This window comes from Streptomyces sp. NPDC001852 (assembly GCF_042891825.1).
Classification (GTDB): Bacteria; Actinomycetota; Actinomycetes; order Streptomycetales; family Streptomycetaceae; genus Streptomyces.
On the sequence record NZ_JBIATN010000011.1, the window covers coordinates 56965 to 284214 of the forward strand.

The 227250-nt window shown below is 70.4% G+C and carries 203 protein-coding genes and 12 pseudogenes (1 of these 215 only partly in view); 95 read left to right on the plus strand and 120 right to left on the minus strand.

The features are described from left to right. Both ACFYZB_RS20260 and ACFYZB_RS20265 read left to right on the plus strand, forming a co-directional pair. On the plus strand, nt 1-75 hold the end of the coding sequence (locus tag ACFYZB_RS20260; RefSeq protein ID WP_388760262.1) for a VOC family protein. It extends 324 nt beyond the left edge of the window; 75 of the gene's 399 nt are visible here — the last part of the coding sequence; its start codon lies beyond the left edge, outside the window; it ends in the stop codon at nt 73-75. Between the two features lie 132 nt (nt 76-207). Next, complete coding sequence (locus ACFYZB_RS20265; protein WP_388760264.1) at nt 208-1368, plus strand: helix-turn-helix domain-containing protein; 1161 nt, start codon at nt 208-210, stop codon at nt 1366-1368. Here ACFYZB_RS20265 and ACFYZB_RS20270 read toward each other — a convergent pair. Beyond that, entirely contained in the window at nt 1311-3248 is a 1938-nt protein-coding gene (locus ACFYZB_RS20270) for an NACHT domain-containing protein (protein ID WP_388760266.1), read from the minus strand. The two genes, ACFYZB_RS20265 and ACFYZB_RS20270, sit on opposite strands and share 58 nt — an antisense overlap. 632 nt (nt 3249-3880) lie before the next feature. Between ACFYZB_RS20270 and ACFYZB_RS20275 the strand changes: the two genes are divergently transcribed. The 4 genes from ACFYZB_RS20275 to ACFYZB_RS20290 all read left to right on the plus strand — a co-directional run bounded on the left by ACFYZB_RS20275 (nt 3881) and on the right by ACFYZB_RS20290 (nt 9339). Beyond that, complete coding sequence (locus ACFYZB_RS20275) at nt 3881-4102, plus strand: hypothetical protein (protein ID WP_388760270.1); 222 nt, start codon at nt 3881-3883, stop codon at nt 4100-4102. Nucleotides 4103-4344: 242 nt separating this feature from the next. Next, nucleotides 4345-5718 (plus strand): Fic family protein, encoded by a 1374-nt coding sequence (locus ACFYZB_RS20280; protein ID WP_388760273.1) that lies wholly within the window; start codon nt 4345-4347, stop codon nt 5716-5718. A 208-nt stretch (nt 5719-5926) separates the two neighbouring features. Further along, complete coding sequence (locus ACFYZB_RS20285) at nt 5927-6226, plus strand: hypothetical protein (protein WP_388760276.1); 300 nt, start codon at nt 5927-5929, stop codon at nt 6224-6226. Nucleotides 6227-7602: 1376 nt separating this feature from the next. Beyond that, complete coding sequence (locus ACFYZB_RS20290) at nt 7603-9339, plus strand: hypothetical protein (protein WP_388760280.1); 1737 nt, start codon at nt 7603-7605, stop codon at nt 9337-9339. A gap of 619 nt (nt 9340-9958) precedes the next feature. Here ACFYZB_RS20290 and ACFYZB_RS20295 read toward each other — a convergent pair. Continuing rightward, nucleotides 9959-10162, minus strand: a complete 204-nt coding sequence (locus ACFYZB_RS20295) for a hypothetical protein (RefSeq protein WP_388760283.1) — start codon at nt 10160-10162, stop codon at nt 9959-9961. 216 nt (nt 10163-10378) lie between these two features. On the opposite strand from ACFYZB_RS20295, the gene ACFYZB_RS20300 reads away from it, so the two are divergent. From ACFYZB_RS20300 to ACFYZB_RS20310, 3 genes and pseudogenes are all read left to right on the plus strand, one after another. Next, nucleotides 10379-11194: a polysaccharide deacetylase family protein gene (locus ACFYZB_RS20300; protein ID WP_388760286.1), complete on the plus strand. Its 816-nt coding sequence runs from the start codon at nt 10379-10381 to the stop codon at nt 11192-11194. Between the two features lie 62 nt (nt 11195-11256). Then, nucleotides 11257-11382: a hypothetical protein gene (locus tag ACFYZB_RS20305; protein ID WP_388760289.1), complete on the plus strand. Its 126-nt coding sequence runs from the start codon at nt 11257-11259 to the stop codon at nt 11380-11382. Nucleotides 11383-11399: 17 nt separating this feature from the next. After that, a pseudogene (locus ACFYZB_RS20310) lies at nt 11400-12116 on the plus strand (transposase); the annotation flags it as partial. A gap of 179 nt (nt 12117-12295) precedes the next feature. Here ACFYZB_RS20310 and ACFYZB_RS20315 read toward each other — a convergent pair. After that, nucleotides 12296-14110, minus strand: a complete 1815-nt coding sequence (locus tag ACFYZB_RS20315; protein WP_388760292.1) for an ABC transporter ATP-binding protein — start codon at nt 14108-14110, stop codon at nt 12296-12298. A 119-nt stretch (nt 14111-14229) separates the two neighbouring features. Beyond that, a complete protein-coding gene (locus ACFYZB_RS20320; protein ID WP_351213964.1) occupies nt 14230-14355 on the minus strand; it encodes a hypothetical protein in 126 nt (41 codons plus the stop codon). 1283 nt (nt 14356-15638) lie between these two features. Here ACFYZB_RS20320 and ACFYZB_RS20325 point away from each other — a divergent pair. Together ACFYZB_RS20325 and ACFYZB_RS20330 are read left to right on the plus strand one after the other, a co-directional pair. Continuing rightward, entirely contained in the window at nt 15639-16298 is a 660-nt protein-coding gene (locus ACFYZB_RS20325; protein WP_388760295.1) for an MSMEG_1061 family FMN-dependent PPOX-type flavoprotein, read from the plus strand. A 178-nt stretch (nt 16299-16476) separates the two neighbouring features. After that, entirely contained in the window at nt 16477-17058 is a 582-nt protein-coding gene (locus tag ACFYZB_RS20330) for a GNAT family N-acetyltransferase (RefSeq protein ID WP_388760297.1), read from the plus strand. A gap of 70 nt (nt 17059-17128) precedes the next feature. Here ACFYZB_RS20330 and ACFYZB_RS20335 read toward each other — a convergent pair whose 3' ends face one another. Beyond that, nucleotides 17129-17563 (minus strand): VOC family protein, encoded by a 435-nt coding sequence (locus ACFYZB_RS20335; RefSeq protein ID WP_388760299.1) that lies wholly within the window; start codon nt 17561-17563, stop codon nt 17129-17131. 78 nt (nt 17564-17641) lie between these two features. Between ACFYZB_RS20335 and ACFYZB_RS20340 the strand changes: the two genes are divergently transcribed. Next, on the plus strand, nt 17642-17764 hold the full coding sequence (locus tag ACFYZB_RS20340) for a hypothetical protein (protein ID WP_388760302.1): 123 nt from the start codon (nt 17642-17644) through the stop codon (nt 17762-17764). Nucleotides 17765-18351: 587 nt separating this feature from the next. After that, nucleotides 18352-19782: a M14 family zinc carboxypeptidase gene (locus tag ACFYZB_RS20345; protein WP_388760305.1), complete on the plus strand. Its 1431-nt coding sequence runs from the start codon at nt 18352-18354 to the stop codon at nt 19780-19782. Between the two features lie 49 nt (nt 19783-19831). On the opposite strand, the gene ACFYZB_RS20350 is transcribed toward ACFYZB_RS20345, so the two are convergent. The 5 genes from ACFYZB_RS20350 to ACFYZB_RS20370 form a co-directional block, all read right to left on the minus strand. Further along, a complete protein-coding gene (locus ACFYZB_RS20350) occupies nt 19832-22495 on the minus strand; it encodes a lectin (RefSeq protein WP_388760308.1) in 2664 nt (887 codons plus the stop codon). Beyond that, a complete protein-coding gene (locus ACFYZB_RS20355; protein WP_388760310.1) occupies nt 22488-22991 on the minus strand; it encodes a hypothetical protein in 504 nt (167 codons plus the stop codon). Before ACFYZB_RS20355 ends, ACFYZB_RS20350 begins: the two co-directional genes overlap by 8 nt. A 128-nt stretch (nt 22992-23119) precedes the next feature. Continuing rightward, on the minus strand, nt 23120-23680 hold the full coding sequence (locus ACFYZB_RS20360; RefSeq protein WP_388760312.1) for a nitroreductase family protein: 561 nt from the start codon (nt 23678-23680) through the stop codon (nt 23120-23122). Nucleotides 23681-24291: 611 nt separating this feature from the next. Then, nucleotides 24292-25275: an aldo/keto reductase gene (locus tag ACFYZB_RS20365; protein ID WP_388760314.1), complete on the minus strand. Its 984-nt coding sequence runs from the start codon at nt 25273-25275 to the stop codon at nt 24292-24294. Nucleotides 25276-25496: 221 nt separating this feature from the next. Then, nucleotides 25497-26381: an SDR family oxidoreductase gene (locus tag ACFYZB_RS20370; RefSeq protein ID WP_388760318.1), complete on the minus strand. Its 885-nt coding sequence runs from the start codon at nt 26379-26381 to the stop codon at nt 25497-25499. A gap of 92 nt (nt 26382-26473) precedes the next feature. Between ACFYZB_RS20370 and ACFYZB_RS20375 the strand changes: the two genes are divergently transcribed. Continuing rightward, complete coding sequence (locus tag ACFYZB_RS20375; RefSeq protein WP_351213944.1) at nt 26474-27064, plus strand: TetR/AcrR family transcriptional regulator; 591 nt, start codon at nt 26474-26476, stop codon at nt 27062-27064. 182 nt (nt 27065-27246) lie between these two features. Here the strand turns inward: ACFYZB_RS20375 and ACFYZB_RS20380 are convergent, their stop codons facing one another. Further along, on the minus strand, nt 27247-27861 hold the full coding sequence (locus tag ACFYZB_RS20380; protein ID WP_388760323.1) for a dihydrofolate reductase family protein: 615 nt from the start codon (nt 27859-27861) through the stop codon (nt 27247-27249). Between the two features lie 694 nt (nt 27862-28555). On the opposite strand from ACFYZB_RS20380, the gene ACFYZB_RS20385 reads away from it, so the two are divergent. Continuing rightward, nucleotides 28556-29158, plus strand: coding sequence for a hypothetical protein (locus ACFYZB_RS20385; protein WP_388760326.1), 603 nt, complete (start codon nt 28556-28558; stop codon nt 29156-29158). 439 nt (nt 29159-29597) lie between these two features. Here ACFYZB_RS20385 and ACFYZB_RS20390 read toward each other — a convergent pair whose 3' ends face one another. The 5 genes from ACFYZB_RS20390 to ACFYZB_RS20410 form a co-directional block, all read right to left on the minus strand. Further along, nucleotides 29598-29828, minus strand: coding sequence for a hypothetical protein (locus ACFYZB_RS20390; protein WP_388760328.1), 231 nt, complete (start codon nt 29826-29828; stop codon nt 29598-29600). A 511-nt stretch (nt 29829-30339) separates the two neighbouring features. Continuing rightward, nucleotides 30340-31479 (minus strand): XdhC family protein, encoded by a 1140-nt coding sequence (locus ACFYZB_RS20395; protein WP_388760331.1) that lies wholly within the window; start codon nt 31477-31479, stop codon nt 30340-30342. Next, a complete protein-coding gene (locus ACFYZB_RS20400) occupies nt 31472-33610 on the minus strand; it encodes a xanthine dehydrogenase family protein molybdopterin-binding subunit (protein WP_388760333.1) in 2139 nt (712 codons plus the stop codon). Before ACFYZB_RS20400 ends, ACFYZB_RS20395 begins: the two co-directional genes overlap by 8 nt. Next, nucleotides 33607-34599: an FAD binding domain-containing protein gene (locus ACFYZB_RS20405; RefSeq protein ID WP_388760336.1), complete on the minus strand. Its 993-nt coding sequence runs from the start codon at nt 34597-34599 to the stop codon at nt 33607-33609. Before ACFYZB_RS20405 ends, ACFYZB_RS20400 begins: the two co-directional genes overlap by 4 nt. Continuing rightward, the gene (locus ACFYZB_RS20410; protein ID WP_388760338.1) at nt 34596-35177 is read right to left on the minus strand and encodes a (2Fe-2S)-binding protein; all 582 of its coding nucleotides are present in this window, start codon (nt 35175-35177) and stop codon (nt 34596-34598) included. Before ACFYZB_RS20410 ends, ACFYZB_RS20405 begins: the two co-directional genes overlap by 4 nt. A 280-nt stretch (nt 35178-35457) precedes the next feature. On the opposite strand from ACFYZB_RS20410, the gene ACFYZB_RS20415 reads away from it, so the two are divergent. Then, nucleotides 35458-36027, plus strand: coding sequence for a TetR/AcrR family transcriptional regulator (locus tag ACFYZB_RS20415; protein ID WP_388760341.1), 570 nt, complete (start codon nt 35458-35460; stop codon nt 36025-36027). Between the two features lie 178 nt (nt 36028-36205). Here ACFYZB_RS20415 and ACFYZB_RS20420 read toward each other — a convergent pair whose 3' ends face one another. Then, nucleotides 36206-36745 (minus strand): GNAT family N-acetyltransferase, encoded by a 540-nt coding sequence (locus tag ACFYZB_RS20420; RefSeq protein ID WP_388760344.1) that lies wholly within the window; start codon nt 36743-36745, stop codon nt 36206-36208. 984 nt (nt 36746-37729) lie between these two features. Here ACFYZB_RS20420 and ACFYZB_RS20425 point away from each other — a divergent pair. After that, nucleotides 37730-38479 carry a hypothetical protein gene (locus ACFYZB_RS20425; protein WP_388760346.1) on the plus strand — a complete coding sequence of 250 codons (750 nt, stop codon included), beginning with the start codon at nt 37730-37732 and terminating at the stop codon, nt 38477-38479. A gap of 519 nt (nt 38480-38998) precedes the next feature. Here the strand turns inward: ACFYZB_RS20425 and ACFYZB_RS20430 are convergent. Next, nucleotides 38999-39646 (minus strand): carbonic anhydrase, encoded by a 648-nt coding sequence (locus ACFYZB_RS20430; RefSeq protein ID WP_388760348.1) that lies wholly within the window; start codon nt 39644-39646, stop codon nt 38999-39001. Nucleotides 39647-40221: 575 nt separating this feature from the next. On the opposite strand from ACFYZB_RS20430, the gene ACFYZB_RS20435 reads away from it, so the two are divergent. After that, complete coding sequence (locus ACFYZB_RS20435) at nt 40222-40941, plus strand: GNAT family N-acetyltransferase (protein WP_388760351.1); 720 nt, start codon at nt 40222-40224, stop codon at nt 40939-40941. Between the two features lie 171 nt (nt 40942-41112). On the opposite strand, the gene ACFYZB_RS20440 is transcribed toward ACFYZB_RS20435, so the two are convergent. Then, on the minus strand, nt 41113-41502 hold the full coding sequence (locus tag ACFYZB_RS20440; RefSeq protein ID WP_388760353.1) for a hypothetical protein: 390 nt from the start codon (nt 41500-41502) through the stop codon (nt 41113-41115). A 161-nt stretch (nt 41503-41663) separates the two neighbouring features. After that, nucleotides 41664-42098, minus strand: a complete 435-nt coding sequence (locus ACFYZB_RS20445) for a Rieske 2Fe-2S domain-containing protein (RefSeq protein ID WP_388760356.1) — start codon at nt 42096-42098, stop codon at nt 41664-41666. Nucleotides 42099-42215: 117 nt separating this feature from the next. On the opposite strand from ACFYZB_RS20445, the gene ACFYZB_RS20450 reads away from it, so the two are divergent. The 3 genes from ACFYZB_RS20450 (at nt 42216) to ACFYZB_RS20460 (ending at nt 45542) form a co-directional block, all read left to right on the plus strand. Further along, nucleotides 42216-43757, plus strand: a complete 1542-nt coding sequence (locus ACFYZB_RS20450; RefSeq protein WP_388760360.1) for a flavin-containing monooxygenase — start codon at nt 42216-42218, stop codon at nt 43755-43757. Nucleotides 43758-43998: 241 nt separating this feature from the next. Continuing rightward, a complete protein-coding gene (locus ACFYZB_RS20455; RefSeq protein ID WP_388760362.1) occupies nt 43999-44898 on the plus strand; it encodes an alpha/beta fold hydrolase in 900 nt (299 codons plus the stop codon). 200 nt (nt 44899-45098) lie between these two features. After that, nucleotides 45099-45542 (plus strand): hypothetical protein, encoded by a 444-nt coding sequence (locus ACFYZB_RS20460; protein WP_388760365.1) that lies wholly within the window; start codon nt 45099-45101, stop codon nt 45540-45542. Between the two features lie 31 nt (nt 45543-45573). Here the strand turns inward: ACFYZB_RS20460 and ACFYZB_RS20465 are convergent, their stop codons facing one another. The 3 genes from ACFYZB_RS20465 to ACFYZB_RS20475 all read right to left on the minus strand — a co-directional run bounded on the left by ACFYZB_RS20465 (nt 45574) and on the right by ACFYZB_RS20475 (nt 48542). Next, entirely contained in the window at nt 45574-46044 is a 471-nt protein-coding gene (locus tag ACFYZB_RS20465; RefSeq protein ID WP_388760367.1) for an RNA polymerase sigma factor, read from the minus strand. Between the two features lie 475 nt (nt 46045-46519). Further along, entirely contained in the window at nt 46520-47857 is a 1338-nt protein-coding gene (locus ACFYZB_RS20470) for a prolyl oligopeptidase family serine peptidase (protein ID WP_388760369.1), read from the minus strand. 121 nt (nt 47858-47978) lie between these two features. Beyond that, entirely contained in the window at nt 47979-48542 is a 564-nt protein-coding gene (locus tag ACFYZB_RS20475) for an ArsR/SmtB family transcription factor (RefSeq protein WP_388760372.1), read from the minus strand. A gap of 145 nt (nt 48543-48687) precedes the next feature. Between ACFYZB_RS20475 and ACFYZB_RS20480 the strand changes: the two genes are divergently transcribed. Then, nucleotides 48688-49044, plus strand: a complete 357-nt coding sequence (locus tag ACFYZB_RS20480; protein ID WP_388760374.1) for a hypothetical protein — start codon at nt 48688-48690, stop codon at nt 49042-49044. Here ACFYZB_RS20480 and ACFYZB_RS20485 read toward each other — a convergent pair. Continuing rightward, nucleotides 49034-49597, minus strand: a pseudogene (locus ACFYZB_RS20485) (transposase); the annotation flags it as partial. The gene ACFYZB_RS20480 and the pseudogene ACFYZB_RS20485 overlap by 11 nt on opposite strands. Before the next feature lie 77 nt (nt 49598-49674). Next, nucleotides 49675-50421, minus strand: a complete 747-nt coding sequence (locus ACFYZB_RS20490; RefSeq protein WP_388760376.1) for an SMI1/KNR4 family protein — start codon at nt 50419-50421, stop codon at nt 49675-49677. A gap of 373 nt (nt 50422-50794) precedes the next feature. Here ACFYZB_RS20490 and ACFYZB_RS20495 point away from each other — a divergent pair, with 373 nt between their 5' ends. After that, the gene (locus ACFYZB_RS20495) at nt 50795-51343 is read left to right on the plus strand and encodes a GNAT family N-acetyltransferase (protein ID WP_388760379.1); all 549 of its coding nucleotides are present in this window, start codon (nt 50795-50797) and stop codon (nt 51341-51343) included. Between the two features lie 48 nt (nt 51344-51391). Here the strand turns inward: ACFYZB_RS20495 and ACFYZB_RS20500 are convergent, their stop codons facing one another. The 3 genes from ACFYZB_RS20500 to ACFYZB_RS20510 all read right to left on the minus strand — a co-directional run bounded on the left by ACFYZB_RS20500 (nt 51392) and on the right by ACFYZB_RS20510 (nt 53417). Further along, entirely contained in the window at nt 51392-52495 is a 1104-nt protein-coding gene (locus tag ACFYZB_RS20500) for a hypothetical protein (protein ID WP_388760381.1), read from the minus strand. Between the two features lie 126 nt (nt 52496-52621). Further along, nucleotides 52622-52903 (minus strand): DUF4265 domain-containing protein, encoded by a 282-nt coding sequence (locus ACFYZB_RS20505; RefSeq protein ID WP_388760384.1) that lies wholly within the window; start codon nt 52901-52903, stop codon nt 52622-52624. Between the two features lie 163 nt (nt 52904-53066). Beyond that, on the minus strand, nt 53067-53417 hold the full coding sequence (locus tag ACFYZB_RS20510) for a hypothetical protein (protein ID WP_388760387.1): 351 nt from the start codon (nt 53415-53417) through the stop codon (nt 53067-53069). Nucleotides 53418-53623: 206 nt separating this feature from the next. On the opposite strand from ACFYZB_RS20510, the gene ACFYZB_RS20515 reads away from it, so the two are divergent. From ACFYZB_RS20515 to ACFYZB_RS20530, 4 genes are all read left to right on the plus strand, one after another. After that, nucleotides 53624-54166 (plus strand): DinB family protein, encoded by a 543-nt coding sequence (locus ACFYZB_RS20515; protein WP_388760391.1) that lies wholly within the window; start codon nt 53624-53626, stop codon nt 54164-54166. Nucleotides 54167-54220: 54 nt separating this feature from the next. Further along, nucleotides 54221-54745, plus strand: coding sequence for an ATP-binding protein (locus ACFYZB_RS20520; protein WP_388760394.1), 525 nt, complete (start codon nt 54221-54223; stop codon nt 54743-54745). Between the two features lie 756 nt (nt 54746-55501). Next, nucleotides 55502-56008 carry an NUDIX hydrolase gene (locus ACFYZB_RS20525; protein WP_388760397.1) on the plus strand — a complete coding sequence of 169 codons (507 nt, stop codon included), beginning with the start codon at nt 55502-55504 and terminating at the stop codon, nt 56006-56008. Nucleotides 56009-56048: 40 nt separating this feature from the next. Beyond that, nucleotides 56049-56825 (plus strand): methyltransferase domain-containing protein, encoded by a 777-nt coding sequence (locus tag ACFYZB_RS20530; protein ID WP_388760400.1) that lies wholly within the window; start codon nt 56049-56051, stop codon nt 56823-56825. 357 nt (nt 56826-57182) lie between these two features. On the opposite strand, the gene ACFYZB_RS20535 is transcribed toward ACFYZB_RS20530, so the two are convergent. The 3 genes from ACFYZB_RS20535 to ACFYZB_RS20545 form a co-directional block, all read right to left on the minus strand. Then, entirely contained in the window at nt 57183-57602 is a 420-nt protein-coding gene (locus tag ACFYZB_RS20535) for a hypothetical protein (protein WP_388760403.1), read from the minus strand. Between the two features lie 182 nt (nt 57603-57784). Further along, the gene (locus ACFYZB_RS20540; RefSeq protein ID WP_388760406.1) at nt 57785-58192 is read right to left on the minus strand and encodes a hypothetical protein; all 408 of its coding nucleotides are present in this window, start codon (nt 58190-58192) and stop codon (nt 57785-57787) included. A gap of 194 nt (nt 58193-58386) precedes the next feature. Beyond that, nucleotides 58387-59400: an ArsR/SmtB family transcription factor gene (locus tag ACFYZB_RS20545; RefSeq protein ID WP_388760409.1), complete on the minus strand. Its 1014-nt coding sequence runs from the start codon at nt 59398-59400 to the stop codon at nt 58387-58389. Between the two features lie 137 nt (nt 59401-59537). On the opposite strand from ACFYZB_RS20545, the gene ACFYZB_RS20550 reads away from it, so the two are divergent. Continuing rightward, nucleotides 59538-60080 (plus strand): hypothetical protein, encoded by a 543-nt coding sequence (locus ACFYZB_RS20550; protein WP_388760412.1) that lies wholly within the window; start codon nt 59538-59540, stop codon nt 60078-60080. Between the two features lie 647 nt (nt 60081-60727). Here ACFYZB_RS20550 and ACFYZB_RS20555 read toward each other — a convergent pair. The 3 genes and pseudogenes from ACFYZB_RS20555 to ACFYZB_RS20565 all read right to left on the minus strand — a co-directional run. Next, nucleotides 60728-60830 (minus strand): annotated as a pseudogene (locus ACFYZB_RS20555) (aminoglycoside phosphotransferase family protein); the annotation flags it as partial. A gap of 488 nt (nt 60831-61318) precedes the next feature. Further along, on the minus strand, nt 61319-62614 hold the full coding sequence (locus tag ACFYZB_RS20560; RefSeq protein ID WP_388760414.1) for an MFS transporter: 1296 nt from the start codon (nt 62612-62614) through the stop codon (nt 61319-61321). Next, complete coding sequence (locus ACFYZB_RS20565) at nt 62611-63150, minus strand: ArsR/SmtB family transcription factor (RefSeq protein WP_388760417.1); 540 nt, start codon at nt 63148-63150, stop codon at nt 62611-62613. Before ACFYZB_RS20565 ends, ACFYZB_RS20560 begins: the two co-directional genes overlap by 4 nt. Nucleotides 63151-63206: 56 nt before the next feature. On the opposite strand from ACFYZB_RS20565, the gene ACFYZB_RS20570 reads away from it, so the two are divergent. Beyond that, complete coding sequence (locus ACFYZB_RS20570) at nt 63207-63728, plus strand: hypothetical protein (protein ID WP_388760420.1); 522 nt, start codon at nt 63207-63209, stop codon at nt 63726-63728. A 158-nt stretch (nt 63729-63886) separates the two neighbouring features. Then, nucleotides 63887-64219 carry a helix-turn-helix domain-containing protein gene (locus tag ACFYZB_RS20575; RefSeq protein ID WP_388760423.1) on the plus strand — a complete coding sequence of 111 codons (333 nt, stop codon included), beginning with the start codon at nt 63887-63889 and terminating at the stop codon, nt 64217-64219. A gap of 57 nt (nt 64220-64276) precedes the next feature. Here the strand turns inward: ACFYZB_RS20575 and ACFYZB_RS20580 are convergent, their stop codons facing one another. Beyond that, on the minus strand, nt 64277-64993 hold the full coding sequence (locus ACFYZB_RS20580; protein ID WP_388760426.1) for a hypothetical protein: 717 nt from the start codon (nt 64991-64993) through the stop codon (nt 64277-64279). Between the two features lie 500 nt (nt 64994-65493). Here ACFYZB_RS20580 and ACFYZB_RS20585 point away from each other — a divergent pair. Continuing rightward, nucleotides 65494-65593: pseudogene (locus tag ACFYZB_RS20585) on the plus strand. A 936-nt stretch (nt 65594-66529) separates the two neighbouring features. On the opposite strand, the gene ACFYZB_RS20590 reads toward ACFYZB_RS20585, so the two are convergent. Beyond that, nucleotides 66530-67198, minus strand: coding sequence for a TetR/AcrR family transcriptional regulator (locus ACFYZB_RS20590; RefSeq protein ID WP_388760429.1), 669 nt, complete (start codon nt 67196-67198; stop codon nt 66530-66532). Nucleotides 67199-67381: 183 nt separating this feature from the next. On the opposite strand from ACFYZB_RS20590, the gene ACFYZB_RS20595 reads away from it, so the two are divergent. Continuing rightward, entirely contained in the window at nt 67382-68284 is a 903-nt protein-coding gene (locus ACFYZB_RS20595) for an NADP-dependent oxidoreductase (RefSeq protein WP_388760432.1), read from the plus strand. 237 nt (nt 68285-68521) lie between these two features. Continuing rightward, a pseudogene (locus ACFYZB_RS20600) lies at nt 68522-68715 on the plus strand (KR domain-containing protein); the annotation flags it as partial. A 496-nt stretch (nt 68716-69211) separates the two neighbouring features. On the opposite strand, the gene ACFYZB_RS20605 reads toward ACFYZB_RS20600, so the two are convergent. Further along, nucleotides 69212-70042: a dienelactone hydrolase family protein gene (locus ACFYZB_RS20605; RefSeq protein ID WP_388760434.1), complete on the minus strand. Its 831-nt coding sequence runs from the start codon at nt 70040-70042 to the stop codon at nt 69212-69214. A 139-nt stretch (nt 70043-70181) separates the two neighbouring features. Here ACFYZB_RS20605 and ACFYZB_RS20610 point away from each other — a divergent pair, with 139 nt between their 5' ends. The 6 genes from ACFYZB_RS20610 to ACFYZB_RS20635 all read left to right on the plus strand — a co-directional run bounded on the left by ACFYZB_RS20610 (nt 70182) and on the right by ACFYZB_RS20635 (nt 79816). Continuing rightward, nucleotides 70182-71207 carry a GlxA family transcriptional regulator gene (locus tag ACFYZB_RS20610; RefSeq protein WP_388760437.1) on the plus strand — a complete coding sequence of 342 codons (1026 nt, stop codon included), beginning with the start codon at nt 70182-70184 and terminating at the stop codon, nt 71205-71207. A 580-nt stretch (nt 71208-71787) separates the two neighbouring features. Next, complete coding sequence (locus ACFYZB_RS20615) at nt 71788-72105, plus strand: hypothetical protein (protein ID WP_388760440.1); 318 nt, start codon at nt 71788-71790, stop codon at nt 72103-72105. Between the two features lie 341 nt (nt 72106-72446). Beyond that, a complete protein-coding gene (locus ACFYZB_RS20620) occupies nt 72447-72929 on the plus strand; it encodes a CU044_2847 family protein (protein ID WP_388760443.1) in 483 nt (160 codons plus the stop codon). Continuing rightward, nucleotides 72919-75207: a trypsin-like peptidase domain-containing protein gene (locus tag ACFYZB_RS20625; RefSeq protein WP_388760445.1), complete on the plus strand. Its 2289-nt coding sequence runs from the start codon at nt 72919-72921 to the stop codon at nt 75205-75207. Before ACFYZB_RS20620 ends, ACFYZB_RS20625 begins: the two co-directional genes overlap by 11 nt. Before the next feature lie 74 nt (nt 75208-75281). Then, nucleotides 75282-76187, plus strand: coding sequence for an AAA family ATPase (locus ACFYZB_RS20630; RefSeq protein ID WP_388760818.1), 906 nt, complete (start codon nt 75282-75284; stop codon nt 76185-76187). A gap of 2 nt (nt 76188-76189) precedes the next feature. Further along, nucleotides 76190-79816: an SAV_2336 N-terminal domain-related protein gene (locus ACFYZB_RS20635; protein WP_388760448.1), complete on the plus strand. Its 3627-nt coding sequence runs from the start codon at nt 76190-76192 to the stop codon at nt 79814-79816. A 96-nt stretch (nt 79817-79912) separates the two neighbouring features. Here ACFYZB_RS20635 and ACFYZB_RS20640 read toward each other — a convergent pair whose 3' ends face one another. The 4 genes from ACFYZB_RS20640 to ACFYZB_RS20655 form a co-directional block, all read right to left on the minus strand. Then, nucleotides 79913-80644 carry an alpha/beta hydrolase gene (locus ACFYZB_RS20640; RefSeq protein ID WP_388760450.1) on the minus strand — a complete coding sequence of 244 codons (732 nt, stop codon included), beginning with the start codon at nt 80642-80644 and terminating at the stop codon, nt 79913-79915. A gap of 207 nt (nt 80645-80851) precedes the next feature. Continuing rightward, nucleotides 80852-82003, minus strand: a complete 1152-nt coding sequence (locus ACFYZB_RS20645; protein WP_388760453.1) for a hypothetical protein — start codon at nt 82001-82003, stop codon at nt 80852-80854. Next, the gene (locus tag ACFYZB_RS20650) at nt 82000-83439 is read right to left on the minus strand and encodes a hypothetical protein (RefSeq protein WP_388760456.1); all 1440 of its coding nucleotides are present in this window, start codon (nt 83437-83439) and stop codon (nt 82000-82002) included. The genes ACFYZB_RS20645 and ACFYZB_RS20650 overlap by 4 nt, the downstream gene beginning before the upstream one ends. Nucleotides 83440-83997: 558 nt before the next feature. Beyond that, nucleotides 83998-85602, minus strand: a complete 1605-nt coding sequence (locus ACFYZB_RS20655; RefSeq protein ID WP_388760457.1) for an FAD-binding oxidoreductase — start codon at nt 85600-85602, stop codon at nt 83998-84000. Nucleotides 85603-85666: 64 nt separating this feature from the next. Between ACFYZB_RS20655 and ACFYZB_RS20660 the strand changes: the two genes are divergently transcribed. Continuing rightward, entirely contained in the window at nt 85667-86305 is a 639-nt protein-coding gene (locus tag ACFYZB_RS20660; protein WP_388760460.1) for a TetR/AcrR family transcriptional regulator, read from the plus strand. A gap of 422 nt (nt 86306-86727) precedes the next feature. Here the strand turns inward: ACFYZB_RS20660 and ACFYZB_RS20665 are convergent, their stop codons facing one another. Then, complete coding sequence (locus ACFYZB_RS20665) at nt 86728-87921, minus strand: hypothetical protein (RefSeq protein ID WP_388760463.1); 1194 nt, start codon at nt 87919-87921, stop codon at nt 86728-86730. A 317-nt stretch (nt 87922-88238) separates the two neighbouring features. On the opposite strand from ACFYZB_RS20665, the gene ACFYZB_RS20670 reads away from it, so the two are divergent. Continuing rightward, entirely contained in the window at nt 88239-88775 is a 537-nt protein-coding gene (locus ACFYZB_RS20670; RefSeq protein ID WP_388760466.1) for a hypothetical protein, read from the plus strand. A 486-nt stretch (nt 88776-89261) separates the two neighbouring features. Next, complete coding sequence (locus ACFYZB_RS20675) at nt 89262-89927, plus strand: nitroreductase (protein WP_351213982.1); 666 nt, start codon at nt 89262-89264, stop codon at nt 89925-89927. A 287-nt stretch (nt 89928-90214) separates the two neighbouring features. Here ACFYZB_RS20675 and pyrE read toward each other — a convergent pair whose 3' ends face one another. The 5 genes and pseudogenes from pyrE to ACFYZB_RS20700 form a co-directional block, all read right to left on the minus strand. After that, a complete protein-coding gene (gene pyrE, locus ACFYZB_RS20680) occupies nt 90215-90760 on the minus strand; it encodes an orotate phosphoribosyltransferase (protein ID WP_388760469.1) in 546 nt (181 codons plus the stop codon). 123 nt (nt 90761-90883) lie between these two features. After that, the gene (locus ACFYZB_RS20685) at nt 90884-91717 is read right to left on the minus strand and encodes a PIG-L family deacetylase (protein ID WP_388760472.1); all 834 of its coding nucleotides are present in this window, start codon (nt 91715-91717) and stop codon (nt 90884-90886) included. A 427-nt stretch (nt 91718-92144) separates the two neighbouring features. Then, nucleotides 92145-92309, minus strand: a pseudogene (locus ACFYZB_RS20690) (transposase); the annotation flags it as partial. A gap of 442 nt (nt 92310-92751) precedes the next feature. Then, nucleotides 92752-93588 (minus strand): methyltransferase domain-containing protein, encoded by an 837-nt coding sequence (locus ACFYZB_RS20695; RefSeq protein WP_388760474.1) that lies wholly within the window; start codon nt 93586-93588, stop codon nt 92752-92754. 31 nt (nt 93589-93619) lie between these two features. After that, on the minus strand, nt 93620-94585 hold the full coding sequence (locus tag ACFYZB_RS20700) for a DUF1152 domain-containing protein (RefSeq protein WP_388760477.1): 966 nt from the start codon (nt 94583-94585) through the stop codon (nt 93620-93622). A 707-nt stretch (nt 94586-95292) separates the two neighbouring features. On the opposite strand from ACFYZB_RS20700, the gene ACFYZB_RS20705 reads away from it, so the two are divergent. From ACFYZB_RS20705 to ACFYZB_RS20715, 3 genes are all read left to right on the plus strand, one after another. Then, entirely contained in the window at nt 95293-96288 is a 996-nt protein-coding gene (locus tag ACFYZB_RS20705; RefSeq protein WP_388760480.1) for a DUF6215 domain-containing protein, read from the plus strand. Nucleotides 96289-97248: 960 nt separating this feature from the next. Next, nucleotides 97249-98553, plus strand: coding sequence for an MFS transporter (locus ACFYZB_RS20710; RefSeq protein WP_388760483.1), 1305 nt, complete (start codon nt 97249-97251; stop codon nt 98551-98553). Between the two features lie 332 nt (nt 98554-98885). Further along, entirely contained in the window at nt 98886-99098 is a 213-nt protein-coding gene (locus ACFYZB_RS20715; RefSeq protein ID WP_388760485.1) for a hypothetical protein, read from the plus strand. 237 nt (nt 99099-99335) lie between these two features. Here the strand turns inward: ACFYZB_RS20715 and ACFYZB_RS20720 are convergent, their stop codons facing one another. Next, nucleotides 99336-100520, minus strand: a complete 1185-nt coding sequence (locus ACFYZB_RS20720; protein ID WP_388760488.1) for a hypothetical protein — start codon at nt 100518-100520, stop codon at nt 99336-99338. Between the two features lie 202 nt (nt 100521-100722). Further along, complete coding sequence (locus ACFYZB_RS20725; RefSeq protein ID WP_388760490.1) at nt 100723-101805, minus strand: protein kinase family protein; 1083 nt, start codon at nt 101803-101805, stop codon at nt 100723-100725. A 156-nt stretch (nt 101806-101961) separates the two neighbouring features. Between ACFYZB_RS20725 and ACFYZB_RS20730 the strand changes: the two genes are divergently transcribed. Both ACFYZB_RS20730 and ACFYZB_RS20735 read left to right on the plus strand, forming a co-directional pair. After that, nucleotides 101962-102483, plus strand: a complete 522-nt coding sequence (locus tag ACFYZB_RS20730) for a GNAT family N-acetyltransferase (RefSeq protein WP_388760493.1) — start codon at nt 101962-101964, stop codon at nt 102481-102483. Between the two features lie 227 nt (nt 102484-102710). After that, nucleotides 102711-103256: a hypothetical protein gene (locus ACFYZB_RS20735; RefSeq protein ID WP_388760496.1), complete on the plus strand. Its 546-nt coding sequence runs from the start codon at nt 102711-102713 to the stop codon at nt 103254-103256. A gap of 45 nt (nt 103257-103301) precedes the next feature. Here the strand turns inward: ACFYZB_RS20735 and ACFYZB_RS20740 are convergent, their stop codons facing one another. Continuing rightward, nucleotides 103302-104114, minus strand: a complete 813-nt coding sequence (locus ACFYZB_RS20740) for a TioE family transcriptional regulator (protein WP_388760498.1) — start codon at nt 104112-104114, stop codon at nt 103302-103304. 58 nt (nt 104115-104172) lie between these two features. Here ACFYZB_RS20740 and ACFYZB_RS20745 point away from each other — a divergent pair, with 58 nt between their 5' ends. Next, nucleotides 104173-105387, plus strand: coding sequence for an erythromycin esterase family protein (locus ACFYZB_RS20745; RefSeq protein WP_388760500.1), 1215 nt, complete (start codon nt 104173-104175; stop codon nt 105385-105387). A gap of 34 nt (nt 105388-105421) precedes the next feature. Beyond that, nucleotides 105422-105829 carry a hypothetical protein gene (locus tag ACFYZB_RS20750; RefSeq protein WP_388760503.1) on the plus strand — a complete coding sequence of 136 codons (408 nt, stop codon included), beginning with the start codon at nt 105422-105424 and terminating at the stop codon, nt 105827-105829. A gap of 104 nt (nt 105830-105933) precedes the next feature. Here the strand turns inward: ACFYZB_RS20750 and ACFYZB_RS20755 are convergent, their stop codons facing one another. Continuing rightward, complete coding sequence (locus ACFYZB_RS20755; protein WP_388760506.1) at nt 105934-106866, minus strand: DUF2867 domain-containing protein; 933 nt, start codon at nt 106864-106866, stop codon at nt 105934-105936. Nucleotides 106867-106911: 45 nt separating this feature from the next. Here ACFYZB_RS20755 and ACFYZB_RS20760 point away from each other — a divergent pair, with 45 nt between their 5' ends. The 3 genes from ACFYZB_RS20760 (at nt 106912) to ACFYZB_RS20770 (ending at nt 110593) form a co-directional block, all read left to right on the plus strand. Beyond that, nucleotides 106912-107514 (plus strand): TetR/AcrR family transcriptional regulator, encoded by a 603-nt coding sequence (locus ACFYZB_RS20760; protein WP_388760508.1) that lies wholly within the window; start codon nt 106912-106914, stop codon nt 107512-107514. Between the two features lie 1150 nt (nt 107515-108664). Further along, the gene (locus tag ACFYZB_RS20765; protein WP_388760510.1) at nt 108665-109651 is read left to right on the plus strand and encodes an Ig-like domain-containing protein; all 987 of its coding nucleotides are present in this window, start codon (nt 108665-108667) and stop codon (nt 109649-109651) included. 582 nt (nt 109652-110233) lie between these two features. Then, entirely contained in the window at nt 110234-110593 is a 360-nt protein-coding gene (locus tag ACFYZB_RS20770) for a hypothetical protein (protein WP_351208160.1), read from the plus strand. A gap of 127 nt (nt 110594-110720) precedes the next feature. Here the strand turns inward: ACFYZB_RS20770 and ACFYZB_RS20775 are convergent, their stop codons facing one another. Further along, the gene (locus ACFYZB_RS20775; protein WP_351208161.1) at nt 110721-111839 is read right to left on the minus strand and encodes a PP2C family protein-serine/threonine phosphatase; all 1119 of its coding nucleotides are present in this window, start codon (nt 111837-111839) and stop codon (nt 110721-110723) included. A 170-nt stretch (nt 111840-112009) separates the two neighbouring features. On the opposite strand from ACFYZB_RS20775, the gene ACFYZB_RS20780 reads away from it, so the two are divergent. Continuing rightward, on the plus strand, nt 112010-114826 hold the full coding sequence (locus ACFYZB_RS20780) for a SpoIIE family protein phosphatase (RefSeq protein ID WP_388760513.1): 2817 nt from the start codon (nt 112010-112012) through the stop codon (nt 114824-114826). Nucleotides 114827-114876: 50 nt separating this feature from the next. Here the strand turns inward: ACFYZB_RS20780 and ACFYZB_RS20785 are convergent, their stop codons facing one another. The 7 genes from ACFYZB_RS20785 to ACFYZB_RS20815 form a co-directional block, all read right to left on the minus strand. Next, the gene (locus ACFYZB_RS20785; protein WP_388760516.1) at nt 114877-116292 is read right to left on the minus strand and encodes an MFS transporter; all 1416 of its coding nucleotides are present in this window, start codon (nt 116290-116292) and stop codon (nt 114877-114879) included. 108 nt (nt 116293-116400) lie between these two features. Further along, nucleotides 116401-116754 (minus strand): hypothetical protein, encoded by a 354-nt coding sequence (locus tag ACFYZB_RS20790; protein ID WP_351208163.1) that lies wholly within the window; start codon nt 116752-116754, stop codon nt 116401-116403. Between the two features lie 154 nt (nt 116755-116908). Next, nucleotides 116909-117793: an alkaline phosphatase family protein gene (locus ACFYZB_RS20795; RefSeq protein ID WP_388760519.1), complete on the minus strand. Its 885-nt coding sequence runs from the start codon at nt 117791-117793 to the stop codon at nt 116909-116911. Nucleotides 117794-118391: 598 nt separating this feature from the next. Beyond that, nucleotides 118392-119243, minus strand: a complete 852-nt coding sequence (locus ACFYZB_RS20800) for a S1 family peptidase (protein WP_388760522.1) — start codon at nt 119241-119243, stop codon at nt 118392-118394. Between the two features lie 176 nt (nt 119244-119419). After that, the gene (locus ACFYZB_RS20805) at nt 119420-120133 is read right to left on the minus strand and encodes a hypothetical protein (protein WP_388760523.1); all 714 of its coding nucleotides are present in this window, start codon (nt 120131-120133) and stop codon (nt 119420-119422) included. A gap of 213 nt (nt 120134-120346) precedes the next feature. After that, the gene (locus ACFYZB_RS20810; RefSeq protein WP_351208167.1) at nt 120347-120571 is read right to left on the minus strand and encodes a hypothetical protein; all 225 of its coding nucleotides are present in this window, start codon (nt 120569-120571) and stop codon (nt 120347-120349) included. Between the two features lie 351 nt (nt 120572-120922). Beyond that, nucleotides 120923-121129 carry a hypothetical protein gene (locus ACFYZB_RS20815; protein ID WP_388760847.1) on the minus strand — a complete coding sequence of 69 codons (207 nt, stop codon included), beginning with the start codon at nt 121127-121129 and terminating at the stop codon, nt 120923-120925. Between ACFYZB_RS20815 and ACFYZB_RS20820 the strand changes: the two genes are divergently transcribed. Next, nucleotides 121115-121927, plus strand: coding sequence for a pentapeptide repeat-containing protein (locus ACFYZB_RS20820; protein ID WP_388760821.1), 813 nt, complete (start codon nt 121115-121117; stop codon nt 121925-121927). The genes ACFYZB_RS20815 and ACFYZB_RS20820 overlap by 15 nt on opposite strands. A 135-nt stretch (nt 121928-122062) precedes the next feature. On the opposite strand, the gene putP is transcribed toward ACFYZB_RS20820, so the two are convergent. From putP to ACFYZB_RS20835, 3 genes are all read right to left on the minus strand, one after another. After that, on the minus strand, nt 122063-125644 hold the full coding sequence (putP, locus tag ACFYZB_RS20825) for a sodium/proline symporter PutP (RefSeq protein WP_388760823.1): 3582 nt from the start codon (nt 125642-125644) through the stop codon (nt 122063-122065). A gap of 198 nt (nt 125645-125842) precedes the next feature. After that, on the minus strand, nt 125843-126763 hold the full coding sequence (locus tag ACFYZB_RS20830) for an SCO1860 family LAETG-anchored protein (RefSeq protein WP_388760526.1): 921 nt from the start codon (nt 126761-126763) through the stop codon (nt 125843-125845). Between the two features lie 277 nt (nt 126764-127040). Further along, nucleotides 127041-127253, minus strand: coding sequence for a hypothetical protein (locus ACFYZB_RS20835; RefSeq protein ID WP_388760849.1), 213 nt, complete (start codon nt 127251-127253; stop codon nt 127041-127043). Between ACFYZB_RS20835 and ACFYZB_RS20840 the strand changes: the two are divergent. Together ACFYZB_RS20840 and ACFYZB_RS20845 are read left to right on the plus strand one after the other, a co-directional pair. After that, a pseudogene (locus ACFYZB_RS20840) lies at nt 127188-127501 on the plus strand (hypothetical protein); the annotation flags it as partial. The gene ACFYZB_RS20835 and the pseudogene ACFYZB_RS20840 overlap by 66 nt on opposite strands. A 432-nt stretch (nt 127502-127933) precedes the next feature. Then, nucleotides 127934-128398, plus strand: coding sequence for an SRPBCC family protein (locus tag ACFYZB_RS20845; protein ID WP_351208168.1), 465 nt, complete (start codon nt 127934-127936; stop codon nt 128396-128398). A gap of 99 nt (nt 128399-128497) precedes the next feature. On the opposite strand, the gene ACFYZB_RS20850 is transcribed toward ACFYZB_RS20845, so the two are convergent. After that, the gene (locus ACFYZB_RS20850) at nt 128498-128638 is read right to left on the minus strand and encodes a hypothetical protein (RefSeq protein ID WP_388760529.1); all 141 of its coding nucleotides are present in this window, start codon (nt 128636-128638) and stop codon (nt 128498-128500) included. 112 nt (nt 128639-128750) lie between these two features. Between ACFYZB_RS20850 and ACFYZB_RS20855 the strand changes: the two genes are divergently transcribed. The 3 genes and pseudogenes from ACFYZB_RS20855 to ACFYZB_RS20865 all read left to right on the plus strand — a co-directional run bounded on the left by ACFYZB_RS20855 (nt 128751) and on the right by ACFYZB_RS20865 (nt 129426). Beyond that, nucleotides 128751-128879 (plus strand): hypothetical protein, encoded by a 129-nt coding sequence (locus ACFYZB_RS20855; RefSeq protein WP_388760531.1) that lies wholly within the window; start codon nt 128751-128753, stop codon nt 128877-128879. A 108-nt stretch (nt 128880-128987) separates the two neighbouring features. After that, nucleotides 128988-129179: pseudogene (locus ACFYZB_RS20860) on the plus strand (class I SAM-dependent methyltransferase); the annotation flags it as partial. Between the two features lie 91 nt (nt 129180-129270). After that, on the plus strand, nt 129271-129426 hold the full coding sequence (locus ACFYZB_RS20865) for a hypothetical protein (protein ID WP_388760852.1): 156 nt from the start codon (nt 129271-129273) through the stop codon (nt 129424-129426). 288 nt (nt 129427-129714) lie between these two features. Here ACFYZB_RS20865 and ACFYZB_RS20870 read toward each other — a convergent pair whose 3' ends face one another. Further along, nucleotides 129715-131055 (minus strand): phosphatase PAP2 family protein, encoded by a 1341-nt coding sequence (locus ACFYZB_RS20870; RefSeq protein ID WP_388760534.1) that lies wholly within the window; start codon nt 131053-131055, stop codon nt 129715-129717. Between the two features lie 346 nt (nt 131056-131401). On the opposite strand from ACFYZB_RS20870, the gene ACFYZB_RS20875 reads away from it, so the two are divergent. Together ACFYZB_RS20875 and ACFYZB_RS20880 are read left to right on the plus strand one after the other, a co-directional pair. Further along, the gene (locus tag ACFYZB_RS20875) at nt 131402-131557 is read left to right on the plus strand and encodes a DUF6131 family protein (protein ID WP_388760537.1); all 156 of its coding nucleotides are present in this window, start codon (nt 131402-131404) and stop codon (nt 131555-131557) included. A gap of 268 nt (nt 131558-131825) precedes the next feature. Beyond that, nucleotides 131826-132626 (plus strand): hypothetical protein, encoded by an 801-nt coding sequence (locus ACFYZB_RS20880; RefSeq protein ID WP_388760538.1) that lies wholly within the window; start codon nt 131826-131828, stop codon nt 132624-132626. A gap of 54 nt (nt 132627-132680) precedes the next feature. On the opposite strand, the gene ACFYZB_RS20885 is transcribed toward ACFYZB_RS20880, so the two are convergent. The 4 genes from ACFYZB_RS20885 to ACFYZB_RS20900 form a co-directional block, all read right to left on the minus strand. Continuing rightward, a complete protein-coding gene (locus ACFYZB_RS20885; RefSeq protein WP_388760826.1) occupies nt 132681-133505 on the minus strand; it encodes a cytochrome c oxidase assembly protein in 825 nt (274 codons plus the stop codon). 8 nt (nt 133506-133513) lie between these two features. Continuing rightward, the gene (locus tag ACFYZB_RS20890) at nt 133514-134074 is read right to left on the minus strand and encodes a DUF2243 domain-containing protein (protein ID WP_388760540.1); all 561 of its coding nucleotides are present in this window, start codon (nt 134072-134074) and stop codon (nt 133514-133516) included. A 596-nt stretch (nt 134075-134670) separates the two neighbouring features. Next, a complete protein-coding gene (locus ACFYZB_RS20895) occupies nt 134671-135921 on the minus strand; it encodes an acetyl-CoA carboxylase biotin carboxylase subunit family protein (RefSeq protein ID WP_388760543.1) in 1251 nt (416 codons plus the stop codon). 1 nt (nt 135922) lies between these two features. Further along, a complete protein-coding gene (locus tag ACFYZB_RS20900; RefSeq protein WP_388760545.1) occupies nt 135923-137017 on the minus strand; it encodes an ATP-grasp domain-containing protein in 1095 nt (364 codons plus the stop codon). Nucleotides 137018-137338: 321 nt separating this feature from the next. On the opposite strand from ACFYZB_RS20900, the gene ACFYZB_RS20905 reads away from it, so the two are divergent. Beyond that, the gene (locus ACFYZB_RS20905; protein ID WP_388760548.1) at nt 137339-138253 is read left to right on the plus strand and encodes a GNAT family N-acetyltransferase; all 915 of its coding nucleotides are present in this window, start codon (nt 137339-137341) and stop codon (nt 138251-138253) included. An 89-nt stretch (nt 138254-138342) separates the two neighbouring features. Here the strand turns inward: ACFYZB_RS20905 and ACFYZB_RS20910 are convergent, their stop codons facing one another. Continuing rightward, nucleotides 138343-138999, minus strand: coding sequence for a DUF998 domain-containing protein (locus tag ACFYZB_RS20910; RefSeq protein WP_388760551.1), 657 nt, complete (start codon nt 138997-138999; stop codon nt 138343-138345). A 792-nt stretch (nt 139000-139791) separates the two neighbouring features. Here ACFYZB_RS20910 and ACFYZB_RS20915 point away from each other — a divergent pair. Both ACFYZB_RS20915 and ACFYZB_RS20920 read left to right on the plus strand, forming a co-directional pair. Continuing rightward, the gene (locus ACFYZB_RS20915; protein WP_388760554.1) at nt 139792-140769 is read left to right on the plus strand and encodes a GDSL-type esterase/lipase family protein; all 978 of its coding nucleotides are present in this window, start codon (nt 139792-139794) and stop codon (nt 140767-140769) included. Nucleotides 140770-140822: 53 nt separating this feature from the next. After that, nucleotides 140823-141245: a hypothetical protein gene (locus ACFYZB_RS20920; protein ID WP_388760557.1), complete on the plus strand. Its 423-nt coding sequence runs from the start codon at nt 140823-140825 to the stop codon at nt 141243-141245. 54 nt (nt 141246-141299) lie between these two features. Here ACFYZB_RS20920 and ACFYZB_RS20925 read toward each other — a convergent pair whose 3' ends face one another. Beyond that, complete coding sequence (locus ACFYZB_RS20925; protein WP_388760560.1) at nt 141300-142469, minus strand: ATP-binding protein; 1170 nt, start codon at nt 142467-142469, stop codon at nt 141300-141302. Between the two features lie 326 nt (nt 142470-142795). On the opposite strand from ACFYZB_RS20925, the gene ACFYZB_RS20930 reads away from it, so the two are divergent. Further along, nucleotides 142796-143983 (plus strand): permease, encoded by a 1188-nt coding sequence (locus ACFYZB_RS20930; protein ID WP_388760565.1) that lies wholly within the window; start codon nt 142796-142798, stop codon nt 143981-143983. Nucleotides 143984-144090: 107 nt separating this feature from the next. Here ACFYZB_RS20930 and ACFYZB_RS20935 read toward each other — a convergent pair whose 3' ends face one another. Continuing rightward, a complete protein-coding gene (locus tag ACFYZB_RS20935; RefSeq protein WP_388760568.1) occupies nt 144091-144486 on the minus strand; it encodes a nuclear transport factor 2 family protein in 396 nt (131 codons plus the stop codon). 131 nt (nt 144487-144617) lie between these two features. Between ACFYZB_RS20935 and ACFYZB_RS20940 the strand changes: the two genes are divergently transcribed. Next, the gene (locus tag ACFYZB_RS20940; protein ID WP_388760571.1) at nt 144618-144854 is read left to right on the plus strand and encodes a cupin domain-containing protein; all 237 of its coding nucleotides are present in this window, start codon (nt 144618-144620) and stop codon (nt 144852-144854) included. A 33-nt stretch (nt 144855-144887) separates the two neighbouring features. Here the strand turns inward: ACFYZB_RS20940 and ACFYZB_RS20945 are convergent, their stop codons facing one another. From ACFYZB_RS20945 to ACFYZB_RS20955, 3 genes are all read right to left on the minus strand, one after another. Further along, nucleotides 144888-145088 carry a hypothetical protein gene (locus tag ACFYZB_RS20945; RefSeq protein ID WP_388760573.1) on the minus strand — a complete coding sequence of 67 codons (201 nt, stop codon included), beginning with the start codon at nt 145086-145088 and terminating at the stop codon, nt 144888-144890. Nucleotides 145089-145331: 243 nt separating this feature from the next. Continuing rightward, nucleotides 145332-146429 carry a glutamate--cysteine ligase gene (locus ACFYZB_RS20950; RefSeq protein WP_388760576.1) on the minus strand — a complete coding sequence of 366 codons (1098 nt, stop codon included), beginning with the start codon at nt 146427-146429 and terminating at the stop codon, nt 145332-145334. 589 nt (nt 146430-147018) lie between these two features. Then, entirely contained in the window at nt 147019-147258 is a 240-nt protein-coding gene (locus ACFYZB_RS20955; RefSeq protein WP_388760855.1) for a hypothetical protein, read from the minus strand. On the opposite strand from ACFYZB_RS20955, the pseudogene ACFYZB_RS20960 reads away from it, so the two are divergent. Beyond that, nucleotides 147218-147673: pseudogene (locus ACFYZB_RS20960) on the plus strand (thioesterase domain-containing protein); the annotation flags it as partial. The gene ACFYZB_RS20955 and the pseudogene ACFYZB_RS20960 overlap by 41 nt on opposite strands. Before the next feature lie 413 nt (nt 147674-148086). Here ACFYZB_RS20960 and ACFYZB_RS20965 read toward each other — a convergent pair. After that, nucleotides 148087-148758, minus strand: coding sequence for a TetR/AcrR family transcriptional regulator (locus tag ACFYZB_RS20965; protein ID WP_388760579.1), 672 nt, complete (start codon nt 148756-148758; stop codon nt 148087-148089). 139 nt (nt 148759-148897) lie between these two features. Here ACFYZB_RS20965 and ACFYZB_RS20970 point away from each other — a divergent pair, with 139 nt between their 5' ends. Together ACFYZB_RS20970 and ACFYZB_RS20975 are read left to right on the plus strand one after the other, a co-directional pair. Continuing rightward, nucleotides 148898-150088 carry a cytochrome P450 gene (locus tag ACFYZB_RS20970; protein ID WP_388760582.1) on the plus strand — a complete coding sequence of 397 codons (1191 nt, stop codon included), beginning with the start codon at nt 148898-148900 and terminating at the stop codon, nt 150086-150088. 7 nt (nt 150089-150095) lie between these two features. Then, nucleotides 150096-150317, plus strand: a complete 222-nt coding sequence (locus ACFYZB_RS20975; RefSeq protein ID WP_388760586.1) for a ferredoxin — start codon at nt 150096-150098, stop codon at nt 150315-150317. A 479-nt stretch (nt 150318-150796) separates the two neighbouring features. Here the strand turns inward: ACFYZB_RS20975 and ACFYZB_RS20980 are convergent, their stop codons facing one another. Continuing rightward, complete coding sequence (locus ACFYZB_RS20980) at nt 150797-151234, minus strand: TIGR03618 family F420-dependent PPOX class oxidoreductase (protein WP_388760589.1); 438 nt, start codon at nt 151232-151234, stop codon at nt 150797-150799. 463 nt (nt 151235-151697) lie between these two features. On the opposite strand from ACFYZB_RS20980, the pseudogene ACFYZB_RS20985 reads away from it, so the two are divergent. The 5 genes and pseudogenes from ACFYZB_RS20985 to ACFYZB_RS21005 all read left to right on the plus strand — a co-directional run. Then, nucleotides 151698-152170, plus strand: a pseudogene (locus tag ACFYZB_RS20985) (gluconate permease); the annotation flags it as partial. Nucleotides 152171-152260: 90 nt separating this feature from the next. Then, entirely contained in the window at nt 152261-153139 is an 879-nt protein-coding gene (locus ACFYZB_RS20990) for a hypothetical protein (protein WP_388760592.1), read from the plus strand. A gap of 44 nt (nt 153140-153183) precedes the next feature. Beyond that, nucleotides 153184-155040 (plus strand): molecular chaperone DnaK, encoded by a 1857-nt coding sequence (dnaK, locus tag ACFYZB_RS20995; protein WP_388760595.1) that lies wholly within the window; start codon nt 153184-153186, stop codon nt 155038-155040. Between the two features lie 2 nt (nt 155041-155042). Next, nucleotides 155043-155525 (plus strand): nucleotide exchange factor GrpE, encoded by a 483-nt coding sequence (grpE, locus tag ACFYZB_RS21000; RefSeq protein ID WP_388760598.1) that lies wholly within the window; start codon nt 155043-155045, stop codon nt 155523-155525. Between the two features lie 62 nt (nt 155526-155587). After that, the gene (locus tag ACFYZB_RS21005; RefSeq protein ID WP_388760601.1) at nt 155588-156832 is read left to right on the plus strand and encodes a DUF2993 domain-containing protein; all 1245 of its coding nucleotides are present in this window, start codon (nt 155588-155590) and stop codon (nt 156830-156832) included. A 24-nt stretch (nt 156833-156856) separates the two neighbouring features. On the opposite strand, the gene ACFYZB_RS21010 is transcribed toward ACFYZB_RS21005, so the two are convergent. Further along, entirely contained in the window at nt 156857-157726 is an 870-nt protein-coding gene (locus ACFYZB_RS21010) for an amidohydrolase family protein (protein WP_388760604.1), read from the minus strand. Between the two features lie 57 nt (nt 157727-157783). Here ACFYZB_RS21010 and ACFYZB_RS21015 point away from each other — a divergent pair, with 57 nt between their 5' ends. Both ACFYZB_RS21015 and ACFYZB_RS21020 read left to right on the plus strand, forming a co-directional pair. Continuing rightward, nucleotides 157784-158263: a MarR family winged helix-turn-helix transcriptional regulator gene (locus tag ACFYZB_RS21015; RefSeq protein ID WP_388760607.1), complete on the plus strand. Its 480-nt coding sequence runs from the start codon at nt 157784-157786 to the stop codon at nt 158261-158263. Between the two features lie 107 nt (nt 158264-158370). Beyond that, nucleotides 158371-159657, plus strand: coding sequence for an ATP-binding protein (locus tag ACFYZB_RS21020; protein WP_388760609.1), 1287 nt, complete (start codon nt 158371-158373; stop codon nt 159655-159657). Between the two features lie 53 nt (nt 159658-159710). Here ACFYZB_RS21020 and ACFYZB_RS21025 read toward each other — a convergent pair whose 3' ends face one another. Further along, nucleotides 159711-160934, minus strand: a complete 1224-nt coding sequence (locus ACFYZB_RS21025) for a saccharopine dehydrogenase family protein (protein WP_388760612.1) — start codon at nt 160932-160934, stop codon at nt 159711-159713. Between the two features lie 135 nt (nt 160935-161069). Between ACFYZB_RS21025 and ACFYZB_RS21030 the strand changes: the two genes are divergently transcribed. Continuing rightward, nucleotides 161070-161777, plus strand: a complete 708-nt coding sequence (locus ACFYZB_RS21030) for a TetR/AcrR family transcriptional regulator (protein WP_388760615.1) — start codon at nt 161070-161072, stop codon at nt 161775-161777. A gap of 66 nt (nt 161778-161843) precedes the next feature. On the opposite strand, the gene ACFYZB_RS21035 is transcribed toward ACFYZB_RS21030, so the two are convergent. From ACFYZB_RS21035 to ACFYZB_RS21070, 8 genes are all read right to left on the minus strand, one after another. Next, nucleotides 161844-162515 carry a TetR/AcrR family transcriptional regulator gene (locus tag ACFYZB_RS21035; protein WP_388760617.1) on the minus strand — a complete coding sequence of 224 codons (672 nt, stop codon included), beginning with the start codon at nt 162513-162515 and terminating at the stop codon, nt 161844-161846. Nucleotides 162516-162519: 4 nt separating this feature from the next. Further along, entirely contained in the window at nt 162520-163413 is an 894-nt protein-coding gene (locus ACFYZB_RS21040; RefSeq protein WP_388760620.1) for a 3-hydroxybutyryl-CoA dehydrogenase, read from the minus strand. A gap of 34 nt (nt 163414-163447) precedes the next feature. Continuing rightward, nucleotides 163448-164620, minus strand: coding sequence for an acyl-CoA dehydrogenase family protein (locus ACFYZB_RS21045; protein WP_388760623.1), 1173 nt, complete (start codon nt 164618-164620; stop codon nt 163448-163450). A gap of 34 nt (nt 164621-164654) precedes the next feature. After that, nucleotides 164655-165827 (minus strand): acyl-CoA dehydrogenase family protein, encoded by a 1173-nt coding sequence (locus ACFYZB_RS21050; RefSeq protein WP_351208204.1) that lies wholly within the window; start codon nt 165825-165827, stop codon nt 164655-164657. Between the two features lie 35 nt (nt 165828-165862). Then, nucleotides 165863-167917, minus strand: a complete 2055-nt coding sequence (locus tag ACFYZB_RS21055) for an acetate--CoA ligase family protein (protein ID WP_388760626.1) — start codon at nt 167915-167917, stop codon at nt 165863-165865. A 1-nt stretch (nt 167918) separates the two neighbouring features. Continuing rightward, the gene (locus tag ACFYZB_RS21060) at nt 167919-168110 is read right to left on the minus strand and encodes a ferredoxin (RefSeq protein ID WP_351208206.1); all 192 of its coding nucleotides are present in this window, start codon (nt 168108-168110) and stop codon (nt 167919-167921) included. A 67-nt stretch (nt 168111-168177) separates the two neighbouring features. After that, entirely contained in the window at nt 168178-169434 is a 1257-nt protein-coding gene (locus ACFYZB_RS21065) for an NADH-ubiquinone oxidoreductase-F iron-sulfur binding region domain-containing protein (protein WP_388760630.1), read from the minus strand. Further along, nucleotides 169431-169895, minus strand: coding sequence for a hypothetical protein (locus tag ACFYZB_RS21070; protein ID WP_388760633.1), 465 nt, complete (start codon nt 169893-169895; stop codon nt 169431-169433). Before ACFYZB_RS21070 ends, ACFYZB_RS21065 begins: the two co-directional genes overlap by 4 nt. A gap of 399 nt (nt 169896-170294) precedes the next feature. Here ACFYZB_RS21070 and ACFYZB_RS21075 point away from each other — a divergent pair, with 399 nt between their 5' ends. The 9 genes from ACFYZB_RS21075 (at nt 170295) to ACFYZB_RS21115 (ending at nt 179295) form a co-directional block, all read left to right on the plus strand. Further along, nucleotides 170295-171470: an aromatic ring-hydroxylating dioxygenase subunit alpha gene (locus ACFYZB_RS21075; protein WP_388760636.1), complete on the plus strand. Its 1176-nt coding sequence runs from the start codon at nt 170295-170297 to the stop codon at nt 171468-171470. A gap of 172 nt (nt 171471-171642) precedes the next feature. Then, complete coding sequence (locus ACFYZB_RS21080) at nt 171643-172767, plus strand: spermidine/putrescine ABC transporter substrate-binding protein (protein WP_388760639.1); 1125 nt, start codon at nt 171643-171645, stop codon at nt 172765-172767. 1 nt (nt 172768) lies between these two features. Beyond that, the gene (locus tag ACFYZB_RS21085; protein WP_388760642.1) at nt 172769-173662 is read left to right on the plus strand and encodes an ABC transporter permease; all 894 of its coding nucleotides are present in this window, start codon (nt 172769-172771) and stop codon (nt 173660-173662) included. Next, complete coding sequence (locus tag ACFYZB_RS21090) at nt 173659-174549, plus strand: ABC transporter permease (protein WP_388760645.1); 891 nt, start codon at nt 173659-173661, stop codon at nt 174547-174549. The genes ACFYZB_RS21085 and ACFYZB_RS21090 overlap by 4 nt, the downstream gene beginning before the upstream one ends. Before the next feature lie 4 nt (nt 174550-174553). Next, nucleotides 174554-175633, plus strand: a complete 1080-nt coding sequence (locus ACFYZB_RS21095) for an ABC transporter ATP-binding protein (RefSeq protein WP_388760648.1) — start codon at nt 174554-174556, stop codon at nt 175631-175633. 16 nt (nt 175634-175649) lie between these two features. Next, nucleotides 175650-176981: a flavin monoamine oxidase family protein gene (locus ACFYZB_RS21100; protein ID WP_388760651.1), complete on the plus strand. Its 1332-nt coding sequence runs from the start codon at nt 175650-175652 to the stop codon at nt 176979-176981. Continuing rightward, nucleotides 176974-178407 (plus strand): aminobutyraldehyde dehydrogenase, encoded by a 1434-nt coding sequence (locus ACFYZB_RS21105; protein WP_388760653.1) that lies wholly within the window; start codon nt 176974-176976, stop codon nt 178405-178407. Before ACFYZB_RS21100 ends, ACFYZB_RS21105 begins: the two co-directional genes overlap by 8 nt. Before the next feature lie 143 nt (nt 178408-178550). Further along, nucleotides 178551-178934, plus strand: a complete 384-nt coding sequence (locus ACFYZB_RS21110) for an STAS domain-containing protein (protein WP_388760656.1) — start codon at nt 178551-178553, stop codon at nt 178932-178934. A gap of 7 nt (nt 178935-178941) precedes the next feature. After that, entirely contained in the window at nt 178942-179295 is a 354-nt protein-coding gene (locus ACFYZB_RS21115) for a hypothetical protein (protein WP_388760659.1), read from the plus strand. A 24-nt stretch (nt 179296-179319) separates the two neighbouring features. Here the strand turns inward: ACFYZB_RS21115 and ACFYZB_RS21120 are convergent, their stop codons facing one another. From ACFYZB_RS21120 to ACFYZB_RS21175, 12 genes are all read right to left on the minus strand, one after another. Continuing rightward, the gene (locus ACFYZB_RS21120; protein ID WP_388760661.1) at nt 179320-179730 is read right to left on the minus strand and encodes an SRPBCC family protein; all 411 of its coding nucleotides are present in this window, start codon (nt 179728-179730) and stop codon (nt 179320-179322) included. 12 nt (nt 179731-179742) lie between these two features. Continuing rightward, entirely contained in the window at nt 179743-180195 is a 453-nt protein-coding gene (locus ACFYZB_RS21125; protein WP_388760664.1) for a MarR family winged helix-turn-helix transcriptional regulator, read from the minus strand. A 65-nt stretch (nt 180196-180260) separates the two neighbouring features. Beyond that, nucleotides 180261-182333 carry a SpoIIE family protein phosphatase gene (locus ACFYZB_RS21130; RefSeq protein WP_388760667.1) on the minus strand — a complete coding sequence of 691 codons (2073 nt, stop codon included), beginning with the start codon at nt 182331-182333 and terminating at the stop codon, nt 180261-180263. Between the two features lie 716 nt (nt 182334-183049). Further along, complete coding sequence (locus tag ACFYZB_RS21135) at nt 183050-184732, minus strand: ABC transporter family substrate-binding protein (protein ID WP_388760670.1); 1683 nt, start codon at nt 184730-184732, stop codon at nt 183050-183052. A gap of 51 nt (nt 184733-184783) precedes the next feature. After that, on the minus strand, nt 184784-186868 hold the full coding sequence (locus tag ACFYZB_RS21140) for a dipeptide ABC transporter ATP-binding protein (RefSeq protein ID WP_388760673.1): 2085 nt from the start codon (nt 186866-186868) through the stop codon (nt 184784-184786). Then, nucleotides 186865-187851 carry an ABC transporter permease gene (locus ACFYZB_RS21145; RefSeq protein WP_388760676.1) on the minus strand — a complete coding sequence of 329 codons (987 nt, stop codon included), beginning with the start codon at nt 187849-187851 and terminating at the stop codon, nt 186865-186867. The genes ACFYZB_RS21140 and ACFYZB_RS21145 overlap by 4 nt, the downstream gene beginning before the upstream one ends. A gap of 1 nt (nt 187852) precedes the next feature. Beyond that, complete coding sequence (locus ACFYZB_RS21150) at nt 187853-188836, minus strand: ABC transporter permease (RefSeq protein ID WP_351208223.1); 984 nt, start codon at nt 188834-188836, stop codon at nt 187853-187855. 303 nt (nt 188837-189139) lie between these two features. Next, entirely contained in the window at nt 189140-190465 is a 1326-nt protein-coding gene (locus tag ACFYZB_RS21155; RefSeq protein WP_388760680.1) for an LLM class flavin-dependent oxidoreductase, read from the minus strand. After that, nucleotides 190462-191511 carry an aliphatic sulfonate ABC transporter substrate-binding protein gene (locus ACFYZB_RS21160; protein ID WP_388760683.1) on the minus strand — a complete coding sequence of 350 codons (1050 nt, stop codon included), beginning with the start codon at nt 191509-191511 and terminating at the stop codon, nt 190462-190464. The genes ACFYZB_RS21155 and ACFYZB_RS21160 overlap by 4 nt, the downstream gene beginning before the upstream one ends. Before the next feature lie 38 nt (nt 191512-191549). Continuing rightward, on the minus strand, nt 191550-192281 hold the full coding sequence (locus ACFYZB_RS21165; RefSeq protein ID WP_351208226.1) for an ABC transporter ATP-binding protein: 732 nt from the start codon (nt 192279-192281) through the stop codon (nt 191550-191552). Further along, nucleotides 192278-193171, minus strand: a complete 894-nt coding sequence (locus tag ACFYZB_RS21170) for an ABC transporter permease (protein ID WP_388760687.1) — start codon at nt 193169-193171, stop codon at nt 192278-192280. Before ACFYZB_RS21170 ends, ACFYZB_RS21165 begins: the two co-directional genes overlap by 4 nt. Then, a complete protein-coding gene (locus tag ACFYZB_RS21175) occupies nt 193168-194064 on the minus strand; it encodes a TauD/TfdA dioxygenase family protein (protein WP_388760690.1) in 897 nt (298 codons plus the stop codon). The genes ACFYZB_RS21170 and ACFYZB_RS21175 overlap by 4 nt, the downstream gene beginning before the upstream one ends. A gap of 639 nt (nt 194065-194703) precedes the next feature. On the opposite strand from ACFYZB_RS21175, the gene ACFYZB_RS21180 reads away from it, so the two are divergent. From ACFYZB_RS21180 to ACFYZB_RS21200, 5 genes are all read left to right on the plus strand, one after another. Beyond that, nucleotides 194704-195198, plus strand: a complete 495-nt coding sequence (locus ACFYZB_RS21180; protein ID WP_388760692.1) for a hypothetical protein — start codon at nt 194704-194706, stop codon at nt 195196-195198. Nucleotides 195199-195387: 189 nt separating this feature from the next. Continuing rightward, on the plus strand, nt 195388-196572 hold the full coding sequence (locus ACFYZB_RS21185) for an ROK family protein (protein ID WP_388760694.1): 1185 nt from the start codon (nt 195388-195390) through the stop codon (nt 196570-196572). 377 nt (nt 196573-196949) lie between these two features. Beyond that, nucleotides 196950-197900, plus strand: a complete 951-nt coding sequence (locus tag ACFYZB_RS21190; RefSeq protein WP_388760697.1) for a TauD/TfdA dioxygenase family protein — start codon at nt 196950-196952, stop codon at nt 197898-197900. Nucleotides 197901-198199: 299 nt separating this feature from the next. After that, entirely contained in the window at nt 198200-201100 is a 2901-nt protein-coding gene (locus tag ACFYZB_RS21195; RefSeq protein ID WP_388760700.1) for an ATP-binding protein, read from the plus strand. Nucleotides 201101-201221: 121 nt separating this feature from the next. Next, nucleotides 201222-202853: a protease pro-enzyme activation domain-containing protein gene (locus ACFYZB_RS21200; RefSeq protein WP_388760702.1), complete on the plus strand. Its 1632-nt coding sequence runs from the start codon at nt 201222-201224 to the stop codon at nt 202851-202853. A 275-nt stretch (nt 202854-203128) separates the two neighbouring features. On the opposite strand, the gene ACFYZB_RS21205 is transcribed toward ACFYZB_RS21200, so the two are convergent. The 12 genes and pseudogenes from ACFYZB_RS21205 to ACFYZB_RS21260 all read right to left on the minus strand — a co-directional run bounded on the left by ACFYZB_RS21205 (nt 203129) and on the right by ACFYZB_RS21260 (nt 213209). After that, a complete protein-coding gene (locus ACFYZB_RS21205) occupies nt 203129-203365 on the minus strand; it encodes a PAS domain-containing protein (RefSeq protein WP_388760829.1) in 237 nt (78 codons plus the stop codon). Next, complete coding sequence (locus ACFYZB_RS21210; protein WP_388760704.1) at nt 203260-203877, minus strand: hypothetical protein; 618 nt, start codon at nt 203875-203877, stop codon at nt 203260-203262. The genes ACFYZB_RS21205 and ACFYZB_RS21210 overlap by 106 nt, the downstream gene beginning before the upstream one ends. Before the next feature lie 263 nt (nt 203878-204140). Further along, nucleotides 204141-205376, minus strand: a complete 1236-nt coding sequence (locus ACFYZB_RS21215; protein ID WP_388760706.1) for an RNA polymerase sigma factor — start codon at nt 205374-205376, stop codon at nt 204141-204143. Continuing rightward, on the minus strand, nt 205363-205704 hold the full coding sequence (locus ACFYZB_RS21220) for a YciI family protein (RefSeq protein ID WP_388760709.1): 342 nt from the start codon (nt 205702-205704) through the stop codon (nt 205363-205365). Before ACFYZB_RS21220 ends, ACFYZB_RS21215 begins: the two co-directional genes overlap by 14 nt. 92 nt (nt 205705-205796) lie before the next feature. Then, complete coding sequence (locus ACFYZB_RS21225; protein WP_388760711.1) at nt 205797-207092, minus strand: FAD-dependent oxidoreductase; 1296 nt, start codon at nt 207090-207092, stop codon at nt 205797-205799. Nucleotides 207093-207148: 56 nt separating this feature from the next. Further along, the gene (locus ACFYZB_RS21230) at nt 207149-207796 is read right to left on the minus strand and encodes a flavin reductase family protein (protein WP_388760713.1); all 648 of its coding nucleotides are present in this window, start codon (nt 207794-207796) and stop codon (nt 207149-207151) included. 66 nt (nt 207797-207862) lie between these two features. Then, a complete protein-coding gene (locus ACFYZB_RS21235; protein ID WP_388760832.1) occupies nt 207863-208864 on the minus strand; it encodes a cytochrome c oxidase assembly protein in 1002 nt (333 codons plus the stop codon). 169 nt (nt 208865-209033) lie between these two features. Next, a pseudogene (locus tag ACFYZB_RS21240) lies at nt 209034-209512 on the minus strand (reductase); the annotation flags it as partial. Between the two features lie 122 nt (nt 209513-209634). Next, complete coding sequence (locus ACFYZB_RS21245) at nt 209635-210207, minus strand: lamin tail domain-containing protein (RefSeq protein ID WP_388760716.1); 573 nt, start codon at nt 210205-210207, stop codon at nt 209635-209637. A gap of 229 nt (nt 210208-210436) precedes the next feature. Further along, a complete protein-coding gene (locus tag ACFYZB_RS21250; RefSeq protein WP_388760718.1) occupies nt 210437-212101 on the minus strand; it encodes an alkaline phosphatase family protein in 1665 nt (554 codons plus the stop codon). Between the two features lie 239 nt (nt 212102-212340). Further along, nucleotides 212341-212892 carry a YciI family protein gene (locus ACFYZB_RS21255; protein ID WP_388760721.1) on the minus strand — a complete coding sequence of 184 codons (552 nt, stop codon included), beginning with the start codon at nt 212890-212892 and terminating at the stop codon, nt 212341-212343. A gap of 137 nt (nt 212893-213029) precedes the next feature. Further along, the gene (locus tag ACFYZB_RS21260) at nt 213030-213209 is read right to left on the minus strand and encodes a hypothetical protein (RefSeq protein WP_388760723.1); all 180 of its coding nucleotides are present in this window, start codon (nt 213207-213209) and stop codon (nt 213030-213032) included. Between ACFYZB_RS21260 and ACFYZB_RS21265 the strand changes: the two genes are divergently transcribed. Further along, a complete protein-coding gene (locus ACFYZB_RS21265) occupies nt 213186-213980 on the plus strand; it encodes a PIG-L deacetylase family protein (protein WP_388760726.1) in 795 nt (264 codons plus the stop codon). The two genes, ACFYZB_RS21260 and ACFYZB_RS21265, sit on opposite strands and share 24 nt — an antisense overlap. Before the next feature lie 38 nt (nt 213981-214018). Here ACFYZB_RS21265 and argS read toward each other — a convergent pair whose 3' ends face one another. The 4 genes from argS to ACFYZB_RS21285 are packed head-to-tail and all read right to left on the minus strand — an operon-like array spanning nt 214019 to nt 218624. Further along, on the minus strand, nt 214019-215680 hold the full coding sequence (gene argS / locus ACFYZB_RS21270; protein WP_388760729.1) for an arginine--tRNA ligase: 1662 nt from the start codon (nt 215678-215680) through the stop codon (nt 214019-214021). A 59-nt stretch (nt 215681-215739) separates the two neighbouring features. Then, nucleotides 215740-216891, minus strand: coding sequence for a DSD1 family PLP-dependent enzyme (locus tag ACFYZB_RS21275; RefSeq protein WP_388760731.1), 1152 nt, complete (start codon nt 216889-216891; stop codon nt 215740-215742). Between the two features lie 33 nt (nt 216892-216924). Further along, the gene (locus ACFYZB_RS21280; RefSeq protein WP_388760734.1) at nt 216925-217572 is read right to left on the minus strand and encodes a transcriptional regulator; all 648 of its coding nucleotides are present in this window, start codon (nt 217570-217572) and stop codon (nt 216925-216927) included. A gap of 50 nt (nt 217573-217622) precedes the next feature. Then, nucleotides 217623-218624 (minus strand): helix-turn-helix transcriptional regulator, encoded by a 1002-nt coding sequence (locus ACFYZB_RS21285; RefSeq protein WP_388760736.1) that lies wholly within the window; start codon nt 218622-218624, stop codon nt 217623-217625. A gap of 186 nt (nt 218625-218810) precedes the next feature. Between ACFYZB_RS21285 and ACFYZB_RS21290 the strand changes: the two genes are divergently transcribed. Then, nucleotides 218811-220115, plus strand: coding sequence for an APC family permease (locus ACFYZB_RS21290; RefSeq protein ID WP_388760739.1), 1305 nt, complete (start codon nt 218811-218813; stop codon nt 220113-220115). On the opposite strand, the gene ACFYZB_RS21295 is transcribed toward ACFYZB_RS21290, so the two are convergent. The 4 genes from ACFYZB_RS21295 to ACFYZB_RS21310 all read right to left on the minus strand — a co-directional run bounded on the left by ACFYZB_RS21295 (nt 220105) and on the right by ACFYZB_RS21310 (nt 224659). Further along, nucleotides 220105-221319, minus strand: coding sequence for a beta-ketoacyl-[acyl-carrier-protein] synthase family protein (locus ACFYZB_RS21295; protein ID WP_351208247.1), 1215 nt, complete (start codon nt 221317-221319; stop codon nt 220105-220107). The genes ACFYZB_RS21290 and ACFYZB_RS21295 overlap by 11 nt on opposite strands. Before the next feature lie 197 nt (nt 221320-221516). Further along, complete coding sequence (gene htpG / locus ACFYZB_RS21300) at nt 221517-223412, minus strand: molecular chaperone HtpG (RefSeq protein WP_388760742.1); 1896 nt, start codon at nt 223410-223412, stop codon at nt 221517-221519. A 117-nt stretch (nt 223413-223529) separates the two neighbouring features. After that, entirely contained in the window at nt 223530-224375 is an 846-nt protein-coding gene (locus ACFYZB_RS21305) for an SDR family oxidoreductase (protein ID WP_388760744.1), read from the minus strand. Next, the gene (locus tag ACFYZB_RS21310) at nt 224372-224659 is read right to left on the minus strand and encodes a hypothetical protein (RefSeq protein WP_388760747.1); all 288 of its coding nucleotides are present in this window, start codon (nt 224657-224659) and stop codon (nt 224372-224374) included. Before ACFYZB_RS21310 ends, ACFYZB_RS21305 begins: the two co-directional genes overlap by 4 nt. Before the next feature lie 113 nt (nt 224660-224772). Here ACFYZB_RS21310 and ACFYZB_RS21315 point away from each other — a divergent pair, with 113 nt between their 5' ends. Then, nucleotides 224773-225390, plus strand: coding sequence for a TOPRIM nucleotidyl transferase/hydrolase domain-containing protein (locus tag ACFYZB_RS21315; protein ID WP_388760750.1), 618 nt, complete (start codon nt 224773-224775; stop codon nt 225388-225390). A gap of 467 nt (nt 225391-225857) precedes the next feature. Here the strand turns inward: ACFYZB_RS21315 and ACFYZB_RS21320 are convergent, their stop codons facing one another. After that, complete coding sequence (locus tag ACFYZB_RS21320) at nt 225858-226508, minus strand: HEAT repeat domain-containing protein (RefSeq protein WP_388760753.1); 651 nt, start codon at nt 226506-226508, stop codon at nt 225858-225860. 112 nt (nt 226509-226620) lie between these two features. Between ACFYZB_RS21320 and ACFYZB_RS21325 the strand changes: the two are divergent. Beyond that, nucleotides 226621-226779, plus strand: a pseudogene (locus tag ACFYZB_RS21325) (RidA family protein); the annotation flags it as partial. 10 nt (nt 226780-226789) lie between these two features. Here the strand turns inward: ACFYZB_RS21325 and ACFYZB_RS21330 are convergent. Further along, nucleotides 226790-227221, minus strand: coding sequence for an ester cyclase (locus tag ACFYZB_RS21330; protein ID WP_388760756.1), 432 nt, complete (start codon nt 227219-227221; stop codon nt 226790-226792). Nucleotides 227222-227250: the final 29 nt, after the last annotated feature.

Consider the following 227250-nt stretch of genomic DNA (forward strand, 5'->3'; position numbering starts at 1 on the left):
CGCGACCCCGACGGCAACCTGGTCAACTTCTTCACCCCCGTCACCCCGGCGGCCATCGAGAAGTTCGCACGCTGACGCCACGCACAGCCGCTCGCGCGGGAGCCCTGAGATCCCGGGGGCTCCCGGTGAACGCGGCCGCCAGGTCCAGGAGCGCTACCAGCAGGGGCATCGGAGCGCACCGCTGACCCCCGACGGACGTCTGCGCTTGTGCCTGCGGATCGACGCCGCACGTCCGATCGCGCACGTCGCTGCGAAAGCGGGATCTCCCGCCGCTGCCTGGCCAAGTGGTACGCCCGCTGGCGGGCGCACGGCGAGAACGGACTGCTCGACCACTCCTCCCGCCCCTCCACCAGCCCCGCCCGCACCCCCGAGGACCTCGCCGACCTGGTGGAGGCGCAGCGACGGAAGACCAAGCACGGGCCAGCCCGGCTCGCCGCCGACCTACGACGGCTGCACGGCGTCACACTCGCCGACGACCGTCCACCCCATCCTCGCGAGGCGAGGACTCAACGACCGAGTCCGCCCGCGCCTGCAAACGCACCGGCACCGGCACCGGCACCGGCAGGGGCGGATACACGTACCTGCATTCGGCGCGCGACGACCACTCCCGCCTCGCCTACACGAGGCCCTGGACAAGGACGACCTCGGTGCCGCTCTGGCCACCGCCCATGCGCGGGCCGGCGCCTCCTGCCTGAGCGACGGCCGTCTCACCCACGGCCAACACCAACTGCCGTGCGCCGCCTGGCAGATCATCATCAACCGCAAAGGACTGCCGACCACCGCCGCCCAACTCGTGACGTTCCTGACCGCATGCGGCCTTCGCCCGACCGAACACCGTCCCTACATCAACATCTACCACTGCATCACCGCCGAGCCGGCGTGGCGGGCGGCGCCTCGCCGGGGAAGTGCTCGCCGCCACCGCCGGGCGCGAGCCGCGAGGCGCACCTGCGAATCTGCCGGGCATCCGGCCGCGGCCGGAGCCGGCAGTGGTGGCGACGCTGGATCACCGGCATCGCGGCGACGTCCTTACCTGTCTCGCTGCCTGCCCCGGCCCCGGTTCCTCCCCCGGCCGCCCCGTCGGCCGCCGCGACTCCTCTCCTCGCGGGGGCATCACCTCGCGGACGGCCCAACTACTCGAGCAGGAGCCGACCATCACGGCCGCCTCAGCGGCGCCCGAGCCCAGCCTCACCACCGCCACCGCGCAGCGGGCAAGGCACTCGCCCAGGCCCGCACCAGCGCCGTGCACCAACCGGCTGGGCTGCCCCCTCTGAGTCGATACACCACGTGTTCTTGACCGTGGAATCGGCAGTTCAGGGGTTGGGGTGGTGGGTGAGCCATTGCTGCAGTTCGCGGTGGCGGAATTGGTAGGCGGGCCCGGACCGCCGCAGCATGCCTGCCTCGGCAGCCCAGTTCAGGAACGTGTGCAAGCGGAGAGGGGTGGTGCCCTGAGTGCTGGAGCAGAGGACAAATACCAGGTAGCGGCGTCCCGGACTCGTTGCGCGAACACCAGGTGTGCCGAGGCCCGCGCTGCACCAGAGCCCGATCGTGACAGCGGTCGCGGCTCCAGCACTAGGTCCATATGTGAAGCCGTAGACGATGCCGCACGCGCTGCCCAGGAGCACTCCGATGGTCATGGACCATATGAGGTCGTTACGGACGATGTCCTGGATCCGGGCCGCGGGCGAGGGCGGTTCCTCGATGGATACGGAAAGGCCGATCACGAGTCCCAGAGCGAGGCCGAGGGTCAGTGTGGGCGCGATCTGTCCGCCGAGCCCACCTGCTGTTCCGCCGAGAGCGCCGCCCGCAAACCCGCTGGTGTACTTCCCGACCACGGCGTTGACCACGGTGATCACACAGCTCAGCACGATGCTGAGGCCGACGAGGAGGATCGTGTGCCGGCGCCTGAACCGACGCCAGTTGGGCCGTCGGGGCTCTCGTACCCGGGATGATCCCGCAGTGAATGCCGCGTCGAGAACTGCTGCTGCAGCAATCCCGGTTACCGCGGCTGGCGCGCGGAGGGTGAGGGCGGTGCCCAGGCAGAAGATGAGAAGAAGACTCGAGGTCAGGACGCTGTCGGTGGCGCGTACACGGCGTGGCCCGGCCATCGGCCACAGACGGTGCGGGATGAGATCGGTCCTTGATCCGCGGGTGGGCGCCGGATTGTCGCCGCCAGCAGTCGGGCCAGCCTGCTGCGTGTTGAGGTGAGCGGCGAAGTGGTGGAGCCAGCGGTGGACCTGGTGGGGTGGGTAGCGGCGGGGGTTTGGGGTGTTGGCAGTGGCGGCGGGGATGTAGCGGGCCAGGAGGTGCTGGTCGAGGTCGTGTGCGGTGGGGATGTGGAGGAGTTCGGTGGGGTTGCCGGTGCGGTGGTAGACGGTGGCGGCCAGACACAGGCGCCAGGGGGTGGACAAAGTGGCAGCGAGCGGACCGGTGGGCTGCGCCTGGAGATGGTCGAGAAGAGGTTGCCAGCGTGAGGAGTCGCGGGAGCGGTCGCGCAGGTATGTGAGGGCGCGCTCGGTATCGACGGGGGCGATGGCGATGCGGGCTGAGTCGACCAGCCAGGCAGTGGGACCGAGTGCGTTGTAGTAGCCGGTGCGGCAGGTCAGGACCAGCGGCCCTGGGTCCCGGCCGTCTTGGTAGGCATTGAGGGCTTCCAGGGCAGCGAGGGCCCGCGGCGCTCCGGTGTCGGGGGCGCCGTCGTCGCGCACGGGGTCCATCTCGTCGAGTCCGTCCAGTACAGGCAGCACCATGCCCTGGTCGACCAGGGCGGCGGCGAGGTCGGCGGGCCAGTCGTAGGTGTCTGTCAGGCGCTGCACCAGCAGGTCGGTCAGCGGCTGGCTGGTGTCCCACTGGGCGAGCGGAACGCGGACCGGTACTGGCTCGTCCTCCGCCCGGTCCTCGATGAGGGCGAGCAGGAGTTCCAGGGCTAGAACAGTCTTGCCGGCCCCGCCGGCGCCGGTGATGACCAGACGCCGCGGCCTGGTGGCGCGGTAGTAGTTCACCACATCAGGCAGCGTGGAGGCGGCCGCATCGGTGAAGGTCCGCCCCGCCGGCGGGGCGGTGGCCGCACGGTCTCCCGTGGGGTGCAGAACATAGGCGAGGTTGATGCGCTGAGTGTCGGCGCCGAGCAACTGCCGTCGGACCTGGCCCTCGCCTGTCTCGACCTGCCGGGCGAGCGTCTTGGCCCAGCCCCGCGCCAGCTCGGCGTCGTTGCCTTCGATCGGCTTGCGCAGCGCCACAACAGCGGCCACAAGACCAGCGATAGCAAGGGGAAGCCCGAGAAGACCCGCGGTATCAACGGGCTGGAGCCGCCCGTGGACGATGTTCCACACGGCGAAGCCCACGCCCAGTACGATTGCCACCGCGGACAGGAAACCGATGAGTTGCCATGTACGCCGGTGGCGGCGCCCCCCGAGACCAGCCATGCCCCGATCATGCCGGTGTGCGTACCTGTCGGGGGCTCTTTGCCTCTCTTGTGACCCTCGAACTGTGCTGGCGGGGCTGACGGCGCTATTTGAAATTGAAATTCCCCACCTCCTGCCAAAGCATGGGGCAAACCTGCCAGACGTGGATGCTCGCCCTCTGCGTCGCCGGGGTGGACGAACTCGGCGATCGCACGGCACCCGGGCCGGGGCCGCAAGACGATGACGACCCTCACTTGTGGGCCTCGACCTTGTTCGACGAGGTGCCGCGCTGGGTGACCAGGGGGCGTACTCGACGTTCACCCGGGCTCTTCGTCGCTATCAGGTCCGACCGCACTGCGAGTCCTGTCATGCGTCGACCGGCCGGAACGTCGCGGTGATCGCGCATCCGCCGGGCGAGGAGATCCAATTCGACTCGTTGGAACTGCCGGGCCCGCCGCAGGAGTGGGGCGTGAGCGAGCATGCCCATCTGCCGGTCGTGGCGCTCGCGCAGCCGGGCCGGTGGCGGGCGGTGCCGTCGGAATCCGAACGTTCCGCATCTGGTCCAGGCCCTGGACGAGGTGATGCGCAAACTCGGTGGGACCGCGCGGCGCCGGCGGTTCGACCGGATGGCGATGGTAGGGCGCATGCGCGGCCGCTACCGCAGCGAGGGCCTGTGGGGCTGGTGGACGGCCGGGCGGTGAGGGAGCGGTCGACGGCGGGGCGGGCCGATGAGCGGGTGGGTTCACGGCGATCAGGCAGGTGCTGGGGGCAGCGGAAGCGGTCGACGGGCAGGGGGTACACGCCCGCGTGGGCGGCGCAGCGTGCGGTGGCCGCGACCCGCACGACGCAGCCGCCAGAGGCCGGGGGCCGCGGTTCGGACGGGTTCGGGCCACCGACCGGTAATCGGGTTGAACCGGTGCTGGTGGGCCGGGAGACTTGCGCGGTGATCACGGAGCTGTCCCCCCGCAATCTGACCTGGGACGAGGTGGATCCCGCCCGTCATCCGTTCGACGGAGAATCGGCGGCGCGGGTGGTGCGATCGCTCGGGCCGGCCGGGCGGGTGCCCCGACGCCCCGACGTACCGCCGGGTGACCGGGCCCTGCACGAGTGGAGCTGGGGCGAGGCAAGACCCTGGTCCGACGCCATGACGTACGCCCTGGCCGAGCACTACGGCCCCTGGGTCGCCGGCTGGCGGTGGGCGCACGACGAAGGGGACTTCGACGGGGGTCCGGTCGGCAACTGGTGCTGCCCCCAGCACTCGGTCACCACCCCGGACGAGACCCTCGATCGCGTGACCGCGGCGCTGCGCGAGTGGCGTGAGTGGCTGGAGAGCCTGGCCACACGATTCGAGGCCTACCCGCTGGACCTGGCCGACATAGACGACCAGCGGATCTTGTGGGACCGCACCGCCCACAACCTGATCCTGCACGTCACCGACCGCACCGGCTGCGGCAGCGCCTGGTACGGGCACTGCCATCAGGTACTCAGCTGGTTCCTCACCCGCTGGGGCGTCGCGGCCGACGGCGCCGGGCGCCTGGTGGACCGGGCGATCGGCGGCCGGTTCAAGAGCTGGACCGGCCCCGACCCGGTACTGGTCGAGGACATCGCCGAGCGGCTCGCGGCCTCCGTGCGGCCGCACGCGGACGCCCGGGCCGCCGAGTCGCCGCTGCCCGACCACCTGGAGCGCTGGCTCGCGGTGCGGGAAACCGTGCCGTGGCTTGAGGCCCAGGACAGCACCGGGGACGGACCGGTGACGCCGTCCCGCGACGGAGCGGCGGAGGAGATCCGCACCTTCGACGCAGTCCTGGACCCCGCCCGCGGACAGGGCCTGCTCACCGCCCTGGGGCTGATGCGGGCCGACGCCGCGCGCGGCGACCGGCTCGACTTCGACCTGATCCAGGGCTGGCAACGACACGTCCTGGGCACGTCCGGGCCGCCGCCGTTCCGCACTCTGACCGCCTTCGCCAAGGGCGGCCGGGAACGGTACGGCATCGGCCCGGACACCCGCGCCCGCCTCGACGCCTGCCTGGCCGAGAGCGTGAGGGACGCCGCCCGGCCCCTCCCGCTGACCGCCCGGGCCGCACGCGCCTTCCTCGACGTCTGCTTCTTCCACCCCTTCGACGACGGTAACGCCCGCTCCGCCCTCCTCACCCTCCTCTTCGTCCTGGCCCGTGAGGGTGTCGCACTCGACAACGTGCGACTGCTGCGCCGTGTCTCCTTCCAGGCCGACGAACCGCAGGACGCGCTGACCCTCGCCCGGTACGTCGACCTCCACCTGCGCGAGACCCGGCGAAGGACCACCGACCCGGCCTCCTGAACGGCCTGCGGCCGCGTCCCCCTCCGACCGGTGACCCCGGCCGCTACGTCTCACCGGGCCCGGCGGCCCCCTCACACGCCGGCTGCTTCGCGGCGGCCAGGATGCAGTCGCGGCACCAAGACCAGGGGCTCACCCTCGCCGATCGAGGCGCCCGGCTCGTTCATCCGATACGGCGCATGAGGCTCCCTGCGGTGACACGATCGGTGTTATGAACACCAATACGGACTGGACCTACCGGGTGTTCGAGCCGCACGGGTCCGAGGGCTGGCGCCCCTACGGCAACGACCCCGAACAGTGGCACGGCGTGATCACCGCAGCCGACACGGACGAGGGCGCCAAGCACGCCATCGGCCGTATCGTCGCCGACCTCATGACCGAGTGGGAGAGGACCGGCCTCCACCACGCCATGCACGTGCGCGTCTTCCTCTGGCACGACGAGGCGGGCCGAATGGAGGACGCAGACTTCGTCGTGGAGGTCCGGCCCCGGTCGGACTTCGACACAGCGTGACGATTCAGGACGCTCGGCAGCCGCCCGCCCGTGGGTAGCGAGACCCTGGATCGAGGGAACCCCAGGTACGACCTCCCTGTGACGGAGGTGAGGCGCGGATTCTCCGGGAGACAGGACCCGGAGGAGCCGGAAAATTCTCACTCGTTCAGACGCGCAGACATCTCGTACGGAACCCGTGATCGCGGCCTCACTCTGCGCCCCGCTGATCAGGGCGCCGGCCTGGGTACAGCGGTCCCCGAAGTCGGGGCCCGAGCGTGTCCACCGTCACTATGTCCATCAGCGCAGGCGCGCTCTCGATCTCCTCGTCGGACACCTCGACCGGCAGCGGCAAGCAGTTCGATGGGGCGCGGACCTCGCCCGGCCAACACATCCCGTGGAGGCCAGGACGTCGCCCCGGACGCCGAGCAGGCCAAGTCGCTCCCTGCCGGACCAGGCGTACTTCGCGACGGCTACCTTGCCGGAGCGGCCGAGGGCCTGGGCGAGAAAGTTGTAGGGCCCGGGCCGCCGACCTGGCCGGCCGACTGCAGACAGTAGCCCCCGGCGATGCGGATCGGGCCCACCGACCCGGGGCCCCGGCGCAGGCGGAGGGGCCAGGACGCGGGGCGGAGGTCAGCGGGCCTGGGTCACGGCGACGGGAACGTCCGGGCAACTGCTCAGGAATTCAGCGAGCGCCGCCTGCTCGCCGGCATCGACGCTCAAGCCCCAGCGGGTCTACGCCTCCCTTGGGCTGGGCACGGTGGAGCGCGCGCAAGGCCGGCATTCCGGGCGACTCCGGGGACGTCCATCAGCGTCTGCTCGGCTGTGTCCGGGCGACGGACCGGCACGACCACATGGGCCCGGGACTTGGCGAGCGCCCGGGTGGTCTCCCGGCCGAGCCCCGAGTAATCAACCGCCGGTGACGAGGGCCTTCCGATCAGGCCTACGCCCTGCTCACCCGGGGCGGGCACTCCCACGTGCGCTGAAGAATGCAAGGAGTTCCGGAACAGGCTGATGGACTCCGGTTCTCGATGTGCTCCGTTACCCACGGGGCGGCATCACAGCACGACGTTCCTCTCCTGCACCCTGCGGAGCAGTCACGACGACTCCCCCGCCCGATGGCCCATTCGCGGTCCGCCCCGAGACGATCCGGCTGACCTCTCGTCAGCGTGCGCCCACCGTGGATTCAGCCTCCCGCTCGTTCAAGGTTCGGCAATGTCTGGCGCGGCCGTTGAACCGCCCGTGAGTGCGGCACGTACCGCGATGGGATCCGTCGTGCGGGGCGATCCGGTTGCCCATCCCTCCGCCACGCCCAGAAGGGTCCGCACTGTCATGACCGTCGTGCGCCCGCGCGCCGTGGGCCACTCCCCACGGAGGGACGCACAGTGAGGAGCACCGCAGTGGCCCGCAAGGACCTGACACAGTCGTCGCGTACTGCGCGGCGGGAACACGCCCGGCACCGGAAGCTGTCGAAGGTGTCACTCGCGCTGATCGGCGGCCCCGTGATTCTCGCCGTCGTCGCGGGGTCGGTGTTCGCGGCGGATGTCCGTGCCCAGCACCGCCCGCAAAAGAACCAGGCAGCCCCCGCGCAGCCCGACTCAGCGGACCGCAAACCCGATCCGAACTGCACGCTGTTGGTGCCGGACAATCCGCTCACCGCCCGTGGCCTGGCCACGCCGTACAGACTCGTCGCGACCGATCCGGCACAGGGACCCTGTCACGAGGGCAACCCCGACCAGTCGGCGTTCGTGGAGGCCGCGATCGTCACCCCGAACGGCAAGCTGACCGTCTACAACCCGCTGGTGATCGACAAGGGAACGAGACCGGCCGCGCCCACCGCCCGGCCCTCGGTGCCGCGCGGCTCGACCGTGGGTATCTGGTTCGGTTTCAACAGCGCTGAGCTGACCTTGCGGGCGAGCGGCCGTCGGGACGGTCCAGCCCGGGGCCAGTGTGTCAACGGCCTGTCGGGATCGGTCTTCGGCCAGTTCGCATACTGCAATGCGGCGGCCTTCTTCCGGGCTGCCAACGCCCAGATAGCCAAGGGGCACCTCAGGATTCCGGCGCTCGGCAGAGCCAAGGACGGCCTGCCCTGCCCGACCACGCGGGACTTCTCCGTCGTGGACCAGAACGGAAGCGACAACGTGGTGACCCACTACCTCGCCGACGCGCACGGCCGTATCGCCCAGAACAACGCCGCGAGCAGGGCCGCGCTCAAGAAGGCCGCCCGGCTGACCAACCGCGGCGACCGATACCACCGGCACAACGGCAGGTCCAGGTCGGCGACAACCCGCGCCCCCAAGGACCTGGCCAACGGCAGCGACAACCTGTTGCTGACCCAGTTCATGGATCCTGCCCTCGGCTGCAAGCCCTTCACCGCGCCCGACCAGTCCGGCGACGGCCGGGCCACGTCCGCCCTCGCGCTGGACGAACTGTCTGCCGCGGCACACCAGAAAGCGCCGATCGCTCTTGTCCCGCGGAACGACCCGATGACGCTCGTCGACGGCCGCGACAGCATCGCGAAGACCAACGCCTACCGCACCGGTGTCGACATGCCCGCGGTCGGTGCCGGCGCCGACGGTGACGGAGCGGCCTTCTGTACCACCCTCTTCCGCGATCCGGCCGGCATCCAGCGCGTCTTCAAGGACAAGGCACTCTTCGAGAAGGCACCCTCGCCCGACCCGGCAATGGCGCCAAACCTCTTCGGTTTCCTCGCGGCACGGGCCAACCAGACGTTCACCAACCTGGGCTGCGATCATCTGCTCGGCGCCGCCGACCCCGTCGTCCTCACCGCGAACGCGGACGGAATGGTCACCGACGCGGTGTTGACAGCGCTCGGCCGGACGCCTCCCTCGGCCGCTCCCACGACCAGCACCTCCCCCTCCACGTCGCCGAGCACGCCGTCCGCGTCACCGAGCACCCCGCCGGCCGGCAAGGGCGCAGGTCCGACCACCACCCAGGCCACCTCGCCGACCAGCGCCTCCGCCTCCCCGTCCCCGACAACACAGCAGCCCCAAGGCCACCGCTACGGCTCCCCGACACCTGCGTCGGCCCTCGCCTCGCCCGGCCGCACCACTCTTGGCGCTCCCCTGCAACCAGCACTCCCGTACGCCCAGCACCCGCTGCACCCGTTGGAGTAGTCACGACGGCTCCCCGGCCCGATCACTCCGGGTGTGCCATGGACGAAGCCGTGGGCTGTGACAACTGATCGTCCCCGAGCCGGAGACGGAGAACGAGACCCAGGCGGGGCCGCCCCTCCGGCATCCGCTCCGCCGTCACAGCCCCTGCCGAGCGCGCGGACCGGCCACGCCGCTCCCGACAGCGGCGGTGGCTGCGACGCGCCGGGACGCCGCAAGGGTCAGGCACGTGCAAGCCGCCGAATCCGCACGCGCTACCGGACCTGGGGCACGGCGGCCCCACCGGTCGCCCTCGTGGACGGCGTCTTCCCCCTGCGATGAAAAACCGCCTACAAGCAGCACAACGCCGTCGAACGAACGATCAACCGGCCGAGGCTGTGGCCCGGCATCGCGATGCGAACCACCACACTTGCTGTCCACTACGAAGCCGCGCTCCACGTCGCGTCTGTCTTCCTCCGGAGCGGGCCAGCCTGCAGGTGGCAGTGCCGACGGCGGAGGTCGTCGAGACGGCCCGCCAGGGTGTCCGCGCTGGTCGGCGGGCTCATGAGAGGTGCGCCGGAGCAGGTCCCCACCAAGATCGATGAACAAGCGCATCAGCCGGGTCGCGCAGGCGTACAGACGATCAGCGGGGCGGTGGAAATCGAGCGCCTCCGCGCATGACCTCGCGCGGGCGTCCCAGTACCGTCAGCAGGGTGCCCCGTCGGGCGGTCTCCTGCCGACCACGGGCCAGCTCGCGCGCGGTGATGAATCCGAGCCCACTGTTGGCGTCGGTGACCACGGAGCTGCGGCCGGTGGGTCTGGGAAGGTCGTTCGTGGTCCATCGCATGGCGGCTCCTTCTCGGCGTGGAAGCTAGGAACAGGTATGAGGCGGAGGCCTAAGCCTGACTCTCCTACCAGGCGATTTACACAGAACTTAGCTGTTTTTGGAGCTTCTCACACCCATCATGTGATGCCGGATCCGGTCGGACCGCCGACCCTGAAGACACGATCACCGTGCTGTCATCGGAGTGGCTGAATGGCTGCAAGAACAGGGTGGCGGTGCATGGTGACGGCCGCAGCCGCGTGCACGGTCGCGGCCGCAATCGCCTCGCCACCCATCGCCGCTCTCTCCCACGCGCCCGCCGGACTCTCCGGATCCGCCGCCGGGACACCGGCTGCCGCCGTGGACTGCCGGGTCACCAAGTGTGTCGCCCTGACCTTCGACGATGGGCCGACCCCGTACACGGTGCCCATTCTCGCGACACTGGAGCGCCGGCATGCCGTCGCCACCTTCTTCCTCATCGGACCGCGGGCTCTGCAGTACCGGAACATCGTCCTCAGGGAGCAGCGCGACGGTGACGCGATCGGCGACCACACGGTCACCCACCCACGCCTCACCCGCCTCCCGCCCGCCCGGATCGACCATGAGCTGAACACCGCGGCGGCGCAGATCGCCTCGGTCACCGGGCATCGCCCGACCCTCTTCAGGCCCCCCTTCGGAGCCTGGAACGACAAGGTGCGGTCGGCGGCCGACGCGGCGCGGCTGTCGGTGGTGATGTGGAGCGTCAGCGCAAGGGACTGGAAGAACCACAACCCCCACCTGATCGAGGACCGGGTGCTGACACGCGTACGACGGGGCGCGATCGTCGTCCTGCACGACCGGTACGCGACCACCCCGCCGGCGGTCCCCACCATCGTCCGCACCCTCCAGGCTCGCGGCTATGTCCTGGTCACGGTGCCCCAGTTGTTCGCCACGTCCGAAGCCCTGCGCCCCGGGGCGGTGTACCACGACGAGTGGTGTACCACGACCGTCCATAGCCGAGGGTGCGAGCACCCCTCACGGAGGCGAGCGCGTCTGAAAGATCACGTAGATCCGTGATGCGACAGGCTGGCCGAGGCTCGGCCTGGGGCCCCTGGTCAGCCGGGACGGTCGGACACAGCTTGACGGACGACGAAAAGGCCCTGGCCGTCGAGCCGTTCGAGGACAAGCTCGTGCACAAGGCCGTCGAGCGGCTGATGGACCCGACCCCTTCGGAGCCGCCCTGCTGGGCGAGGGCGGGCTGCTGACCGAGGTCACCCGGGCCGTGCTGGAGCGGGCTCTGGACACCGAGATGAGCGAGCACCTTGGCTACGAGAGGCACGATCCGGCCGGCCGCGGCTTGGGCAACAGCCACAACGGGACCGCGTCGACGACCGCCCTGACCGACGCGGGTGGGGTCACCGTTGCGATTGCCCGGGACCGCAACGGCTCCTTCAAGCCGGACTTGGTGCCCAAGCGCGCCCGGCGGCCGGCGGCTGGCGGCTGGCGGCTGGCCGACTTCAACGAAGAGATCCTCTCGTTGTACGGCCGCGGCATCTCAGCGCGGACGTCCGCGCCCTCCTCCCCGACATGTACGACACGGGTCTCACCAGACCTGATCAGCAAGGTCACCGACGCAGTCGCCGACGAGCTCACCACCTGGCAGAGCCGCCCGCTGGACGCCGTCTGGCCGATCATCTGCATCTACGCACTGTGGATCAATATCCGGTCCGGCTCTGTTGTCTCCAAGCAGGTCTACCTGGCCGTCGGAGTCGACAGGACGGCCGCAGGGACCTCCACGGCCTGTGCGTAGGCGACGAGGGCGAAGGAGCCCACCACCTGTATGACGGTGCTGTCCGAACTGCGCAACCGCGGAGTGAAAGACGTGTGCATCGTCGCCTGCGACGGTCTGAAGGGCCTGCCCGATGCGGTGACGGCGGCCTGGTCCGAGGCCACGGCCCAGACGTGCGTGATCCACTTGTTCCGCGCACCGCTGCGGCTTGCCTCCGAACGGCACCATGCCACCGTGATCCCGGCTCTCAATGCCGTCTACACGGCCCCGACCGAGCCGGCCTTGCAGACTTCACGGGGTCGGAGCCGGGCCGGCGTCACCCGGCGGTCGTGCGCACGTGGCAGGCCGCGTGGAGCGGGTTCACGCCGGCCTGCCTGTCATGTCGGCTCTCAAGCAGCCTCGTGCTCCGGCTGCGCGCCTGTTGTTGACGACTGGTCCTGGGTCGTGATGACTGCGGTGCCGTCGGTGAGGTGGAGGACGAGGTCGGCCTGGGTTGTCAGGCGCAGGTCGTGGGTGATGAGAAAGGTCGTGCGCCCGGCGGTGAGCCGGCGCAGCGGTGCCATGATGCGCGCGCTGGAGGCATCGTCGAGTCCGGCGGTGGGTTCGTCGAGGATCAGCACGGGCGCGGTGCGGAGCATGGCGCGGGCGAGTGCGATCCTGCGGCACTGGCCACCGGAAAGGTTGTTGCCCCGTTTGCCGACCGAGGTGTCGTAGCCCTCGGGCAGGGCGCTGACGAAGTCATGGGCGTCGGCCGCGACGGAGGCAGCGAGCACCTCGGCCTCGGTGGCGTCCGGGCGGCCGAAGGTGATGTTGTCGCGGACCGTGCCGTCGAAGAGCATGCTGTCCTGCGGGAGCAGGGTGATGTGGCGGCGCACCTCCTCGACGGGGAGTTCGGCGATGTCCCGGCCGTCGAGCAGGATGCGGCCCCGGGACGGTTCGTGGAACCGCAGCAGCAGCTTGCCGAGGGTGGACTTGCCGGTGCCGCTGGGACCGGTGACCGCGACGAGCAGGCCGGGTGCGATGTCCAGGCGCACTCCTTCCAGCACGGGGTGTGCGCTGCCGGCATACGAGAAGTCGACATCCTGGAAGGTCACGGCCCCGCGGACCGGTTCGGCGAGCGGTGGGACGCCCTCGTGAGGGGTGGTCTCGGGGAGGGGTCCGGTGCGCAGTACCTCGATGAGGCGTTCGCAGGCGGCGGTGGCGGAGGAGGCGCTGACGACGAGTTCGCCGAGTTCCTGGAGTCTGGGATGGAGGTAGCCGAGGAAAGCGGCGAAGGAGAGCAGGCCGCCGACGCTGAGGTGGTGCTGGGATATCTGCCAGGCGCCGGCGCCGATCACGGCCAAGACGCTGAGTGTCTCGAGCAGTTCGCCCATCGGCCCGTACACCGACGACAGCCGGATCTGCCGCAGTCCGGCACGCATCCAGCTGCGTCCCTCGCGGTGCACCTTGCTGTGCTCGGCCTCCTGCCGGCCGTAAGCCTGCACCAGGGGCATGTTGGCCAGGCTCTCCTCCAGCAGGGAGGCGAGGCGGCCGTTGCTGTCGCGTTCGGCACGGGTGGCGGAGCGCATCAGGGTGCCGAACGCCCGGGCACCGAACCAGATCAACGGGGCGGCGGCCAGGGTGATCAGGGCCAGCTGCCAGCTGGTCCAGAAGGCCGCCGTGGCGAACACCACCGCACCAACGGCGGAGGTGATCAGCTCGACGGGCGCGGAGGCGACCAGCGTCTCGACGGTCTCGATGTCGCCGGTCAGCCGGGAGACAAGGTCGCCGGTGCCGAAGCGGTCCAGGGCGTCCGGCGGGACCCGCTGCAGGTGATGGAAGGCCCGGTCACGCAGGCCGAGCAGGAAGTGCTCGCTGGTCCAGCCGGCGAGATAGCCGCCCGCCGCGGAGGCGACGGCGCCGGCCACTGCGAGCCCCAGCCAGAGGGCGGCGGGGCCCCAGAAGGCGGCGAGGTGGCCGGGTGTGAGCACGTCGTCGGTGAGAACGCCGACGATCCCGATCGCGCCCGCATCGCACCCCGCGGAGACCACCAGCAACGCGGCGGACACCAGCACGGCCAGGCGGTTGACGCTGACCAGCGGCCAGAACGTCCGGAACGCGGCCAAGGACGAGATACGGGCGTGCCGCGTCCGGGCCGAGGCACTGGCCGCGGGGTCCGCCCCGGATCCGGCCGCGGGCATGGTGACGGGGGCTGCACTGTGCATGGCCGGCGCTTCCTGGGCACTGCCCGGTCCGACGACGTGCCGGGACCCGGCGCGCACCTGTGCTGCACGAACGGACCCCGGCACGGTCTGCCTATGTGATCGTGTTCCGCGACGCCGTACTACTTGCCGGCAGCCTTCTTGTGCTTGCGGTGGTGGTGCTTCTTCTTGTGGTGCTTGGCCTTGCCGGCCGCGCCGCATTCCTTCTTCTTGGCCTTCTTGGCCAGCATGATCTTGGCAAAGGACATGGTGATATCCCTTCCTGGCAGGCCGTCAACCGACGCTGGTCGCCGCTGACTTCTTTCTGCCTTGCATCTGTGGGTACGGATGCGGCTGATGCGTCATTCAAGAAGGAAGGTGAGCGTTGACCTATATCCCCTTACCAAATCCACATCCGCTGATGCGACCGAAGTGCTTGCCAGGTCGCCTCGCTCTTGCCTGGGCATTCCAGCCAGTGCCGTATTCCGTCGAGGAAAGCCGCCGGACTGGTGCTCCCGGAGCCGACGGGCACGCCGAGTGTGAGGATTTCTTCGGCGGCCGTGTGGACCGCCCGTTCGGGAAGACTCGTGTGCTCCGCCTGCTGGTCCAGGTGTGCGTGGCATGAGGACGACCAGCGGATCCCGCTCGAACATGCAGGGAATGTGCAGCTACAGGCGGGCGAGGTCCAGGCCCGCGTCCGCGACGAGATCGCGTTCCCCGCCACACCTGCGCCAGGGCCGATGCCGCCCGCAGAGGGCGTCGATCTGATGATCGGGGTGCGGGTTCCGGGGTGAGGTACAGCAGCGCTCGGTGCAAGGTCGAGCCGCTGGCGTCTGGGCTGATCAGCAGGCATTCGGGGCCACCCACTCGCACCGGCGACGGACGGCCGAAAGCAGGCGCCGCATGCCGAGCACGTGGGCACCAGTTCCCATGACGAGCCATCGGTAAAAGCCGCCGGATACGCCGGTGAAGGCGGCTCGGCTTTCAGCGCGCGGGCGTGATCAGCCCGTTCCGTAAGCATCGAGCCGGGAGATCAGGGCCTGCACCTGCCGGAGACGAAGGGCCGCCGACCGGGACGGCCTGCGTGTGAGTGGCGCATCTGGGTCCCCGGCCCCGCGATCGGCAAGGTAACGCCCTCGGCCTCGGCATAGGCGAACACGTCACCCAGGGTCCGCCCCCAAATTACGGGGCCGGTCAGGGACGGCACCCACCCGCAGCCCGCCAGCACCGGCGGACCTCCCGAACCGCCCGGTCGATCGTGGAGGACCCCACCTCGGAAAGCACCCCCAACGCCTCACGGGTGAGCCAAGTCCGCACATCGCCCTCACGTTCGCTCATGGCGCCCAGACTCACAGCGCGCCACCCAGCCCGGGGCGGGTTCAGCGACCAACTCACCCAGACATTGGCGCGACAGCCTGCGGATGGCGGGACGGCACATGGCCGCGGAAGCCTGTCTGATCTTCACACACCAGACAACTCGCACGGCCGCCTGCATGTCCGCGGCACGCACCAGCCAAGATCAATCGGAGGTCGGCCCATTAGGGTCGGGGGCATGACGCCACAACTTGCCGGCAGCGCCTTCGACTCGCTCCACCTCGACGCCGTGCGCGACCAGGAGACGCTGCGCCGGGCCTACGGACTCCCCAGCGACGCGGCCGTGCGCAAGCAGATGACCGAACTCACCGAGCAGACCCAGCGGTTGATCGGCTGCTCATCGCTGGTCCTGGTCGCCAGCGCGGACGCCGAGGGCAACTGTGATGTTTCCCCGCGCGGCGGTCCCGCCGGGTTCGTCGCCGTCCTGGACGCACGGACGGTGGCGATACCGGACGCGACCGGCAACAAGCGACTGGACACCTTGCAGAACGTCGTCGCCACCGGACGGGCCGGGCTCCTGTTCGTCATCCCGGGGCGCACCACGACGCTCAGGGTGAACGGCCGGGCCTGCGTCTCCACCCGCCCGGAGCTGCTGTCGCAGCTGACCGCCGTGGGCAAGCCGCCGGCCAGTGCGCTGGTGGTGGGCATCGAGGAGGTCTACCCGCACTGCCCCAAGTCACTTCTGCGCAGCGGGGCCTGGAAGCCGGAGCAGTGGCTGCCGACGGACGCCCAGCCGACCTCGGCCGAGGTGACACTGGCCCAGCTGCGGATGCCGGAGCTGTCGATCGCCGACATCGAGCAGGCGGAGGCGGACTCGCTGAAGTACCGGTACGAGTAACCGGACCAGCCACCGATTGCCGAGCCACCAGCCCGCCGAGCCCTCAGACCAGCACGCCCCAAGACCCATCACGGGGCATCCCGTCAACGGCTCCGGTCCGGGACGTTGCTCCTGGCCGGACTGTTCGAGTGCTGAACCTGTTCTTGATCAACTCGTCGTCCTGCGGTAGCAATGGCGGATGATACGTGGCAACAAGATCGGCCTGCGGGCCCGGCACGACGCTGACATTCCAGTGCTCCATGCGGTTCTGTACAACGACGTGGCAACCCGGTCACGTCAGGACCCTCGGCCCTGGCATCCGATACCACCAGGGTCGGCCCACTCTCCCTATGCAGTCGGTGAGCCCTCGGACACTGCAGCAGCTTTTTCCGTGGTGGAACTCGATTCGCAGGAACTGGTCGGTGCCGCCTCGCTGTGGGGCATCGACACGCATAACAGGTCGGCGCACCTGGGGATCTCGGTGCTCCCCGACTTCCGCGGTCGTGGGTTCAGCTCGGACATCGTCCATGTGCTGTGCGAGTACGGGTTCGCGGTACGCGGACTGCAGCGACTGCAGGTGGAGACCATGGCAGACAACGCGCCGATGATCGCGGCGGCGAAGAGGGCGGGGTTCACGATCGAAGGCACGTTGCGGCGCTCGGCCTGGGTATACGGAGCATTCGTCGACCAGGTGATCCTCGGCCTCCTCGTTCATGAGTGGCTCCATGAGGACGAGACGCCGGGGGCCGGGCCGCTGACTGCCGAAGAAGTGAAGGGCTGAGCCCCTGGCCTGCGGCCTTGTCAGCGACCAACGTGTTGACCTGCGGCTTAGCTGTCGGCTCGGAGAGTGCTCAGTCGATACAGAACTCGTTGCCCTCGATGTCCAGCATCGGGATGCAGGACTCGTTCTCCTCATCGGCATACAGTGTTCGCACGTGGGTCGCACCGAGCGCGACCAGTCGTGCGCACTCGGCTTCGAGTGCGGCGAGGCGCTCGTCCCCCACGAGCCCGGTGCCGACCCGGACGTCGAGATGCACCCGATTCTTGACGATCTTGCCTTCAGGGACGCGCTGGAAGTACAGGCGCGGGCCCACGCCTGAGGGATCACTGCAGGCGAACCATGATCCCTGCTTCTCAGGAGGCAGGGTGCGGTTGAAATCGTCCCAGGTGGTGAACCCCTCCGGTGGCGGCGGTAGGACGTACCCCAACACTTCACACCAGAAGCGAGCGAGGCGCTCAGGTTCTGCACAGTCAAAGGTGACTTGGAACTTCTTGATCGCTGACATCGACGCACCGTACCGCGTACCAGGGGACCGTGCCGCTCATTTTTCCCAGGCGGAGGACGTGGGGATGAGTCGGCCGACATGTGCATCGAGCACACGTACATGATCATGAACTCCGACGACTCGATCACCTGGCAGTCGGGCAACAACCCCTCCTTCATCACGGGAAGTTCGGGCAGCAGGACGCTGAACGACGCCTGGTAGCCCACCGGCACCGACGAACCAACGGAAGCCGGGGGCCCAGATGCCGGGAGGGGGGCCGGGCCGCCGCCGGCCCGTGTCTCCTCCCCGATCGCCGCCGGCTGAGGGCGTCAGGCAAGGGGAGGACCGCAGGGGCCGGGACTGGCCGGTCCCTGCCGTCGGCTTGGGGGTCATGCCGTGGGCAGCGCCGCGTCGAGATGCGCGGCTCCCCTGGCGCGCCAGGCGTGGCGTCGCGCAGCCGTCGGCGATGGTCCTGCGGTCGAGCCCGGCGCTGTGGGCGTGGTGGAGGCCAGAGCGCGACCGCTCTCGGCGTCATCGTGGTCGCCACTCATGCAGCAGGCCGGCCAGTGGCGGAAGTCCGGGGTCAGATCAGGGAGTTCGCAGGCGAGCGGCGGCACTGCACAAGGACGCCGTCACCAAGACGTTCAAGTACAGCCGCGCCGAGGCGGAGACGGACGCGCCATCTCGCCCCTACCTCGTACCCAACGCGCACCGGCGATCAGGACACCGCGGGGCCGCGCCGCACCATGTCGCTCTCACCATGGACATGCCATATTGGAGGAGTCCATCCCCCACGAAAGGTCACCTCCATGGCATACAAACGCCTGGCTGGCCTGACCGCCGGTGCCGTCATCGTCGCCACGGCCCTGCTGCCGCAGGTGGCGCTGGCCGGCACCGGCGCGGACGCCACAGCGGGCCGCGTCACCACCACCGGCCACCCCCACGGCGGGCAGCGCACGGTCGTCATCTACCGCGTGCCCACGCGCCATCCGCTCGCCGATGCCGAGCGCCTCAGCGACTCCGGATACGACCTGCTGGAGAAGCGGGACGGCAACAGCCTGTTCGTCTCCGGCGACAGGTCGACCGCGGCCGGACTGCGCCGGCTCGGCTTCACCCCCGCCATCGCCTCCACGCTGACCGAGGCGATCCCCTCCCCCACCGCGGTGACACGCGCCGCCGCGGGCGACACGTTCGACGGCGGCTACCACACGGTCACCGCGCAGTACTCCCACATGGACGACACGGTCTCCCAACACCCCGATCTGGCCAAGGTGGTGACCTATGGTCAGTCGTGGCTCAAGCAGCGGGGGCGAGGCGGCCGCGATCTCAAGGCGATCTGCATCACCAAGATTCGGGCGGGCGACTGCGCCCTCAGCCCGAACTCGGCGAAGCCGCGGTTCTTCCTGATGAGCCAGATCCACGCTCGGGAACTGACGACCGGTGAGATGTCGTGGCGCTGGATCGACGCCCTGACCAGTGGCTACGGCAAGGACTCGACGATCACCAAGCTGATGGACACCACCGAGATGTGGGTGGTGCCCGACGCCAACCCCGACGGCGTCGACATGGTCGCGGCGGGCGGTGACAACCCCGTCCTGCAGCGCAAGAACGCCGACGACTCGCACGGCTCCGGGTGCGGGGCGAGCGCCTACAGCCAGATCGGCGTCGACCTCAACCGCAACACCGGCTCCCACTGGGGCACTTCCGGCACCTCCCGCGCAGCGTGCGACCAGACCTACGACGGCCCGGCCGCCGACTCCGAGGTGGAGAACACCGCTCTGGAGAGCCTCTTCCGCGAGCTGTTCCCGGCGGTGCGCACCGGCACCGGCGGCACCGACCCGGCGCCGTCGAACGCCAAGGGCATGATGATCACGCTGCACAGCGACGCCAGCATGGTGCTCTTCCCCTGGGAGTACGACTCCGCCGTGCACACCGGAAACGACACCGCCCTGCGCGCGCTGGCCGCCCACATGGCCTCGCTCACCGGCTACCAGTACGGCCAGGCCGGCGAGATCCTCTACAACGCCTCCGGCGGCACCGACGACTGGACCTACGACAAGCTCGGTCTGGCCAGCTTCACCATCGAGATCGGCGACAGCGACGGCGTCGGCTGCGACGGCTTCACTCCGCCGTTCTCGTGCCAGGACAGCTACTTCTGGCCGAAGATCGAACCTGCCCTCCTCTACGCCGCCCAGCACGCCGCGGCCCCCTACACCACCACGTCCGACGCACGTCGCTGACATCCAAGGTGTGTCCCTCCCACGGTCTCGGCGGGAGGGACACATCCCCTTACGAGGTCGGCAGTGTCCAGCGCTGGCCGACGCTCCCCGTGCACGTCGCGAGTGTCAACTGTGTCTTGTTCGTCGCCCCGTTGCCGGAGTCGGTGAGGCAGAGACCCGAGACCGGATTGACGAGTTCACCCGAGCTGTCGGGCCGCCACTGCTGGGCCTGGGTGCCGTTGCAGGTGTGCAGCTGGATCTTCGTGCCGGAGGTGGTGGCGCCGGAGGTGACGTCCATGCAGTCGTTCAGTACCTGGAGGGTGCCGTCGGGGGCGACCTTCCAGGTCTGCGCAGCGCTGCCGTTGCAACCGTAGATCTGCACAGCCGTGCCGTTCGCCGTACCGGCGCCTGCGTCGTCGACGCACTTGCCGGTGAGGGTCTCGGTGAGCGGGCCGCTGGGCTGGGGCACTCCCGTGCCTGGGGTGCCGTCGTAGGACGGCGGTGCGGCCGAGGCGTCCGCCGCCCACTGGGTGTCGGCGGTCGAGGAGAGGGTGAAGTCCAGTTCGGTGGACGAGCCGAGGGAGGACGCCGGCACGTAGGCCTTGTTCCAGGCGCCGCCGTTGAGGGTCAGGGCCTGCACGTACGGTGAACCGGGTGCGGCGGACGGGGCGTTGACGGTCAGCGTGTGCCCGCCTGCGGTGACGACGGCGGAGGTGAACAGGGGACTGCCGATGGCCAGGTCGGCGGTGCCCGGTGTCTCCGGGTAGAGACCGAGAGCGGACCAGACGTACCAGGCGCTCATCTCGCCGAGGTCGTCGTTGCCGGGCTCGCCGCCGGCGGCGTCGGTCCACAGCTGGTCCTGCACGGCGCGCACCGTGGACTGCGTCTTGTACGGCTCGCCGACCCAGTCGTACTCCCACGGCAGTCCGATGCTGGGCTCGTTGCCCATGTTGGACTGGGTGCCGATGACACTGCCCAGACCCTGGTAGCCGCTCAGCACGCTGTCCAGGTACGACGCCAGGGACGATGTGCCGCCCTCCAGGGAGGCCAGCTTGGCGAGGTTGAACGGGATCATCGGCGTGTAGGTGAAGGCGTCACCCTCGGCGAAGTCGTTGGCCGCGGTGCCGGTGATCAACTTGGCGTCGAAGCCGTCCATCCAGCGGCCGTTGGAGTGCCGGGGCTGGACGTAGCCGGAGGACGTGTTGAAGACGTTCTCCCAGTCCTGCGCCCGGTCCTGGAACTTCTTCCGGTTCGCGCCGTCGCCGAGTGCGCCCGCGAACCGGGACAGGGCGAAGTCGTCGGTGTCGTACTCCAGTTGGGTGGAGGTGGTGGCGTACTCGTGGCAACAGCCGTACAGCGAGTTGGTGGGGAGATAGCCGACGGAGTCCAGGTACGTCACGCCGGGGGTGACGTCGGTGTCGGTGGTCTGCTCCTTGATCATGGCGTCGAGGGCCGTGGTGGTGTCGAAGTCGCGTGCGCCGAAGGCGTAGTAGTCGGCCAGCACGGGCACGGCCGGGTCGCCGACCATGATGTGGGTCTCGCCGGTGGCCATCCCCCACTTGGTGAGGGTGCCGCCCTGCGTGTAGTCGTTGACGATCGACTGCGCCATGTCGGAGGCCGCCGTCGGGTCGAGCAGCGCCGTGAGCTGTGCCTGGGAGCGGTAGGTGTCCCAGTTGGAGAAGTCGGTGTACTGGGCGCTGTGGCCGCTGGTCACGGTGTGCACGGCGCCGTCGTAGCCACGGTAGGAGCCGTCGGCGTCGCTGACCACGCTGGGGAAGAGGGAGGCGTGGTAGAGGGCGGTGTAGAAGATGCGCTGCTGGTCGCGGGTGCCGCCGCTGACCGTGACCTTCGACAGGGCGTCCCGCCACGCCGTCGCCGCCGCGGACTTCACGTCGGTGAAGCTCTTGCCGGTGACCTCAGCGTCCCGGTTGGCGGCGGCCTCGGCCGTCGACGTGTAGGAGATGCCCACCCGGGCCTCGACCGTCCGGTTGCTCGTGGTGTCGAAGGTGAGGTGCTCGCCGCCGCTGTAGCCGCCGGCGGTGAAGGGGTGGTCGAAGGTGATGGCGAAGTAGACGGTGAAGGGGTTGGTCGCCTCGCAGAAGCCGGTGCTGGTCACCGAGCCGGTCACCGTGTCTGTGCCGGTCACGTTCAGCGTCGAGGAGGCGTACGGGGTCTGCGTGCCGTTCAGTTTCAGCAGCAGGCCGGCCTGGGTGGAGGCGGGGAAGGTGAACCGGCCGATTCCGGCGTGCGTCGTCGTGGTGAGTGCCACGTCCGTGCCGTTGCCGAGGGCGACGGAGTAGGAGCCCGCTGTCGCCGTTTCGCCGCCGTGGGAGAACGACTCCGTTGTGGCGCCGGGGTCGGAGCCGATCGAGCCGACCACAGGCAGGATGGGCAGGTCCCCGGCCGCGTCGCAGCCGACGCCGGAGACGTGGGTGAGGCTGAAGCCGGAGACGGCCGAGTCCCCGTAGTCGTACCCGCCGCCCTTGGGGCGCGAGGTGGTGTCCGGGGACCATTGGAGCATGCCGTGCGGGACGTCGGCTCCGGGGAAGGTGTTCCCGGCGCTGAAGTCGTTGTTCGCGCCGGTGCCGATATAGGGGTTGACCAGCGGCACGGGGTCGGTCACGGCTGCGGCCCGTGCCGCCGGGGCGAGTTGGCCCGGCAGGGCGGAGGCGAGCGCCATCGCCCCGGCCGCCAGCACCCGCGTCAGGGTGCGCGAGCGAGGGGTGTCAGCCACGGGCGGACACCTCGCCGAGCACACCGCTCGCCGGGGCGATGACCCGGTCGGTGGAGGGGTACGAGGCCCCGTCGGCGGCGGGTTCGGTGACGCGTGCCCGGGCGTCGGCCAAGGACGGGTCAGCGGAGCCGAGAGAGGGCGGCACGTCGTAGGCGTCGGTGCCGACCGTCAGGCAGCGGCTGGTGTCGTACCACTGCGTGTCGCCGACGCCGTTCCGGGCGCCCGCGTCCGCGTCGAACACGACGAACCAGGGGCGCGGGGTGGCGCCGCCGTACCGGGTGTGCGGGTCGACGGCCTGCGCGCCCAGGACGCCGGGGAAGACGGCGGCCCGGTCGGTGGTCCCGGCAGCGGCGAAGTCCTTGAGGCGGTGGGCGTGGACGACGTCCCCCCAGGCGGAGGCAGGGTGGACGGCTTGCTCGAAGGTGCCGGGGATGATCTCGGGGAGCAGCGGAGACGTGACGGCCGTCCTCACGGCTCGCAACTCTTGGGTAGTCATGCCCATGCCAATCCCTTCGCAGCGCTCGGTGGTCGCGCAGAGCCTAGGGGGGACGCACATCCGTTCGCTACGTCTCGGTAACCGCTTTCCCAATATCGCGGAACCGTTGCGGGTATGACGCGACAGCGCTACTCCGACAGCGGCCAGGGGGCGGACAGCAGATCGGCGATACTGCGCCGGTCGCGGCGGGCCGGCGGTTCTTCGGCCGCCCTGCCCAGCGCGATCATGGAGATGATCGCCCAGCCGGGGCTCGGCTCCAGCTCTTTGGTGAGGCCCTCCAGGTCGAAGGCGCGGAACTGATGGGCGGCAAGTCCCATCGCCTGGGCCTGGATGGTCATGTGGGCGATGGCCTGGCCGAGGTCGTAGTCCGCGAACTCGGAATAGAGCAGTTGCGTCTCGTCGACGTGGCGGCGCGTCAGCGCGACGACGAGCAGGCCCGCGTCCGTCGCCCACCGCGCCGAACTGGCCGCGAGGTGGCGCACCACCCGCTCGTGCTCCGGCTCACCGGGCCGGCTCAGGAAGAAGCCCCACGGCTGGGAGTTCCCGGCGGACGGCGCCCACCGGGCGGCTTCCAGCAGCAGGCTCACGGCGTGGTCGTCCACGGCGGCCGACGGGTCGAACCGAGACGGGCTGAACCGTCCGGCCAGCAGGGGATGGATGTCGCCGGGTGGTTCCTGATCACGTCGCATGCCCGGATGCAACCGGCCGCCGCACGGCCGTATTCCAGCCGCCCGTCACCGGGCCGTCTCACCGGACGTCGGCGGCGTCCCGGCGCGCCCAGCCGTCACTGCAGTAGCAAGAACACGCTGCTGGACGCACTGGCGCCGGAAGGTCCGAGCCGGCCCACGGGCACTGCTGACCGCACCGCCTCTCCGCGCCAGCCGCGGCGTCGCAGCGGCTGCCCGCCTTCGCAGCCCGGCTCATCGAGGACGGCACAACAGGAAGAGGTCCGCGACGGACGCGCAGAGGAGATCGGCCTGCCCGTCATGCGGGGCTGCGCGCCGTAGCGCACAGGGCGAGCCAGTCGTTCCGCTCCCGTTTCGAGGACCGGGACTCGCCCCCGCATCGGGCGCCATGAGGATCAGAGGGCGACATCTTCTGACGGGACCGGAGATCGACTACCCGGCGGCTTTCGCCGCCCTTCGCGCCACTGCGGCTTGACGGCCGCCGATGTCCGGACAGCGGGGCACTGAAGTGGCGCGAGCGTGCCGAGGCGAGGTCATGTGCGGCGGCAGACCGCACCGCCGGGCGCCGCACGGTGGGGGTCGTCCGGCTGCCGTTCCCGACACACCCGCCGGGTTCAGCCGTTGAGGTTCTGCATCAGCTCAGGGGCGTAGCGGTCACCGGAGACGATGCCGCGCGGGGCGACGGCTTCGATGGCGGCCAAGTCCTCACCGGTGATCGTCACGGTGGTGGCGGCGACGTTCTCCTCCAGGTAGCGGCGGCGCTTGGTGCCGGGGATGGCGACCGCACCCTGGTGCAGTACCCAGGCGAGCGCCAGCTGGGACGGCGAGACCTGCTTCCCGGCGGCGATGCGGCGGACCTCGTCGACCACAGCCAGGTTGCGGGCGAAGTTCTCGCCCTGGAAGCGCGGGTCGGTACGGCGGAAGTCGTCGGCGGCGAAGTCGTCCGGGCTGGTGATCGCACCGGAGAGGAACCCGCGTCCGAGCGGCGAGTAGGCGACCAGGCCGATCCCGAGCTCGTTCAGGGTGGCCATGACCCCGTCGTCCTCGATGCCACGCTCGAAGAGCGAGTACTCGGTCTGGACGGCCGTGATCGGGTGGACCGAGTGGGCGCGGCGAATGGTCTGCGGGGCGACTTCGCTCAGGCCGATGTAGCGGACCTTGCCGGCGGCCACCATGTCGCCCATGGCGCCGACGGTCTCCTCGATCGGCACCTGCGGGTCGACCCGGTGCAGGTAGTAGAGGTCGATGTGGTCGGTGTCCAGGTGGCGCAGGGAGCGGTCCAGGGAACGACGGATGTACTCGGGGCGACCGTTGTGGCCGACGAGCGTGCCGTCGTCGGTGAGCTCGACGCCGGTCTTGGTGGCGATGACGGCCTGCTCGCGGCGGCCGGCGAGGGCTTTGCCGAGGAGTCGCTCGTTGATGAACGGGCCGTAGCTCTCGGCGGTGTCCAGCAGGGTCACGCCCAGTTCCAGGGCGCGGTCGATGGTGGCGAGGGACTCGGCCTCGTCGGTGCTGCCGTAGAAGGCGCTCATGCCCATGCAGCCGAGCCCTTCGGCGGAGACGGTCAGGCCCTGGCTGCCGAGGGTGCGGAGTTCCATGGTGATCTTCCTTGCTGTTGCGGGTGTCCCACGGTGTGTGACTGGTGGGTCGCGCGTCCGGTGCGCTGCGGCCCTCGGCCCGGGCCGGGTACGGCCGGTCGCCGGGCGGAGCCGGGTGGGGCGCGGCCGGGAGGCGGGGCGGTGGTGTGGCGCCGACGGGCGGGGATGCTGTGCGGCTGCCGCGCCCGGCGTCGGCGGTGCACCCACCGGAACGCAGGCGGTCAGCGCACCCAGGAACCGGTGAGGGTCTGGACGGCGGAGCCGTCGAGGTCGGCGAGGGTGGTGGCGACGAAGTCGCGGGCCCACTGCGAGGTCTGGATGCGGAAGGGCGGACGGGCGGCGGTCAGGGCGTCGACGATCGGGGCGGCTGCCTCGGCCGGGGTCTGGGCGTTGCCGAACGACTCCCGGGTGCGGCTGATGTAGGCCTCGAGCGCCGAGCCGTAGGGCCCTGCGGCCGCGAGCAGCGTCGGGACGTCCAGGCCGAGATTGGCGACGAACTCGCTCGCCACCGCGCCCGGCTCGACCACGGCGACATCGACGCCGACGGTGGCGGCGACCGGCGCGAGGGACTGCATGAAGCCCTCGACGGCGAACTTGGCCGCACAGTACGCCTCGTTGAAGGGCTGGCCGACGACACCGCCGACGCTGGTGACGGTGATCACCCGGCCCTTCGACGCACGCAGGTGCGGCAGGGCGGCCCGGGTCACCGCCACCACACCGAAGAAGTTGACCTCCATGGCCGCGCGGACGTCGTCGACGCTGCTCTGCTCGATGGTGCCGACCTGGGCGGCGCCGGCGTTGTTGACCAGCGCGTCCAGGCGGCCGTGCTCGGCGACGACCTCGTCCAGGCAGGCGGTGATGCCGGCGGACTCGGTCACATCGAGCCGCTTGACCTGGATCCGGTCCGCGACACCCGCCTCGGTGGCGGCCTTGAGCAGGGCCTCGGCCTTGCCGGTGTCGCGCATGGTGGCGATGGTCGCCCAGCCCGCCCGGGCGGTGCCGATGGCGGCGGCCATGCCGATGCCGGAGGACGTACCGGTGATCAGAACCGTCTTCGGGGAGGTCATGAGGGTCTTCCTTGCCTGGGGAGCACAACGGGCCGACACCCGTAACCGGGGAGTTCCCCAGTTATCCGCAACGCTAACCGGGGAACTCCCCGGTTGTCCAGCTAGACTGGTCACCGACGAAAGGAGCAGCCTTGACCACCAAGCCGAGCGGGTTGCGCGCCGACGCCCGCCGCAACCGCGAACGCATCCTCGAAGCGGCCGTGCGCGCCTTCTCCGAGCAGGGCGCGGACGTCGCGATCGACACGATCGCCAAGGCCGCGGGTGTCGGCTCGGCCACGCTCTACCGCCACTTCCCCACCCGCGAGGCACTGGTCGAGGCGGCCTACCGCAACGAGTTGGCCCGTGTCTGCGACAGCGCCGCGAAGCTGCTCGCCGACCATGCACCGGACCGGGCGATCCGCCTGTGGATGGACGACTTCATCGACTACCTGGCTGCCAAGCAGGGCATGGCGGACGCGCTGCGGGCCGCGGTCGCATCCGGCGCGGACCCCTTCGCCGAGACCCTCGACAAACTCGCAACCGCGCTCGGCACCCTGCTGCGCGCCGGCGCCGACACCGGTCTCCTGCGCCCTGACATCGACCCCCTCGATGTCGGTTTCAGCCTGGCCGGCGTCGCTCTGATCACCAGCGCTCCCGACCAACGCGCACGGGCCGGCCGCCTCCTCGACCTGCTCCTCGACGGCCTCCGGTACGGAACGGACGGGCCGGCGTCCAGCCCGTGACCCCGGCTCCGGCCGAGGCCCGTCGCCCCCTAGGCGAAGACAGGGCGCAAGCCACACCAAGGCCGTCCCGCCGTCCGCGTCTGCTCCCCCGCGTGAAACACCGTCCACCGTTCCCGTACGGCAGTGCACGAAGTGTTGCGATACCTGGACCCCGGGTTTGTCCCTGGCCCGGCCTCAGAGATTCAACCGATCGCGGCGGGACGGTAGCGCAGGTTCACGGCCGCCGAGTGATCGCCGCCATTGAGCAGCTCAAGTCGGACCGGGGCGCCCCTGGGGTTGTGGAACAGCCGGATCCCATCGCCGAGCAACACCGGCACGATGTGCAGGTCGACCTCGTCGATCAGTCCGCGCTCCAGGAGTTGCCGGCCGATCGTGGGCGAGAAGACCTCAAGATTCTTGCCGTTGGCGGCCTCCAACCCGATCCGGACCGCCTCGGACACATCGCAGTTCAGGAATGTCACGCCCTCGCCGGGCTGCGCGTCTTCGGGGTGGTGTGTCAGGACGAAGAGCGGACCCTGCCACGCGCCGCCGTAGATGTTGGCGGCGTCGGGGTAGGCATCCCAGCCGTCCCGGCCGCCCAGAACTGCGCCCGTCGTCTCGGTGTACTCCTCAATGAGTCCGGGCCGGAACGAGAAGCCCGTCATCCCCTCCATCCCGTGATTCGGCCCTGCCACGAACCCGTCCAGCGACATGGTGAAATGCCAGAGCACCTTTCCCCCGGCACTCTGCCGCTCCTTGTCCGCCCACGACCGGCCGGCCGCGGCGCCGGTGCTCTCCGAGGTCATCGAGACGTCCATGATCATTCCTCTCGTCGCCCTTCCCCGCACTCGTAGACCGCGCTCCTCCTCGGAACTCATCGTTGAGCCGCGACAATTGATGCGACCCATCCCGGACTCGCTCACTGTCAGGCGGCGACCCCGCCGTCCGCCGGAGGCGGGACACGCTGCTTCAACCCCGTAGCGCGGCATCCGACATCCGCTCCCGACCTGTGGCCGCCACCTGCGCTACTCCCCGGGCGCCTACGTCGAACCCGAATGTCCGAGCCAGGAGTTCCGATGGGACGGATGAGACACCTCGTCACCTGCCGCCCCGACCGCCTGCCCCTCGCTGCACCACCAACTTCGAGCTCTGCTCCACGGCCCCGGCGGTCGCGGAGAGGTCCAGCGTCTTCGGGCTGATCCACGACGAGCGCCCCGTGGCAGCGGGAGACACCGATCTCAAAGTACCGACGGCTGCTGTGGCGGCGAGGTATCCGCCCCATCATCGCTGAAACCTGCCGGCAGTCCGGCACGGTCCGGGGACCTTCCGCCAGGTCCGTGGCGCGTTCGGCGATCAGGGGGCGGATGACGCACGGATCGGGCGAACCGGCTGGACGCGAACGAAAATTGAGACTCCGCTGCGCAGCCCCATGACAATGCGCTCAGCGAGGCCGGCAGGGTGCTCCTGCCGCAGCCACCGACCACGACGACCGCCGCGAGGGAGGAGCCGAAGATGACGCGTGAGGCCCTGCCGCGGGATCGACAGATCACGGAGGACATCCCCATCTGGGCGGACCGGGAGTCCAATGGGCACCCCGAGCCGGAGAAGACCATCGGCAACACCATGTACTGGAACCCGAAGACCTGGGACACCTGGTACGACGGTTACAAAGCCGGTCAGCGGTGGCGCACGAACGTCGACCTCAGCGGAAACGCCGGGGATCTGATCTCGCTGTCCGAGGCAGCCCGCGTCCTGGGCATGGAACCGACCAGCATCACGAAGTACCTGGTGAGCCCGCCGAGGCACTGGCCGGCACCAGCCGAGGAGACGACGACGGCCAAGGGCTTCGTCAAACGAAAGTACCGGCGCGGCGACATCTGGACGTACGCCGAGCGCCGCGAGCGTGGAGGCGGCCGCCCCGCCGGCACGACCAGAACCGATCGCCGCTACCCGTACGACGGCGATCCCCGCCTGGACCACGCCCGCGCCGCAGTCAAGGCAAACCCCGGAACTCCTGCAGCCCAACTCGCCGGCCGGCTGGCCCGCAAGCACGGCGGCACCGCAGGTACCTGGTCCCACATCGTCCGCAGCGCGCGACAGCACCCCGAGGACTGACCCGAGGAGCTAGCACCGCCCCGCCGCCAGAGGTACTTCGGGTTCGGTGGGGCGTGTACACGCTGGGCACCGGCGGATGGTCGACGAGGCCGGCGCAGGGCTCCTCGACCAGCGGGCGCGGGGCGCTGCCGCGTGTCGTGTCCCAGGTCAGCGTCTGTCCGGAGATGGCAAGCCTGGTCGGTTCCGGGGCCTTCGGGCCCTGGGGGTTCGGGCCGTGCCCCCGGTAGTAGGCGACGAGCCGCTTGCCGTGGTCGTCGTGCGTGAACGGGATGGGACATGCGGATCCGGCCGGCCCGGCACGGGCTTGGTCGCCCGCGGTCAGGACCCCGTCGAGGGTGTCGCTCAAGTGCCTGGGGTCGGCGCCGTAGTAGGCGGTGATGCTCATCGAGCAGACGACCTTGCAGTCGTCGGTCTTCTGCTGGAAGAACCGGCCCGGTCCCTATCCCGGAACGCACACGTCGTGCACCACGACCAGGCCGAGCGACAGGGGCGTGCGGTCGGCGTACGCCCGCTCCACGCTCCGAAGCCGTTGCTCCGCCCGCTCCCGGGCCCGCACCGCCCGGCCGCTCTCCCCTGGCTTTCGCAGCTGCTTGTCGCTGACGGCACGGTAGGGGGTCGTGGAACAGGCCGAGACGGCGAACAGGACGACCACCGCCAACGGTCCCCACACGCTCTTCGAGCCAGCGGCACACCGCGCGCAGGCCTTCATGCTCGTCCGCCTCTGATCGGCAGGTGCCTCACCCATGGCGTCGGCCCGACCGTCACTGTCCACCAGGACGGCCGGGCCGAGCGTGAGTACCCGTACTCGTCGAGCCAGGCCGAGGATGCCTCGGACAGGCCGATGGCCATGCCGCTGAAGCCGATGTTCAGGCACGAGCCCTCGTCGGTGATCAGGGGCGGGTCCCATCAGGACGATCTTCGCGTTCTGCGCCCTGTTGCGGATCTCCTTCAGGACCCGTGTGATGTCCCGCCTTACGACCTGGTTATGAGGCCCGGAACGGCCGTCTCCAGCGGCTGTCCGAGGAACTGCTTGTCCCGGCCGTTGACGGTGTCGTCCGTGTCGTCGAACGTCTCGCCCTGGCAGCTGCCGTTTTCGACGGACAGCAGGCACTCCGGGACGATCCGGAAGAACCGTGAGTCGTTGCCGCCGATGGAGATGGTGACCAGGGTGTCGATGAAACCTATCCCCCCGTCGCACCGGCAGTCTGAAGGTCGCGGTGGATCGGTGTCCGGGAGCCGGTCAGCGGTACGCCGGTGCCGCCCCGCCTGGCGGCGACGATCTCCGCCGCGATCGACAGGGCGGTCTCCTCGGGCGTACGGGCACCGAGGTCGAGGCCGATCGGAGAGCGCAGTCTGGCCAGCTCTCGCGCGCTCACGCCTTCGGCCCGCAGACGCCGGTTGCGGTCCTCGTGTGTGCGGCGCGAGCCCATCGCGCCGACGAACGCCACCGGCATGCCGAGGGCCAGCTTGAGCAGGGGCACGTCGAACTTCGCGTCGTGGGTGAGGACGCACAGGACCGTGCGGGCGTCGGTCCCGGTACGCCGCAGGTAGCGGTGCGGCCAGTCCACGACGACCTCGTCGGCGTCTGGGAAGCGGGCCCGCGTGGCGAAGACCGGGCGGGCGTCGCACACGGTCACGTGGTAGCCGAGGAACTTGCCGGCCCGCGCCAGCGCCGAGGCGAAGTCCACCGCCCCGAAGACGATCATGCGCGGTGGCGGCACGTTCGACTCGACCAGCAGGGTGAGGCCGCCGGGGCAGTGCGACCCGTCCGCCGAGATCTCCACCGTGCCGGTACGGCCCGCCTCCAGCAGGGCGCGGGCCTCGGCCGCCGCCGTACGGTCCAGCTCCGGGTGGCCGCCGAGCGCGCCCTCGTGCGTGCCGTCGTGCCGCACCAGCAGGGCCCGGCCGAGGAGCTCGGCCGGGCCGCGGGCGACCCGGGCCAGGGCCGTCGGCCCGCCCTGGGCGGCGGCCGCCACGGCCGCCGCGAGGACCGGCCGGGCGGGCGCCTGGCCGGACACCGGCGTGACCAGCACCTCGATCGTGCCGCCGCAGGTCAGCCCGACGGCGAAGGCGTCCTCGTCGCTGTAGCCGAACCGTTCGAGGACGCTCTCCCCGGTGCGCAGCGCCTCCAGGCACAGTTCGTACACCGCGCCCTCGACGCAGCCGCCGGAAACCGAGCCGATGACGGTGCCCGCACCGTCCACGGCGAGGGCGGCGCCGGGACCGCGCGGTGCGCTGCCGCCGACGGCCACCACGGTGGCGACGGCGAACTCCCGGCCCTCCTCGATCCACCGGTCCAGTTCCTCGGCCAGGTCAAGCATCGAGCGCTCCCGCTGCCGCGGTCAGGACCCGGTCCGGCCGGATGGGCAGGGCCCGGTGGCGCACGCCGGTCGCGTGCCAGACCGCGTTGGCGACGGCGGCCGCGGCGCCCACGATGCCGACCTCGCCGATGCCCTTGATGCCGACCGGGTCGTTCGGGTCGGTGTCCTCGATCCAGTCGGCCTCGACGTGCGGGACGTCGGCGTGGGTGGCCACGTGGTAGCCCGCGAGATCGGCGCCGACGTGGCCGCCCGAGGCGCGGTCCCGTACGGCCTCCTCGTGCAGCGCCATGGAGATGCCCCAGATCATGCCGCCCACGAGCTGGCTGCGCGCGGTGAGCGGGTTGACGATCCGGCCCGCCGCGAAGATGCCGAGCATGCGCCGGACGCGCACCTCGCCGGTGGTGACGTCCACGGCGACCTCGGCGAACTGGGCGCCGAAGGAGTGCCGTTCGGCGGGCGCGAGCGAGCCGATGGCCTCGGTGGTGTCCGACCGCACCGTGATGCCGTCCGGGGGGATGTCGGCGCCCAGGCCCAGCCTGTCGCGCAGTTCCTCGGCCGCGGCCGCGACCGCCCAGGACCACGAGCGGGTGCCCATGGAACCTCCGGCGATCATCGCCGGTCCGAAGTCGCTGTCACCGATGCGGACGTGGACCCGCTCCGGGGGCACGCCCAGCGCGTCGGCGGCGACCAGGGTGAGCGCGGTACGGGCGCCGGTGCCGATGTCGGCCGCGGCGATCCGCACGGTGAAGCCGCCGTCCGGGTGCGCGGTCACGGTCGCCGTGGAGGGCGCCGCGCCCGCGGGGAAGGACGCCGCCGCGGTGCCGGTGCCCAGCAGCCAGCGGCCGTCCCGGCGCAGGCCGGGGCGCGGATCCCGGTCCGCCCAGCCGAACCTGCGGGCGCCCTCCCGGAAGCAGGCGGCCACATTGCGGCCGGCGAACGGCAGGCCGGACACCGGCCCCCGGTCGGGATCGTTGCGCAGCCGCAGCTCGACCGGGTCGATGCCGCCCTTCTCGGCGAGTTCGTCGAGCGCCGCCTCCAGCGCGAAGGAGCCCGGCGCCTCACCCGGGGCCCGCATGAACGTCGGGGTGGGCACGTCGAGCCGGACCACGCGGTTGGCCGTGTGGTGGGCGTCGGCGTCGTACATCACCCGTGCCACCCCGGCGCTCGGCTCGACGAACTCGTGCACGGTGGAGGTGAGGCTGAGGGAACTGTGCTCCAGCGCGCGCAACCGCCCCTCGGTGTCGGCGCCGAGCCTGACCCGCTGCGTGGTGGGGCTTCGGTAGCCGGCCAGTGAAAACATCTGACGGCGGGTCAAGACGACGCGCACGGGGCGCTGCAGGACCGTCGCGGCCATCACGGCGGCCACCTGGTGGGCCCGTACGCCCTTGCTGCCGAAGCCGCCGCCGACGTGCTCGGAGCGCACCCGCACCGAGGCCGGGTCGAGCGAGAAGAGGTTGGCCAGCTCGCCGATGACCCAGGTGGCGCCCTGGTTGGAGTCGACCACTTCGAGCCGGCCGCCGTCCCAGTGGGCGGTCACCGCATGCGGTTCCATCGGGTTGTGGTGCTCTTCGGGGGTGCGGTACTCGGCGTCCACGACGACGGCCGACGCGGCCAGTTCGGCGTCGAGGTCCCCCTTCTCCGTCACCGCGGGCATGTGCCCGTCCACCGGGTAGGCGCCCGGGTGGTCCGCGGTGAAGTCGATGTCGTGGGGCTCCTGTTCATAGTGCACCACGAGCGTCTCGGCGGCCTCCCTGGCCTGCTCGGACGTCTCGGCCACGACCAGCGCCACCGGCCAGCCCAGGTGCGGCACCCGGTCGTGCTGGAAGACGGCGCAGGTCGGGTCCGGCTTCATGCCCATCAGGCCGGTGTAGTCGGTGTTCACGCGCAGGGCGTTGCGGTGGTCCAGGACGGCGAGGACGCCCGGCATGGCGAGGACGGGGTCGCTGTCGATGGCGCGGATGCGGCCGCGGGCGACCGTGGAGAGCACCAGCCAGCCGTGGGCAAGGTTCGCGAAGGGGATCTCGCCCGCGTAACGGGCCACGCCGGTGACCTTGTCCCTGCCCTCCACGCGGGTGTGGGCGGTGCCGACGGAGGGCGCCTGCGTGTGTGTCGCGGTGGTGACGGTGGTCATCGGGCGGCCTCCTCTGCGAGTTCGGTGAGCTCGGCGACGACGAGGTTGCGCATGAGGGTCACCTTGTATCCGTTCTGGGGCAGTGGCCGTGCCGCCGCCAGTTCGGCGTCCGCCGCGGCGGCGTAGGTCCCGGCGTCGGCCGGCGCGCCGATCAGGACACGTTCGGCGGAGAGGGCCCGCCAGGGTCGGGAGGCGACGGCGCCGAAGGCCAGGCGCGCGTCGCGTACGACGCCGTCCCGCACGTCGAGCGCGGCGGCGAGCGAGCCGATGGCGAAGGCGTACGAGGCGCGCTCGCGCACCTTGCGGTAGCGGGAGTCGGCGGCGACCGGGAGGGGCGGCAGGACGACGCCGGTGATCAGAGCGCCCGGCGGCAGGGCGGTCTCACGGTGCGGGGTGTCGCCGACCGGCAGGTAGAAGTCCGCCAGGGGCACCTCGCCCGGCCCGTCTGCGGTCTCGAAGTGGACGACGGCGTCGAAGGCGGCGAGCGCGACGGCCATGTCGGACGGGTGTACGGCGACGCAGTGGTCCGAGGCGCCCAGGATCGCGTGGTTGCGGTGCTCCCCCTCGATGGCCGGGCAACCGTTGCCCGGGACGCGCTTGTTGCAGGGCTTGGTGACGTCGGTGAAGTAGCCGCAGCGGGTGCGCTGGAGCAGGTTCCCGCCGACCGTGGCCATGTTGCGCAGCTGTCCGGAGGCGCCGGCCAGCACCGCCTGGGCCAGCGCCGGGTAGCGGCGGCGGACCTCGGGGTGGGCGGCCAGGTCGCCGTTGGTGACGGTGGCGCCGATGCGCAGGCCGCCCTCCGGCGTCGACTCGATCTGATCCAGCGGGAGTTCGCGGATGTCGACGAGCCGGGCGGGGCGTTCGACGCCGGCCTTCATGAGGTCGACGAGGTTGGTGCCGCCCCCGAGGAAGCGGGTGTCAGGATCGGCGCCGAGCAGCGCGACGGCGCCGGCGACGTCGGACGCCCGCCGATAGTCGAACTCCCTCATGCCACGGCCTCCTTCGGTTCCGTCCCGAGGCCCGCGCGCCCGGCGTCCGGCTGCGCCTCGGCCGCCCGGGCCACCGCCTCGACGATCGAGACGTACGCGCTGCACCGGCACAGGTTGCCGCTCATGCGCTCGCGGATCTCTTCGGCGGTCAGCGGCGGTGGTCCGGCCTCGGGCCGGATGTCGTCGGTGACGGCGCTCGGCCAGCCCGCGGCGTGCTCCTGGATCACTCCGATCGCCGAGCAGATCTGTCCCGGAGTGCAGTAGCCGCATTGGAAACCGTCCAGCTCGAGGAACGCCTGCTGCACGGGATGCAGCTGATCGCCCGAGGCGACGCCTTCGATGGTGGTGATCTCCCGGCCCTCGGCCGCCACGGCCAGTTGCAGGCAGGACACGGCCCGGCGGCCGTCCAGCAGGACCGTGCAGGCGCCGCACTGTCCCTGGTCACAGCCCTTCTTCGAGCCGGTCAGCGCGAGTCGCTCGCGCAGTGCGTCGAGCAGGGTGGTGCGGTGGTCGACGGGCAGTGTGTACTTCTCGCCGTTGATGTTCAGGGTGATGACACTGGACGTCGATGAGGCCATGAGCAGCTTCTTTCGCATTTCCAGGGCAGATGGGGCGTTTCAGCAACCGGGGTACGGGGCGGGTGCGCAGGGTGTGTGGTGCGCACCGTGCCGCAGGGGTGGGGCGGCGGTGCATGGTGCTGGAACCGAAGTGGACCGCGGACTGCCGCAGGGACGCGTCCGCAGCTATCGTGGGCGACAACCGGACAGCTGTCCGGTCACTGGAAAAACGTAACGGACAGCTGTCCGCTTAGCAAGGGCGAGGTTCGGCCACGACCCTCAGAGAGGACGAGTGCCGCAGATGAAGGACGGACCCCGGCGCTCGGACGCCCAGCGCAACCGCGAACGCATCCTGGAGGTGGCACTCGCCGAGTTGTCCCGCTGCGCGGACACGCCGCTGAGCGCGATCGCCAAGAAGGCCGGCGTCGGTCAGGGCACCTTCTACCGCAACTTCCCCAACCGCGAGGCGCTCGTCCTGGAGATCTACCGGCATGAGATGCAACAGGTCGCCGACAGTGCCGCCCACCTGCTCCGGACCCGGCCGCCCGCGCAGGCCCTGCGCGCCTGGATGGACCGGCTTTCGGAGTTCGCGATGACAAAGGCCGGCCTGGCCGACGCGATCCGGCAGGTCACCAGCGCCCCGGGCAGTCCGGCGAAGCCGGCCCCCACGCCGGTGATCGACGCGGCGGAACTGCTGCTCCGCGCCAACGAGCAAGCCGGCACCGTCCGATCCGGCGTCACCGGGGACGATTTCCTCCTCGCCATCGCGGGCCTGTGGCAGCTCGACCCCCGCGACGACTGGCAGCCCCGCGCCACCAGGCTCCTCGACCTCGTCATGGACGGCCTGCGCACGGGGGCGCCCGGCCGATGAGCACCGCACCGCCGGCCACCGGCGGGCACGATCGCCGGGACCGTGATCGCGTCCACGACCGCCTGCAGCCCAAGTGGCACCATATGCACGAGTTCCAACAGCTCACGAGTTCCGGCAGCGCTGGACTCCGTCCTGGGCAGTACAGCCGAGTTGCCGATGCGCGCTGTCGAGCACGAGCTCAATCAGAGGGCAGGACCGGGGACCGCATGCCCAGCCACTGCTCGGCGTCCCAGGCCTGGAACCGCTCTACCTCGGTGAACCCCAGCTTCGCCGCGAGACGCATCGAGCCGACGTTGGCGGTCTGGGTGGTGAGCACCACCGGCTCGCCGGGCAGGACGCCGTCGAACCAGTCGAGCGCCGCCGCGCACGCCTCGGCGGCGTACCCGAATCCCCACACCTGCGGCAGGAACAGGTAGCCGAGATCGGCCTTCCCCACGGCAGCCGGGCGACGGTGCTCCGTTGCTCTCCTGAGCAGGATCTGGCCGATCATCACCCCGTCGAGATCAACGACGAAACTCCCGGGCCGCCGCCCGGGCACCTCGGGCATCTCACGCTCAAGCTCGTCACGCGGCCGGGGACCGCCGAGATAGGTGTGCACCTCCGGCGAAGCGTACAGCTCGATGAACGCAGCACGGTCCCGCGCCTCGGGCTCGCGCAGCACGAGCCTCTTGGTCCTGATAGGGACAGGTGGCCAGGCGACGGATCCAAGCTCAGTCATGCCGGCCAGCCAATCAGCAGGCTCGGCAGCGATCAAGACTCGCAGACCGATCCAGCCACCGGCCCCGGTCCCACCCTCACCAACGGGGCCGAGCCCTACAACCACGCCTGCCAGGACGAGATGCCTCCCGTCCTCGTGAACACCGGCCTCGGCAGTGGAGGGCCGCCTCCCGGAGTGCCGTACACCTCGAGAAACTGCCGCAGGTCATCAGCCACTCCCTCGAGCTCGGGTTCGTCCGACGACGCCGATCGCGTCCTGTAGATCACTCCGCCGGGGCTGGTGACACAGGAGAGGCCGGCGCCGTTCGAGCCGATGACGAGGCCACCCGCCTTCTCGTCCGCGCCGACATCGACAGCACCGTACTCCTTGCCGCGAACACAGCCCAGACGGAGGTCGGATGTCGGCGGCAGGGACTGATGTCCGTGCTCGCCGTCGACAGGAGAGCTGTGAACACGCACGTGCAGTGGTCGGAAGTGGGGAACGCGTCATCGCATGGGAGGAGGCCGAGCATCGAGCCGTGGCCGTGGGCCGTCTCGATACCCATCCCCACTTCCCGTCGATTTCTGGTTCCTGGAACGCGGGCGGGGCGCGATTCCCATCAGCGACAACGGATGCGGGATGACCAACCGGCTCATCCTCGTCGGCCCGCACCGCGGGGAACGCCGCGACCGGGACTGCGCGGTCGACCCGCCCTTCGAGCGAAAGGGCAGTTTGATGATCAAGGGCTGGTGACACGGTTCTTACCGGCGCCCCTGGGGCCCCGTGGGTTCCGGGAAAGCGAAGCTCCGTCAGCGTGAATTCACGTGTCGATCGGCGTGCTTCAGGTTGGCGCGTCCGGGGGTTCAGGTGAACGGGTGCAGATCCCCCGGGGGAACTGCACCCATTCTCGATCTTCACTGCGTGAGAGGTGTCGACGCCTCTCTGACGGACCCCATAGGATGCGGCGTTCCATGCAACCGCGATCAAGCAAGGAGGGGGCGCGGGATGCTACTGACGTGTCGGAAGTGTCGGCAGCGTGAAGTTGCTTTTGACGGCGTCAAAGGGCTGTGTCCGGTCTGTCAGCAGGAGAGCGACTCGTCGAAGCCGCCTCAGCGTCGCGGGCGCAACGACAAGGCGGCGTTGCTGATCCAGTCCAAGGTGAGTCCCGGGCGGGTTTCGATGACGGGCCCGCTGGTCACGGTACTGGCTGCAGCCGCAGTGGCCGTCGTCAGCGAGGCCGTGCGATTCTCCGCCGAGCGCACGCGGGCCCACCAATGGGCCTTGGTCGCCGCCGGCAACGGCTATGACCAGCAGGCTTTGCACAGCGCACTCCAAACGATCAACACCACGAGCATGTTGCGCTTCGTAGTCTTCGTGGCCGTTCTGTACGCCTACCAGCGGTGGGTGCGCGCCGGCCACGCGAACGCCATGTCGCGCACCGACATCGGGCTGGGATGGATCAGGGCCCTGCCAGGCGGCCGCGGAGTCGTCTGGACCTACGGCGCGTGGCTCCTGTCGGTCTTCGCCGCCTTCTACGTCTCATTCGTGACCAACTCCAACCTCCGAACGCCCGGCCACTACGAGACCATGGCGAACGTCGACGCCCTCTACAGCCTGGTCCGAATAGCCCTGGCCGTCCTACTGAGCGTGTTCGTCGTGCAGTTGACCCTTGGGCTGAACAAGCTGCTGGCCACGCCGCAGTCGATGGACGTGACCGACCAGCCCATCGAGCTGCAGACCATCGGCGAAGAGTAACGCGCCACGCCTGGCCACAGCGCCGGCGTAGCGCGATCTGCGATGTTCCAGTTATTCCTGAAGGTGCAGTGCCTCTGGGGGGATGTGCCTGCGGCCGCGCTTCCTCCAGCGCGGCCGCGGCCTCCGTGGCGGTCATTCAGGTGGCGCCCCGAGCGCCGGCCGGCGTTCGCCCAGTCGACAGGGCGGCGGGGCGCGGCCGCGCCGGGCACGGGACGCACACACGGCGGCCGGATCGGGGATGCACAGGGCGGGACGCGATGCCGGTGCCGGCCCGACTGAGGGGGGGTGGCGGGAGTACGGCCTGGTCAAGGAGTTCCACGACCGGCTGCTAGGCCGAGGGCCGCGAGGCAGAGCCGACCGCGGCGGTCATCGACTCGCAGTCGGTCGAGGGCGCCGCGCCGCCTCGGTGCCCGCCGCCACGCGCGGCTATGACAGCGGCAAGAAGCTCACGTGAATGTCTGCGCGGCGACAGCGCCCTTCCAGTCGACTGTCGGCCACTTGCCGTCTCGTACGACCGGTTCAGTAAGGGGCGCCTGCCAGGACCTCGACCTTGCCGGTGTCGAGCGAGTAGTAGGCGCCCACCACGGCAAGGGCGCCCTTTCCCACCAGCGGGGCGAGGTCCTGGTTGGAGCGCAGATCGGTGGCGGTCAACTTGACCTGGGCACGGGCCATGGTCTCGACCGGGTCGGCGCCGCCTTCCTTCACTGCCTGCTTGTATGCCGGTTGCAGGGCCTTGACGATCGCCTGCAGATTGCCGGGCAGCGGCTTGCCGTGACGAAGGGACTCGTACGCCGCTTTGACGGCGCCGCAGCGCTGATGCCCAAGGACCACGATGAGCGGAGTACCACTGGTCAAGGGCCCGTACTCGACGGAACCAGTGACCACCGGGCCGACCGTCTCCCCGCCCGTGCGCATCACGTAAAGATCACCCAGTCCGGTATCGAAGAGGAGTTCAGGCGGAACGCGTGAGTCGATGCACGAGAGGATCGACCCGAAAGGCTCCTGCTCCTGGGCCACGAGCTGACGCCGGTCCGGATCTCGGTCGGGATGCTGAAGAGCTCCGCTCACCCAGCGCTTGTTGCCCTCCATCAGCCTCGCGAATGCCGTGGCAGGCGTGGTCGGCCGCGTCGTCGGCGACGCGCTGAGCGCCGCTGGGGCGGCCTTCATCGATGAGCATCCCGCGAGAGCGAGGGTGCCGCAGGCAAGCAGTGCTCTACGCCCCATGCGTCCTGCTTGTTCCATCGACCGTTCCCCTCGACGCCGCTCAGATCCGTCCATCTCTCTTGACCAGGGCGATTGTTCCGCGTGGTGTGGGTGCCCTGGCGGGAGGCGCAAGCGTGCGCGGGCATATTGCTGCAGACGGCCCACAGAGCAGCTCACGCGGCAGAGTGAGCGTCTGAGCCGAACCTCGCCCCGCCCGGCCGCAGTGACACGGCCAGGTGCTGTCCCTTCTCGGAATCCGGCACAGGTCCTGTGACACGACCAGGCTGAGCGACGGCGGAGCGTCCAGCCCCCGGTCCCTGCTCCGACAGACAGGACAAACGGCCGCATCGAGGTTTGCACGAAGGCGTCTGCCGCTGAATGGCTCAGCAGGGCGGGGCGGGCTCATCGGTTCTTTGTCGCAGGCAGGTCCGCGGTGCGTCCTGTTCGGCTTGGGCTCTTTGCTGGTGGCCTGGCCCTGTTGATCCCAGGCGCGTGCGCTCTCGTGGACTGGCAGGATCAGGGCCATGCCGAAAGATCCTATGTTGCTCAGGGCCCGGGGCACGTGGCAGGAACTGGCATCGGTTCCGGTCTCCTTCGGTGCGCCGGGCGACGTCGACGTTGTCGTGTCTCCTGACGCGAGGATCTGTCCGCGTGGATGGGCAGGCATTGTGCTCCTCGGCGGTGCGGCGATCGTCACGGCTCCGACCGAGGCAGCCGCTGACCGTATCCGCAAGGCCGTTGCCGAGGTGCCGGCTGACAAGCTGACAGATCTTGAGACGGTCAGGGGAGTCTTGACGGTCGGCGATGTTCTCGGGCCGGCCACGCTCGCCTATGTCGCGCCCGACGGCTTCCGCCCGGCGGAGCTTGCCGGGCTGTCTGTGGAGCAGTGGTCTGACGGATATGGGAGCCTGGACGGCTTGGTCGAGGCTTCGGGGGCGAACGACGCCGACGAGGCCGGCCTTGACGAGATCAGCTCTCCCGCGTTCGGCGTCCGCATGGAGGGCCAGGTCGTCGCCGCCGCTGGATACGGTCACTGGCCGCGGCTGCGGCCGAGCCGGACGGCTCACATGATGGTGCTGACCGCACCCACCTGGCGCGGGAAAGGCCTCGCCCGCGTGACCGCGTCCGCCGCGGTGCGGCATGCCCTCGAGCAGGGCCTGCTGCCTCAGTGGCGGGCCCGGACCCCGGCGTCGAGGAAGACGGCGGCGGCACTCGGCTTCACCGAACTCGGTTCTCAGCTCAGCATCGAGCTCGTCTGATCGAAGGGACGTCCCGGCCCACGGCCCTGGGGGCTCATTCGCTACTGCGGGTCTCAGTAATCGCCAGGCCCCCCACGGTGTGGGGTAGAACTGGCGGGCCCAGTGGCGGAACAAGCCGATGGCCTCGTCGCTTGCCGCGAGGCGGGGCCGTGGCTCGTAGCGTTTGGCCTTTCAGATTCTCAGGTCTTGATGGACCTTGCCGACCGCGGTTCGCAGCATCGCGCGGGCGAAGGTCCGGTGCAGGCCCCGCCGTGGGAGCGACGCTCCCGTGGCGTCCTGCTTGCGGATGTCCGCGCAAGCGGCCGCCACCAGCATGTGGGTACGCCGGGGCCGGGTCGGTGTGTGGATGGCCCACAGGTAGCTGACGAGTCCGAGCGAGGGCAGCGGGAACTCGGCCCGGAGACATCCCAGCCCCGCCATGAGGAATGTGTGGTCGGCCTGGATCCTCTGCTTGAGTCCGGGAGGTCGGTCCGGCCCGAGGCGCAGGCGCATGCACAGGAAGGGGCCTTGGGTCGCCGGCGGGTCGAGTTCCTTCACGGCGACGTGGTGCAGGACGGGCATGCCGGTAGTCGAGGGTGTTCTCCATGATTTCCTGCGCGTGGGCGTGCACTTCCGTGCTCCAGACGGCCGTGGGAACGACTCCGGCCTGGGCGGTTTCGGGGACGTCCCAGGCGGGTGGAGCGCCGTCCGGCTCGTACCAGGTTCAGAGGAAGCCGTTGCGCTCACTGATGATGTGGCGCTGCAGGCGGGCGCGCGGTGGCGGGCCGTCGGGGGTGGTGACGCAGGTGCCATCGGGGGCGAAGGTGAAGCCAGGGACACACCAGATTCTGCCCCTCCACCTCCCGACCCGCCCCGAGATGAGCACCCAGGTGCGGGCAGTAGGGATCCACTGCGCGGGGCCAGGCGTCGCAGGTGCGGTAGAGGACGATGTCCTCACCCATCAAGCGACGGGTCAGGGCTTTACCCGGGGCCAGTTCTCGTGAACGCGCCAAGCAGAACCAGCCACTGGGGTAGGGAAGATGCCGCCCCGGCTCGTCGACATCGGCGTGCGGACCACGGGGCCTGGGCAGTTCGTCCCTCATCGGCATGGCTGGCAGCCAAACACAGGGAGACACACTGAATTTGTCCACCACGTCAAAATCACTCATCTGAGGCATCTACCTGCCCTATCACCATGGGACGCTCGCGGCCGCGCCCTACGATCGATTGCTCTGAGCAAGGGGTGGAGGCGGCTCGGCAGCAGCGCCGAGACACTCAGCGAGGCAGGCAAGGGGATGCCGGTGGCCGACGGCAGCATCAGCAACGCTCGTCATGAAGCGGAAGTCGTCGTGATCGGAGCCGGACTCTCCGGCGTGGCCGCCGTGATCGCGTTGCGCCGGGCCGGATTCGGCGGCATCGTTGTGTTGGAGAAGTCCGGTCGTCTCGGCGGGACTTGGCGGGACAACACCTATCCCGGATGCGGCTGCGACGTACCGTCCGTGCTGTACGAATACTCTTTCGCACCCCACTCGTGGAGCCGAGGCTTCGCCGACCGGTCCGAGATCCTCGACTACCTCGACACCACGGCGGCAACGCACGGCGTCAACGAAGCCATCCGCTACGACACCGAGGTGCTGAGCAGCCGCTGGGAGCCGGAAGCGCACCGCTGGAACCTGCAGACCACGTCGGGTACGTACACCACCCGCGCCGTGATCGTCGCCACCGGCCCCTGGCATCGGCCCCGCCATCCCGACATCCCCGGCCTCGACACCTTCCCCGGCACGGTCTTCCATTCCGCGCGCTGGAACCACGAAGTCGACCTGACCGGACAGCGTGTCGCAGTGGTTGGCACCGGAGCGTCCACCGTTCAGTTCCTGCCCGAGATCCAGCCGAAGGCAGCGCACGTCGCCGTCTTCCAAAGCACACCACAGTGGGTGCTTCCGAAACCCGACTACCCCCTCCCTCCAGGTCTCCACAGCTTCTTCGAACACCACCCGGCAGCACGCCGTGCACTACGCGGCCTGCACCACTGGACCCAGGAAGCCATCGGCGTACCGCTGCGTCACCCCCACCTGCTGCGGCCCTTGGAGACCCTGGCCCGCTTCCATCTGCGTACCTCGGTACGGGACCGCGTCCTGCGCCGAGCCCTTACTCCTGAGTACCGCTTCGGCGGCCGCCGCCTGATCACTTCCAGCACCTACTACCCCGCCCTCACCCGGGCCAACGTGCGGCTGCATCCCACCCGTGTGGCGGCCGTGAAGGGCTCCGACGTCATCGGCGCCGACGGCACCCTCACCCGCGCTGACATCATCATCCTCGCGACCGGCTACCACATCGGCGACATCCCTCTGGCGGCCCATCTGCACGGTACCGAGGGAACATTGGCTCAGACCTGGGCGGACAACCGCCGCGCCTACCTGGGCACCAGTGTCAGCGGATACCCCAACCTCTTCCTGCTCATCGGCCCGAACCTGCTCACCGGCACCACTGCCGTCCCCACCGTCCTCGAAGCCCAACTCCGGTACGTCACCACCGCCCTCAACCACCTGCGCACCAGTGGGGCGTTCGCGCTGGACGTCAAACCCGAGGCCGAAGCAGCCCACCAGCAGGCCCTGCACAAGGCGCTACGCAACACCGTCTACAACGCCACCGGCACGAGCTACTACTTCGGCCTGCCGGACATCAACACCTTCTGCTGGCCCTGGTCGACCGCCAGGCTCATCAAGCGCCTGAACTCCTTCGACCCGGACGTATACACCTGGACGCTGCCCCTGCCGACCCAGGCCGGCGCTGACCGGGACACCCTGCCGACCCACGCCTCTGACCGACCCCAGTAACGAGCCGGTCTCCGGCCCAGGACACTGGCGCTCGCCATGCCGTCCCTCCTCATTCTCCGGACTGTCGGGATCTTCGTGATCCCGGTTGAAGAGAGCGGCGACGGCGAGCCCGCAATCCCTGCCGATCCGGAAATCCCGGGTGACGTATGTCACGGCGGATTTCCGGATCGGCAGGGAGTACAACGCCTGCCTCGGTCCTCTCCCCATGCGAGCCGTCCGTCCGACTTCCCAGGGAGATCCCATGTCGCCCCAGCTCAAGCCGTCCGAACGACCGATGCCCGGACTGCCGGGGGTCCGCCACGCCTATGCCGAGGTACGCGGACTGCGTCTGCACTACACCGAGGCGGGTCCGGCCGACGCCCCGCCGGTACTGCTCGTGCACGGTTTCCCGCAACACTGGTACGCCTGGCGGCACGTGATCCCGCTGCTGAGCGGCGAGCGCCGGGTGATCTGCCTGGACATGCCCGGCTTCGGCTGGTCCGAGGGCGCCCCCGGGCGCTGGTCCACCGCCGCACGGGCCGCCGACCTGGTGGGCTTCCTGGACGCGGTGGACCTGGCCACGGTGGATCTGGTCGCCCACGATTGGGGCGCCTGGGCCGCGTTCCTGGCGTGCGCCGAACGACCCGAAAGGTTCCGTCGCTTCCTGGCGCTGAACATGGTCCACCTGTGGCCACTGCGCAAGAACACCCTGGGGACCGCCTGGCGGTTCTGGTACACCGTCGCGCTGGAGTGGCCGCCCTTCGGGCGCGCGATGCTGCGCCACTGGCCCGCGTTCACGCGCTTCCTCCTGCGCCGCGGCGTCGCGGACCGCTCCGTGCTCCCCGCCGCGGACCTGGCCGAGTTCGCCGAGGCGGCGCGCGAGCCGCTGGCGGCCCTGGCCGGCGAGTCCATCCACCGTGCCTTCGTGGCGCACGACATCGCGGCGCTGCGGCGCAAGGAGTTCCACGGCATGCGACTGCGGACGCCCACGCTGGTCCTCGCCGGGGCCGTCGACCCGGTCATTCCGCCACGGCTGCTGGAGGGCGGGGAGGATTTCTGCGACGACCTGCAGGTGGAGGTGGTCCCCGACGCGGGCCACTTCCTGCCGGTCGAGCGCCCCGCGCTCGTCGCCGGATGTGCGAAGCGCCTCTTCGGCAGCTGAGGTGAGGCGGAACGAGCGGGCCGAAGGACTACTTGAAGGGGTCCTGTGGCTCCGCGAAGGGTGATGTCGCGTCGGCAGTCCAGCGGCTAGCCTTCGGACAAACAAGTTGTCGCAACCTTTTGGCAGTATCGCATCAGTGAGGGGTCTCAGCCATGAGTGAGCCAGGCGATACCACCTGGCCAGCAGCGGAGCTGGGGCCGTTGCGACGCTTGCGGGTCATCGCCGGAACCGCGAAGAACGCCGTCTGCGCCGAGCACTACTTCGACGTCGCGCCGGAGCGGCTGTGGGAGGTCGTCTCCGACCTCGAGCACGAGCTGCCCCAACTGCTGCCCAGGCTGCGCTCGTTCACTCCCCAACGGCCGAGCGGTGAACGCTTCGAGGCGGTCGCCGTCAGCACGCTCGGCCACCGGGAGAACTTCCAGGTCCTGCTCAAACCGGGCTGGTGCCTGATGCAGAGCAAGCTGCTGCTGGGCGCCATGGCCGCCGAGCCCGAGGCCACCGGCACGCGCTTCGCGTTCCTCAGCGGCTACCGCTTCCCGGGCGGCGGCTCGGTCCAGGCGCTGCGTCGCGTCGGCGCGGAGTCCCGCAGCTCCGCCCTCTTCGAGCGCCTGCGGCGACGCATCGAGGCGCGAGACCAGTCTTGAGCTCGTGGCGCGGGCGTACGGGCCGGCGACATCACGACCATGCGCGGCGGAAGGACTCCCTGGCCCGGAAGAGCCGTGAACGCACGGTGCCGACGGGTAGTCGGAGTATGCGCGCGACCTCCTGTTCGTCCAGGCCGTCCACGTGCCGCAGCAGCAGCACCGCGCGCTGCTGCGGGCTGAGTCTTCGCAGGACGTCGTGCACGTCGCTGGTGAGGGTGACGTCCTGCGCACTGGGGATGTCGTTCAGGTCGGGAACGGCGACTTCGCGCTTGCGCCCCTTCGCGATCCGGACGGACTCCCTGACCGCGATGACCCGCACCCATCCGTACAGAGCCTCAGGACTCCTGAGCCGCCCGATGCCGCGGAAGACCGCTATGAAGACCTCCTGCATCGTGTCCGCGGCGTCGTCCAGGGCGACGGAGGCGCAGATCCTCCCGACATAGGGGGTGAGCAGAGTGATCAACTCGTCCATGGCGAAGGCGTCGCCCTGCTGGGCGGCCACCACCAACCTGGCGGTATCGTCTTCTGTCAGTGGCCCGCTCACCCGAGTCCATTCGTCGTCCCGGGGAACCTGACGTGGCGGATGACGACACAGCCTCGTCGCCGGATACCGGTTTCCCCCCACCTGATCCGGTCGACCAACCACTGCAATCGGCGGTCCGCCCAGGTGACTTGGCACCGGTTTCAGGTCTGCAAATTGGCTGGTCGAGCTCTTTTCACGACGATAACACCGGCTCAGTGGCACCGCGATCCTTACCGATCAGTTAGTTCTCAGGCCGAGTTGACTCCCCTGGGTTCGTCGATCTCCACGAAGAGCCAAAGCCAGCGCGCGTTGATGCGTGCCCAGCGCCTGCGTGGAAGGCACCACGGCATGACGTGGTCCTTGCCGCTGCGAACAGCTGCTCAAACTCACCTGTACTCAGTCGTGATCGTCGGGCGTTCAGGAGACTGCTCGAGTCGCAGGGGGACGATGGCCCTCACGCGGCAACACCCCACCACACCGCCCACGGTACGAACCCGGCCGCGGCCAGTCCGACCGGGGCCAGGCGCAGCCAGACCGCCCAGCTCGGCGCAAGCCGTCGGCGCCAGAGTGCAGTTGCCGAGACACAGGCGGACAGCACCACGGCGACGGCGAGCCCCTGCACCACCAGCCACAGAGCCGGACGGCCCCATACAACCGGTGCCGCCGCGCCGTTCCCCGCCGCGAAGACGGCGATCGGACAGGCCACCGTCGCCACGACCGCCAGCACGCCGAGGCCGGCCAGCCACCGCACCGGGTGCAGGACCGGTCCCCGGCGCAGAAGGGCACTCACCGGATAGGCGGCGAAGCCGAGGAGCAGCAGCGCCGGGGCGAGCCAGGCGTACCAGGGGTGGCCCGGGACGGGGGTGGTGGCAAATACCTGCCGGGGTGCGGGGGCGGCGCTCGACGCCGGTGGGTGGCCGGCGGCCACTGCCTGCACCCATGAGGTCATGGTCTGCGCATAGCGTGGGGCCAGCTCGCCCAGCCTCTTGCCGTGGAAGAGCGGGCCGCCGATCCGGTCGAACCCGTCGGACGTGCGGTGCCCGTTGTGTGCACCGCCTGCGACGAAGGCGATGACGGCGTGCCGGTTGCCCGCACGGGCCAGGGCCTCGCGGAAGATCCGTGCGCTCTCCTGGGGCGGCACCTGTGTGTCGTGATCGCCCCACAGCGCCAGTACCGGCGTTCGGTGGAGCCGCTCCAGTTCCGGCAAGGGGTCGTAGCCGGCTTCGGGGAACAGACCGGCCGAGGCCAGGAACTGGGCGGCGGGACCGGCCACGGTGCGACGGAACGGTCCGCCCACCCCCTGGTGGTGCAGATGCGTGACGAGGTTCCAGGCCTGGGTACGCAGCGGGTCGTAGCCGGGCCCGCCGATGGTGACGACGAACGCGACGTCACTCGAGCGCGACGCGGCCAGCGGCGCCACCCAGCCCCCCTCGCTGAACCCCCACAGGCCGACCTGGCGTGGGTTCACCCCACTCCTGGACCGCAGCAACCGCACTCCGGCAAGCGCGTCGTCGGCCAGCAGGGCGAAGTCCGTGTGGAGCCGCGAGTAGCCGACGGTCCGCTTGTCGTAGACGAACGTGGTGATCCCGGCCCGGGCGAACGCCTCGGCCTCCTGCCGGTACTCCTCCCGGGGCCCGGAGCCCGAGCCGCCGACGAGGACGATGCCGGGTTCCGGGCCGGGTGCTCCGTTGCTGAGGACGGTGCCGTGCAGGACGAGCCCACCGCCGCCCCGGAAGGTGACGTCCTGGCGCACCAGCCCGGCCCTGTCGGCGTACGCCGTGGGCGCGGCCAACAGGAGGAGGGTGCCGACCAATGCCCCGGACAGAAGAGCCAGTACGGCGCGTATCGGTGATGCGGACGTAGCCGAAAGCGGCACGGCGTGCGTTCCCTTCGTGGTCGTTCGGGCTGCGCGGTCAGTCGGTCTCGGGAATACCGAGCAGCCGGACGAGCACGGTCCGCGCCTCGGGCGCGTTCCCCAGTTCCGGGGCCGAGTACCGGTAGAGGAGCGCGACGTACTCCTCGAAGAACGCGCGGAGTTGGGCGGGGTCGAGCCGGAGCGTGGCGCGTGAGAAGAGCGCCGCGTCGGCCCAGGGCCCCAGCGCGTCGCGTGCCTCCTCGAACCGCCGGGCGGAGTCGATCAGTTCGGCGAGGCCGAGCCGATGCATCTCGGTCAGTGCCTCGCGCATCTCCGGAGTCTGCCGGCTGTACGGCGGGAAGCGCCGGTCCCCCGGCACTGCCCGCCACCACCGCTCCCGCCCCTTCGCCAGCTCGGGAACCTCCTCGACGAAGCCGTGCTTGGCCAGCTGCCGCAGGTGGTAGCTGACCAGCCCCGTGCTCTCGCCCAACTCGCGCGCCAGCGCGGCAGAGTTGGCCGGCCCCCGGCGCAGACATTGCTCGATCTTCTGCCGCATCGGATGCGCGAAGGCGCGCAGCGCCTCGACATCGGCGATCTCCTGGGCTGGCGGTTGTTCGGCCACGCCAGAAACTACGAGTTGCAAAGAGCATTTGCAAGGATCCCTTGCAACTCAGGACGCCGGTTGGTTGGACTCGTTGTCCTCGGCGGCTGCGAGTGCCGGGCGGCTGACCCAGATGTCTGTCAGTGGACTGTGAGAGCCTCCCGGCATGAGCTACGACCTGGCTGTCTGGGAAGGCGGACGGCCGGCGAATGACAAGATCGCCGGCCGGATCTTCAACGACCTCTACGACCACTATCTCGACGGCGAGACCCAGGAGCCTCCGTCCGAGCGCATCGCGGCCTACGTCGCCGCGCTTCTTGAGCGATGGTGCGACATCACGGAGGACAGGGAAGAGAACTCGCCCTGGTCGGTCGGACCGTTGATCGACAGTGCAAGCGGTCCACTCATGTACTTCGGAATGGGCTGGAGCATGGCCGAGGAAGCCTCGGCCTACGCGGCACACCTTGCAGATTCGATGGGGCTGGTCTGCTTCGACGTGCCAGAAGACCGGCTCAGGCCCTGAGTGCGGTGGCCAATCGGCGGTAGCTGATGAGGACTGCGGCGAGGCCTACGAAGTCGAGGAAGTCGAGGAAGTCGAGGAAGCGTTCGCCCCTGCGCTCGTAGCAGTGGTGCAGACGTGGGCAGCCGGCGAGCCGGGACACGGTCCTCTCAACGACCCAGTGGTGACGGCCCAGCCGCTGCGAGGACTCGATGCCCTTGCGGGCGATGTGGGGGCGGATGCCTCGCTTGCGGAGCCATCGGCGCAGGTGTTCGCAGTCGTAGCCCTTGTCGGCGTGCAGCTTGGCCGGCGGCCGGCGGCGCGGGCCGCACCGGGAGCGGATGGGCGGGATCCCGCGCACCGGTGGTTTCAGGCCGAGGCTGTTGTGCATGTTGGCACCGGAGATGCCCAGCGACAGAGGCAGACCGTTCCGGTCCGTGATCAGGTGGATCTCCGATCCGTTCTTGCCGCGGTCGGTCGGATTCGGTCCGGTCAGTGGCCCCCTTTTCGCGGACTTGCGGCTGACGGAGTTGATGGCGCACCGCGACCAGTCCAGCTCACCGCGTGACTCTTTCTCCGACCCGCACCGCAGCGTTCCACCGAGCAGGTACTCGCCGCCCCGGACGCGGAAACCGGGTGATCATTGACCGTGGGTCACCAGTAGGCGCGGTCGTCCCAGGACCGGAAGTCCGCGAACTCCACAGGGTCGTCGTCCTCGTCCAGGGTGGCGAATCCATGCGTGATCAGCGTGCCGCGCTGCCAGTCGAGGAGGGTGTCGATCAGGCCGTCCTCCAGCGGCGGGCCCTGGTCCGCGTGGCGGGGCCAGACGATCAGCGGCCAGGTGTCGGGATCCCTGCCCTCGGTGAGCCAGCCGAGGCAGTCGCCGTCGATGGAGTTGGCGAAGGGGAGGAAGCCTCCCGGCTCGGGCCAGACGGCCAGCGGGTACCACTGTGCATGGCCGGCCTTGAGCTGTCGGTAGGCGCCCACGGTGTCCTCGACGTGCGTGACGAAACGCCGCTCGCCGGTCCGGAGCGGGGTGTGGAAACGCAGCCACCCGCTCCAGATGCCGGCGCCGTACTCGTCCATCAGCCGCACGTATTCTCCAGGCAGCCGTGTGCCCAGCTCGGTGAACAGACCCTCCCAGGAGCCATCGCCGAGGTACGGCCGCTCGGGTGGCGGCGACAGCAGCCGCAGCGCCTCCAGCCCGGTGCCGGTCTCCAGCGCGATCCGGCGCTCGGCCTCGGTGAGCCGGGGCGGGACCGGCGGGGTGGAGCACGGGCCGCTCGGCCTCGGGCAGTTCCCGCGCCTCGATCCGCGCCTCCCGGTGTGTCGTGCCCAGCCACTCGCCGTAGTCGAAGCGGTCCCGCTGGACGCACGGCACGTGGATCCACACGTACTCACCGAAATCCAGCGGTCCGTACCGGTCGGCGAGCCGTTTGTAGTCGGCCGGCAGCCGCAGTCCGAGCCAGTCCTCGACGGCCGCCCAGTCGATCGGGACGAGGGCGGGCGGGCGCTCCGCGGAGGGGTGGTGAACGTGCTTATGTCCGATGTCAATTGACGTCCTTCCAGCGTGCGCCATGTACCGGTGATTCTTCCCTCTTTCGCGGTCCGGGCGGAAATCGGGCGGCGACGAGTGTGCCGCACGGGTCAGACTGGCGCGCATGGAGGACGAGATCGCCCGCAGGCCGGCCGAATCGGACGCCGAGCCGACCGAGGTGGCCGAGGAAGCGCAGCACGCGCTGCGAGGAATCGTGAGCATTCCGGGAGGGGTCTCATGAAGTTCACGTGGCGTCGGCTCGAGGAGCAGGACTTCCCTCTGCTGGGAACGTGGCTCCAACAGCCCCATGTGAAGCGTTGGTGGAATCACGAGACCACAGCGGAAGCGGTGGCACGCGACTTCGGTCCCGCTGCCCGGGGCGAGGAGCCCTCGGAGGACCTCCTCGTCTTCCTCGAGGGCCGACCGGTGGGTCTCGTGCAGCGTTCACGCCTGCACGACTACCCCGAGTACCTGGCCGAGTTGGCCGCCATCATCCCTGTACCCGACGGCGCCATGACCATCGACTACCTGATCGGCGATCCCCACCGGACCGGCCAGGGCATCGGGACGGCGATGATCCGCTCCGTCATCATGCGAACCTGGACCGAACACCCGGCCGCGCCATGCGTTCTCGTCCCGGTGGTGGCAGCCAATCGCCCTTCGTGGCGGGCGCTCGAGCGGGCCGGGCTGCGCCGGGTCGGGATCGGAGAGCTGGAGCCGGACAACCCGATCGATGACCGAACCCACTACCTCTACCGCATCGACCGGCCCAGGACCGGCGACTGACGGTCTCAGAAGGCTCAGCATCGGGTATCGGCGCCTTCTGCCAAACGGCTAGAAGAGGCGGGTGCGCACGTGCTGGGTGAGGTTGTCGAGGATCTCGCGCAGCCACGGGCTGCGGACGGCCGGTAGCCGGACCAGGGTGTGCTGGAACGTTGCTGAGTCGGCCCGGAACAGGTGACGGGGGCGCGGCGGGAGCGGGTCGTCGCGCAGGACCCCGTCGGGTATGGCGCCCGGCGTGGGAACAGGTGGGCACGGCTGGGGGAAGGCCAGCGACACCCAGATCCCGAACGGCAGCGGCACCGGGTACGCCGATGCCGCCGGGCCGGCGGGGGCCCAGGTCTGACCCGTCTGCGGATGTACCGGCACGAGGATGATGTCGATGCCCGCGTCGGGGGCGGGCAGTCCCGGTCCCGCCAGGGCGGCGCGCCGCTCCCGCGGGCCCGCGGGCAACAGGGCGTCGAGGGTGCGTTGGAACACCTCCTCGGTCAGGCCGCCCGGGACGGTCACCGGCCCGCCTTGCGAAGCCGCCAGCAGGTGGGCGAGCGCCTGGCCGGCTGCCGCCTCCCACTGCGGGCTCCATGACCAGTAGTAGCTCGTCCCCAGCCGCCCTCCCCACGTTGCGACCGGCTCGAACGGAGGCGTGCCTTTCCCTTCCGCCATCAGTTCCTCCCAGGAGAGCGGGGCGGCATCGTCGTCGACGAGGAGGCGACGCACGGCGGCTGGGGCGAGCCACACCGCCTGCCAGAGCGAGCAGTCGTCGATCCTGCTCGCCACGGGCAGGCCGCACGCCTCGCAGACCATGTTGGGGCCGTCGGCCCCGTCAAGGCCGCAGCAGGCACCACCGCGCTTCTCCGGGATCAGCCGGGTGCCGCGGGCATCTCCGGGTGCGATGACGATCGCGCCGGGCACGCCGTCGGACAGGGCGTAGACGGGTGCGTAGATGCCGCGGGCCGCCGCCTCGTCCGGATCGATCTCCTCCCACATCCGCCACGGCGGCCCCCAGGGCTCCGGATCCACCGCGAACGTGCCCGACTCCATGAGCACCGGGAGCTGAGTCCCGTTCCCGTACTTCTGATGGGCATGGGCCGGCAGGGCAACCTCGGACAGCGGGACGGTCAGATGAGCGCCACACCCCGCACACACGAAAACAAACAAAGATCCTCCGCCTGGGCAACGGCCCCGGCATGTTGGCTTCCACTGGCGCCGGTTGGCGAACGATCTGCAGCTTCCCGACGTCCTGAAGTGGCCCCGGTTGGGACCACTGGGGGCGTCGCGGCGCGGTCAGCTCCGCGTTGTCGAGAACGGCATGGCGTCGGCCCATTCCCAGAAGGCGCCCGCTTCGTCGACCTCCCGTTGCAGCAGGGCGACCAGCGGGTTCATGTCGGTGCCGGGAGGCACGTCGATGGCCACGAAGCGCTCTCCGTGCCATTCGCTGAGTAGCCCGGATTCATTGATCGAGTTCTTGATGAGGCTGATGCTGCGGCCAAGCCGTTCGGCGTCCGCGCTCGGCATGAGCAGTGTGCGCAGGACGCCGTGTCCGCTCGTCCGGACGACTTCGACCAAGCGATTCGTGCACGATGTACTGCATCTCCGCCCCCTGCTGCCTGCTCATCTCGGCGAAGATCGTCCCATGGCCTCGGCTCGCGCAGCTGACCGGGTGCTCCGCTACTGCCCGCTCAGTGGCGCCATCTGCCGCACGATTCCCGCCCTCGGAGAGGGTCTACAGCTACTGCGCAGTGGCAGAAGGAGGGAGTGCTGTCCAGCTCAACGGCCTGCTAAGGGAGTTGGTGCGCAAGAAGCAGGGCCGGAACGCGGAGCCGTCGGCCTGCGTGATCGACGCGCAGAGCATGAAGACCTCCATCAGCCTCCCTGCCGCGAGCCAGGCACGGATGTGGGTAAGAAGATCGTGGGCCGCAGGCGGAGCATCGTGACCGACACTATCGGCCTCCTCCTGGCGGCGCTGGTCGCCGCGGCCAGCATCCAGGACTCCGTGGCCGGCACCCAGTTGCTCGACCAGATTGCCGCCGGCCATCCCGGCATCCGCAAGGTGTGGGTCGGCGGAGGCTGCCGCCAGCACCTGTCGAGCATGCCGCCACCTTGGGCATCGACACGGACTTCATCGCCCGCACCCCCGGGACCCAGAGGATTCACCCGATACCGAAGCGGTCGACGGTCGAGCGGACCCACGGCTGGCTCATGCTCCACCGCAGCCCGGCCTGCGACTACGAGACCTCCCGGCCCGTTCCGAGGCCATGATTCACCTCACGGGATCAAATCAAGGCGATGCTCTGGAAGCTGGACGGGCTGAGCGAGTACGACGTCCGCCGCCCCCTGACGTCGACGGGCACCAACCTTCTTGGCTTGGTCAAGCACCTGTCGCTCTGGGAGTCCGGGTACTTCGGCGAGGTCTTCGACCGACCGTTCCCCGAACCCCTGCCCCGATGGGACGACGCCGAAGCGCGCGGCGCCGACATGTGGGCGACCGAGCACGAGACACGCGAGCAGATCACCGACCGCTATCGTCGCGTATGGGAGCACTCGGACGCGACGATCACCCCCCTCGCCATTGACTCCCCCGGCTACGTGCCCTGGTGGCCACGCCCCAACGTGATGCTGTTCAACATCCTGGTCCACACGCTCACCGAGACCAGCCGACACGCCGGACACGCCGACATCCTGCGCGAACATCTCGACGGCTCGACAGGGACAGCGGCCGAGTACGCGATCACGAACCGCGACGCGGCCTTCTTGCAAGCCCAGCACGCGAAGATCGAGCGAGCCGCCGAAGCAGCAGCCGACGCCACACCCGACCGCATCGGATGTTGACGATCCTCTGCGCCTCAGCCTGTCCCGCAGCCCGCACGACGCTAGCGTCGAGTCATGATCGTATGGCTCAACGGCACCCATGGCGCAGGCAAGACGACGACCAGTGCGCTCGTGCAGCAGCTCATCCCGGACTCACGGGTGTTCGACGCCGAGAAGGTCGGCGAGACACTCATGGACATCACACCAGGGCTGCCCGCTACGGACAACTTCCAGCACTGGCCGCCATGGCGGCCGCTCGTGGTCGAGACCGCCCGACGCATCCTCGACTACACCGGCGGCACCCTGGTGATGCCCATGACCGTCCTGGTCGAGCAGTACTGGCGCGAGATCAGCTCCGGCCTTGCCCACCATGCCATTCCGGTCCGGCACTTCGTCCTCCATGCCGACCAGGACACCCTCCGTGCGCGCATCGCGGGCGACACCGTTCTCGGCCCCGACTCCCCGTTCCGTCTCCAGTACCTCGAGCCCTACGCCGAGGCGGCCCGCACGTGGCTGCACGCCGAGGCCGAGGTCGTCGACACCACACACCTCACCCCCACACAGGCCGCCCTGCAGATCGCAGAGGCCCTGAATAGTTGACGACTCCGGAGACAAGGACACCGTCGGGGCGGGCGCGAGGCGCGTCTGCGCCGGTTGGCAGAGTGGACTCGTGTTGATCAATGGATTCGAGAACGACCCGCTCGCTGCCGGAGAGGGATTGCCGGCCCTGCCGGGATTCTGGGCCGCCTGCCTGCTGCGGCTGTGCCAGACCGAGGAGAACGATCCGGAGCCGGCACGGTTCGGTGTCAACGCGGCCGACGCGGACGCAGCGTGCGAGGTCCTGACCGACGAGAAGCAGTGGCCGTCATGCGGATTCCGTTCGGCGCAGGCCACACCGTCGTCATCGTGGGCCGCAACTTCTCCGAGGACGAGGGGACGGAGTACTTCATAGCCCACCTCGACCGGGACCGGGACGGCCATCTGGCCACCATCGACGGGCACCAGGCCGGCCCCGGCCTGTCCTGGCAGGAACTCGCGCACATCGCCGAGAACGGCCCCGCTCCCGAAATCCTGGGCCCTCAGTTCGAGGCACTGGCCAGGACGCTGCCGGCGCCCTGGACGGGGCCGGCGATCAGGCGAACATGCCGCTGGACCAGGAGCCGACACCCGTACCCGAAGACCTTGCCGCAGTCCGCAGCCGCCTTGCCGTGCAGCACATGGCGTCCCTTCCGTGCGCCCCTGTGGCACCACAGATACGAACTGGGAACAGGAGGTGAAGGGTGCACAGCATGGAGTTCGTCGTCATGCTCGGATGCGCACGAGTCCGGGAACGAACTGTGGATAGCATCGGCACCCATGGACCTGACGAAGCGACGGACTTCCCGTGTTCTCCTCATGGACGGCGACGATCGCCTCCTCCTGCTGTGCGGCCGTGATCCGCGTAGGCCAGGGGCACGATGGTGGTTCACCGTCGGTGGCGCTGTCGAGGAGGACGAGGACTACCTGCAGGCCGCCGTGCGCGAGGTGTGGGAGGAGACGGCACTGCGCCTTCCCGTCAGGCGGTTGAGTCCCGTCGTCTGGACCCGGCAGGCGATCTTCAGTGTCGACGGCCAAGCCTTCGACCAGTACGAGGAATACCGTCTCGCTCGGGTCACGGCGGACGAAGTCCGAGAGATGAACGTCCGGACGGAGGAAGCCCGTTACGGACATCGTTGGTGGTCGACAGCTGAACTGGCCACTACCGAGGAGACCGTTCGTCCGAAGAAGATGGCCTCTCTCCTGCCCGACGTGCCGACGGCCGTCGATCTCGGCCGACCCCCTGTGCATCTGGGCAACTTCAACGAAGACACCGATCCGGAATAGCGCTCCCCGTACGGTTCACGCAGTTGGTTGACTTGGGCGCATGACATCCTCCGCGTTCGAGACGGCCAAACCCGATTCCGTCACCTATCTCGACCGGCTCGCCACGAGTGATCTCGGCCGCTCCTACAAGCGGCGCATGCTCGACGCACTCGATCTGCGCGCCGGGCACAGCGTGCTAGACCTCGGCTGCGGTCCCGGCACCGACCTCGAGGCGCTCGCCACGGCAGTCGCCCCGGATGGCGCCGTCATCGGCATCGATCACGACAAGGACATGGTGGCCGCCGCCCGGACACGCACCACCGGTCAGACCGTGGTGCACGTCCGGCACGCCGACATTCACGACCTGCCGATGGCCGACCGCACCGCCGACCGCGCCCGCACCGACCGGGTCCTGCAACACGTGGCTGATCCGCCGGTGGCGCTCGACGAGATCCGCCGGGTCCTGCGGCCGGGCGGTCGGCTCGTCATGGGCGAGCCCGACTGGGAGACCCTGGCCGTCGACCATCCGGACAGCGACCTGACACGCGCCTACACCCGCCATGTGGCCGAACGCGTGGTACGCAACGCCGGTATCGGCAGGCAGCTCGCACGCCTGGCGACCGAGAGCGGATTCACCGTGCCCGAGGTCATCCCCGTCACTCCGGTCTTCCGCGACGTCCAGGTCGCGGACAAGATCCTCGGCCTGGAACGCACCACTCGCCGAGCGGTCGAGGCCGGGTACTTCAGCGACCAGGAGGCGGAAGCCTGGCTGAGCCAGCTCGCTCGGGGTCCGTTCTTCGCCGCGGTGACGTTCTACATCGTCGTGGCCGAGGCGTAGCCGCCGCGTAACGGTTACTGCGGTAGAAGCGGCCGGCGCGGCGGTGTCCGCCGTCTCGTCAGCGGTGGCAGCTCGCAAGGAGGCATCATCGCGGAGTTCGGGAACAGCAGGCACATCGGGTGTCATGCGACGGGGTCCCGTCGCAACAGCACGATGGGCAGCGGCGGAGGTGGCCAAAGCACTCGTGGCGATCCGGACCGCGATGCCGGTGCCGAGGTGCGCGTTGCCCGTGGGGTCGAGCAGGTGGGCCCAGTCCTGCCAATGGTGCATGGGCTGGGCGACCTGCACGGCGAGCAGGGTGCGCGAGCCGTTGAGGAGGCTCCCAGCGATCACGAAGGCCACGGCGGCGCCGAGGGCTTAGATGCCGCGTGGGTGTCGGCCGAAGACGGCGAGCGGGCCGGCCATCAGTACGCACACGGTGGCGATCACGGTGTCAGGGCGCCGAATTCGGCCGCCAGGAGGTGTCCTCGGCTCAGGGGTGCGGCGTAGAGGCAGCGCAGGGTTGCCCCACTCCCGATCGGACGAGGCGATCGCGGCGGCCGGCAGCGCCACCATGGTCGGAAGGAGCAGCGGCTCGATGAACGCCATGCTCGCCATGGCGTGGTTGAGCGCGAAGTAGGGGGAGGCGCCGAACAGGCCGGTCTGGCGGCCGCTGCGGCGTCCGGCGTCCGGCGTCCGGCGTCCGGCGTCCGAGGCGAATGAAAGGCTTCCAGGGACTTGCTCGGTGTCGTCCACCTGGAGGCGGTAGGTGTCGGCGGCGCCGAGCAACTCGTCCATCGGACCGGCAGCGATCAGCCGGCCGTGGTTCAGAGCCCTTCGTCCCGCTGGGGCATGGACCCGGTCCACAACGGCGCGGGTGACGGTCGCGAAGTACACACGGCCGGGAACGGCTCGGCCTGCTTCGTTCTGGCGGAGACCACTTGGATGAGGCCCGACACCCTTCTGGTACGGCTCGGTGGTCAGCGCACCCTGACGGTCTCGGTCGGCCCAACCATCTGCAGGCGCAGCTTGTTGGAGCCGAAGTCCGCCTCGTAGAGCGCGCCGCGGAACTTGAGGGCGCCACGATGCTTCGCCCTGACCCATGTGTCGACCTTTCCGCCGTCCCCGACCGCACCACGGGCGCACTTCACCGTGCGCCAGGATCCTGTGCCCTGCCGCTGCTGAACGCAGAACCGCTGGAGGACGTCGCTGTCGTTCGCGGCGTACCCCTCCACGTGGATGCGCGCACCGACCCTCACGGTGTGCGGACTCACCTTGAAGTCATAGCTGACCTTCGCGGATGCGGTTGCCACACTCAGCGCGAGTGCCGATATACCGACTGCCGTAACGACGGCCGCACGCGCGGCAAGCCGGTTGAGAACGCTCATCGTCTGTCTCCCTCATCGGATGGTCCCGTGCTCGGCAACACCTTCAGCGAAGGGCGCGAAGCTGTTCCTCGGCGCGCATCCGCCGTATCAGCTCATCGATGGCAACCTTTCAGAGGGCAAATGAGGAAGCGCGGTTGCCCCGCTATGTTCCATTTTTCGGCGGCCAGGGTTCGGTGCAGACGGCGCACCCACCTCTACGTGCTTCTCTTCGGCGACGACACACCCGCAGGCTGGCCGTCGACCCCCGACGCGAGCGCGTAGAAGACGTGCCGGGAGTGGTGACTGCGGTCGAGCAGCCCGGCGCGGTGCAGGATCTGGAGATGGTAGGAGACGGTTGCCCGGCTGAGATGGAGCCGTTGGGCGAGTTCCCCCGTGGTCCGGGGTCGGGCGAGTTCGGCCAGCAGTCGCGCTCGGGTGTTGCCGATCAGTTCCTCGCTGAGTGAAGGCGACGCGGAGGCGGGCATGAGGCTCGGGTAGCAGATCCATGGCGCACGTGGGTCGGGGGTGTCGTCGGGGTCACCGCCGCAGAACAGTGCCCAAGGGAGGACGGGGCAGGGCACGAGGATCACCGCGTCGGCGTCGATGTTCAGCTGGTGAGGGCCGTAGGTGTGGAAGTCCAACCCCCCGTCCCGCCATGTGATGGCGGGGCTCAGCTGGTTGATCGCATGGGTCAGCCCGTTGCGGGCGATGGCGGTGCCTCTGGCGGCGATGTCGTCTTCCAGCCGGGTCTGTAAGCGGGGCCAGTGAGGCTCGAAGGCCAGCTGCCAGAACTGCGCCATTTCGTCGGCGATCCGCTGGGCGAGGTGTTTTTCGCCTCGCTGCAGGGCCTCCAGGAGGAGGCGCGGCGGCCTGCCTGCGGGAGTGTCGTCCCAGGAGTGGCCGCCCAGGGCCAGAGTGAGCTCGTACCGGATCCGCTCGGTCGAGGTGGTGGCCACCTGGTGCAGGGCGCTGTCCACGCTGGTGTGAAAGGCGGGGGGCTGGGGACGCACGAAATCGGGTGCGTAGCCATGCGGTCCGCCACCGCCGAGTACGGCGAGCAAGCAGAGCCGCCGGGTCCGCAGGGCCTCTCCCGCCCGAGCCTGCCAGGGTCTGTCGACCGACTGCGGGTTGCGTCTCAGTGCGTGGAGCAGGTCGGCCGCGACGTTCAGCGGTGACAGCGCGAACCTGGTGCGGCCCAGCCCTTCCGGGCCCAGTTCGATCCTGATCACACGGTCCCCCGGCTTCTCATTGCGATCTTGTCGAACCTGTTCGAATCATTCGACTCTCACCCCGCCCTCCCGGCAAGGTCGATCCGAGCCGAAGTTCGCCGTGGGCGACCTGACGGACAATGAGAGGGGACACCATCGTGCGCATCAGGAAGATCCTGCGTAACACAGCTCTGGCGGTCGCTCTGACGGTGCCGGGCGCAGTCGCGGCCACCGCACCGGCCCAGGCCGTCACGGCCCGCTGCGCCCCCAACTGGACGGGAGAGGGCAGCGTCGCCAACGAGCAGGTCAGGGACGGCAACGGGAACTGGGTCAACGCCGGCTGGGTGAGCGTGGAGTACGACTACTGCGGCAACACCCGCTCGGTGTTCACCTGGAACAACTGGTTCCGCACCCATGCTCATCCCGGCATCACCGGCGCCTGGGTCCGCACGTGGATCCAGGGCGAGTTGTGGGCAGGCGACGGCAAGTCCAGCGGGGTGGTCGGCTCCCTCGACGGACCCTCGGTGGCCTCTCCTGCCATCTATGTCCACGCCAACAACGAGGATCGGTGGTACGCCGCGTCGCTTCTCCACATCACGTACAGCAACGGGGCCGCGAGGGACTGCGCGGCGTACAGCGGCACTTGGGACTTCCACGTCGGCAAGGAGGTCGACGGCCCCCAGGCCGGCTCCTGCGGCTGACGGCCTCACGGCCAGATGTGAGGATGCGGCCGTGCCGGATGAGATCGACGCGGTGGCCTGGGGTGCCATACCGGCCATCCCGACTGGTACGAGCCGGATCGTGCCGCTGGTGGTCTACGTGCCCTGGCCGAGGCAGCAAGCCTGGTGCAGGTGGCGGAGGCCGGCTCTTGGCGCGGCGGCGGTGGAATTGTTCATGGCCACAGCGCCGCGGTGTTCCCAGCGGCTGTGGTTGCGACCCCGCTGCTTCTGGACATCGTCCAGCAAGGTCACCCGGCGGCACGGGTCACTGCGTTGGGGCTGATTGATGAGGCCCTGTCGTGCTATCCGCATGCCGGGTACACGCGGATGGTGGCTCCTGACGGCATCGCGGTTCCCATCTGCTGTGCCATTGCCCAGCATCTGCGAGCTCGCACCGATTTCCTAGTCGGCCTGGGCGGCGTGCATGCGGCGGAAATGCATCTCGCTGGTGACATGACCGTGCTGAGCGACTCACCCTCGAATACCCGCCCGCGGAGAGTCCTCACCGCTCCCCGAAGTCTGTGCCAGAACCGAGAACGGTGCTGTGGCACAGATCTCGGGGAGCTGTTACGGCGCGTGGCAGCCGGGCCTGATGCTCGCCACCGTGCTCGCGTCCAGGGCTGCTTGGCTCATCCCGCGTCCATCAGGGCGGTGACGTAGGCATTCAGCCGCTGCTCCACGGTTCGCGTCGTCAGCCCTGGCCTTCCTTTTCTCACGCCATGGCTGCGCCACTTACTTCACTTCTCGCGGTTTTCGGGACGACCTCGTCGAAGAGGCTGAAGACGATCCGGCCGGCCGAGGGGCGCCGTTGATGCTGATGTCGAAGTACACGTTGCTCGCGGGGGTCATCCCGTCGTTGCCGATGCCGGCCACACCGAACGGGCCCAGGCAGCCCCGGCACCCAAGTCAGCAGTAGGTGATCTGGCTCTCCTTGCGGTGGGTCTCGGTGCCCTGCTGCACCTGGTGGCAGTTCTGCGGCCGCAGGCGGTGAGCGTGGCCAGCAGGACCGCCGCCGAGCCGAGCGTCGCGCTGAGACGTCCGTCGAACATCGGCTGCTCCCCCGTGCGTCGTTCGAACGCGTAGCGTGTCCGACGCCGTGGCGGCCGTGGCCGACTTCATGGCGAAAGGACTGACGGCCGGCACACCCGACCCGCCCGGCCACTCGTCGCGCCCCGCGGGGGCCTGGCACCCGACTTGTTGTGATGCCTTCGCGGCAGGCGTCACAACAAGTCGGGTGCACTCTCCTGGGCGGGATCCTTGGATGCCGGGTGATCCGGAGCGGCGGCCGGGGCAGCAGCGCGCAGCGCCGCTTCGACCCGGCGATTGCTGGTCATGGATGCCGTGACGGCCGTCATCGCCAGGAGGAGGACGGCGGCGGCGTAGAGCGGGGTGCGTACGTCGTAGGTGGTGGCCAGCCAGCCGCCGAGGAAGGCCCCGAACGGGGCGGCGCACATGGCCAGCATGCGGGAGGTGGAGGCGACCCGGCCCATCAGGTGGGCAGGGACGATCGACTGCCGGAGGGAGGGCCCGAGTACCATGGTGGCGCCCATTCCCGCTCCGCAGACGGCGAGCGCGAGGTCGGCGACGTACGGGTTCGGGGAAGCGGCAAGGCCCAGGATGGCGAGCCCTTCGACTGCGGCCGTGCAGGTCAGTGCGGCGCCGGTGCCGAGTCGTCGCCCGAGGAAGGAAGCGATGCCCGCGCCGAGCAGACCGCCGGTGGCCTCCGCCGTGAGGAGCAGGCCGAAGCCGTAGGTGTCGATGCCGAGGCGGTCGCGCGCGAAGAGGGCGAGTACGGTCTCCACAGCGAGGAAGGCGATGTTCCCGACCGCCGGGCGCAGCGCGAGGCCGAGCAGCACCCGGTCCCGGAAGACGTACGACGCCCCGGCCCGCGCCTGCCGAAGCAATGACTCGCGGATCTCCGGCACGGGCCGGGGCATGGCGGGAAGCGACCGTACGAGCAGGGCGGAGAGCGCGAACGACACGGCGTCGGCGAGCAGCGGCACCGCCCGCCCGACCGCGAGCAGGGCACTGCCCGCAGGCGGCCCCGCGAAGCCCGACATGGCGGTCTGGGTGCCGCGGAGGCGGGAGTTGGCTCGCTCCAGGAGGGCGGGGGTGCGGCCGAGCAGATCCGGCAGATAGGCCGTGGCGGCCGTGTCGAAGAAGAGCCCGCCGAGGCCGAGGAGGAAGCCGACGGCCGCGAGCAGTGGAATGCTCAGCACGTCGAGCGCGGCCGCTGCCGCCGGTATCGCTAGCAGCACCGCACGCGCCGCGTCCGTGACCCACATCGTGCGCCGGCGGTCCCAGCGGTCCACCAGCGCACCGCCTAGTACCCCGAAGAGCAGCCACGGGAGCGTCCCGGCGGCCGTGACGGCGGCGAGCGCCATCGGATCCCGGGTCAACGTCAACGCGAGCAGCGGCAGCGCGGCATGCGTCACCCCGTCACCGAGCGAGGACACCGTCTGCGCAGTCCACAGCCTTCCGAAGCCGGTCGGCAACTTCCGGATTTCCGTGGTCACTCGGCGTCTCCCTCGGCCTGCTCGCGCGATGCCGGGTGGAACAGTGCAAAGACCAGTGACGCGTCCGGCAGCGACGGATCGGACAGCTCCCGGTACTCGTCCGCCAGTGCCTGCAGCCGCTCCCCCAGCTCCGCGAACTGCTCCTCGGTGAGCCGCAGATGCGCCATCCGCACGTGCCGCTCGCCATCCACCGGCGACGCCTCCAGGTCTGCCACCGCATGCCGCATCAGCACATCCGGCTCTCCCTCGCCCCGATCCGGCAGCACGATCGCCCGCGCGGCCATCGCGTAGTACCGCTCGGTGACCCCCCGCACCTTCCGCGTCCGTACCACCTTCACCAAGCCGGCCCGCTCCAGCAACCGCACGTGATAGCTGGAACTCCCCTTCGCAAGGCCCACCCGCTCGGCGATCTGCGTAATCGTCGCCGGCTCGAAGCGGAGCACGGCCATGATCCGGTGGCGCGTGAGATTGGAGACGGCGCGCAGTTGCTCGTCCGTGGTGACGTGAAACGTCTCGGGAAGATCATCGGTAGGCATGCAGCAATGGTCAACGATTCTTGACCATTGCGCAAGGGGATTTCGCATTCTGGGCCATGACGACCACTCAGGAGCCGGCGCAGGACGCGGCCGCGCTCGTCGCCGAGCTGCTGGTGCGCAATGAGATCAAGATCGGGTACCCGGGTGTCGAGCGGCGGTCAGAATCTGGAGCGGCAACTCGACGCGCTCACCTCCGTCTGGCGCCGGAAGATCTTCGCGGACGACAAGTCCGGGAGGGACGCGCTCCGTCCCGAGCCGAAGGCGTGCCCGGCGGCCGGCTCGTCTTCCGTGTCATCGCCGCGCTCGCGGAGTTCATTCGCGAACCCGTCGTCACCGGCACCAAAGAGGGCGTCGCCGCCGCCCGCGCCCACGGCCGCTGCAGCGTCGCCACCGAGGAGATCATCCGGGCCGCCCGTTCCCGGACCTGCGCGAACTGCTCGCCGGCGCAGTGCCCCGCCAGCCACGGCCGACGGAATGACACGGTATCCGCTCAGGAAGAAGCCGGTGCCGAGTCCGCCCCGTACTGGTGCGGCACAGGTCGCCATCGACCGGAGGCCGACACTGAGCCGACCGGGTGACTTTGCGTCAGTTCCACAGTGGACCAGCGCAGGTCAGCGCCTCGGGTCGGGGGTTTTCGGCGTAGATTTTTCATCAACTGAGTTTTTAGCTAGAGCTAAAGGTGGCATGCTGATGGAGTGGCAACGAGGGTTGCTTCTCCATGAGTTGGGGGTGAATCATGGGCATTTTTGCCCGTGACGAGAGCCGGACGACCTCAGCGGCCTCCCGGATAGCGCGGCAGGCGACGGCCTCCCTGGCCGGCGTGCTGGCAGGGCAGGGCAAGACCCGCTCCGACCTGGCCGCGGCCATGGGCGTCAGTCCAGGACGTGTCAGCCAGATCATGTCCGGCGATGCGAACCTGACCGTGCGCACCCTCGCCGCCGTTGCGGAGGCGCTGGACGCCGACGTCCAGATCACCTTCTGTCCCCGAGGGCAGTCGCCGGACACCAAGGCCCGCCGCAGCACGGGCTCGTCACCCATCCAGAGCAGCGGGCATCCCGCCCATCACTGACCTGGGACTGGCGCGTGTGCCGCACAGTCGTCCCCTCAACGGCTGGACCGCCTTGTGTCAGCGGGCAAGCCAGCGCTCGTACCAGCGGCGCTGTGGCGGCAGAGCCGGATGGTGGAACGCGTCGCTGGACATCGCCTTCACGCGCAGGGTCTTCAGTTCCTCGTTCTCGCTGCGGCGGCCGTGAGTGTAGGCGAAGCGCAGCAGGTGACCGCACTGGGCGAGTGCCGTGCCGAACGCCTGGCGGCGGGCGACGACTTCCTCATCCGTCGGTTCGCGCCCGGCCTGACGGCAGGCCTCGTCGATGCTTGTCGCAACGTCCAGCGCCACGTCGATCGCCGTCTCCACCTCCGTGTAGATGGCGTTGATCGTCTTGGTCTCGGCGGCGAGCGGATGCCGCTCCAGCAGGTACAGCTTGAGATCGTGGACGAACACCCTCAGCTGGGCGGAGGTTTCGATACCGCGAAGAAAGCGGTCCGACCAGGTACACGCGTCGAGGTGGACGCGCTGCACCAGCCGCTCCCTGACCAGGGCGATGCCCAGGGTCATGAACTTGATGTACGGCTGCGCCGTCTCGTCCTGTCTGCGCCGGGGCAGCGCGGTGGCCCCCGTCGCGGCGCCCGCGATCACCGGAGGAATCGACGCCGCGTGCGGCAGCAGCACCACCGCGCCGGCCGCCACCCCGCCCATCAGTGCCAGCACGAGCAGCATCAGGAAAGAGGATGCCCAGCTGCCCAGCAGCCGTCCTTTGCCGGAGAACTCGCGGGCCAGCCCCACCCACGCGATGGCCGCGCTCACGGCAGCCGGCAACACGTACTCAGCCAGCCAGGTGTGGTGAAGCCAACTCATCGACAGCCGCCCCCAAGACGGTTCCACGGACAGGCCGGACCGCCGCCGGCGTGCGGATGCCGAGAGGCCCCCCTCTCTCGGCACATGGCACACCAGTGCTCAGCCCTCTCGCCGCCACCTGTGCTCGAGAGCTGCCGCGAGTGGAGTTGATGATGTCAGCCAACGTGATACCACGCCGTTACTTTGAGCGACAATTCGCCAGCGTGTCCGGCCCGCGCAGGAACCCGCTCCGCGCGTCAGGCACTTGCCGACCCTCGATCGTTGAATGGAACCGTCCTGCCGACCGAAGCACACAGCCGCGCCGGATTTGATCGTCGTGGGGGGCGGCCCAGCGAACCCCATCAGGGGCACGTCAGTCCCTTGTCAGAGGCCCGTGCCACTCTCTTTCACGTGAACGACCCCGGGGCGCCTCCGGGGGTCGGGAACGAGGAGAGGTGCCCGGAGTGGTTGATCGGGGACCAGCGAGCACGCCTCAAGGTCGGACCCCTCATGGAGTCCACGCAGGTTCGAATCCTGCCCTCTCCGCCAAGCAACGCGGTGCTCACCGGGCACCGAGCCCGGCGAGCGCGGGCCGATACCGAAGGCGGGTCATCCCGACCCAGGCGGCGGCCTCGCAGCCGATGCCGTTATACGTCCCTCGCGACACCGACCCGAAATCATGCGCGGCCCTCGCCCAGGGCCAAGGAAGGCGGAGGGTTCCTCCTCCTGGGCACGCCCCCCGTGGGCAGGACCCGCAGCGCGCACGAGGCGCTGCTCACGGTCGTACAGGACTGGAAACTGGTGATACCCCGCCGACGGCGCCGCAGTCGATGCCCCGGCCGCCGGTGACCCAGCCCGGAGCGTGCTGTGCCTCGACGAGTTACCGGACTTCCTGACCAGCCCCGCCCCGCTGACCGCGGACACGTTCCGTCGGCTGCTCCTCGACACCCCACCGTGATCGTCATCGGCACCATGTGGCAGACGGACTACGGGCGCCTGCGCGCCGCAGGCCCAGCGCACTGCACCGGCCCCCGGGGACGTCCGGTATCCGGCCACGCGTCCCACCGCGACGCGCGGCAGGCGCTCGCCATGGCCGAGCGGACCAACGACCGGCTGAGTGGGAACGGGCCGCGGCCATGGCCGACACCGTCCCGCGCATCGCCCAAGCACCACGCCCCGAACCGAGTTCCGCCTGCCCCAAGTGCTTGCCATCGCAATGGAGTTGCCGCCGCCTTCGCTCACCTCCGCGCCGAGGGTTCCCGGCAGCAAGGAGGAGGGCGTCGCCCGGCTCACCCCGCTACCGGCACATCACCTTCCTGGGCCGCTACCTGTTCGACATCAAGGCCAGCGGCACTGGCCAGGGGCTCGTACCCCTTCCGCGATCCGGACGCGCCCCAGGACCGTGACGAGGAGGAATCGGCCTGGACTCAGTCGTTCTCGAAGGCGTCCACACGCAGATGCGCGGTAGGACAGTCAGCCGATGACTTAAACCGGTCCGGCGAGGAAGCCGTTGATGACGGTGTCGACGGCTAGACGGAACCGCTCCTCGGCGTCGCCTGCGACGAGCTCGGCGGCGTGAGCGGTGACGAGGGGAAATATGTCGGGCGACTGGGCGGTGAAGTGCCGGTAGAGGTCCTCGGCCTGGTCGTGGTGGCCGACAGGTCGTGCTTCGGCTTCGATGGCCGCGTGGTTCACCAGGGTCGCGAGAATGTCGGTGGCCCATGCCGCGTCCTGGGGAGCAAGCCCCCCTGCGAGGAGGATGGCCAGCAAATTCTCCAGCAGGCGCAGGCTCGCTTCGCTCCTCGGCGGTTCGGCCATGGTTGTCATGGCGATCCCGGGGTGGGACGCCAGTGCACTGCGCAGGCGGCCCAGAAGCGTGTGCAGCTGATCCCGCCAGTGCGCCGGATCCACCGTCTCGGGTTCGACCATCGCGAAGATGCGGTCCTGCATGGCGTGGAGCAGGCCCTCGCGGTTGGCCACGTAGACGTACAGCGAGGCGGGCCCGGTGTCCAGGGCAGCGGCGACCCGCCGCATCGACACGGCCGCCAGTCCCTCTGACTTCAAGATGTCCAGGGCTGCGTCGACGACGGCCTTCTCGCTGAGCGGCGCCTTGGCCGGGCGGTCGCGGGTAGAACGACGGCGGGTGGGGGGCATCGGGATCCGCCTTCCGGGAGGGGAGCAGGAGCAGCACTCCGAGCGGCTGCCATCCCATCTTAAACGAACATTGTTCGTTACGTACGCTGTTCGTGACGTACACTGTTCGCGAAGGATCCTCTACGTCCGCCGACTCCTGCGGCGCGCCGCCCCATCAGCCTGCCGTTCGGATCGGAGTCCATGATGAAGTCAGTCCAGTTCAGCCAGTTCGGAGACCCTGAGGTCCTGGAGATCGTGGACCTTCCCGACCCGCACCCGGGCCCCGGCCAGGTACGCATCGCGGTACGCGCCGCCGGCGTCAATGCCAGTGACTGGAAGAAGCGCGCCGGCCTGATGGACGAGGGGCTGCCGCAGACGCTGGGATACGAGGCGTCGGGCGTCGTGGACGAGGTCGGTGAGGACGTCACGGACGTGGCCGTCGGCGATCGTGTGGTCGGCCTGTCGGAGCAAGGCGGCGCCCAGGCCGAGCTGGCGGTCCTGTCCTTCTGGGCGCCGCTGCCCGCGTCCGTCGGCTTCGCCGAGGCTGCCGCGCTGCCGGCCGCGGTCGAGACGGCCGCGCGCGGGCTCGACCGGCTCGGCGTCGTCAGCGGCAGCCTGCTCCTCGTCAACGGCGCATCGGGAAACGTCGGCAGCGCCGCGGTCCAGCTCGCGGTGGCGCGCGGTGCACGGGTGATCGGAACTGCCAGCCGGGCGAGGCACGCGTACGTGCGAACACTGGGAGCCGAGCCCGTCGCCTACGGCGAGACCCTCGTCAAGGAGGTCCGCGCGTTGGCGCCCGACGGCGTCGACCGGGCACTCGACGTCGCCGGCAGCGGGGTGCTGCCCGACCTCATCGACCTCGCCGGCAGCCCCAAGCATGTTGTCACCCTCGCCGACTTCGCCGGCGCCCAAGAGCACCAGGTGACGTTCAGCCGCGGAGACGACGGCCGAGCCCTCTACGTACTCGCCGAACTCGGCGAGCTCATCGAAACCGGACGCCTCTCACTCCCCCAGGTGCACACCTTTCCCCTCGACCAAGTCGTGCAGGCACACCACCTCGGCGAGACCGGTCGTGCGGACGGGAAAATCGTCCTGATCAACGCCTGAACCAGAAGCAACGCAGCCGCCTCACGACGACAGTCCTTCACCGGCTGCCTCGACGTTGGCCCTGTCGGGGGACGACAGCGGGCGGAAGCCGGGCACTGCGCGGCGACACCACCTGTCTCCCCCGCCTGGCCACCTGCCCGCAAAAGCCATCCCCGCCCACGTCAACGGCAGGCGTCGCCGACAGGCGGAACACACCAGCACTCCATGCGGGCAGGGCACGGCACCGACGCCACCATCCTGGACCCCGACGGCACCGTCCTGATCACCGGCGGAACCGGCACCCTCGGCTCGGTCCTCGCCCGCCATCTCGTCACCGTCCACGGGGCGCGCCACCTCCTGCCGGCCAGTCGAGGCGGCAATACCACCCCGGCGCAAGAGAACTCACCGCGGGACTCTCTGCCTTGGGGGCACGCGTGGCTGTTGCGGCGTGTACTCATCCATGATCGGCCTGCTCGCGCCCCCGGCCAGGCCAACTACGGCCGGTGAAACCCCCTGGCCCGACCTGTTCTCTGACCTTCCCGCCCAGGCCCCGCACGCAGAACCCATCTCCACCGTGGCACCACTGCGGCTCCTTCCTGAGAGCCGCGGACCGAGGAACGCTCCCGCCTGCTCGCCCGCAGAACGCCTCCCGGCCCTGCTGAATCTCCGCCGTATCCACGCCGCCGTCGTCCTCGCACACATCGGCCCCGACGCCATCAACCCGAGCGCCCATTCCCGGACGCTGCCTTCGAAGCCCAGACACCCCCCTCTCCCCTGCGACGCAGTCCCCGCCCGACCGAGCTCCGGACGAGGTGTGGAGCCGGTCATCACCGGCCCCCGCCTCATCCCCGCCCTGCGGAGCTTCACGTCGATCACGGTCGAGCCGGACGAGGGCGCCGGCGAGGGTGATGGCGGCGACGTGGCGGTGTCCCTCGGACCAGGGCCCGGTCAGAGGGCAGGCAGCGGTCGGTTCCCGTGCGGGTGCAGGCGCTCGGTGAGGAAGGCGAGGATCTCGTCGCGGGCCCGAACCGTGGGATGGCCCGCCTCGTCCACGAGATGGGCGGTGACGACGCTGTGCGGGGTACCGACCAGGTCGGCGAAGAAGGGCGGCGGGGCCGGGTTGGCGGCGCTGTCCGGCAGGACGCGCCCGTCGAAGGCGTCGCCGAGCAGCGCGCGGTAGGCGGCGAAGCGCTGCCCCGTGCACCAGCGGTCACCCTCGAAGCGGTAGGCGAGGACGGTGAGTTGGTCGCGGTCGAGCCGGTCACGCACCGCGCGCGCGTCCGCCGCGTCGAGTTCGAGTCCGCCGGGGTCGTCGAGCGGCAGCGACGGGTGGTTGACCACCGGGGCGATCACCGCCGGCTCCAGGGCCATGGTGAGGGCGAAGTTCCCGGTGAAGCAGAGGCCGATCGCGCCCACCCCCGGCCCGCCGCACTCGGCGTGGGCCTGGCGTGCCAGGCCGCGCAGCCAGAGGGTCACCGGGCTGGTGCCGCCGCCGGTGAAGGCGCGGAACTCCGCGCTGACACAGGCGCGGCGGACGACCTCCCGGCCGCCCTCGACGGTGGGGAAGGCGCCGTCCGTCCCGAACAGGGAGGGCACATGGACGGTGAAGCCCGCGTCCCGCACCCAGCGCGCGAGCCGCAGGACGTCGGGACTGATGCCCGGCATCTCGGGCAGCACCACGACCGCGGGCCCGGCTCCGGCCACGTAGACCGTCTTCCCCACCCCCTTGACGGCCACGCTCCGGCGGGTGAAGTCGGTGATCGGATCGTCGTCGCTCATGGGACCAGCCTGGCCCCGGGGCCGGCCGCCGGTGAGGGGCCGGATCGCCAAGATCAGGGGTAATCTCGCCACCCGCGAGGCAGGCGAGCGGTGCGCGGCCGGCGACCCGGCGTCGGGGGCATGAAGGAGCATGGGGGCGATGGACACGACGGCGCGGCAGACGCAGGACGGTGCGAGTCCACGCGACGGACGAGGTGAACTGCGGGTCGGGGTCCTGGCGTACCCGGGCTGCTTCGCCTCCGAAGTGTTCGGCGTCCCTGACCTGTTGACGATGGCCGGACATGTCGCCGGACCGGACGCGCCCGGCTACCGGGTGTCGGTTCTCTCGCCCCGACGTCACGTCACCGCCTCGGGCGGCGCGAGCCTGGACGTGCGCCCCTTGCGCGAGGTCGACGTCCTCGTCGTCCCCGGTTTCGAACTGCGCCCGGACACGGACCTCGACGCGCGGCTCGCCCGGCTCGCCCCCGAGATCGCGGCGATCCGCGCGCAGGCCGCCGCCGGCACCGCCGTCGTCTCCCTCTGCGTCGGCGCGTTCCTGCTCGCCGAGGCCCGGCTCCTCGACCGACGCCGGGCCACCACCTCCTGGCTGCACGCCGGCGAACTGGCCAGGCGCTGCCCCGACGCCGACGTGCGGCCGGAGCACCTGGTGGTCACCGACACGGGAGTGACGACCACGGCCGCCTTCAGCGCCATGTACGACCTCGCGCTGGACCTGATCCGCCGCCACAACGGCACTCGGGTGGCCCGCACCACGGCGCGGTTGGCGCTCCTCGACGACGCACGGACCTCCCAGACCCCCTACGTCGACCCGCAACTCCTCCCGCAGCCCGGCCGCGAGTTCTCCCAACAGGTCATGCGGCAGCTCGACCAGAACCTCGCCGAGCGGTACGACCTCGCCGCACTCGCGGACACCTTCCAGGTCAGCACCCGCACACTGCTGCGCCGTTTCGCCGAAGAGACCGGACACAGCCCGCTGGCCCATCTGCAGGCCTCCCGGGTCCGTCGCGCCCGCCACCTCCTGGAGACCACCGACCGCACCGTCGCCGCCATCGCCGCGGCCGTCGGCTACCAGGATCCCGGCACCTTCGCCGCCCTCTTCGCCCGCCACACCGGCCACCGCCCCGGTACCTACCGGGCCACCTTCCACCGCACGCCCCGGGCGTAGGTGTCGCACGGCCTTCGCGGGCCGCCGCCGCGTCCGGGATCGCAGAACCGCACCCAAGCCTCCCCTGCACTTGCTCGATCTCAAGGGGGGTTCCTTTGCGCGCTCGACTTGCTGTCTCACCCGTGGCGTTCGCCGTTGCCGGTACGTGCCGACGCGCCCGGCAACGAAGTACGGCTCCAACCGATCCGGGGTAAGTGTGATCGTCAGCCCGCCACACGGAACCGAGAGACGTCGTACGCGGCGCACGACTCATCGAGATACGCCGCCATGAGGGCCAACTCATCGATGCCGCAGGGTGGTTCCCCGGTGTTCCTGGTTCAGCGCCGCATGACCCGTGCCGCCTCTCTCTCGCGGCACAGCCACATGGGTGGTTCCGCGCGGAGCGCCTACGTCGGCGTTCGTCCCCGTGATGCCTTGACCGCACAGGGCACTTGGGTCGGCCACCGGACTGACGTCCGCGATCGTTGATCGGACGATCCGGCGTGCCGACGAGTACATAGCAGGCATTTGCACATTAACCTCTCGTCACCTTATGACGTGGCGGATCGCGTACGCGTCCGCTCCAACGCTCGGAGAAGACATGCGCAAGCCTCACAGGACCACCGTCGTGGCCGTCCTCCTCGGCACCGTCGGCCTCCTCGGCACCGGCACCGCCTACGCCCACGGACAGGGGCACGGACACGGGCGCGGGCACCACGGTCGAGAGAGCGAGACGGTCCTCATCAACCAGAGCACCTCATGCACAACGGCCGACAAGAACGTCGACGTACAGGGCGAGTCCGGGTTCGAGAACGGCCGGCAGGGCAACCAGTCCAACGGCAAGGGGTCACCTGGCGCGCAGAACACCAGCCTCGGCTCAGACCTGGGGTGCAACAACACCCTCGTCCTCGGCAAGTAGCCCACACTGTCCCGGCGCCGAACCATACATCCGGCGCCGGGGCGGTGGCCCCGCGCCTGCCCCGCGTTCATGCGCCTGACGGGCACCCGCGTGTGAAGCGACCGTTCGTCGCGCAGTTGAAGGTGCCGTTCTTGATCCGCTCGATCACGGCCGGAGAGCATGTCTTCGCGCGCCGCCGTTTCCGTCGCTGCCGTCCTCCGGTAGCCCCGCACCCGGAGCCGCTCCCGCTGCAGGTCCAGCGCCGCGAGAGACGGCGTGGCGCGCACGGGCCCTTGCCGCGGAAGACGATCAGATCTCGCGAAACGGCCGCTGAACGGGCGCAGTTGGGGCAGACTGACAGGGTGGCAGACTTCGTCGAATTCACCTTCGATGACGGGACGGTTCTGGCTCTGCAGGTTTTCGACGCCCTCCCGTCCGCACACGCAGGCCCGCAGGAGGAAGCCGTCGGCCAGGAGAGCGTGCCCGGTTTCGGCAGGTCCCGTCCGGTGGCCAGGGGCGCCCGGGTCGTGGCGGCCGCCGAGGGAGCCCTGAACGCGCTGTTGGCTCCCCTCGTCCCCCTGCTGCAACGCGTTCACGACACGGTCGCCGCCGTGCCGGATGCGCCAGACGAGCTGTCCGTGGGCTTCGGGGTACGCGTCGGCGCGGACCTCAAGCTCAGTATCGTCGGCGCCACCGGCGAGGCCACGATGACGATCAACGCGAACTGGCGACTTCCGAGGCCTGCCGTGCCCGCATCGTCGGGCGCAGCAGCACCGGTCACGGGGACCGCTGCCCCGTCCGCCCCCTCCCTCCCCGGATCCGCTTCCGGCACTCATGCGGGTTAAGGGCCGCCGCTGGCTGCGCGCGGGGGGCGCGGCCGCTGCCGGGGCACGGCAGTCCCTCGTCAGTGTGCTGGATGCCGCTCGGGGCGAGATCGTCGGCAGCGGTGTCTATCTGGGCGAAGGCCAGGTCCTGACCTGTTCCCACGTGGTGAACGACGCGCTGGGCCGGGACCTGTTCGCCCAGGACGAGCCGGCGGGAACCCCCGTCGGCGTGGCGTTCCCCTACGCCGCTCCCGGTGCGGCGATCCCTGCACGAACCGTCGGATGGATCCCGGCCCGCCGCGCCGTACCGGGCGGCGTCCCCCAGCCCGCGCGGACCGGCGAGTTCCTCTGGTACGGCGATCTCGCGCTCCTCGAACTGACCACCGGGGTCCCGGCGCCGGTACGGCCCATGAACTGGGCCCGGATGGTCGAGGGCCAGGAGGTGCGGGCCTGGCACGGCAGCGGCCAGCCGTTCAGCTATGCCGACGGCTCGGTCCAGTCCTGCGACGAGTTGGTCGGCTTCGTCGACTCGACGCTGCGGGGAGCGGCCATCAACCCCGGCTACAGCGGTGGCCCTCTGTGGTGCGAGGAGCAAGGGGCCGCGGTGGGCGTCGTCCTGGGCGTCATGGAGCCGCCCCCGGGGCCCTTCCACTCCCATCAGGTGACCCGCCGGACCATCGTCCTTCCCTGGCAGACCGTGCAGGCCGAACTCGGTACGGTCGACGGGCAGCGCACCACCGCCGGGTCCGGCGCATCTCCTGTCGGCCCGCACGCCCACCCGGACGCCGGGCGGCCGCTCGACGCGGTGGACCCCGCCACCCGGCACAGCTGCACCGCACTTGTGGCCGATCTTCTCGCCGACCCCGGCAGACGGGCCGAGCACGGACTGCGGCTGGCCCAGGAACTCGGCCTCGACGTCACACCGGACGTACCCGCCGTCGACGACATCGTGGAGATCCTGCTCACTCGTCCCCGGGCGATCGCCAGCTTCGTGGAAGGGCTGATCGCACCCGACCCCGGCGCGGCGCGCAAGCTCCTGGCCCTCGGCCGGGCCGCGACCGTCCCGGGGCTGCTGTCCGTGCGCGAACACAGCTGGCTGCTGGACCTGATGTCCAAGGACGTCCGGGACCGCTTCCCGGAGGCAGCCCGCGAGGCGCTCCCCCACACGACTCTCTTCGACGACCTGCCCGCACCCGGCCAGTCGCCCGTGCAGCCGTACGACCCGGCGGCCGCACGGGCCGAGGACGACGAGACGGCCGTCCGGCTGATCGCGGCCCTCGAGGAGTTCTGGGGCGACAGCGCGCCGGTGCCCGACGGATCGCCGCGCGTGCCGGCCCTGCTGCGTGCGGTGGAGTACCTGGCCGCCACCTGTGTGCCGGACCGGATGCAGCGCTTCTGGGAGTGGTCCGAGCAGGTCGCCCGTCGGCTGGGCGTGGCCAGTGAGGCTCTGGGCGAGCGCCGTGCCGACGCGGCCGGCTGGGCTCGTCGGCGGCGCAAGCGCGCAGGGCCGCCCAGTCCTCGGCTGACCGTACGGCTCACCCCCTGCTCGGCCAACACCTATCGCTGCGAGGCCTGGTACGACGCCGGGACCGGCGGCGACGAACGACAGGTGCTGGTCGAGGACGAGCCGCGCGCCCCCGCGGAGCTGGTACGTCTGCTGCACCGCATCCTCGTCCGCGAGACCGTCTCGATCGGGCCCGCGCCGGTGGTCCCGCTTCTCGAAGTCCTGCTCGACCCGGACCACTTGGACGTACCGGTCGACCAGTGGGACAACGAGTCCTCACCCGAGGAGCTCCCGGTCGTCCTGGGCGCGGAGTACGCCGTGGTCGTGCGCTGCCCCGACGCCCGCCGCCGGGCACCGGAGTCACTGCGGCACTGGCAGGCGCGCTGGGCGGAACTCGACAACGGCGCGGTGCTGCGCCTGGACCAGCGGCACACCAAGCAGCTGCAGGTGTACGGGCTGCTGAAGGAAGACCTGACGGTGGCCCGCGTCATCATCGACTGTGCGCCGCAGCACCGGGCCGCCCTACGGGCAGTCTGTCTGGCCCTCGGCGTACCGGTGATCGTCTGGGACCGGCAGGAGCCCGCCGGTACCCGTGGCGACCAACTGACCGGCCTCCTGCTGAACGGACCGGCGCGAGGTCTGCCCCACCGGGTGCGCCGACACAGGGCGCGGGCACTGGCCGAGAGCGACGGAACCGTGACCGCCGCGCTCACGCCCGCCCTGATGTGGGACGACGCCTCGCGTCCGCCCCCGCGTCCGCTGTGGATCGATCCGACCGGCGAGGAGCCCATGTGACAGAGACGCGACACAGCGCCGAGAGCGACGGCTGGCGCCTGTTCACGGGTGACGGGCAGGTACGCCGGGTCCGGATGCCCGAGGCCCCACCCTGGCGGCAGTTCGGCCGGCGGGACCCGCGGCGATCCGGTGCGGTGCCGAGCGACCCGTACCGGCCCTACCTGATCGATCAGCCGCAGATCGATGTTGTCAACGCCGCCCTGCATCTGCGTCGCCCGCTCCTGGTGACGGGGCATCCCGGCACCGGCAAGTCGTCCCTGGCGTACGCCATCGCCCACGAGATGGACCTGGGCAGGGTGCTGCGCTGGCCGGTGAACAGCCGTTCCACGCTGGCGGAGGCGCTGTACCAGTACGACGCCGTGGGCCGGCTTCGGGAGACGACCCTGAGCCATGACCGGGGCGACCAGCCGCCGGACATCGGCCGGTTCATCCGGCTCGGCCCGCTCGGCACCGCGCTCCTGCCCGCCGACCGGCCCCGGGTGCTGCTCGTCGACGAGTTGGACAAGGGGGACGTCGATCTGCCCAATGACCTGCTGACGGTCTTTGAGGAGGGCGAGTTCGAGATCCCTGAGCTGTCCCGGCTGCCGGCCGGTCAGGACGAGGCCCTGGTGCACACCACCCGCGGTACGGAACCGCAGCCGGTGGTCGGGGGCTTCGTGCGCTGCCGTGAGTTTCCCGTCGTGGTGATCACCAGCAACGGCGAACGGGAGTTCCCTCCCGCCTTCCTGCGCCGCTGTCTGCGCCTGCACCTGCCCGATCCCGACGAGCCCCGGCTGCGCGCCATCGTCGCCGCCCACCTCGGCCCGGAAGCGGTGCCCCAGGTGGACGATCTGATCCAGACGTTCCTCGCTCGCCGGGCGCCGGGTGAACTGGCCACGGATCAGTTGCTCAACGCGGCACACCTGCGTCTGGGCGGAGTCGACCTCGACGCCGAAGGACTGCTCGAAGCGGTGCTCCACCAACTGGGAGGAGCTGTCTAGGCATGTCCGAGCGGCTCCTCAGCGTCCTGCGGCTCTTCGGCGAGCAGCCGTCCGCCGAGGAGCTGGCCGACGTACTGTGGCTGGCACGGTGCCTGCCGCAGGGGGAGCACGCTCCGCTCTCGGTACGCCTGGCCCAGGACACCGGGCATCCCGCTCCTCCCTCCGACGACACGGCCGGCGCGCCGGCCGCACCCGTGCCGCACACCCCGCCCGCCGCGCCGGAGGACGCGACGCCGGTGGAACTGCATTCGGCACCCGAGCCGCCCGGCAGCGGTGACGAACAGGACCGCGACGGCGGCTCCGCACCGGACAACGGCCCCGACGACGAGGCGGAGGCCGACGGCCCCGCTCCCCAGTCCCCGCCGGCACCGGAGCCATCCAGGGCCCTCTCGATCCGGATCGCGCAGCCGCGCTCGCTGTCGGGCTCGCTGTCGACGGCGAGGGCCCTGCGTCCGCTGAAACGCCATCGGCCCGACCACCGCCGGCACGAGATCGACGAGGCTGCCACCGCGGCCAGGTTCGCGCACACCGGCGTACTCGATGTCGTCACACATCCAGCCCGCGAGCGCTGGCTGAATCTGTCGCTCATCGTCGACGACAGCGGATCGATGCTGCTGTGGCAGCAGCTCTGCACCGAACTGCACCTGCTCTTCGAGCGGTTGGGGGCGTTCCGGCAGATCCGCGTCTGGGGACTGAGGCTGCGGGAAGGCCGTACGCCCATGTTGTCCCCGCAACCCTTCGGGGCGTCACTCGGTCTGCTGCCTCCCGGGGTGGCCGACGACCCGTCGGGGCGCACCATGACCCTCGTCATCTCGGACGGCGCCAATCGCGCGTGGCGCACAGGGGCGATGGCGGCCCTGCTCACCCGCTGGGCCTCGCGCGGACCCACTGCCGTCATCCACGCCCTGCCGCCGCGGATGTGGTCGGGTTCGGCACTGCCGGCCCGCAACTGGAGGGTGCGGGTCCCGTACCCGGGCGCGGCCAACGGAGAGTGGCGGGTCAGGGACACGCTGCTGCCGGCCGAGCTCAGCCGGTTCACCGGTGTCGCCGTTCCGGTGCTGGAGCCACGACCGCGCGAACTGGCAGCCTGGGCACGGGCGGTCGTGGCCGGCGGCACGAGCACCGTGCTTTCGCTGTGGGACCCGCAGGCCGCCCGGCCGGACACCAGGCGTCCCGAGCTGTCGAGCGCCGAGGCGGTACGGCACTTCCGCCGGACCGCCTCTCCCGAGGCGTACCGGCTCGCGGCGCACCTGGCGGCCATCGCGCCCCTCACCGTGCCGGTGATGCGTCTGGTCGCGGAGGCAGTGCCGTGGAGTGCCACGACGACGCATCTGGCCGAGGTCTTCCTCAGCGGGCTGATGCGGCTGGCCGAGACCGCGCCCCCGCACTCGGCTGCGGCGCAGGGCACTCTGAGCTTCCGGCACAGCCAGCGGGTCTTCTCGTTCACCGACGAGGCGGGCGACATCCTCCAGGAGGCGGTGCCGACGGCGGAGGTCGTCGAGACGGCCCGCCAGGTGTCCGCGCTGATCGGCGAACTCATCGGACAGGCACCGGAGTTCGCGGCCTGGCTGCACCGGCCCGACGGCACCGATCTGCTGCCGGAGCACGCCCAGAACTTCGCCTGGCTGGGGTCAGCCCTGCTGCGACGCCTCGGCCTGACGGGCGCGGCGGTGCCGGACTGGGACCGGCCGCCCCCGGTTCCACAGGAGGAACCGCAAAGCCTCCGGGACCCCTTCCACCTGCACGTGCCGTACGTGGGCTATGCGACGGCCGACCAGTCGCCCTTCCCCTGGCAGCAGCTCTCCACGCAGGACCCCAAGCGGATCGGCGACTACGACCTGCTCGGCTGGGCACCGAGCTCGGGCTCCACCAACCTCTATCTGGGCCGCAACCCGGAGGGAGTGCACGCGGCGGTGCGCCGCCCGGCACACAACGCGCCGAACGCCCACCGGGTCCTGCTCCTGGAGGTGGACGCGCTCAGCAGATTCGATCATCCATGTCTGCCGATGCTGTTCGACCACGAGGCGGACGCCCCCCGCCCCTGGACCGCCGTCTCACCCGCCACCGCCAGCGGCGGGGGCAGAGCTCCGCATCTGGCGGAGGTGGTCTCGGCCACGGGGCCCTTGGACACCGACGCCACGCTCGCCCTCGCCCGCCGCCTCGCCTCCGCGCTGGCACACAGCCACGGCATAGGCGTCGTCCACGGCCGCCTGGCGCCCCGGCACATCCTGCTCACCCCGGACGAGCCCGTCATCGTCGGCTGGCACCGGGCGACCGTCGACGGCCGGGCGCCACAACGGGGCCGGGCCCCAGCACGCCCCGAGGACGACCTGAGAGCCCTGGCCGCGATCCTGGCCCACGCGGCGCACGGCGCCGAATGGCCCGCACCCCACTACCGCCGTTCCTCCGGCGCCCTCGACCCCCTGGACGAGGCATGCTGGTCGGCTCCCACGCCGCCGTCGTCCGTCGATCCGGTGCTCCACGCCCTGATCGGCCGTTGCCTGCACGCACCGGACGGGACACCCGCCACGGCCACGGGGGTCCTGGCCCTGCTGCGTGACCGGCTGCCGCCCCTGGACAAGAGCACCACCCTACGGACCTGGCTCTCCGCCTCCGCGCTGGAGCTGATCGGTGACGCGAAGCTGCTGCGCACCCCGCCGCGGCACACGGGCAGACGCGAGGGCCCGCAAGTCCCCATCACACCCCAGGAGTCCGCCGCACAGAACACGGCGTCCCCGGTCGGCACCACCTCACCCAAGTGGGAGACGCTCCCGGGATCCGTCCAGGCCCCGGGCCGGCTGAAGCGCCTTGCGCGCCGCTCTCCGCCACCGGTACTGGAACCCCGGGACGGCCCTCCGGCCCCCTGTGTCGCGGTGATCGGCGCCCAGCCCCGCTCTGGCCGCAGCACTGTGGCGGTGCAGCTGGCCTCCGTGCTCACCGCCCGGGCGGGCTCGTTGCGCGGCGGGCGGAAACGTGTCCTGATGCTGCCGGTGGACCGGGGACTGGGCGTCTTCGGCTACCGTCTGCTCGCCGCGGCAGACGCCTCGTCCGTCACCGCCAGGCTTCCCGACGGCCAGGGACACATGCCGTCCCCCGCACGCGGCTGGGGCACGCGCACCGACTCCCGAGGGGCGCATTTCCTGTACGGGCAGGTGCCCGCCGGCACTCCTGTCCGCCTGGACACGTCCGCTGTGCGACGCGGCGTCGACTGGCTGAGGTCCTTCGGCACGCTGGTCGTCGACGCGAGCGGCACCTTCCTGCCCCCGCAGGACAGCCTGCGCACCCTGCTCGGGCGGGTCGACCACCTGGTCCTCACGTCGACCACGCGGCACGAGCACCTGGACGCCGTCCGCGAGCAGATCGACTGGCTGTCCGAGCACGGCTACGAGGAGCTGATACGGACGGCGACCCTGGTGGTCTCGGACGTGCAGGAGCCGGCGGCCGGGCACCAGGACGCACCGACCAGGGCCGGCGGACTGGACGGCGTCGTGGGAAGCGTGTGCTCGGTTCCCCATGACACCGCCATTCACCGGCTCGGACTCGTCGACCGCTCCGCCCTCGCCCCCGCGACCCAGCGCGCATTCGACGCCCTCGGCCTCACGGTCGGCTCCGCACTGGCCTCCGCCTGACCGGGCGGAATCCGCTTAGAGGGGGGATGTCCGTTTCAGTTCCAGCACGGGTGGCCGGCGCGGCTCACCGTGTGCTGGTGGCCCGTCGGCCCCGCCTCACTTCAGGTGCCGGGTGAGGAACTGGGCTGCCGCGTCCCCCGCGAACTGCGGGACGCCGGTGTGTCCGCCGAGATTGGCGTGCAGGGTTTTCTCCTTGGTGCCCAAGGCGTCGAACAGGTCCAGGGCCGCCTGTCGGTCGTTCCCTTCGTCGTCCCACTGCAGCAGGACGTGCAGCGGAATGGTGACCTGGCGGGCCTCCTCGAACATGGCGCGAGGTACGAAACTCCCGGCGAAGAGAACGGCCGCAGAGATGCGCGGCTCGACCACCGCCAGCCGGATCCCGAGGGATATCACTCCCCCCGAGTACCCGACCGGGCCGCCGATCTCGGGCAGCGAAAGGACGACGTCCAGGGCGCCCCGCCATTCCGGGGCCGCCTGTTCGACGAGCGGGAGGATGAGGGCGTCGATGATCTCGTCATCGACCGGCTCGCCGGCCTCCAGAGCCCGGCGCAGGTCGGCTCGGGCCTGCTCGGCGGCGGGCCAACGGGGCCGTTCACCGCTCCCGGGGAGCTCGATGGTGGCCGCGGCGAAGCCCTCCGCCGCAGCGTGCCGGGCCCGCGCCACCAGCCGGGGGTACATCTTGTGCAGTCCGCCGGGGTGGCCGAGCAGGATCAGCGGCGCCGGTGCGGATGCGGACGTGGGCGTCCACAGGATGCCGGGGATCTCGCCGAGGGTGAATTCGCGCTCGAGGACACCGTCGTCGAGACGCTGTTCAGAAGTGAAATGCATGGTCGTGCCTTTCGGGATTGCGCTCAACGGCGCTCCCGGACGACCTACCGCCCGACCGTGACCCCGGAGGGGAGCACCCATGTCGATACTGCGTTCACGGGTACCACCTCCTCAATCTCTCGCACGGCCTTGGGAAACGTAGCAGTGTTCGCGGTGGCCGCCAAACGGGTTTTTGCGCGAGATCTGTGGCCGGATGCCAAGGAGTCCTCATCCGGTCCGGTTTCGTGCTTGCTTGCGGTATCCGTCCAAGACGTCCTGGCGCAGCAGGTAACCGAAGCCGGCAGACTCCAGGCGCAGCCCCAGTTGGCTCTCGTTGATGCCGAGATCGGATGCGGTGTTCGCCAGGTGCCAGTCGTTGGCGGCGAGCCTGCTGAGAAGGTGACCGCGACGGACCTGGGTCTCGGACAGACGAAACGTCTTGAGGTAGGCGGTCCTGCCGCTGTCGTCGGTGATGGTCTCACCGATGTGGTTGTCCTGCTTGGGACGGAACGGCGGCAGGAAGCGGGAGAGCGTGAAGCGCCCCATCCGGTAGACCGGCTGCCAGGTGTACGTGTGCTCCAGCAGGCCGGTCGCCATGGTCGTGTCGTGGAAGTGCGTCCAGGCATGTTCCTGCTCGGCAACTGCCGTGCGCAGGTGGGCCAGGGAGCGGATCTGCGAGTCGGGGATGCGGGCCCGGAAGTCCGGCACCGGCGGCATCAGGGTGGCGTAGTGGTGGATGAGTTCGCCGTACAGGTCCTGCAGGAGCGTTGGGTGGAGTGCCCGGTAGTCGTCGGGATGCGGGACCGCGAACGCGGCAGCGAGTGCGTCGGCGACGTAGACCATCACGCCACACTGGTCGGGATGGATCTCGAAGATCCGCAGTGCGTCGGCGAGTCCGCGTACTTCGGCACCCGCATAGGCTTCCTCGACGCGCGGGGAGAGCCCTTGGCGGATGGCACGCTGCGACCACTCCACCCAGGCGATCGAGGGGCCGCCGAAGTGCAGTGCCAGATAGCCTTCCAGCGCCAGGTGCATGGGAAGGAACCGCAGCCGGTCCTTGGCCTGGCGGCGGGCCATTCCGCGGTGGAAGCGCAGGCCCATCGTGGCGGCGGGAGCCGCGTGGCCGTCGGTGGAGAGCTGGGTGCCGTAGGCGGCTGCCGGCGTGCCGTCACCGGTCCACGTGGCGACGAATCCGTGCGGGATGTAGGAGATATAGGCATGGTGCGGGTCGACCTCGACCATTCCGGCCACATCGCCGTAGGGCTGAGAGCCCAGGCGGAGATCGTCGACAGGTTCGTCCCGTACGAGCGGCACGAGACGGACGGCGCCCCAGACCTGGGAAGGGCGGGTGGCCAGGCCGGTCAGGTCCAGTGTGGTCATCGCGCCTGCTCCTGCCGGTGTCCGCTCAGCATGCGGGCCGCACGGGTGTCCATGTAAGTGATCAGTTCGGCCAGGCCGGTCCGGCCTTCCGCGAACTGGGCGAGTTCCACCAGTGCGGGAAGGTCCTCGGCGTCACGGATACCCGCGGTGGGCACCGTCTCGGACAGCCGGCGGACCTCGAAATCGGCAGCGTCATAGACGGGGTTGAGATGCACGATGCTGGTGCGACGCTCGGGGTCGAGCCGGGTCCGCCAGATGCGCAGTACCTCGGCGGCCAGGCCGGGAGGTGCGTTGTCCCATCCGTCGGAGACGATCACCAGCCGGGACGGGGTGGTGTCCAACGCGTCGAGAATCCGCCGTCCCATCGGCGTCGGCCCGTACGGATACGTCAGCAGCGCGTCCGTCCGCCCAGACGTCCACAGCCCGGTGTAGGTGCCGGAAAGGGCCGCGAGCAGATGGTGGCAGGCCAGAGCCACGGCCAGCGGTCGACGACGCTTGTGAGCCGAACCGAAGGCCGAAAAGCTGTCGTCCAGAACGGCTGTGACCTTGCCCCAGCTCCCCCGGTGGGAGCCGGCCACCCGGTCGGCGGCCGTTTCCAGGGCGTGGGTCAGTTCGGCGCGGCGGCGCAGACGGTCCTCGACCGGCAGCGAAAGCACATAGGTTGCCAACCGGGTCAGCGGCATCCCGGCCAGGTCGGCTTGTACCGCTGTGGCCCCGCGCTTGTGCGCGGACTCCTGCAACCGCAAGGTCTCCAGGCGGGTCATCCGCGGGGCTATGCGCTTCAGGAAGACATCCCGGGGGATGCCGTGCTTGGCGGCGAAGCCCTCGGCCGTCGTATAGGGGAGCTCATACAGGGCGGCCTGCTCGTAGTGCGCGCGTCGCCATGTCTCCAAGAGGGGAGTCGCGTAGTGCGGGCGGGTCAGCGGCGCGAAGACGAACGCCCCCAACTCCTCGGTGGCAGGGGTCAGGTGTGCGTGGCGCAGGGCTCGCTTGAGGCTGCTGCGGTACTTCACGGCGTCGAACGCCAGGTCCGGGCGGGCGGACAGCCAGTCGCGCATGATCGCGCGGGTGCGGCGGTTGTTCACCCTGGCCCGGCACAGGGCATCGAACAGGCCGTACACGCGTTGTGGCGGCAGCGTCGCCAGACGGGACGCGATCAGACGGCCCTCGCTGCGGCGCTGGTCGGCACTGGCCTCACCAGTGGTCTCCAGCAGGCGCCGGATGATGAGGGCCGCGTTGTAGTCGTTGATGTCGAGCGCGAGGACTGCGGCGTACACGTCACGGTAGTTGCCCAGCATGTAGGCATGCAGAAAGTCCAGGGACAGCCGCTGCTCGTCCGCGTCGCTGTGGAATTCACGCTGGCCCGTGGAGGTGATCGCCGCGTTGACGAAGAGCAGCACATCGTCGGCTGCGACGAGGTCCCCGTACGAATCCATCCCGTTCTTTCCTCAAGAGTGCGGAGGCCGGCCGGGGAATGGGGGCACGAGCTGCGAATCATTGCTTCAGAGGCAGGTTCCGGAAGTCGCACCGGAGTCCCGCGGCCGGCCACAGGACCGTAACAGAGCAGGCCACATGCCCTCCACCGACTTCTCTTGCCCGCTGGCACGGGCGCTGTGCGGCACCGCGTGCGTAGTGCGCGGTCAGTGCGCAGTGAGGGTTCGGCCCATGTGCTCCCCGCGCACGCAGGAACAGTTCGGTCGGCCGGCGGGCTCTGTCCGGCCCCAGAGTCGATGACCGTGGGGAGCGACGCGCTGTTCGAGTCGCCCGACGTCTTCCTGTGTTCGGACGGCCCCGCGCCCACGCCGGCCGACGTCGCGCTCCAGCCCGAGCACCGGCGTGGGCAGGGGATCCCTCTACGGCGGTCCGAACCACCGGTGGGTAGAGGTGGCCCGGTCGCGTCACGCCGGCCGGGCTCTCGCCGGCGCGGGCTGTGGATGGCCGGCAGGCGCCTGCGGGCCGGCCGTACGTCATACACGCTCTGTGCTGCCGTCTTGTCAGTCGATCAGGACACCTGGGTTGAGGATGCGGTGGGGGTCCAGGGCGTCCTTGGCGGCGCGCAGCGCCAGGGCGAAGGGCTCCGGGCGTTGGAGGTCGTAGGCAGGGCGGTGGTCGCGGCCGACGGCGTGGTGGTGGGTGATGGTGGTGCGGTAGCGGTGCAGGACGTCATTCGCGGCGGCCTTGATGTCGTCCCAGACTTCAACCTCGTCGCCGGGTCGTCCGGCGACGGCCACGGTGAAGTAGGGGGCGGAGCCGTCGGGGTAGACGTGGGTCAGGCGGCAGTTGACGGTGGCCGGGTGTCCGGTGGCCTTCGAGGCGGCGGCGCCGACCTCGGTGCGGACGGCGTCGATCAGGGCGGGAATCCTGTCCCAGGTGGCGGCGGTCTCGAAGGTCTCGATGACGGCACCCATGCGGGCCAGGCCGTCGCGTAGGTAAGGCATGCGCAGGAACGTCGAACGCCAGGCGCTCACAGCCGTATCGGCCGGGGCGTCGCGGTGCGCCGTCAGTGGCCTGCCGCGGCCGCCGTGGGAGCGGGCCAGTTCCAGGGCGCTCGTGAGGCGGTCGTCGACGCGGGTGGTGGCGGACTCGAAGCCCAGGACCAGGACAGCGGAGCCGTCGTGCGAGGCGCCGGACAGCAGTGCCTCCCCGGAATCGAGCAGGCGGCAGTTGGCCGGCGCGAGGTCGGACTGGGCGATGGCACGCACCGCGTCCAGCGCCTGGTGGAAGTCGGCGAAGGCCACGGACGTCGAGGCCTTGAATCGCGGGCGCTCCTGCAGACGCATCCACGCCTCGGTGATGACGCCGAGCGCGCCCTCGGAGCCGAGGAACAGGCGGTCCGGGGATGGTCCGGCGCCGGACGAGGGCAGGCGCCAGGACGTGTTGGGGCCTGCAGGCGTGATGACGTGCAGGGACTGTACGAAGTCGTCGATGTGGGTGTGGACGGTGGCATAGTGGCCCCCGGCCCGGGTGGCGAGCCAGCCGCCGAGGGTGGAGAACTCGAAGCTCTGCGGGAAGTGGCGCAGGGTGAGGCCGTAGGGCCGCAACTGCTCTTCCAGCACGGGGCCGAGCGCGCCGGCCTGGATACGGGCCGAGCGGCTGACGGTGTCGATCTCCAGGACCCGGTCCATCGAGGTCAGGTCGAGTGACAGTACGGCGCGGTGGGCGTCGCCGCGGTATTCCACGCCGCCGACCACCGAGGAGCCGCCGCCGAAGGGGATGACGGCCACACCGTGCCCGCCGGCCCAGTCCAGCAGGTCGGTCACCTCCGCGTCGGCGGTCGGGCGGGCGACCAGATCGGGGATCCGGCCGGGACGGCCGCGCAGGGCCCGGATGACATCGCGGTAGGCCTTGCCCATGGCGTGAGCCGCGCGTGCTTCGGGATCGGCGGTGACCAGGTGCGCCAGCGCGGCCGGGGGTGTCACGCGGGGGCGGGCGATGGGCAGGTCGGCGATGCGGGGTACCGGCAGCGGACGGGCCAGGGTGCCCGGCAGCAGAGCCCCCATTGCGGCGCATTCGGCGTCATCGGGGTGAGCGTCGGCGTAGCCCCAGCCCCACCAGGAGCGGGTGCGGGAGGTGCGGGGGGCGTTCGCGGTGGCAGGCATGGTGCTCCCAGCGAGGTCAGGCAATTTACCCATGGGTAAATTACTCTAGGGTAAGATCGGACTCATGACAACGCTCTCCTCCAGGGCCGGCACCAAGGGCGTACCGAGGGCCGCGCGCGAACGACAGGTCCTGGACGCGGCCACCGAGGAGTTCGGCCGCCACGGCTACGAGGCCACCACCGTGGCCGCCATCGCCGCCCGCGTCGGCGTCACCAAGCCACTGCTGCACCATTACTTCGGAAGCAAGCAGGACCTCTATCTCGCCTGCCTCACCCCGATCGGCGACCGACTGCTGGGCGCCCTCCGCGCCGCGATGGCCCAACCTGACACCAGCGCGCCGCCCACGCCCCTGCGCGTGCTGCACGCCCTGTTCACCGCTCTTGACGGGCAGCGCGAGGGGTGGTTCGTCCTCTACGACGCCACACTGCCGCCCGGCAGCGACGCCGCCGGACGCGCGGCGTACTACCGCGGCGCCATCGATGCTCTCGCCGCGATCGGTACCGCCGACCTCCTCCACGCGGCCGGCTCCAGTGACCCGCTCGACGCCGACGCCCTCAAATACGCCTGGCGCGGCCTGTGTACCGCCCTGGTCCGCTGGTGGGTCAACCACCCCGACGAGTCGCCGCAAGCCATGGCAGAACGCTGCGCACGGCTCTTCGCTGCCGGCCGCACCATCCTCGCCGCCGACGACGAGAACACGTGAGCCATACTGACGCCCCACCCTGGAGGTGTGCCGGCGATTGACAGAGCCTCAGTCGGTCACTCCCGCCCGGGCACGGCACGACGCCCCGCACCAGCCATGCGGGGCGGAACGCCTGCCGGCACGCCCCCGGTCTTCCGGTCCAGCAGCCTGGCCGACACGGGATCCAGCAGCCTGTTACACACTGCGCCACACTTGTCGACGGCCCGTCAGCGCCTCGCATCCGGCCTGCCCGACGACAAGATTCCGGTGCGCTACCACCGCACCGTGTTCCTCCTCGCCGCGCTGATCGCCTCCTAGGCCGGGATCGGCACCGTCACCACCAAGGAGTACGAACAGGGCTCCCCTGACGTGCCGGATCACGAGTGCCGGAAGCCGGGTGGAACATCCTCGGTCGACCGCCAGGTCCGCTCGGCTTCGCTCCCCTACGCCACGGTGTGCGGCACCCAGACGGCGGCGTGGAAGGGGCCGTTGGCAGTGGACGGGTCAGCGGGCGGAAGTGCTGCGCTGCCTGCGACGACGCCGTGGCAGTTGACCTGTGCCGCGGAGGAGTTGAGGCCGCCGAGGGAGGCCAGATAGGTGAAGTCGCCGTTGGCGACGCGGGCGACGAAGGCGAAGGAGTTGGGGGCGAAGTTGTCACCGACCATGACGTTCCCGGCTATCTGCTTGACCTCGGTGACACCGCGCCCGGAGCCGATCACGGCACTCGTGTGCGTCCGGAGGTCGAACGAACTGGAGAGCAAGCCGTCGCCGCCGACCACAGTGCTCCCGCTGACCAGCTGCGCGGTCAGGAAGTGGGATCCCAGGTCCGTGCGGATGCCGGTGCGCAGGTCGTAGGCGTATCCGGTGAAGCCGTTGCCGGCCGTTCGGGACTGACCGACCACGGTTGAACCGCTGATGTCGTTGGCTGTGCTGGAGCTTCCGCCGAGGGTGCCGAGATCGGTCATCGTCCGGGTACGCAGGTTGTACGCGAACCCGTGCAGTGTGGTGGCAGGCGCGTTCGGCAGGGAGGAGTTGCCCACGACCATCGCGCCGCTGACAGCCGTCGCGGTGCTGTGGCCCGACGGCCCGGCGAGGCTGCCGAGATCGGTCATGGTCCTGGTGCGCAGGCTGTACGCGAACGCGTGGGTGACCACGTCACCGGACAGCGACGACGTCCCCACGACGGTGTCATCGTTGAGGCCGGAGATGTGGGTGCTGCTGCCACCGAGAGTGCCGATGTCGACGAGCCGGCGGGTCCGGACGTTGTAAACGAATCCATGAACCGGGCCGTCGGAAGAGAGGTCTGACTCTCCGACGACGTAATCCCCCTCCACGCCGGTAGCCCGGCTGGAGTCCCCCAGCGTTCCGAGATCGGTCAGGGTGTGCCTGCGCAGGTCGTAGGCGAAGGCGTGTTCGGCGACGTCGCCGCTCGTCAGTGAGCTCCCGACGACCGTGTTGCCGTCGATCGCGGTCGCCTCGCTGCGGGTACCGCCCAGGGTGCCGAGGTCCTGCACGGTGTACTGCACGGACCCCGCCGCCGACTCGGCCGACGCCGTGTCAGCCCCGCAGGCCGGACCGGCGCCCGCGGCGAGCAGGCTCGCGCCCGCCAGAATCCAGGCACGTAAACGTCTGCGCATGATGCCCCCCTGAAACGATCGATCGAAACGAGCACGGTTCGGCAGGCCGCTGTGCCCTCCCCAGGCACGGGCGGTCCGGATGTTGCACAGCCCCCACTTGTACATCAGTTCCGATCGGCCAAACAGTGAGCGACCGGCCACAGGTAGGAAGTTCGCGCCGCGTCGCCCGAACACGGGACGCCGTCCTCACGTCTTCACGGGCTGGGCTGTCCAGGGCGTGATCAAAGAAGCGAGCCTCATCCACCGCACCAACTCCCATGCGGCCGACAGAATCTGGGGAGCGAAGGGTTGTCAGTGCTCGTTCATAGGATCACGTCATGCCTGATGCCTTCACCGTTTTGTGGACCCATGACACCTGCCGCGCTCTACGCAAGGCGGGTCGCACGGGCGAACGGCCTACAGTGGCCTTCAGCGGCGTCCATTCCTCCCTGCCCGCCTGGTCGGGTGCTCAAGCCGGGGACGAGGTGTACGCACTGCACGTCAACCGGCGCGTCGTGTACGTCGTGAGCCGGATGCGGGTGATCGACACGAACCGGCGCGACTGCTGCGGTACTGCTCCCACCACCTGGCGGGAACCGGCGTTTCCGGGGCACGGTGACTGGTCGATGCTCGGTGCCAATGGCTGCGGTGCCACGGCGGTGCACGTGGACGCGACGCCCGTACGCTTCGACATGCCGATACCCGGGGACGTTCTCGCGGGGCTCACGTGGCGCAACCGCCGGGGGCAGACGCGTGGGCTGAAGTACCTGATGGATGGCCGGCTTGAGCGTTCGGTCAGCCTCCAGGGGTTCTACCGTCTGACGTCGGAGTCGGCCGGCGAGCTGGCCAGGGTTGTCGACGTTGCCTCCTCTTGATCCAAACTACGCTTCCAGTTCCGGGAACTCGCCGGCTCAGCTCGCAGCATCGCCTGGTCTGTCGCCCTGATTCCTTGATGGACAGGTCGATCCGCCGCACGGATACGACGGCCTGGTGAACGGCGAGGCTGTGGACGGAGTTCGTCGTTGACCGTTGAGCGCTGTATCAAGATCTTCGGTCGACGGCACCGCTTCCGGCTACCGCTGACCCGCCCGCCGCTGGACAAGGAGAATGGGGCTGGCCCTACGGCGCTGCTGGAAGGTGTCCGACCTCTGGCACACCCTGGTGACCGATGGGCGTGCCGGTCACCATCACGGCCTGGCCTCACGTGTGTCCAGAACAGCCGGGGGGCAGCGCCCGCCGGTGCGCGTCTGTGAGCGTGTCGGCCCACTTCGGATCTGACGTGGACATGCCGCATCAGCAGCGTGTCGACGTACATCGGGGCGGAGAGGGAGCAGGTTGGTCGAGTGAGAGGACGCGAAGCAGTGGATGTGTACGAGGCCGTGGACAGCCGCAGAGCCGTGCGGGCGTTCAGCGAAAGGCCGGTACCCAAAGAGATACTCGAACGAGTGCTGGCCGCCGCGACGCGGACTCCGTCGAGCGGGAACCTCCAGCCGTGGAAAGTGTTTGTCGTGACCGGCGAGCCCTTGGCCGAACTGAAGAGGCGCGCCACAGCCAGGGCATTGGCGGGAGACCCAGGTGACGAGCGGGAGTATCCGATGTACCCCGCCGAACTGACGTCACCGTATCTGGACCGCTTCTCCGCCGCTGCCGCCCAGCGGTACAAAGCGCTGGGAATCGAGCGCGACGACCCCGACAGGCCCAGGAAGATCGCCGCCTTGAATTCGGAGGCGTTCGGGGCGCCGGTCGTCCTGTTCTGCTACCTCGACCGGACGATGGGGCCCGGACAGTGGGGGGACGCGGGAATGTACCTGCAGACGGTCATGCTGCTGCTGAGGGCTGAAGGATTGCACAGCTGCCCCCAGGTGATGTGGACCATGTACCGCAAGACTGTCAGCCAGACAGTCGGTGCCGACGACGGGCTCGTGCTGTTCTGCGGCGTTTCGGTGGGATTCGAGAAGGAAGGGGTGCCGCGACTGCGTACCGGGCGGGCGGACATGACGGAAACAGTGCGCTTCATCGGAGTGTGACCGCCAGGCGGTCAAGAGATCCACAGGACGGATCCCAGCGCTTCGTCAGGTCCTGCTTCCGCTGGTCGGGGGTCGGCCGCCGCAGGTGATGCGCGTGCCGGTCCAGCACCTCAGCAGGTCCCGGACGACGTCGAGGACCTGGCAGAGGCTCTGGCCGGCATCGGGACTTTGGGGTCGAGCCGAGGGTGAGGAAGGCCTGGGCGGCGGTGACGAGGGGGACGTGATGGTGCCGGCCGCGTCGCCATCACCGAGGCGCTCGCGACAGAGCGGCCACCAGTCCCCACCGCTCAGGCGGCAGCCGCCCGCAGGTCCGCTGCCGTCAGCAGCGACAACAGCCCGATGCCCTCGGCCGCGAGGGCATCGGCACCGCCTTGCTCACGATCGATCACGCACAGGGCCTCGTGCACCTGAGCCCCCAAAGCACGCAGGTCCGCGGTCGACAACACGATCTGTCCTCCGCTGGTGACCACATCCTCAACGAGCAGCACCCGGCGTCCCTCGATGTCGGCGCCTTCGGCGAGGCGGCAGGTGCCATACGGCTTGGCCTGTTTGCGTACGAACGCGCAAGGCAGACCAGTGTGTCGGCCGAGCGCGGTCACCACCGGGATGCCGCCCATCTCCAGGCCGGCCAGGACCTCGGTCCCGGACGGCACCAGCGCAGCCATCCGCCGGGCGATGTCATCCAGCAGGACCGGATCCCCCTCGAACCGGTACTTGTCGAAGTACTCCGTGGCAGAACGCCCGGACCGGAGCGTGAACTGCCCGGTCAGATGGGATGCGGCGTGGATACGGCGAGCGAGATCGGAAAGTGTCACAGGCGTCCAGTCTTCCATCTTCCCGCTCTGGTCAGGACACCGACTCCCCCCGAGCCTCCAGCCATCGGCAGTCACTCTCGACCACGACACCCGGAGCAAGAAGCCGACAGGCGATCACCAAGACCCGTACGAGGGGGATGATCAGCGCAACCCGGCGAAGAGGTCGTTCTCGGGCACGGCCGCGCCGGTGGTGTCCTGGACCCGGACGAAGGTCTCCACGCCCATCAGCTCTGTGAACCTCTCCTTGCCCATCCTCAAGAAGAAGATGTTCTCGCCCTGGCTGGCGTGTGCAGCCAGCGCGTCGAACTTCTGACCGCCGAAGTCGGTGGTGTCCACCCAGGTGGTGATCTCCTCGTCTGGGAGTCCGATCTCGGGCATCGTGGCGTCCCCGGCCGGATCCGGCTCCTCCCAGTCCGCGCCGGACTCGCGCAAGACCTCCCCGAACCGCTGCATCATCGAGCGCGGCGCCGTCGTCCAGTACACCTTCGGAGCCATCCCGGTCATCTCCAGCGCCGCCATCGTGATGCGGTTTGCCTGGATGTGGTCGGGGTGGCCGTAGAACCCGTTCTCGTCGTAGGTCACGACCACATCGGGCTGGTAGTACCGCAGGAGTTCGGCGAGGCGGGCCGCGCCCTCCTCCACGGGCGTCTGCCAGAAGGCTCCGGGGGCGTCGTTGGCCGGCCAGCCCATCATCCCGGAATCAGCGTAGCCCAGCATCTCCAGATGACTGACCTTCAGGACTTCACAGCTCGCTTTGAGCTCTTGACGCCGCATCGCGGCGACGGCCTCCGGGTCGTGCCCGGGCTCGCCCGGCTTGACACCCCCCGGCCCGTCGCCGCAACCGCCGTCGGTACACGTGACGAGCACCGTGCGAATGCCTTCCTCCGCATAGCGCGCGAGGACACCTCCGGTTCCAGTGGCCTCGTCGTCGGGGTGAGCGTGCACAGCCATCAGCGTCAAGGGCCGGTCATTCATGGAACAGTCCTCCGGTCAAAAAGTGGTCGGTCTGAGTCTGCCGGTGCCCCGGCACGCGGTCGCCCGCAATATCGGGGTGACCAGACGCAGGGCAGAAAAACAAGGGCCCAGGAACACGTCGGGGCGGATGACCTGTCGATCTCTGCTCCCCGCCTGCGCGATGCCGGTCCCTCTGCCAGTCCAACGGTTTCGATCGGCACGGCTGTTCCCGCCCGTCGAGGTCACGTCCGCTGGACCGGTGTGTCGACGGCCACTCGATGATCTCGTTTTGAGGCTATGCGGTGGGTCGGTGGGCGTCGGTGGCCGGGGCGGTCTGGTCGGTTGCCGACTCGATCGGGGTGGAGGCGGGCCTTGGCGAGCGGTTCGCGGCTCATGCAGCGGCGGGCCTCGGTCCATTCGTCGTTCTGCTCGGCCAGGACCGCGCCCCCGAGACGAGTTGGACGCCGGTCAGGCCGCGGGCGATCAGGGAGCGCAGGAGGGCCGACCAGCCGGCGCCATCCTTGCCGGAGGCGACGTCCAGGCCGAGGACCTCGCGGTGTCCGTCGGCGTTGGCGGCGTCCGCGATCAACGCATGGACGTTGATGATCCGGCCGGGCCTCTCGGACCTCCTTCACCGCGTCCACCCGGACGGAACAGGCATCCCGCCGTCACGTACCAGCCGGGCAACTCCAGTGCCGCCGTCCTCGCCATGAGGGCCCTCTACTCTTCGCAGCCTGCCCGGCTGCCCGGCTGGTGTGACGAGGTACGGCACGTTCTCGTCCCCCGGGCTTCCTCGGAGACCTTACGACAGCTGGCTGCGCAGCGTCGGCAGTCGGGCGCCCGCCCCTCCGTTCGCACGCTCGATCCGGGCCGTCCAGCGCTTCGACACGGGCCGCCTCGAGCGTGGCCGGCGCATCCTCCCGCTCGGGGGGGCGCCTCTGGCCGAGTCCGCGCATCGCGGCGGTCTGCCGCGAAACTGCCTCCTCAACCAGGGCGCAACCGTCCGGAGGAGCCTTTCCCGGCGCGAGCCCTTGTGTCGCTCCGACGCCGGAACATCAGCCGGGTTGCTTGGCCATGATGACCACACCCGGCCCGCTCTGCTCATCCGCAGGGAGCCGAAGTTCGGCGACCGGGCGCAGTCCAGCCTGCTCGATCAGGTCGACGAGTTGTTCCGGCCGCCATTTGTGTGTCGTCCAACGAACGGGTACACCTCCGTAGGCCTCGGTGCGCACCGCGTCTTCGTCGCCGACGTGTGTCGCGGTGATGAAGTGTCCGCCCGGCTTCAACGCGCGCGCGAACAGGGCGAGAACCTGAGGAAGGACGTTACGGGGGAGGTTGAACAGTGACCACCACCCGAGCACGCCGCCGAGCGACGCTTCATCAAGGTCGAGGTCGGTGGCGGAGGCGACGCTGAAGCGGCATTCCGGATGAAGACGGCGCGCGTTCTCGATCATCCGAGGAGAGAGATCCACCCCGGCCACGTCGAGTCCACGTTCGGCGAGGTATGCGGTCACCGTTCCGGGTCCGCAGCCGACGTCGAGGACTCCCGACGCGCATCGGCTCCAGATTCCTCCTGCCTCGGAGACCGGCTTGGCCGTGGTAACGGGGTGGTCGCCCAGGGCGGTCGAGGCAACCGACCAGAAGCCAGGAGATCGGCATCGGCAGAAGTGCAGTATGCCTGCCGGCCGACCTCTTTGATGAAGCGTCAAGGAAGGCCCTGCGACAACTGGTGGACCTCGCAGAAGGAGGTGGCGTTCCTTGACAAGGACGAGCAGTTCACCATGCCGGGGGTGGAGATCGAGAGCCCGCGAAAGAAATGGTTCGACGTACGGACTGAGAGCCCTGCAGGACGAGCAGGGCTCCCGTGCCGTTGCGGGGGGATTCTCGCCCATCGGCACAGGGATCCTCGTACTACCGCCGGGCTCAGTGCGGGAAGGCCCGGGGTTGCCGCTGCCGGGGCAGTTCCTCGCGGAAGGCAGAGACGGCGGAGCTGATCTGGCGCATCAGAACCGTGTCCTCCAGCCGGTCGAGGTAGAGGTTCGCGCGCGCCAGGGCGGGCAGGTCGACGCAGAAGTACAGCGCCATCAGGGGATTGACGAACAGTTCGCTGCCGCGGGTGCGCTCGGTGAACCGTACGTCTCCGAACTCCCCCCGCACAGCGGCGGCGACGGAACCGTGGACAATGCTCGGATGACTCGCGTGGCAGCGCTGGGCATGGGCCACCGCATCGAGATATGCGGCTCCCTCAGGGCTTTCGCGGGGCAGCGAGAACGCACCCAGATAGCCTCCGGCGCGGTCCAGTCCGGCCAGGTTCTCCAGCACCAGCGAGTGGCTGACACCGTGATAGGCGTCCACGCCGAAGCCCACGGATGCCACGAGCCGGTGCTCGACCTCGTCCAGCCCAGCGACGGCCGCCAGGCTGGCCATGTCCTCCTCCGGAGTGCCGAGCCCGTGCTCGTCCCCGCGCATCAGGATGTCGGTCCCGCCGTCCACCAGGACGACCGCATCCACCCCGCCCAAGTGCTCCAGCAGGGCCCGGTAGGCGGCGCGCAGCGGCTGGACACCCGTGCGGGGGAAGGCGTACACGGTGTCGGGCAAGTGCTGCGAGTGGAGCCAGCGGGCAAGGGAGCGCTCCGGGAAGTAGTCGCCACGCAGCGGGGTGTCCGGGCGGACGGCGGCGACGTCTTCCGCGACCCAGGAGTCCAGGTCCAGACCGTACAAGTCGGAAAAGGACAGGCTGGCCAGGTGTGCCTCGGCGCCGGCCGACCGCAGCGCGAGGGCCAGGGGCAAGCCGGCGTAGACGTCGAAGCCCCCGCCCGCACCGGCGACGAGGACTCGGCGCGCCTCGCGCAGGCGGCTGAAGAAGACGGGCTCACGGAGGGAAAACACCACCCGACCCTAACAATGCTCCGGCCCGGGAACCGCTGTCACCCTCGACAGGAGCCCTTGGACGGATCATTGCACCGTGCAACCTGCTGCTCTGCCCCCGAACACCTGACGACGCACCCGGTCCGCCTCCGGGTTCAGGGCCGGTGACCCGGCGGCACGGCCGTGACCGGGCAGTGGACCGACGGCACGACCGCCCGCCGTACCCGGAGGGCCCGGGCCGGACTGGGGCGGCGACGAGAACGCGGCCATCGGACTCGCCCGGGAGGCCAATGGATCCGGGCGTGTGCTGCTGGCGTAGGCAGCGAGTGACGGGCCGTCAAGCAGACGACAGGCGGGGGCCGCCCGGCCGGGCACGACTGGCCCGGCAGAACTCATGCCGCTGCGGTGAGAGCCACCCTCGCGGTTTCGTCGCCCACGTCCGGCCAAGACCCCGCAGGCGCCGGCCGGTACGAGCGAGCCGGACGTGTTCGCCACCCTGGAGGACTGCGGCTCCCAGGCGCCGTGGCGTTCCCGGAATGCTCAGCGACGTCGTCCCAGGACCGCTCACGCAGGGCACGGCTGCCGGCGCTGCCTGCTCACTACCGTCAAGCCTCCTGGACCTCCGCCAGGACGACACCGCGGCCGTCGTCGGCGGTACGACCGTACCGCCGCCCGGAACTGTGGCTTCCACCACGGCCAACGCGGTCCTGTCCTGATGAGATCACCGGATGCTCGGTTTCCTCCTCCGCCTCCTGCCGTTCTGGGTCCGCGAGCCCCTGCTCATCGCGGTCGGTTCCGTTCTCGGCGTACGCATCACGTATCTCGCCGTCCGCGACCACGACCGGGTCGCGGCCGGTCTCGGCGTGGTGTTCCTCGTGTTCACCGCCATACGCGTCCACGCGGTGGTCCGGGCCCTGCGCGCACGCCGGAACCCGAACCCGGCGGCTCCTGCGGATGAAGCGGCGGGAGATGTCACCGTCCGGGCCCAGGCCGCAGTCGGGCCCCGTCCCGGCCCGGACACCGCCGAGAAGCACAACGCCTGGGGCCAGGCCGCCGCGGCCGTGGCTGTATTCGGGGCACTCGCGGCCGCGCTGTGGGTGGCCCCCCGCGTGCTGCCCTCCGACGACGGCACCCCGCAACCCGCCGCATGTCCGGGCAGGCAACACGAGGAGCTGCCGAAGGCCTACACACAGACGCGCCGGGCTGTGACCGGTGAGGAACTGTGCAAGGCGCTCAACCGGCCCGACCTGGCCCAGCTCCTTGGAACGCCTGCAGAGACCGCGAATTCGGCGTCCGGCACCACCAACACCGCTCCGCTGACTGATGGGAAGGTCGCCCAGCCGGAGGCCGAGGTCACGTTCGACACGTACACCGTGGACGTCTCGGCCACATACAACGAGCTGTCGACGGCCCAGTACGTGAAGCTGATGAAGTTCGGGGATGAGCAGGACATCAGGACGCTCACGGTTCTCGGCCGGCCCGCGGTCCTCTCCTCGGATCACACCATGAAGTTCAAGATCAGTCTCGGCAGCGGCGGATCCGGCGGACCGGTCGAACAGGGCCCTCTGGCCAGAACGCTGTCCGTGGCCCTCGACCGCAAGGACCGGGGCGGCTACTACGACATCACCGTGTGGAGCACCTCCGGAACCCTCCCGGAGGACCGGGTTCTCCTCGACATCGCCCAGAAAGTCCTTCCGACGATCCCCGAACATCCAGTTCGATGAGACGCCGAGAGGTTCTCGGTCTCGAAAGGACCGGTCCTCGTTGCGCCGCCGGCGACGGCGTCGGTCCGGTGGCAGGATGCCGGACTGTGATGCCCCTGGCCTGGTCTGATGAGACTGGGCGGATGTGACCGGAGATGCTGTTCGTGACAGTTACTTCCTCCCTGAAGCAAGTGGTGGTGAACAGCGGGGATCCACAGCTGTCCCCGGCCTCTCCTCGCCCGGTCGGCAGCAGCACCGTGATCCGTCGGCCGGCTCGTCCACTGCCACCACACCTCCGACAGCCACCAAGCCAGCGGCATGTGCAACCCATCGACTGCCGGCACCAGCCAAAGCATCGGACCACTCCCCCGAGCGCCTCGCCCCACCGCACGTGCGACACCGCATGCGCGCACAACTGCGGGTAACGGACCCTGACTTCGGGGCGGTTCGTCTCGTCAGCAGACCGCAAAGGTCACCGAGCGACCGGGGTTGGTCGCCATGACAACGCCGCCAAGCGATCCCGCGCCGCCACCAGAAAACTCATCGAGCGGCGCCATCAGGCCCAGCGTCTGCTTCGCCCGCCCCCGGGAAGCCGCCAACCAGCGCACACGATTTCGGTGCCGGGTGTGTGGCCTCCGGAGACCGAACGACCAGTGAGCCGCCCCTAACCTCGTGACCCGGTGCGAACAGCCGGACTACGCGAACAGCCGGACAACTCGCGCCGACCGCCCTGCCTCTGATCGCCCTTTCCTGCCCCGCCGAGCGGGAGCTAGTGTTTGCGCAGCGAGTGACTCACGAGGAGCGAAGACATGGTCGGTCGTCCGAGCACGCGTTGACGTTCGAGGCCGTGGGCGGCCTGTCATCGCGTGCTGCCCTTGATGCGCGGCATGGCGAGCCTTCCTCTCCCGCAGCCTGAAACGGTCGGTGCACGCGTCGTGCGCCGGTTGGCGGGTCTCGTCTTCGGTCATCCGAGAGGTCCCTGTGCCGTCCTCTTCCTCCGCTGTATCCGATTCCGGTCGGCCTGTTCCGTCAAGCCTGTGGCAGGACGGCGACTTCCGTAGGCTCTGGGTGGGCCAGGCGGCCTCCCAACTGGGTGAACATACAAGTCTGGTGGTTCTGCCGCTCTACGCCGTCCTGACGCTCAACGCCGGTGCCGGCCAGTTGGGCGCCCTCCGTGCGGTGGGGCAGGCGCCGATCCTGCTGCTGTCGCTCTTCGCCGGCGCGTGGGTGGACGGGTGGCGGACCCGCACGCTGATGGTGCTGACCGACGCCGGCCGCGCCCTGGCACTGGGCGCCGCCGCCGTGGCGGCCCTCCTCGGCGGGCTCGGCTTGCCGGCGCTGCTCGTGGTCGCCTTCGCCGTCGGGGCTCTGTCCGTGTTGTTCGACGTCGCATACCAGTCGTCTTTGGTACGGCTGGTGAAGCGCGATCAGTTGGTGCGGGGCAACAGTGCGCTCGAGGGCAGTCGGTCCGCTGCGCAGATCGGCGGTCCCGCCCTCGGCGGTGTATTGGTGTCTGTGCTGTCGGCGCCGATCGCTGCCGCCTCCAGCGCAGTGTTTTTCGCGCTGTCGTTCCTGTCGATCCGAGGGATCGGTCGCCGCGAATCCATCCCGGAGCGCTCGGAGCGTCCTCCCCGGGTCTGGCGACGGATCCATGAGGGCCTCCGCTTTGTCGCCGGTGACACCCTGCTGCGGCCTGTGTGCCTCGCATCAGCCGCCTTCCAGTTCTTCTTCGCGGCTGTGATGACCGTCTATCTGCTGCTCCTGCCACGGGACCTGCATCTCTCGGGCACTACTGTTGGGCTGGCACTCGCGGCGACGGGACCGGGCGCGCTCCTGGGCTCGCTGCTGGCCGCCCGCCTGCCGAGCCGCTTCGGATACGGCGCTGTGCTCGTGTCCGCGGCAGCACTCGGCGATGGCGTGTTCCTGTTTGTGCCCGCACTGCACGGCACCTCTCTGGTGACGGTTCCCGCGCTCTTTACGATCAGCTTCGTCTTCGGGACCTTCAGCCAGCTGGTGAATGTCACGGTCATGGCCGTCCGGCAGTCCGCTACTCCGGAGCGGATGCAAGGCCGCACGGCCGCCACGATCAACTTTGTCGGCCTGGGGCTGACCCCGCTCGGCTCGCTGCTCGGCGGCCTTCTCCCGGAAGAGTGGGGGACGCGCACCAGCCTCCTGGTAGCAGCCGCGGGCATGCTGCTGTCGCTGGCACTGATGGCCCTGTCCCCACTCGCCCGCCTGGGACGGACTCTTCCCACCCCGCCGGAGACTCCGGTCCCGTCTGCATGACGGCTTCCGTTGCATGACGGCTTCCGTCGTCGCGAGCAGCCGACCCGCCGGGTCGTCGGGTCGTCGGGCAGGACGGACCATGGCGGCCGCCGCGACCGGACCGGGTGAACGGTGCCACATCGACGCCGCTCGGACCGGCGAGGCTGGGCGGCGGCGGCCAGGAGCCGGTGCTGCCGTCCGACGACCCGGCAGCGGGCCCTTGAGGCGCTTGAAGGCGGCAGCGGCGCAGGGCGCAGTTGTCGTTGGGCGACGAAGGCGAAGTGCTGCACCCGCTCGGTGAACTCCGCTGAACAGAGGGGAGAAGCCTGCCCCGCGAGGCGATCTTGGTTGGTATGACGCCGCGGTCGCCGGTCTTCAAGGACTGGGGCACCTCCTACAAGGACGTGGTCGGCGGGCTCGAGCTGTCCGGGGACGGCCGGGCCGACCTGATCTCGCTCGACAAGGACGGCCGCGCCTGGCTGAACCGGGGCGAGGGCCACGGCGGCCTCGACAGCCGGTCGCAGGTCGGCAAGGCCACGAACTGGTCGGACATCCGTGTCTCCTGACGGCCCGGGACCGGGGGCCACGCGGGACCAGGGATTCCCGGGGAGCCGACTGCACGTCCGCTTCCGGCAGTTCCGCCCGGACCACGTACGCCGACCCGGCCGCCGTACTGCACGGCGGCCGGGTCGGACACCCACAGCCGTACCGTGTCGCCCGCCGGTAGGGGTACGGGCAGCGCCTTCCGGTCCTCGGCAGGGTTGTATTCAGGTCTTTGGATGCCCTCGTGCCGGGCGAACATCTCAAGGGACCGTGGTCGACGTCTTCTTGAGTAGGTCCTCACAGGTCAACCCGGGGTTCCAGGAGTCGTCGTGGTTGAGGATGCGGTCGATGAGGGGGGTGTCGTCCGCGGCGTCATGGGTGGGCTCGTACTGACAGAACTCCTGGTCGACAACGCGTTTGGACTCGACGGACAGCAGGACTCCGTTGGAGGACAGGATGGTCTCCGAGGTGTCGTTGTCCTCGAGGACGTAGCCGACGAAGGTGTAGTGACCGTCGTGCTCGACATTCAGATGCGGGAACTCCGGGTTCTGCTGAACGCCCTCCTGCTTCATCACGGCGGGGACGCTGTCGAGGGTGATCACCTGGGCGGGCAGCCACATGCGGTCGTCGGACTGCTTGAGCAGCGACCACGTCATCAGGACGGCGACGGGGAGAAGGGTGTACGTCGCCACTCCCCACATGCGCCACGGGCTTCGGGTGGGCGCAGCCGACGTCTGAGCCTGGTCCGGGTCGCCGCGGTCATCCGTGGTCCCGTCCGTTATGCCCGCCGTCGTGTCGGCCGACGTGCCGTCCGGGCTCGGTCGTCGGGACGCGGATCGGCGTCGCCAGGCACAGAGAGCCAGTGCGCGGCCGACATACAGCACCGCGAGCCAGGCGTAGATCCTGAAGAGGTCGACGGGCTGCCATGTCCACTTGTGGTCGGTGTCGTAGAACTCTTCCACGTAGGCGGTACTGATGAACGCCGCGAAGGTGCCTCCCAGCAGCCAGAGCGCCGGGCGGCGGTGGTCCCAGATGACGCGGCGGAGCCAGGAGCGGGGAGGGGATTCCGGGCGTTCGAGGATGAGGCGCACCAGGAGGAACGCCGTCACCGCCCCGCCGATCACACCGATGAAGCGAATGAAGGTGTCCAGCGCCAGGGCGCTCACGTTCAGCGTGCCGAGCAGTTCCAGCATGGTCGTACGGTCGCCGTGAGCGATCAGATAGATCCGTGTCCCGGAAATGAACGTAGGCAACAGGCCGAGGAAGAAGAACAGGTACTCGGCGAGGCTGGCTTCACCTTGCCCCGGGTCGCCTCCCGCTAAGTGGTCCGGCCCGTCACCCGGGTCAGCCTGCGCATCCGGGTTCGCGTGCGGGTCCGTGGGTGGTGTGGTCTCCGTATCGGCTGCTGCGGTCGCAGATGTTCGGCCGCCCTGCCCGCTCGTCACGCCTGGCCCCCTCCACTGCCCAGTTGTGCGCAGACACCAACGTAGCGGGGCGCGGTGGGTCTTGCCAGGTACTGGCCCTCGTCGGCTCGGGGATCGTGGGGCATCGTCCCACTGGCCGGGGGTGATCAGGAGAGCGAGGGGCTGGCAGCCGCCTTCTTCGGCGAGGTGGGTTTTGCAGGTCAGGCCGCCCCGAGGACAGGCCCTAGCGGGACGCCGCGACGGCAGTGGTGCGCCAGGCTCGCTCGATGTCCGCGGCCGGGAATGGCGTTCGCTTGGTCTCGGTGAGCAGGCGGCGCTGGAATTCGCCCATGACCACGGCGGCTGGGGCATGCCGGTCGATGATCGCGGCGAGCTCGCCCGGGACGCCATCGGGCCGGTGGCCGGCGATCCACTCGCGCAGGAATACGTCGTGTTCCCTGCCGCCGCGCAGCCGGTCGGGCAGGTGGCGGCGGAGCAGGTGGCTCACGGTGTGGCAGCGGTCATACGCACGGTGGGCGGAGAGGAACTCCCGCTCCATTGCCGACAGTTCGAAGCCGGAGCTCAAGGCGAGTCCGAAGTCCGCGAAGTACAGCAGTCGACCGTCCGTCAGGACATTTGCGAAGTGGGCATCGAAGTGGACGAGTCCGTGCGAGCTCATGAAGTCGGTGCCGCGCGCCAGGGATTCTTCCACCCACAGGTACGGCGAGTCCTCCGCACCCTCCGCTGCGGCGGTCCGGTGGTCGTGCAACCAGTCGGCAAGTGTCTGCGGGACATGCTCCAAGAAGAGCACCAGGCTGGACGAGGACCGGCCGACGGCCTCCAGCCGCTCCCGCACGGCCGATGAGCCCTCCCAGTGCGCGACCGCTCCGTCGATGCCTCCGAACTCGTCGGTGAATCCTTCGGGAGGGGAGTCGGGCAGGATGCGCCAGTGGTACATCAGGGGAAAGCCCTCGTACTCGTTCTTGAGGACCCAGTTGGTGGTCATGACGTGCACGGCCAGTTCCCGCCAGGCCCCGAAGCCGGCCGAGCCCACACCGTACTGGTAGAACAGCGGAAGCCCGAAGAGGTTCGCCGTCGATCGCGCGTTCCCCGGCAGCAACTCGGTGTCCGTCAGAGGGACCCGCTTCACGAACACCCGCGTGCCATCGATGTCCAGCTCCGCCGACCTGCCGCCGATACCCGAGCCGAGCGGGTCCGCGGCAGCCACGGCCTCGCCGATCCGATGGTCACTCAGCAGGGACAGCCGCGTGGCCACACTCCCATACGTGGCGATCCGTGCCGCATACCGTGGGTCCGGGCGGTGCATCGACACTCCTCGGTGCCCAGAAACCAGGGCTTCGGCGATCTCGCAGACGTTGTCGAGCCTATCGGCAGGGAGGTCGAAGCAGCAGGTCCGCGAATTCGCCCTTCGTGAGGACGTCTGACAGATGCCGTCGTGGGACAGTTGTGCGAAGATCGCCGGGTGAATGGTCTGCGCGTTCGCCCTGCCACTGAGGCCGATCTGGCGACTCTCGTCCGCCTCCGCGACGACGCGGCCCGCTGGATGCTGGCCCGCGGCATCACCGGCCAGTGGCAGCCGGGGGAGCTGGCCGAGGACCACTTCCGCCAGGTCATGGTGCACGGCGAGGTCTGGCTCGCGGAAGCCGGCGGGCACATCACCGGCGCCTGGGAGCTGTGGTGGGAGGACGAGGCTGCGTGGGGCCCGCAGCCTCCCGTGGCCGGGTACGTGCACCGGCTCATGGTTGACCGTGGTACCGCCGTGCCCGGGACGGGGCGGCTGCTGCTGGGGGCCGCGGAACGCCGAGTGGCTGCGGCGGGACGGACTTGCGTGCGCTTGGACTGCTTGGCCGACAACGCACAGCTCAACGCCTACTACCGGGACTCCGGTTACCGCATCGTGGGCCACAAGGAGGGCAAGCCGCAGCCGGGTGGGGCTCCCAAGACCTTCACGCTGTTGGAGAAGGAGCTTCGGCAGGCGGTGTAGGACGAGGACGGAGAGCGAGGAGTCTCTTCCTGATCACTGCGCGTTCCTCGCCGGCCCCAAATCCCTACCGGCGAGGTGTCGCCGTCGGTGGCGAGGGCTTCGTACAGGAGACGGCCGTACGCGCAGGGCACGGGTGGGCAGCTGGGGCCGGATGGAGGTTGATCCAGCGGTGTCCCCGGTACAGGATCGGACCGGCCGGGCGGGACGGTTGTGGCACCGTCGCCGGCATGATCCATGGCCCGGACAACGGCTGGTCCTTCGCGACCGCACGGGAGGCGGCCCGCTTCGGCGCAGGCCGGCTCGGCGAAGTCACCGGCGTCGAGCATGCGATGGCCCACAGCGGGACACTCTGCGGCGTTCCAGAGCGCGAGGCCACCCGCTATCGGCACCTCTTCGACCCGGCGGGCCCGCAGGCCTGTCCGAAGTGCCGCCAGAAAGCTGAAGCGGCTCCGACACAGCCGTGCGCTCAGGAGCGGCTTCACAACGCGCTCCAGGCCGCCGCCCCGGGGGAGGCCCGCGACGACCTCCTCGCCGCACTTCGGAGAGGGGCGCGGGTGGGTCTGTGGCTCCACGGTCCCGCCTCGACACTGGCGAGGCACTACGCAAGGCTCGACACGCTGACCGAAGGCGCGGAACCCGCCGCTGAGGCCTGCGACTCCGCCGGCACGATCGGCCTTGCCCACATCGAAGACGGAATCCGGCGCTTCCTCGTTGTCCTGCCCGAGGACGGCAGCCGCCCGCTCGTCGCACGCGGACCGCAGGACCCTCGCTGAGGAGCTACGCCACTGGAGACGGACAGCCAGGCCATCGTGACTTCCCTAGCGCGTTGAATCCGGCGTGGGTTCGCTCAGGTCTGCGCGCGCTTCTTCGTGCTCGCGGAGGTAGGTCTCCAGCTCTGCGGCCCCGGTCAGCAGGGCCCGCCCGCGGGCGGACAGCCGGGCGTGCCAGCCGCCCAGTGCGGCCTCCAGCGGTTCGAGCCCACCGGCCGCCCGTACCTGGGCGATCAGCGGGGCGATCTGCTCCAACAGGTAGCCGCCCCGCCTGAGTTGGTGGGCCAGCCGGGCGTCCCGTACGTCGGCCTCGTCGTACACGCGGTACCCGGTCAGCGGGTCGCGGCGCGGGCGCACCAGCCCGGCGCGCTCCCATTTGCGGAGCGTAGCGGGCCGGATTCCGAGCTTCCCTGCCAGCGGACCGATGAACGTGACCCCGGGACCGGACACCGCGGCCGGCTCGGACCCCGCACCGGAACCCGACCGTGCCCCGGGCCCGGACGCCGCGGTGGGTGCCAGGTCACGCAGGGCGCTCTGCACGGCCTGGAGGGTTCGCCGGTCGTCAAGGAGTTGGGCGTGGCTCTCGTCGATGAGGCGGAACGCCTCATCGACCGCGCCCTGGTTGACGGCCCGCATGATCGACGTCGCCGTCTGGTGGCCGTGACCGGGCACCAGGGCAAGAAACGCACGAAGGGCCCCCGCGTGCAGGGAGGTATAGGTGCGGTAGCCGTGCGGGGTGCGATCGGCGGTCGGAAGGATGCCGGCCTCCTCGTAGTTCCTGACCGCCTGCGTGGACAGACCGTGCCGCCGCGCCAGATCCACCGGCCTGAGTCGCCCACCGTTTTGAGGGTTCCGTCGCATGGAACAACGATATCGCGGAAAAAGTTTCAACCGAAGGTTCAGCGATACCGTTGAAGGCATGGCTATCGACATCACCGACACCACCCATGCAGTCGAGGCTGCCACCGTCATGAGGCTGCTCCCAGACCGGCCCCGGCTGCTGGCCCTGGGCGAACCCACCCACGGCGAGGACACACTGCTCGAGTTGCGCAACGAGGTCTTCCGGCAGCTCGTCGAGCAGGAGGGCTACCGCACGGTCGCGATCGAGAGCGACTGCCTGATGGGTTTGGTCGTGGACGACTACGTCACCTGCGGCACGGGCACCCTCGACGAGGTCATGGAGCGCGGATTCAGCCACGACTGGGGCACCTTTGCCGCCAACCGCGAACTCGTGCGCTGGATGCGCGCCTACAACGACGGCCGGCCCGCGTCCGAGCGGCTCCGCTTCGCCGGTTTCGACGGCCCGCTGGAGATCACCGCCGCCGCTAGCCCCCGGCAGGCCCTCACCGCGCTGCACGGCTACCTCGCGGCCCGGGTGGACGCGGACCTGCTCCCCTGCACCGCGGAAACACTCGACCGCCTGCTCGGCACCGACGACCGGTGGACCAACCCCGCCGCGATGATGGACCCGGCCCAGTCGGTGGGGCGGTCGGCCGAGGCCGGCCGTCTGCGGCTGCTCGCCGACGATCTCGTGGCGCTGCTGGACGCACAGACACCCCACCTGATCACGGAGACCTCGCGGGACGACTGGGACCGTGCACGCCTGTACGCGCGCACCGCCACCGGCCTGCTGCGTTACCACTACTGGATGGCCGACACCTCACCGGTCCGCATGACCCGGCTGTGCGCGCTCCGGGATGTGATGATGGCCCGCAACCTCCTCGCCCTCGCCGAACGGGGCCCGGCGCTCATCCACGCCCAGAACTCCCATCTCCAGCGGGAGAAGAGCACGATGCAGATGTGGCAGGGGCCGGTGCAGTGGTGGAGCGCCGGCGCGATCGTGAGCGCCCGTCTCGGCACGGAGTACGCCTTCGTGGCCACGGCCCTCGGTACGATCCGGCACCAAGGAGTGGACACCCCGCGCCCTGACACCCTCGAAGGCCTCCTGTACGCGCTCCCGCTCCCGGAGGACCGCTGTGTCATCGACACCTCGCGGCTGGCCACCGCCCTCGGTGACAGACTGCCGACACCCCGTGTGTCACCCTGGTTCGGCTACGCCCCGCTGGACCCGGCCCACCTGATGGACAGCGACGCCATCGTGTTCGTCAAGGATGTTCCGCGCAGCGTGCTCTGACCGGAGACGATCACCGGAGTGGTGTGATGGTCGAGTGTCTACGGTGGAACACCGTTACGCGGCCGTCGAACAGGCCGCCGTCCAGGCCCTGACCCTGCGCGGCGAGGCCACCGCCGACCAGCCCGCCATCGACGTCCCCGACTTGCGCAAACAGCTCGTCACCTTCCCAGGAAAGCCCTACCAGCCACGGCGAGCGCGAGCTCTCCCGTACTGGCCGCGCTCGCCGCCGAGGGCCGGATCCGGCGCTCACGCCCCGCCGGCTCATGGACGTCTCAAGGCCTTCGGCCCGGTCAGCGTCGACGACCTGAAGTGGTGGACCGGCTGGACCCCCACCGACACCCGCAAGGCCCAGGCCTCCAGCGGCACCCAAGCGGTCGAACTGGACGAAGGCACCGGCCACCTCCTGGCCGAGGACCTCGATGCCACCGACGCCGCACCTTGACACATCAACCACCGCCTCCTGACCGGCCGGGCCACGGAACGACCTGGCTGACGTCTGGTCAGGAGAACGAGCGGTATGCCAACCGCTGGGACACGGGCCCCGGCTCACTTCTCGTCCGGTGATCCGGTGACGGACACTCTGGGCGGGGCCGCCCCATGCCGCTCTCCGGCGCTGGGCGCCGCGAGGGCCAACCTGCGGTGCGTACGCCGGAACATGGTGCGGGCCATGAAGGGGTGTACGCGCCGCACCACGCCCCAGTAAAGGCGTGCGCGCAGGCCGTCGGCCTTCACCGCCGTGCTGAGGGTGACGTACCGCTCATCGACCAGGATCGAGGCGCGGGCCGTCAGACCCGCGGTGTTCACGTCCAGCAGCAGTTCGCCGTCCGCTTGGTCGAGGACCGGGAAGGCGCTGCGCAGGATGCCCGTCCAGGCCGCCGGGTCACGCGGCAGGCCCGGCAGGAGCTCCATCCGGTACGCGTCCTCGTAGTCGGAACGGTCGAGGCAGGTACGGATCAGCCGGGCCCCCGCCGGTGTGGCGACGGCTTGGGGCCGGGCCCAGCCGAGCCGGTGGAGCAGCCGGACCCACGGTGTCCAGCGGACGGGGCGGGCGACGCCGCCGGCCGCCGCCCGCTCGATGTTGTCGAAGATCTCTTCGACCATCGTGTCGTGGAGGTGCCGTATGACGCAGGCCCACTGGAACCGGAGGAGGCCGCGCGCCTCACACTCGAGGACATGGCGTACGCGGCAGCGTCCGGCGCCGACCGGTGCGACCGTCAGTTCGTGGTATCCGTCGAGGCCGCCGTCCGGCGGGGTGTCGAAGCGGACGCGACGCCCGGGTTCGTAGGCCGTGACGTGGTAACGGATCCGGCCGTGCCCGCCGTCGGAGCCCACGGCGAGTGGGCCGTCGAGGCGCATCCGCGGCCAGGCCGGGGTTGGGAAGATCGGGTCGTCCGCGGCGGAGAGGCGGTCGAGCAGGGCACCGGCGGCCGCCGCGGGGACCTCGATCACACGCTCGTGGACATTGCGGATCGCGGTCACCGAACACCTCCATACGCTGCCGTACGGTTGACCATACGATAGCGTATGGTCATGGCGCAACGGCAGCAACGGCAGGACAGGAAGGCCCGGTTGACCGCCCAGGACTGGGCGGACGCCGCGCTCACCGCGATCGGCGAGGGCGGTGTCGCGGCCGTCGCCGTGGAGCCTCTGGCAGCCCGGCTCGGCACGACCAAGGGCAGCTTCTACTGGCACTTCGCCAACCGCGACGCGCTCATCGAGGCCGCTCTCGACCGCTGGGCGGAGATCAACACCGAGGGCACCATCAGCGAGGTGGAGGCGGAGACAGACCCCAGGAAGCGGATCCATCTGCTCTTCACAGAAGCCATCACGTCGGCCACGGCCGACCCGCTCGAGGTCGCGCTGCTCGCCACCGCCAAGCACCCCCAAGTGGCGGCGGCCCTGCGCCGGGTGACCGAACGCAGGGTGGCGTACGTCGCACAGCTCTTCGCCGACCTCGGCTTCCCCGAGCCGGAGGCCCGCCGCCGCGGACTGCTCGCGTACACCGTCTATCTGGGCCACGCCCAACTCGGCCATGCCGCGCCCTCGGTGCTGCCCCCGGAGGAGGGCGGGGAGTTCGGCGCGTATCTCCACGAGGTGCTGGAGGTGTTGATGATGCGGCGGCCGTAGGTTCCCCTCCCGGAGGTTGTCGGAAGCGGTGAGGTGGGTGGCGCGTGCGGATCAGCCGGACGTGGTCGCGATCACGAGACCCAAGCCGATCAGCACGAGACCCGTGGTGCACCCGAGGGCACGGCGGGTCCGTGGCTTTTCGAGGAAGTGTCCGGCCTTGGCCACCAGGAGTACGTAGCTGCCAGCCAGGCGAGGGTGAGCGTGGTGTGGAGGAGGTCGAGGAGCGTCATGGCCCAGGCGGCCGGCAGGTGGGGCGGGGCCGGCGTGGGCAGCAGCCCGGTGCAGAAGACGGCGATCTTCGGGTTGAGGACGTTGCTGACCAGCCCGGTTCGCCACGGGATTCCGGCGACAGCACCGCTCTCCGTTGAGACGGCGGATGCGGCACGGCGGTGCTGCCACAGCGCCTGCGCGCCAGGAACACCAGGTAGCCGGCGCCGATGAGTCTGACAGCGAGGTAGGCCGCGGGCGAGGCGGCGAGCACGGCCGTGATCCCGGCCACGGTCAGCGCGCCCCAGAGCAGCAGCCGGTGACGATTCCGCCCAGGGTACGCAGTGCGTCCCCGCGGCCGGCCACGAGCAAGGCACAGTCGCACGACACTGGGCCATGACCCTGTGCCGCAACGCCGGGTTCGAACCCGACGTACGGTTCGAGACCACCGACCTCCTGCTCCACCAGCGCCTCGTCGAGCAGAAGCACGCCGCGGCCTTCCTCCCCGACCTCGTCTGGAGCGGACAGCCCCGACCGTCACCCTGCGGCAACTCCCCCGCGGCCAGCGCACACGCCGCATCGTCACCGTCGTACACCAAGGCCGCAGCCGGCACCCCGCCGTCCTGGCATGCCGCGAAGCCCTCCGCCGTGCGGTCACCGTCCGTGACAACCAGGCGTAGGACGGCGCAGCTCGGTGTTGGCTTTTGCGCCTTGGTCAGGATGGTGATGAACGGACCTCGGCCTCCGCGTCGGCCAGCCCGGGAACACGTGCTCTCGAGGTGGGAAGCGCCCATGTCGCCCCCCCCTCATGGTCCCCGGCTCGGCGATGCGCACCGAGATTTGGGACACGTTTTACGGGAGGTGTGCAACTGTGGCGATCTCCTCTCTGTCTGACAGGGAGTCGGGCCCGTCAGGGCCGAAGAGCGAGAGAGCGGGGCAGATCGTGGGACGGCGCAAGGGCGGCATAGGGATCGCACTCGTCACGGGTGCGATGCTGGTGGGCGTGACTGCCTGCGGTGGGGGCCGCACTGACACGGCCGGCGGGAGCGACGCGAAGGCGTCGGGCAAGCCGGGCGCGAGCGCCTCGCCGTCACCGACGAAGCCCGCGGGCCCGCCGATGCTGCTGGACTCGATCATGCCGCAGTCGGGAACCACGGTCGGCGTGGCCATGCCCATCTCGGTGGTCTTCACGAACCCGGTGGCGGCGAAGGCACGAGCCACGGTGGAAAAGCACATGAAGGTGAGCGCCTCTCAGCCGGTGGCGGGCGCCTGGCACTGGTTCGGCGACCAGCGCGCCGACTGGCGCCCGAAGACGTACTGGCCCTCCGGCACGAAGGTCAAGATCGATGCTGACCTGCAGGGTGTCAGCAACGGCGACGGGCGCTACGGCGTGCGCAACTACACGCACACCTTCACGATCGGCGACGACGTGCGCGCGGACGTCTCGGTGACCGGCCACACCATGAAGGTGACCCGGAACGGCAAGGTGGTGCGCACCCTGTCGATCAATGCGGGCAGCGCTCAGTATCCGACGTGGAACGGCACGATGGCCGTCATCGACAAGCAGGAGAAGGTCCACATGACCTCCTGCAGCGTCGGCATCAGCTGCGACAAGGGCAGCCCCAACTACTACGACCTGACGCTGCCCTGGGACATCCACCTGACCCAGTCCGGCACGTACGTGCACTACTCGACCGGCGACCCCTATCCGGGCAGCGGCAGCGCCCGCGGCTCGCACGGCTGCGTCCACCTGTCCATGGCGGACGCCAAGTGGTTCTACGGCCAGGTCAAGCAGGGCGACCCCGTCACCATCACGGGCTCGCCCCGTGCGAAGGCCCCCGCCGACAACGGCTACGCCGACTTCAACCTGGGATGGGACGAGTGGCTCGCGGGCAGCGCGTCCGGGATGGGAACGACCGGGACGCTGTGATGTGCTGCGGTGGCGGCGCCGGTCAGCACTCGATGATGTTGACGGCGCGGCCACCGTCTTACTCGCCCTTCGGGCGTCGAGGCTGCGGTGCCGGGTGCGGGCGCGAACCTCGGTGATCCCGGTGGGCTTCCGTGCGCCGGAGTCGAGGTCGGCGTGGTCTCCCGAATTCACCGTCACCCGCAGGTACTTGGCTCGGGTTGTCGGGCGCGACGCGGCCCCCGACGGCGACTCGCGGGGCTACCGTCGGCCAGCGCCTCCTGGGCGCTGATCTCCCCCGCCGCAGGCGGTCGACGACGTAGACGCCGCTGCGCGTCGGGGTGGTGCCGACGAAGTCGAGCTGTTCGGCGATCCGTTCCAGCCGGCGGCGGCTCGAACTGGCGCAGTTGCCGTTCATGTGCCTCCCCGACACCGCACTCACCGGGAAGCCGGCCCATTCAATGGCGTTCGTCATACAAAGCGAAACGAGCGACCGACACGGCATATAGAGCGCCATTGATCCCAAATTGCTACAAAGCGGGCATATATGCTCACGTTGAGTAGTCAACCCCGGGGCTCGATGTCCCGGTACGAAAGGGTCGAATCATGCGCAAGATTCAGCGCGTTGCCGTTGTCGCTGCCGCGGTCGCGGGGCTCTCCGCCCTTGGCGCCGGAGTCAGCTTTGCCGGTGGCTACGGCGCCCCGCCGCAGATCACCGCGGTGGCCAACTCGCAAGCCACGGCCGTGGCCGTCGGGGGCGGCACCGCGGTGGCCAACTCGCAGGCCACCGCCGTGGCCACGTGGGGCGGCTACCAGTACAACCGGCCGTACTACGCCCCGCAGTCGGCTCCCTACGCTGCCCCGCAGACGGCTCCAGCCACCAGTTACGACCCGCAGGCGGCCCCCTACGCTGCTCCGCAGGCGGCTCCGGCTCCGTACGCCGCGCCCCAGTACGCCGCCAACTAACGGCCCACACTCGCCGCCGAAGCCGAGCGGCGATGGTTGAATCTCAGGTCCAGGGTTGCCCAGGCGCCGCCTTCATGGGGCTTCTCGTATGTCACCTGGGCACCCAGGACCTGGGCCTGCCGGCCACCTACGCAGGGCGCTGCTGAGTCCCGGGGCGCGAACAGCGGACGGCGACCGCAGCGATGTCGTCGTCGAGCCTCCCGCCGCTGTAGTGGAGCAGGTCTTGGTGAAGCCGGTCCAGCAGCTCACGGGGCGCCGCCGGGCCGATCTGCTGCATCCACTCCGGCAGGGGGAAGAACGTGCCGGTGCGGTCCCGGGTCTCCGTCACACCGTCGGTGTAGAGCAGCATCTGGTCGCCCGCGGCGAAGGCGACGGTGTCGACGTGGTAGTCGTCCCCGAGGAGTGTCGCGAGATTGAGGGGCGGCGAGGGGACAGTGGGCTCGACGACGCGGATCTCGCCGTTCTGCACCAGCAGTGGCGGGGGATGCCCACAGTTGAGGATCTTCACATGTCCACCGATGTACGGGATCTCGGCGATCAGTGCGGTGGCGAAGTGCTCGGGCTGATCCGGGTCGAGGATCGCGACGCTGTAGCGGCCCATGCTGGTTTCCAGGCGATGGATGATGCCCCTCAGGTCGGGCTGGTCGTACGCGTTCTCGCGGAAGCAGTTGATCACCGCCGAGGCCGCGCCCACCGCCGACAGCCCCTTGCCCCGCACGTCACCGATGAGCAGCCGAACCCCGTACGGCGTGTCGGCCACCTCGTAGAAGTCGCCTCCGATGCGGGCCTGCTCCTGGGCCGCCAGGTACAGCGACTCGATCTCGACGTCCTGGACCCGTCGCGGCAGCGGGCGCAGCAGCACCTGCTGTGCCGCGTCGGCGACGAGCCGGATCTGGAAGAGTGCCTCCTCTCGCTGGAGTCGGAGATGGCTCGTGTAGGCGGCCGCCAAGGTGACCGCGACGATCGCAGCTGCCGTGTACGGCGTTCCCAGATCGGCGTAGACGAGGCTGAGTCCGATCATCACCAGCAGGCAGAACGCGCCCAGCAGGATCGTCGCGAGCACGGGCCACATCGCGGCGGCGAGGGCGGGTGCGGCGGGCAGGAGACGGCTGAAGGCGATCTCGCGGGGGGTGGCGAAGGCCAGGGCGGCGATGAGGACGGTGAGAATGGCGGGCGACAGCAATACGGGCTCCCGTCGGCCACCGTAGGGCGGGCGATGACGCCGAGGCCGTCCTGTCCTGATCACAGAACGTATCTTATCGGGGCATAACGGGCTTCGTTCCGTGGGAGCGCATGCTCCCTGCGCGCCGTCGTCCCTCAGCGAGCGCCTCCATGCCCCGCACGGTCCGGGGTCACGCGGAATCCGCGCCCACCGGAGCGAGCGCCGAGGAGTCACCCTGGTGCTATCAAGGGTGTATGGAGGTATTTTCCGGGCATCCTCGCGGCCCGGAACGTCATCCGCCCTTCGGACGCGCGCGCGAACGTCGCGCTTCCCTGCTGGACCTGCGCAGTGCGGCCGGTCAGGTGTTCTTTCTCCAGGTCGTCATCGTGGTCCTGCTGGTCGTGGCCGCGGTGGTGGGAATGGTGCTCCAGGCGTCGAGTGACGCTCTGCAGCAGGGGCGACGGGAGTCGATCGTCGCGGCCCAGACGTTCGCGAATGCCCCCGGCACGGCCGCGGCGCTGCAGGGCCGGGACCCTACGGCGGTGCTCCAGCCGCGGGCCGAGGCGGCGCGGATGCGCGCCGGTGTGGACTTCATCGTCGCCATGAACACGCAGGGAATTCGTTATACGTATCCCTACCCCAGCGAGATCGGGAAGAAGTTCGTCGGCACCATCGCACCGGCGCTGCAGGGCCGTACCGTCGTCGAGCAGGCCGGCGGGCCGCCGCTGCCCGCGGGCAAGGGGACGGACGTGCAGGCAGTGGTCCCGGTGACCGACGCGCACGGCAAGGTGGTCGGTCTGGTCTCCGCCGGAATCACGGTCCGGAACGTGGCGGCACTGTGGATGCCACAGCTGCCGATCGTCCTGGCCAGCGGCGCGGCCGCACTGGTGCTGGCCATGACGGGAACGACGCTGGTCGCCCGGCGGCTGCGGCGGCAGACGCACGGCCTGGCCCCGGCGGAGCTGGCACAGCTGTACGAGCACCACGACGCGGTGCTGCACTCGGTACGGGAAGGCGTGCTGATCACCGGGGCCGACGGACGACTGCTGCTGGCCAACGACGAGGCGACACGGCTGCTCGGACTGCCGGCGGACGCGCCGGGGCGCCCGATACCGGAGCTGGGACTGCCGGAGCCGGTCATGCGCCTGCTGTCGTCGCCGGAGCCGGTCACCGATGAGGTGCACCCCGCAGGGGACCGATTGCTCGCGGTGAACAAGCGGCCGACGTACCCGCACGCCGACCGGGGAGGCAGCGTGGTGACCCTCCGGGACACCACGGAACTGGCGGCGGTGTCGGGGCGGGCCGAGGTCGCGCGGGAGCGGCTGCAGCTGCTGTACCAGGCCGGCGTGGGGATCGGCACGACGCTGGATGTGGGGCGCACGGCCCAGGAGCTGGCCGACGTCACGTCGCCGCAGTTCGCCGACCTGGTGACGGTCGACCTGCTCGAGGCGGTGCTCCGGGGGTGGGAGCCGACTGCGGAGGGCTGGCGGCATCTGCGCCGGGCGGCGATCGGCGGTGAACAGCGGATGATGCCGGTGTATCCACTCGGCGAGGTGATCACGTTCTCGGCCGGGACCCCGCAGATGCGGACGCTGCAGGAGGGGCGGGGCATGCTGGAGACGGACCTGCGGCAGGCACACGGCTGGCGGGCACAGGACCCGGAGCGCGCCCGGAAGGCCCTGGAGTGCGGGCTGCGGTCGCTGGTGACCGTGCCGTTGCGGGCACGGAACGTTGCGCTGGGCGTGGCGAACTTCTACCGGACCGTGGATTCTCCGGCGTTCGGGCCCGAGGATCTCACCTTCGCGGAGGAACTGGCCGTACGGGCGGCGGTGGCTCTCGACAACGCCCGGAGGTTCACCCGGGAGCACGCCATGGCGGTGGCACTGCAGCGGAGTCTGCTGCCGCGGGCCCAGCCGGAGCAGGACGCACTCGAGGTGGCCTGGCGTTATCTGCCCGCGGAAGCGGGGGTGGGCGGGGACTGGTTCGACGTCATCCCGCTGCCGGGCGCGCGCGTGGCCCTGGTGATGGGTGACGTCGTCGGTCATGGGCTGCACGCGGCGGCGACGATGGGCCGGCTGCGCACCGCGGTGCACAACTTCTCCACCCTGGACCTGCCCGTGGACGAGGTGCTCGGGAACCTGGACGACCTTGTCCGGCGCATGGACAACGAGGAGAGCACGGGCGATGCCGCGGACGGCCACGAGGGGGCGGGCGTGACCGGAGCGACCTGTCTGTACGCGGTCTACGACCCGGTGGAAGGGGCCTTCACGATGGCCCGGGCCGGACACCCGGAACCGGTGGTGGTGCGCCCGGACGGAACGGTCGCCTGCCTCGGTGTGCCGGCCTCGGCGCCCCTCGGTCTGGGCGGCTACCCCTTCGAGACCACCGAGGTGTCCCTGCCGGAGGGCTCACAACTGGTGCTGTACACCGACGGCCTGCTGGAGAACCGCAGCCACGACATCGACGTGGGGATGGAGAGGCTGCGCCGGGCGTTGGGCGGCTCCGGGGGCCGCACTCCGGAGGAGACCTGTCAGGCGGTGATCGACGCGCTGAAGCCCTCGCACTGCTCCGACGACATCGCTCTGCTGACGGCACGTACCCGGATGTTCCCGCCCTCGCGCGTGGCCGAGTGGGATGTGCCGTCGGACCCGGCGGTGGTGCCCTCGGTACGGGCGCGGTGCAGGGAGACCTTGCTGGAGTGGGGACTGGAGGAGACGGGATTTGCCACGGAACTGATCGTCAGCGAGTTGGTGACGAACGCGATCCGGTACGGCTCACCGCCGGTCGGCGTGCGGCTGCTGCGCGGACGCTGTCTGATCTGCGAGGTGTCGGACGGCAGCGGTACCTCGCCACGCCTGCGGCGGGCGGCGACCATGGACGAAGGCGGACGGGGGTTGTTCCTGGTGGCGCAGTTCGCCGAGCGATGGGGAACGCGGTACACGACCCGCGGCAAGGTCATCTGGGCGGAACAGGCTCTTCACGACGGCACGTCCGCCACCCCGGGCCCCGCACCGGTCGACTTCCTCCTCGAACAGTTCGATCTCGACCAGTTCGATGACCTTGGCTTGTGAGCCGCCGCACCGCCGCCGCGGGAGCCGGTGTCGACCCGTGCCGGCGCCCGCTACCTCCCCCGGGGCCCCGCCGGCACGCACCGCCATGCGAGAAGCCCCGCGGTCAGGTAGGCGAGCGCGCCGACGGTCATGCTGGTGCGCAGACCGGTGGTGAAGTGGGCCGTGGCGAGCAGGCTGCCCCCGAGCGCCACGCCGGTGGCGCTGCCGATCTGGCGGGCGGTGTTGAACAGGGCGGAGGCGGCGCCCGAGTACGACGGCGGCGCGGCACCCATCACCGTCGCGGTGGAGCCGGTGAGGGCGAATGAGGTGCCGAATCCCGCGGCCATCATCGGGGCCACCAGCAGCGGGTAGGTGGGTTCGGCGCCCGCCGCGGCCCAGCCCGCAAGCCCCAGGGCGGCCAGGAGCATGCCGCCGACGACCAGGGGACGATCACCGGTACGGCGGGACAACCGCCCGGACAGGATGGACGCGAACATGGTCATCGCCACCGCCGGGAACAGCGCCAGCCCCGTACCGAGGGCACTGAAGCCCCGCTGATGCTGGAAATCCAGGCTCGCGGTGAACACCATGCCGTAGAAGCCGAAGTTGAAAAGCAGCCCCATGACGGCTCCCCCGCTCATCGCCCGGGAGCGCAGCAGCGGCAGGGGCAGCACGGGCGACCGGGCCAGTCGCTCACGTACCACGAAGGCCGCGGCGGCCGTCACGGCCAGCCCGGCCCCGGCTAGGACGGCCGGGTCGGTCCAGCCTCGTCGTCCTGCCTCGTTGAGCGCAGCGGTCAGCAGCGCCACCGCCGCGACGACCGCGCACTGTGCCGGCCGGTCCAGGGGCCGGGCGGCCTGCCGGGGCGAACGCGCCACGTGCCGCAGGCTCAGCAGCAGGCAGACCGCACCGACGGGAAGATTGATGAGAAAGACCCAGCGCCACCCCACCGTGGACACGAGCAGGCCGCCCAGCAGCGGCCCGGCCGATGCCGCGATGCCCGCCATCGAACCCCACAGCCCGAAGGCCCGGGAGCGTTCCGCCGGCCCCGGATAGGCCTGCTGGAGCAGGGCGAGGGAGCCGGGGACGATCAGTGCCGCGCCGAATCCCTCCAGCAACCGGGCAGCGACCAGGAAGGCGGCGTCCGGCGCAAGGGCGCAGGCAGCCGAGGACACGGTGAACACGGCCACGCCCCAGCAGAAGACCCGACGGTTGCCGAGCCGGTCGCCCAGTGCTCCGCCGGTCAGCAGGAAGCCGGCGAAGACCAGCGTGTAGCCGTCGGTGATCCACTGGATGCCGGTGAGCGAGGTCGCCAGGTCCCGGCCGATCACGGGCACGGCGACGTTGATGACCGTCACATCCAGGATGACCATGAAATACCCGGCGCACACCGCGAGAAGCGGCGCCCAGGGACGCCGCTCGGGCCGGGGAGCCGACGCGTGAGAGGGCAGGGACCCACCGTCGTCGCCCGGCTCCGCGAACGCCACGGTCTCAACCCCATCCCGCGCACGGACGTACACAACCGAACGACACACTAAGGGACATGTGCCCCGTATCCCGGAAGGCGCAGTCGCCGGCTCCTGGAAAACCGGAGGTCAGGCGCCGGGTCGGAACCGGAGCGCCGACCAGGTGTCGTCGATGGCGACCTGTCGCACGGGCCGTACGCCCCGTTCGGAAAGCGCGGCGGCCAGGCTGTCGCGGTTCAGATCCGTTCCGAGCTTCCCGCCCTTCGGGTAGGCCACCCAGGCGAGGGCGTCGCGCCGCGCTGCGGCGAGCGCCGCCTGCGCATCCGCCCCGAGGAGTTCACCCGAGGTGGTCACAAAGACGAGCACCGCATCGGCCGAGGCCGCGTCACCCGCGGATGCCACCTCCAGATGGACGTCGTCGGGCTTGCCCAGTACTACGACACTCTGACCGGGCTTGATCTGAAGCTTGCTGATGACGGACACCTCACTGATCCTGCCACCCGGGAAGCGGATCCGCTCACCGCAAGTCCGGGGTGGCGACGGCCGCGAGGTGGGTTGGCAGGACCGCCGCCTCGTGTGGGGCGGCGGTCCTGCTTTCACCGCTGCGGGCCGGCTGTGTGCGGACCCTGCCGCACGGTCAGTTCCAGATGCCGGTGATGTCGGAGGCGTTGGCCGCGGCCCCGGCGTGTGTCGTCAACCCTGCCAGGTCCTCGAGGGTGCGCAGCGTGTCGTAGTGGTTGTAGTGCGTCGAGGTGGAGCTGCCCGGCGCGACGTGCGCGCCGTAGAACACGGTGGCGATGTGGTTGCTGTGCGAGCTGTCGTCCTCGTCGAAGGTGACGGCCAGGATGCTGTTGTGCGTCTGGGCCCAGGTGGCGTAGGCGCTGAGGTTGTTCTTCACCCAGTTGTCGCCTGTGGTGATGGAGCAGTCGTGCATGTCGTCGCACAGGTTCGGGATGACGAACGAGACCTTGGGCAGGGTGGTGTAGTCCGTCGGGAACTGCGTGAAGGTCTGCGCCGTGTTCAGCGGGACGTTGCTGAAGGCGAACCACGGGTTGTGCTTGCGGGCGTACTTGGTGGCGGAGTTGGTGCACACCGTGGAGCCCTGGGAGGGCAGGCCCTCGTTGTAGCTGCGCCACGTCTTGCCGGCGGCGATGAGCTCGGAGCCGAGGTTCGCGGCGCTGCTGAACTGCGGGGTGTAGCAGTTGTCGTTGGTGATGCCCTGGTTGTTCCCGGAGAACAGGTCCAGGTAGTTCGGCTGGCTGGGGTGGGTGATGGCGAACGAGTTGGTGAGGTTTCCGCCGCCGGCCACGAGGGTGTTGTTGAGGTACGGGGCGCTCGTACTGCCGATGATCTGCTCGTAGGAGTGGTTCTCGAGCACCACGACGACCACGTGGTCGGGGGTGGGCAGGGCGGCGGCCTGCGCAGCCGGGGCAGCGGCCCACGTTCCGACCAGGGCGGCGGGGAGGGCGACGGCGAGGGAGAGCGCCCGGCGCGAGCGCTTGATGCGGGACAGCAAGGACACGGTGGACCTCCGGTGTGAGCGGTCAGCGGGGAGGTTGTCCACTGATCAGGTCCTTTCTGATCAGGCGCTAGGAGACTAGGGGTGCGCCGTCGCGGCCTTCAGGTGCCTCGCCATGAAGACCGGTCGAACAGCCGCTGGCTGACAGTGCCTCTTCCACTCCTCGTATTCACCTGCCGGAGGGTTGCCCCGCGCGCGGGCGAAGGCCTCTGTCGCCCGTGCCCACGTCCTGCGGACGCCCGCTCTCACATGCCGACGGCAGCCGCGAACAGGGCGAGCGCCGCCGACCAGCGAGCCTCACTCAGGCCAAGCTGATGTCCTGAAGCCCCGCCCGAAAGGCGACTTGTGCGGCCTCCACGTGTGGGGCGCCACCGCGGTCGGTGACCGCGGCAAGTGGGTCTGGTTCGGCCTCGCCCGCCGTGACGATGACGAACCGGCCCGACCTGTCCGTGGTGCGCCTGGCCTGTTCCCCGGAACGGCGCCCGTATCGTGCCAGGCCGCGCCACCCTCAACAGCCAAGCCGCCTCGCCGCGTTGAGCTGTCACGACAGGCGGCTCGACGGTCAGGCCGCGGTGTACGGCGGATGCCGGTGCCCTGGTGTCTAGTACATGCTGACTCCGTAGGCGCCGAGCGCCTCGGGCACCGGCTGGTAGAACGTCGTGCCGCCGGTGGTGCAGTCACCGCTGCCGCCGGAGGTGATGCCGAGTGCCTTCGTCCCGTCGTACAGGGGGCCGCCGGAGTCGCCGGGCTCGGCACAGACGGTGGTCTGGATCATGCCGCTGACCGTGCCGCCGCCCTGGTAGCGGACGCTGACGTTGAGCGCGGTCACGGTGCCGCTGTGGGTGCCGGAGGTGGAACCGGTCCGCTTGACGTTCTCACCCACGTAGGCGTTCGCCGCGCTGTAGCCCCCGGGGTGGCTGAGGCCGGTGTTGTCGTAGCGGACCAGGGCGTAGTCGTTGCCGGGGAAGTCGTAACCGATGGTCGGGCCGATGAGGGTGGTGTGGGCCTGGTTGGTGTACCAGGTCTTGGCGACCTTGCCGCAGTGGCCCGCGGTGAGGAAGTAGTACGTGCTGCCGCTGACCACGTTGAAACCGAGCGAACAGCGGTACTGGCCGCCGTAGATGGCGTTGCCGGCGCCCAGCAGCGGCCGGAAGACACCGTCGGCGTGCTTGACCTGTACGGCCCCCGGATCGGCGCCGACGGCCCTTTCGATGCGGGCCATGGCGGCCTTGGTGACCGTGCTGTCGACGGTGACGACGACGCGGCCGGACGCCCGGTCCACGTACCAGGCGGTGCCGTCGACACCGGCCCTGGCGATGTTGTCCGAAACGCGGGCCAGCTGCGCCACGCCGCGAACCGAGGTGTCCGCGGCACCGGCGGTGGGTGCTCCCGCCAGGGTGGCGGCGACGAGACCTGCGGCGACGGCGAGCAGTCGGGTGCGCTTGGTTCTCACTGATCCTCCTCTTGGGAAGCGGAAGGCCCTTCGGGATGGGGCCCGTGAGACGTGCCAGAATGACTCGTTCCTGACATGCACCGATCAGTGAGAATGCCGCCGAACAGCCCCGCGCACAAGGGACTCACGGCAACGGAAATCCGGCATCCGGTTCAGGCCCGCGCCCTCACCCCGCCTCAGCCGCAGCGACCTGGTGCCAGTTTCTGCGGCGCGACCGAGGGCGGATCCTGCTGGACGCGGAAGGCGTAGCAGGGGGCCGTGGAGGGGCCCACGCCAGTGAGCAGTCGGACGGTGACCGTCAATCGGCCCTTCTGGGACTCCATCCGCACCACGTCGATCCCGGGTGTCCGCCACACCTCTGCCGTTCTCACGGCGTCGAGTCCTCCCTTGCCGAGAGCCACTCGTACCTCGGCGACCACGTCGTCCGCGACCTCCCCAGCAGGCCGGTGGACAGCATGCCTCCAGCCACCGCACGCACCGTCGGAAGTGCGCACAGCGGTGACGTGGGGCGGGACAACCCGGAACCGGTAGCAGCCCGTTGTCCGCGTCGGGCCCATGAAACCCGGCCCGAAACCGGCAAGCGGCGCGGTTACCGTCACTGTGCCGCCCTGCCGCCGTACCTGAACCGAACCCTCCATGGGTGCGGTGTGCAGATCCCGGTCGATCTCGGTGCCGAGCAGAACCCCGTCAGCCGCCGAGTCCGCCAGCCGGGCCCTGGTCTCCGCCGCCTGCTTCTCCATTTGATCGCGGGCCTCGTGTTCCCAGTGGCGAGGAGCGAGCCACAGCCACACCCACACTCCGCCCACTGCCAGCAGGGCCAGCGCCAGCACGGCAAGACAGCCGTTCCACAGGCATCCGGCGACTCCGCCCCGTCCCAGCGAACTCCCCATCGGCACCGGCTCCTGGCCGGCTGCACTCCACGCCCCGTCTCTCCCCATGAGGCCAGCCTGCCGCCCGGACGCCGACCTGCCGCCTCTCGCGTCCGATACGTGACCCGATCGCCGCGCCGCCGCAGCCGACCCCGCTCCGGCCACGGCACGCCGCCTCCACGGTGCTTCCCACACCCCGGCCTGCGGGGCCGGCCAGAGGACTTCGAGGGTCAACTACGCCTCATGGGAGGCGAACAGCTCCAGGTGCCCGCACTTGGGACAGCGGAACGCCTCGATCTGCCGCCGGGGCCGGCCCATCCGCTTGGCGCCCCCGAAAATCCCCCGCTCCAACGCCCCTTCTATCCAGCGCGCGTAGCCACGCGAGTGCTCGCCGGCATCCTCGATGAAACCTTCCATCAGACCGACGGTGCCGCAATGAGTGCACGTGTAGTTGCTCATCAGGCGAGTGTAGAAAACGGTGCGCACGCTGTGCCGTCCCACCAGGGCCGCACCGTGACCATACTGAGGACCACTTCAAGCCGACTGAGAGCGACGGGATCGCTCGGGGTGACGCCGGCCGTCTGCGAGAATGGACGGCGTTCTCGGAGCGCCGCGGTATGCGGTGGTCATCGCCCCACAGGAGCACGCACGGTGTCGCCACAGCACGGATCCCCCTCTTCCTCCGGGGGCCGCAAGCAGCCCTCCTCCGCGGGAGGACGCAAGCGGTCCACTGCCGCCGGCGGGCAGGGACGCCCCTCCCAAGCGGGCGAGGGCAAACGTCCTTCCGGGGCACAGGGCCGGGACCGCTCCTCATCCACGGGCCGCGACCGTGCCGAGTCCGCGGGCCGGGGCCGCGAGCCGCAGCAGGCCGGGCAGAGCCGCCAGTCGCGGAACAACCGGCCGGATCAGAGGGGCGACGACCGCATCACGCCCCACGACCGCACGAGGTCCCGGGACCGCGGAGCCGTAGGCGAGCGCGAGACCTCCCCGGACCGCCAGGACCTGCACGACCTCCACGCTCGCCAGGACCTGCAGGCCGACTGTGCCAGCTGTTTCGGTCTGTGCTGCGTGGCCCTGCCTTTCGCCCGCTCGGCCGACTTCGCCGTCAACAAACCGGCGGGGCAGCCGTGTTCGAACCTCCAGTCGGACTTCCGCTGCGGCATCCACGCACACCTGCGTGACAAGGGCTACCCCGGCTGCACCGTCTTCGACTGCTTCGGCGCCGGGCAGAAGGTGTCCCAGATCACCTTCGGTGGCACCGACTGGCGTCGGTCGCCGAAGACGGCGCGCTCCATGTTCGAGGTCTTCCCGGTCATGCGCCAGCTGCACGAGCTGCTCCGGTGCGTCACCGAGGCTCTCGGTCTCGAGCCGGCCCGCCCCGTCCACAGGGAGCTGCGGCGGGCCCTGGCCCGTATCGACGGCCTGACCCGGGGCAGCGCCGAGTCGATCACCGGGCTCGATGTGGACGCGCTGCGCGGGGAGGTCAACACGCTGTTGCTGCGGGCCAGCGAGCTGGCCCGGGCCGGGGTCCCGGGCCGCAAGAAGAACCACCGCGGCGCCGACCTGATGGGCGCGAAGCTGGCCGGTGCCGACCTCAGGGGGGCGAGCCTGCGTGGCGCCCTGCTCGTCGCCGCCGATCTCGGCGGGGCCGATCTGCGCGACGCCGACCTGATCGGGGCCGACCTCCGCGACGCCGACCTCAGGGGGGCCGACCTCACCGGTGCCCTGTTCCTCACCCAGGCACAGTTGAACGCGGCCAGGGGAGACTCAGCGACCCGGTTGCCTCCCACGCTCGGCCGGCCCGCTCACTGGTAGGCGCGGGGACCACGCCGCGGTCACCACCAGACCGTGACGGACCGGCCACGTCCGTCGAAGCGGTCCAGGCTGCCCCGCTCCCCGGCTCCCCCGCTCCTGGACATGGCGCCCGATCCGGAGGCCGGCACCGTAGCCCTAGGTGATCATGTCGGCCGGGACGGGCTGTACCGCCCAGATGATCTTGCCGGTCTTGGTGTAGCGGGTGCCCCATCGGTGGGCGAGCTGGGCGACGATCAGCAGGCCGCGTCCTCCCTCGTCGGTGGTCCTGGCATGGCGCAGGCGTGGCGAGGTGCTGCTGGTGTCGGAGACCTCGCAGATCAGGCCGCGGTCCCGGATCAGGCGGAGACAGATCGGTCCGGTCGCATGGCGGATGGCGTTGGTGACCAGTTCGCTCACGATGAGTTCCGTGGTGAACGTCAGATCGGGGATGCCCCACTCCGTCAGGCGGTGGGTCACGAGGGTGCGGGCGTGCGCGACGGCGGCCGGATCGCTGGGCAGGTCCCAGGAGGCCACGTGGTCCGGGGCCAGGACACGGGTCCGGGCGAGCAGAAGGGCCGCGTCGTCGGACGGCTGGCCGGTCAGGAGGTCGTCGATCGCCCTGCGGCCGGTCTCCTCCAGTGTCGGGCGGGGCACCGTGAGCACATCGCCCAGCCGGGTGAGCCCGACGTCGATGTCCCGGTCGAAGGACTCGATGAGGCCGTCGGTGTAGAGCGCGATCAGACTGCCCTCGGGCAGTTCCAGTTCGACGGACTGGAAGGGGAGGTACCCGAGGCCGAGTGGCGGTCCGGCGGGGAGGTCCAGGATGTCCGCGCCGCCGTCGGGGTCGACGATCAGCGGCGGGAGGTGACCGGCCCGGGCCAGCGTGCACCATCTGCTGACCGGGTCGTAGACGGCGTACAAGCAGGTGGCGCCCATGAACGCGGTGCCTGCCGCCCCGTCTTCGGCCGTCGTCGACGTGTCGCTGTCGTGCGCTCCCATGAGGCCGATGACCAGGTCGTCGAGATGGGCCAGCAGCTCGTCCGGGGAGAGATCGAGGTTGGCGAGCGTGCGTACGGCTGTGCGCAGACGCCCCATGGTCGCCGCCGCGTTGATGCCGTGCCCGGCCACGTCCCCGACGACCAGCGCGACCCGTGCTCCGGAGAGCGGGATCACGTCGAACCAGTCGCCGCCCACGCCGGTGGGGGCGTCCGCCGGGAGATACCACGAGGCCACCTCCAGAGCGGATCCTCCGGTAAGGCCCTGGGGCATCAGGTAACGCTGCATGGAACGGGCCGCCGTGCGCTCGCGGGTGTAGCGGCGTGCGTTGTCGATGCACACCGCCGCGCGGGAGACGAGTTCCTCCGCGAGACGTACGTCGTCCTCCTCGAAGGGCCCCACCCGCCCGGACCGGGCGAACGTCGCCACCCCGAGCGTCACACCGCGCGCCCGCACCGGGACGACCATCACCGAGTGGAAGTCGTAGTCGAGGAGGGAGGCGCCCAGCGACTCGTCCTCGGTCACCCACGGACTGTTGGCGCGGTCCAGGATCCGTTCGACGAGGGTCCTGCTCTCCAGCAGACACCGGGTCACGGGCGACGAGGAGGCGCGTCGGACCGTCTCCCCCACGGCCAGGGACGCCTCGGGGCAGCCTTCGCGCACCGACTGCTGTGCCGCCCGGCGGATGACCGGCGCCATGCCCACCGGGCCGGGGTCCGGCTCCTCGCCCCGCATCACCGAGTCCAGCAGGTCGACGGCGACGAAGTCGGCGACGGACGGCACGGCGTCGTCGGCCAGTTCCTGCGCGGTCCGCGTGACGTCCAGGGTGCTGCCGATGCGGGCGGCTGCGTCGTTGAGCAGGGCCAGGCGTTCCTGGGCGCGCCAGCGCTCGGTGACGTCGATGACCATGTACCAGACGCCCACGTTCCGGCCGTGGCGGTCCTTCATCGCGAAGAAGGAGGCGGAGATGGCGCGGCTGCGGTCCGGCTCCGTGGATGCGGCACCGCGGTACTCGAAGTCCATCACCGGAGCCCCGCTCTCCAGAACCCCGCGCATCTTCTCCTCGAAGGCCTCGGCTTCCGCCTGCGGCAGCACGTCCGCCATGCGCCGTCCCAGCCGTCGCTCGAGCGGGATCTGGCGGTCGAGTGGCTCGTTCACCCAGACATACCGCAGATCGGTGTCGAGGACGGCGATGCCGACGGGTGCGTGGGTGAGGAAGGGGGTGAGCATCAGTTGGCTCACTCCGCCGCCCGGCATCCGCCAGAACGCCCGTTTCGGGGGCCGGCCGACGAATCTGCCGAAAATCACGGCGGCGACCGTGGCGACCAGGACGCCCGGGACCATCTCGTAGATGCCCGACTCGAAGGGGCCGAGCAGCGGATTGATCTTCTTCCAGAGCAGCACCGTGGCCGCACCCGACACGATTCCGGCCATGGCCCCCGCCCAGGTCATGCGCGGCCAGTACAGGGAGAGAAGGACGACCGGGCCGAAAGCGGCCCCGAAGCCTGCCCAGGCGTAGGCGACGATGCCCAGGAGCCCGCCGCCCCGGAGGGCGATCACGAAGGCCAGCAGGGTCACGACGACGACGGCGGTGCGGCCGACCCACACCAGTGTCCTGTCCGAGGCTCGCCGGTGGAGGAACGCGTGGTAGACGTCCTCCGTGAGAGCGACGGACGACACCAGGAGCTGGCTGTCGGCGGTCGAGATGATGGCGGCCAGTACGGCGATGAGCATCACCCCTGCGCCCCATGGGTCGAGGAGTGTGCCGCTGAGGCTGATGTACACCGACTGCGGGTCGCCGAGCGCCACGCCGGCCTGCGCGATGCCCACCAGGCCGACGAGCGTGGCGCCGGCGAGCACGACAATGACCCACCCGGTTCCGATACGACGGGCCGTGGGGATGTCACGGGTGCTGCGGATGCCCATGAAGCGGGCCAGAATGTGCGGCTGTCCGAAGTAGCCGAGGCCCCAGGCGAGCAACGAGATGACCGCCACCGCGCCGAGGGACCCGCCCGACGACCACCGTCCGTCCGTGAAGTCGGCCCTGGCACCCATGTCCAGCAGGTCGGGCGTCTTGCTGTTGAGGGTGTCGCGCAGTGCCCCGAAGCCGCCCAGCGCGGCGATGCCGACGACCGGGACCACGAGCAGGGCGAGGAACATCAGCGTGGCCTGCATGACGTGTGTGAGGCTGACGGCGAGGAAGCCGCCGAGGCACGAGTAGATGACGATCACCAGGGCGGTCAGGGTCACGCCGAGCCCGAACCGCACGTTGAAGACGTCCTCGAAGAGCAGCCCGCCGGCCACCAGCCCGCTGGCGACGTACACGGTGAAGAACACGAGGGTGACCGCTGCCGAGACCATCCGCAGCAGCCGGGTGCGGTCCTCGAAGCGCTCCTCCAGATAGGCCGACAGGCTGACGGCGTTCCCCGCCCGCTCGGTGTAGGTGCGCAGCCTGGGTGCGACGAACAGCCAGTTGAGGTAGGTGCCGATCACCAGGCCGGCGGCGATCCAGCTGGCGCCGACGCCGGCCGCGTACACCGCGCCGGGGAACGCGAGGAACAGCCAGCCGGACATGTCGCTGGCCCCTGCGGACAGGGCGGCGACGAGGGCCCTGAGCCTGCGGCCCCCGAGTGCGAAGTCGGCGAGGGTGTGAGTGCGGCTGTAGGCCCAGACACCTGTCCCGATCATGATGGCCACATACACGAGGAATGTGGCCACGATCGGCGCACTCAAGTGGAACATGTCGTCCTCGCCTGCGACGTTCCTGAGCACGGGACCACCGCACACCTGACAGTCCCGGCCCCTACTGGACAAATGTACAGATTCAATCCAGTGTCAGCCGCGTATCACGCGCACCCGCCGCAGCGGACCGGCAAAGGGGCCGGGCCGGGCCCGACCCCGTGGTGCCGCCCCGGCCCGAGCCGGCGTCCGTGCGGAACGTCAGGCGTTGCTACGGCCGCGCCTGCGGGCGAGTGCCATGGCTCCCGCGCCCACGACGGCCAGGACCGCGCCTGCCGCCAGGACGTACGGGGTGAGCCCGCCGGCGCCGGTCTTCGCCAGGTCGCCCTCCTTGGAGTGGCTGACGATCTGCGGGCGGGGCGCCGAACGCCCTGGTGCTGCCGGGGTGACCGCCCGGGTGGCGGCGTGGGGAGACCGGCAGGTGGCCTGGGCCAGGGTCACGGTGCCCGCCACCTTCTCGACGCCGAGCCGCAACGGGTCCACCGAGACCTGCAGCTGGAGCGAGGTGGCGGCGGCCGTGCTGCTGGTCGTCTCCCTGCTTGCGAGGGCGAGCCGTACGGTGCCCACGTCGGGAACCTCCAGGGTGGTGCCGCGCTCCGTGACGGGCAGCGGCCTGCCCAGGGCCGTGAGGGGGCCGAGGACGTGGGACTCGGCGGCCGGCTGCCGTCCGGCGACGCAGGTCGCCGTGGCGGTCACCTCCTCCACCTCCACCACGGGCAGCAGCGGGAGCCCCGGAACATGGACCCTGGCCCGCACGAGGTGGGTGGTTCCCTGTGCGCGGCCGCTCGTGACCTCGGCTCCGGCCTTGGCGACGTCGGCCTGCAGAAGATTGACCGGGCGGTCGTCGTTGACCCTGTCGAGGGAGATGTCGAGGGTCTTCTTCTCCGCGGTGGCCGGCGCCTGGACCGCGTTGAGAGAGACGTGCAGAGGCACCGTTCTTGTCGGCCCTGAGACGTCCAGCGCGGCGCGGAACGCCACCGCGGTGGCACTGCCCTTCGACGCGTCGGCGGCCGGAGCGGCGCCGGCCTGTCCTGCGACGGCCGGGCAGGCCACGAGGAAGCCGACGGCCGCCAGGGCAACGAGGCGGCGGGCAGACAGGGGCAGGACTGAGATTCTGGTCAACGTGCGTGATCCTTGTGCGAGATGAGAGTCCCCAGGAGTACCGTCCGCACCGGCCGGTGGCCCGGCGGGCAGACAGCGGCTCCCCATCCTGCAGAGGCACGGAGCGGCCGTTCGGATGCCACACGGCACCTTCACCGCAAGGGAGAAGTCCGGGGACTCCTGTTTGAATCGCAGTCGTGCGCGGTCGATGAGCGCGACGCCCTTCGCCATCAGGATCGCGGTCACGGCATGGGGCGGCCAGGGCCGAGCCACTGACCCCGGCCGCCCCCGAGCGCTCTCAGTGCACCCTGGTCACCAGGTGACCTGGAGCTCGTGGGCGCCGTAGATCACGGCGTCGTACTTCACCCGCGATGCCCGCCGGCACCAGGTGTTCGGCGACGGCACCCACCACTGCATCTTCCAGCGCCGTGCGGCGACGCCCGAGGTGGGTGATGGTGAGGAAGCGCAGCAGCTCCTCGACCGCGTCGACGACGACCTCGGGGCCCGACACGAGATGGTCGCCGTCGCCGGGGCGGTCCCGAGATCCTGCCCGCCCTGCCGGCCCACCGCCCGGACGTCGCCGTGCTGGACGTACGCATGTCTCCCAGCTTCCGGGACGAGGGGCTGCGAGCGGCCCTGGAAGCCCGGCAGGAGATCCCCGGCCAGTTCCTCGACGCTCTGGAGCGGGTTGCGGCGGGCGGCGCCGCGCTCGACCCGGAGGTCGTCACGCAGGCCTTCCGACAGCGGTCACCGCCGGGTACTCGCGGTACTCAGCTACCTCAACAGCCCCCAGGCCAATCGCAGTTGATGCGCCCTGCGCCCCGGCTCCCGTACGACGGCCGGGACACCGGCGTTTCAGCCGTTGCCCCTATCTGCACCAACGTGCAGGAGCGATGGTCGGCAGGCTCCATGCAGCGGGCATGGCCGCAGGTGCCCGGAGCGCCTGAGCCACCGGTCGTCCCGCCGGGTCAGCGACACGGAATCCGTCTCCGACCGCAGGCCGTGGCTGGGCCCGCACCTCTGTGCAGCACGGGCAGCCCAGTCATCGCGGACTCGTCGACGTTCACACTGCCGGGTTGAGCAGCTTCCAGTGCCCTCAGGTCCGGTAGCACGAGCCCGAGGGAGCAGAGGTAGTAGCCGGTGGCGTGCCGGGTACTCGGCTGAGCACCGGATCGATCAACGGAGGCAGTGATGAGCACGGTCAAGGAAACAGTGGAAGTCGACGTTCCCGTTCGCACCGCCTACAACCAATGGACGCAGTTCGAGACGTTCCCGGACTTCATGGAAGGCGTGGAGGAAGTCAGGCAGCTGGACGATCGCCACAATCACTGGACCACCAAGATCGGTGGAGTCCGCAGGGAGTTCGACACGGAGATCATCGACCAGCTTCCCGACGAGCGCATCACATGGCGCACCACCAGCGGTGACACGGACCAGAAAGGCTCGGTCCGCTTCCAGCGCGTGGATGACATGCACACCAGGGTGGAACTCGTCATGGATGTCGAACCCAGTGGGGCCGCAGAGCGGGCCGCGGACATGCTGGGAACACTCGACCGGCGCGTCAAGGGCGACATGAAGCGCTTCAAACAGTACATCGAGCAGCGCGGTGAAGAATCCGGGGCGTGGCGCGGGCGCATCAGGCCGGGGGGACGGTGATTGCGCCCTGGGGTTGCGACCATCCGTCGCTTCCCCGCGTCGGCCAGGGAGGCGGAAAGCCTTCCGTCTCCCTCGGCCTTTCCAGGCAGGTACCCCGACCTATACGCCGATGTTCGTGAGTGGGATGTTCCAGTCGTTGCTCTCCATGTCGCCATGACCGTCCCGAGCCGCAGCCGATGCCGCGGACAGCACCAGGCAGGTCATGGCGAGAGCCACGACCGCGAGGAGACGACGCTTCACGATTCCTCCCGACGACGACAGCACTGACCACCCTGGCCCGAGCCGACAGCCGAGCCCGCCCCGACACGCCGCTTCCGCCCAGGGGTTCAGTCGACCGCGAGCCGGGCGGGCGGTGGCCGCGAGCATCACCGAGGCCGGCCGGCGCCGCTACGCCGAGGCGACACCGACCTACCGGGCGGCGCTCGGCACGGCCCTGGACGCCTCCCTCGCCAACGTCTACCTCGCCGACCTCGCCGCCTGAGTCCTGTCCGGACAGTCGGCGGCGAGCGGCGTCCGCCTCGAAGGGACACAGCCGTGACCACCGCCGCGGAAACACTATGAGCGCCTGCTCGCCGAGCACTACACCTGGATGCTCGGCGGCGACATCGAGGCGGCGGCCTGCGGACAGGCCGCACTGCTGCAGGAGGCGGGCTTGGCAGCCGGCGCCGCCGAGAGTGGCGGGGACATCGCGGTCGACCTCGGCTGCGGGCCCGGCCCGCAGACCCTCGCGCTGGCCCGCCTCGGCTACGCCCCGGTGATCGCCGTGGACACCAGTGCACGGTTACTGGACGAGCTCACCGCGCACGCCACCGGCGCGGGTCTCGCCGGAACGGTCCGGGCAGTGCGCCGCGGCATCCGCGGTGATCGTGTGCGTGGGCGACACCCTCCCCCACCTGCCCTCCCAAGCGGACGTCTCCCAGCTTCTGCACGAGGTCGCCACCGCCCTCCGCCCTGGCGGGCAGTTCCTGCGCGCGGCCCCCGGACCACGAGGGCTGCACATCGTGCACGCCGCCAAACCCGCCGGCTGAACGGCCGGACCGACGGGCACGGCCGCGCGGGGCCCGACAGCGAAGTACTGAAGTGCTGACGGCGCGGTGAACCGCTGGGCGACGAGAATCCGTCCGCCGACGGGAGCCTCCGGTGGACCAGCACCTCGGACGCATTCTGGATGCTCTCCACCAGGAAGGACAGGCGCACGACGGCCCGTTGGCGGACCGCCTGCTGCGGCTGCGCGACACGCCGCCCCGAGGCGGCCCAGCTGATCACCGGAGAGTGGTCAGAGCCTGCGGCTGGCGTTTGCGTCGGCGAGGACCGGCTCAAACGGGTTCGGGTTGCGGTTCCGGTTGTGTCACGGGTCGAGCCTCCGGGTCCCACAGTCCGGTCGTCCGTACGTACCCATGGACCACGGAGGTCATCGCCAGAATGAGAAGTGGCCCAAACACCCACGGATGTTCGGCCATCTCCACCGGCAGGTACCGATAAGCCAGCAAGAGCGCGACGAAAACCGCTGCGCCATGAGCGACCAGCTGGATTCCTGACCGGTCCCAACCCCGTTCGAGCGCGCGCAGAGCTGCTTCGATCGTGAGTGCAAACACCACACCTGCAACGAGATCCACGCCGTAGTGATAGCCGAATCCCAGCGTTGCGCCGAGCGTGGCAACCAGCCAGAACGTGCCGGCGCATCGCAGAATCCGCGGACCCTTGCGGGAATGGATGAAAATCGCGGTGGCCCATGCCGTGTGCAGGCTCGGCATGCAGTTCCGCGGGGTGATCTCGTCGAAGGGAATCTGGTGCGGGGTATGGATCGGCGGCAAGGTGTTGGGCCACAGGTCGGCCACCGCCCAGTGCCCGCCCCCGGCGCCGTAGGCGAAGACGGGTCCGACGACCGGGAAGATCATGTAGATCCCGGGACCGAGCAGGCCGATGACCAGAAAGGTGCGGACCAGATGGTGGCTCGGGAATCGGCGCTCGACGGCAACATTTCGCAGCTGGTACGCCGCGACGACGACTGCGGCCACCGCGAGCTGGATGTAGACGTAATTGAGAACGTGGGCGCCGATCGGGCCGCTGGCCCTGACCAACTGGCCTGCCAGCCATGACGGGTTGCCCAGCGCGTGATCGGCGGTTGCCGCGTACGGGTCGAACACTGTCGGTCTGGTCTTCGACGTGATCAGTAGCCAGATGTCGCCGGCCTTGCGGCCGGCTACGAGCAGCAGGCCCAGCCCGACACCCTTCAACAGCAGAAGACGTTCCCGGCCCTTTCGGCGCGTGACAGCGATGACCGCATGACCCAGAATCACCCACAATGCGCCGTTGCCGAAAGGGTGGCCGTCGCTGATCCTGATGCCGAGCGCCCACCGCACCACCAAAAAGGCGACGTCAATGCCGATCGCCACACCAGCCGCAATGAACCGTTGCCGCCAGGTGAGCACCACCATCATCAACGCCATGCTGGCATACAGCAGAAAACCGGATTTGGGCGGGCATATCACCTCTCGCGCCTGATTGGTGATAGGTCCCGGCAGGCCGTAGCACCGCGCGGAGACCTCCAGGGCGACGAGGAATCCGACGGCCACCCCGCCCGCCGCGACCCACAGTGCCACCCGCGGCTCACGCCAAGCGGCGAAGTCAATTCTGCACTTTATTCGCGAAACCATCCGCGAAACGATAGATATCAATTGTTTGGCCGATTTATGAGATGTTAATCAAGTGGTCAAGGACAAGCGATGAGGAAGCTCCCCGTAAGTTCGATCATGCTACCCGAGTGGCACAAGTGAGTTCCGCCGGTCACCCCTGCCGCGTGCGCGGGCCTGAACCTCCCGGGACCGGGCGCGGCTCCCCTCCACACCGCGTACCAGGCACACCCCAGACGGTCACCACATGGCCACTCTCGGTGGTTGACCTGAGGAGTCGGAGAGTCGGGCTCCTTCCTTTCAGGTGGCGTATCGCGTTCCGATTCGGGCACTCGGACCACAAGAACGATTTATCGCCAGGAGGCCTGTCATGATCGCCCTGGGTGTCATCCTCCTCGTCATCGGTTTCGTCACCGGGATATCCATCCTGTGGACCATCGGCATAATCCTCACGGTCGTGGGCGCCGTGTTGTGGGTCCTGGGCTCCATGGGACACGCGGTCGCCGGCCGACGGCACTACTGGTAGGCACCACCCGGCTGGGGGCTACGCTCCGGTGGCTCACCTACTGCGCCGGAAGCGTGCCGTATGGTTGCGGCACATGTGGCCAGGAGAGCAGTCGCCGACATTCGGGCGGAATCCGCAACAGCCCCCGGCCGGAAGTCGGCCGAACCCGTACCAGCAGCCTGGCCGGTCGAACCCGTACCACCAACCCGGCCCGGGTCCGTTCCAGCAGAACCCCTACCAGCAGCCCCAGCCCTGGCAGTTGCCGACGCAACCGGGCGCGGGCGGACCCGTGCCTCCGCCGGCGGGTGGCGGCCGGAACCGGACCGGACTCGTCGCCGTCATCGCTGCGGCGGCCGTCGTAGTCGCGTCGGGCGTCACCGGATTCCTCGTGCTCGGCGGCCAGAAGCACGACGGCCCCGACCCGAAGCCGGTGAACACCGCGTCGCCGTCGCAGAGTTCCGCCAACCCCCGCGGAACCGGCACCCAGACGGCCACGGTCAAGGGCTGGAACGTCGTGACGAATCCGACCCAGGGAATCGCGTTCGATGTCCCGCCCCAATGGGAGATCCAGTCCGCCGGCTGGGTCACATACGTCTCCAACGACGGAGACCCGAACGACAAACCTCTCATCGCGATACGCAATGTCGCGATCCTCCAGAAGAAGTGGTGTTCCTCGGACGAGAAGCGGGACGGCACACTGGAGGACACACCACTGGCGCAGGTGGGTACGAGGGGCAACAACGGCTACGGAAGCCCTCATGAGATCGCCGGTTCCGACCCGGTGACATGGGTGTACGGGGCGTACACCCAGCCGGACCGGACGAAGGTGAAGACCGGCGCCGTCAAGCCGTTCACGACGAACTCCGGTCTCAAGGGCAGTCTGGGCACGGCCTGGTCCGTGGGTGTGAAGAGGTCGAAGAAGTGCGCCACGGACGGCAAGGCATGGGTCTTCGGCTTCAAGAACAGCGCGGGAGATCTGGTCTCCTGGTCGTTCTTCGGCGCCAAGAACGTGCCCGGCGAGGTATCGGACGCGACCATACGGAGCGTCGCCGCCACGGTACGGCTGTACAAGGCCCCGCCTGAGTCCTGATCCAGCAGCCTCTGCCGCCTGGCAGGTGCCGGTTCGATGCTCGCCCGGCGCCGTTCAGCGCGGCGTCGGCGCGCTGATGCCTGGTCGGCCGTGCCAACTGGCCGGTGTGGTGCGGCGCTCGGGTCGCCAGGTTGCCACCAGCGCGCCGGCCAGCAGGAGTTCGGCGATGTCCCCGCCGTAGTACATGATCTCCGCGCCTTGCTGGACCTGGTCGATGGGAGCGTGGACGTCGATGAGGAATCCGCCGTACATGGCCTGTGCGATCAGGGCGTGCACGGCGATGGCGATGCCCAGGTACACCAGCCGACTGCGGACACCGGGCCGGGTGGGCGCGGGGTCGGGACCGGCGATGACGTGGGCGAACAGGCAACCTGACGCCAGGAAGTGGGCGTGCAGGAGCCAGTGGCCCGCCGGGTGGGCCATGACGGCGTTGTACAGGGGCGTGAAGTACAGCGCACCAAGGGTTCCGGTGCTCAGCATGAGCGCTGCAGCGGGATGCGCCAGCAGTCGGGCCGGTGGGCTGTGCAGTACGGCGGCCACTCCGCGGGCTCGGTCGCGGGGCAGCGTGCGCAGGACGAGCGTGAGAGGCGCGGCCAGCACGAGCGCCAGGGGTGCGTACATGCCGATGAGCATGTGCTGGGTCATGTGCCCACGGAAATCGGAGTGCGCGACGGATGCCAGCGGCGGCAGCAGCGCGACGGCGAGCAGTGCCAGCCCGGTGAGGAAGGACGCCGACCGCCAGGCGCTCCACCCCTGTACAGGGTTACGGCGCCGGGCGCGCCGTGCGGCGAGCAGATAGGCACCGGCGACGCCGAGTAGGACCAACCCCGTCAGCACTGCTCCCGGCAGGTCACCGCCGTTCTCCCCGTGCTGGTGCATCGTGCCCATCAGGCGCGCTCTCCGGCCCGCTCGCCGCCCCGGGTGGCCTCGGGGTCGAAGGGCCTGCCACTGCGCTGCACCAGATACCCGGTGATCAGGAACAGGGCGCCCAGAGCGAGGAAGCCGGCGTCCCACCATGCCTGGTGGGGACCGCCGCGGACGTGGTGGATGCCGAGGATCTGGTGGTCCAGGACGCCCTCGACCAGGTTGAACAGGCCCCAGCCGGCCAGGATCCAGCCCCACAGGACCCGCGAGGTCCACACCGCTCGCCGGTTGTGCGTGACCCGCGAGTACAGGACGGCCAGACCCACCAGTACGGCGATCCAGCACACCGCGTGGAAGATGCCGTCCCACACGGTGTTCATCTCCAGTCCCGACACCGTGTGGGGGTCGTAGTACTTCACCCCGATGTGGTCGTGGTTGGTGCTGGTGAGCATGTGGTGCCACTGCAGGAGCTGGTGCAGCAGAATGCCGTCGACAAACCCGCCGAGGCCAACCCCGAGGACAATCCCGGGCAGCCGCAGAGGCGCCGCCGTCAGCGCGCGGGCCTTGCCCGCCGTCGTGGCCATCACCTGTTATCCGTCCCGTCGACAGTGTGAGTCGGAGTCAGAACCTCCGGACACGCTTTCCCGCCCGACTCATCTCAATCAACTGTCCGTACGGCTTCAGCCACATCTCCCATCCCGCGCGATCCATCGCTGCGCAACAGAGAACACGGAGGTCAGCGGCACCCTGGCCGCACATCCCTGTTGACCGCCGCGTCGGCTCCGGGATGTTCGCCGGCGCCGAACCAGACCTGTTCACCCACACGCATTTCGTGAACGAAGGCGTCCAGGGAGCCCGGACAGCCGTACGACATTGGCGTAGGCGTGTTCGGTGTCATGCGTTCGCCGGTCGGGTGAGACAGGAGCGGAGGAAGGGGTGTGGAGGTGGCCGTCGTCGCGGACCAGGGCGCAGCGGACCGTGTGTGCCGGGATCGACTCGCCCGCGTGCAGGGTGGCGCTGGGGTGCACGGTGAGCAGGAGCGGTGGGACATCTTCGCGGGGAAGGGGGCAGTTTGGGCTGCCGCGACGGGCAGCAGGTAGCGGCCGTCCCGGACGAGGCCGGAGAACGCCAGGGGAACCCGGTCAGTCATGGTGTGCCGATCGCCCGCTGGTCGGGTTGCTCACCGGCGCATGGGGGTCAGCAGGCGGCGGATCTTGTCGAGCATGGGGGCCGGGATGAAACCGGTCTGCGCGCACAGCGCGGTGAGCTCCTTCACCGTCCGCTGCTCGTCGCCGGGGTTCACGGTGAAGGTGAGGATGCCGCCGCGGTTGTGGCCGTCGATGATCAGATCGTGGCAGGTGACGAGGTCGACCCGGGCGCGGAGTTCGGTGAGCAGCGCGGGGGTGGGGTTCGCGGTGAGGCATTCGATCGCGAAACGTTCGGCGGGAGCGCCGTTCCGGGTCGGCCAGGTTCCGGCCAGGATGTCGAGCAGGGCGACGAAGGTGTTGAGTCCGCCGGCGGCAATGGACAGGGTGGTGGCGCCGCCGATCCGGGGGTTGATCTCCAGGACGTGGTAGACACCGTCGGCGTAGATCATGTCGACGTTGACGGACCCTTCGACCCCGAGTTCCGTGCACAGTGCCACCAGGCGTTGCGCGGTGGGCCGGAAGTCGTCGTCCTGCGCGGGGGCGACGTAGCGCAGGTCGTCGAACGTGAAGGTGGGCGGACCTCCCGCGGTGCCGGTCCAGATGAGGGGCATGACGGTGTAGTGGCCGCCGGCGCCTACGATGTCGACCGAGCAGAGTCGTCCGCCGACGCACTTCTCCAGCACCGCGTGCGCACCGGGGCGGGCGGCCAGGTGGCGGTCGAGGGCGGCCGGGTCCGAGATGAACTCGATGCCCATGCTGGTGGAATCCCACAACGGCTTTGCCATGAGGGGATATCCGATGTCCTGGGCGGCCAGGCGGACGGCGTCCGGGTAGGCCGGGACGGGGAGCGTCCGGTCGTGGAAGAGGTCGCTGTCGAGCCGGACGGCGGGCGGGGTGGTGATGCCGTGCGCCTCCAGCAGGCGCTTGGTCTCCCACTTGTCGCACAGGACGCGCGTGGCGGCGAGGGGCGTCATGACGGTGCGGATGCCGAGGGCTTCGAGCTTGGTCTTGACCACGGCGTCCCGCAGGGCGTTCTCGTCGGGCAGGGAGATCGCCACGGCGGCGTCGGCCCCCCAGGCGCGCACGCGGTCGACGAACTCGTCGGGTGTCGCCGCGGGGACCAGCCGTTCACTCGTACCCGGGAACTGATCCGGGCCACAGTCACCGTGGGTGTGGAAGAGGCGGGCCTCGGCACCGAGCCGCGCCAGGGCGGGGGCGATGCCCTGGATGTACGGGTCGGCGCGCCGGATGTCGACGGACCGGATGAAGGCGATGCGCTGCATGTCAGCTCACTTCCATGCGGGTGTGGGCGAGTGCGCGGGCGGCGTCGGCGTTGACCTGTGCGGTCGTGGGTGCGGTGAAGACCAGGTGGCCCCGCCGTCGGCGGTGCCCACGACGACTCGGCCCGGCCCGTACCGCGCCGAGGACGTTTTGGAGGTAGGCGCGGGCCTCGTCGATGCCGGTGGCACGGCGTACGACGTCCATGAGGTGGTCTCCCGGCAGTCCGGCGCCCACTTCGATGACGACGGGGCCCCGGTCGGGCAAGATCTTGACTTCGGTGTGGGCGACGCCGTTGCGGATGCCGAGCGCCCCAAGAGCTCGTTCGACGGCCGTCCGCACGGCGCGGAGGTCGTCGGGCGGTACAGCGGCGGGGCATGTGTGACCGGTCTCGGCCCGGTGGACGCCATCGGTGGTGTGCTTCTCGATCAGGGGCAGGTGGAAGTACTCGCGTCGCCGGACCACGGTGTCGAGGCTGAACTCGGGTCCGGGGCCGCACTCCTGGACCACGACACGCTGGTCCATCGGCAGGCCGTACGGGGCGGTGATCGGCCGGGACCGGGCATGGTCTACGGCGCTGTCGAGCTGTTCGGGGCTCCCGACCACGCTGACACCCCAGGAGCCGCCCTGCTCGGCGGGTTTGACGACGACCGGGAACCCGATCCCGGCACGGCCGAGGGCGTGTGCCGCCTCTGCGGCTGTGTGCGCGCTCACCGTTCGCGGTGCGGGCACCTGGCCCGCGCTAAAGGCCTGGGCCATGTCCGCCTTGTGCCGGCAAGCCCGGGCGCGCCGGGGATCGTTGCCCGGCAGCCCGAGGCACGCGGCCAGATGGGCGACGAGTGGGGTGAAGAACTCACAGCAGCCGGCCACGCCGTCGATCCCCTGGGCCTCCGCGAACGCGGCCAGGTCCGCCAGCGCCTGGTCCTGCTGGGTGAGATCGGTGAACGCCGTTCCGTGGATCTTGTCTCGCAGTGCAGCGGGGTAGCTCTCGTAGAGGTCCTCGTGGGTGGCGACGAAGACGCGCACGCCGAGTGCACGGGCGGCCTCCAGTACATAGTGGCCCGAGTTTGCGAACGCTTCGATCAACAGGATCTTCTTCACCCCGCGCAGTAGACCGCACTCTCCGAGCCGGCGCCATCAACGCAACCACCAGAGCAGGAAGTCGATTTCACGTCCATGCTCGTAGCAAGCTCCAGTCGGCGGACGAGCCAAGGGCTGGGGACCACCTTTGCGAAAGCGACCTTTGTGCAGGACATCGGATCAGCGCACACGACTGCGCGATGAACCAGACCGACGCGACCTTGTGGACTCCCGGCATCAGCAGATGCTCACCACCCACAGGCCGACCACAGGCCGCACGCCCGAGCCTTTCGTCGAAAAATCATCCGCTCAGGTCCATGACCATGTGACTACTGTGATCAGGTGACAGAACTCAACGTCCTTGGTGACAACACGCATTGGCAGAAGGACTTCGAGCGGCGGCTGCTCGCCTCGTACACGGCTGCCGGACTCGGTGCAGCCGCCGTGGAGCGCATGCTCGAGGATGTACGCACCGGCATCGGCGACTGGGTCACTGCCGAAATCACGGACGCCGGGATGCGCGTGGGATACGTCGCCGTGGTCATGGCCGACAACCACGATTCTCTCGCGGGCCGTATCGGCGACCTCCACATCGACGCACACCACGCCGGCCGGGGACACGAACAGGCCGCCCGCGACTGGGCCGAGCAATGGTGTGCCGAGCGCGGCGCACGCCGGGTGGGCATACGGCTCACCGAGCCCGCGGGCGAGCTGTTCGACGGCTACGCGGTACGCGGCCAGCTCCGGATGCGACGCATCGACTCCCCGCCGAAACCGCTTGCCGGCGTCACCGCGCGATCGATGACCCAGGCCGAGTATCCCCACTGGCTCGCCTCGGAGAGGGCCTCCTACGTCGGCGACATCGTCCGCTCGGGAGCCCTCAGCCCCGAGGAGGCCGAACGCAAGTCCGACCGCGACTTCGCCGACCTGATCCCCCAGGGCCTGGCGACGCCCGACAACACGTTTCTGGTGCTCGAGGCGGAGGGCGAGCAGATCGGCACCGGGTGGCTGAAGCACGGACGCCTCCCAGGGGTCACCTACGGCTATTCGCTGCACATCCAGGAACAGCACCGCGGCAAAGGGTACGGGCGGGCCGCGATGGCGGCCGGCGAACTGGCGACGCTCGAAGCCGGGGACACGGCACTGATGTTCACCGTGTGGGGTGGCAACGAGGCGGCCATGAACCTGTACACGAGCGCCGGCTACCACGTCGTCGAGGAAAGCCGTTCCGTCAGCCTTCCCCGCCCCCCGGCCTGACGCACGATCACCAGAAGGCGTCCTGGGCGTCCGGGTGTGGCGCAGGCGGCCGGGATGTCAAGCAGGCGTGCAACACCAGGGTTGTCCGGTCACCCCTGCGTCCCCGACCGCTCCATACGACCTGCCTGGTGGAACAGGCCGCGGACACCGATGACCAGCGCCCACACCAGGAGGGGAAACGCCGCTACCCGCTCCATTCCTCCCATCCCGAGCCCGAGATCGCGCTGGGAGAGGAAGAGCCCGAAGGCCGTGGCCGCTGTTGCTCCCAGCAGGCCGGTCGCCCAGCGCAGCGCGGCCGGCGCATCGTCCGCCAGACCGACTCCGGCCGGCACAAGACCGATGTTGCCCATGGCCATGATGAGCAGCGCACCCAGGACATGCTGGTTCTCGTGGATGTCCGCAGGTGCCAGCCCGGCCAACACGAATCCGACTCCGGCGCAGGCCAGCAGGCACCGCGCCACAACCGCGGCGGCGCCTCTGCGCCACAGAGCCCCGGTGAAGACGACACCGACGACGAGGAGCATTCCCAAAGTGACGAACGAGGCGTTCATCAGGCCGTGTTCGGGCGAGCAGACATAGCGTGGTTCGGGTTCCGGCTGCACGGCGCAGTGAGCGTTCCCCAAGTCGCTGATGTTGTTCCGCGCCCAGCTGTAGGGCCTGCTCCAGGCCGACTCGACGATTCCATGGGCGACGAAGAACTGCGCCACACCCGCGACCCACGCGATGTATCCGATCCGGGCTTTCAACAGTCCACCTTCTCCTCGCACGGTCACGTGCACAGGGGATCACGCGCGGCCGACGTCGGACACTCCGACAAGCCCCCGGGCACGAGGTGGGGCAGACCCCAGGTACGGCCCCGAAAGCGTGGTCGCGCGATGGGTCGGACCGGGCAGCCGTACGGTGGACCCCGACCGTCGTCCGAGCCGGCCGAGCCGCCGCCCGTAGCCCGCCGCACCTGTGGCGCCCGGGTCGGGCTCGCCTTCCTGACGAAGACCCCGCAGGCGTGGCTGGGCTGCCGGTCTTCGCCGCCGTCTACCAACTCACCGCGAGCGGGGCGCCGTTGCGGCGAGCTGTGCCTGCTGTCGGGCGGTGCGGTTGCCCTGGCCGTCTCCTGCTCTTGGGCGTTGCTCGCCTGGGCGACGTCCGCGGCGAACCGCCCGTACGTCGGCGGCACCTCCGCGAACCGACCTGCTGCGTGCCGGATTCCTCCTCCGGAGTGGCCGTCCCGCCGTGCATGCCGTGGTGTTCCGCGCCCACGACAATCGCCGTGCTACACCGGCCGTGCTCGCACCGGCGATCGCCACGCTCGCCGGGAGCGGGCTCGCCCTCTTCCGGTCCGAGTACGAGGCGAGCGGCCGGCGGCGTGTGTGGCTGCCGTCGGCCCTGTTCGCCTCCTGGCCGCTGTTGCTCGCTGTGGGACTTGCTGCGTGCGGCGCACCGGGCCTGTGGACCAGCTGGGTCACCCGCCTCCCGAGGGTTGGTCTCGCCGTCATGGGGGAACTGCGGGAGGAAGCCGACCGTATCCACGCCGAGGCGGCGTGCTCCTTGCCACCGTCTCCACCGCCGCCCCCGCCCACGCGGCGGCCTCCACCCCCAGCTCGAGCGTCCCGGCGGCCGGCACCTACGTGGCGCTCGGCGACTCCTATGCCGCTGGTGCCGGCATCCCCGCTCAGTCCGCCGGCGCCTGCATGCGCTCCGACCACGACTACGGTCGCCTCGTCGCGGCCGGCCTCGCCGTCGGCACGTACCGGGACGTCAGCTGCGCCGGCGCGAAGGTCGGCGCGCTCACCACGCCCCGGACCGACGCCGGGGCCGTCCGTCAACGGTCCCCAGCTCGACGCCGTCACATCCGCACCACCTTGGTGACGGTCACCATCGCGGGCGACGACCTCGGCACGTCCGACTTCGGATTCGCCGATGTCGCCGCCACCTGCTCCACCCTCTCCGTGACAGCCCCACTCGGCACGCCCTGCCACGACTTCTACGGCGACACCCTCGGCCGGCGGCTCGACTCGGCCGCGGCGCAACTGGGCTCCGCCCTCAAGGTGATCCACGATCACGCCCCAGGTGCGGAGGTGCTGGTCGTCGGCTACCCGGCGGTGCTTCCCGACGACCCCTTCCAGTGCCTCGGCAAGATGCCGGTCACCACCGGGGACATCGCGTTCCTGCGCTCCGTCCTCGGCGAGCTCAACGACACCCGCGCCACCACCGCCCGCGCCGCCGACGCCACCCGTCCGGCCCGCCACCATCGGCACGTGCTCCTGCCCGAGTCCGGCGTTCGCGACGCCGCCGGTGACGTCCATGATGGCAGCTGTCGGCAGCATGGGCCGGCGTCCGTCGGCACCAACGGTGTCCGTGATGCGGAAGGTTTCGGCGTGCACACTCACGTCGTACTCGCCGACCCGCCGCTCCTCACAACGTGCCGAGCAGCGCACCAGAAGCTCGCGGACCCGCTGGATCGAGGCAGGGGGGGACGGCCCCCGCCGACTCGATCACCAGGACCGGTCCACTCATGACGCGAAGCGTACCCGGCGAAGGTCACCGGACACGGTCACCTATGATCATGCGCATGTCTGCCCTCCGCGAGCGTTCCGCCCACAGTCAACTGGCCCCTGGTGAGCGTCTCTTGGCGTACGCCACCGTCGTCCCCGCCAAGAGTGCCAAGGGCATCGGTATCGGGGCGTCCCTCGGGAACCATCTGGTCAACACCGTGGGCGCGCAGTCCGGTGGAGCGAGCAGCATCGCCGCGGGGATGCCGTCCACCTCCGGCGCGCTGCTGATGCGCGTGACCGACCAGCGCATCGGACTGGTCCAGCCCCTGGACGGCACGCCGGTGTGGGAGGTGCCGCGGGCGTGGGTGGCCCGGGTCGAGCGCCGCCCCCGGACGCAGCTGATGGCCCGCTTCCGGCTGCACTACGCCGACGGCTCCTGGCTCGCCTTCCTCACCATGCGGCGCCGCACGATCGAACAGTTCCGCTCGCTCATCGGCTGACCTTCGGGCCGGACCACCACCTGACGGCCGCCGGCCGGGGGCGGTTCGTACGGCTCAGTCCCGGCCTGCGTCCCGGACGATACGGCCCACGACTGCCGCGGCCTGCTCGGGGTGCCCTGCCAGCCATGCGCGGAGGTGTTCGCGCACGGCCTCTCCCACGCAGGCGCGTACGGCGGCGCCGCCCAGCACCCCGCGTGTGGCGCCGTGGAACTCCGGATGGTCCAGCTTCACCGACACGACCGCCGTCAGGCCCGCACAGATCCGGTCGGCGCTGAGGTCGGGATCCGCCGCCGCCAGCAGCCGCCGTTGGCGGGCGTGGGCGTTGACGGCGGCTGCCACCCCGTCGCGGAAGCCCGCCGTGTGTGTGCCGCCTTCTGGGGTGGGCCGGCTGTTGGCGAAGCCACGGACGCGCTCCTCATGGGAGTGGGACCATCGCAGGGCCACCTCGATCACCCCTTCCATCCGCGGGTCCTCCTGCTCGATGCCGACGATGTCGGGGTGTACGGCCGTCTCCGCTCCTGCGTCGAGGAAGGCGACGAAGTCCCGCACCCCTCCCGGGTACCGCAGGTGCTCCGACCGGGCCCCGCTCGGCCCGCGTTCGTCGGTCAGCGAGATGCCCAGGCCCCGGTTGAGGAAGGCCAGTTCCCTGAATCGCTCCGCAAGCGCGGTGAACGAGCACCGGACCGTCCCGAAGACATCGGCATCGGGCCGAAAGGCAATGCTGGTCCCGCTTCCGGTCGCCGCCCCCGCGGCGGTCGGCGGTGCGACCGCGACACCGCGCGCGTACTCCTGGACCCAGCGGACGCCCTCTCGACGCACCTCGGCCGTCAGGCTGCTCGACAGGGCGTTGGTGACGCAGAGCCCGAGGCCGAAGAGGCCCGCGTCCACGGCACGGCGGCCGCCGATGCGATCCCCGGCGTGCATGCGGGTCAACAGGGCTTCGAGGCCGGGGTCGCCGGAGTCGTCGGCGGACTCGACCGGCAGGCCCGGGCCGTCGTCGGCGACACGCACGCCGCCGTCGGCCATGAGGATGACATCGACGGTTCCGCCGGCGCGGTCGGCCAGGACGTCGTTCACCGCCCTGTCGACGGCTTCGAACACCAGCTGATGCAGGCCCCGTTCGCCGGTGGAGCCGACGTACATGCCCGGCCGTCTCCGGATCGCTTCCCACCCCTCCAGCACTTCGATGTGGGTGGCGTCGTACCGGACGACGTGCTCGCTCACAAGACTTCCCCCTTCAGTGGCGGCCAGTTGGGCCAAGACTAGGAGGATTCTCGAAAAAGTCCAGGTCAGAGCCGGTTTACCCAGGGCCTGGATGGACCGGTGAGCGCCCACCGGAAGACGGCCGGACCAAGGTCCGCACACCTCGGCAGGAATGCGGCCAGGGGCCCACCGAGGCCCCGCGGGCCCCCATTGCACGGAGCCCCGAGGCCTCCAATTCCCCTGCGGCGCACGGCTTCGGTCCGGTCTGCCGGGAAGCCGGCGCAACATACCCCCATGGGGTATACACTCGGGCTTGCCGGGGAAGACAACGGCGAAAGGTGCGCATCATGCATGCGATCGGGCACGCACTGTCCATCGCCGGGTCCATGACCTGGGAGATCACCTGGGCGTTGATCCTCGGCTTCACCCTGTCCGCCGTCGTCCAGGCGGTGGTTCACCGGGAGACGGTGGTACGGCTGCTGGGGGACGACCGGCCTCGTACGCTCGCGCTGTCCGCGGGGCTCGGCGTGGCCTCGTCGTCCTGCTCGTACGCCGCTGTCGCACTCGCCCGCTCACTGTTCCGCAAGGGGGCGAATTTCACGGCGGCGATGGGCTTCGAGATCGCCTCGACCAACCTGGTGGTCGAACTGGGCGTGATCCTGGCGCTGTTGATGGGGTGGCAGTTCACCGCCGCGGAGTTCGTCGGCGGCCCGATCATGATCGTCGTACTCGCGGTGCTGTTCCGGCTGCTCCTGCGCGAGCGGTTGCTGCGGCAGGCTCGGGAGCAGGCCGCGCGCGGGCTGGCCGGCTCGATGGAGGGACACGCGGCGATGGACATGTCCGTGCGCGGCGAGGGCGGCTTCCTCCGCCGGCTCCTCTCCCGCGACGGCCTCACCTCCGTCTCGCACATCTTCGTGATGGAGTGGGCGGCGATCCTGCGCGACCTCGTGGCGGGGCTCCTCATCGCCGGGGCGATCGCCGCATGGGTGCCGGACGACTTCTGGCGCAGCTTCTTCCTGGCCGAGCATCCGCTCGCCGCCAAGCTGATCGGACCGCTGATCGGGCCGGTCGTGGCCATCGCCACGTTCGTCTGCTCCATCGGCAACGTGCCGCTGGCCGTGGTGCTGTGGAAGGGCGGCATCAGTTTCGGTGGTGTCATCGCCTTCATCTATGCCGACCTGCTGATCCTGCCGATCCTGAACATCTACCGGAAGTACTACGGCGCTCGGATGACCGCCTTCCTGCTCGGCACGTTCTTCGCCGCGATGGCGGTGGCCGGCTATGTCGTGGAGTTCGCCTTCGGTGGTCTGGGCCTCATCCCCGACCAGGCCGACGCGAAGGTCCCCCAGGAGGGGGTCAGCTGGAACTACACGACCTGGCTCAACATCGCTTTCCTGCTGTTGGCCACCGCCCTCGTGGTCCGTTTCCTGCGCACCGGCGGCCCGGCGATGCTGCGCGTGATGGGCGGCTCACCGGATCAGGACGGACACGGTCACGACCACACGCATGGACAGGGCGAGCACCACCATCGCTGAGCCGCTCGGGTGCCACCGGCTCGCTGCGGGGGGGCGCCCAGCGAGCGTCGCGCGGTGGCCGGCGGGGCGGCGGGGTCGGCCGTCATCGTGCCGGCGGGATGACGAGCTCAGGGCGCGGTGAAGAAGGCGCTCATACCGTCCACGTCCGACAGGTAGCTGTCGATGGCGGTGATACGGCCGTGGCGGACGGCCAGCACGGTCGCGAGGTGCTCGTCGAGCCGGCGTCCGTCGGGGGCGGTTGCCGTGTTGCGGAGCGAGAGGGCGATTCCGTGCGCACCGACGAGCACGTGCCGCAATTCGGTGTGCAGTCCCTGGTCAGCGATGTGGCGTGCGCGGCGCACGACCGCGTCCGCGCCGCGGATGGTGCCCGAGATGGAGCCGCTCCCCGGCATGGTCCAGGTGATGTCGTCGGCCAGCAGGTCGCGCAGCCCCTCCCAGTCCCGTGCCTGGAACGCGGCGAGGAAGCGCTGTGCGACCGTGGGGTCGGCGCTGTTCGTGGACATCGTCTCCCGTTCTCCACCTGCTGTCGTCAATTCCCCATCGATCCTAGGACGTTCGCCACGACAGCACGCGCCGCCGGCCTGGTGCTCTTGCTACCCGGTAATGCTGGAGGCGGTTCAAGGACTGCCTTGCCGTGAGCATCACGTTCCACGAACGGCGGGCCGAGCGCGGATACGACAGTCCGCCGCACCGGCACGTCGCCGACGAGGAGACATTCCTGGTGCTCGAAGGGGAGCTGCGCGTCGAGCTGGACGGCGAGGTGCACCGCGCGGGAGCCGGCTCGGTCGCCCTTCCCTCCGGATACGGCGAAACCGGCGTCGGTGGCCCGTTCCTACGGCATCGACATCCCGGGGCCGCCGCGTCCCCCTGAGCGTCGCAGTGCGAGGTGCGGTGGCTCCCGGCGTCACCGGGCGCAGCCGACGTCCAGCACCTCGACCACGTCCCCGCAGATCGTGTACACCAGCCAGCACCACTCGCCGAACGCGGCCGCGAGGTCCGGCGCACGTGTCTCGGCATCGTCGGTGACCGCGCTGATGAGCATGATGATCTCTTCGTGCATCTCGTCCGGCACGTCGAAGAGCACGTTGGCGGCCGTTTGGATCATTTCGACTTTCATGGCACCCCCCGGACGCGCAGCGGCGGCACGGTTCGGCGAAGCCGGGTACTTGGGGCTGCGCTCGACGTCCGAACAGAGCCCGCATGACCACCGTAAACCCACCGGGCGCCCATCCATGCCACCGGATGGCCGGCGAGTTCGATCCAGGGAAGGTATCCCTGATCCGTGCCCACTCAAGTCACTTTTGCAACAGTGCCAACATCAGCCACACATCAGCCCCACCGCCCGGGCTCATGGAACCTCGACCGCGAGGTCGTCCACCACGGCCCGCAGGCCACTCTCGTGCCGTTCCGCCACGCGCCTCTGCCGTGCGGAGCCGGACCCGTTGAGCTGGACATGACTCAGCCAGTCACTCACGCGCCGGTCGTCGCCGTGACGGCTGAGGTGCGGCTCGACCCGTTTCCACAGCTCCTCGATCAGCCGGCCGACGGCCATGGGGGCACAGTCGCGGGCGTGAGTGGCCGGCAGGGTGCCGACCGGGCCGTGCCGGGCGGCCTGCCAGCACGCCGCCCGCAGCAGCGAGTCCGGGACGTCGGGCGCGGGTTCACCGGAGCGCACCATCTGCACGGCGTGCCCGACCAGGGCACGGACGAGCAGCGCGTACGCGGTGGTGGTCCTGGCGTCGGGCATCACGTCCGCGATGCGTGCCTCGATGGTGGGAAGATGCGCCGACGGCCGGACGTGCCAGTAGACCATGGCCGGATCAAGGGCCGCCCCGGAGGCGACGAGCTGGTCGACGAGCCATTGGTAGTGCGCCGCGTCGCGCAGAAAGGGAGGGGGCCCCGCCGTGGGCCACCGGCTCCAGACCACCGAGCGCCAGCTCGCGTATCCGGTGTCCGCACCGTCGCTGTACGGGGAGTTGGCGGTCAGCGCCAGCAGCAACGGCATCCAGCCCCGCAGGTGGTTGACCGCCCGAACGGCTTCCTCCCGGTCGGCCACGCCGACGTGCACGTGGCAGGAGTTCACGCCCTGCCCGTGAATGGCGGGCCCGAAGCGGCGCGCAAGCGCCCGGTACCGCGCCTGGTCGAGGACGGGCGGCGGCCCGGAGCGCCCCAGCACCGCCACGCCACTGGGCACCAGCAGGCAGTCGTGCTCGGCCGCAGCGGCGGCCGCACCCGCGCGTAATCGACGTACTTCCGCCTCCACTTCGAGGCCGGTACGGCACACCCCACTGACCGTCTCCACCTGGGACTGCGACAGCTCGGGGGTGACATGCGGCCCGCCGAGGCGCGCACGTGCGGCAGGCACCACGGAAAGAGACCTGCACACGGCCGACCTGGTGCGCCGGTCGGCCAGGACGAACTCCTCCTCCACACCGACCGTCGGCACAGCGGCCGCCTCCGGCGAGCACCCGGACCCGCCCGCGGCAGCAGGGGTCACGGCATCAAACGGCTCTGGCACATCCAGCCCCTTCGCAAGACACGGGACACCGGCATCCACTCGTAGTGGGAACCGTCATGCTGAGCCCTCCGCAAAGCCGCTGCAAGCGGTTGCCAAGCCAGCATCACACCGCGCAGACCGGCCACCGGCCCGCCTCCTCCGGGGCCGCAGTGGCGGGCGCATGCAGGGCGCGATGCCGGCTGACGGCCGCCAGGGACCCCGCCGGCGCCGGTTCCCTCAGTCGCGGAGCCGGTCGGCAGTCCCTCGGCGTCGTGGAAGCTGAGCCACACCGCGCCGGCCGAGCAGTCCGCGCCGCGACCGGTCGAGCACGAGGTCAGGACGAAGGCGTCGCCGGGGACGCGGCGTCCGTGTGCGCGCAGTGCGGATATCCGGTCATCGTCCTGGGCCACCTCGACGAGGTTCGCGGCAGGGATGCCCACTCCGAACAGATCCGCAGTGAGGGCATGAACGAGGACTCGGTGCACATGAAGGGCCCCGCCGAGATGATCCGGGACGACCTGGCCGAGCGGCTGCCCGACTACATGGTCCCGAACCGCGTCTTGGTGCTCGACCGGCTGCCGCTCACCGCGAACGGAAAGGTCGACGTGAGGGCCCTGGCCGTGGGCGAGCAGGTGCGGTCCGCCGACTCGGGCCGGCCTTTCGTGGCCCCCGCGACCCCGGTGGAGCGGTGGCCGGCCGAGGCGTGGGCGAAGGCACTCAAGTACGACGACGTGTCCGTGCAGGACGACTTCTTCGCGTCCGGCGGCAACTCGCTCATCGCGGTGGCTCTCGTCAACCGGGTCAACCGCGAGTTCGGGCTCCGCCTGCCGCTCCAGGTCGTCTTCGAGCACCCGAGGCTCGCCGACCTGGCCGCGCGCATCGAGGACGACGGCGCCGCGCCCTCCTCACGTCTCGTCCCGCCGCATGCCGAAGCCACCGGCCGCCCGGTGTTCTGCCGGCCGGGCCTCGGCGGCTCCCCGACGAACCTGCGCCTGCCGGCCCGCGAAGCCGCGGCGGGACGGCCGTTCTACGGCATTCAGGCGCACGGCATCAACGGTGGTGAGACACCGTTCCCCACGATCCACGAGATGGCCGCCGCCGACGTGGCCGAGATCCTGCGCACCCAGTCCGAGGGCCCCTACAGTCTGTGGGGTTACTCCTTCGGCGCCCGCGTCGCCTTCGAGGCCGCCTGGCGGCTCGAGCAGTCCGGCCGCCAGGTCGACCACCTCCTGCTCATCTGCCCCGGCAACCCCAGGATCCGCGCGGACGGCGCCGACCGCTTCGGTCGCGAGGCCCGCCGGCGACGACTACTCCTTCATCGAGGCCCACTCCGACTACTCCGCCGCCCCACCGACGATCGTCGAGCTGACCGGCGACCACTACAACGTCCTGAAGGAACAGGGAATACAGGAACTGGCCACCGCGATCCACGCACGGCCGGGCGACCGCAGGCCCGTGCCGGACGCACCACGGCGGTGAGCGTGAGGGGCGGGCGGTTTCCCCACCCGCCCCTCAGCAGCGTGGTCCGGGGCGCTTCAGCGGTGGTGTCTGGGCCGGGTGTCGGCCTGAGGGACGCTGCTCCGTGTCCGCGCCGGTCCCGCGTCGGCTACGGCTGTTCGTGGGGCCGTTGGTCCGCTGCTCGGCTCGGAGGCGCCTTCCCGTCGCACAGAAGTCCTTCCAGTGCCGTGAGAACGTGGCCGCAGATCTCGTCCGGTGCCGCGCTCGCCAGTGGTTCCTGGGCGATGACGACGCGCATCAGGCCGATGCCGAGCAGCCAGGCCATGGCGAGCTGGGCGCGCAGCTCTGCGTCGTCGGCCGGGGAGAGGGCGGCGAGCGCGGCGGCGTACTCCTGCCCCAGCGCGCGGACCGTCTCCGGGGCGGCGTCGGCGCTGCCGATGGAGCGCAGGTAGACGGCCAGCAGCCGGTCCGACCCCGGCTTACCGCCGTCTTCCTCGAGGACACCCCGCAGCGCGGTCTCGAACAGCCGCTCGAGGGGTGTGTGGAGCAGCTGCTCCTTGCCGCCTTGTGCCATGACCTCGGTGAGCAGGGCTTTCTTGGACCCGAAGTAGCGGAATATGAGCGCCTGGTTCACTCCGGCGCGGCCGGCGATCTCACGGACGGTCGCTGCCTCGTACCCGCGCTCGGCGAAGACCGCGCCGGCCGCGTGGAGGATGCGGGTACGTGTCACCTGGGCGTCACGCCGGCGGTGCGGGGACTCCTCGCTCGCAGGGCCCCCGCCCGGTCGGTCCAGGTGCCGCGTGTGCCCGCTCGTATCCACCCTGTGCTCCCTCTTGCCGTCGTGAGCCGGTTCGCGCCTGCCGAGGAGCCGTCCAGGGTAACGGGCCGAATGGCGTCGTTGACCGACCGGTGAGCGCCTCCTAGCGTTGTAAGCAGGTGCTTACACAAGGGAGACAGCAGTGACGGCAACGGACCCTCCAACCCTCGCCTATCCCTTCAACTCCAGCCGGGACCTCGCCCTGTCCGACGCGTACGAACGAGCCCGTGAGACGCCGGGGCTGTTACGCGTCCGGCTGCCGTACGGGGAGCCGGCCTGGCTCGCCACCCGCTACGCGGACGCGCGGCTGGTCCTCGGCGACCAGCGCTTCAGCAGGGCCCTGGCCCTCGAACACGACGAGCCACGGGCCTCCGAGGGCAGGCGGGACGGCGGAATCCTCAGCATGGATCCGCCCGACCACACCCGGCTGCGCGCCCTGGTCGCCAAGGCCTTCACCGTCCGCCAGGTGGAGAAACTCCGGCCGCGGGTCAGGGAGTTGACGTCCACTCTGCTGGACGAGATGGAAGCGGCGGGGCCGCCGGCCGACCTGGTCGACCGCTACGCCCTGCCCATTCCCGTCGCCGTGATCTGCCGGCTCCTCGGCGTGCCGGAGGAGGATCGCCCGCGGTTCCGCACGTGGAGCGACGCGGCGCTGTCGACCAGCTCGCTGACCGCGGCGGAGTTCGACCGCAACCGTGAGGAGCTGCGGGCGTACATGGCACAGCTGATCACCGCGCACCGCGAACAGCCCCGGGACGACCTGATGACGGCACTCATCGAGGCACGCGATCACGACGACCGGCTGTCCGAGCTGGAACTCGTCGACCTGTGCGTCGGCATCCTCGTCGCCGGCCACGAGACCACCGCCACCCAGATCCCCAACTTCGTGCTCACCCTTCTCGACCATCCCGAGGTGCTGTCCCGGCTACGCGCCGAGCCCGCGCTCATCACCAGCGCGGTCGAGGAACTGCTGCGTTTCGTGCCCCTGGGCAGTGGTGCCGGTCAGCCGCGTTACGCCAAGGAGGACATCGAGGTCGGTGGCACCCTGGTGCGGGCCGGGGAACCGGTGCTGGTCGCGATCGGAGCGGCCAACCGGGACGCGCTGCGCTTCACCGCGGCGGGCACACTCGACCTCTCGCGGAGCGGCAACGCCCATCTGGGCTTCGGCCACGGCGTCCACCACTGCCTCGGTGCTCCCCTGGCCCGCCTCGAGCTCCAGGAGGCGGTCGGCGCACTGGTGGCCCGGTTCCCCCGGCTGCATGTCGCCGGTGACATCACGTGGAAGACCGAGATGCTGGTACGCGGCCCCCGCGTCATGCCGGTGGGCTGGTGAGGCGACCATGACCTGGCACCTGCACGTCGACTCCGCCCGCTGCATCGGCTCCGGGATGTGCGCCGGGGCGGCACCGGACCTGTTCGCTCTGGACGGCGACCACGCGCGAGCGGTGAACGAGAGCGTCCCGGAGCACGACGACCGCGCGCTAGAGGCGGCCGAGATCTGCCCCATGCAGGCCATCACCGTCCGCGACGCGGACGGAAGGCGGATCGGGCCTCGCGAATGAACGCCGGAGCACCGAGCCAGTATGACCTGGACCACACAGGTGGGGGGGTTCCGCCACGGCGGGTGGAGGCGTAGGTTCCGTTTACCCCGCGAGAGCGTCCTCACAGGCGCCGGTCCGCCAAGTCCCGGGACGGCGGACCAGCGGGGGCCAACCTTCATATGTCTCGAGCTGGATCGGCATCGCCGTCAGCCGGTCGGGAGGCGTGGTCGTCGTCCCACACCTCGCGCGTGGCCGGGTGGTCCGCCGCCCGGCCCGAGCCGAGGGCCTCCGGACGCGGGTCCATGTCGTACGACGGGAAGCATTCTCCCGGCTCCGCGCGCGCCAACCGCGGGGGTGGCCCATACCGGGCCAGAGGCGCAGGAGGGGCGGGCCGGCTTCAGCACCGGCACCGCGAGCTCCACGTACCCCTCGCCGCTCACGTACGCCTCCTCGAACCGGCCGGGACTGACAACGACGGTCCGGGCGTGGGACACCGGAGCTCAGGAAGGGATCACTCCCGGCCGGAACGGCTCCACACCGACGATGTGGCGCACCCGCTCCGGCTCGACCAGAACGTGCAACCGCCGCTCGCCTTCGATCAGCCAGGGATACCGGTCCAGGCCCAGGTACTTGAAGGTCAGCCGGTCCATGCCCCGCTCGGCCTCCTCGCCCTCGACCAGACGCACCGCGCGGCCGGAGATCTGCACCCGGTCGTAGGGGTTGCCGGCATCGGCGTGCGAGAGGTGGACCCGGTTGTCGTTGCGGAGGTTCTCCTCCTTGATCCGGCCGACCGAGGTGTTGAAGACGATCAGCCCGTCCTCGAGCCCCACCCACATCGGCGTGACATGCGGCGCGCCGTCCGGCGTCACCGTGGCCACGTACCAGAAGTTCGGCTCCTCCAACCGCTTCCGCACCTGCTTGTTCAACTCCGCCGCCATGACCGCTCCTCATCCGGATCAGCGTTTGCACCATCACTGTGTCACAGCGGTTGTTGACGGAACGTCAGCCACCGAGCCGGTGGCGGCCATGGCCGCGGCAGGTGTGGGCTGGAGTGCGCAGGCTCCGTTGCCGTCGCCCCGGCGTCCGTGCCGACCCTCCAGGCGGTCTCCGAGCCGCTGACCGCGCCCGCGCAGGTCGAAGCAGTAGTCGTGGTTCTTCAGGGACGGGGTCCGGTGACGGTGGACCGGGGTGTGGCCGCGCCGGACGGGTCCCTGTCCGGGCCGTCGGGTGGATCGGCGTTCGTGCGGCGGGGCGGATCGGTGTTCGCGGGCGCGGCCGGTCAGCCGTGTCCTGATCGGCGGAGGGCGGGTTCCGCTGGGCGGGGCCCGAGTCGCCCAGCACCCGGCCGACCATCGCGCCGGCCCGATGGTGAGCATGGTGTCGCCGTCCGGGCATGGCCACGAGGTCAGCGCCTCCTGCCGGTCGGCCGCCCAGGCGATGGCGATGATCCTGCTCGTGATCGGCGCCGGTGGCGCGTTCAAGCAGGTACTCGTGGACGGCGGGATCTCGGACTACATCAAGCACACCACTGACGGCTGGTCCCTGTCACCGATCATTCCGGCCTGGCTCATCGCCGCGATCCTCCGCGTGGCCCTCGGCTCGGCCACGGGCGCCGTCGTCACCGCCTCGGGGGTGGCACTGCCGCTGCTCGCCGGCAGCGGAGTCCACCCGGAGATCATGGTCCTCGCCCTCTCCTGCGGATCGATCGCCTTCTCCCATGTCAACGACCCCGGGTTCTGATGTTCAAGGAGTACTTCAACCTGTCCGTCATCGGCGCGATCAAAGCGCTCACCACCTACACGACGGTGCTCTCCGTCCTCGGCCTCGGCGGTGTCCTCGCCATGTCGTCGATCCTGGACGCCCTGAACGTGTGACATGTGGTATCCCGGTGTGGCAGACATCGCGGGACACAAGGGACGAGACATGATGGAGGTACCGATGCGTTCCGCGATGAGGAGTACGGCATGGCCGAGTCGGGCTCTGGCGACACCGGGGGCGTGGCGGGCGGCAAGTCGCGGTTCGACGACATCTACGACCGGCCCGACCCCCGCACGTACTTCAGTCGGCTGGCCCCGCTGGAGTACGAGATCCCGCACCACGCCCAGCCGGCCTTCCGGCAGGCCGCCGCGGAACGGGTCGCGCTCGACGACGGCATGCCCGGCAGGCCGATGGTGCTGGACGTGTGCTGCTCGTACGGGATCAACGCCGCGCTGCTCAACCACGAGCTGACACTCGCGGAGCTGTACGAGCGGTACACCTCACCCGATTGCCAGAAGCTTTCCACGGCCCAACTCGCCGCACGGGACCAGGAGTTCTACGCCGACCGGCGCCGACCGGACGCCGTGCCGGTGTTGGGGTTGGACGTCGCGGGCCCCGCCGTGCGGTACGCGCTTCAGGTGGGTCTCCTGGACGCCGGCTTCACCGACGACCTGGAACAGGGACCGCCGGGCCCCGGCCTGAGGCGTGCGCTCGCCGAGGTCGGGCTGATCACGCTGACCGGCGGCGGCAGCTACATCTCCGATCGCACGTTCACGGCCCTGCTCGACGGCGCCCGCAGACCGGTGTGGGTCAGCGCGTTCGTGCTGCGGACGGTGTCGTACCACCCGATCATGCGCACATTGGCCGCGCACGGTCTGCACACCACACTCGAGGCCTCCCGCACCTATCCCCAGCGGCTCTTCACGGACGAGCGGGAACGGCGGTATGCGATCGCGACGGTACGTGCCCTGGGCCATGATCCTGCCGGACGCGAGGAGAACGGCCGTTTCCACAGCCTGCACTACGAGTCACGACCCGGCGCGGTCGGTGACATCGATCATCGCAATGAGCAGTCGCAGCGGTGAGCCACCGAGCCGAGAATGGAAGCGGGGCAGGAAGGAGAGTCGAGATGGCGCGTCCAGTCGGTATCGACCTGGGAACGACGAACTCCGTGGTCTCGGTCCTCGAGGGCGGCGAACCCACCGTGGTCACCAACGCCGAAGGGGCCCGGACGACGCCTTCGGTCGTCGCCTTCGCGAAGAACGGCGAGGTGCTGGTCGGGGAGGTCGCCAAACGGCAGGCCGTCACCAACGTCGATCGCACCGCCCGTTCCGTGAAGCGGCACATGGGCGATCACGGCTGGCGGTTCCCCGACCACGGTGACGTCGACGGCAAGCGCTACACGGCGCAGGAGATCTCCGCGCGCGTGCTGCAGAAACTGAAGCGGGACGCGGAGGCGCACCTGGGCGAGGACGTCACCGACGCCGTGGTCACCGTCCCCGCCTACTTCGACGACGCCCAGCGACAGGCGACCAAGGAGGCCGGGGAGATCGCCGGCCTGAACGTGCTGCGGATCATCAACGAGCCGACGGCGGCGGCGCTGGCGTACGGCCTGGACAAGGAGAACGACCAGACGGTCCTCGTCTTCGACCTGGGCGGTGGCACCTTCGACGTGTCCCTGCTGGAGATCGGCGAGGGGGTCATCGAGGTCAAGGCCACCAACGGCGACACCCACCTCGGCGGCGACGACTGGGACCAGCGGATCGTGGACCACCTGGTCACGACCTTCAAGAACAACTACGGCATCGATCTCGCCAAGGACAAGATGGCCGTGCAGCGGCTGCGGGAGGCCGCGGAGCGGGCCAAGGTCGAGTTGTCGAGCTCGACGGAGACCAACGTCAACCTCCCCTACATCACGGCCTCCCCGGAGGGCCCGCTGCACCTGGACGAGAAGCTCACCCGCGCCCAGTTCCAGCAGTTGACGTCGGACCTGCTGGACCGCTGTAAGGGCCCGTTCCACAACGCGGTCAAGGACGCGGGGATCAAGGTGTCCGACATCAACCATGTCATCCTGGTGGGCGGCTCGACCCGTATGCCGGCGGTGACGGAGCTGGTGCGCGAGCTGACCGGCAAGGACCCGCACAAGGGCGTGAATCCGGACGAGGTTGTGGCCGTCGGCGCCTCGCTCCAGGCCGGTGTCCTCAAGGGCGAGGTCAAGGACGTCCTGCTGCTCGACGTCACCCCGCTGTCCCTCGGCATCGAGACCAAGGGCGGCATCATGACCAAGCTGATCGAACGCAACACCACCATCCCCACCCGCCGTTCGGAGATCTTCACCACCGCCGAGGACAACCAGCCCTCGGTGACCGTGCAGGTCTACCAGGGCGAACGGGAGATCGCCGCGTACAACAAGAAGCTCGGCATGTTCGAGCTCACGGGCCTCGCGCCCGCGCCGCGCGGAGTGCCGCAGATCGAGGTCGCCTTCGACATCGACGCCAACGGGATCATGCACGTCTTCGCGAAGGACCTCGGCACCGGCAAGGAGCAGAAGATGACCGTCACCGGCGGCTCGGCGCTGCCCAGGGACGACATCGACCGTATGGTCCGTGAGGCGGAGCAGCACGCCGAGGAGGACCGCAGGCGCCGGGAGGCCGCGGAGACACGTAACCAGGCCGAACAGCTCGTCTACTCCACCGAGAAGCTCATCAGGGACAACCCCGACAAGATCCCCGCGGACGCGAAGGGCGAGACGGAGCGCGCGATCAATGAACTGAAGGAGAGGCTGAAGGGCGAGGACACGGCGGCAATCCGGCAGGCCCTGGAACGTGCGGCCGAGGCGGCGCAGAAGATCGGTACGGCGATGTACGACAGCTCGCGCACGGAGAGCCAGGCGTCCCCCGGTGCGGAGGCGTCGTCCGCCGCCTCCGCGGACGAAGGCGTGGTGGACGCCGAGATCGTCGACGACGACAAGCCGGAGGCGGGCTGACGATGGGCAAGGGCCGGCTGCAGAACCCGGACCCCGCCCAGCTGCAGCGTCTCCTGGAGGAACGCACGGCCGACCTGCAGCGGGTGAAGGCCGAGTACGACAACTACCGCAAGCGGGTGCGCCGGGACCGGATGGCCGTGCGCGAGATCGCCGTGGCCAACGTCCTGCGCGCCCTCCTGCCGGTCCTGGACTCCGTCGACCGCACCTGCGCTCACGAGCCCATGACCCCGGGCCTGAAGGACATCGCCGACACCCTCGGCACCCAGGTGGGATCCCTGGGACTCGAGGTCTTCGGAGAGACGGGCGAGCCTTTCGACCCCGCGTGCCACGATGCCGTCACCCACCATGTCTCCCCCGGCACCGACCAGTTGGTCTGCACGAAGATCCTGCGCCCCGGCTACCGGCTCGGTCCGCGGCTCCTGCGCCCGGCCCACGTGGAGGTCACCGGACCGCCCGCCCCCGGCGAGTCGGCCATAAGTGGCTGATTCCATTCCTTACTTCATGAAGGACTTGCGCCCCAGGTGTAACTATATGATCAAATCTACCGATGCGTACCCCCCACAACCAGACGCATCATCCTGCCCAGTCGGACGGACCTCCCAGCGAGTCGGTTCCGCCCCGCCGTAACCCGTACGACGAACTGGCCTCGCTGGCAGACCATCCGCTGGACGACTTCCTCACCGAGGACGGCACGGCGACCAGCCGGGACGAGGACGCCGAGGCACCCTGGACACCGCCCAACCACCGGCGCGGCAACCGCCGTCGCAACCGAGCAACGGGCCTGCCCACTCTGGCCCGGGTCCTCGTCTGGGTGCTCACCCTCGCCTGCCTCGTCACCCTGGCCGACCGCTGGGCACTGCTCTACGCCGAGCACAAGGCCTCGCAACAGCTCAAGGACAAGCTGCATCTCGTCGCCGCCCCCGAGGTCCACATCGGCGGCTTCCCCTTCCTCACCCAACTGGCCGCACAGCGCCTGGACTCGGTCTCCGTCACCGTCCCCGACATCCCCGCCGACCGGGTGACCCTCACCCAGGTCACCGCCACCGCTCACGACATACGACTCGACGGCGACGGACCTACCGCGGTGCGCGGTGCGCTCGTTCGGCAGGTGCACGGTCAGGTCCTGCTGTCCTTCGCCGACATGGACCGCGAACTGGGCGCCTCCCAGGTGGCGTTCACGGCCCATGGCACCGGCGGTGTCCGGGCCCACGGCACCCTGCGCATCGCGGGCCGCGCGCTGAGCGTGCGGGCCGACGCCCGCATCCGACGCGACGGAGACCGCGGCATCTCCACCCTGGTGGACGGCATACAGCTCGACATCGACGACCTCGCCACGTACCGGCCCGGTACCGGGCCCACCGAGGGCCTCCACCTGACCCCCGCCTCGGCGCGTCGTCTCACCCGGGAGGCGGAGAAGATCAAGGCCTTGCTGTCGGTCCCGGAGATCGTGCATCGTCTGGGGGTCCCGGACAGCGCGGTGCGCGTGGCGCTCCGCGACGAGGACAAGCTGCATCAACTCACCGGCGCGCCACGCTTCCTGCACGACCTGACCCGCGTCAACCTGCTGGACGTGGCACTCGCCCACCCGAAACTCCTCGAGCGGCTGGGCCTGGACCTGTCCTTGCTCACCGCACTGCCCAAGCTCACCCGCCCCCAGATCGCCGACCGCTACTCCTTCGCCGTCCGGTTGCCGGCACCACCCGGGGGCGCCGTGCGCCTGCAGCGCGTGGCGGTGGACAAGGACGGAATCCGGGTGGATGTGTCCGGGACAGGAGTGCTCCTGGGCCGCTGAACCCTCAGAGGCTGCCGGGGCGGCTCACGCGTCCGCGAGACGAGGGAAGACTGCCTCTGCGCTGCCGCGGTCGATCGCGTCGAGCTGGCCGGGTTCAAAGCCGTCGTAGCCGTCCAGCATGGAGTCGAGGAGAGCGCCGGTCTCCACCGGGGCGAAGGGGAAGTCGCTGCCGTAGAGGACGTGCCCGGGACGGGCGAAGGCGAGGAGGGAGGGCAGGGCGGACGGTGTGGACGACAGCGCGGTGTCGAAGTAGAAGCGCTGGAGGTCGGTCAGGATGCCCAGCGGCGTGGTGCCGGGATTGAACTGGGCACCGGCGGTGAAGCGCCAAGCGGCGTAGGGCAGGAATCCGCCCGCGTGGGAGAGGATGACCTTCATCCGGGTGTGCCGGCGCATCACCCCGTTCAGCGTCATGTGCACCGCGGTGCGTGTGGTGTCGAAGGGGAAGTCCAGCAGCGGGCCGGGCATGCCCTCCAGCATGGGCATCGGCGGCGCGTCGGGGTGGATGAAGACCACCGCGCCACGGGCGTCGAGCTCGGCCCACAGCGGCTCGTACCCCTTGTCGCCGAGGTAGCGGCCTCGGACGTTGGAGAGCAGTACCACTCCGTCGGCGTGCAGTTCGTCCAGCGCGTGGGCGGCCTCGGCGAGCGCGCCGTCGACGTCCGGCAGCGGGAGGGCGGCGAAGAACCCGAAACGGTCGGGGCGGTCCTTGGCCCGCTCGGCGGCGTACTCGTTGGCATCGCGGGCGACCGCGCGGGCCTCCGCGTCGTCGCCGAAGTGGGTGCCCGGGGAGCTGATCGAGAGAATGCCCGTCGCGATCGACCGGCGGTCCATCACGTTCCGGTAGGCCGGCGGGATGAGGTGCTGGTGGACGTCGATGCGACGGGGAGAGGACATATTCTATCGCCTCCTAATATTTAGCTTGCTAATCATTAGTCTGTTAAGCTAACACCCATGAGCGACAGCAACAACGGCGAGCGGGCCTCGACCGACGGGGACGTGGCGGCCGAGCAACTCGCACAGGCGGCCGACGCGCTCTTCGTCGCCATGCGGCGGGCCCGTTCGGCGGGCGCCGAACACTTCGGCGGGCTCTCCCTGGCCCAGGTCTCGCTCCTGGAACCACTGGCCACGGAGACGGACATCCCGGTGGGCCGCCTGGCGAGCAGTGCGGACGTCAGCGTCCCCACCGCCACGCGGATGCTGCAGCAACTGGAGGCGAAGGGCGTTGTGGTGCGCCGCCGGTCGCCCGAGGACGAGCGGCGCGTCCTGGTCAGCCTCACCGACGACGGAGCCGAGCGGCTCACCCTGCTCCGGGCCCGGCTGCGGGAGCGCCAGAGCCGGGCCTACGAGGCATTCACCCCGGCCGAGCGGACTCAGCTCGTGACACTCCTGCGCCGCCTCACCGAACTCGTCGCCGATACGGAATCCGCCTGATCCGGCACCCGGGAGTCGATCACGGTGCCACCGCGGAAGATCGGGATCGCCCCGGTTCGTCCCCGGTTGCCCGCAGCGGAGAGAATGGGACGACCGCACCGGGCGAGGTGGTGGCGATGCCCGCTTGGCATCTGCGTGACTATCACGATGACGATCTTGACCAGGCCATACAGATCTGGGACCAGAGCCGCCGGGTCGACGAGGACCGCGTGTTCCCCGTCTCGGAGGTGATGGCCGCGGCCAAGGCCGGTCAGACGGCCGTCGTCGCCGTGGTCGGCGACGAACTGGTGGGCATGGCCGTGGCGCAGGCCCATGGCAAACGGGGCTGGATCCTTCTGGTGGCACTCGCCTCCCGGTGGCGCGAGCGCGGGATCGGCAGTGCTCTTCTCACCGAACTGGAACGGCGCCTGCGCGCACTGGGCGTGCGGCACATCAGCGCCCTGCTGCCCGCCGGTGCCGCTGGGACGAAGGCCCTGGAGAACTCCGGCTACCGGTTCCGCGACGACCTGACCTATTACGAGAAGCTCGAACCTCCCGGAACCGCCAACGCCGACGTCCTCGCCGCGCTGGGCGGCCGTGTGCTCCCCCAGGGGCTCTGGGACACCATGGCCGGCATGGAGCGCGAGAAGGAGGTGATCGAGCGTCGCGTCGTGCTCCCGCTGACCGAGCCGGCACTGGCGGACCGCTACGGTGTCGCCCCGCCCAAGGCGATCATCCTGTTCGGCCCGCCCGGCACCGGCAAGACCAGTTTCGCCAAGGCGGTGGCCTCGCGGCTCGGCTGGCCGTTCGTGGAACTCTTCCCGTCCCGGCTCGCGGCCGACACCAGTGAGGGCCTGGCCGTCGCCTTGCGCGAGACCTTCGCGGACCTGGCGGAACTGGAGTCGGTACTGCTCTTCATCGACGAAGTCGAGGAGATCGCGGGGGTGCGTTCCGGAAAGGCGGTCGATCCCGGCCACGGCGTGACCAACGAGCTGCTCAAACTCATCCCGGTCTTCCGCGAGCACGACTCACGGTTGCTGGCCTGTGCCACCAATTCGGTGCGCTCGCTCGACGCGGCCTTCCTGCGGCCGGGCCGGTTCGACTACGTCATTCCCGTCGGCCCGCCGGACCCGACCGCCCGCGCGGCGATCTGGCACCGCTATCTCAGGGCGTCCGCTGCCGCGGTCGACCTCGACCAACTGGTCGGGGCCAGCGAGCTGTTCACCCCGGCCGACATCGAATTCGCCGCCCGCAAGGGAGCGCAGGCGGCGTTCGAACGGGAACTCACCCAGCGCCAGGGAAGGCCGGCCACCACCGAGGACTACACGAGCGCCATCGCCGACACACGGCCGACACTCACCGCACGGGCCATCGAAGAGTTCACCGAGGACATCGACACGTACAGCCGGCTCTGAGTCACGAGATCGCGCGGTGAGCGGCCGTCCGTCACGAGAGGAGGACAGCGGGATCAGCTGTCGTCCCGCAGGCCCCACGGGGAGCCGTACTCCGTGAGCAGGTCCAGGAAGGGGCGCGGGGGCAGGGCTTCCGGACCGAGAACTCCCTTGCCGGACCAGGCGCCGGCGGACAGCAGTTCCAGGGCGACGACCGGGTTGACCGCCGTCTGCCAGACGACGGCCTGCGAGCCGTACTCGCGCATCGACCACTCGTTGTCGACCACGTGGTACAGGTACACCTCACGCGGCGCCCCGTCCTTGCTGCCCTTGACCCAGGTGCCGGCGCACGTCTTGCCCGTCATCCGCTCCCCCAGGGCGGCCGGCTCGGGCAGGCACGCGGCGACCACGTCTCGCGGCGAGACCCGTACGGGGCCGTCGTTCCCGGGCACGCTCACCGTGGCCGTCGAGTCCAGGCCCAGTTCGTGGAGGGTCCTGAGCTTGGCGATGAAGTCGTCGCCGAGCCCGTACTTGAAGGTGACACGACGCGCATCCACCCAGCGCGGTATCAGCAGCACCTCTTCGTGCTCGACGTTGACGCACTCCACGGGACCTATGCCCTCGGGGAAGTCGAACACCTCGGGCTCGCTGAACGGAACGGTGGTGAACCAGCCGCGGCCCTCCTCATAGACGACCGGGGGGTTGAGGCATTCCTCGATGGTCGTCCAGATGCTGAAGGACGGCGCGAAGTCGTAGCCCTCGACCGTCAGGTTGGCGCCGTCCCGGACACCTATCTCCTCGATGTCGTCGAAGAGTTCGTCGGCCGCGTACCGGGCGAAGACGTCGGACAGGCCGGGCTCGACGCCCATTCCCACCAGTGCCAGCCGTCCGGCCTCCTCCCAGCGCCGGGCAAGTGCGAACTGTTCGTCCCCGAGCTTGACACCGCACTCCTCGTAGGGGCGCGAGCCGTGTGGCGCGGACAGCGACATCGCCATGTCCAGGTAGTGTGCGCCGGCCTCCAGGGCGGCCCGGAACAGCGGCATCACGAACCGGGGGTCGGTGGCGTTGAGCAGCACCTCGCACCGCTCCTCCACGAGCATCCGGCGGACCGCGTCCTGGTCCGAGGCGTCCAGCCGCCGCGCGCTGTAGCGAGCGCCCCGCTCCCCGAGCGCCGCGACCGCGGCCTCGGCACGGGCGAGGTCGTAGTCGGCGACGACCATGTGGCCGAGGAAGTCACGACGGGCGGCGATCCGGGTGACGGCCGTACCCACGCCGCCCGCGCCCACGAGAAGTACGCGCATGTCACACACCTTTCTCCGGGGAGGCGAGCGCCTCCGCACGGGGTCGATGCAACGCGACGCCGGGATATAAGGTCAACCCTGTTGGCATAAGGGCGGAGCAGGCGCCTCGGCGCCGGTGGCGGAAGGACGACCGACATGGCGAAGCAGGTGGTGCCGGAGACGGCACGTCAGCGGCGGCGGCCCACGCGCGGCGGCACCGTGCTGTCGGAGGAGATCATCGTGCACACGGCCCTGCGTGTCCTGGGGGAGCACGGCAGCACCGGGCTGACGGCACGCCGTCTCGGCGCGGCGCTCGGTGCCGATCCGAGCACGCTGTACCGCTACTTCGCCGGGATGGACGATCTGGCCCGGGCCATCGGGGACGAGCTCATGGGCAGGGCCCTCGACAGCTGGACGGCCACCGGGGACTGGCGCACCGACCTGCGCGCGCTGGGCCTGGCCATCCACGCCTCCTACCTCGCCCACCCCCAGGCCGCCGTCCTCACCGCCAGCCGGGTCACCGGCAGGCCTCGCGAGATCGCGGTGGACGAGACCATCCTCGGCATCCTGCGTGGCGCCGGGCTGCCCGACCCCGTGGCGGTGCGTGTCTACCACGCGTTCATCGACCAGAGTCTCGCCTTCGCCGCGCTCGACGCCGGCTCCCTCGCGCTGGCGGACGAGGCTCGTGCGGGCGACGAGGAGATGTGGCACTCCACCTATGCCCGCCTGCCTGCGGAGTCGCATCCGAACATCGCCGCCACGGCACACCTGCTCGCCCGGTACATGCCGCACAGCGCCTATCCGGCCGCCCTGGAGATACTCCTGGAACACACCGCCGCGCAACTGACCCGATCGGGGGCATGACGCGTGCGGCTCCGCCGACGCGCCTTCCCGTCGTCGAGCGGAGTGGGCGGGCCGGAATCGGCCGGGTCAAGGAGTCGGCTCGGGCAGGGTGTCCGGCAGGCCGAGCGCGGCGGAGACATGGCGCCAGATGGACCTGAGGGCGGTGTCCTGGGTGACGGCGGGATCCCGCAGCATGAGGCGGATGCCATAACCGTCGCTCAGCGAGAGGACGAGCGTGCACAGGTCGTCCACGTCGGTCGGGGCGAACTCACCGGAGGCGATGCCACGCCGTACGGCGCCGGCCACCCAGGCGTGCAGTTGCGCGTACAGGTCCACTGCATAGGCCCGGGTGGCCTCGTCGCGCAGCGCGCGGACCCACAGTTCCTGCCACAGTCGCCAGTCCTGGTGCAGTTCGGGATCGGTCGGGAGCAGGTTGCGCACGATGCGGGCCAGGGTGACCGCGGGCGGCGCCGTCTCCGCGTCCCGGTCCACGTCGACGGCCGTGTTGGCGAAGGAGTGGGTCATCGCCTCGGTGAACAGCTTCTCGCGCGTGTCGAAGTGGTAGTGCAGCAGGGCCGTGGACACGCCGGCCCGCTCGGCGACCATGCGCATCCGGATCTTCTCGAAACCGATCTCGGCGATCGCCTCGCACGCCGCGGTCAGGATGCGCTCGCGCGTGTCTGCCGTGCGCACCTTGGTCGACACCCTGCCGCTCCCCTCGTTCGGTGGTCGTACGCCGTGGCCATTCTCCCTCACCATGCCCTCACCCCGGTGGCGCCGTCTCATGCTGTGGCTTCTCGTCGTACCGGTGGAAGCCCCGCCCGGACTTCCGCCCCAGCAGCCCGGCCTCCACCATCCGGGACAGCAGCGGGGGCGGCGCGTACTGCGGCTCGCGGAACTCGGCGTACAGCGACTCCGCGATGGCCCGCGTGGTGTCCAGGCCGATGAGGTCCGTCAGGGCCAGCGGACCGAGCGGGTGCGCGCAGCCGAGGACCATGCCGCGATCGATGTCCTCGACGCTCGCGGTACCCGATTCCGCCATGCGGATGGCGGCGAGCAGGTACGGGACGAGCAGCGCGTTGACGACGAAGCCGGCGCGGTCGCTGGTGCGCACGACCTCCTTGCCCAGCCGGCCCGTCACGAAGGTCTCGGCCCGCGCCACGGTGTCGGCCGAGGTGAGCAGGGACGGCACGAGCTCGACCAGCCGCAGGACCGGTACGGGGTTGAAGAAGTGCACGCCGACGACGTGCTCGGGGCGGCCGGTCGCGGCGGCGAGCCGGATGACCGGGATGGCGGAGGTGTTCGTCGCGAGGACGGTGTGGGCACCGGTGACCGCGTCGTCGAGGCGGGCGAAGACGTCGGCCTTGAGGCGCTCGTCCTCCGCCACGGCCTCGATCACCAGGTCGCGGTCGTGCAGCGCCTCGATCTGGTCGACCACGGTGATCCGGGCGGCGGTGGCCTCGCGCCGTTCGGCGGTGAGCCTGCCGCGCGCGGTGGCCCGGTCGAGCGAGCGGGTGATGCGCAGGCGGCCGGCGCGGGCCGCCTGCGCGTCGCGTTCCACCACGGTGACCGGCAGGCCGGCCCGCGCACAGACCTCGGCGATGCCCGCACCCATCAGTCCGCAGCCGACGACTCCGATGCGTTCGATGCCGGTCATCCGGGCCTCCCTTCGTTCCGTGTCGGGCGTGGTGTCAGGCGGTGGGCAGGTCCAGGACCCCCGAGCCGCGCTTGATCAGCTCGCCCGCGATGATCAGCCGCTGGATCTCGGAGGTGCCCTCCCAGATCCGGTCGACACGCAGCTCCCGGTAGAGCCGTTCGACGGCGTACGTACGGTCGTAGCCCCGGCCGCCGTGGATCTGCAGGCACCGGTCGACCACCCGGCCGGCGGCCTCGCTCGCCGCGAGCTTGGCGATGGCCGCCTTGGCGTGCAGCGTCTTGCGGTCGCCGGCCGCGGCCCGGTCGACCTCCCAGGCGACCTGGTGGGTGTAGGCGCGGTTGACCGCGATGTCCACGGCGCAGTCCGCGAGCATGCCCTGGATCAGCTGGTACGAGGCGATCGGCGCCCCGAACTGCTCCCGCTCCACCGCCCAGTCACGGGCCAGTTCCAGGGCGCGCTCCGCGGCACCGGTGGTGCGCGCCGCGATCATCAGACGCTCTTCGGTGAACCATGAGCGCGTGATGTCGTATCCCTCGCCGATGCCGCCGAGCACCGCGTCCTCGTCGACCTGGACGTCGGTGAAGGTGAACTCGGGGTGCTCGTAGACGAAGGTGTGCATGAAGCGGGGCACGCGCGTCATCTCGATGCCGGGGGTGTCCTTGTCGACGAGGAACAGCGTCGGGGCCCGCTCCGGTCCCGCCGCGGCGAGCACGATCATGAAGTCGGCGTGGTCGCCGACCGTCACGAACCACTTCTCGCCGTCGATCACCCAGCCCTGGTCGTTCTTGGTCGCCGTGGTGGCGAGGTTCTGCGGGTCGGAGCCCGCGCCGGGCTCGGTGACGGCGTAGCAGTCGCGCCGCTCGCCCCTGATCACCGGGACGAGGAAGCGCTCGCGCTGCTCCGGGGTGCAGAAGCGGAGGGCGTTCGCGGGCCGCCACACCATGTCCCACAGGGCGCCGGTGAGCCGTCCCAACTCCTCCTGCACGGTGACCTGTTCGGGGATGGTGAGTCCGGCGCCGCCCCATTCGGCCGGCATGTTGACGGCCTGGAGGCCGGAGTCGAGCACCGCGTCGCGGATCTTGGCGTGGACGTCGGCGGGCAGGCCGTTGTTCTCCTCGCACTGGATCTCATGGGCGGCGATGACGTCGGTCAGGGCGCGTGCGGCGGCCTTGAGCTGTGCCTGGCGGGGGGTGAGACGGAAGTCCATGGAGGTCCTCACTGTGCGCTGACGAAGGGGGGATTCAGTGGGTGGGCAGGGCCAGGGCGCCGGTGCCGCGCTTGATCAGCTCGTTGGCGATGATGAGCCGCTGGATCTCGGAGGTGCCCTCCCAGATCCGGTCGACACGCAGCTCCCGGTACATGCGCTCGACGGGGTAGGTGCGGTCGTAGCCACGGCCGCCGAAGATCTGCAGACAGCGGTCGGCGACCCGGCCGGCGGCCTCGCTGGCGGCGAGCTTGGCGGTGGAGGCCTTGGCGTGCAGCGTCTTGCGGTCGGTGTCCGGCTGGTCGGCCTCCCAGGCGACCTGATGGGTGTAGGCCCGGTTCACGGCGATGTCCACGGCGCAGTCCGCGAGCATGCCCTGGATCAGCTGGTACGAGGCGATCGGCGCCCCGAACTGCTCCCGCTCCACCGCCCAGTCACGGGCGAGCCGGAGGGCGCGCTCGGCCGCGCCGACGGTGCGGGCCGCGATCATCAGGCGTTCGTCGGTGAACCATTCCTTGGTCAGCTCGTAGCCGTTGCCGACGCCGCCGAGCACGTCCTCGTCGGCCACGAGGACGTCGGTGAAGGTGAACTCGGGATGCCCGTTGACCGCGGAGTGCATGAAGTGCGGCACACGGGTCATCTCGACGCCGGGCGCGGCCTTGTCCACGAAGAAGAGAGTGGGCAGCCGCTCGGGCCCGGCGTCCGCCTGCACCAGCAGGAAGTCGGCGATGTCGCCGCAGGTGACGAACCACTTCTCCCCGTTGAGCAGCCAGCCGCCGTCGGTGCGGGTGGCCGTCGAGGCGCCGGAGGACGGGTCGGATCCGGCGCCCGGCTCGGTGACGGCGAACGCGTCGAACTTCTCCCCGCGGATCACGGGCAGCAGATACTTCTCGCGCTGCCGCTCGTCGCCGTACGCGAGGACGTTGGCGGGACGCCAGGGGATGTCCCACAGGCAGTTGGTGACCTTGCCGAACTCCTCCTCCACGATGACCTGGTCGAGCAGGCCGAGGCCGGCTCCGCCCCACTCGGCGGGCATGTTGATGGCGTAGACACCGGCGTCCATGGCGGCCCGGGTCAGTTCGGTGACGAGCGGCTGCGGCAGGGGGCCGCCGGCCCGCTCGGACTGGTCCTCGTAGCGCATCAGCAGACGCGCGTAGTCGGCGGCGCGGCGTTTGAGGTCTGCCTGCTCGGGGGTGTAGCGCATGTCCATGGGGCCTCTTCGAATCGGGTCGCAAAGGGGGTGGGTCAGGCGAGTACGGCGCGGGAGTCGAGGGCGAGGACCCCGTGCGGGCGGACGAGCAGCGGGTTGACCTCGATCTCGGCGATCTCGGGGTGGGCGGCGGCGAACGCCGTGATCGTCTCGACGGCCGCCGCGGCCGCGGCGATGTCGACCGGGGGCCTGCCGCGCACTCCGTCGAGCAGGGCGGCGGTGCGCAGTCCGCGCAGCAGGCGCAGGGCGCCGTCGGCGGGCACGGGGGCCAGTGCGAAGGCGACGTCGCGCAGGGCCTCGGCCAGCACTCCGCCGAGCCCCACCATAGCGACCGGGCCGAAACGGGGGTCCCGGTGGACGCCGATGATCAGCTCCACGCCGTCCGTCGGATCCGCCATGGCTTCCACGGAGTACAAGGAGGCGCCGAGCCGTGCGTCCATGTCACGGAAGGCGGCGAGCAGTTCGCCGGGGCCGGCCAGGCCCAGCGCCACACCTCCCGCGTCGGACTTGTGGAGGAGATGGAGGGCCTTGAGGACGTAGGGGCCGGTGAACTCCTCGGTGGCGGCGAGCAGTTCGGTCTCGTCGTGGACCTCGCGGGCGGTGGGGAAGGGGAGTCCGGCCGCTTCGAGGGCTCTGCGGGTCTGCAGGTAGCCGCTGTCGTGCAGGGCGGGCGCGGCGGCAGGCAGGGGCGGGAGACCGCTGCGTGGTGCGCCGGGTGCCGTGGCGGCGAGAGCGCGGGCGGCGTCCTCGGTGGCGGCGAAGACCGGGATGCCGGCCGCGGCGAGGGTGCGGCAGCTGGGCGACTCGGGATACATCGACTGCACCACCAGGGGCTTCGCGGTGGCCCGGTGACGGGCCGCGATGACGCGCGCGGCCTGCTGTTCCCCCTCCGCGAGCGCCGTACCCCCTCCCCCGAGCCCGCCGTCGGTGGCCGCGTAGCCGCCGAAGTAGCCGGTCATCAGGACGGCGTCGGCCTCCTCGGCCGCCAGCAACGCGGAGACCGTGTCCGCGTACGAGCCCGGGCTCTGCTCACCCATCCCGGCGAGGTCGACGGGGTTGGCGACGGCGGACTGTTCCCACAGTGCCTCCCGGAGGCGTTGCCGGGTCGGCTCGTGGAGTTCGGGCACGGTCAGGCCGGCGGCCTCGGCGGCGTCGGCGGCGACGACCCCGTGGCCGCCGCCGTCCGTCAGCACGGCGACCCGCCGGCCGGCCGCGCGTCGTCCGCCGTTCAACGCGGCCAGTACCACGGCCAATTCGCGGGGTGTGGCGACCAGTTCCACTCCGGCGTCCCGGCACGCCGCGGTCACCACGTCGGCCGGAGTGGTCAGGGCCCCGGTGTGCGACTGGGCGCTGCGTGCGGAGGCGTCGCCGCGTCCGCCCGTGAGGAGCACCACGGGTTTGTCCGCGGCGGACGCCGCCTCGGCGAAGGCGCGTCCGTCGGCGAAGTCCTCCGCGTAGACCGCGATGGCCTGTGTGCCGTCGTGCCGGGCGCAGTCGGCGAGCAGGTCGACCAGGGTGACGTCGGCCTGGTTGCCCAGGGACACGAAGCGGGAGAAGCCGAGGCCGTGCGGCCGGAAGCGGAGCTGGAGCTCCAGGGCGAGGTTGCCGCTCTGGCTGAGCAGGGCGACACCGCCGGGGGTGAAGGTGTCGGAGGCCAGGAAGAGGTCGGTGGTGTTGTCCGTCAGCCCGAGGCAGTTGGGCCCGACGAGCACGGCCCCTGCGGCGCGCACCCGTTCGGCGACCGCCTGCTGGCGGGTCCGCCCAGCGTCGCCGGTCTCCGCGAAGCCGGCGCTGATCGCGACGATCGCCCGGGCCCCGCACCGCAGGGCTTCGTCGACGGCTGCCTCGAGGCCCGCGGCGGGCACGGAGATCACCGCCAGATCGACGGGCTCGCCGATCGCGCCGAGGCTGGGCGCGGCGGGCCGGCCGAGTACCGTTCCGCCGCGGCGGTTGACCAGGTGGACGGGGCGGCGGCCGGGCGCGCGGAGGGCCTGGGCGGCGATGGCGTGGCCGTACTTGGCCGGGTCGTCGCTGGCTCCCACGACGGCGACGGAGACGGGGTCGAAGAGGGCCGTCAGGTCCCGGCCCATGTCACTTCACCAGCTTCAGGGCGGAGTTGGGGCAGACGGCCACGGCGGCCACGGCGGCGCCCTCGGCGGCGGGCGGCACGTTCCGCTCACGCATCCGCGCGTAACCCCAGTCGTCGAGGTCGATCAGTTCGGGGGCGGGTTCCCGGCAGAGGCCGTATCCCTGGCAGCGGGTGGAGTCCAGCAGGAGTTCCATGGTGCGGTCCTTTCGGTGCACGGGGGTTCGGTGGGCGATGAGGGCGCGGACATCGGGGAGGGCGGGATCAGGGCACCGGCACCCTGAACCGGCCGCCGTCGTCGGATCGCTCGGCCTCGCACGCGGGGCAGGTGGCGCGGCGGTGTGCGTCGATCCGGTCCGGGAAGTGGGCGAGGAGGGTGGCGACGATGCGGGCGGCGGCGTCGAGCAGCCCGCAGGCCCCCCGGCCCGGCAGTTGCCCCGACCAGCGGCGCAGCCGGTCGCGCGTGTCGTCGTCCGTCTCGCCGCGCCCGACCGCCGTGAGGGCGCCGGCCAGCGCCTCGGTTCCGGAGACGCACACCCCGCACTGCCGGGCGCTCTGTGCGGCGAGGTAGGCGGTGGCCTCGGCGGCCACGGCGACGGGGCAGTCACCGGGATGCAGGAAGTGCAGGGCACCGCAGCCGAGCGCACCGCCGGCCGCCGTCATCCGGTCGTGGTCGAGCGGAAGGTCCGCCCAGCGCGAGCCGTACAGCCCACCGAACAGGCCGCCCAGGAGCACCGCATCGGCCGTGCCGTGCCCGCACAGGTCGGCCGGAAGCTTCAGGTGCGTGCCGGCGGGCACCTCGACCAGCGCGGCGGCGGTACCGGCTCCGCCCGAGACGGTCACCAGGTGGGCACCGGCGACGGCGCCAGCTACGTCGGGACACGCGTGCAGCACCGCGAGGCGGGCCAGCGTCTCCACGTTGGCGACCAGGGTGGGTGCGCCGCCGATCCCCTTCTCGAAGGGGCGCGGGGGCTTCGGCGTGGGCAGGGCGGGGCCGCCGTCGATGCGCCGGACGACCGCCGTCTCCTCCCCCGCCACGTACGCGGGCTCCGTCCGTACGACGTCGACGCGCAGGCCCGTGCGACGCTCGGCGAGCGCCCGGCGGACGGCCCGCTCGGAGGGAGCGTCGGAGAGGTAGACGAAGCCGCGTTCCGCGCCCGTCATGGCCGCGGCGAGCCGCAGTCCGTCCAGGATCAGGTGCGGTCGGTGGCGCAGCAGCCATCGGTCCTTGACCGAGCCGGGCTCGCCCTCCTCACCGTTGGCGACGACGACGGGCCGGCCGGGTGCGTCGCGGACGGCGCGCAGCTTGACGGCGGCGGGGAAGCCGGCGCCCCCGCGGCCGCGCAGCCCGGCGTCGGCGATCCAGTCCAGCAGCCGGTCGGGCGCGGGCAGCGGCGCGTACCCGCCCACGGCGAGGTAGCGGGGTAGGTCCTCGGTGTCGCCGTACGGCTCCGCACCGGACAACGGTGACTGGAGCAGGCCGAGCTGTCCTTCGGGAAGGAGGGAGAAGACGCCGGTCATACGGTGCTCCTGGGCTCGGAGGGGCCAGAGGGGCAAAAGAGGGTGGAGGAGCCGCAACGGCCGGAGGGGGCGGGGGCACGGCGGGCTCCCAGGTGGGCCAGGGCCCGCTCCAGGTCCCGTCGTTGGGTGGCGGTGCGGGCGTACGCCGGGCCGGACAGGCCGATCAGCATGCGGTGGTGGTCGAGGACGACCTGGCCGGCCAGCAGGGCCGCCCCGGCATCGGCGCTCGAGGACCGGTCCGCGGCCTCGACGACCAGGTCGGTGACCTCGCGGAGGTAGCGCAGCCAGCCGCGCTGTGTGCCGCGCAGCACCAGGCGCTCGACACGCCGCCGCTCGGCCGTGATCAGGGCCGACGACGGTGGACCGGCCGTCGGCGCCCGCAGGGCGGCCACCGCTGCGGGCAGCTCCTGCTCGGGCTCCGGCGTGAGGCCGAGCCATTGCAGACTTCGGCGAGCGCTCATACGTGCCTCCGGGGCCACCCCGGTTCCGGCGGGCCGGGAAAGCGGGGCGGCGTGGCGTTGGCGGGGATGGGGAGATCCTCCGGCGCCCGGACGAGCGAGGGCGGGGAGCCGTGCTGAATGCCCGTGGCCGGGCGCGGGGACGGTTGATGTCCGAACCGGTGCGAGGGGCGCGGACGGGAGCGGGACATCCCTGGCCGTCCACCTGCGACCGAGACTAACTAACTAATTAGTCAGCCCACAAGTCTTGACTTGCCTGCCCGCCACCCTCACTCTGACTAACCAATCAGTCAGCCGAGCGGGCGGCAGGTCCGGCGCGGGAAACCGCTGCCGGCCCCGCCGTACCGGGCCGGCCCAGCCTCACCGCCCATCGCCGCCGCCGCGGCGCGGAGGAGGACTCCCATGAACCCCTCGACCACGCGGGCAGCCGCCGAACGCCCCGCCTCCCCGGGCCCGCCCCCCGATCACCCCGGGGACGCGCTGCCCGCTCGCTTCTACACGGATCCGGCCATCGCCGCCGCCGAGACCGACCGCGTTTTCGCCAGGTCCTGGCAGCTGGTCTGCCACGAATCCGACCTGCCCGGCCCGGGCTCCCGGCTGACCGCGACCGCCGCCGGCCGTGAGGTGCTGGTCGTCCGGACCGAGGACGGCGGACTCGCCGCCCACCTCAACGTCTGCCGGCACCGTGGCACCCGCCTGGTCACCGGGCCCGAGCCCGCCGGAAAGGCGATCCGCTGCCCGTACCACGGCTGGACCTACAAGCTGGACGGACGGCTCGTCGGCGCCCCCGAGGCGCGCCGCATCCCGTGCCTGGACAAGCCCCGGCTCGGCCTGCACCCGGTGAACGTGGAGTCGTTCCTCGGCTTCGTCTTCGTCAACCTCGACATGGAGGCGACCCCGCTCACCGAGAGCTGTGCCGGGCTCGCCGAGGCGGTCGGCCGCTACGCCGGGCCCGACCTGGTCCCCGTCGGCAGGCACCGCATCCACGACCTGGCGGGCGGCGAGGAGCAGAACGCCAACTGGAAGGTGATCGTCGACAACTACCTGGAGGGATACCACGTTCCGGTCGCCCACCCGGCGCTCATGCGGCTGCTGGACTACCAGGCGTACACGGTGGACGTGCGGGAGAACTACGTCCTGTTCGAGTCTCCGCTGCGCGACAAGCCCTCCTCGAACTGGACGGAGCGGCTCTACCAGCGGCTGGCGACCCCCATGCCGGGACTGACCGAGGCCGACCGGCGGGTGTGGCGGTACGCCGTGATCTATCCGAACACGCTGATCGACTTCTACCCTGACCACGTGCTCGCGTGGACCGCCCTGCCCACCGCCCAGGACCGGGCGGCGATCCCCGGCGCCTTCTACACGAAACACGGGGAGGGGATCCGCACCCGGCTGGCCCGCCGGCTGAACATCCACATCGGCTGGGTCACCAACGACGAGGACGCCGAGCTTGTGGAGCGCGTGCAGGCCGGCCTGACCACGCCGGGTTTCGAGCCCGGACCGCTCTCGCAGCGCGAGGCCGCCGTCGGCTGGTTCGCCCGCCGGGTCCGGGACGACCTGGAGGGGGACGGACGGTGACATCCTCCCGCATCGCGTACGACGTACGCCTCCGGACCGGCTTACCCCTCCCCCGCTGACGCACGCTCGCACCTCCCCAGACCGGTCTTTCCTACGGAGTCAGGGCCTCCGTGAGCCGACCAGCCGGTCCAGCCCTGGAGTTGTGCCGTTCCTCGACGAAAGAGGACGTTCCGTGTCCCCCGAGGTACTTCCACCGACCCGACGCGGCGTGCTGCGGGCAGGAGCCTGCGGCCTGCTCGGCGCCGTGGTCGGCGGCTGCGGATTCATGCCCGCGACAACACCCAGCGCCCAGCAGCTCGCCCCGGTCGAGGCGCGTGTCGACGGCGATCTCGTCTACTTCAACTGGGCCGACTACGTCGACCCGTCCGTGTTCAAGGGCTTCGAGAAGGAGTACGGCGTCAAGGTCGTCCAGTCGAACTTCGACTCGATGGAAGGCATGGTCGCCAAGCTCAACGCGGGCAACCGCTACGACGTCGTCTTCCCCTCCGCCAAGTGGGCCCAGCGTCTGGTCCGGGCCGGCCGGCTGCGCCGTATCGACCACTCCCAGCTCACGAACTCCCAGGCGATATTCGGCAGGTACCGCTACTTCGCCGATCCCTGGTACGACCCCGGCTCCGCCCACACCGTCCCCTTCACCGCGTACAAGACCGGCATCGGCTGGCGCCGCGACAGGATCGGCGAACTGAGCGGTTCCTGGCGGGACTTGTGGAGCGACAGGGTCAGGGGCAAGGTCTTCCTGCTGGACGACCGGGACGAGGTGCTCGGCATGGGCGCCCTCGCACTCGGTCTCGGCGTCAGCACCGGCGACCGCCACGACCTCGACCGCATCACCTCCCTGCTGGGCACCCTGCGCCCCCGGTTGCGCGGCTTCTCCAGCGACAGCTACAACAACCTGCTCAACGGCAACGCGCTCATGACCCAGGCCTGGAGCGGCGACATGGCCGCCATGCTCAACCAGGCCAAGGATCCCTCGGTGTTCGGCTTCGAGGCCCCCAAGGAGGGCACGCCGATCAACTCCGACTGCTACGCCATCCCCTGGAACGCCCCCCATCCCGGCACCGCGATGCTGTTCATCGACTACATGCTGCGGCCGGAGAACGTGAAGAAGAACATCGAGTACATCGGCTACCCGATGCCGGTGGCCGGCACCGAGAAGACGTACGCCGAACTCGTGAAGCCCTTCCCCGAGTGCATGGTCACCGAGGACGACCTGAAGGCGGACCTGTTCTTCCGCAACGGCAGCCGCGCCGCGGAGGACGCCCGCGACACCGCCTGGACCCATGTGAAGGCGGGCTGACATGGCACTGCTCCGCTCCTCCTCGCGCACCCGCCGGGGCGATGCCGACGGCAACCGCATGTGGACCTGGTTCATGCTGCCCGGCACCCTGTGGATGACCGGGTTCCTGATCGCCTCGCTGGTTCTCGTCGCCGTCCTCGCCGTGGGCACCACCGACGACCTCGGCAACCCGCGCTTCGGCTTCGACCTGTCCGGCGTCCGCGCCCTCGCCGACCCCGCCTACACGGAGGTCATGGCCCGTTCCCTGGGCTACGCCCTGCTGACCTGCCTGATCTGCCTGATCATCGCCTACCCGGTGGCGTACACCATCGCCCTGCACGGCGGACGGTACAAGCACGCGCTGATCGCGGCGATCGTGGTGCCGTTCTTCGCGAACTACCTGGTCCGCATGTACGGCTGGTCGGTGGTCCTCTCCGACGGCGGACCCGTGCTGCGCGCCCTCCGCGCGGTGGGACTCGCCGACGGGAACACGAAGATCCTCAACACGAGCGTCGGTGTGATCGCCGGACTCGTCTACGGCTTCGTCGTCTTCATGATCATCCCGTTGTACGCGGCCCTGGAACGGCTCGACGCCTCCCTCATCGAGGCCGGCCGCGACCTGTACGGCGGCCCGGTCCGCACCTTCTTCTTCGTCACCCTGCCCGCCACCCGGCAGGGCGCGGCGGCCGGGCTCGTCCTGGTCTTCCTGCCCGCCATGGGCGACTTCGTCAGCGCGCAGCTCATGGGAGGCCCGGACCAGATCATGATCGGCAACCTCATCCAGGACAAGTTCTTCCAGGGCCAGAACTGGCCGCTGGGCTCCGCGCTCACCATGCTGCTGATGCTGGTGCTGCTGTTCGGGATGTTCGGCTACCTGCGGCGCACCCGCAAGGACGAGGCGGAGGCCCGCCGATGACCACCCTGCCCCGCACCCCGTCCGCAGCCGCACCCGCCCGGCCGGCCGGCCGCACCCGCCCGCGCACCCGACGTGGCCACGCCGAGCGCAGGCCGCGGATCCTCGTCGCCGTCACCGCGCTGTTCTTCGCGCTGCTCTACCTGCCCATCGCCGTCGTCGCCCTGTTCTCCTTCAACTCCAAGAAGTCGCTGACCGTCTTCGGCGGGTTCAGCCTGCGCTGGTACCGCGCCTTCGTCCATGACGACGTCCTGATCTCCTCCCTGAGCACCAGCCTGCGGATCTCGCTGGTGGCGATGGCCGGTTCGGTCGTCCTCGGCGTGGCGCTCGCCCTCGGCCTGGTGCGCTGCCGCACCCGGCTCGGCTCCCTGGCCGGACTGATCATGCTGGTGCCGCTGATCACCCCGGAGATCGTCACCGGGGTCGCGTCGATGCTGCTGTTCAAGGGCCTGGGCATAGCGCTGTCCACCAGCACGGTGATGCTCGCCGAGATCACCTTCTCCATCTCCTACGTCACCGTCATCCTCCGCTCCCGGGTCGCCGCGCTGAACCCGGAGGTGGAGGAGGCGGCCATGGACCTCGGCGCCACCCGCTGGCAGGCGGTGCGCCTGGTCACCCTGCCCGCGCTGCTGCCCGCCGTCCTGGCCAGCTCCGTACTGATCTTCGCGCTCGTCTTCGACGACTTCGTCCTGGCCTACTTCACCACCGGCGTCGACCCGCAGCCACTGTCGGTCCGGATCTACTCGGCGATCCGCTTCGGCGTGCAGCCCACCATCAACGCCGTCGGCACGCTGATGCTCGCGGGCTCCATCGTCCTGATCGCCCTGGCTCTCTTCATCCCGCGCCTCTTCGGCCGCCGCGGCGGCCTCGACATCCTCTCCGGAGAGTGACCCCATGGACGCGACCGACACGACCCCGGCCGTCCGGCTCGACGGCATCTCCAAGCAGTTCGCGGACTCCTACGCCGTCCGCCGCCTCGACCTGGACATCGAGGCCGGCCACTTCTTCTCGCTGCTGGGCCCCTCCGGCTGCGGCAAGACGACCACGCTGCGCATGATCGGCGGGTTCAGCGATCCCACCGAGGGCTCGGTGCTGCTCGCCGGCGAGGACGTCACCGCGCTGCCGCCGAATCTGCGCAACGTCAACACGGTCTTCCAGAGTTACGCGCTGTTCGACCACCTCAGCGTCGCCGACAACATCGCCTTCGGCCTCAAACGCAAGGGGGTCGACAAGGCGGAGATGCGGCAGCGCGTCGGGGAGATGCTGGAGCTGGTCCAGCTCACCGGGCTCGCCGGCCGCAGGCCCCGGACGCTCTCCGGTGGCCAGCGCCAGCGCGTCGCCCTGGCCCGCGCGCTGGTCAACCGTCCGGCCGTGCTGCTCCTGGACGAGCCGCTGGCGGCCCTGGACCTGAAGCTGCGCCGGCAGATGCAGGTGGAGCTGAAGCAGATCCAGCGCGAGGTCGGCATCACGTTCGTCTTCGTCACCCACGACCAGGACGAGGCGCTGACCATGTCCGACCGGATCGCGGTGCTGAACGAGGGGCGCATCGAGCAGTGCGGCACCCCCGAGGACGTCTACGAGCACCCGGCCAGCCGGTTCGTGGCCTCCTTCATGGGCACGTCCAACCTGATGACCGGCACCTACCGCGGCGGTGAGGTCGCCCTCGACCAGGGCCCCGCCCTGCCCGTCGGGTCCCGGACCGGCATCGCGGACGGCAGTGCCGTCAGCGTGTCCGTGCGTCCCGAGAAGATCTGGCTGTCCGACTTCGAACCGGGCATGTCGATCCTGTCCGGGGTGATCCGCGAGACGGTCTACAGCGGCCCGACGACCACCTACCTCATCGAACTCGCCCCGGGCGTCACGCTGTCCGTGCTGGAGCAGAACACGGCCCGCGCCCGCATGGAGGACCGCTGGAGCGGCGGCGAGACCGTGGAGTTCGGCTGGCGCCCCGAACACTGCCTGGTCCTGGCCTGATCCACTTCATGACCGGATGACGAAAGCGAATGCGATGCATCACGACGTGATCGTGCTCGGCGCGGGTCTCGCCGGACTCGCCGCCGCCCGGGACCTGGCGACCGCCGGCACCGACGTGCTCGTCCTGGAGGCCCGGGACCGCGTCGGCGGCCGGGTCGAACAGATCCGCACGCCCGACGGCCGTACCGTCCAGCTGGGCGGCGAGGTGGTCGGCCGTGCCCACACCGCTTACCTCGAACTCGCCGCGGAACTCGGCCTGGAGCTGGTTCCCAGCTACGTCGCCGAACCCGGCCGTATCACCCGTGCCACGCCCGAGGGCCTGTCGGCCGGCGACCCGCCCCACTGGTTCGGGCCCGGCGACACGGCCCAGCACGACAAGCTCAGCGGGGAGTTCAGCGCTCTCGCCGCCACGGTCGACCACGACGACCCCTGGTCGCATCCGCAGGCCGCGGCCCTGGACCGGCTGTCCGTGGCCGACTGGCTGCGCTCCCGCCACGCCACACCCGCGGTGACACGGCTGTGGGAGATCGGCCAGCTGGGCCTGGCGGGAGGCTCGTACGAGCGGATCTCGCTGCTGGCCGCGCTGCGCAAGAGCGCGGCCGTGCCCGGCACGGGTGACTACGACTACGCCGACTGGGAGGGACTGCGGCCGGCGGCGGGGTCGGCCACGCTCGCCGAGGTCATGGGCCGGGAGCTCGGCCCGCGCATCCGCCTCGGCTCACCCGTCGCCACGGTCGGCGTACGCCCCGGCCGCTGCACCGTACGCCTGGTCACCGGGGAGGTCCTCACCTCGGCGGCCGTGGTGAGCGCCCTGCCGGTGGGACCGCTGAGGTCGGTCACGGTGACCGGGGTGAGCGAGGCCCGGCTGGCCTCCCTGCACCGGCAACGCAACGCCGTGGCGGCGAAGTTCGCGGCCGTGTACGACCGTCCCTTCTGGCGCGCCGACGGCCTGAACGGCCTGTCCGAGACGGAGGGTGTCCTCGGCAGCACCTGGCCGCAGACCGAGGGCGTGCTCTCGGCGCTGATCCCCCCCGAGCGCTACGGCGTCCTGCTGGGCACCCCGCCGCAGCTGCGCACCCCCGAACTGCTCGCCGAGATCGCCGCCATGTTCGGCGACGAGGCGCTGACGCCGGCCGCCTGCCACCTCCGGCTGTGGGGCACCGACCCATGGACGCAGGGCTACGTCACCCAGTGGCCGCCGGGCGAGGTGATGGCGGTCGGTCCCCTGCACGGCACGCACGAACCGCCGTTCTACGTCTGCGGTTCCGACCAGTGGGTCGCCGGATACATGGAGGGCGCTGTCCGCACCGGTCGCGCCGCCGCCGAGGAGGCACTGCGCCGTGGCTGACACCCCCGAGCTCACGACGGTGCTGAACCACATCGGCGGCAAGGACGTGCCCGCCGCGTCCGGAGCCACCCTGCAGCTGATCGACCCCGCCACGGCGCTCCCTCACGGACGGGCGCCGCTGTCCGGTCCGGAGGACGTGGAGACCGCCTGCCGGGCCGCGCGGGACGCCTTCGAAGGCTGGTCGGGCACGACACCGGCGCAGCGGCAGACCGCACTGCTGCGGATCGCCGACGCCCTGGAGCGGCAGGCCGATGCGCTGACGTGCGCCGAGGTGGCCGACACGGGCAAGCCGCGCGCCCTGTTCCTGACGGACGAGGTGCCCGCGATCGTGGACGTCCTGCGGTTCTTCGCCGGAGCCGCGCGGAATCTTCCGGGTGCCGTGGCCGCCGAGTACGCCCCGGGCCGCACCTCCCTCCTGCGCCGCGAGCCGGTCGGCGTGTGCGCCCAGATCACCCCGTGGAACTATCCGCTGATGATGGCCGTGTGGAAGGTCGCGCCCGCTCTCGCCGCCGGCAACACCGTCGTCCTGAAGCCGTCCGACACGACTCCGTCCTCCGCCGTGCTGCTGGCCCGGCTGGCCGCCGAACACCTCCCGCCGGGCGTGCTCAACGTCGTGTGCGGCGACCGTGACACCGGGCGCTCGCTCGTCGCCCACCCGTGCGTCCGGCTGGTGGCCGTCACCGGCAGCGTCCGCGCCGGGCAGCAGATCGCCGCCGCGGCGGCCGCCGACCTCAAACGGCTGCACCTGGAACTCGGCGGAAACGCACCCGTACTGGTTCACGAGGACGCCGATCTCGGCGACGCGGTCGAGCAGTTGTCGTCGCTCGCCTTCTACAACGCGGGCCAGGACTGCACGGCCGCCACCAGGATCCTCGTCGACCGCCGGATCCACGACGCCTTCCTGACCGCGTTCGCCGAACGGGCCGCAGGGCTGCTGCCCGGCGCCCCGGACGAGGCGCACGCCGCCTTCGGGCCCCTCGCCAACGCGACCCAACTCGACTCCGTGACCGGCCTGTTGGACCGTCTCCCGGATCACTGCGAGATCGTCACCGGCGGCACGCCCCTGCGCCGGCCCGGCTACTTCCACCCCGCCACGGTGATCGCCGGGGCCCGCCAGGAGGACGAGATCGTGCAGAGCGAGGTGTTCGGCCCGGTCGTCACCGTCCAGCCGTTCGCCGAGGAGTCCGAAGCGCTCCGGATGGCGAACGCCGTACCCCAGGGGCTGGCCGCGAGCGTCTGGACACGCGACCACGACCGCGCCATGCGCGCGTGCCGCGCGCTCCGCACCGGCATCGTCTGGATCAACACCCACGGCACCACGGTCTCGGAGATGCCACACGGCGGAGTGCGCCACTCCGGCTACGGCAGTGACCTCTCGCTCACCGGCCTGCTCGAGTACACCCAGGCCAAGCACGTCATGCTGTGACGGGCGCGTTCCACCGCGGCAGCATGGGCCGACCGGCCTCTTGTACCAAGGGCCGGACGGCACCCCCCGCGGGGACCGGTCGCCCCTGTCGGTCCCCGGCCGGGCGGCTGAGGCTCCAGATAGGGCGTGAGTGGAGGTGCCCCATGGACAGCGCGAACCGGCGGGGGCATGGAAACAGGAAGCTGAAGGTGTCCGTGGTTCGCCTCGAGGGCTGGACGGTCGCCAGCCTGACGGGCGAGATCGACATCTTCACCGCGCCGGGACTGCGCAGGCATCTGGCGGTGCTCGTGGCCGACCACGGCCGACTGCCACGACTGATCATCGATCTCGGCGCCGTCACCTTCTGCGACGCACACGGGCTGGGTGCGCTCATCGGAGCCCACCACACGGCGGCCCGGCACGGGGGCACGATGCGCGTGGTCGTCCCCGAGGGGAGCATGCGCAGGCTTCTGCGCATCGCGAGGCCGACGCACGACCTCGAGTTGCACAGGACGCTGAGCGACGCGGTCACGGTCGGCCCCCGGTGAGGACGCCATGACCGACCAGGCTCTCGAGGCAACCATCGGGCTGTGCCGCCTCGCGCCGGGCCCCGGCACGGACAGGCCGTGGAGGGAGGTCTGCGTGCGGGACCGCGATGTCCAGGCGCATGCCCTCATCGAGGGGTTCTTCGCTCTGGGCCTGTCCCTCGCCGGGGAATCCGTCGACCGTTGGCGCGCGGGCGGAGAGCTCGACCGGACCACGGTCAGCCAGATCCGCGTCTGGATGGCCAACCGCACCCTCGCGTCCTTCGCACCGGGCGGTTCCGAAGCGGTGCGGACCCGCCTCGTCGCCGAGCGCACGGCGCTGGAGCGGTGGCTGACCGACCGCGGTTTCGTCCGCCCGGCGTGAGGAGGGCGCCCGGACCGCGTGGGCTCACGCCCGGCCGCTTTCGAGGACCCGCTTGAGGGCGGCCAGCTCGGTGTCCACCAGATCGGTCTGTTCCTTGAAGAAGGCCTCGGTCAAGGACGGCGGCCGATGGAAGGTGATCATGAACTCGGCGCCGTCGCCGTTGGGGATCACACGGGCCGGCACACTCCAGGAGGCGACGTCGTCGACGTAGTCGTGGTCGAGGATGCCGAACTCGGCATGGGCACGCAGACGCAGCCTGGCCGGCCCTATGGGGGTGGACATCAGCCACCAGTCGGGATCGTCGGTGGGCTCGATGGACCGCACGTTGACCACGGCCCACTCGGGCCAGTTCGCGGGGTCGGCGAGGAAGGCGTAGACCTCCTCGCAGGGCCGATCGATGCTGACGGTCTTGGTGATCGAGGGATCGGTGCTCATCATGCGCTTCCTTCAGGGAGTGTGGTGTGGCGCCGCGGGGTGGGCCGCGCCCACGAGGCGCCGGATCCACTCCTCCAGCTGCCGGCGCTGCGCGGCGTCGAGCGAGCCGAAGTAGTGGGCGTCGTTGCGGTCGGCGATCTCGGCCAGTACCGGCACGAGGGCCCGGCCTGCGTCTGTCAGCAGGAGCCGGACCGTGCGCCGGGAGGCGGGGTCCGGCTCGCGGCGGACCAGGTCCTTGGCCGCGAGGCGGTCCACCAGGCGGGAGACGGCACCGGGATCGATGTCCATGTGCGCGGCCACGGCCTTGGTGGTGTCGTGGCCATGGAAGACGCTGATCATCACGCCCCACTGGGAGACGGTGACGTCATGCCGGCCGAGCTCGGCCTCGAACCGGCTGTGCACCTCGTCGGAGAGGCGGCGAAGCCAGTATCCGAGGTGGTCGTGGAGTCCGCTGGTGTTGCTCACCCCTCCACCATCGTTGTCACGACAACTCTTGTCAAGGCAATCATGAAAGATGTTCCTGAGTTCGCTCAGGGACGGGCTCGGGCGATGAGCAGCGCGACGTCGTCCTCACCGCCGGCGGGCGAACGCAGAACGTCCAGGATGCGGTCGCAGGCGTCCTCCAGATCGTGGCCACGTGACGCGGTGAGGGCATCGAGGAGGGTGTCCAGGCGGGCGTCGATCGGTTCGCTTCGCGTTTCGACCAGGCCGTCGGTGTAGAGGACCAGCTCGTCGCCGGGGCGGAAGGCGATGGTGGTGGTCTCGAAGGGCACCCCGCCGACGCCCAGCGGCGCGCCGGTGGGGAGGTCGAGCAGCTGCGCCGCGTGGCCGAGTCGTATCAGGGCCGGGGGCAGGTGACCGGCAAGGCTGATCTCGCACTGGCCCTGGTGAGGGTCGTAGACGCAGTAGATGCAGGTGGTGATGGTCTGCTCGACACCTTCGGTCAGGTGGTCGAGGTGGCTCAGGGCCTCGGCGGGGGCGAGGGAGAGTTCGGCGAAGGCGCGTGCAGCGCTGCGCAGTTGACCCATGGTGGCGGCGGCCTTGATGCCGCTGCCCATGACGTCCCCGACGACCAGGGCGGTCCTGTCCCCCTGCAGCGGCATGGCGTCGTACCAGTCGCCGCCGATCTCGCTCGTGGCGCCGGCGGGCTGGTAGCGGCAGGCGACCTCCAGGCCGGCCAGGTGCGACGGGGGCTCGGGGAGCAGGCTGCGCTGGAGGGTGAGGGCCGCATGACGCTGGGCCTGGTAGCCGCGGGCGTTGTCGATGCAGACCGCGGCCCGAGCGGCCAGCTCGCACGCGAGGAAGGCGTCGTCGTCATCGAACGGTGCGGGGTTCCGGGTGCGTTTGAGGTCGAGAGCGCCGAGGACCTGGCCCCGGGCCATCAGCGGTACGGCCAGGTAGGAGTGCACCCCGGCCGCCTCGAGGAGGGAGGCGGCCTCGCCGTGGCAGGCGATGCGTCCCAGGTCCCGACGGGTGGTTCGGGGCACCAGTATCGGTTGGCAGGTGCGCACGCACTGGGTGATCAGGCGGTCGCTGTCGTAGGGGGCGACGCCTCCTGGCTCGGCGGCCGCACCGACCGCCTCGGTGGAGTGGGCCGCGCTGACCGCGAGGGCGTGGAAGAGGGCCGGGCCCTCACCGGGGGCGGTCCGGCCGTCGAGGGCGCTTTCGAGTAGGTCCACGGCGGCCACATCGGCCAGGACCGGTACGACGATGTCGGCGAGCTCGCGCGCCGTCGTCTCCAGATCGAGGGTGGTGCCCACGGAGACGGAAGCCCTGGCGATCAGTGCCAGCCGTTGCCGGGCCTGTGCCGCCTCGAGAGCGGCTCGATGACGCTCGGTGACGTCGATGACGGAGTAAGCCAGGCCCAGCACCCGGCCACCGGAATCCTCCAGCCGGTAGTACGAGACGGACCAGGCGTGCTCGTGGTCCGGATCGGCGGGGGGACGGCAGACGATGTCCCGGTCCACGACCGACTCGCCCGTCTCCAGGACGCGGCGCAGACGTGCCTCGGGGTCCGTGTCCAGGTAGGTCAGGACCTCGCCGACCGGCCGGCCCAGGCGGTCGGCGGCGGACTGGCCGGTGATGCGTTCGAGGGCAGGGTTGACGGCCAGGTAGCGCAGGTCCGGATCCAGAATGGCGAGCCCGACCGGGGACTGCGACACCAGGCGCATGGCAAGGGCGGCATCCCGCTCGACCCGCTCCACTGCCGCCTGGTCCGCGGCAAGGCCCAGCGCATAGGTGTCGCCGAGGTCGTCCAGCAGCCGCATGTTGCGGAACTCCACCAGGCGGGTGCTGCCGTCCTTGTGGCGGATCGGGAAGGCCCCGGCCCAGTCGGTGCCGGACTCCATGACCTCGGCAAAGAGCTTGATCACCGCGTCCCGGTGCTCCTCGTGGACCGTCAGCGGCGCCGCGTACTGCCCCAGCGCCTCCGGTGCGGTGTAGCCGAACAGCTCCTCGGCCTTCGGACTCCAGAAGACCACCCGGCCCCGCGCATCCAGCACCACCGCGGCGACGCTGAGCAGGTCGAGCAGGCCACTGGGCGGCGCGGCGGGGCCTGCCGCCGACCACGCGTCGCGAGCTCCGGAGGAGTCCGTCGTGCCCATGCCTCGTTTCCCTCCCGCTCGGCGGCTCGGCTCGTGCCGTACCGGCGGGGCGTGCTGCCTCCATCCATGGTCGTCCCAGACGAGGCAGGACACACCTGGACGGGCTGGCGCAGGGTGCTGCGCGGCCTCGGCCAGCGGCCCCTGTCCGTCCGGGGCCGGAGGTGTTCGCCCGCTCCCCGCGGCCATGGTCCACACCCGCCCGCCGGAGATCTGTGCGGCACCGGCCGGCAGCGGCACGTGCGGGCTGATCCGGCCCGCCTCGGCGAACGGCACGCGGGAGAGGAGGGGACAGCCGCTGTGCAGTGTGAGCGGATGCCGCTACGGCAGGACTTTCCGCTGCGTGGACATGGGCCGTTCGGCCTCGGCAGGGGCCGCTCAGCCCCGTGGCCGGCTCGGCACGGTCCCCGACAATCGGCAGCAGGAGCTGCGGCCGGATCCTTCAGACGCGGTGTCGACCGGCCGATGGTGCCATGTCCTTGTGGTTCGTTCGAGATGGGGTGGTTCTCCCGTCGGCCCCAGGAACCGTGGGGACATCCGCGCGAGTCCCGTGTCGGGGGAGGCACGACGCTCGCGCCACGGCCGCCGCCCCCGTCGGCACAGGGGCGGCGGCCGTCTTCGCCGTGCTGTGCCCTCGGGGAGCGCAGCTCGAACGGGCCAGGGCCGTTGGGCCCCTTTCCCCGGAGCCTCCCGCAGACAGGGGACGGCGCCGGTCCTGGCTACTTCTGCCAGCCGACCGTCTCCGGGAGCGGGTTGTAGAAGATGGTCGCGCCGACGTTGGCGAGGCCCTTCTTCACGCCGTAGGTCGAGGGGCCGCTGAACAGCGGGAGGAACGCGTATTCCCGGAGCGCCGTGCGTTCGACCTTGTTGGCCGCCGCGGCCTGCTTGCCGAGGTCGGCGATCTCGGTGGTGGCGCGGATCTCGCTGTCCAGCGCGGGGGAACCCGCACCGGTGATGTTGGAGTCACGGTCGGAGCAGTAGAAGTCGCACAGGTAGCGGGCGCCGAACGGGTCCATCGAGCGGTTCCCCGACAGGAGGAGATCGAACTTGCGGTCGCTGAGGATGTGGGAGAAGTCCGCCTCGTCGGCCTTCCTGATGTCCAGGCGGATGCCCACCGACTTCAGCATCGCCGCGAAGGCGCCGGCGGTCGCCTTGTCCAGCGGGTCGTCGCCGAGGAGTGTGTAGCCGACTTCGAGTTTCCTGCCGTTCTTGACCCGCACACCGTCGCCCCCGGGCTTCCAGCCCGCCGCGTCGAGTGCCTTCCCGGCGGTGTCCGGCGCGTACTTCAGCACGGCCGAGACATTGTCCTCGTAGCCCTTCTGGAAGCTGTACAGGATGGCCGAGCCGGGCAGCGGCTCCTTGTAGTCGAGGCCCTGGAACCGGATCTTCGCGATCTGTGTGCGGTCGATGCTCTCCTCGATGGCCTTGCGCACGGCTTTGTCGGCGAGGACGGAGGACCTGGTGTTGAAGTAGAGCGAGTACTCGAAGGGGCTGCCGCCGCTGCGGACCTCGGTGCCCTTGAGTCCCTTGATCTGCTCGAGGCTCTCGGCGTCGACCGCGGAGACGTAGTCGAGCTGACCGTTCTTGAAGGCGTTGACGGCCGCCGTCGATTCCAGGTTGACGTAGACGCGCTTGTCGAGCTTGCCCCTCCTGCCCCACCACTTCGGATTGCGGACGAACGTGATGTCGCCCGAGTGGGTGTCCCATGTGCCGACGGTGTACGGCCCCGCCCCCCACTCGGGGTGGGCCTTCTTGACGTAGGCCTTGTTGAAGTTCTGGACCGTTGCGGCCTTGGGGTGCAGGAAGGTGGTGAACAGGCTCGACCAGGAGGGGTCGACTCCCTTGAAGGTGATCACGGCCTGCTTGGCGTTCGTGCCCTTCTCGACCGAGGTGATCTGGTCGTAGCCGTCCGTGGAGGAGGCGGCGTAGGCCTTGTCGGAACCGTTGTTGGCCTTCCACGTGGCCCTGATCGCGGTCCAGTCGATCGGGGTGCCGTCGTTGAAGGCGGCCTTGGGGTTGATGGTCAGCGTGACCTTCTGGTTCCCGCCGCCCACGGAGACCTTCACGTCGCTGAAGTAGTCCGGGTTGTACTGCACTTCGCCGGTCGGCGAGTACGTGATCGCGTCGGCGTTGTACCAGGCCCAGATGCGGGACGCGGTCAGCGTGGCATTGACGTTGAACGGATTGCCCTGGTCGTCGAAGGTCCCGACCGTGGTGTACGTGCCCCCGTCCCTGATCCGGTCGTAGGGCGTGGGGTTGTAGTCGGCGACGGACGACGCGGCCGAGGGAGCGTTCTTCGCGTCCCCGCTCGCGGAGTCCGTCCCGGATGAGGACCGGCACCCGGTGGCGGATACGGAGGCGGCAGCGATCAGGGCGACGGGCAGGGCCAGTCTTGCACGCATGATGGTGGGTTCCTCACGGGTCGGTGGGGGAAAACGTCGGCGGGCCGGTGTTCAGACGCCGTGGCAGGCGTACTGATGGCCGGGGACCCCGGCCGCGGGAGCCGGCTCGGGACGCCGGGTGCGGCAGCGGTGCCGCAGTTCGTCGTCGGCACGGCGGTACAGCGGGCAGCGGTCGACGAAGACGCAGCCGGCGGGCAGGTGCGCGGCGTTCGGCTGCTCGCCCTCCAGCACGACGCGTTCGCGGGTGCGTTCCCGCTCGGGGTCGGGTACCGGGATCGCCGACAGCAGGGCACGGGTGTAGGGGTGCTTCGGATCGGAGAAGATCGCCTCGGTGTCCCCGGTCTCGACGATGTGTCCCAGGTACATCACCGCGATCCGATCGGAGATGTACCGGACCACGGCCAGGTCGTGGGCGACCACGAGGTAGGCGAGTCCGAGTTCACGTTTGAGCCGCGCCAACAGGTTGATCACCCCGGCCTGCACCGAGACGTCCAGGGCGGAGAGCGGCTCGTCGAGGGCGAGCAGCTTCGGCTCCGTCGCCAGGGCCCGGGCGATGCCGACCCGTTGGCGTTGGCCTCCGGAGAGGGCGGCCGGGAAGCGGTCCCCGACCGAGTCGTCCAGGCCGACCAGGGCCAGCAGTTCGCGGACGCGCGAGCGGATCGACTCACGATCACGCCCGATCGCCCGCAGGGGTTCGGCCAGCAGGTGGAAGACGGGCATACGGGGGTCCAGGGCCCCCAACGGGTCCTGCATGACGATCTGTACGTCCCGCCGCAGCTGCCGTACGTGTGCGCCGGACGAGAGCGTGGCGACGTCGGTGCCGGAGATCTCGATCCGGCCGCCTTCGGGCCGTCCGAGCCGAAGGATCTCCAGCAGCGTCGTGGTCTTGCCACTGCCGGACTCACCGACCAGGCCGAGCGTTTCGCCGGCGCGCAGCTCGAAGCCGACCCGGTTGACGGCGTGCAGGGTGCCGACCCGGCGCTTGAGGAGGGCGCCCTTGGTGACCGGAAAGGTCTTGACGAGGTCCTCGACGCGGAGCACCACCTCGCCGGCCTCGGCACCCTCGGAGGGCGCCGGCCGGCCGATGGGCGCGGTGTCTCCCGCCGGGTCCAGGGATCCGTCGGCGATCTCGGCGGCGCGCAGGCAGGCCACGTGCCCGTGACCGGTGACATGGCGCAGCTCGGGTTCGTCGGAGCGACACGCGTCGAGGGCGACGGCACAGCGGCCTGCGAAGGGGCAGCCGTCCGGGAGGCCCACCAGGGCGGGTGGTTCCCCACCGATCGGGACCAGGGGGCGGCGGGCCCCGCCGTCCACGGTCGGCACGGCGGCGAGCAGCCGCGCGGTGTACGGCATCGTCGGCCGGCGGAAGAGTTCCTCGACGCCGGCGTGTTCCACGATCCGGCCCGCGTACATGACGGCGACGTCGTCCGCGTGGCCCGCGACGACCCCGAGGTCGTGCGTGATCAGGACGAGACCGGCGCCGGTCTCCTGCTGCGCCAGCCGCAGCACGTCGAGGATCTGCGCCTGCACGGTGACGTCGAGTGCGGTGGTGGGTTCGTCGGCCACGAGCACGGAGGGTCGGTTGGCGATGGCCATGGCGATGACCACGCGCTGGCGCATGCCGCCGGAGAACTCGTGCGGGAACGCGGCGGCCCGGTTGCGCGGGTCGGGGATGCCGACGAGATCGAGGAGTTCCACGGCGCGTTCCCAGGCCGCCCGCTTCGTCAGGTCCTGGTGGACCCGCAGGGCGTCGGCCAGCAGCCTGCCCACCGAGAAGATCGGCGTGAGGGCGGACAGGGGGTCCTGGAAGACCATGCCGATGGCGTTGCCGCGCACCTTCGACAGCGCACGGTCGCCGAGTCCGATGAGGTCCCGTCCGCCGAGCAGCACCTGGCCGCGCAGGTCCGCGGAGGGCGGCAGCAGGCCCATGATGCCCATCGCGGTGGCCGACTTGCCGGAGCCGGATTCACCGACGATGCAGAGGGTCCGGCCGGGCAGCAGGTCGAAGCTCACGCCGCGCACCGCCTCGACGGTGCCCGCCTCGGAGGGGAAGGAGATCCGCAGGTCCCGCACGGACAGCACGGGCTGGGCGTCGATGGGCCGTGCCGGGGCGGGCAGCGGGGTCGCGAGGGTCATCGTCGGCCTCCTGCCGAACCGGTCACCGACGTGGGGTCGAGGGCGTCGCGCAGGCCGTCGCCGATGAAGGTCATCGACACGGTGAGCAGGACGACCAGCCCCGCGGGGAAGGCGAAGAGCCAGGGGGCGCTGGTGATGGTGCCCGCGCCGTCCGCGAGCATCGTGCCGAGAGAGACGTCCGGGGTCTGGACGCCGAACCCGAGGAACGAAAGGGCGGTCTCGCTGAGCACGGTCGCCACGACTCCGAGGGTCAGGTTGACGATCAGCAGGGAGCCGAGGTTGGGGATGATGTGGCGGAGGATGATGCGCAGCGGGCCGACGCCCATGAACTCTGCCGCCTTCACGTAGTCCCGTTCCCGCAGGGAGGTCGAGACGGACCAGATCACCCGCGCGGTGGACATCCAGCCGAACGCGGTCAGCACGATGATGAGGACGCGCCAGTCGCCGGCCAGCCGGTGGGAGACCAGGGCGAGGATGAGGAACGAGGGGACGACCAGCAGGAAGTGGATGACGGCGAGGGCCGCCCGTTCCACTCGGCCGCCGAAGTACGCGGCGCCGGAGCCGACGATCGCGGCGACGACGATCGTCAGCACCGACACGCTCACGGCGATCACCAGGGAGCGCTGGAGCCCGTGCACGGCGCAGGCGTAGATGTCGTTGCCCCCCTGGTTGGTGCCGAACCAGTGGAGGCCGCTCGGCGGCTGGGTGAGCGCGGTGAAGTCGGCGTCGGTGTAGGCGTAGGAGGTGAACCGGTCGCCGAAGGCACTGAACAGCACCAGCAGCACGAAGATCCCCACTCCGGCGACGGCAAGGCGGTTGCGCAGGAAACGCCGCAGGTAGAGCCGGCCGAGGCCGAGGTTGGAGTGCGTCCGCGCTCCCGCTGCGGCTTCCGGCGCCTGCCCCGCGGCCGCACGGGAGGACGCATCGGTCGCCGCGTCGGTGGTCGCGTCGTTCGTCGCGTCGGTGGTCGCATGGGTGGTCACCTCAGCTCACCCGCACTCTCGGGTCGAGGAAGACCGTGGCGATGTCCGCGAGGATCGCGCCGATCGCGGTCAGGGCAGCGGCGAAGGCGGCCGTCGCGACCGTACCGTGTACGTCGTTCTTGCTGATGGTCTGGATGAAGTAGCGGCCCATGCCGTTCCAGCCGAAGATCGTCTCCGTGATGACGGCACCGGTGAAGACGGCCGGGATGCTGAACGCCACGGAAGCCGCCGTCGGGATGAGCGCGGCCCGCAGGGCGTGCCTGCGGATGGCCTGGCTGCGGGTGAGCCCGGTGGCCTGGGCGGTCCGTACGAAGTCGGCGTGGAGGGTGTCGAGCAGCAGCGAACGTTGCGTCAGGTGGTAGCCGACGTAGCCCATCAGTGTGAGCGTCAGGGTCGGCAGGATCAGGTGCAGGAGGCGGTCGCCGATGGTGGGGAGCAGTCCTTCGACGCCGGGTGAGTTCTCCCCGGCGACGTAGAGGAAGTGCAGCCCCGCGTGCTGGTTCAGCCAGATCGCGACGAAGACCACGGCGAGGGCGGCGACGGACGTGGGGACGTTGAACACCACGACGGACACGGCCTGCGAGACGCGGTCGGCCCAGCCGTACTGCCGTGCGGCGGTGTAGACGCCGAGTGCGACGCCGATCACGACGGACAGTACGGTGGCGACGACGACCAACTCCGCGCTGACGAGCGCCCGGTAGCCCACCTCGCCGTTGACGGAGACGCCGGTGGGGGACTTTCCCCAGTCGAAACGCAGGGTCACCGAGGTGAGCCAGTCCCACCAGCGGTGCACCAGCGGCACCCTGGGGTCCAGGTTGTACGGCGCGAGGGCGCGGTCGATCTGTGCCTCGCTGCGGACGGGCCGCAGCTCCTTGAAGTTCGACCGCGGGTCCAGGAACCAACTGGCCAGGAAATAGGTCGCGTTGGTCGCGACCACGATCATCAGGAGCCAGCCGGTCGCCTTGCGTGTCACATGGCGCACCACGCGCGGCACCTCCTCACCACACACGAGATGTGCGCCTCGGGAGGAGCGGGGAGACAGGTCGGATACATACGCGGTGAGGCCTTCTGCGGGTACGGAACGGAGCCACGGATGAAAATGGATGTGTACACGTCAGCTTGGTTCGTACGGCGCTGCGGCACCAGGTTTTGCCTGGTGCCGCCATGAAGCCGACATGTTGCCGTAGCACACGGTCCGGAATACGCCGCGATTCGGATGATCTTGGCGCGCTCGGCCGTCACGTTCTCGCCGGCACGTGCCCCGGGTCAGGCGGCTGCCGTGCGCCGGTCAGGCGTGGAACTGGTTCACGGGGACCGGGAGCCCGTAGTGCTCGCGCAGGGTGGTGCCCTCGTACTCCTCGCGGAACAGTCCCTTGCCGCGCAGAATCGGCAGGACGTGCTCGGTGAAGGCCGCCAGGCCTGAAGGGAGGGCGGGTGCCATGACGTTGAACCCGTCCGCGGCACCGCCCTCGAACCAGGTGATGATCGTGTCCGCGACCTGCTCGGGTGTGCCGACGAACTCGAAGTGACCGCGCCCGCCGCCGAGTCGGGAGATGATCTGCCGTACCGCGAGCCGCTCGCGCACCGCGAGCTCGATGATCAGGTCGGACCGGCTCTGCGACCCCTCCAGCGTCGGCCGGGCCAGGATGGAGTCCGGCAACGGCCTGTCGAGTTCGAAGACCGAAGGATCCGTCTCGAAAACCGCGGCCAGCTGCCGCAGTCCGTACTCGGGGACGCGCAGGTCGTCGAACCGCTCGGCCAGGGCACGGGCTTCGGCCTCGGTCGACCCGATGTACGGGACGATTCCCGGCAGGACGATCACACCGTCCGGGTCACGCCCCGCGGCCCTGGTCCGTGCCTTGATGTCGGCGTAGAAGGTGGCCGCACGCTCGTACGTCGTGTGGGCGGTGAAGATCGCCTCGGCGTGACGGGCCGCGAAGTCCTTGCCGTCCTCGGAGGAGCCCTGGACGAGCAGCGGGTAGCCCTGCGGGGGGCGCTCGACGTTGAGCGGCCCGGCCACCTTGAAGTACCTGCCACGGTGGCCCAGCCCGTGCAGCCGCGCGGGGTCGGCGTACCGCCCCGTGGTCTTGTCGGCGACGACGGCCTCGGATTCCCAGCTGTCCCACAGTGCCTTGGCGACCGTCAGGAACTCGTCGGCCCGGGCGTAGCGTTCGGCGTGGCCGGGACGGTCGTCCAGGCCGAAGTTGGCCGCCTCGTCGGCCCCCGCCGAGGTGACGATGTTCCAGCCGGCGCGGCCTCCGCTGACGTGGTCGACGGAGGCCAGCCGACGGGCGAGGTTGTACGGCTCGTTGTACGTCGACGACACGGTTGCGATGAGGCCGATCCTGCTGGTCGCCTGGGACAGCGCGGTCAGCAGGGTCAGCGGTTCGAGCTGGCCCGGTGGCCGGAACTCGCCGGTTCCGATGAGGGCCGGACCGTCCGCGAGGAACAGCGAGTCGAACTTGGCGCTCTCGGCGAGCCGGGCCAGCTCGATCCAGTGCTGGAGGTCGAAGTCGGCCCGCGGGTTGCTGTCGGGCAGCCGCCATGCCGCTTCGTGGTGACCGGCTTCCATGAGGAAGGCGTTGAGGTGGAGTCGCCGCTGTCTCGCGCTCATGAGGCGACCTTCAGCTTGGAGCTGTCGTAGCCAGCCGGGAGGAGGTTGTCGGTGATCGAGGGGACGTCGACCTTCTTGGTGATCTGGCCCGCCTCCAGGAAGGCGTCGGCGAGCTTCTGCTCCGCCGCGATGTCCGACTTCTCGATCGGGGTCACCCGGTTCTCGAAGGCTTTCAAGGACGCTTTGGCATCGGCCGACGGGATGCCCTCCTCCTCGGAGAGGGCCTCTGCATACGTGTCCTCGTGCCTGATCGCGTAGGCGAACTCACGTGCCAGTCGCTGCAGCACGTCAGTGAGGGCCGCCCGCTTCGTGGGGTCGCCGAGCGACTTCTGGCCGGCGATGTAGTAGCTGCTCGTCTGGTCGATCGGCGGGAGTCCCTTCGCCAGGATCCGTGCCCCGTTCTTGACCGCGATCGCCGACTGCGGGTTCCAGATCGACCAGGCGTCCACCTTGCCGGTGTTGAACGCCGTGGCGCCGGCCGCCGGGTCGAGGAAGACGAGGTGCACGTCCCTGGGGCCGAGGCCGGCGCTCTTCAGTGCGTTGAGGGCCAGACCGTGTGCCGAACTGCCCTGGGGCACGGCGATCTTCTTGCCCTTGAGGTCGGCGAGCGTCTTCAGCTTCGACCCCTTCGGCACGATGATGTTCTCGTTCGACTGGCTGGGCGTGAGCGAGCGGTTGACGGACACGATCTTGAAGCCGTACTCCTTCGCGGCGCCGGTGATCGGCGGCACGTCGCCGACCGCACCCAGGTCGATGTCACCCGATGCGGCGGCCTGCACCAGCGGCGGGCCGTAGGTGAACCGGGCGAACCTCACCTTGTACGGCGCGTCGGCGAACGCGCCGGTGATCTTCGCCAGCGCCTGGCTGCCGTCACCGCCGTTGTCGCCGATGGTGAAGGTGTACTTGCTCCACTCGGGGTGCGCGGAGGCACTGCCGCCCGACTTGGCCAGCGGTGCGGCCTGCGACGACGAGCCGCATCCGGCGAGGGTGCCGGTGAGGGCGAACAGACCGACGGCGCCGACGGTGCGGATGGCTCTGCTGTACATGGTTCCTCAACTGCTTTCTGGTGCGGTGGTGGAGAGGGTCAGTGGTGACCGGCGAGACCGAGGTCGTTCAGCAGCGCGGAACGCAGTTCCTCACGGGCGGGGCTCGCCTCGCGGTCCGCTGCCGAGAGCTGGACGGAATGGGCGGCGCCGATGCGCCCGTTGCTCATCACGACGATGCGGTCCGCCAGGGCGATCGCCTCGTCGACGTCGTGGGTGACCAGCAGCATGGCCGCGTGGTGCTTGCTGCGCAGCGCCCGCACGAGGTCGTGCATGCGCAGCCGGGTGATCGCGTCGAGGGCCGCGAACGGCTCGTCCAGCAACACGAGTTCGGGCTCCGAGACCAGTGCCCGCGCGAGCGACACCCGCTGGGCCTCACCGCCGGAGAGCTCCTTGGGCCATGCCCTCTCGCGCCCCGCGAGTCCGACCTCGGCGAGCACATCGCGGGCTCGCTGCTGCGCGTCGGGACCGTGCAGGCCGAGCGTGACATTGCGCAGCACCCGCTGCCACGGCAGCAGCCGGTCGGCCTGGAACACGATGGCCCGTTTCGCCGGGACCTCCACCCGCCCGCCGTCGGGCCGGTCCAGGCCGGCGAGCAGTCTCAGCAGGGTGCTCTTGCCGCAGCCGGAGGGCCCCAGCAGGATCACCAGTTCCTCCTCGGCGATGGTGAGGTCCAGGTGGTCGAGCACCACCCGGTCACCGAACCGACGGACGATCTGCTGGGCGACGACTCCCGTTTGCCGACGGGTCCGTGTGCCGATGGTGGTGCTCATGTCGCCTCATAACTGGGACGCCACCGCAGCAGCACCCGCTCGAGAATCCGTACGAACTGGTCGGCGAGCAGACCGAGGAGGGAGTAGATCACCAGCCCCACGAAGACCTGGTTGGTCTGCAGATAGGTCTGTCCTTGGGTGATGAGGAAGCCGAGCCCCTTGTCGGCGTTGACGGTTTCGGCGGCGACGAGGCCCAGCACGCTGTAGGCGAGGGAGAACCGGAGTCCGACCAGGAATCCTGGCAGGGCTCCGGGCACCAGCACCCGCGTCACGATGCGCCATGTGCCCGCGCCCGTCGTGCGCGCCATCTCGATCAGGCGCTGGTCGACGCCCCGGATCGCGGCGAACAGGTTGAGATACATCGGGACGCCGGCGCCGAACGAGATCAGCAGCACCTTCGTGAGCTCGTCGATGCCGAACCACACGATCATCAGCGGCAGCACCGCCAGCAGGGGGATCGTGTTGAGGACCTGCACCAGGCCGTTGAACAGGTACTCGCCGCTGTGCAGCAGGCCGCCGAGCACCCCGGTGACGATGCCCACCGTCAGACCGATCACGAGTCCGATGCCGGCCCGTTGCAGCGAGATGGCCAAGTCCGGGCCGAGCACGCCCTGTTGCCACAGATCGGCGGCGGATTTCACGATGGAGGTCGGGGCCGGAGCGTATGTCTTCGCCAGCACCCCGGCCCTGGCGAGAACCTCCCAGGCGACCAGGATCACGACCGGGGTCGTGTAGATCCCGAGCGGCCAGCGAAGGCGCTCTCGGAGTGTGCTGAACGGTGTCCGGCGGCGGGCGTCGCGTGGCAGGAAGACCTCGCGTTCCCGCTCACTCACCGGCTCGGCGTCGGCGGCCTCGGTGACGGCCGGCGCCGTGAGGCGGATCTCGGTCATGCGGCCGCCTCCAGGACGCCGGTGTAGTGCGAGGCGTCGCCGACGAGTTGCTCGCTGCGGCGGCCGTCGACACCTGCCGGCACATCTCCCGCCACCGTCACCCGGTTGAGGCGTCGCGGGTGGTCGTCGTAGTTGTCCACTCCGTAGTGCTGGGTGATCCGGTTGTCGAAGACCAGCAGTTGGCCGGGCGACCAGGTCCAGCGCAGGATGTTCTCCGGACGCGTCACGTACGACTGCAGGATGCGCAGCACATCGGCCGAGTCGCTGCTCGACAGGCCGACGATCCGCTGGGCGAACCCTCCGATGAACAGGCCGCGTTCGCCGGTCAGCGGATGCACCCGCACGACCGGGTGCTCGGCCTCGTACGGCGTCGAGACGAAGACCCGGTCGTACTCCTGGCGCAGGGCTGTCGTGGCCGAGGAGCGGGCGTAGTCGTACTGGTTGGTGTGCACGACGCGCAGCGAGTCGGCGAGGACGCGCAGCGGTTCGGGCAGGTCGCGGTAGGCCGCGGCCGCGTTCGCGATGAGCGTCTCGCCGCCGTACGGGGGGATCGTGAGAGACCGGAGGGTGGTGACCTGTGGCGGGTTGACCACGAAGGTGACGTCTGTGTGCCACTCGTCGGCCTTGGACGTCTCGCTGTCCACGGCGAGCACGTTCGTCGTGCCGTCGGCGGCCGGCACGTTCGGGTGGGCGGTGGTCAGTTCGCCGAACCACGCGGCCACGCGCTCCTGGCCTGCGTTGTCGAGGTTCACCTGGTCGAACACGATGGCCTTGTGTGCGTTGAGGGCTTGACGGAGCGTCGAGACCGTCGACGGGTCGGCCGGCGCCGTGAGGTCGACGCCCTCCACGACCGCGCCGATACGGCCGGTCAGCTTGCGGATGGACGGAGGCATTCGGAGGTCCTTCTCGGGGAGGCGGGCGCAGCACAGGGTGCTGAGAGGCGAAGAACTGGAGTGAAGGGGACGACACGCGCGGCCGGCCCACCAGGGATGCGGTTGGTCGTCAGGTCGCGATGCGGAAGGGACTCGCTCCGAAGCCTCGCCGGTCGCTCAGCCGATCTTCAACGACGGCCTCGGCCTTTTCGAACCGGCCGGAACACACGTGGAGAAGGGCTGGAGAAGGAGCGTTCAGGAGGCGGACACGACGGTCCCACACAGCGGTGCCGTACGACGATGTGCCGGCTCAGCGACAACAGAACGCGCTGGAGACGTGCGCCAGATCGATGTGGCGCCGCCGAGTGAGGTCCACGCGCCGGTTCATGGGACCGGAGTTCAGCAGAGGTCTGTCGCGCTGGTCAAGAACTTCCCGGACGGGTCTTGCATTGCGGACACAGGGGACCGTCGCGGGCCTGGTGGCGGGGCCGCCCTGTGTCATGGTGAGCGCATGGCCAGTGAGATCGGGTTCGAGCCCGGCCTCTACCGAGGCACCGCCGAGTACTACGACCGGTTCCGCCTCCCCTACCCCGACACGATGATCGCCGATCTCGTACGGCGGACAGCGCCGTCGCGGCACGGTCGTCTCCTCGACCTGGCGTGTGGCACCGGCCAGCTGACGTTTTCCACCGGCTCGCCCGTGCCCTGGTCGCCCATCGCGCCCACGGTTGGCTCAGGCCCGGCGGCTTCCTGGCACTGTGCTGGTCGACCGGCCCGTGGGCAGGCCCCCGGAACTGGCAGCGGGCGCTCGACGGCATCCTGCGTAGATGGCAGAACTCCCTCGGCGCGTCCGGCCGCGTGCCCGCGGGCTGGGACGAGGCGAGGAAGCAGGAGCCCGACCACGACGTCCTGTCCCGTGCCGGGTTCGAGCCCGCCGGACACCACGAGTTCTTCGTCGAACACCACTGGACGATCCCTGAACTCGCCGGATACATCCGGTCGACGTCCTTCCTGCCGCCCCCGGTGCTCGCCGACCACGCCAACGACTTCGACACCGGCCTCGCCGCCGTACTCGGCTCCTTCGCCCCTGACGGCCGCCTCACCGAAACCGTCGGATATGCCTACGAACTGACCCGCAAGCCGGCTGCGTTGTGACCGCCCCTCCGCCCCTGGACGCCCGCTTCGCAGAACCGCCATGTCCCCGTAACGCTGGTCCATTGACCGGGTCTGTGGTGCTTGTCAGCATCGGGACATGACGTCGGCGCTCTGTCCCCACAGCCGGTAACCCTCGGTGCCGGGTGCCTGCACGCCGGCGTGTGGCCGACCCCGGACAGAGGATCTCCGATGCTGCCAGCGCTCATCGCGCCGCCGGGCCGGCGCCCTGTTCCCCACCGGCTCGACGGTGCGGCCGCCGTGCTGCGTGCCGTGCTGCACCTGGGGTCGCCGGCGCGCACCGAGATCATCCGGGAGACGGGGCTGAGTGCAGCTGCCGTGTCGCGGCACACGGCCGAACTGCTCGCGCTGGGACTGGTCCGGCAACCTCCGGAGCCCGAGCAGCGGCCCCGGCCGGGGCGCCCCCGTATCCCGCTCGACATCGACACGTCGCATCACGTCGTGGCGGGCGTGCACATCGCCGTGCCACAGCTCACCTTCTCGCTCACGGATCTGCGCGGGCGCGTCATCGCTCGTGAGCGTGTGCCCAGGCTGTCTCGTCCCAGCGCGGTGCTCCATGATGTCGCCGCGCGGTTGCCGGGCTTCCTGCGCCGGTACGCGGTCGGGCACTGCGTGCTCGGACTCGGGGTGGTCACCGGCGGCTGGGTGGATCCGGACGCGGGGGTCCTCGTCGAGAACGCCGCCCTCGGCTGGCGCGACGTCCCGCTGCGACGCCTGCTGCAACCGGTGGTCCGGCTGCCCGTTCACGTGGAGAGCCACGCCCGGGCCCTGGCCCATGCGGAACTGCTGTTCGGCACGATCGGCGGTGGCGACCTGGTGCACCTCTTCGTGGGCAACGCCGTGGACGCGGCGATCGCCACGGGCGGCGGCCTGCTGCAGGGCCGTGGACACGGCGCCGGGGGCGTCGCCCACCTGCCCGTTCCGGGGTCGACCGCCCCCTGCCCGTGCGGCCGTACCGGCTGTCTTCAGGTCACCGTGGCCGACCGCACCCTCGCGCAGCGCGCCGCCGCCGGTGGTATCACCACCCGTCCCGACCTGCGCCTGCTGCTGCGGGCCGCGCGGGAGGGGGATGGACGCGCCATGGAGCTGTGCCGCTCCAGGCTCCGGATGGTCGCACGCGCGGTGCGGCCGATGCTGGACATGATCAGTCCGGATGTTCTGGTCCTGACCGAGGCCGCCACCCTCCATCTGCCGCACCTGCTGCCCGAGTTGAGCGGTGAACTGGGTGGCGCCGGCAATGTGGTGCGGACCGGCTCGTTCGGCGCGGACACGCTCGCGGTGGCGGCGGCCGCGCCGGTGCTCGCCGCCGTCTACCAGGACCCGCTGGGACTGCGCACGGCCGGCAGCGCCCGGTGAGCCGAACCGGGCGGAGTTTCTTCCGCGCTGCCAGAAACCGTTGTCCGGACGGTGGCGCGGGCAGCACACTCCTCCCATGGACGCGCAGCGCGAGGCAACGATCCGGGCAGCCGAAGACCGGCACCCCGTGAACGCCTTCCGCGCGCACCACTTCGCCGGACTGGGCTGTTGCGCCCGCCGACCGGCCTGCCGCCGGGGCGCGTCTTCGTGACCGCACCCCGGCATTGACCGGCACCGCGTTCCTCCCTCACCACCTGCACGACAGCGCCGGGCCGGCCTCTTCCACGCCCACTACCGAGTGATGGCGGGGTGTCGCCGCCCATGCCCCGACGCCGCCGTGGCCCCCGTCCAGCCACGCCCGAAAGGACACCTTCCGTATGAGCACGCTCTCCGTCCGCCCCGTCGCCGGTCACATCGGCGCCGACATCGACGGCGTCGACATCGCCCAGCCGCTGTCGACCGACACCGTCGAGACGATCAAGCAGGCCCTGCACCGCCACAAGGTCGTCTTCTTCCGGGGCCAGCGGCTCGACCACGCCTCCCAGATCGCCTTCGCGCGCCACTTCGGCGAACTCACCTACGCCCACCCGCACGACGACGCCCCGCCGGAGGAGCACCCGGAGATCTTCACCATCGACCCGCGCCGCTTCGAGCAGCGCTACGGCAAGAACTTCCGGGACGAGTACCGCAAGCGCCAGTACAGCTACTTCGACGGCTGGCACACCGACGTCACCGCCGCCGTGAACCCGCCCGCCGGTTCCATCCTGCGCGCCGAGACCGTCCCGCAGATCGGCGGCGACACTCAGTGGACCAACCTCGTCGCCGCGTACGAGGGCCTGTCCGCCCCGGTCCGCGCCTTCGTGGACACGCTTCGTGCCGAACACCGCTACGGCGGCAGCAGGCCGGTGGACGGCGACAGCGAGTACGCCCGCCGCATCAACGACAACCTGCTGGTGGCCGTCCACCCCGTGGTCCGGGTGCACCCGGAGTCCGGGGAGCGTGCGCTGTTCGTCAATCCCGGCTTCACCAGCCACATCGTGGACGTCACGCCGAGCGAGAGCAGGCGCATCCTCGACCTGCTCTACGCCGAGATCACCCGCCCCGAGTACACGGTGCGCTTCCGCTGGGAGCCCGGGCACGTCGCCTTCTGGGACAACCGTGCCACCGCGCACCTCGCTCCGCGCGACCTGGACCACCTGGACGTCGAACGGCGGCTGCACCGTGTCACTCTGATCGGCGAGGTGCCCGTCGGGCCGGACGGACGCGAGTCCGAACTGGTCGCCGGACGTCCCTTCACCGCCGACCACCGGGTCGCCGTGGCCTCCTGACCCTCCTGCCCCGCCTGAGCCTGCGGAACTACGTAGCCGCCGGCCTCACGGCCCCGCTGGGCGATCCGATGACCGGCCCCCGGTCCCGATCGCCCACGGGCCGGGTCGCGGGCCGTTCCGTCATTGACAAGGCGAATCCGCGCGGGTTGTCATGAACACATGATCCTACGTCCCGGGGACTGCCACACTCGCCGCACCGACGGCTCCGCCGCCCTCGGTACCGGGTGTAACCCGCCACTGGGCGGATCAGGCGCGTGCACCACGGGTGCCACCCCCAGGGCAGGGGGCGGGCGGCCGCAGTGCGAGCCCGGTCACTGACTGGGCGCCGCGAGCTGCTCGACGCCGCCCGGGCCGAACTCAAGGCCCGTCCCGGAGTGCTCTTCCACGGTCCCCTGGGGATCGGCAAGTCCATGCTCGTGGCGTCCCTGACGGCGTCCCTGGCGGCGCATGCCCCGTCGGTCGGCACCGTGCTGCACTGCGCGCCCGCGGAGGAGGATGCCGGGCTCCCGTTCGGCGGACTCGTCGACCTGTTCGCGCGGGTGCCGGAGAGCCGCCTGGAGACCCTCGCACCCGAGCCCCGGGTGGCGCTGAGGGCAGCCCTGCTGCGCGGCCCCGAACCGGCAGACGGTCGCAGCCGTCTCGCGGTGCGCGTCGCCGTACTCGACGTGCTGCGCGCTCTGGCCGCGACCGGCCCCGTCGCGCTGGTCCTCGACGGCCTGCAGTGGCTCGATGAGCCCACCGCCGAGGTGCTGGCCTTCGCCGTGCGCCGCCTCGGCGGCCTGGACATACGGGTGGTGGCCGCCGAGCGGGTGGCGGACGGCGAACAGCCCGGGCGGCTGCGCTGCTGCCCACCGGGTACCACCGAACTTCCGGTGCCGCCGCTGACGGACGACGAGGTGGCCGATCTCGTGCGCGCCCGCATCGGTGCCGACCTGCCACCGGGAGTGCTGCGGGCGATCCAGGACACCGCGGCCGGAAACCCGCTGTACGCACTGGAGCTGGGGCGAGCGATGGCCCTGCGCAGCCCGGAACGCAGAGGCCTCGGCCCGGCGTTGCCCGTGCCCCGAAGACTGCGCGCCCTGCTGCTGGACGAGGTGCGCACGCTCCCGGAGACGGCGCAGCGCACCCTCCTGCTCGCGAGCGCCGCCGCCCGCCCCGACCTCACCCTGCTGCGTGCTGCCGGGCTTCCCGGCCCCGCCACGGACCTCGCGGAGGCCGAACGACTCGGCGTGGCGACGACCGACGCCGGTGGAGCCGTACGCTTCCGGCATCCGCTGCTCCGGGCCGCCGTCTATGCCGATGCGCCGGAGAACGACCGCCGGCAGGCACACGCGCTGCTGGCCCGCGCGGTCACCGAGCCCGTCGAACGGGCCCGCCATCTCGCACACGCCCGCCCGCACGAGGACGAGGACACCGCCCGCACCCTGATGTCCGCGGCGGAGTCCGCGCGCCGCGACGGCGCGCTCGGCGCCGCCTGCGAACTGGCCGGGCTCGCCGCCCGCCGCACCCCCGGCGACCGGCCCGCGGACCGCGCCGACCGGCTGCTGGCCGCGGCGGAGTACGCCTGCGACGCCGGGCAACGGGAGGAGGCGGCCGAGGCGGCGGAGGCGGTCCTCGCCGAGTCGGACTCGGCACGCCGTCGGGTGCGGGCCCGGCTGGTCCTGCTGCGCAACGCCGGGCAGGCGCTGGAGGGCGCCCACGCGCTGATCCAGGAAGGCCTCCGGGACGCCGTCGGCGATCCGGGGGCCGAGGCCCCGCTGCACCACTGGGCGGCCGTACGCGGGCTGCTGTGCGGGGAGTTGGAGGAGGCGACCCGGCAGGCCCGGCACGCTGTCCGGCAGGCGGCCGTGGCGGGTGACACGGAGACCCGGATAGGGGCGCTCGCCACGCTCGCCCGGGTGCGGTCCCTGGCCGGCGATCCGGTCGCGGCGGAAGCCGCCCTGGTGGAGGCGCTCGCGCTGGCCGGAGGCGCCGACGGCGGTCCGCAGAGCTGGCGGCTGATCCGGATGCGCGCGATCCTCGCCCTGGACTCCGACATGGTGACCGAGGCCGAGGAGCAGGTAGTCCAACTCCTGCCTGTAATGGAGGAGTTGGCCAGTGTCGAGGAGGTCATGGCGACCCTGGTGGCCCTGGCCCGGATCCAGGTGCGGGCCGGACACTGCCGCGAGGCGCTGCACACCGCGGCGCGCTGCTCGCGCGCCATGACCCAGGCGGCTCCCGCGCTGTACGCGGCCGCGCTGGCGGCCACCGCGGGCGGCACCGCCGCGGAGGCCCGGCGGCTGGCCGAGCAGGCGGTACGCGCCTCGGAGGCCGACGGCGACCGGCTGTTCCTGCTGCGTGCGCTGGCCGTGCTCGGGCAGGCCGGACTGCTCGCCGGCGACCCACGGGGCGCCGCGTCCGCGGTCGAGGCGCTGCAGCGCGTCAGAGAACTCGGAACCGCGATGTGTGCCGCCGACCCGCCCCTGCTGCACTGGTACGGCGACCTGGCCGAAGCCCTGGTCCTCCTGGGCGAGACCGAAGAGGCCGGGGCCGTCGTCCGCGAGGCCCACGCTCGGGTGGGCGACGACACGCCCGGCAGCGTGCTGGCGGCTCTGGAACGGGCGGAGGGGCTGCGGGAGGCGGGGACCGGCCGGGCGAAGGAGGGGGCGGCCCGGCTGCGTGCCGCCGTCAACCGTCTGCGTCAACTCCCCCTGCCCGTCGAGCTGGTGCGCACCCTGATCGCGCTCGGCGCGGTCGAGCGCCGCTCGCGCCGCAGGAGCGCGGCGCGCACGGTTCTCGCCGAGGCGCTGGAGACCGCCACCCGGATCGGAGCCGCTCCGCTGGCGGCGCGGGCCAGGGAGGAGCTGTCGCGGCTGGACGCCGGAGACCGGAGCGGTGAGACGGGCGCGGGCGGCCCTGAACTCACCCCCACCGAGGCCAGGGTCGCCGAGCTGGTCGGGGGTGGAGCCACCAACCGGGAGGTCGCCGCGAAGCTGTTCATCAGCGTCAAGACCGTGGAGGGAACCCTGTCGCGGGTGTACCGCAAGGTCGGGGTCCGTTCGCGCACCGCGCTCGCCCACGCGATGGCGGCCGCCGTCCTCGCCTCCGGGGCTGCCGTCGACTCCGGCGACGACTGCCTGGTGGATCCCCCGGAGCGGGCCGTGCTGGTGAGCCGGCCCAGCCGCGCCCAGCCCCGCCGTACTCTCGACACACGCCGTTGACGTGACATCGGCTGTTAACACGTAACGCAAGGGTTCCCCCGCTTACGGGGGTGGGGTCGGAGTTTCTACGGTGAAGCCGTTCCGCTTCCGGAACAACTCCCCCACTCCCCGGAGGACTTCAGTGAAGTCACGTCTGAAACTGCTCGGTCTGGTGGCCGCGCCGGCCCTGGTCGCCGCAGTCGTCCCCGCCGCCTATGCCGCGAACGCCCCGCAGCCGCACGCGACGCGTGCCGCCGTCGCCGGAGACGTCCTGCCGGGCCTGAAGCAGAGTGCGACCCGCACCGGAGACGTCGCGGCCGGAAAGCGGATATCGGTGGCGATCAGCCTGACACCCAGAGGCGGCACGGCACTTGACACCTTCGTGGCCAAGGTCAGTAATCCGCGGTCGGGTTCCTACGGTCACTACCTGACGAAGCACCAGTTCGCCGCCCGCTTCGGCCGGACCGACGCCGAGATCAAGCAGCTGAGGGACTACCTGCGCGCCCAGGGCCTGACCGTGGGCAAGGTCCACTCGGGCAATCTGCTGGTCGACGCCGACGGCACCGCCGCCCAGCTGGAGAAGGCCTTCGGCACCAAGCTGTCGACCTGGCAGGACGCGAAGACGGGACGTTCCTTCTACGCCAACGACAGCGCACCGACGCTGCCGAGTGCCATCGCCTCGATCGTCAGCGACGTGGCGGGCCTCAACAACCGCGTCCAGCTGCGTCACCAGGCGACCCCGCGCACCGTCAGTCCCCACAACGGTCCCGGCGGCGGCTACACCCCGGCCCAGCTCAAGGGCGGCTACAACGTGTCCGGAACGTACACCGGCAGCGGCCAGAAGATCGCGCTGCTGGAGTTCGACGGCTTCCAGCAGTCCAACATCACCACGTACGACAACCACTACGGCCTGGGTTCGCCCACCCCGACCGTGCAGCAGGTGGACGGCGGTTCCGGCGCGCTCGGCGACGGCCAGGTCGAGGTCGAGCTGGACATCGAGGTCCTGCACGCCATCGCCCCCAAGGCGAATGTCACCGTGTTCGAGGGCCCCAACTCCGACGCGGGCGAGGTCGACACCTACCAGGCCATCGTCGACAGCGGCATCCCGACCACGTCCATCAGCTGGGGTGCCGCCGAGAGCGCCCGCACGACCTCGGGCATCAACGCGGTCGACGCCGTCTTCAAGGCCGGCGCCGCCCAGGGCCTCGGCTTCTACGCGGCCTCCGGCGACAGCGGCTCCGACGACGCGGGCGACGGCGGCACCTCCGTCGACTACCCGGCCAGTGACCCGTACGTCACCGGCGTCGGCGGCACCAAGCTGACCGTCACCTCGTCCAACGCCTGGAGCAAGGAGGTGGCCTGGTCCGGAGGCGGTGGCGGCAAGTCCTCCGTCTTCAAGATCCCGAGCTGGCAGACGGCCGTCCAGAAGAGCGCCGGCGGCGGCTACCGCCAGGTCCCGGACGTCTCGGCCCACGCCAACCCGAGCCCGGGTGTGTCGATCTACTCGCAGGGCTCCTGGTCCTCGGTGGGTGGCACCAGCGCCGCGGCCCCCGAGTGGGCGGCGTTCGCGGCCCTCTACAACCAGCAGGCCGCGGCGGCCGGCAAGGCCAACCTCGGCTTCGCCGACCCCGCCCTGTACTCGGCGAGCGGCACCGGCTTCCACGACATCACCAGCGGCAGCAACGGCGCCTACTCCGCGGCCGCCGGCTGGGACTTCACCAGCGGCTGGGGCTCGTACAACGCCGCGACGCTGGCGAGCAAGCTGCTCGGCTGACGAGCGGCGACTGACGACCGACCGACAGAGCGCGGGCCGGGTGATCCCGGCCCGCGCTGCGGCGTGCCGTCGTCTCATGCCGGTCGGACCGGCATGAGTTCTGGAAACAGGCGCAGCGATACGGTCCGGCTCCCACCCCGCCCGGAGACCTACGGTGCCGGACGCGACGCGCGGGTGACCGCGCCGGTCCTCGCGCTGACCGGCGACGCCGCCCCCCCCATGGACGGTAGTCGCCGCAGAGCACCTCGACGGGTGAGGCGTCGGGGACGTCTCCATCAGGTGGATGGACATGTGCCGAGTGCGTAAGCGTCTATCGTCGGGTCGTCCAGCCAGCGCAGGGACTGCCACGGCAGCGTGCCCAGCAGTTGGTCGGCGTCGTGGCCCAGCAGCTCGCAGGCACCCGCGCTCAGGTAGGTGAAGTGCCCCTCCAGGTCGAGAGCGCAGCTGCCGCCGGGCAGGCGCTCGATGAAGTCGGCGGCGGCCAGAGGGGGCCCGCAGCCCGACGACCCGATCCGGCGGGCAGTGTGCGCGGGAGGTCACGAGGAGCCGGGAACCGTCCGTGTGCGAAAGCCTCCTCGAGCAGCCTGGCCAGCCGTCCGCAGCTGGACATGATGTGTCCGCGCTCCCGCTGGGTCATGTACGGCGGACGGGTGGCGGGCCACATCAGCAGCAGGACTCCCCGCCGGCGAATACCGCTGACCGGTGCGGCGGCGAGCGCGAGCGGGTAGGGCAGCACCATCGCGGTGCGCGGATAGCGGCGTGCCGTCTCCTCCTGGGTGGCCACCCACACCATGCGATCCTCGCGCACCGCATCGGCGACCGGCGCCGGAGCGGTCACCGGAATCCTCACCCACGGCGCCGCGAACTCGGCCGGCGCCCCGTACAGCACGTCCAGGAAGAGCTGCTCCTCGTCGGGGGTGAGAAGGTACAGAGCGCCGATGCCCGCACTCGCCCGGCGTACGGCGTCGGCGAACGCGGCATCCAGTGCCTCCGCGTCCGCTGCCCCAGCACCCGCACCGGTCACGAGGCGCCTCCAGCCTGGCAGCCGCGACTCCTGTAACGTCACGCGGAGGGGCCTCCGACCGGGCAGCGCGGGTCGGCGCGCCGGTCGCACCCGCCCACTCCTATGCCGGACGCTACGCCCCCGGGCGACGATCGGCACGCCGTCGACGGCCCCGCGATCGCCACGTGGAAGACCAGTAGGTTCGTGTGGTCAAGGGCGGGAGCCGAGCCGGTGGGGTGCGCATGGGCGAAAGCCAGGTCACGGTCAAGCTCACGATGGCACCTCTACGGCGCCAGCCGGGCGGTGAGCAGTGAGCGTTCGGCGGGGTTGATGGTGAGGCGGAGGGCCTGGCGGTCGGCCTCGGTGGCCTCCGTGTCGCGGCCGAGGTCGCGCAGGAGTGCGGCGCGGGTGGCATGGAACAGGTGGTAGCGGTCCAACTGGTCGGCCAGGGCATCCACTTGGGCCAGCGCGGTGGCCGGTCCGTCGGTGTGGCTGAGCACGACGGCGCGGTTCAGGCGCACGACCGGTGAGCGGTCGACGGCCAGCAACATGTCGTAGAGCCGCAGGAGTTGGGGCCAGTCGGTGTCCTTCCAGACCGGTGCCTCGCAGTGTACGGCGGCGATGGCGGCCTCGATCTGGTACGGGCCCGGCCTGCCGAGCCTGGCCGCCCGCTCGATGAGGGCGATGGCGCTGCGGATCCGCCCGGTGTCCCATCGGGTACGGTCCTGATCGGCGAGCGGGATGAGCCGCCCCTCGGTGTCCAGTCGGGCGGGCCAGCGGGCCGCGTACAGGCGGATGAGGGCGAGCAGGCCGAGGGGTTCCGGCTCGTGGGGCAGTGAGCCGGCGAGAAGGGCGGCGAGCCATTCGGCGTCGTCGACCAGTTCCCGCCGTACTCCCAGGTCTCCCCCGGTGGTGAGGCAGCCCTCGTTGAAGACGAGGTAGACCACGCGCATGACCTGGGGCAGTCGTGCGGCGCGCTCCTCGGGCTCGGGCGCGCGGTAGGGGATGCCGGCCGTGGCGATCTTCCGTTTGGCCCGGGTCACCCGCTTGGCGAGGGTGGCTTCGGGCACCATGAACGCCCGCGCGATCTCGGTGGTGGTCAGGCCCACGACGGCGCGCAGGGTCAGCGCGACCTGGGCGTCCGGGTCGAGTGCCGGGTGGCAGCAGGTGAAGATGAGGCGCAGACGGTCGTCGGGCTCGCGCCCGGCCGTCTCGGGCAGCGCCTCGATCCGGGCCGCGAGGTGCGGGAGCCGGTCCTGGAAGCGGGCCTCGCGGCGGATGCGGTCGAGAGCCTTGTTGCGCGCGCAGGTCAGCAGCCAGGCTCCGGGCCGCTCGGGCGGGCCGCTGTCCGGCCAGCGCCGCAGCGCCTCGACGACGGCTTCGCCGACCATCTCCTCGGCCAGGTCGAAGTCGCCCACGAGGCGGACCAGGGTGGCGGTCAGCCGGCCCGCCTCCTCGCGAAAGACCCGCTCGATCAGCGACCGGGTCTCCCGGGCGCCTGCCGGGTCAGCGCTCGACAATCGGTCGCACCTCCACCTTGCCGTCGGGCACCGGGAAGCTCGCCGCCAGTTTCAGGGCGGCGTCCAGGTCGGGCACCTCGACGATCGCGTACCCGCCGATCGCCTCCTTGGCCTCCAGCAGCGGGCGGTCGATCATGGTGGAACGGCCCCGCTCGACCACGACCGTCGTGGCGGTGCCGGGTTCCTGCAACTGGTTCGCCTCGACGATCGTCCCGTCGGCACGGTACTTCGTGAACCATTCCACGATCCCGCCGAACACCTCCGCCCGTTCCTGGTCGGAGCCCTCCTCCTGCCAGGCGCCGCGGGTCAGCAGCAGTACGTACTTCATGGTGTCCTCCTCGGTCGTCCTGCCTGTCGTACGTGTCCCCACCTTCACGACGAACGAGCCGACGCCGACGGGACAGGGACGTCCCGGCAATTTCAGGGAGACACCTCGGCGGCGGTCTCCGTCTCGTCGGGCGGCGCCGCGGTGCCCGGCCGTGCCCGGCGGACGGCCGATTCGGGCGGCCGTTCCTTGAGGGCGCCGTAGCCGATGAAGTACGCGGGCACCCTGCGCAGCCACCGGGACTCGGCGAGCAGGCGTGCCGTGCGCCGGGCCCTGTTCTCACGTCCGAGGGGCGGTCGGCCCTGGAGGACGGGAGCGATGATCCGGGCGTGGGCCACCCGCTGGAGGGTCTGTGTGGCGACCGTGGTGGGACGGCGACGGCGTTGCAGACGGCGCACGTCGCGTGGTCCCACCCTCCCGCGGAGCAGTGGCTCGGTGAGGTAGCGGGCGGCGGCCACGGCGTCCTGGACGGCGAGGTTGATGCCGATGCCGAAGATCGGGGACATCGCGTGCGCGGCGTCGCCGATGCACAGCAGGCCGGGGCGGTGCCAGCGGCGCAGCCGGTCCAGGCGTACGTCGAGGAGCTTGACCTCGTCCCACGAGCGCAGGGCGTGGACCCGGTCGGCGATCCAGGGGACGGCTGCCGTGAGGTCGGCCAGGAAACGGTCGAGGCCGGCGGCGCGGCGCTGGGTGTCGGTGCCCTTGGGGATGATGCCTGCGCACTGCCAGTAGTCGCCGCGGTCGATCATCGCGGTCAGGAAGCGGTCACCGGCGCTGCCGTAGAGCCCCTGCGGGTCGCCGTCGCGGCGCGGCAGCCGGAACCACCAGGCGTCCATCGGGCAGGGGAAGCGGCGCAGGCGCAGTTCGGGGCGGGAGCGGGCCAGTGATCCGCGGCCGTCGCAGGCGACCGTGAGCAGGGCGCGCAGTTCGCCGGTGCGGCCGTCGGCGGTGCGGTAGCGCACCCCGTTGACCCGTCCGGATTCGATCAGGAAGTCGGTCGCCTGGGTGTTCATCCGCAGTTCGAAGGACGGCTCGTGCCGGGCCTCGTCCGCGAGCAGGTCCAGCAGGTCCCACTGGGGCACCATCGCCACGTAGTTGTAGGGACCGGGCAGTACCGAGAGGTCCCCGACCGTGACCGCCGAGCCGTCGGTCCCGATCGGCAGCTGGACGGTGCGGACCCGGCGTTGCGGCAGCTCGGCGAAGCGCTCGGCAAGACCGAGCTCGCCCAGCAGTGCCAGGGTCGAGGGGTGGACCGTGTCGCCGCGGAAGTCGCGCAGGAAGTCGCCGTGCTTCTCGAGCACGGTGACCCGGACACCGGACCGGGCCAGCAGCAGCGCGAGCACCATGCCCGCAGGGCCGCCTCCGACGACGCAGCACGTGGTCTGTTCCATGGCAGTCCTGCCCTTCACGAGACCATTAATTCACCACTCGCTGAATATTTTACTCCTCAGCGGGCGGAGGGCACGGCGCTCCTGCCGGGCGTGTCGGAGACGCGGCTGTGGCCGAGCTCGGGGCCGAGGCCGAAGTAGTGCCGGAAGTTGTAGATCAGCGGGCTCCAGGCCGCGGGCTCGATGTGCTGGGTTCCGGGGACCACCAGGCGGGGGTCGGCGTGGACCTTCAGCACCCGGGCCTCGACGATCAGGAAGTCCCCGGCGGCGTCGGTTCCCACGCGGACGGCCCGCGCCTCCAGCTGGATCGGGCACTCGGCCACCCGGGGCGGCCGGACCGTGTGCGAGGCCTGGGCCCGGAAGCCGACTGCCGCGAACGTGTCCGGCTCATAACGGGCGCGGCGGGGGCCGTGGCCGGCCGCCTCGGGCCGGCCGGTGAGCTCGCCCAGGCGTTCGACGGCCGCCCATTGCCCGGGTTCGGGCAGACTGATCACCAGTTCGGGCCGGGCCGCCAGGTTCGCACCGGTCTGGCCCTGCCGTCCGAGCCCCAGCACCACCACCTGCCCCAGCGCCCAGGCAGACGAGATCGGCGCCAGGTTGACCGTGCCGTCGGCGTTCTCCGTGGTCAGCAGCACAACGGGGGTGCCGAAGTAGAGGATGCTCGGGGTGATGGTCAGGTGGCCGGCCCGGCGCGGTGCGGTTTCCATACGGCCGACCGTAGAGCGCCGGCCGTCCGGCGGGCACCGAACGGTGCACACGCGATCATGACAGGCTCACTGCTCCCGGTGCTGGCTCCGGATCCTCGCGGCCACCTCGTTCTGCTCGGTCTCCCACCAGGGGCGTACCCGTTCGGGAGCGGCCGCCTGGTCCTGGTCGGGGGAAGGCGCCGCGACGGGGGCCAGTTCCGCGTCGAGGCGGCGGTCGAGGAGCGCGGTCTGGGCCCGCTCCGCCCGCGCCCACTGGAACAGGAGCGCCAGCAGGAAGGGCAAGGCGACCAGCTCGGCGATGCTCAGCATCGCACCGCCGCCGATCTGCTGGTCGTGCTGGACGTCGGGGGACCAGCTCGGCGCGTGGTGCAGGTACCAGGCGCCCGCGATCAGCGTGCTGTGCGTCATCACCACGATCCCCGGGACGGCGTCGACGATCCCGTCCACGAACACCAGCGCCGCTCGCACCGGGTGGGTGCACCAGGCGGGCAGCGCCTCTTCGTGGGTCAGCACCGGTACGACGAACAGACAGCCGGCCGCGAGCAGGTGCAGATACATCAGCTCGTGCAGCCAGCCCACGCGCAGGGCGGTCTCGAAGTACGGCGTGAAGTACACCGTCAGCTCGGTGCCGAGCACCAGGGCCGTGCTGACCAGCGGGAAGGTCAGCACGCGTACCAGGCGGCCGGTCATGGCCCGGCGCACTCGTCCGGCGGCGCCCTCCGGCAGTGCCTCGAAGGCGAGCCGCAGCGGATCTCCGAGGGCCAGGCCCAGGGGTGCGACGAGGTCGAGCAGGATGTTCTGCACAGCGGCGGGCCAGAACAGCACATGGTCGTAGACGGCCAGGGCGGACATCGTGGCCGCCACCAGCGCGCCCAGGCCGAGCAGCGCGAACGCGAGGACCCGTGCGGGCGGCCAGGGCGCGCCGCGGCTGCGCAGCCGCGCGACCCCCCAGCCGTAGAAGGCGCCCAGGGCGATGACCAGCAGCAGCGCGGGGACGTCCAGGTGCCATGTGGACAGCAGACGTCCCGTGGTCAGCTCGGGGAGCTGGCCGGCCGACAGTTCGGTCATCGCGTGACCATCCATGCAGATCGTCCTCCTTCGGCTCGACAGGGAAGAACCGGCTCGGATCCATGACGGGACGACGCTAGTCCCCCGCGGCTCGAAGGCGGGCATCGGGGTGCCGCACGCCGGGATGAAATCCTGGGAGCGAGCGGGACCCGCGCTCGTACGGGCCGGGTCAGTACACGTCCCGTACGTACCGCTTCTCGGTCGCGAGCTGCTGGCCGCCGCCTCCGCCTCGTCCAGGCCGCCCTGGACGACGGCGATCTCGCGGAGGGCCTGGTCGACGTCCTTGGCCATCTGGGAGGCGCCCCCGCAGACGTAGAAGTGGGCGCCGTCGCGGAGCCAGGACCACAGCCGCGGCCCGTGTTCGCGCATCCGGTCCTGGACGTAGACCTTGGTCCGCTGGTCGCGGGAGAAGGCGGTGCCCAGGCGGGTGAGTGTGCCCTCGGCCAGGAACGCGGTCAGCTCCTCCTCGTGGGAGAAGTCCGTCGCGCGGTGCTGCTCGCCGAAGAACAGCCAGTTCGGGGCGCGGTGGCCGCGGACCCGGCGTTCCTCCAGGAAGCCGATGAACGGCGCGATGCCCGTGCCGGGGCCGACCATGACCGCCGGCGTGGCGGGGTCGGCGGGCGGACGGAAGTGCGGTGCCGGCTGGACACGAGCCGCGGGATGCCGCCGGGCAGGGGACAGCCCCGGTCGGCCGGTCGGCCGTCCGGGGCTGGAACCGTGCAGGTGTGCCGGCAGGAGCGAACCCGGGGCGCGGGCCGCGGGCCGACGGGTCAGTGGTGGTGGCTGACGACGTGTTCGGCGTGGTGGTCGACCACGGTGTGGAGGAAGTGGCCGACGCCGCGGTGGCGGCGGAAACCGGTGTGCTGCCGGCCGGCCCCGCCATGGTGACCCATGTCCGCGGCGCGGTGGCTGCGCCCCCAGGAGAAGGCGTCGACGAAGCGGCCGCGGGCGTCGCGCAGGGTCGCGGTGTCGGCGTTGACGTCCCACTCACGCGTACGGCGGTCCTGGTAGAGGTCGGTCCTGGTGTCCCGGCCGACCCCGGTGTGCACACGGACGGTGGCCCGGCCCGCGAGCCGCACGTGACGGAAGGTGTAAGTGTGGCCGTCCCGGTCGGAGAGTGTCCAGCTGTCCAGGTTCACCGCCCGGCGGGAGTTGTTCGTGATGTCCACCCACTCCTTGTTCAGCGAGCGGTTGGAACGGTCGTCCCGGCCCTGCCAGGCGTGCTGTACGCCGCTGATGCGGACCACTGCCTGCTGCGTACGGCCCGGCTGGTGACCGGCGGCCGCGGCCGGGATGGCCACGGCGCCGACCACGGCTGCCGCCACGGCAGCGGCAGCGGTCATACGGCGGACGGAAGAAGAAGCGGACACAGAGTCCCCCTTCGCGAGGATGCGCGAGTCGGCGACCGGTCGGCCGCCCAGCCACACCCTGCAACCTTCGCCCGGTTTTGCGCGGGTGACGCGCACGGCATTACGGATCCAGCAGCAATCCATAACTTCCGCCGTAGTGACCGTTTACGTCCCGAATAAGGAGTTTTCGTGCCGTATCAGCTGTATGTGGCCACCAGCGGGGTCAGCGCACGGGCAGGGCCCGGGTGTGTTCGATGCGGACCGCGTCCAGGTCCCGCGGGTCGAAGCCCAGCAGCCGCAGGATGGTCGGGGCGATCTGCGTGGTGTGCACCGGGCCGTCGACGCGCACGCCGTGCGGGGTGGCGGCGCCGGAGACCACGAGCGGGACGTCGAGGTCGTCGGCGTGGGCGCCCCCGTGTTCGGCGATCTTGCCCTTGCCGCCGGTGTAGACGACGCCGTACTGGGTGACGCCGACCAGGTCGGGCACGCGGGAGTCGCCCGGCGCGGCGTGGAAGTACCGGGCGGCGTCCGCGCCCGCGTGGAGCGTCTGCAGACCGCTCGCGGTGAAGGGCCTGGCCTTGCCGTCGATGTCGTTGCCCGTGCCGGACTGGGCGAGCAGGTAGGCCTTGGCGAAGTCGGCGGCGGTCCGGGAGCGGTCGGTCAGCCAGATCAGCATGGCGTCGTCGTCCACCGCGTGGGCGACCAGGTCGCCGGAGCCCGGGTGGGCGGCCTTCCAGGCGGAGTTGAGGCCGTCGAGCAGCGGGCCGTCGTCGATGCGGGTCAGTGCCCTGGGGTCGGTGGGCGACTGTCCGTGCTTGGAGGACAGGATGACGGTGGTGCTGTCGGCGAGGTGCTGCTTGCGCAGTTCGGTGAGGAAGGCGCCGACCTGCTGGTCCACGTAGTCGAGGTTCTTCACCAGAAGAGGGCCGGGCACGCCCTTCGCCTCGTAACCGCCCGTCATTCCGTCGGAGTTGGGCAGCTTCTGCGCGGTCGAGACGGACTGGAAGTTCATGCCGAAGACCGCAGGGGTCCCGACCTTGTGGGTACGGCCGTGGTCGTAGCCGTCGATCTCGTTGAGCACGGCTTGCGCCTTGTACCCGTCGTACTGCTCGGTCGCGGCGTTGTCCTTCGTCCAGTCACCCGCGGCGTACCCGATGGCCTTGCTGTTGATCTCGGGCGTGAACAGGTCCTGGATGCCCTTGCCGGAGGGGCCGTTGAGGATGTCGTAGGCGGCGTGCTTGTCCGACCACGCGGTGCGCAGGCCACCCGTGCGGACCACGTCGAAGACGGTGTTCACGCGCAGGTAGGAGTGCGGGTAGAGCGGCCTGCAGGTCTTGGGGTCGACCGGCAGCTTCGACGGGTTGAGGAGGCGGGCGGGGTCGCCGGTCATCTGCAGGATGCTGCCGGGCAGGCCGCTCAGACCCTGGCCGGCGTCGAGCGAGTCCTGGTTCTTGTCGAGGTCCTCGGTGAGGTCGACCTCGGCGCCGGGCTTGGCGCCGGTGCACTTCGTCGTACCGGCCGGCAGGAGGTCGGAGCTGTAGGTGTCGTCGTAGTAGACGCCTGTGGTGCCCGGGTCGCCGCCCGTGAGCTGGCCGACCATGCCGGGGAAGGAGTCGGAGGGGTTGGTGGTCGCCGCGTGGGTGTACTGCACGCCGCCGGCGGTGAGCCGGGCCAGCGCCGAGTGGGGGTGACGGGCGATGTACCAGGCGAGGTCGGACTGGTGCAGACCGTCGACGGACAGCAGCAGGACGTGCCGGGCAGCCGCGTGCGGGTGGGCGGAGGCGTACGCCGGGCCGGGCGCGGCCGCGGCGGTGAGCGCGCCGACCGCGGCCAGCGCGGCGGCAGCCGCGGTGACGGATCTTGCGGGGTGGGCCGGGCGTCGGGACATGACTTCTCCTCGGACTGTGTCGAGTCGGCGAGCGGGTGTGGATCGTGCACCGACATCCGAGAGGCGGAACATGTACGCAAGCGGACCGTCATACCGCGTTCAGCCCAAGAAACGCATCGGGCCGGGCAAAGACTTCCGCCTCCTGACCTTCGCTCAGGCCGCGGTCACCGCGCGGGGATCGTGCTGTGGGCAGTGCGGGTGTCTGCCGGGCGCGCGCTGGTCACCGCCTCGACGGCGGTTCATGACGGCCGTCCGCCGGACTGCCAGTTGTGGACCTCGATGTCGGCGTACCCGTCCCCGGTCAGCACGGCCCGTGCCGCCTCCGGGTCCGCTGCCCTGACCAGCGCTGCCGTACCGAGCCGGCTGGTGCCGTCGTCGGACAGCAGGGGCCCGTATGCGATCAGCTCGTTCCGGTCCGGAGGTACGGCGAGGTCGGCGGCCCGGCCCTGGCCGAGGCCGAGCACGAGGTACCGCCGGCCGCCGGTCCGCCCCCCGGGGAATTCCCACATGGTGCGCCCCAGCATGTTGCGCCATCGGCGCAGCAGCACGTCACGGTACACACCGGCCTGGTAGCCGGGCTCGTCGAAGGCGAAGGCACGGGCGGCGGCGGGATCCGGCAGGTCGACGATGTGCACGCTGCCGGTGGGCACTTCGCCGTCGCCGGAGAGGGTCGGACCGCGGGCGATCATCTCTTTGTCGAACCGGTCCATGTACGACCAGTGCGCTTCCAGCAGCTCCCTGCGCAGCGCCAGGGAGCCTGGCCGATCGCGGTGGTAGCAGAAGAATTCCATGCCCGCAGTGTGTCGGTTCCGGGGGACGGCAGCACATCGGTTTTCCCGGCCCGAAGAGCCGCGATCGACCCCCGTCTGCCGGGCCGCGTGCAGGAACAGGTCGGGGGCGGGCTTGCCATGGGCGACTTCCTGGCGCTCTAGATGCGGCCCCAGAAACGGTCGTGGAGACCGGTACGACCGAGAGCAATGCCGTCCAGCGTCTCGGGCAGCCCGTCGACAGGGGCGAGGTCGGCGTCCACGGCCTCGCGGTGCAGCACACCGTCGCAGTCGGGGTGGTGGTCCAGGATGGGCTCATGGCAACCGTGTTGGCTTTTCATGCCCATCCGGACGACGAGGTGTTCCTGACGGGAGGCACGCTCGCGCGAGCCGCGGCCGAGGGACACCGCGTGGTGGTCGTGGTCGCGACGGACGGACTCATGGACGCCGTGCCGGAACGCGGAGCGCCACGGCTGGAGGAGCTTCGGGCGAGCGCAGCCGTGCTGGGCGTGCAGCGCGTGGCGCATCTGGGATACGCGGACAGCGGCCACGGTGCGGTGCTCTATCCGGATCCGCCGGACCGGACACGTTTCGTGCGGGCGGACCCGGAGGAGGCGGCCGAGCGGCTGGCCGCCATCCTCCGCGAGGAAGAGGTGAGCCTGCTCCTCAGCTACGACACACGCGGTGGGTACGGCCACCGCGACCACGTCAGGGTGCACGAGGTGGGCAGGCGTGCCGCCGACCTCGCGGGCGTCCCCCGTGTGCTGGAGGCGACCATGCCGCGTGAGGTGGTGGCGCGCCTGGTGAAGCTGGTGCGCCTACTGAGGATCCCGTTCCGGTTCGACGCGGACCTGGTGCGCACCGCCTACACCTCGCGCGCGGCCATCACCCACACCGTGGACGTCCGGCGGTTCGTGGTGCGCAAGCAGGCGGCTCTCGCCGCTCATCGTTCACAGGTGTCGGGCTCGGGCCGGCTCGCTCCGGTGATGAGGGTGCTGGTGCGGGTTCCGGCCCCTGTGTTCGGGTGGCTGTTCGGCCGGGAGTGGTTCGTCGAGGCGCGGGCGACGGCGCCGGACGGCACCGTCGCCGGCATCTTCCAACCGGCCTCGTAGCGCCTGCCGGCCTGCCCTCCGGCGTCTGCCGGGCGGGCTCACATCCGTTCCGGTGCCGAGACGCCCAGCAGGTGCAGTCCGTTGTGCAGCACCAGTCTGCAGGCCTCCGTCAGCCAGAGCCGGGCCCCGGTACGGTCGTCCGGGGCCTCGCCGGCCCGCGGCAGGACCCGGCAGGCGTCGTAGAAGCGGTGGTACGTGCCGGCCAGCGCCTCCAGGTAGTGCGCCACCCGATGTGGCTCGCGGAGCGTGGCCGCGGTGGCGACGACCTGCGGGAACTCGGCCAGCGTGCCCAGCAGGTCCACCTCCCGCTCATGAGTGAGCCGGGCGGGGTCGAAGTCCTCCGGCGCGCCCTTGTCGATCCCGGCTTCCTTCGCCTTGCGCAGTACGGAGCAGGGCCGGGTGTGCGCGTACTGGACGTAGTAGACCGGGTTGTCGTTCGACTGCCGGGTCAGCAGGTCGATGTCGAGGTCGATCATCGTGTCCACGCTGGCCCGCGCCAGCGCGTACCGGGCGGCGTCGACACCGACCGCCTCGGTCAGGTCGTCGATGGTGAGGACCGTACCCGCCCGCTTGCTCATCCGGACCGGCCTGCCGTCCTTGACCAGGTTGACCAGTTGGCCGATCAGGATCTCCAGGTGCCGGTCCGGGTCGTCGCCGAAGCAGGCCGCCATGGCCCGCATCCGGCCGACATAGCCGGCGTGGTCGGCGCCGAGCATGATGACGACCCGTTCGAAGCCCCGGGAGCGCTTGTTCAGGTAGTAGGCGCAGTCCGCGGTGAAGTACGTCCAGGCGCCGTCGCCCTTCACCAGGACCCGGTCCTTGTCGTCGCCGAAGTCCGTGGTGCGCAGCCAGACCGCGCCGTCGGCCTCGTAGACGTGGCCGCCGGCGCGCAGCCGGGTGACGGCGGCGTCCAGGTCCCCCCGGTCGTGCAGGTCCTTCTCGTTGAAGTAGGTGTCGAAGTGGGTTCCGAATGCGGCGAGCGACGTCTTGATCTCCGCGAACATCAGCTCCGTGCCCACCGCCCGGAACACGGCGGCGGACTCGCTCTCCGGCAGGTCCAGGGCGCCGGGGTGCCGGCGCAGCACGGCGTCGGCGATCTCCTCGATGTACGCGCCGCTGTAGCCGTCCTCGGGCACCGGCAGGCCCTGCGCGGCGGCGCGCAGGGAGCGGACGAAGCGGTCGATCTGCACGCCGGCGTCGTTGAAGTAGTACTCCCGGGACACGTCCGCTCCCGCGGCCTGGAGCAGCCGGGCGAGGACGTCGCCCACGACCGCCCAGCGGGCTCCGCCGATGTGCACCGGTCCGGTGGGATTGGCGGAGACGAACTCCAGGTTGAGCCGCAGGCCGCCCAGCCGGTCGGTGCGGCCGTAGGCGTCGCCGGCCAGGACGATGTCCCGGGCCAGGGAGCCGATCGCCGCGCTCTCCAGGGTGATGTTCAGAAACCCGGGGCCCGCGACCTCGGCCTTCGCGACTCCGTCGGCCGCGCTCACCAGCGGCGCCAGCACCTCGGCCACGGCGCGGGCGGGCAGGCCCGCGGACTTGGCGAGTTGCAGGGCGACGTTGGTCGCGTAGTCACCGTGTCCGCGGTGCCGGGGGCGCTCCACGCGGATCTCCTCGGGCACCTCTGCCGAGATGCGTCCGGACTGGATGGCCGTGTGGATGCCGTCGGAGATGACGGCCGCGAGATCAGTTGGGGTCACAGGGCCGACGCTAGCGGAGCCGACGACGCTCCCGACATCGGTTTTCCGGCCCCCGGTGCTCACCAGCCGGTGACACGTCGCCAGCAGGTCTCGATCACCGGTGCCGGGCCGTCGGTGGGCCGGGTGCCGTCGACGACGTGATACCCGCGGTGCTGGGCGGCGGTGGCGCAGGCGTGGTTGGGCAGGATGCGCAGGCGGGTGCCCAGTGGCAGGTCGGGCAGGTCGGCGCCGTCGCGGGCCGTGAGCGTGCCGTGCTCCTGGCTGGCCGCCGTCATGACCAGGCCCGGTATGAGGTTGCCGGCGAGGTCGGTGACGAGGCCGTAGCCCTGGTCCTGGGCCTGTGCGGCCGTCCCGCGGTCGCGTGACATGGCCATCCAGCCGCCGTCGGTCATGATCCACCCGTACTCGGGCCGGTGCCCGATGACGGTGACGACCACCGACAGGGCGATGTCCTCGACCCGGCAGACGCCCAGACCGGCCATGACCAGGTCGAAGAACACGTAGTTCCCCGCCCGCAGTTCGGTGACGCCGGTGAGGTCCTCGGCGGCGTGCGCAGTGGGAGTGGAGCCCACGCTGACGACGTTCACGGGCAGACCGGCCGCGCGCAGTCGCCCGGCCGCGGCGACGGCGGTGTCGCGTTCGTTCTTCGCCGCCAGTCGCTGTTCCTCGGCGGTGTGGGCGGCGTAGGACTCTCCGGCGTGCGTCAGGACGCCGTCCAGGCAGCCCGCGTCGTGCAGAGTGCGACCGATGGTGGTGAGTACGGGATCGTCGGACCTGAGGCCGCCGCGGTGGCCGTCGCAGTCGATCTCGATCTGGGTCGGCAGGGGAATGCCCGCCCGGCGGGAGGCTTCGGCGACACACGAGGCCTGCTCGACGCTGTCCAGCAGGATGCGCAGGGTGACGCCGCGGCGCAAGAGCGCGATGACGCGCGGGAGTTTGTGCGGGTCGATGCCGACCGCGTACGTGATGTCCGGGTAGCCCCCGTCGGCGAACGCCTCGGCCTCCGCGAGGGTGGACACGGTGACCGGGCAGGGAGTGCCGGAGTGCAGGAGGGCGGCGGCGTCGAGGCTCTTGGCGGTCTTCACGTGCGGGCGCAGGGTGACCTGGAGCCGGTCGGCCCTGGCCTTGAGGCGTGCGATGTTGCGCCGCACGGTGTGGACGTCGACGACGGCGAACGGGGTGTCCGGGTCGGCCAGGGTCTGGGGGTTCACAGGGACATGTCTCCTCGGAGGAGTGCGGCAGGCTCAGGAACTGCCGTGCGGTTTGGCATAGTTGTAGACCGTCGCCCGGGACACACCCAGCAGGTCCGCGATGGTCTGCGCGGCATCGCGCGAGTCGAAGTAGCCGTCCCGCTGCAACTGCCGCACGAGCGCCTTCTTGTCCTGTCTGCTCAGCGACCGGGGAGTCGCGGCGCGCTCCGCGGCATGGGCCTCCACCGCCTGGCGCAGTTCTCGGGCGGTGCGGTCGCGCAGGGTCTCCAGGGGCTGCTCGCGGTGCTCGGTCTCCGTGGCCACCAGGCTGGACAGGGTGAGAGCCACCGGCGAGAGCACGGACACGTCCAGGTTCAGACAGAGGGCCGCGATGTACTGCCCCGCGGCGTTCTTGATGCCGATGGACGTGCTTTTCGCGGGGCGGCCGTCCGGGAACTGATTGGGGTAGTTCTGGATGACGCCGGGGTAGTCGGGGTCCTCGATGCGGGCCAGGCCCAACTCCGTGGCGGAGTCCCCGACCTGACGGCCGGAGAGGTTGTTCTCGATCGCCCGGATCGCGTGCTCCGGATCCCGCAGGTCATGCAGCACCACCTCGCACAAACCAGGGAACATGCGCCCCAGCGCCACGGCGATCTTCTCGGCCTCACGGATGAGGTGCTCGTCAGCCTCCGCCTCGTCCACGGGAGCCTCTCCAAGTACTTGGACTAATTTTCCATCCCTGGATGCTCAGTCTAGGTGAGGCTGTGTGTTTGTCCAGCGGCCCCACCGTAGGTGTCGGCCAGGGCGCTGATCGTCTGTGCCATCAGGGCCCGCAACCCGGCCGGCGCCACGACCTCCGCCTCCGCACCGAGGCGCAGCAGCATGCCGACGGCGTGTTCCGCGGACTCGATGGGGATGACGGTCTGGACCCGTCCGTCGGGACCCGGTGGTCCTGCGCCGTCCTGGGCGGCGCGTGCCACCGCCGGTTCCATGAGGTCGGGCAGTTGCGCCAGGATCCGTGGTGTCAGTCGTACGACCGCCTGGCCCTTCAGCCGGCGGGCGTCGAAGTCGGCCAGGTAGGTCTGCCAGTGCGCGGCCAGGTCGAAGTCCTGGGGGCGCTCGAAGCGGTCCTGCAGTACCTGGATCCGCAGGATCTGGGAGACGCGGTAGGTACGGACGGCCTCCGGGCGGGCCGCCACCAGGTACCAGCGGCCGGACTTGAGCACCAGCCCGTAGGGGTCCAGGGTCCGGGTCACCTCCTGGGGCGCCGTCCACCGCCGGTAGCGGAGCCGGATGCGGCGCTGCCGCCACACCGCGTCGGTGACGGCGGCCAGGTGCGGGGTCGGGTCCGCTTCGGTGTACCAGCCGGAGGGGTCCAGGTGGAACCGCTGCCGTATCTCACCGGTCCGGTCGCGCAGTTCCTCGGGCAGGGCGGCCATCAGCTTGAGCTGGGCGGTGGCGAGTACGGTGCCGAGCCCGAGGTCCGCCGCCGGTCCGGGCAGCCCGGCCAGGGAGAGTGCCTCCGCCTCGTCTCGGGTCAGCCCGGTCAGCCGGGTGCGGAAGCCGTCCAGGAGCCGGTACCCGCCGTCATGGCCGGGGTCGCCGTAGAGCGGGACGCCGGCCGCGGCCAGGGACTCCATGTCCCGGTAGACCGTACGGACGGACACCTCCAGCTCGTCGGCCAGCTGCCGGGCGGTCATCCGGCCGCGTGTCTGGAGCAGCAACAGGGCGGACAGCAGTCGGCTCGCACGCATGGCGCAAGTCTGCCGGAGTCCACTGACAGGAGTTGTCAGTGGAGCCGGGCTACTGTCCGGCCGGGCATGCGCCCGACGCACCGGACACGGCAAAGGAAACCCGCAGATGAGCACTCCATCTCCTCGTAATCCGGGCGTCGGTGCTGCCGGCGTCCAGGGCTTCCGCCGGGCCGCGCAGGTTTCCGCATGACCAGGGCACCGGCCACCCGGGAACTCCGGGCTGAGCCCGTAGGGAGTCTGTCCGTCTGGCAGGGGGCGGCGCTGTACGTCGGCGCTGTCCTCGGCACCGGTGTGATCGCCCTTCCCGCCCTGGCCTGCCGGGCGGCCGGGCCGGCCTCGCTGCTGGCGTGGCTCGGTCTGGTCCTGCTGTCGGTGCCGCTCGCGGCCACGTTCGCCGCGCTGGGCGCCCGCTACCCGGACGGCGGCGGTGTCTCCACCTACGTCCGGCACGCCTTCGGCGCGCGGGCGGCCGCGGTGGTCGGCTGGTGCTTCTACTTCGCCGTGCCCGCCGGTGCTCCGGCGGCGGGCACGTTCGCCGGGGCGTACGTCGCGACCGCGCTCGGCGGCGGCCGGCGCACGGTACTGGGCACCGCCGCAGTGCTGCTGATCCTGGTGACCGTGGCCAACGGATTCGGCCTGAGGGTCTCCGGCCGTGCGCAACTCGCGCTCGCCGTGCTGCTGGTGACGCTGTTGCTGACCGCGGTGGTGACCGCGCTGCCCCGCGCCCGCCTGCGGAACCTGCATCCGTTCGCGCCGCACGGCTGGTCCGCGATCGGGTCGGCCGCGACGCTGCTGGTCTGGAGCTTCGCGGGCTGGGAGGCCATCACCCACCTCGCCGCCGACTTCCGCCGTCCGGCGCGCGACCTGCCCCGCGCCACCGCCGTGGCGGTGACCGTCGTGGGCGTGCTGTACCTCGCCGTCGCCGCCACCGGCGTCCTGGTGCTCGGCCCCGCGGACGGCACCTCCGAGGCCCCGCTGGCCGAACTGCTCGCCCTCGGCGTGGGTGGGACGGTCCACGTGCCGGCCGCGGCCGCCGCCCTGCTGCTCACCCTCGGCACGATGAACGCCTACTTCGCCGGCGCGGCCAGACTGGGCGCCGCGCTCGGTCGCGACGGCGCGCTGCCCGCCTGGCTCGACCGGGGCGGCGGCGTCGGTGAGGTGCCGCGCCGCAGTCTGGCGGTCGTGACGGGGCTCTCGGGCCTGGCACTGGCCGCCACCGCGGTCACCGGCGTGGGGCCACAGCCGCTCGTACTGCTCACCACCGGGTCCTTCGTGACCGTGTATGCACTGGGCACGGCCGCCGCTCTACGGCTCCTGCCCCGAGGCGGGCTGCCGCACCGCTGCGCGCTCCTCGCACTCGTCGCGGTCGCCGCCCTCCTCGTCATGACGGGCTGGTACCTGCTGTGGCCGCTGGTCGTCACGGCGAGCGCGCTGGGTTACCTGCGGCGGCGACAGCGCAGGGATCCCGGGCGAGGCGTGATCACCTCGTGAAGACCAGGCTCACGTTGTGGCCGCCGAAGCCGAAGGAGTTGGCCAGTGCCGCCGTCCAGCTCCCCGTACGGTTGGCACCCTGTACGACGTCGATCTCGACCTGGGGGTCGATCTTCTCCAGGTTGAGGGTGGCCGGCACGGTGCCCTCCTTGAGCGCCATGACGGCGGCCATCGCCCCCACGGCTCCGGAGGCGCCGAGCATGTGGCCGGTCATGGACTTCGTCGCCGTCACCACGGCGTGCGTGCCGACGGCCCGGCGCACGGCCTCCGCCTCCGCCACGTCACCGGACTCGGTGGAGGTGGCGTGGGCGTGGACGACGCCGATGTCCTCGCGGCTCAGCCCGGCGTCGCGCAGCGCCTGTTCGATGGCGAAGACCTGGCCGTCCGCGTCGGAGGCGGTGATGTGGTGTGCGCTGGAGGTCACGGCGCTGCCCGCGAGGCCTCCGTACACCCGTGCGCCACGGGACCGGGCGAACGCGGGACGTTCCAGGACCATCATCCCCGCGCCCTCGCCCATCACGAATCCGGAGCGTTCGCAGTCGAAGGGCCGGGACACGGACGCCGGGTCCCCGGACCTCGTCGAGAGCGCCTTCATCTGGGCGAAGGCGGCGATCGTGAAGGGGTGCAGACAGGCCTCCACGCCGCCGGCGACGACGACGTCCACCCGGCCGCTGCGGATCAGGTCCTGGCCGAGGGCGAGTGCCTCCGCGCCCGAGGCACACGCGCTCACCGGCGTCCGGGCGCCGCCCTTCGCGCCGAGGTCCATGCTCACATGGGCCGCCGGCCCGTTGGGCATGAGCATCGGGACGGCGAACGGCGACAACCGGCGTACGCCGCTCTGCTCGAAGACGTCGTCCTGGCCCAGCGTGGTGAGGACACCGCCGGTGCCGGTGCCGACGACGACGGCGAACCGCTCCGGCTCCACCTGCGGGGCCCCGGCGTCCTGCCACGCCTCGCGTGCGCTGAGCACGGCGAGTTGCTCACCCCGGTCCAGCTTCCTCGCCTCCACCCTGGGGAGCATCGCGGCGGGATCGACCGGGAGTCCGGCCGCGACGTGCACCGGCAGGCCGGCGGCCCACTCCTCGTCGAGAAGGGAGACGCCCGACACCCCGGACAGCAGTCCTGCCCAGGTCGAGGGAGCATCGGCTCCCAACGGGGTCATCGCACCGACACCCGTCACCAGCACTTCGCCGCTGTCCGTCATCCGTACCTCCCAGGACTGAGGACCTATGGGATCTCCACAAGATCCTTCTCGTATCCGCCTCGATCATTTCAGCGAGTTGAGAGGCAGTCAGGACAGACAGGGCACAAATTCCCGACCACGGCTTGTCGTATGTCCACAAGCAGTCGGCGGCCTGCCCGGCTCCCCGGGACAGGCCGCCGGCGTGTGGCGGTGCCGGGTTACAGCGCGCGTTCCAGGCGGTCGGCCATCAGCTTGACGAAGCGGGCGGGGTCCTTGGGCTGGCCGCCCTCGGCGAGTACCGCCAGACCGTGCAGGAGTTCCGTGGTCTCGGTGAGCCCCGTGCGGTCCTCGCGCTCCTTGTACGCCTCGTTGAGACCCTTCACCAGCGGGTGGCCCGGGTTGACCTCCAGGATCCGCCTGGCGCGGGGCACCTCCTGGCCCATCGCGCGGTACATGTTCTCCAGCGCCGGGGTCAGATCGCCTGCGTCGGAGACGACACAGGCCGGGGAGACGGTGAGACGGGAGGACAGGCGCACCTCCTTGATGTCCTCGTCCAGCTGCTCCTTCATCCAGCCGAGCAGTCCGGCGTAGTCCTCGGTCTGCTTCTCCCGCTCGCCCTCGGCGGCGTCGTCATCGGCGCCGAGGTCGATCTGCCCCTTGGCGACGGACCGCAGCTTCTTGCCCTCGTACTCGCCGACGGCGTCGGCCCACACCTCGTCGACGGGATCGGTGAGCAGCAGCACCTCGATGCCCCGGTCCCGGAAGGCCTCCATGTGCGGGGAGTTCTCGATGCTCTGCCGGGACTCGCCGGTGAGGTAGTAGATGTCGTCCTGGCCGTCCTTCATCCGCTCCACGTAACTGCTGAGCGTGGTCGGCTCGGTGTCGTCGTGCGTGGTCGCGAACGACGCGAGGGCGAGGATGGCGTCGCGGTTCTCCGGGTCGGTGACCAGTCCCTCCTTCAGGACGGTGCCGAACTCCCGCCAGAACGTGGTGTACCGGTCCCGGTCCTTGGCCATCATGTCCTTGACCGTGGACAGGACCTTCTTCGTCAGCCGACGCCGCATCATCTCGATGTGGCGGTCCTGCTGGAGGATCTCGCGGGACACGTTGAGCGACAGGTCGGCCGCGTCGACGACGCCCTTGACGAAGCGGAGGTACGGCGGCAGCAGCGCCTCGCAGTCGTCCATGATGAACACGCGCCTGACGTACAGCTGCACGCCGCGCCGGAAGTCCCGCGTGAAGAGGTCGTGGGGCGCGTGCGCGGGGAGGAACAGCAGGGCCTGGAACTCGAAGGTGCCCTCGGCCTGCAGCCGGATCGTCTCCAGCGGGTCGCGCCAGTCGTGCCCGATGTGCTTGTACAGCTCGTGGTACTCGTCGTCGGACACCTCGTCACGCGACCGCGCCCACAGCGCCTTCATGGAGTTGAGCGTTTCGGGTTCGGGCGCCTCATCGCCCTCGCCCCGCTCCGGGACCATCCGGACGGGCCAGGTGATGAAGTCCGAGTACCGTTTGATGATCTCCCCGATCTTCCACGGGGAGGTGTAGTCGTGGAGCTGGTTCTCGGGGTCGGCGGGCTTGAGGTGGAGGGTGACCGAGGTGCCCTGCGGCGCGTCGCCGACCGGCTCCAGCGTGTAGGTGTCCTCGCCGCGCGAGGTCCAGCGGGTGCCCTGGCTCTCGCCGGCGCGGCGGGTGACCAGGGTGACCTCGTCCGCCACCATGAAGCCGGAGTAGAACCCGACGCCGAACTGGCCGATGAGCCCCTCCGCACCGGCCGCGTCCTTGGCCTCTCGCAACTCCTGGAGGAACTGCGCGGTGCCGGAGTTGGCGATGGTGCCGATGAGCTGTCCGACCTCGTCGTACGACATCCCGATGCCGTTGTCCCGCACGGTGAGGGTGCGGGCGTCCTTGTCGATGTCGATCTCGATGTGCAGATCGGAGACGTCGGCGTCCAGCGAGTCGTCCCGCAGCTTCTCCAGACGCAGCTTGTCCAGCGCGTCGGAGGCGTTGGAGACGAGCTCGCGCAGGAAGACATCCTTGTTGGAGTAGACCGAGTGGATCATCAGCTGCAGCAGCTGACGGGCCTCCACCTGAAACTCGAGCGTTTCAGTCGGCATGTTCGCGAATTCCTCACAGGTGTTATCGCCGGAACTGATGCCAGCCACTGTAAAACACCATGTCAGGGCGATGGCCGGATACGGGCAGCCGTGGCCGGATCCAGCCCCCCGATTCCGTCAGCCGAAGGCTTCGCGGTTCCGGCGCACGAATGCGGCGAACCCCAGTGCGGCACGGCCGGTGAGGTCGGGGACGGTCGAAGTGACGGTGTCGGCTCCACCGTTGCGGTAGGCCCGGGCGACCCCGATCAGGGCGTCGGCGTGGAACTGCGGCACCCCGCGACGCAGCATCGCCGCGCGCGCCTCGTCGTCGGGCAGGGCCACGTAACGCACTGGTCTTCCGAGGATGCGGGAGAACTCCTGCGCGACGTCGGCGTACGTCAGTGCCTCGGGCCCGGTGAGGCCATGGACGCGGCCGTCGTGGCCCTCGGTGGTGAGGACCCGGGCGGCGACGCGGGCGATGTCGCCGACGTCGACGAAACTGATGGGTGCGTCGATCAGGGGCAGGCTGAACTCGCCGGCCTCGCGGATCGACGGCTGGCGCAGGAAGTTCTGCAGGTAGAAGTTGGGGCGCAGGATCGTCCAGGGCAGCCCCGACGCGACCAGTGCCCGCTCAACAGGCCGATGCAGCCGGGCAATCGGTGACAGTCCCTCGTCGGCCCGCCAGACCGACAGCTTGACCACCCGGGTGCCCACGGCACGGGCGGCCTCCACCATGTTGAGCTCGTGCGTCGTCTGGGCGGGGCCCGTGGCGCCGACGAGAAACACGGTGTCAATGCCGTCGAGTGCGGGCGCGATCGAATCCGGGACCGCCAGATCGAGCGTCACCGCGTGACCGCCCGACTCGATCACCCGGGCCGTCCTCCGCGGATCACGGTAGGCCGCCCGCGCGGGCACGCCGTCGGCGGCGAGGCGAGCGAGCAGAGCGCTGCCGACGTTCCCGCTCGCGCCGGTCACCAGAATCATCGTCCCTCCACTTCCCGCACTGCGAGGAGTTCGATCGCCGCTCCGGACGCTTCCAGCAGTGGCGCGGCCGAGGAGCGCCGAGGGTCCGCCCGGTACGCGGCGAAGTCCCCGTCGCCGGGAAAGCTCACGAGGTGGGCTTCGACGCGGTCGTCCACGGTGCGCAACCGCCGTTCGAGTCGGCCCCCGTGTTCGGCGAGGAGCGGCAGAACGGCTCTCTCGTAGGCGTCGAAGGCGTCCAGCCGTCCCTCCGGCAGACGTGCGAGCATCAGGTAGGTGACGGCCATGGATCCTCCCCGAGTGGGTATGTGGCGGTCCCGCAGGCAGTTTCGCACCCGGAGGATCAAGGGGCGGCGGAAATTCCCTGCCGCGGTAGCCGGGAAGGGCGGAGACTCATCTCATGGCTGACATGAGGTCGTTCCGGGAGGCGGTCACCGCGTGGGCGGCCGGCGGTCCCGGCGACTCCGCGCGCGAGCTGGCCGCGCGGCTGCCGGTCCGTGCCGCCGTGCTGCTCGAAGGACCGAGCGATGTCGCAGCGGTCGAGGCGCTGGCCGCTCGCCGCGAGCGGAACCTGGCGGCGGAAGGCGTCTGCGTCCTGCCGATCGGCGGTGCGATGAGCGTCGGGCGCTTCGCCCGTCTCCTCGGGCCACCCGGCCTGGACCTGCGCCTCACGGGACTGTGCGACGAGGCGGAACGCGGTTACTACGCCCGCGCCCTGGAGGTGGCCGGCTCGGCACGGCACGGGTTCTTCGTCTGCGCGGCGGATCTGGAGGACGAGCTCATCCGCGCGCTGGGCGTGACACGGGTTCAGGAGCTCGTCCGAGCGGAGGGCGATCTGCGCTCCCTGCAGACCTTCCTGCGCCAGCCCGCGCAGCGGGGCCGCACCTCGCACCAGCAATTGCGGCGCTTCTTCGGCACGAAGAAGGGGCGCAAGATCCATTACGGCCGTGTCCTCGTCGAGGCCCTCGCCCCCGACCGCGTACCCGCTCCGCTCGACGGCCTGCTGACCAGCCTCTGACCCGGCATCGTCAACAAGGCCGGTAGCGTCTGCCGGGTGACCGAAGACGTCGTGATCTGGAACCGGCTCGCCGCCTTGCTGCCCGTCGCCGAGGCCCGGGAGATCAGGGAGTGCTGGGACATCGGGGAGCAGGAGGCGGGGCTCTGCCTGCTCGTGTCCGGGTTGCTCGCCCATGGAGTGCCGATCGGCGAGACCGACAGGGCCCAGATCTCCGTGGTGGCGGAAACCTGGGGCGAGAGAACGGCTCTCGCACCTCGGATTCTGCAGTGCCCGGGGAACGACGAGCCGGCTCTCGTGCAGCTGGTCGAGCGCGGTGCCGACGGCGGCGAGGGAAGGGCGGACGGGGCCGACCGGGATGAGACCGGCCTCGTCTCCGTACCGTGGATCGCCTGCACACGATGCGGCCGGACCCTGATGCGTGTTCATGTCCGGGAAAGCCGGGGAGACCTCTCCTACCTGGCGCACCACTACGTGATCACGTCACCGGACCGCGCTGCCGCGCCCCGGCGGTTCCCCGCTGACTGCGCCGACGCGGCCTTCGCCGCCCTCCTGGACGAGTGCGCGGAGCCGTTCCCGGAGTCCGCCCTCAGCGGAGGAGTCCGTTCGTAGATGGGCCCACCGGGTGCGTACCAGCCCGCCTTCTTCCGCACGGCAGGACTCGGGTCGTTGGTCCGGGATTCCTTCAGGGCAGCCGCGGCGCGGGCATCGGAGCGGGCGAACTTGCCGACGAGCTCGGCGGCCCTGGCCCGGACGTGCGGGTCGGGATCCGTGGCCAGGTGCTGCAGGGCCGGTTCGAGCACCCGGTCCGGGCCTGGCGCACAGGTGTCGCCCTTGCACCGGTCACAGGCCAGGGCATGGAACGCGGCGATCCTGACGCGGGCGTCGGGGTCGTCGGCCATGGCGACGAGTTCACCCATCGAGTCGGTGTCGACCAGGTGGTCGAGAAGCCGGCAGCAGCCCTCCCGGACTGCAGGGTTCCCGTCGTGGAGGCCGGCCCGTATGGCGCTCACCGCGTGCTCCCCGCGTCGCAGCAGCTCGCGGTGTGCCATGGCGGAGCGTTGTGGGTCGCCCAGGCACGACACCAGGGCTGCGCTGTCGGTCCTGACGAATCCGAGCATGGTCTCAGTGTGGGTCTGCGCGGCGAATCCGGGCAAAGGAATTTCCGCTGCCGCGAGGACGGCCGTGCGCATCACAATGCTCGCATGATCGAAGGCATCCAAGCGCACCTGCTACCTCGCGGACAGAGGTGATTTCGCGACCTTCAACGGGGTGTACCGCGGGTTCTTCGCGGACTGCCCGCGGTTTCCGGCCCGGACGACCGTCGTCACGCACCTCGTGCGCGACGGTGTGCGCGTCGAGATCGACGGTGTGGCCGCCGTGGGGCGATAGGAGAGGGGCCTTACGAGACGGCTCCCAGCTGGCGCATCTGTGAGAGGACATCGACCACGCCCCAGATCTCGGCGATCCGGCCGCCCTCGAAACGCAGGATGAAGATCTCGCCGTAGGTGACGGACCTGCCGGTCGGCGCCATGCCCTGGTACTCCCCCCGGTGGGTCCCGGTCACGGTGTTCCTGGACACGACCTTGTCCCCTTCGGCGATCACGTCCTCGACGGCGACGTGGATGTCGGGAAACGCACGGAGGAGCACGGTCCACACCTGCTTGAGCGCCTGTGCTCCCGTGCTGCCCATCGGCACCGGTGTGTGGAACAGAGCGTCCGGCGCCACGAGTTCATCGATCACCTTGGAGATGATCTCCGGATCCCTGGTGCTCACCGCGTCATGCAAACGCGTGGCCGTCGCCTTGTTGCGCGTTGCCTCATCGGTCGACATACGACTTCTCCTCAGGTCGGTACGGACGT

Excerpts from the sequence above, each read along its gene's own strand:
- ACFYZB_RS20535 (WP_388760403.1), bottom strand. The coding sequence starts at position 57,602 with ATGGACGAGTTGCTCGGCGCCGCCGACACCTACCGCCTCCAGGTGGAC.
- putP (WP_388760823.1), bottom strand. The coding sequence starts at position 125,644 with ATGTTCCACTTGAGTGCGCCGATCGTGGCCACATTCCTCGTGTATGTG.
- ACFYZB_RS21005 (WP_388760601.1), top strand. The coding sequence starts at position 155,588 with ATGCGTACCCCCCACAACCAGACGCATCATCCTGCCCAGTCGGACGGA.
- ACFYZB_RS20660 (WP_388760460.1), top strand. The coding sequence starts at position 85,667 with ATGACAACGCTCTCCTCCAGGGCCGGCACCAAGGGCGTACCGAGGGCC.
- ACFYZB_RS20300 (WP_388760286.1), top strand. The coding sequence starts at position 10,379 with ATGGTGACGGCCGCAGCCGCGTGCACGGTCGCGGCCGCAATCGCCTCG.
- ACFYZB_RS21225 (WP_388760711.1), bottom strand. The coding sequence starts at position 207,092 with ATGGAACAGACCACGTGCTGCGTCGTCGGAGGCGGCCCTGCGGGCATG.
- ACFYZB_RS21230 (WP_388760713.1), bottom strand. The coding sequence starts at position 207,796 with ATGGAAACCGCACCGCGCCGGGCCGGCCACCTGACCATCACCCCGAGC.
- ACFYZB_RS20405 (WP_388760336.1), bottom strand. The coding sequence starts at position 34,599 with ATGAGGGAGTTCGACTATCGGCGGGCGTCCGACGTCGCCGGCGCCGTC.
- ACFYZB_RS20955 (WP_388760855.1), bottom strand. The coding sequence starts at position 147,258 with ATGAGCGAGTTGCCGCCGGACGCGAAGAAGTCGTCCTGCACGGACACG.
- ACFYZB_RS21110 (WP_388760656.1), top strand. The coding sequence starts at position 178,551 with ATGGACAGCGCGAACCGGCGGGGGCATGGAAACAGGAAGCTGAAGGTG.
- ACFYZB_RS21135 (WP_388760670.1), bottom strand. The coding sequence starts at position 184,732 with ATGCGTGCAAGACTGGCCCTGCCCGTCGCCCTGATCGCTGCCGCCTCC.
- ACFYZB_RS20890 (WP_388760540.1), bottom strand. The coding sequence starts at position 134,074 with ATGGCCACGACGGCGGGCAAGGCCCGCGCGCTGACGGCGGCGCCTCTG.
- ACFYZB_RS21030 (WP_388760615.1), top strand. The coding sequence starts at position 161,070 with ATGGCGAAGCAGGTGGTGCCGGAGACGGCACGTCAGCGGCGGCGGCCC.
- ACFYZB_RS20400 (WP_388760333.1), bottom strand. The coding sequence starts at position 33,610 with ATGACCACCGTCACCACCGCGACACACACGCAGGCGCCCTCCGTCGGC.
- ACFYZB_RS20385 (WP_388760326.1), top strand. The coding sequence starts at position 28,556 with ATGACGCGTGAGGCCCTGCCGCGGGATCGACAGATCACGGAGGACATC.
- ACFYZB_RS21050 (WP_351208204.1), bottom strand. The coding sequence starts at position 165,827 with ATGGACATGCGCTACACCCCCGAGCAGGCAGACCTCAAACGCCGCGCC.
- ACFYZB_RS21315 (WP_388760750.1), top strand. The coding sequence starts at position 224,773 with ATGGCTGACATGAGGTCGTTCCGGGAGGCGGTCACCGCGTGGGCGGCC.
- ACFYZB_RS21190 (WP_388760697.1), top strand. The coding sequence starts at position 196,950 with ATGAGCACGCTCTCCGTCCGCCCCGTCGCCGGTCACATCGGCGCCGAC.
- ACFYZB_RS20360 (WP_388760312.1), bottom strand. The coding sequence starts at position 23,680 with ATGCGACGTGATCAGGAACCACCCGGCGACATCCATCCCCTGCTGGCC.
- ACFYZB_RS21245 (WP_388760716.1), bottom strand. The coding sequence starts at position 210,207 with ATGACCGCTGCCGCTGCCGTGGCGGCAGCCGTGGTCGGCGCCGTGGCC.
- ACFYZB_RS21065 (WP_388760630.1), bottom strand. The coding sequence starts at position 169,434 with ATGACCGGCGTCTTCTCCCTCCTTCCCGAAGGACAGCTCGGCCTGCTC.
- ACFYZB_RS20670 (WP_388760466.1), top strand. The coding sequence starts at position 88,239 with ATGCCTGATGCCTTCACCGTTTTGTGGACCCATGACACCTGCCGCGCT.
- ACFYZB_RS21070 (WP_388760633.1), bottom strand. The coding sequence starts at position 169,895 with ATGAGCGCTCGCCGAAGTCTGCAATGGCTCGGCCTCACGCCGGAGCCC.
- ACFYZB_RS21090 (WP_388760645.1), top strand. The coding sequence starts at position 173,659 with ATGACCACCCTGCCCCGCACCCCGTCCGCAGCCGCACCCGCCCGGCCG.
- ACFYZB_RS20645 (WP_388760453.1), bottom strand. The coding sequence starts at position 82,003 with ATGACCACACTGGACCTGACCGGCCTGGCCACCCGCCCTTCCCAGGTC.
- ACFYZB_RS21060 (WP_351208206.1), bottom strand. The coding sequence starts at position 168,110 with ATGGAACTCCTGCTGGACTCCACCCGCTGCCAGGGATACGGCCTCTGC.
- ACFYZB_RS20695 (WP_388760474.1), bottom strand. The coding sequence starts at position 93,588 with ATGGGCGAGAATCCCCCCGCAACGGCACGGGAGCCCTGCTCGTCCTGC.
- grpE (WP_388760598.1), top strand. The coding sequence starts at position 155,043 with ATGGGCAAGGGCCGGCTGCAGAACCCGGACCCCGCCCAGCTGCAGCGT.
- ACFYZB_RS20410 (WP_388760338.1), bottom strand. The coding sequence starts at position 35,177 with ATGGCCTCATCGACGTCCAGTGTCATCACCCTGAACATCAACGGCGAG.
- ACFYZB_RS20640 (WP_388760450.1), bottom strand. The coding sequence starts at position 80,644 with ATGCATTTCACTTCTGAACAGCGTCTCGACGACGGTGTCCTCGAGCGC.
- ACFYZB_RS20530 (WP_388760400.1), top strand. The coding sequence starts at position 56,049 with ATGACATCCTCCGCGTTCGAGACGGCCAAACCCGATTCCGTCACCTAT.
- ACFYZB_RS21155 (WP_388760680.1), bottom strand. The coding sequence starts at position 190,465 with ATGAGCGCGAGACAGCGGCGACTCCACCTCAACGCCTTCCTCATGGAA.
- ACFYZB_RS21290 (WP_388760739.1), top strand. The coding sequence starts at position 218,811 with ATGACCAGGGCACCGGCCACCCGGGAACTCCGGGCTGAGCCCGTAGGG.
- ACFYZB_RS21330 (WP_388760756.1), bottom strand. The coding sequence starts at position 227,221 with ATGTCGACCGATGAGGCAACGCGCAACAAGGCGACGGCCACGCGTTTG.
- ACFYZB_RS20715 (WP_388760485.1), top strand. The coding sequence starts at position 98,886 with ATGACGCCGCGGTCGCCGGTCTTCAAGGACTGGGGCACCTCCTACAAG.
- ACFYZB_RS20440 (WP_388760353.1), bottom strand. The coding sequence starts at position 41,502 with ATGCCCGTCCTGCACCACGTCGCCGTGAAGGAACTCGACCCGCCGGCG.
- ACFYZB_RS20420 (WP_388760344.1), bottom strand. The coding sequence starts at position 36,745 with ATGACTGAGCTTGGATCCGTCGCCTGGCCACCTGTCCCTATCAGGACC.
- ACFYZB_RS20565 (WP_388760417.1), bottom strand. The coding sequence starts at position 63,150 with ATGCCTACCGATGATCTTCCCGAGACGTTTCACGTCACCACGGACGAG.
- ACFYZB_RS20455 (WP_388760362.1), top strand. The coding sequence starts at position 43,999 with ATGTCGCCCCAGCTCAAGCCGTCCGAACGACCGATGCCCGGACTGCCG.
- ACFYZB_RS21305 (WP_388760744.1), bottom strand. The coding sequence starts at position 224,375 with ATGATTCTGGTGACCGGCGCGAGCGGGAACGTCGGCAGCGCTCTGCTC.
- ACFYZB_RS21035 (WP_388760617.1), bottom strand. The coding sequence starts at position 162,515 with ATGGTGAGGGAGAATGGCCACGGCGTACGACCACCGAACGAGGGGAGC.
- ACFYZB_RS20525 (WP_388760397.1), top strand. The coding sequence starts at position 55,502 with ATGGACCTGACGAAGCGACGGACTTCCCGTGTTCTCCTCATGGACGGC.
- ACFYZB_RS20875 (WP_388760537.1), top strand. The coding sequence starts at position 131,402 with ATGATCGCCCTGGGTGTCATCCTCCTCGTCATCGGTTTCGTCACCGGG.
- ACFYZB_RS20450 (WP_388760360.1), top strand. The coding sequence starts at position 42,216 with ATGCCGGTGGCCGACGGCAGCATCAGCAACGCTCGTCATGAAGCGGAA.
- ACFYZB_RS20480 (WP_388760374.1), top strand. The coding sequence starts at position 48,688 with ATGAGCTACGACCTGGCTGTCTGGGAAGGCGGACGGCCGGCGAATGAC.
- ACFYZB_RS20495 (WP_388760379.1), top strand. The coding sequence starts at position 50,795 with ATGAAGTTCACGTGGCGTCGGCTCGAGGAGCAGGACTTCCCTCTGCTG.
- ACFYZB_RS20415 (WP_388760341.1), top strand. The coding sequence starts at position 35,458 with ATGAAGGACGGACCCCGGCGCTCGGACGCCCAGCGCAACCGCGAACGC.
- ACFYZB_RS20920 (WP_388760557.1), top strand. The coding sequence starts at position 140,823 with ATGTCTGCCCTCCGCGAGCGTTCCGCCCACAGTCAACTGGCCCCTGGT.
- ACFYZB_RS20745 (WP_388760500.1), top strand. The coding sequence starts at position 104,173 with ATGGCTATCGACATCACCGACACCACCCATGCAGTCGAGGCTGCCACC.
- ACFYZB_RS20740 (WP_388760498.1), bottom strand. The coding sequence starts at position 104,114 with ATGCGACGGAACCCTCAAAACGGTGGGCGACTCAGGCCGGTGGATCTG.
- ACFYZB_RS21260 (WP_388760723.1), bottom strand. The coding sequence starts at position 213,209 with ATGAAAAGCCAACACGGTTGCCATGAGCCCATCCTGGACCACCACCCC.
- ACFYZB_RS21170 (WP_388760687.1), bottom strand. The coding sequence starts at position 193,171 with ATGACCGAGATCCGCCTCACGGCGCCGGCCGTCACCGAGGCCGCCGAC.
- ACFYZB_RS21255 (WP_388760721.1), bottom strand. The coding sequence starts at position 212,892 with ATGGAATTCTTCTGCTACCACCGCGATCGGCCAGGCTCCCTGGCGCTG.
- ACFYZB_RS20980 (WP_388760589.1), bottom strand. The coding sequence starts at position 151,234 with ATGGCGGCGGAGTTGAACAAGCAGGTGCGGAAGCGGTTGGAGGAGCCG.
- ACFYZB_RS21115 (WP_388760659.1), top strand. The coding sequence starts at position 178,942 with ATGACCGACCAGGCTCTCGAGGCAACCATCGGGCTGTGCCGCCTCGCG.
- ACFYZB_RS20735 (WP_388760496.1), top strand. The coding sequence starts at position 102,711 with ATGATCCATGGCCCGGACAACGGCTGGTCCTTCGCGACCGCACGGGAG.
- ACFYZB_RS20990 (WP_388760592.1), top strand. The coding sequence starts at position 152,261 with ATGGCCGAGTCGGGCTCTGGCGACACCGGGGGCGTGGCGGGCGGCAAG.
- htpG (WP_388760742.1), bottom strand. The coding sequence starts at position 223,412 with ATGCCGACTGAAACGCTCGAGTTTCAGGTGGAGGCCCGTCAGCTGCTG.
- ACFYZB_RS20635 (WP_388760448.1), top strand. The coding sequence starts at position 76,190 with ATGTCCGAGCGGCTCCTCAGCGTCCTGCGGCTCTTCGGCGAGCAGCCG.
- ACFYZB_RS20285 (WP_388760276.1), top strand. The coding sequence starts at position 5,927 with ATGAACACCAATACGGACTGGACCTACCGGGTGTTCGAGCCGCACGGG.
- ACFYZB_RS21185 (WP_388760694.1), top strand. The coding sequence starts at position 195,388 with ATGCTGCCAGCGCTCATCGCGCCGCCGGGCCGGCGCCCTGTTCCCCAC.
- ACFYZB_RS20650 (WP_388760456.1), bottom strand. The coding sequence starts at position 83,439 with ATGGATTCGTACGGGGACCTCGTCGCAGCCGACGATGTGCTGCTCTTC.
- ACFYZB_RS20780 (WP_388760513.1), top strand. The coding sequence starts at position 112,010 with ATGGAGGTATTTTCCGGGCATCCTCGCGGCCCGGAACGTCATCCGCCC.
- ACFYZB_RS21285 (WP_388760736.1), bottom strand. The coding sequence starts at position 218,624 with ATGCGTGCGAGCCGACTGCTGTCCGCCCTGTTGCTGCTCCAGACACGC.
- ACFYZB_RS20655 (WP_388760457.1), bottom strand. The coding sequence starts at position 85,602 with ATGCCTGCCACCGCGAACGCCCCCCGCACCTCCCGCACCCGCTCCTGG.
- ACFYZB_RS20725 (WP_388760490.1), bottom strand. The coding sequence starts at position 101,805 with ATGCACCGCCCGGACCCACGGTATGCGGCACGGATCGCCACGTATGGG.
- ACFYZB_RS20975 (WP_388760586.1), top strand. The coding sequence starts at position 150,096 with ATGACCTGGCACCTGCACGTCGACTCCGCCCGCTGCATCGGCTCCGGG.
- ACFYZB_RS20380 (WP_388760323.1), bottom strand. The coding sequence starts at position 27,861 with ATGGACGTCTCGATGACCTCGGAGAGCACCGGCGCCGCGGCCGGCCGG.
- ACFYZB_RS20520 (WP_388760394.1), top strand. The coding sequence starts at position 54,221 with ATGATCGTATGGCTCAACGGCACCCATGGCGCAGGCAAGACGACGACC.
- ACFYZB_RS20810 (WP_351208167.1), bottom strand. The coding sequence starts at position 120,571 with ATGAGCAACTACACGTGCACTCATTGCGGCACCGTCGGTCTGATGGAA.
- ACFYZB_RS20845 (WP_351208168.1), top strand. The coding sequence starts at position 127,934 with ATGAGCACGGTCAAGGAAACAGTGGAAGTCGACGTTCCCGTTCGCACC.
- ACFYZB_RS20365 (WP_388760314.1), bottom strand. The coding sequence starts at position 25,275 with ATGGAACTCCGCACCCTCGGCAGCCAGGGCCTGACCGTCTCCGCCGAA.
- ACFYZB_RS20430 (WP_388760348.1), bottom strand. The coding sequence starts at position 39,646 with ATGAAGGCCGCCCCAGCGGCGCTCAGCGCGTCGCCGACGACGCGGCCG.
- ACFYZB_RS21310 (WP_388760747.1), bottom strand. The coding sequence starts at position 224,659 with ATGGCCGTCACCTACCTGATGCTCGCACGTCTGCCGGAGGGACGGCTG.
- ACFYZB_RS21040 (WP_388760620.1), bottom strand. The coding sequence starts at position 163,413 with ATGACCGGCATCGAACGCATCGGAGTCGTCGGCTGCGGACTGATGGGT.
- ACFYZB_RS20570 (WP_388760420.1), top strand. The coding sequence starts at position 63,207 with ATGACGACCACTCAGGAGCCGGCGCAGGACGCGGCCGCGCTCGTCGCC.
- ACFYZB_RS21095 (WP_388760648.1), top strand. The coding sequence starts at position 174,554 with ATGGACGCGACCGACACGACCCCGGCCGTCCGGCTCGACGGCATCTCC.
- ACFYZB_RS21010 (WP_388760604.1), bottom strand. The coding sequence starts at position 157,726 with ATGTCCTCTCCCCGTCGCATCGACGTCCACCAGCACCTCATCCCGCCG.
- ACFYZB_RS20315 (WP_388760292.1), bottom strand. The coding sequence starts at position 14,110 with ATGCACAGTGCAGCCCCCGTCACCATGCCCGCGGCCGGATCCGGGGCG.
- ACFYZB_RS20540 (WP_388760406.1), bottom strand. The coding sequence starts at position 58,192 with ATGAGCGTTCTCAACCGGCTTGCCGCGCGTGCGGCCGTCGTTACGGCA.
- ACFYZB_RS20595 (WP_388760432.1), top strand. The coding sequence starts at position 67,382 with ATGAAGTCAGTCCAGTTCAGCCAGTTCGGAGACCCTGAGGTCCTGGAG.
- ACFYZB_RS20435 (WP_388760351.1), top strand. The coding sequence starts at position 40,222 with ATGTTGCTCAGGGCCCGGGGCACGTGGCAGGAACTGGCATCGGTTCCG.
- ACFYZB_RS21320 (WP_388760753.1), bottom strand. The coding sequence starts at position 226,508 with ATGCTCGGATTCGTCAGGACCGACAGCGCAGCCCTGGTGTCGTGCCTG.
- ACFYZB_RS21175 (WP_388760690.1), bottom strand. The coding sequence starts at position 194,064 with ATGCCTCCGTCCATCCGCAAGCTGACCGGCCGTATCGGCGCGGTCGTG.
- ACFYZB_RS20340 (WP_388760302.1), top strand. The coding sequence starts at position 17,642 with ATGTGCATCGAGCACACGTACATGATCATGAACTCCGACGACTCGATC.
- ACFYZB_RS21265 (WP_388760726.1), top strand. The coding sequence starts at position 213,186 with ATGGCAACCGTGTTGGCTTTTCATGCCCATCCGGACGACGAGGTGTTC.
- ACFYZB_RS20395 (WP_388760331.1), bottom strand. The coding sequence starts at position 31,479 with ATGCTTGACCTGGCCGAGGAACTGGACCGGTGGATCGAGGAGGGCCGG.
- ACFYZB_RS20445 (WP_388760356.1), bottom strand. The coding sequence starts at position 42,098 with ATGCCTCAGATGAGTGATTTTGACGTGGTGGACAAATTCAGTGTGTCT.
- ACFYZB_RS20945 (WP_388760573.1), bottom strand. The coding sequence starts at position 145,088 with ATGATCCAAACGGCCGCCAACGTGCTCTTCGACGTGCCGGACGAGATG.
- ACFYZB_RS20610 (WP_388760437.1), top strand. The coding sequence starts at position 70,182 with ATGGACACGACGGCGCGGCAGACGCAGGACGGTGCGAGTCCACGCGAC.
- ACFYZB_RS21055 (WP_388760626.1), bottom strand. The coding sequence starts at position 167,917 with ATGGGCCGGGACCTGACGGCCCTCTTCGACCCCGTCTCCGTCGCCGTC.
- ACFYZB_RS20605 (WP_388760434.1), bottom strand. The coding sequence starts at position 70,042 with ATGAGCGACGACGATCCGATCACCGACTTCACCCGCCGGAGCGTGGCC.
- ACFYZB_RS20275 (WP_388760270.1), top strand. The coding sequence starts at position 3,881 with ATGCCCATCTGCCGGTCGTGGCGCTCGCGCAGCCGGGCCGGTGGCGGG.
- ACFYZB_RS20870 (WP_388760534.1), bottom strand. The coding sequence starts at position 131,055 with ATGGTTTCGCGAATAAAGTGCAGAATTGACTTCGCCGCTTGGCGTGAG.
- ACFYZB_RS20935 (WP_388760568.1), bottom strand. The coding sequence starts at position 144,486 with ATGTCCACGAACAGCGCCGACCCCACGGTCGCACAGCGCTTCCTCGCC.
- dnaK (WP_388760595.1), top strand. The coding sequence starts at position 153,184 with ATGGCGCGTCCAGTCGGTATCGACCTGGGAACGACGAACTCCGTGGTC.
- ACFYZB_RS20625 (WP_388760445.1), top strand. The coding sequence starts at position 72,919 with ATGCGGGTTAAGGGCCGCCGCTGGCTGCGCGCGGGGGGCGCGGCCGCT.
- ACFYZB_RS20295 (WP_388760283.1), bottom strand. The coding sequence starts at position 10,162 with ATGCGATGGACCACGAACGACCTTCCCAGACCCACCGGCCGCAGCTCC.
- ACFYZB_RS21015 (WP_388760607.1), top strand. The coding sequence starts at position 157,784 with ATGAGCGACAGCAACAACGGCGAGCGGGCCTCGACCGACGGGGACGTG.
- ACFYZB_RS20615 (WP_388760440.1), top strand. The coding sequence starts at position 71,788 with ATGCGCAAGCCTCACAGGACCACCGTCGTGGCCGTCCTCCTCGGCACC.
- ACFYZB_RS20805 (WP_388760523.1), bottom strand. The coding sequence starts at position 120,133 with ATGGGGAGTTCGCTGGGACGGGGCGGAGTCGCCGGATGCCTGTGGAAC.
- ACFYZB_RS21100 (WP_388760651.1), top strand. The coding sequence starts at position 175,650 with ATGACGAAAGCGAATGCGATGCATCACGACGTGATCGTGCTCGGCGCG.
- ACFYZB_RS21160 (WP_388760683.1), bottom strand. The coding sequence starts at position 191,511 with ATGTACAGCAGAGCCATCCGCACCGTCGGCGCCGTCGGTCTGTTCGCC.
- ACFYZB_RS21075 (WP_388760636.1), top strand. The coding sequence starts at position 170,295 with ATGAACCCCTCGACCACGCGGGCAGCCGCCGAACGCCCCGCCTCCCCG.
- ACFYZB_RS21235 (WP_388760832.1), bottom strand. The coding sequence starts at position 208,864 with ATGACCGAACTGTCGGCCGGCCAGCTCCCCGAGCTGACCACGGGACGT.
- ACFYZB_RS21025 (WP_388760612.1), bottom strand. The coding sequence starts at position 160,934 with ATGCGCGTACTTCTCGTGGGCGCGGGCGGCGTGGGTACGGCCGTCACC.
- ACFYZB_RS20425 (WP_388760346.1), top strand. The coding sequence starts at position 37,730 with ATGCTACTGACGTGTCGGAAGTGTCGGCAGCGTGAAGTTGCTTTTGAC.
- ACFYZB_RS21250 (WP_388760718.1), bottom strand. The coding sequence starts at position 212,101 with ATGTCCCGACGCCCGGCCCACCCCGCAAGATCCGTCACCGCGGCTGCC.
- ACFYZB_RS20320 (WP_351213964.1), bottom strand. The coding sequence starts at position 14,355 with ATGTCCTTTGCCAAGATCATGCTGGCCAAGAAGGCCAAGAAGAAGGAA.
- ACFYZB_RS20630 (WP_388760818.1), top strand. The coding sequence starts at position 75,282 with ATGCCCGAGGCCCCACCCTGGCGGCAGTTCGGCCGGCGGGACCCGCGG.
- ACFYZB_RS21085 (WP_388760642.1), top strand. The coding sequence starts at position 172,769 with ATGGCACTGCTCCGCTCCTCCTCGCGCACCCGCCGGGGCGATGCCGAC.
- ACFYZB_RS20515 (WP_388760391.1), top strand. The coding sequence starts at position 53,624 with ATGCTCTGGAAGCTGGACGGGCTGAGCGAGTACGACGTCCGCCGCCCC.
- ACFYZB_RS20770 (WP_351208160.1), top strand. The coding sequence starts at position 110,234 with ATGCGCAAGATTCAGCGCGTTGCCGTTGTCGCTGCCGCGGTCGCGGGG.
- ACFYZB_RS20325 (WP_388760295.1), top strand. The coding sequence starts at position 15,639 with ATGACGCCACAACTTGCCGGCAGCGCCTTCGACTCGCTCCACCTCGAC.
- ACFYZB_RS21295 (WP_351208247.1), bottom strand. The coding sequence starts at position 221,319 with ATGACGGACAGCGGCGAAGTGCTGGTGACGGGTGTCGGTGCGATGACC.
- ACFYZB_RS20335 (WP_388760299.1), bottom strand. The coding sequence starts at position 17,563 with ATGTCAGCGATCAAGAAGTTCCAAGTCACCTTTGACTGTGCAGAACCT.
- ACFYZB_RS20330 (WP_388760297.1), top strand. The coding sequence starts at position 16,477 with ATGATACGTGGCAACAAGATCGGCCTGCGGGCCCGGCACGACGCTGAC.
- ACFYZB_RS20885 (WP_388760826.1), bottom strand. The coding sequence starts at position 133,505 with ATGCACCAGCACGGGGAGAACGGCGGTGACCTGCCGGGAGCAGTGCTG.
- ACFYZB_RS21045 (WP_388760623.1), bottom strand. The coding sequence starts at position 164,620 with ATGGACTTCCGTCTCACCCCCCGCCAGGCACAGCTCAAGGCCGCCGCA.
- ACFYZB_RS20665 (WP_388760463.1), bottom strand. The coding sequence starts at position 87,921 with ATGCGCAGACGTTTACGTGCCTGGATTCTGGCGGGCGCGAGCCTGCTC.
- ACFYZB_RS21140 (WP_388760673.1), bottom strand. The coding sequence starts at position 186,868 with ATGACCCTCGCGACCCCGCTGCCCGCCCCGGCACGGCCCATCGACGCC.
- ACFYZB_RS20575 (WP_388760423.1), top strand. The coding sequence starts at position 63,887 with ATGGGCATTTTTGCCCGTGACGAGAGCCGGACGACCTCAGCGGCCTCC.
- pyrE (WP_388760469.1), bottom strand. The coding sequence starts at position 90,760 with ATGGAAGACTGGACGCCTGTGACACTTTCCGATCTCGCTCGCCGTATC.
- ACFYZB_RS21165 (WP_351208226.1), bottom strand. The coding sequence starts at position 192,281 with ATGAGCACCACCATCGGCACACGGACCCGTCGGCAAACGGGAGTCGTC.
- ACFYZB_RS21220 (WP_388760709.1), bottom strand. The coding sequence starts at position 205,704 with ATGAAGTACGTACTGCTGCTGACCCGCGGCGCCTGGCAGGAGGAGGGC.
- ACFYZB_RS20345 (WP_388760305.1), top strand. The coding sequence starts at position 18,352 with ATGGCATACAAACGCCTGGCTGGCCTGACCGCCGGTGCCGTCATCGTC.
- ACFYZB_RS20760 (WP_388760508.1), top strand. The coding sequence starts at position 106,912 with ATGGTCATGGCGCAACGGCAGCAACGGCAGGACAGGAAGGCCCGGTTG.
- ACFYZB_RS20355 (WP_388760310.1), bottom strand. The coding sequence starts at position 22,991 with ATGACTACCCAAGAGTTGCGAGCCGTGAGGACGGCCGTCACGTCTCCG.
- ACFYZB_RS21120 (WP_388760661.1), bottom strand. The coding sequence starts at position 179,730 with ATGAGCACCGATCCCTCGATCACCAAGACCGTCAGCATCGATCGGCCC.
- ACFYZB_RS20930 (WP_388760565.1), top strand. The coding sequence starts at position 142,796 with ATGCATGCGATCGGGCACGCACTGTCCATCGCCGGGTCCATGACCTGG.
- ACFYZB_RS21130 (WP_388760667.1), bottom strand. The coding sequence starts at position 182,333 with ATGGGCACGACGGACTCCTCCGGAGCTCGCGACGCGTGGTCGGCGGCA.
- ACFYZB_RS20685 (WP_388760472.1), bottom strand. The coding sequence starts at position 91,717 with ATGAATGACCGGCCCTTGACGCTGATGGCTGTGCACGCTCACCCCGAC.
- ACFYZB_RS20895 (WP_388760543.1), bottom strand. The coding sequence starts at position 135,921 with ATGCAGCGCATCGCCTTCATCCGGTCCGTCGACATCCGGCGCGCCGAC.
- ACFYZB_RS20705 (WP_388760480.1), top strand. The coding sequence starts at position 95,293 with ATGCTCGGTTTCCTCCTCCGCCTCCTGCCGTTCTGGGTCCGCGAGCCC.
- ACFYZB_RS20590 (WP_388760429.1), bottom strand. The coding sequence starts at position 67,198 with ATGCCCCCCACCCGCCGTCGTTCTACCCGCGACCGCCCGGCCAAGGCG.